Origin of the sequence: uncultured Streptomyces sp., assembly GCF_947488945.1 — a bacterium.
Classification (GTDB): Bacteria; Actinomycetota; Actinomycetes; order Streptomycetales; family Streptomycetaceae; genus Streptomyces.
In genome coordinates, this window is sequence record NZ_CANLBS010000001.1 from 1 (window position 1) to 230686 (window position 230686).

176 protein-coding genes, 5 tRNA genes and 2 pseudogenes (1 of these 183 cut by a window edge) are annotated in these 230686 nt (G+C 72.3%); 70 read left to right on the forward strand and 113 right to left on the reverse strand.

Annotation, left to right across the window (positions count from 1 at the left end):
• The coding region (locus Q0994_RS00005) for a transposase (RefSeq protein ID WP_299527250.1) at positions 1-269 on the reverse strand (269 nt) is incomplete at its 3' end.
• 607 nt (positions 270-876) lie between these two features.
• On the opposite strand from Q0994_RS00005, the gene Q0994_RS00010 reads away from it, so the two are divergent.
• Positions 877-1410, forward strand: a complete 534-nt coding sequence (locus tag Q0994_RS00010; protein WP_299527252.1) for a hypothetical protein — start codon at positions 877-879, stop codon at positions 1408-1410.
• 189 nt (positions 1411-1599) lie between these two features.
• Complete coding sequence (locus tag Q0994_RS00015; RefSeq protein WP_299527254.1) at positions 1600-2241, forward strand: class F sortase; 642 nt, start codon at positions 1600-1602, stop codon at positions 2239-2241.
• A 195-nt stretch (positions 2242-2436) separates the two neighbouring features.
• Here Q0994_RS00015 and Q0994_RS00020 read toward each other — a convergent pair whose 3' ends face one another.
• Positions 2437-3228, reverse strand: coding sequence for a TSUP family transporter (locus Q0994_RS00020; RefSeq protein ID WP_299527256.1), 792 nt, complete (start codon positions 3226-3228; stop codon positions 2437-2439).
• Positions 3229-3552: 324 nt separating this feature from the next.
• Here Q0994_RS00020 and Q0994_RS00025 point away from each other — a divergent pair, with 324 nt between their 5' ends.
• The 5 genes from Q0994_RS00025 (at position 3553) to Q0994_RS00045 (ending at position 10034) form a co-directional block, all read left to right on the forward strand.
• Complete coding sequence (locus Q0994_RS00025) at positions 3553-4812, forward strand: NAD(P)/FAD-dependent oxidoreductase (protein ID WP_299527258.1); 1260 nt, start codon at positions 3553-3555, stop codon at positions 4810-4812.
• Position 4813: 1 nt separating this feature from the next.
• On the forward strand, positions 4814-7399 hold the full coding sequence (gene nirB, locus Q0994_RS00030; RefSeq protein ID WP_299527260.1) for a nitrite reductase large subunit NirB: 2586 nt from the start codon (positions 4814-4816) through the stop codon (positions 7397-7399).
• A gap of 35 nt (positions 7400-7434) precedes the next feature.
• A complete protein-coding gene (gene nirD / locus Q0994_RS00035) occupies positions 7435-7758 on the forward strand; it encodes a nitrite reductase small subunit NirD (RefSeq protein ID WP_299528099.1) in 324 nt (107 codons plus the stop codon).
• A 152-nt stretch (positions 7759-7910) separates the two neighbouring features.
• Complete coding sequence (locus Q0994_RS00040; protein ID WP_299527262.1) at positions 7911-9077, forward strand: alkaline phosphatase PhoX; 1167 nt, start codon at positions 7911-7913, stop codon at positions 9075-9077.
• A gap of 36 nt (positions 9078-9113) precedes the next feature.
• Positions 9114-10034, forward strand: coding sequence for an oxidoreductase (locus Q0994_RS00045; protein ID WP_299527265.1), 921 nt, complete (start codon positions 9114-9116; stop codon positions 10032-10034).
• Positions 10035-10119: 85 nt separating this feature from the next.
• Here the strand turns inward: Q0994_RS00045 and Q0994_RS00050 are convergent, their stop codons facing one another.
• On the reverse strand, positions 10120-10536 hold the full coding sequence (locus tag Q0994_RS00050; protein ID WP_299527267.1) for a VOC family protein: 417 nt from the start codon (positions 10534-10536) through the stop codon (positions 10120-10122).
• Between the two features lie 222 nt (positions 10537-10758).
• Here Q0994_RS00050 and Q0994_RS00055 point away from each other — a divergent pair, with 222 nt between their 5' ends.
• Both Q0994_RS00055 and Q0994_RS00060 read left to right on the forward strand, forming a co-directional pair.
• Positions 10759-11364 carry a TetR/AcrR family transcriptional regulator gene (locus Q0994_RS00055; RefSeq protein WP_299527269.1) on the forward strand — a complete coding sequence of 202 codons (606 nt, stop codon included), beginning with the start codon at positions 10759-10761 and terminating at the stop codon, positions 11362-11364.
• A 110-nt stretch (positions 11365-11474) separates the two neighbouring features.
• Entirely contained in the window at positions 11475-13061 is a 1587-nt protein-coding gene (locus tag Q0994_RS00060; protein WP_299527271.1) for an MDR family MFS transporter, read from the forward strand.
• A 337-nt stretch (positions 13062-13398) separates the two neighbouring features.
• On the opposite strand, the gene ppdK is transcribed toward Q0994_RS00060, so the two are convergent.
• The 3 genes from ppdK to Q0994_RS00075 form a co-directional block, all read right to left on the reverse strand.
• Positions 13399-16038, reverse strand: a complete 2640-nt coding sequence (gene ppdK, locus Q0994_RS00065) for a pyruvate, phosphate dikinase (protein ID WP_299528101.1) — start codon at positions 16036-16038, stop codon at positions 13399-13401.
• Positions 16039-16935: 897 nt separating this feature from the next.
• The gene (dusB, locus tag Q0994_RS00070; RefSeq protein WP_299527273.1) at positions 16936-18084 is read right to left on the reverse strand and encodes a tRNA dihydrouridine synthase DusB; all 1149 of its coding nucleotides are present in this window, start codon (positions 18082-18084) and stop codon (positions 16936-16938) included.
• 68 nt (positions 18085-18152) lie between these two features.
• On the reverse strand, positions 18153-19157 hold the full coding sequence (locus tag Q0994_RS00075) for a LacI family DNA-binding transcriptional regulator (RefSeq protein ID WP_299527275.1): 1005 nt from the start codon (positions 19155-19157) through the stop codon (positions 18153-18155).
• A 115-nt stretch (positions 19158-19272) separates the two neighbouring features.
• Between Q0994_RS00075 and Q0994_RS00080 the strand changes: the two genes are divergently transcribed.
• The 3 genes from Q0994_RS00080 (at position 19273) to bla (ending at position 22629) form a co-directional block, all read left to right on the forward strand.
• Positions 19273-20124 carry a phytanoyl-CoA dioxygenase family protein gene (locus tag Q0994_RS00080; RefSeq protein ID WP_299527277.1) on the forward strand — a complete coding sequence of 284 codons (852 nt, stop codon included), beginning with the start codon at positions 19273-19275 and terminating at the stop codon, positions 20122-20124.
• On the forward strand, positions 20117-21550 hold the full coding sequence (locus tag Q0994_RS00085) for a sugar porter family MFS transporter (RefSeq protein WP_299527278.1): 1434 nt from the start codon (positions 20117-20119) through the stop codon (positions 21548-21550). The genes Q0994_RS00080 and Q0994_RS00085 overlap by 8 nt, the downstream gene beginning before the upstream one ends.
• 146 nt (positions 21551-21696) lie before the next feature.
• Positions 21697-22629: a class A beta-lactamase gene (gene bla / locus Q0994_RS00090; protein ID WP_299528103.1), complete on the forward strand. Its 933-nt coding sequence runs from the start codon at positions 21697-21699 to the stop codon at positions 22627-22629.
• Between the two features lie 75 nt (positions 22630-22704).
• Here the strand turns inward: bla and Q0994_RS00095 are convergent, their stop codons facing one another.
• The 3 genes from Q0994_RS00095 to Q0994_RS00105 form a co-directional block, all read right to left on the reverse strand.
• Positions 22705-22929, reverse strand: a complete 225-nt coding sequence (locus Q0994_RS00095; RefSeq protein WP_299527281.1) for a DUF6243 family protein — start codon at positions 22927-22929, stop codon at positions 22705-22707.
• A 250-nt stretch (positions 22930-23179) separates the two neighbouring features.
• Positions 23180-23383 (reverse strand): hypothetical protein, encoded by a 204-nt coding sequence (locus Q0994_RS00100; protein ID WP_299527283.1) that lies wholly within the window; start codon positions 23381-23383, stop codon positions 23180-23182.
• A 137-nt stretch (positions 23384-23520) separates the two neighbouring features.
• The gene (locus Q0994_RS00105) at positions 23521-24903 is read right to left on the reverse strand and encodes a glycine--tRNA ligase (protein ID WP_299527285.1); all 1383 of its coding nucleotides are present in this window, start codon (positions 24901-24903) and stop codon (positions 23521-23523) included.
• Positions 24904-25135: 232 nt separating this feature from the next.
• On the opposite strand from Q0994_RS00105, the gene Q0994_RS00110 reads away from it, so the two are divergent.
• The 6 genes from Q0994_RS00110 (at position 25136) to Q0994_RS00135 (ending at position 30501) form a co-directional block, all read left to right on the forward strand.
• On the forward strand, positions 25136-26110 hold the full coding sequence (locus Q0994_RS00110) for a metal ABC transporter substrate-binding protein (protein WP_299527287.1): 975 nt from the start codon (positions 25136-25138) through the stop codon (positions 26108-26110).
• Positions 26111-26151: 41 nt separating this feature from the next.
• Entirely contained in the window at positions 26152-26934 is a 783-nt protein-coding gene (locus Q0994_RS00115) for a metal ABC transporter ATP-binding protein (RefSeq protein ID WP_299528104.1), read from the forward strand.
• On the forward strand, positions 26934-27830 hold the full coding sequence (locus tag Q0994_RS00120; RefSeq protein WP_299527289.1) for a metal ABC transporter permease: 897 nt from the start codon (positions 26934-26936) through the stop codon (positions 27828-27830). The genes Q0994_RS00115 and Q0994_RS00120 overlap by 1 nt, the downstream gene beginning before the upstream one ends.
• A 65-nt stretch (positions 27831-27895) precedes the next feature.
• Positions 27896-28330, forward strand: a complete 435-nt coding sequence (locus Q0994_RS00125; protein WP_299527291.1) for a Fur family transcriptional regulator — start codon at positions 27896-27898, stop codon at positions 28328-28330.
• 230 nt (positions 28331-28560) lie between these two features.
• On the forward strand, positions 28561-29154 hold the full coding sequence (locus Q0994_RS00130; RefSeq protein WP_299527293.1) for a helix-turn-helix domain-containing protein: 594 nt from the start codon (positions 28561-28563) through the stop codon (positions 29152-29154).
• Between the two features lie 81 nt (positions 29155-29235).
• Positions 29236-30501 (forward strand): MFS transporter, encoded by a 1266-nt coding sequence (locus tag Q0994_RS00135; RefSeq protein ID WP_363325523.1) that lies wholly within the window; start codon positions 29236-29238, stop codon positions 30499-30501.
• A 22-nt stretch (positions 30502-30523) separates the two neighbouring features.
• Here the strand turns inward: Q0994_RS00135 and Q0994_RS00140 are convergent, their stop codons facing one another.
• From Q0994_RS00140 to leuA, 4 genes are all read right to left on the reverse strand, one after another.
• The gene (locus Q0994_RS00140) at positions 30524-31375 is read right to left on the reverse strand and encodes an isoprenyl transferase (protein ID WP_299527295.1); all 852 of its coding nucleotides are present in this window, start codon (positions 31373-31375) and stop codon (positions 30524-30526) included.
• Positions 31376-31432: 57 nt separating this feature from the next.
• On the reverse strand, positions 31433-32182 hold the full coding sequence (gene recO, locus Q0994_RS00145) for a DNA repair protein RecO (RefSeq protein ID WP_299527297.1): 750 nt from the start codon (positions 32180-32182) through the stop codon (positions 31433-31435).
• 58 nt (positions 32183-32240) lie between these two features.
• Positions 32241-32903 (reverse strand): TerB family tellurite resistance protein, encoded by a 663-nt coding sequence (locus Q0994_RS00150; RefSeq protein ID WP_299528105.1) that lies wholly within the window; start codon positions 32901-32903, stop codon positions 32241-32243.
• Between the two features lie 225 nt (positions 32904-33128).
• Entirely contained in the window at positions 33129-34904 is a 1776-nt protein-coding gene (gene leuA / locus Q0994_RS00155) for a 2-isopropylmalate synthase (protein ID WP_299527299.1), read from the reverse strand.
• 293 nt (positions 34905-35197) lie between these two features.
• Here leuA and Q0994_RS00160 point away from each other — a divergent pair, with 293 nt between their 5' ends.
• Together Q0994_RS00160 and Q0994_RS00165 are read left to right on the forward strand one after the other, a co-directional pair.
• Positions 35198-36274, forward strand: a complete 1077-nt coding sequence (locus Q0994_RS00160; protein WP_299527301.1) for a M4 family metallopeptidase — start codon at positions 35198-35200, stop codon at positions 36272-36274.
• A 19-nt stretch (positions 36275-36293) separates the two neighbouring features.
• Positions 36294-36557, forward strand: coding sequence for a protealysin inhibitor emfourin (locus Q0994_RS00165; protein ID WP_299527303.1), 264 nt, complete (start codon positions 36294-36296; stop codon positions 36555-36557).
• A 202-nt stretch (positions 36558-36759) separates the two neighbouring features.
• On the opposite strand, the gene era is transcribed toward Q0994_RS00165, so the two are convergent.
• Positions 36760-37734: a GTPase Era gene (gene era / locus Q0994_RS00170; protein WP_299527305.1), complete on the reverse strand. Its 975-nt coding sequence runs from the start codon at positions 37732-37734 to the stop codon at positions 36760-36762.
• 238 nt (positions 37735-37972) lie between these two features.
• Between era and Q0994_RS00175 the strand changes: the two genes are divergently transcribed.
• Positions 37973-38308 carry a YnfA family protein gene (locus tag Q0994_RS00175; RefSeq protein WP_299527307.1) on the forward strand — a complete coding sequence of 112 codons (336 nt, stop codon included), beginning with the start codon at positions 37973-37975 and terminating at the stop codon, positions 38306-38308.
• 111 nt (positions 38309-38419) lie between these two features.
• Here the strand turns inward: Q0994_RS00175 and Q0994_RS00180 are convergent, their stop codons facing one another.
• Positions 38420-38773: a cytidine deaminase gene (locus Q0994_RS00180; protein ID WP_299527309.1), complete on the reverse strand. Its 354-nt coding sequence runs from the start codon at positions 38771-38773 to the stop codon at positions 38420-38422.
• Between the two features lie 93 nt (positions 38774-38866).
• Between Q0994_RS00180 and Q0994_RS00185 the strand changes: the two are divergent.
• Positions 38867-38992: pseudogene (locus tag Q0994_RS00185) on the forward strand (type II toxin-antitoxin system RelE/ParE family toxin); the annotation flags it as partial.
• 33 nt (positions 38993-39025) lie between these two features.
• Here the strand turns inward: Q0994_RS00185 and Q0994_RS00190 are convergent.
• The 5 genes from Q0994_RS00190 to Q0994_RS00210 form a co-directional block, all read right to left on the reverse strand.
• Positions 39026-39382, reverse strand: a complete 357-nt coding sequence (locus tag Q0994_RS00190; RefSeq protein WP_299527311.1) for an MmcQ/YjbR family DNA-binding protein — start codon at positions 39380-39382, stop codon at positions 39026-39028.
• Positions 39379-40662, reverse strand: a complete 1284-nt coding sequence (locus tag Q0994_RS00195) for a hemolysin family protein (RefSeq protein WP_299527313.1) — start codon at positions 40660-40662, stop codon at positions 39379-39381. Before Q0994_RS00195 ends, Q0994_RS00190 begins: the two co-directional genes overlap by 4 nt.
• Entirely contained in the window at positions 40659-41156 is a 498-nt protein-coding gene (gene ybeY / locus Q0994_RS00200; RefSeq protein ID WP_299527315.1) for an rRNA maturation RNase YbeY, read from the reverse strand. Before ybeY ends, Q0994_RS00195 begins: the two co-directional genes overlap by 4 nt.
• Positions 41157-41165: 9 nt before the next feature.
• Entirely contained in the window at positions 41166-42197 is a 1032-nt protein-coding gene (locus Q0994_RS00205) for a PhoH family protein (protein ID WP_299527317.1), read from the reverse strand.
• Positions 42198-42402: 205 nt separating this feature from the next.
• Positions 42403-43515, reverse strand: a complete 1113-nt coding sequence (locus tag Q0994_RS00210) for a carbohydrate kinase family protein (protein WP_299527319.1) — start codon at positions 43513-43515, stop codon at positions 42403-42405.
• Between the two features lie 376 nt (positions 43516-43891).
• Here Q0994_RS00210 and Q0994_RS00215 point away from each other — a divergent pair, with 376 nt between their 5' ends.
• Positions 43892-45250 carry a sugar MFS transporter gene (locus Q0994_RS00215; RefSeq protein ID WP_299527321.1) on the forward strand — a complete coding sequence of 453 codons (1359 nt, stop codon included), beginning with the start codon at positions 43892-43894 and terminating at the stop codon, positions 45248-45250.
• Here the strand turns inward: Q0994_RS00215 and Q0994_RS00220 are convergent.
• The 7 genes from Q0994_RS00220 to hrcA form a co-directional block, all read right to left on the reverse strand.
• A complete protein-coding gene (locus Q0994_RS00220) occupies positions 45214-46206 on the reverse strand; it encodes an adenosine deaminase (RefSeq protein WP_299527322.1) in 993 nt (330 codons plus the stop codon). The two genes, Q0994_RS00215 and Q0994_RS00220, sit on opposite strands and share 37 nt — an antisense overlap.
• 35 nt (positions 46207-46241) lie before the next feature.
• Positions 46242-47150, reverse strand: a complete 909-nt coding sequence (locus Q0994_RS00225) for a ribonuclease Z (RefSeq protein WP_299527324.1) — start codon at positions 47148-47150, stop codon at positions 46242-46244.
• Positions 47151-47163: 13 nt separating this feature from the next.
• Complete coding sequence (locus Q0994_RS00230; protein WP_299527326.1) at positions 47164-47523, reverse strand: histidine triad nucleotide-binding protein; 360 nt, start codon at positions 47521-47523, stop codon at positions 47164-47166.
• Between the two features lie 90 nt (positions 47524-47613).
• A complete protein-coding gene (locus Q0994_RS00235) occupies positions 47614-48357 on the reverse strand; it encodes a 16S rRNA (uracil(1498)-N(3))-methyltransferase (protein WP_299527328.1) in 744 nt (247 codons plus the stop codon).
• Complete coding sequence (locus tag Q0994_RS00240) at positions 48354-49427, reverse strand: nitronate monooxygenase (RefSeq protein ID WP_299527330.1); 1074 nt, start codon at positions 49425-49427, stop codon at positions 48354-48356. The genes Q0994_RS00235 and Q0994_RS00240 overlap by 4 nt, the downstream gene beginning before the upstream one ends.
• Positions 49428-49560: 133 nt before the next feature.
• Positions 49561-50697: a molecular chaperone DnaJ gene (dnaJ, locus tag Q0994_RS00245; RefSeq protein ID WP_299527332.1), complete on the reverse strand. Its 1137-nt coding sequence runs from the start codon at positions 50695-50697 to the stop codon at positions 49561-49563.
• The gene (hrcA, locus tag Q0994_RS00250; RefSeq protein ID WP_299527334.1) at positions 50698-51714 is read right to left on the reverse strand and encodes a heat-inducible transcriptional repressor HrcA; all 1017 of its coding nucleotides are present in this window, start codon (positions 51712-51714) and stop codon (positions 50698-50700) included.
• 165 nt (positions 51715-51879) lie between these two features.
• On the opposite strand from hrcA, the gene Q0994_RS00255 reads away from it, so the two are divergent.
• The 3 genes from Q0994_RS00255 to Q0994_RS00265 all read left to right on the forward strand — a co-directional run bounded on the left by Q0994_RS00255 (position 51880) and on the right by Q0994_RS00265 (position 56598).
• Positions 51880-52647, forward strand: coding sequence for an MBL fold metallo-hydrolase (locus Q0994_RS00255; RefSeq protein WP_299527336.1), 768 nt, complete (start codon positions 51880-51882; stop codon positions 52645-52647).
• A gap of 25 nt (positions 52648-52672) precedes the next feature.
• Entirely contained in the window at positions 52673-53491 is an 819-nt protein-coding gene (locus tag Q0994_RS00260) for a DUF3097 domain-containing protein (protein WP_299527337.1), read from the forward strand.
• A gap of 131 nt (positions 53492-53622) precedes the next feature.
• Entirely contained in the window at positions 53623-56598 is a 2976-nt protein-coding gene (locus Q0994_RS00265; RefSeq protein WP_299527339.1) for a hypothetical protein, read from the forward strand.
• Positions 56599-56622: 24 nt separating this feature from the next.
• Here Q0994_RS00265 and hemW read toward each other — a convergent pair whose 3' ends face one another.
• From hemW to lepA, 4 genes are all read right to left on the reverse strand, one after another.
• Complete coding sequence (gene hemW, locus Q0994_RS00270; protein ID WP_299527341.1) at positions 56623-57864, reverse strand: radical SAM family heme chaperone HemW; 1242 nt, start codon at positions 57862-57864, stop codon at positions 56623-56625.
• A 157-nt stretch (positions 57865-58021) separates the two neighbouring features.
• Positions 58022-60112, reverse strand: coding sequence for a SpoIIE family protein phosphatase (locus Q0994_RS00275; protein ID WP_299527343.1), 2091 nt, complete (start codon positions 60110-60112; stop codon positions 58022-58024).
• Between the two features lie 270 nt (positions 60113-60382).
• Positions 60383-62272, reverse strand: a complete 1890-nt coding sequence (locus Q0994_RS00280) for a long-chain fatty acid--CoA ligase (protein WP_299527345.1) — start codon at positions 62270-62272, stop codon at positions 60383-60385.
• Positions 62273-62595: 323 nt separating this feature from the next.
• On the reverse strand, positions 62596-64467 hold the full coding sequence (gene lepA / locus Q0994_RS00285) for a translation elongation factor 4 (RefSeq protein ID WP_299527347.1): 1872 nt from the start codon (positions 64465-64467) through the stop codon (positions 62596-62598).
• Between the two features lie 213 nt (positions 64468-64680).
• Here lepA and rpsT point away from each other — a divergent pair, with 213 nt between their 5' ends.
• Positions 64681-64947 (forward strand): 30S ribosomal protein S20, encoded by a 267-nt coding sequence (rpsT, locus tag Q0994_RS00290; RefSeq protein ID WP_299527349.1) that lies wholly within the window; start codon positions 64681-64683, stop codon positions 64945-64947.
• Positions 64948-65327: 380 nt separating this feature from the next.
• Here rpsT and holA read toward each other — a convergent pair whose 3' ends face one another.
• A complete protein-coding gene (gene holA, locus Q0994_RS00295; protein WP_299527351.1) occupies positions 65328-66314 on the reverse strand; it encodes a DNA polymerase III subunit delta in 987 nt (328 codons plus the stop codon).
• A gap of 650 nt (positions 66315-66964) precedes the next feature.
• On the opposite strand from holA, the gene Q0994_RS00300 reads away from it, so the two are divergent.
• Positions 66965-67210, forward strand: coding sequence for a hypothetical protein (locus Q0994_RS00300; protein WP_299527353.1), 246 nt, complete (start codon positions 66965-66967; stop codon positions 67208-67210).
• A gap of 424 nt (positions 67211-67634) precedes the next feature.
• On the opposite strand, the gene Q0994_RS00305 is transcribed toward Q0994_RS00300, so the two are convergent.
• The 15 genes from Q0994_RS00305 to Q0994_RS00375 all read right to left on the reverse strand — a co-directional run bounded on the left by Q0994_RS00305 (position 67635) and on the right by Q0994_RS00375 (position 84048).
• Positions 67635-68519, reverse strand: coding sequence for a YceI family protein (locus tag Q0994_RS00305; RefSeq protein WP_299527355.1), 885 nt, complete (start codon positions 68517-68519; stop codon positions 67635-67637).
• A 532-nt stretch (positions 68520-69051) separates the two neighbouring features.
• On the reverse strand, positions 69052-71634 hold the full coding sequence (locus Q0994_RS00310) for a ComEC/Rec2 family competence protein (RefSeq protein ID WP_299527357.1): 2583 nt from the start codon (positions 71632-71634) through the stop codon (positions 69052-69054).
• Between the two features lie 300 nt (positions 71635-71934).
• Positions 71935-72708, reverse strand: coding sequence for a ComEA family DNA-binding protein (locus tag Q0994_RS00315; RefSeq protein WP_299527360.1), 774 nt, complete (start codon positions 72706-72708; stop codon positions 71935-71937).
• Between the two features lie 922 nt (positions 72709-73630).
• Positions 73631-74476 (reverse strand): DegV family protein, encoded by an 846-nt coding sequence (locus tag Q0994_RS00320; protein WP_299527362.1) that lies wholly within the window; start codon positions 74474-74476, stop codon positions 73631-73633.
• A gap of 192 nt (positions 74477-74668) precedes the next feature.
• A complete protein-coding gene (locus Q0994_RS00325; protein ID WP_299528107.1) occupies positions 74669-75433 on the reverse strand; it encodes a hypothetical protein in 765 nt (254 codons plus the stop codon).
• A 166-nt stretch (positions 75434-75599) separates the two neighbouring features.
• Positions 75600-78467 (reverse strand): leucine--tRNA ligase, encoded by a 2868-nt coding sequence (leuS, locus tag Q0994_RS00330; RefSeq protein ID WP_299527364.1) that lies wholly within the window; start codon positions 78465-78467, stop codon positions 75600-75602.
• A 329-nt stretch (positions 78468-78796) separates the two neighbouring features.
• Positions 78797-78869, reverse strand: a tRNA-Ala gene (locus Q0994_RS00335).
• Between the two features lie 157 nt (positions 78870-79026).
• Positions 79027-79260, reverse strand: a complete 234-nt coding sequence (locus tag Q0994_RS00340; RefSeq protein WP_299527366.1) for a hypothetical protein — start codon at positions 79258-79260, stop codon at positions 79027-79029.
• Between the two features lie 572 nt (positions 79261-79832).
• A tRNA-Ala gene (locus Q0994_RS00345) sits at positions 79833-79905 on the reverse strand.
• Positions 79906-80021: 116 nt separating this feature from the next.
• Positions 80022-80675 (reverse strand): histidine phosphatase family protein, encoded by a 654-nt coding sequence (locus Q0994_RS00350; protein WP_299528109.1) that lies wholly within the window; start codon positions 80673-80675, stop codon positions 80022-80024.
• Positions 80672-81103, reverse strand: coding sequence for a ribosome silencing factor (gene rsfS, locus Q0994_RS00355; protein ID WP_299527368.1), 432 nt, complete (start codon positions 81101-81103; stop codon positions 80672-80674). The genes Q0994_RS00350 and rsfS overlap by 4 nt, the downstream gene beginning before the upstream one ends.
• Positions 81104-81216: 113 nt before the next feature.
• The gene (locus Q0994_RS00360; RefSeq protein ID WP_299527370.1) at positions 81217-82980 is read right to left on the reverse strand and encodes an LCP family protein; all 1764 of its coding nucleotides are present in this window, start codon (positions 82978-82980) and stop codon (positions 81217-81219) included.
• Positions 82981-82999: 19 nt separating this feature from the next.
• Entirely contained in the window at positions 83000-83617 is a 618-nt protein-coding gene (gene nadD / locus Q0994_RS00365; protein ID WP_299527372.1) for a nicotinate-nucleotide adenylyltransferase, read from the reverse strand.
• Between the two features lie 32 nt (positions 83618-83649).
• The gene (locus Q0994_RS00370) at positions 83650-83811 is read right to left on the reverse strand and encodes a hypothetical protein (RefSeq protein ID WP_299527374.1); all 162 of its coding nucleotides are present in this window, start codon (positions 83809-83811) and stop codon (positions 83650-83652) included.
• A gap of 84 nt (positions 83812-83895) precedes the next feature.
• On the reverse strand, positions 83896-84048 hold the full coding sequence (locus Q0994_RS00375) for a hypothetical protein (protein WP_299527376.1): 153 nt from the start codon (positions 84046-84048) through the stop codon (positions 83896-83898).
• A gap of 111 nt (positions 84049-84159) precedes the next feature.
• On the opposite strand from Q0994_RS00375, the gene Q0994_RS00380 reads away from it, so the two are divergent.
• Positions 84160-85266, forward strand: a complete 1107-nt coding sequence (locus Q0994_RS00380) for a M48 family metallopeptidase (RefSeq protein WP_299527378.1) — start codon at positions 84160-84162, stop codon at positions 85264-85266.
• Between the two features lie 14 nt (positions 85267-85280).
• Here Q0994_RS00380 and Q0994_RS00385 read toward each other — a convergent pair whose 3' ends face one another.
• The 6 genes from Q0994_RS00385 to Q0994_RS00410 all read right to left on the reverse strand — a co-directional run bounded on the left by Q0994_RS00385 (position 85281) and on the right by Q0994_RS00410 (position 92395).
• Positions 85281-86351, reverse strand: coding sequence for a hypothetical protein (locus Q0994_RS00385; RefSeq protein WP_299527380.1), 1071 nt, complete (start codon positions 86349-86351; stop codon positions 85281-85283).
• Positions 86352-86917: 566 nt separating this feature from the next.
• Positions 86918-87514, reverse strand: a complete 597-nt coding sequence (locus tag Q0994_RS00390; protein ID WP_299527381.1) for a hypothetical protein — start codon at positions 87512-87514, stop codon at positions 86918-86920.
• A gap of 75 nt (positions 87515-87589) precedes the next feature.
• On the reverse strand, positions 87590-88873 hold the full coding sequence (locus Q0994_RS00395) for a glutamate-5-semialdehyde dehydrogenase (RefSeq protein WP_299527383.1): 1284 nt from the start codon (positions 88871-88873) through the stop codon (positions 87590-87592).
• A gap of 81 nt (positions 88874-88954) precedes the next feature.
• Positions 88955-89455, reverse strand: coding sequence for a hypothetical protein (locus tag Q0994_RS00400; protein ID WP_299527385.1), 501 nt, complete (start codon positions 89453-89455; stop codon positions 88955-88957).
• 123 nt (positions 89456-89578) lie between these two features.
• On the reverse strand, positions 89579-90706 hold the full coding sequence (proB, locus tag Q0994_RS00405; protein ID WP_299527387.1) for a glutamate 5-kinase: 1128 nt from the start codon (positions 90704-90706) through the stop codon (positions 89579-89581).
• A 222-nt stretch (positions 90707-90928) separates the two neighbouring features.
• Complete coding sequence (locus Q0994_RS00410) at positions 90929-92395, reverse strand: acyltransferase (protein ID WP_299527389.1); 1467 nt, start codon at positions 92393-92395, stop codon at positions 90929-90931.
• A 320-nt stretch (positions 92396-92715) separates the two neighbouring features.
• On the opposite strand from Q0994_RS00410, the gene Q0994_RS00415 reads away from it, so the two are divergent.
• Together Q0994_RS00415 and rfbC are read left to right on the forward strand one after the other, a co-directional pair.
• Positions 92716-94740: a glycosyltransferase family A protein gene (locus Q0994_RS00415; RefSeq protein WP_299527391.1), complete on the forward strand. Its 2025-nt coding sequence runs from the start codon at positions 92716-92718 to the stop codon at positions 94738-94740.
• A 172-nt stretch (positions 94741-94912) separates the two neighbouring features.
• Positions 94913-95512: a dTDP-4-dehydrorhamnose 3,5-epimerase gene (rfbC, locus tag Q0994_RS00420; protein ID WP_299527393.1), complete on the forward strand. Its 600-nt coding sequence runs from the start codon at positions 94913-94915 to the stop codon at positions 95510-95512.
• A gap of 190 nt (positions 95513-95702) precedes the next feature.
• Here rfbC and rfbD read toward each other — a convergent pair whose 3' ends face one another.
• From rfbD to Q0994_RS00535, 23 genes are all read right to left on the reverse strand, one after another.
• Entirely contained in the window at positions 95703-96587 is an 885-nt protein-coding gene (gene rfbD / locus Q0994_RS00425) for a dTDP-4-dehydrorhamnose reductase (protein ID WP_299527395.1), read from the reverse strand.
• Positions 96584-97570 carry a dTDP-glucose 4,6-dehydratase gene (gene rfbB, locus Q0994_RS00430; RefSeq protein WP_299527397.1) on the reverse strand — a complete coding sequence of 329 codons (987 nt, stop codon included), beginning with the start codon at positions 97568-97570 and terminating at the stop codon, positions 96584-96586. The genes rfbD and rfbB overlap by 4 nt, the downstream gene beginning before the upstream one ends.
• Positions 97567-98637, reverse strand: coding sequence for a glucose-1-phosphate thymidylyltransferase (locus tag Q0994_RS00435; RefSeq protein WP_299527399.1), 1071 nt, complete (start codon positions 98635-98637; stop codon positions 97567-97569). The genes rfbB and Q0994_RS00435 overlap by 4 nt, the downstream gene beginning before the upstream one ends.
• A 138-nt stretch (positions 98638-98775) precedes the next feature.
• Positions 98776-100017, reverse strand: a complete 1242-nt coding sequence (locus Q0994_RS00440) for a glycosyltransferase family 2 protein (protein ID WP_299527401.1) — start codon at positions 100015-100017, stop codon at positions 98776-98778.
• A gap of 151 nt (positions 100018-100168) precedes the next feature.
• A complete protein-coding gene (locus Q0994_RS00445) occupies positions 100169-102190 on the reverse strand; it encodes a hypothetical protein (RefSeq protein ID WP_299527402.1) in 2022 nt (673 codons plus the stop codon).
• A gap of 150 nt (positions 102191-102340) precedes the next feature.
• The gene (locus Q0994_RS00450; protein ID WP_299527404.1) at positions 102341-103840 is read right to left on the reverse strand and encodes a bifunctional cytidylyltransferase/SDR family oxidoreductase; all 1500 of its coding nucleotides are present in this window, start codon (positions 103838-103840) and stop codon (positions 102341-102343) included.
• Between the two features lie 349 nt (positions 103841-104189).
• Positions 104190-105632, reverse strand: a complete 1443-nt coding sequence (gene obgE / locus Q0994_RS00455) for a GTPase ObgE (protein WP_299527406.1) — start codon at positions 105630-105632, stop codon at positions 104190-104192.
• A gap of 142 nt (positions 105633-105774) precedes the next feature.
• On the reverse strand, positions 105775-106032 hold the full coding sequence (gene rpmA / locus Q0994_RS00460; protein ID WP_014045902.1) for a 50S ribosomal protein L27: 258 nt from the start codon (positions 106030-106032) through the stop codon (positions 105775-105777).
• A 14-nt stretch (positions 106033-106046) separates the two neighbouring features.
• On the reverse strand, positions 106047-106367 hold the full coding sequence (gene rplU, locus Q0994_RS00465) for a 50S ribosomal protein L21 (RefSeq protein ID WP_299527429.1): 321 nt from the start codon (positions 106365-106367) through the stop codon (positions 106047-106049).
• 227 nt (positions 106368-106594) lie between these two features.
• A complete protein-coding gene (locus tag Q0994_RS00470; protein WP_299527431.1) occupies positions 106595-108283 on the reverse strand; it encodes a glycosyltransferase in 1689 nt (562 codons plus the stop codon).
• A 195-nt stretch (positions 108284-108478) separates the two neighbouring features.
• Positions 108479-112753, reverse strand: a complete 4275-nt coding sequence (locus Q0994_RS00475) for a ribonuclease E/G (protein ID WP_299527433.1) — start codon at positions 112751-112753, stop codon at positions 108479-108481.
• Between the two features lie 230 nt (positions 112754-112983).
• The gene (locus Q0994_RS00480; RefSeq protein ID WP_299527435.1) at positions 112984-113763 is read right to left on the reverse strand and encodes a TIGR03936 family radical SAM-associated protein; all 780 of its coding nucleotides are present in this window, start codon (positions 113761-113763) and stop codon (positions 112984-112986) included.
• A gap of 363 nt (positions 113764-114126) precedes the next feature.
• Positions 114127-116055: a TIGR03960 family B12-binding radical SAM protein gene (locus Q0994_RS00485; RefSeq protein ID WP_299527437.1), complete on the reverse strand. Its 1929-nt coding sequence runs from the start codon at positions 116053-116055 to the stop codon at positions 114127-114129.
• Positions 116056-116107: 52 nt separating this feature from the next.
• Positions 116108-117667, reverse strand: coding sequence for a CYTH and CHAD domain-containing protein (locus Q0994_RS00490; protein ID WP_299527439.1), 1560 nt, complete (start codon positions 117665-117667; stop codon positions 116108-116110).
• A 155-nt stretch (positions 117668-117822) separates the two neighbouring features.
• A complete protein-coding gene (gene rodA / locus Q0994_RS00495) occupies positions 117823-119013 on the reverse strand; it encodes a rod shape-determining protein RodA (RefSeq protein WP_299527441.1) in 1191 nt (396 codons plus the stop codon).
• Entirely contained in the window at positions 119013-121184 is a 2172-nt protein-coding gene (gene mrdA / locus Q0994_RS00500) for a penicillin-binding protein 2 (RefSeq protein ID WP_299527443.1), read from the reverse strand. Before mrdA ends, rodA begins: the two co-directional genes overlap by 1 nt.
• A gap of 43 nt (positions 121185-121227) precedes the next feature.
• Positions 121228-121890, reverse strand: coding sequence for a rod shape-determining protein MreD (gene mreD / locus Q0994_RS00505; RefSeq protein ID WP_299527445.1), 663 nt, complete (start codon positions 121888-121890; stop codon positions 121228-121230).
• Positions 121891-121899: 9 nt separating this feature from the next.
• Positions 121900-122967: a rod shape-determining protein MreC gene (gene mreC, locus Q0994_RS00510; RefSeq protein ID WP_299527447.1), complete on the reverse strand. Its 1068-nt coding sequence runs from the start codon at positions 122965-122967 to the stop codon at positions 121900-121902.
• Between the two features lie 101 nt (positions 122968-123068).
• A complete protein-coding gene (locus tag Q0994_RS00515) occupies positions 123069-124088 on the reverse strand; it encodes a rod shape-determining protein (protein ID WP_124717728.1) in 1020 nt (339 codons plus the stop codon).
• Positions 124089-124378: 290 nt separating this feature from the next.
• Positions 124379-124792, reverse strand: a complete 414-nt coding sequence (gene ndk, locus Q0994_RS00520; RefSeq protein WP_299527450.1) for a nucleoside-diphosphate kinase — start codon at positions 124790-124792, stop codon at positions 124379-124381.
• Positions 124793-125016: 224 nt separating this feature from the next.
• Positions 125017-125382, reverse strand: coding sequence for a DUF4233 domain-containing protein (locus Q0994_RS00525; RefSeq protein WP_299527452.1), 366 nt, complete (start codon positions 125380-125382; stop codon positions 125017-125019).
• 6 nt (positions 125383-125388) lie between these two features.
• Complete coding sequence (locus Q0994_RS00530; protein ID WP_299527454.1) at positions 125389-126921, reverse strand: folylpolyglutamate synthase/dihydrofolate synthase family protein; 1533 nt, start codon at positions 126919-126921, stop codon at positions 125389-125391.
• Positions 126922-127055: 134 nt separating this feature from the next.
• The gene (locus tag Q0994_RS00535; RefSeq protein WP_299527456.1) at positions 127056-129677 is read right to left on the reverse strand and encodes a valine--tRNA ligase; all 2622 of its coding nucleotides are present in this window, start codon (positions 129675-129677) and stop codon (positions 127056-127058) included.
• Between the two features lie 135 nt (positions 129678-129812).
• On the opposite strand from Q0994_RS00535, the gene Q0994_RS00540 reads away from it, so the two are divergent.
• The gene (locus tag Q0994_RS00540; protein ID WP_299527458.1) at positions 129813-130829 is read left to right on the forward strand and encodes a hypothetical protein; all 1017 of its coding nucleotides are present in this window, start codon (positions 129813-129815) and stop codon (positions 130827-130829) included.
• Between the two features lie 86 nt (positions 130830-130915).
• Here Q0994_RS00540 and clpX read toward each other — a convergent pair whose 3' ends face one another.
• The 5 genes from clpX to Q0994_RS00565 all read right to left on the reverse strand — a co-directional run bounded on the left by clpX (position 130916) and on the right by Q0994_RS00565 (position 135631).
• Positions 130916-132214: an ATP-dependent Clp protease ATP-binding subunit ClpX gene (gene clpX / locus Q0994_RS00545; RefSeq protein ID WP_299527460.1), complete on the reverse strand. Its 1299-nt coding sequence runs from the start codon at positions 132212-132214 to the stop codon at positions 130916-130918.
• A 156-nt stretch (positions 132215-132370) separates the two neighbouring features.
• Entirely contained in the window at positions 132371-133054 is a 684-nt protein-coding gene (locus tag Q0994_RS00550; RefSeq protein ID WP_299527462.1) for an ATP-dependent Clp protease proteolytic subunit, read from the reverse strand.
• Positions 133055-133133: 79 nt separating this feature from the next.
• Positions 133134-133739, reverse strand: a complete 606-nt coding sequence (locus Q0994_RS00555) for an ATP-dependent Clp protease proteolytic subunit (protein WP_299528111.1) — start codon at positions 133737-133739, stop codon at positions 133134-133136.
• Positions 133740-134003: 264 nt separating this feature from the next.
• Positions 134004-135404, reverse strand: a complete 1401-nt coding sequence (gene tig, locus Q0994_RS00560) for a trigger factor (protein ID WP_299527464.1) — start codon at positions 135402-135404, stop codon at positions 134004-134006.
• Between the two features lie 150 nt (positions 135405-135554).
• Positions 135555-135631 (reverse strand) — tRNA-Pro (locus Q0994_RS00565).
• Between the two features lie 239 nt (positions 135632-135870).
• Between Q0994_RS00565 and Q0994_RS00570 the strand changes: the two genes are divergently transcribed.
• Positions 135871-135944 (forward strand) — tRNA-Gly (locus tag Q0994_RS00570).
• Positions 135945-136214: 270 nt separating this feature from the next.
• On the opposite strand, the gene Q0994_RS00575 is transcribed toward Q0994_RS00570, so the two are convergent.
• Entirely contained in the window at positions 136215-136409 is a 195-nt protein-coding gene (locus tag Q0994_RS00575; protein WP_299527466.1) for a hypothetical protein, read from the reverse strand.
• 502 nt (positions 136410-136911) lie between these two features.
• On the opposite strand from Q0994_RS00575, the gene Q0994_RS00580 reads away from it, so the two are divergent.
• Entirely contained in the window at positions 136912-138057 is a 1146-nt protein-coding gene (locus tag Q0994_RS00580) for an acyltransferase family protein (protein WP_299527468.1), read from the forward strand.
• 59 nt (positions 138058-138116) lie between these two features.
• On the opposite strand, the gene Q0994_RS00585 is transcribed toward Q0994_RS00580, so the two are convergent.
• Positions 138117-138614, reverse strand: a complete 498-nt coding sequence (locus Q0994_RS00585; protein ID WP_299527470.1) for an HD domain-containing protein — start codon at positions 138612-138614, stop codon at positions 138117-138119.
• Positions 138615-138885: 271 nt separating this feature from the next.
• Between Q0994_RS00585 and Q0994_RS00590 the strand changes: the two genes are divergently transcribed.
• The gene (locus tag Q0994_RS00590) at positions 138886-140070 is read left to right on the forward strand and encodes a cation:proton antiporter (protein WP_299527472.1); all 1185 of its coding nucleotides are present in this window, start codon (positions 138886-138888) and stop codon (positions 140068-140070) included.
• An 84-nt stretch (positions 140071-140154) separates the two neighbouring features.
• Here Q0994_RS00590 and Q0994_RS00595 read toward each other — a convergent pair whose 3' ends face one another.
• Complete coding sequence (locus tag Q0994_RS00595; RefSeq protein ID WP_299527474.1) at positions 140155-141294, reverse strand: PP2C family protein-serine/threonine phosphatase; 1140 nt, start codon at positions 141292-141294, stop codon at positions 140155-140157.
• Between the two features lie 106 nt (positions 141295-141400).
• Here Q0994_RS00595 and Q0994_RS00600 point away from each other — a divergent pair, with 106 nt between their 5' ends.
• On the forward strand, positions 141401-142633 hold the full coding sequence (locus Q0994_RS00600; RefSeq protein WP_299527476.1) for a GNAT family N-acetyltransferase: 1233 nt from the start codon (positions 141401-141403) through the stop codon (positions 142631-142633).
• Between the two features lie 25 nt (positions 142634-142658).
• Here Q0994_RS00600 and Q0994_RS00605 read toward each other — a convergent pair whose 3' ends face one another.
• Both Q0994_RS00605 and Q0994_RS00610 read right to left on the reverse strand, forming a co-directional pair.
• The gene (locus Q0994_RS00605) at positions 142659-143468 is read right to left on the reverse strand and encodes an Fpg/Nei family DNA glycosylase (protein ID WP_299527478.1); all 810 of its coding nucleotides are present in this window, start codon (positions 143466-143468) and stop codon (positions 142659-142661) included.
• A gap of 103 nt (positions 143469-143571) precedes the next feature.
• A complete protein-coding gene (locus Q0994_RS00610; protein ID WP_299527480.1) occupies positions 143572-144060 on the reverse strand; it encodes a ribose-5-phosphate isomerase in 489 nt (162 codons plus the stop codon).
• Positions 144061-144338: 278 nt separating this feature from the next.
• On the opposite strand from Q0994_RS00610, the gene Q0994_RS00615 reads away from it, so the two are divergent.
• Positions 144339-145796: an amino acid permease gene (locus Q0994_RS00615; RefSeq protein ID WP_299527482.1), complete on the forward strand. Its 1458-nt coding sequence runs from the start codon at positions 144339-144341 to the stop codon at positions 145794-145796.
• Positions 145797-145877: 81 nt separating this feature from the next.
• Here Q0994_RS00615 and Q0994_RS00620 read toward each other — a convergent pair whose 3' ends face one another.
• Positions 145878-146471: a biotin transporter BioY gene (locus tag Q0994_RS00620; protein WP_299527484.1), complete on the reverse strand. Its 594-nt coding sequence runs from the start codon at positions 146469-146471 to the stop codon at positions 145878-145880.
• A gap of 263 nt (positions 146472-146734) precedes the next feature.
• On the opposite strand from Q0994_RS00620, the gene Q0994_RS00625 reads away from it, so the two are divergent.
• From Q0994_RS00625 to Q0994_RS00635, 3 genes are all read left to right on the forward strand, one after another.
• The gene (locus Q0994_RS00625; RefSeq protein WP_299528113.1) at positions 146735-148132 is read left to right on the forward strand and encodes an amino acid permease; all 1398 of its coding nucleotides are present in this window, start codon (positions 146735-146737) and stop codon (positions 148130-148132) included.
• Between the two features lie 136 nt (positions 148133-148268).
• Positions 148269-149738: an amino acid permease gene (locus tag Q0994_RS00630; protein WP_299527485.1), complete on the forward strand. Its 1470-nt coding sequence runs from the start codon at positions 148269-148271 to the stop codon at positions 149736-149738.
• Between the two features lie 165 nt (positions 149739-149903).
• Complete coding sequence (locus tag Q0994_RS00635; protein WP_299527487.1) at positions 149904-150545, forward strand: superoxide dismutase; 642 nt, start codon at positions 149904-149906, stop codon at positions 150543-150545.
• 136 nt (positions 150546-150681) lie between these two features.
• Here Q0994_RS00635 and Q0994_RS00640 read toward each other — a convergent pair whose 3' ends face one another.
• The gene (locus tag Q0994_RS00640) at positions 150682-151320 is read right to left on the reverse strand and encodes a DsbA family protein (RefSeq protein ID WP_299527489.1); all 639 of its coding nucleotides are present in this window, start codon (positions 151318-151320) and stop codon (positions 150682-150684) included.
• 192 nt (positions 151321-151512) lie between these two features.
• Between Q0994_RS00640 and pepN (Q0994_RS00645) the strand changes: the two genes are divergently transcribed.
• The 5 genes from pepN (Q0994_RS00645) (at position 151513) to pepN (Q0994_RS00665) (ending at position 162929) form a co-directional block, all read left to right on the forward strand.
• The gene (pepN, locus tag Q0994_RS00645; protein ID WP_299527491.1) at positions 151513-154101 is read left to right on the forward strand and encodes an aminopeptidase N; all 2589 of its coding nucleotides are present in this window, start codon (positions 151513-151515) and stop codon (positions 154099-154101) included.
• Positions 154102-154313: 212 nt separating this feature from the next.
• Positions 154314-155372, forward strand: a complete 1059-nt coding sequence (locus tag Q0994_RS00650; protein ID WP_299527493.1) for a hypothetical protein — start codon at positions 154314-154316, stop codon at positions 155370-155372.
• A 235-nt stretch (positions 155373-155607) separates the two neighbouring features.
• On the forward strand, positions 155608-158913 hold the full coding sequence (locus tag Q0994_RS00655) for a S8 family serine peptidase (RefSeq protein WP_299527495.1): 3306 nt from the start codon (positions 155608-155610) through the stop codon (positions 158911-158913).
• A 220-nt stretch (positions 158914-159133) separates the two neighbouring features.
• Positions 159134-160162, forward strand: a complete 1029-nt coding sequence (locus tag Q0994_RS00660; RefSeq protein ID WP_299527497.1) for an aspartate-semialdehyde dehydrogenase — start codon at positions 159134-159136, stop codon at positions 160160-160162.
• 187 nt (positions 160163-160349) lie between these two features.
• Positions 160350-162929 (forward strand): aminopeptidase N, encoded by a 2580-nt coding sequence (gene pepN, locus Q0994_RS00665; protein ID WP_299527499.1) that lies wholly within the window; start codon positions 160350-160352, stop codon positions 162927-162929.
• A gap of 142 nt (positions 162930-163071) precedes the next feature.
• Here the strand turns inward: pepN (Q0994_RS00665) and Q0994_RS00670 are convergent, their stop codons facing one another.
• Genes Q0994_RS00670 through Q0994_RS00680 form a run of 3 tightly spaced genes read right to left on the reverse strand, consistent with a single transcriptional unit; the run spans position 163072 to position 165804 of the window.
• Entirely contained in the window at positions 163072-163326 is a 255-nt protein-coding gene (locus Q0994_RS00670) for a hypothetical protein (protein ID WP_299527501.1), read from the reverse strand.
• Positions 163327-163386: 60 nt separating this feature from the next.
• Entirely contained in the window at positions 163387-165492 is a 2106-nt protein-coding gene (gene malQ, locus Q0994_RS00675; RefSeq protein ID WP_299527503.1) for a 4-alpha-glucanotransferase, read from the reverse strand.
• A complete protein-coding gene (locus tag Q0994_RS00680) occupies positions 165493-165804 on the reverse strand; it encodes a hypothetical protein (RefSeq protein WP_299527505.1) in 312 nt (103 codons plus the stop codon).
• A 310-nt stretch (positions 165805-166114) separates the two neighbouring features.
• Between Q0994_RS00680 and Q0994_RS00685 the strand changes: the two genes are divergently transcribed.
• Complete coding sequence (locus Q0994_RS00685) at positions 166115-169066, forward strand: beta-N-acetylglucosaminidase domain-containing protein (protein WP_299527507.1); 2952 nt, start codon at positions 166115-166117, stop codon at positions 169064-169066.
• Positions 169067-169172: 106 nt separating this feature from the next.
• Here the strand turns inward: Q0994_RS00685 and Q0994_RS00690 are convergent, their stop codons facing one another.
• Entirely contained in the window at positions 169173-169709 is a 537-nt protein-coding gene (locus Q0994_RS00690) for an HNH endonuclease (RefSeq protein ID WP_299527509.1), read from the reverse strand.
• A gap of 272 nt (positions 169710-169981) precedes the next feature.
• On the opposite strand from Q0994_RS00690, the gene Q0994_RS00695 reads away from it, so the two are divergent.
• From Q0994_RS00695 to Q0994_RS00760, 14 genes are all read left to right on the forward strand, one after another.
• Positions 169982-171049, forward strand: a complete 1068-nt coding sequence (locus Q0994_RS00695) for a mechanosensitive ion channel family protein (protein WP_299527511.1) — start codon at positions 169982-169984, stop codon at positions 171047-171049.
• A 179-nt stretch (positions 171050-171228) separates the two neighbouring features.
• Positions 171229-172389 (forward strand): ROK family transcriptional regulator, encoded by a 1161-nt coding sequence (locus tag Q0994_RS00700; protein WP_299527513.1) that lies wholly within the window; start codon positions 171229-171231, stop codon positions 172387-172389.
• A gap of 98 nt (positions 172390-172487) precedes the next feature.
• Positions 172488-173828 (forward strand): ABC transporter substrate-binding protein, encoded by a 1341-nt coding sequence (locus Q0994_RS00705; protein WP_299527515.1) that lies wholly within the window; start codon positions 172488-172490, stop codon positions 173826-173828.
• A gap of 11 nt (positions 173829-173839) precedes the next feature.
• Entirely contained in the window at positions 173840-174844 is a 1005-nt protein-coding gene (locus Q0994_RS00710) for a carbohydrate ABC transporter permease (RefSeq protein WP_299527517.1), read from the forward strand.
• Position 174845: 1 nt separating this feature from the next.
• Positions 174846-175748, forward strand: coding sequence for a carbohydrate ABC transporter permease (locus tag Q0994_RS00715; protein ID WP_299527519.1), 903 nt, complete (start codon positions 174846-174848; stop codon positions 175746-175748).
• 5 nt (positions 175749-175753) lie between these two features.
• Positions 175754-177019, forward strand: coding sequence for a 6-phospho-beta-glucosidase (locus tag Q0994_RS00720; protein WP_299527521.1), 1266 nt, complete (start codon positions 175754-175756; stop codon positions 177017-177019).
• Positions 177010-177984: an N-acetylglucosamine kinase gene (locus tag Q0994_RS00725; protein WP_299527523.1), complete on the forward strand. Its 975-nt coding sequence runs from the start codon at positions 177010-177012 to the stop codon at positions 177982-177984. Before Q0994_RS00720 ends, Q0994_RS00725 begins: the two co-directional genes overlap by 10 nt.
• Before the next feature lie 457 nt (positions 177985-178441).
• Positions 178442-179725, forward strand: coding sequence for a hypothetical protein (locus Q0994_RS00730; protein ID WP_299528115.1), 1284 nt, complete (start codon positions 178442-178444; stop codon positions 179723-179725).
• An 11-nt stretch (positions 179726-179736) separates the two neighbouring features.
• Positions 179737-180768, forward strand: coding sequence for a glutamate ABC transporter substrate-binding protein (locus Q0994_RS00735; protein WP_299527525.1), 1032 nt, complete (start codon positions 179737-179739; stop codon positions 180766-180768).
• Positions 180769-180828: 60 nt separating this feature from the next.
• Entirely contained in the window at positions 180829-182163 is a 1335-nt protein-coding gene (locus Q0994_RS00740) for a hypothetical protein (RefSeq protein WP_299528117.1), read from the forward strand.
• Complete coding sequence (locus Q0994_RS00745) at positions 182160-184994, forward strand: tetratricopeptide repeat protein (RefSeq protein WP_299527527.1); 2835 nt, start codon at positions 182160-182162, stop codon at positions 184992-184994. The genes Q0994_RS00740 and Q0994_RS00745 overlap by 4 nt, the downstream gene beginning before the upstream one ends.
• Before the next feature lie 2 nt (positions 184995-184996).
• Entirely contained in the window at positions 184997-186550 is a 1554-nt protein-coding gene (locus Q0994_RS00750; protein ID WP_299528119.1) for a PP2C family serine/threonine-protein phosphatase, read from the forward strand.
• 258 nt (positions 186551-186808) lie between these two features.
• Positions 186809-188167 (forward strand): VWA domain-containing protein, encoded by a 1359-nt coding sequence (locus Q0994_RS00755; protein WP_299527529.1) that lies wholly within the window; start codon positions 186809-186811, stop codon positions 188165-188167.
• 143 nt (positions 188168-188310) lie between these two features.
• The gene (locus Q0994_RS00760) at positions 188311-189819 is read left to right on the forward strand and encodes an FHA domain-containing protein (protein WP_299527531.1); all 1509 of its coding nucleotides are present in this window, start codon (positions 188311-188313) and stop codon (positions 189817-189819) included.
• 132 nt (positions 189820-189951) lie between these two features.
• Here Q0994_RS00760 and Q0994_RS00765 read toward each other — a convergent pair whose 3' ends face one another.
• The gene (locus Q0994_RS00765; protein WP_299527533.1) at positions 189952-190950 is read right to left on the reverse strand and encodes a methyltransferase domain-containing protein; all 999 of its coding nucleotides are present in this window, start codon (positions 190948-190950) and stop codon (positions 189952-189954) included.
• A 174-nt stretch (positions 190951-191124) separates the two neighbouring features.
• Between Q0994_RS00765 and Q0994_RS00770 the strand changes: the two genes are divergently transcribed.
• Positions 191125-191529 (forward strand): globin, encoded by a 405-nt coding sequence (locus tag Q0994_RS00770; RefSeq protein ID WP_299527535.1) that lies wholly within the window; start codon positions 191125-191127, stop codon positions 191527-191529.
• A 153-nt stretch (positions 191530-191682) separates the two neighbouring features.
• On the opposite strand, the gene Q0994_RS00775 is transcribed toward Q0994_RS00770, so the two are convergent.
• The 7 genes and pseudogenes from Q0994_RS00775 to Q0994_RS00805 form a co-directional block, all read right to left on the reverse strand.
• Entirely contained in the window at positions 191683-192444 is a 762-nt protein-coding gene (locus Q0994_RS00775) for a hypothetical protein (protein ID WP_299527537.1), read from the reverse strand.
• Positions 192441-192863 (reverse strand): thioesterase family protein, encoded by a 423-nt coding sequence (locus Q0994_RS00780; protein ID WP_299527539.1) that lies wholly within the window; start codon positions 192861-192863, stop codon positions 192441-192443. The genes Q0994_RS00775 and Q0994_RS00780 overlap by 4 nt, the downstream gene beginning before the upstream one ends.
• A gap of 5 nt (positions 192864-192868) precedes the next feature.
• Entirely contained in the window at positions 192869-194533 is a 1665-nt protein-coding gene (ettA, locus tag Q0994_RS00785; RefSeq protein WP_299527541.1) for an energy-dependent translational throttle protein EttA, read from the reverse strand.
• Between the two features lie 526 nt (positions 194534-195059).
• Positions 195060-196463 carry a Cys-Gln thioester bond-forming surface protein gene (locus tag Q0994_RS00790; protein ID WP_299528121.1) on the reverse strand — a complete coding sequence of 468 codons (1404 nt, stop codon included), beginning with the start codon at positions 196461-196463 and terminating at the stop codon, positions 195060-195062.
• Positions 196464-197469: 1006 nt separating this feature from the next.
• Positions 197470-197835, reverse strand: a pseudogene (locus Q0994_RS00795) (single-stranded DNA-binding protein); the annotation flags it as partial.
• A 118-nt stretch (positions 197836-197953) separates the two neighbouring features.
• Entirely contained in the window at positions 197954-200059 is a 2106-nt protein-coding gene (locus Q0994_RS00800) for a GTP-binding protein (RefSeq protein ID WP_299527543.1), read from the reverse strand.
• A complete protein-coding gene (locus tag Q0994_RS00805; protein ID WP_299527546.1) occupies positions 200056-201723 on the reverse strand; it encodes a GTPase domain-containing protein in 1668 nt (555 codons plus the stop codon). Before Q0994_RS00805 ends, Q0994_RS00800 begins: the two co-directional genes overlap by 4 nt.
• Positions 201724-202061: 338 nt before the next feature.
• Here Q0994_RS00805 and Q0994_RS00810 point away from each other — a divergent pair.
• Positions 202062-202134: transfer RNA gene (locus tag Q0994_RS00810), tRNA-Arg, on the forward strand.
• Positions 202135-202457: 323 nt separating this feature from the next.
• Here the strand turns inward: Q0994_RS00810 and Q0994_RS00815 are convergent.
• Entirely contained in the window at positions 202458-202910 is a 453-nt protein-coding gene (locus Q0994_RS00815) for a nuclear transport factor 2 family protein (protein WP_299527548.1), read from the reverse strand.
• Between the two features lie 265 nt (positions 202911-203175).
• On the opposite strand from Q0994_RS00815, the gene Q0994_RS00820 reads away from it, so the two are divergent.
• Complete coding sequence (locus tag Q0994_RS00820; protein WP_299527550.1) at positions 203176-204042, forward strand: peptidoglycan-binding protein; 867 nt, start codon at positions 203176-203178, stop codon at positions 204040-204042.
• 89 nt (positions 204043-204131) lie between these two features.
• Positions 204132-206153 carry a S9 family peptidase gene (locus Q0994_RS00825; protein ID WP_299527552.1) on the forward strand — a complete coding sequence of 674 codons (2022 nt, stop codon included), beginning with the start codon at positions 204132-204134 and terminating at the stop codon, positions 206151-206153.
• Between the two features lie 144 nt (positions 206154-206297).
• On the opposite strand, the gene Q0994_RS00830 is transcribed toward Q0994_RS00825, so the two are convergent.
• From Q0994_RS00830 to Q0994_RS00850, 5 genes are all read right to left on the reverse strand, one after another.
• A complete protein-coding gene (locus Q0994_RS00830) occupies positions 206298-207950 on the reverse strand; it encodes a von Willebrand factor type A domain-containing protein (protein ID WP_299527554.1) in 1653 nt (550 codons plus the stop codon).
• Positions 207951-208073: 123 nt separating this feature from the next.
• Positions 208074-208961, reverse strand: coding sequence for an ABC transporter permease (locus Q0994_RS00835; RefSeq protein ID WP_299527556.1), 888 nt, complete (start codon positions 208959-208961; stop codon positions 208074-208076).
• Entirely contained in the window at positions 208958-211771 is a 2814-nt protein-coding gene (locus Q0994_RS00840) for an alpha/beta fold hydrolase (protein WP_299527558.1), read from the reverse strand. Before Q0994_RS00840 ends, Q0994_RS00835 begins: the two co-directional genes overlap by 4 nt.
• 89 nt (positions 211772-211860) lie before the next feature.
• Positions 211861-212508, reverse strand: a complete 648-nt coding sequence (locus tag Q0994_RS00845; protein WP_299527561.1) for a DUF4291 domain-containing protein — start codon at positions 212506-212508, stop codon at positions 211861-211863.
• A gap of 83 nt (positions 212509-212591) precedes the next feature.
• The gene (locus Q0994_RS00850; protein WP_299527562.1) at positions 212592-212984 is read right to left on the reverse strand and encodes a hypothetical protein; all 393 of its coding nucleotides are present in this window, start codon (positions 212982-212984) and stop codon (positions 212592-212594) included.
• Between the two features lie 638 nt (positions 212985-213622).
• Between Q0994_RS00850 and Q0994_RS00855 the strand changes: the two genes are divergently transcribed.
• Complete coding sequence (locus Q0994_RS00855; RefSeq protein WP_299527564.1) at positions 213623-214138, forward strand: lamin tail domain-containing protein; 516 nt, start codon at positions 213623-213625, stop codon at positions 214136-214138.
• Between the two features lie 150 nt (positions 214139-214288).
• On the opposite strand, the gene Q0994_RS00860 is transcribed toward Q0994_RS00855, so the two are convergent.
• The 4 genes from Q0994_RS00860 to iolC are packed head-to-tail and all read right to left on the reverse strand — an operon-like array spanning position 214289 to position 219905.
• The gene (locus Q0994_RS00860) at positions 214289-215791 is read right to left on the reverse strand and encodes a CoA-acylating methylmalonate-semialdehyde dehydrogenase (RefSeq protein ID WP_299527566.1); all 1503 of its coding nucleotides are present in this window, start codon (positions 215789-215791) and stop codon (positions 214289-214291) included.
• Positions 215792-215809: 18 nt separating this feature from the next.
• Entirely contained in the window at positions 215810-217783 is a 1974-nt protein-coding gene (iolD, locus tag Q0994_RS00865) for a 3D-(3,5/4)-trihydroxycyclohexane-1,2-dione acylhydrolase (decyclizing) (protein ID WP_299527568.1), read from the reverse strand.
• The gene (iolB, locus tag Q0994_RS00870) at positions 217780-218739 is read right to left on the reverse strand and encodes a 5-deoxy-glucuronate isomerase (protein ID WP_299527570.1); all 960 of its coding nucleotides are present in this window, start codon (positions 218737-218739) and stop codon (positions 217780-217782) included. Before iolB ends, iolD begins: the two co-directional genes overlap by 4 nt.
• Complete coding sequence (gene iolC / locus Q0994_RS00875; RefSeq protein ID WP_299527572.1) at positions 218736-219905, reverse strand: 5-dehydro-2-deoxygluconokinase; 1170 nt, start codon at positions 219903-219905, stop codon at positions 218736-218738. The genes iolB and iolC overlap by 4 nt, the downstream gene beginning before the upstream one ends.
• A 216-nt stretch (positions 219906-220121) precedes the next feature.
• On the opposite strand from iolC, the gene Q0994_RS00880 reads away from it, so the two are divergent.
• Both Q0994_RS00880 and Q0994_RS00885 read left to right on the forward strand, forming a co-directional pair.
• Positions 220122-221051 carry a sugar phosphate isomerase/epimerase gene (locus Q0994_RS00880; RefSeq protein ID WP_299527574.1) on the forward strand — a complete coding sequence of 310 codons (930 nt, stop codon included), beginning with the start codon at positions 220122-220124 and terminating at the stop codon, positions 221049-221051.
• A 333-nt stretch (positions 221052-221384) separates the two neighbouring features.
• Positions 221385-221576 (forward strand): AlpA family transcriptional regulator, encoded by a 192-nt coding sequence (locus Q0994_RS00885; protein ID WP_299527576.1) that lies wholly within the window; start codon positions 221385-221387, stop codon positions 221574-221576.
• 7 nt (positions 221577-221583) lie between these two features.
• Here Q0994_RS00885 and Q0994_RS00890 read toward each other — a convergent pair whose 3' ends face one another.
• The gene (locus tag Q0994_RS00890; RefSeq protein WP_299527578.1) at positions 221584-222633 is read right to left on the reverse strand and encodes a zinc-dependent alcohol dehydrogenase family protein; all 1050 of its coding nucleotides are present in this window, start codon (positions 222631-222633) and stop codon (positions 221584-221586) included.
• Positions 222634-222911: 278 nt separating this feature from the next.
• Here Q0994_RS00890 and Q0994_RS00895 point away from each other — a divergent pair, with 278 nt between their 5' ends.
• Entirely contained in the window at positions 222912-223208 is a 297-nt protein-coding gene (locus Q0994_RS00895) for a heavy-metal-associated domain-containing protein (RefSeq protein ID WP_299527580.1), read from the forward strand.
• Between the two features lie 100 nt (positions 223209-223308).
• A complete protein-coding gene (locus Q0994_RS00900; protein WP_299527582.1) occupies positions 223309-225678 on the forward strand; it encodes a cation-translocating P-type ATPase in 2370 nt (789 codons plus the stop codon).
• Positions 225679-226533: 855 nt separating this feature from the next.
• On the opposite strand, the gene Q0994_RS00905 is transcribed toward Q0994_RS00900, so the two are convergent.
• Complete coding sequence (locus tag Q0994_RS00905; protein WP_299527584.1) at positions 226534-227832, reverse strand: citrate synthase; 1299 nt, start codon at positions 227830-227832, stop codon at positions 226534-226536.
• Positions 227833-228029: 197 nt separating this feature from the next.
• Positions 228030-230258, reverse strand: coding sequence for an ATP-dependent RecD-like DNA helicase (locus Q0994_RS00910; protein WP_299527586.1), 2229 nt, complete (start codon positions 230256-230258; stop codon positions 228030-228032).
• Positions 230259-230404: 146 nt separating this feature from the next.
• Here Q0994_RS00910 and Q0994_RS00915 point away from each other — a divergent pair, with 146 nt between their 5' ends.
• Positions 230405-230686 carry the 5' portion of a DUF6584 family protein gene (locus tag Q0994_RS00915; protein ID WP_299527588.1) on the forward strand. It continues 231 nt past the right edge of the window, so only the first 282 of its 513 coding nucleotides appear in the window; its start codon is at positions 230405-230407; its stop codon lies off the right edge, out of view.

A 230686-nucleotide genomic window follows, 5' to 3' on the forward strand; every position in this document is an offset into this window, starting at 1 on the left:
GCGAGTCCTGGCAGGTAGGCGACCTTGCAGCCGGCGTCCCGGGCGACGGCCAGCGGCAGGGCGCCGATGGAGGCGGGTTGGTCCACGATCACCAGCACCGTGCCGAACTTCGCGGCCAGCTTGTCGAAGACGGCCCGCAGTTTCGGTTCGCTGTTGGGCAGCTGCTTGTCGAAGACCTTTTTCCCCGCCGGAGTGAGCCCTTGCGCGTGATGGGCGCTCTTGCCGACGTCCAGGCCCAGGAAGACACCCACCTCAGTGGTGTCGAACATTGTCACCCTCCCTCTCCCCAAGGGGTGTTCACGGTGCCGGCCTCGGCGTTGGTGACGTGCGCGCGCATCCACGTTATGCAGACCTGCCGCCCGCGAACTGCCCGGCATTGCGCCGGACCGGACGGTGGCCGGACCTCTCATCAGCGTCTCCGACGACACCTCCCGGGCCCGGTGACACCACCCCCCAGGTCATGCCATCGACAGGGGGCAACAGTCATGCCGGGCCCGGAGGCCAGCGGCCCCATTGCAGGACCGCGAAAAAGATAACGGGGGTGGCCTGATGGGGCGACTGCCGCAGGGGGCGGCTGGGGGGGTAGCCGTCCCGTGGGGGGGGGTGTCTTGCGTCTGCCCGAACCCTCCCCTCTCATGCATGTGACCTGCGTCACTATTACGGTCCTCGGTGTCACCCCTTCGGCACCGGCTCGCGACACGCGCACCGAACGGCCCAACCGCACCGTCATGACCTGCGGCGTTCGTGATCGGCAAGGGTGCCGCGCCGCTCCGTACGGGTGATTTCTGATCGCGCGTCAGCAGGCACGGGCTGCCGTGCCCCCGTTTATTCGGGGGCAGGACCCACCCGCTCGCGCCCGTCTGTCCGGAGGACCCCATGCCCCGTCCCGCCCGCCTCGCGTCCGGTACCGCCGTCGCCGCGCTCACGCTCGTCACGCTCGGACTCGCCGCCGCCCCGTCCGCGTACGCGGGGGACCTCGGCCGCCTGGAGATCTCCCCGTCGAGCGCGCGGCCGGGCGACCGGATCACCGTGAACACGACCGCCTGCGGCAAGAACGGCTCCGGCATCGGCGACGCCAACTCGCTGGACGCCGGGGACTTCGACCTGTACCCCGGCACCCACAAGGAGGCCGTGGTCGGCCGGTTCACCGTCCCGCACGACACGAAGCCCGGTACGTACGGCATCGCGGTCTCCTGCGACAACGGCCGGGAGGCGACCGGCGACCTGCTCGTGACCGGCGGCGGTGGCCACCACACGCCCCGGCCCCACCCGTCCGGCCACGTGCCGTCGGGCATCGGCGGCAGCGTGCGGCCGGACACCGCGCAGATCGCGGCGGGCCTCGGCGTCATCGCCGCGGCGGGCGCCGGTGGCGTGTGGATGATGCGCCGCCGGGCGGGCCGCTCCCACTGACGCGTCCGGGCGGGGCCGGCGGTCCCGCCGACGCCTCCCCCGGCGGCCGGGCGGTCCCGCCGCGTACACCGCGGCGCGGGCCCGGTCGTCCGGCCGGAGCGGCGCGGCATTGGCCCCGCGCCCCGCCGACCGGGCACCCGCACCCGGCGCCCACACCCCCACCCCGGCACACCCCGCGAGGACGACACCGTGTCCGCTTCCACGAACAAGGGCAAGGGCTGGCTGCTCGGTGTGGCCGTGCTCGGCGGCATCTGGCTGGTCCAGAACGGCGCGGACACCCAACTGGTGCCGCCGCAGCCGACAGAAGCCGAGGCGTTCGCCGCGGGCCCCCAGCTCCAACCGGGGTCTCCGGTGGCCGCGCCGCTGCAACCCTCCGCCCCGGTCCGCATCCGCATCCCCGAGATCGACGTGGACGCGCCGATGATGCGCCTGGGGCTGGCTGCCGACAGCAGCCTGGAGGTGCCGCCGGCCAAGAACCGGAACATCGCCGGCTGGTACGAGGACGGCACCCCGCCGGGCGCCGAAGGCACCGCGATCGTCGCCGGCCACGTCGACAACGCGTCCGGCCCGGCCGTCTTCTACGCCCTCGGGGCGCTCAAGCGCGGCAACACGGTCGAGGTGCTCCGGCGGGACGGCCGCACCGCCGTCTTCTCGATCGACGCGATCGAGGTGTACGACAACGACGATTTCCCGGACCGCCGGGTCTACGGCAAGGCGCCCTACGCGGCGATGCGGCTGATCACTTGCGGCGGCGGCTTCTCCGAGGCCGAGGGCGGCTATCAGGGCAACGTCGTGGTGTACACGCACCTCACCGAGGTACGGGAAGCCTGAGCCGGGGCCCGCGGGCCCGGTCGCGGCTGCCGGGCCCGGTCACGGGTGCCGGGGCCGGTCACGGGTGCCGGTCCTGGGTCCCTGCGGGCCCTTGCGGGCTCGTTCGCGCGCCCGGTCCGCGCGGCCCCCCTCGCGCGGGGCAGGTCCGCGCGGCTCCCGTCGCGGAAGCGCACCCCGCGCCGCGGTGGCGTCCGCTCAGCCGGCCCACTGGTCGAAACCGAGCTTGGCGACGAGCGAGATGACGACGACCAGCAGCACGCCCCGGACGAAGCCGCTGCCCCGGCTGAGCGCCATGCGCGCCCCGAGCAGGCCGCCCGCCAGGTTGAAGACCGCCATCAGCGCGGCCAACTGCCACAGCACGGTTCCCTGGTACGCGAACATGGCCAGCGCGCCCGCGTTGGTGCAGACGTTGACGATCTTCGCGGTGGCGGACGCGGTCACCAGGTCGAGGTGGAGCACGGCGGTGAGCGCCAGCACCAGGAACGTTCCGGTGCCCGGCCCGAACAGCCCGTCGTAGAAGCCGATGCCGCCGCCTACCAGGACGACGGCGGTGACCGCGCGGGCGCGGGTGACGCGCCGGGCGGTGGCGTCGCCGTCCGCGGCCCTTCCGAACGAGGGGCGCAGCAGCACGAAGGCGGCCACCGCGAGCAGTACCACCATGATCACCGGGCGCAGGACGTCGCTGCTGATCCCGGCGGCGAAGAACGCCCCGGCCATCGATCCCGCGAGGGCCATCAGACCGATCCGGACGGCGGCCCGTACGTCGACCGGGGCCCGGCGGACGTAGGTGACGGCGGCACCGGTCGTCCCGACGACGGCCACCGCCTTGTTGGTACCGAGGACCTGGGCGGCCGGCACGTGCGGCAGCCCCAGCAGCAGTGCGGGCAGGAGCAGCAGCCCGCCCCCGCCGACCACCGCGTCGATCCAGCCGGCCGCGGCGGCGGCCAGGCAGAGCAGGACAAGTACGGTCAGGGTTATCTCGGGCACGGGACACCACCCTAAGTCACCGCCGGCGCGGCCCGGTGACCCGCGGAACCACAGCCCTCGCGGACGCAGTGGGGGCGGAGAGGCGTCCCACGCGGGCCGGTCCCCCTGCTCCGCCCGGCCCGCAGGCGCCCCCGCCACCCCTCGCCCCGCTGCCGGCCCCCGGCCCACCGCCCTCACGACCCTCCACGCCGCCGCCCTCACAACCCCCCGCGCCACCGCCCCCGTAACCCTCACACCGCCCCCGGCCGTCCGCTGAGCGCAAGGTTCCGCCCGGGAAACAGCCGGGATGTTGCCGGGTAACACCGGCGGCCCACTGTCGGGGGTATGAGTCCTACGAGGGAAACGGCGCCCGGTCTTCTGCCGGAGCGCACGGCGCGTGTGGTGGTGATCGGCGCCGGGATGGCGGGCGCGCGGCTCGCCGCCCGCGTCCCGGGTGCCGTGGTCGTCGGCGAGGAGACCCACGCCCCCTACAACCGCGTCCTGCTGGCCGAGGTGCTGGCCGGCCGGTACGCCCCCGAGGTGATCGCCCTGCCGCCCGCCGAGGTGCGGCGCGGGGTGCGGGTGGTGCGGATCGACCCGGCCGAGCGCCGGGTGCTGTGCGACGACGGCGGTGTCATCGGCTACGAACGCCTCGTGCTGGCCACCGGCTCCAACCCGGTGCTTCCGCCGTTGCGCGGCCTCGGCCGGACGCTCCCGGACGGGGTGCACCCGTTCCGTACGCTCGACGACTGCCTCGCGCTGCGGGCGGCGGCCGGGCCGGGGACCAGGGCGGTCGTCATCGGCGGCGGGCTCCTCGGGGTGTCCGCGGCGCGGGCGCTCGCCGAGCGGGGCGCGCAGGTGGTGCTGGCCCAGCAGGGCGAGCACCTCATGGAGCGCCAGCTCGATCCGGAGGCGTCCGCGCTGCTCCGCGTCCACCTGGAGGCGCTCGGCGTGGAGGTGCACACCGAGTGCCGGGTGCGCGGGCTGCGGGTCGACGACGGCCGGGTGCGGGCGGTGGAACTGGCCGACGGCTTCGAGCTGGAGGCTGAGATCACCGTGCTGGCCTGCGGGGTCCGCCCCCGGATTGGTCTCGCCCGGGCCGCCGGTCTGGAGGTGGCCCGGGGGATCGTCGTGGACGACGAACTGCGCACCTCCGACCCGTACATCCACGCGGTCGGCGACTGCGCCGAGCACCGGTCCACCGTCTACGGACTGGCCGGGCCGGCGATCGACCAGGCCGACGTGCTGGCGGACGTGCTGGCCGGCGGCTCCGCCCGCTACCCGGGCACCCGGGCGCTCACCCGGCTCACGCTGCGCTCCCCGGTGGCGGCGGGCGGCGACTCCGGTCCCGCCGGGGGCGGCGGCTTCGACCTCGCCGCGTTCGGCGACGCCCGGCCGCGGCCGGGTGACGACGTGGTGCGGCTCGCCGACGCCACCCGGGGCGCGTACCGCACGGTCGTGGTGCGCGGCGACCGGCTGGCGGGCGGGGTGCTGCTCGGCGACCTCGCCGCGGTCGGCTCGCTGGCCCGGAGCTGGCAGGACGACGAACCGCTGCCCGCCGACATGTCCTTGCTCCACCTGCTCACCGACGACGGAGGCTTCTGAGATGCCGGTGTCCCCCACCCCCACCCCCCGTACCGCGGTGCCGCCCACGATCGTGGTCGTCGGACACGGCATGGTCGGCCAGCGGTTCCTGGAGGCGCTCGCGGAGCGCGGACTGACCCCGGCGGCCGGCGGCGCGCGGGTCGTGGTGCTCTGCGAAGAGCCCCGCCCGGCCTACGACCGGGTGCACCTCACCTCGTACTTCTCCGGCACCTCCCCCGAGGAACTCTCCTTGGTGGAAGAGGACTTCATGGAGAAGCACGGCATCGAGCTGTACGTCGGCGACCCCGCGGAGGCGGTCGACCGGGAGGGCCGTACGGTCACCTCGCGGTCCGGGCTGACGTTCGGGTACGACACGCTGGTGCTGGCGACGGGCTCGTTCCCGTTCGTGCCGCCGGTGCCGGGCAAGGACGCCACGGGCTGCTTCGTCTACCGGACGATCGAGGACCTGCTGGCCATCGAGGAGTACGCGAAGACGGCGAAGACCGGCGCGGTGGTCGGCGGCGGGCTGCTCGGTCTGGAGGCCGCGGGCGCGCTGCGCGGTCTGGGACTCGACACCCACGTGGTGGAGTTCGCACCGCGGCTGATGCCGGTGCAGGTGGACGAGGGCGGCGGCGCGGCGCTGCTGCGGACCATCGAGAAGATGGGGCTGAGCGTCCACACCGGGGTCGGCACCCAGGAGGTGACGGCGGGCCCGGACGGCGCGGTGACCGGGATGGCGCTCTCCGACGGTTCGGCGCTCGCCACCGACCTGGTGGTGTTCTCCGCCGGCGTCCGTCCGCGCGACCAGCTGGCCCGCGACTGCGGCCTGGAGGTCGGTCCGCGCGGCGGGATCGTGGTGGACGAGGAGTGCCGCACCTCCGACCCGGCGGTCTTCGCGATCGGCGAGTGCGCGCTGGCCTCGGACGGCCGGGTGTACGGGCTGGTGGCGCCGGGGTACGAGATGGCGCTGACGGCGGCCGGGGTGATCGCGGGCGGGCAGGCGTCGTTCACCGGCGCGGACATGTCGACCAAGCTGAAGCTGCTCGGCGTGGACGTCGCCTCGTTCGGCGACGCCCACGGCGCGGCCGAGGGCTGCCTGGACGTGGTGTACGCGGACTCCCGGTCCGGGGTGTACAAGAAGCTGGTGATCGGCCAGGACGGCACACTGCTGGGCGGGGTGCTGGTCGGCGACGCCGACCAGTACGGCACGCTGCGGCCGATGACGGGCACGGTGCTGCCGGTCGCGCCGGAGCAGCTGGTGCTGCCGGCCGGGGCGGGCGGTCCGGTCACGCTCGGGCCGTCGTCGCTGCCCAACGAGGCGGTCATCTGTTCCTGCCACAACGTGACCAAGGGCGCCATCTGCGAGCACGCCACCGTGCCGGAGGTGAAGAAGTGCACCAAGGCAGGTACGGGCTGCGGGAGTTGCCTCAAGGTCATCGGCCAGCTGCTGCCGCAGCCGGAGGACGCCGGGCTGTGCGGCTGCTTCGCCCACACCCGCTCGGAGCTGTACGAGATCGTGCGCACGCTCGGGGTGTCCTCGTACGCCGAGCTGCTGGACTCGCACGGCCGGGAGGGGGCGCGCGGCGGTGACGGCTGCGAGGTCTGCAAGCCGACGGTCGGCTCCATCATCGCCTCGCTGGCCCCGGCGGTCGGCGCGAGCGGCTATGTGCTGGACGGCGAGCAGGCGGCGCTCCAGGACACCAACGACCACTTCCTGGCCAACCTCCAGCGCAACGGCTCGTACTCCATCGTGCCGCGCATTCCGGGCGGGGAGATCACGCCGGAGAAGCTGATCGTGATCGGCGAGGTGGCCCGCGACTTCGGGCTCTACACGAAGATCACCGGTGGCCAGCGGATCGACCTGTTCGGCGCGCGGGTCGATCAGCTCCCGCTGATCTGGACGCGCCTGGTGGACGCCGGCTTCGAGTCGGGGCACGCCTACGGCAAGTCGCTGCGGACCGTGAAGTCCTGTGTGGGGCAGACCTGGTGCCGCTACGGGGTGCAGGACTCGGTGAAGATGGCGATCGACCTGGAGCTGCGCTACCGGGGGCTGCGGTCGCCGCACAAGCTGAAGTCGGCGGTGTCCGGGTGCGCCCGGGAGTGCGCGGAGGCGCGCGGCAAGGACTTCGGGATCATCGCCACCGCCGGCGGCTGGAACCTGTACGTCGGCGGCAACGGCGGGGCCACCCCGCGCCACGCGGACCTGCTCGCGCAGGACCTGTCGGACGCCGAACTGGTGCGGCTGATCGACCGGTTCCTGATGTTCTACATCCGCACCGCGGACCGGCTGGAGCGCACCTCGGCCTGGCTGGACCGGATCGAGGGCGGTCTCGACCACGTGCGGGACGTCGTGGTGCACGACTCGCTGGGTCTGTGCGACGAACTGGAGCGGCTGATGGCGGGCCACGTCGAGGGGTACCGGGACGAGTGGGCGGAGACCATCAACGACCCGGAGCGGCTGCGGCGGTTCGTGACCTTCGTCAACGCGCCCGACGCGCCGGACCCGTCGGTGCGGTTCGTGCCGGAGCGCGACCAGATCAAGCCCGACCTGGACATCCTGGCGGGCCCCGTGCTTGCCGTGCGTACGCTCGAAGGGAGTGCGTCCTGATGACGACCACCACCGAGGCTCCGGCCACCACCGCCATGCTGCAACTGCTGTCCCCGGAGGGCTGGTTCACCGTCTGCGAGCGCTCGCTGCTGACGCCGGGGCGGGGGGTGGCGGTGCTGCTGCCGGACGGCGGCCAGGCGGCGGTCTTCCTGGACCGGGCGGGTCGCGCGTACGCGATCGGCAACCGCGACCCGTTCAGCGGCGCGTACGTCCTGTCGCGCGGGCTGCTGGGAGCGGCGGCGGGACGGCCGTTCGTGGCCTCCCCGCTGTTGAAGCAGCGCTTCGACCTGGCGTCCGGGGCGTGCCTGGACGACGACGGGGTCACGGTGCCGGTGTACGAGGTGCGGCTCACCGGGTGAGGTGAACTGCCCTCCCCGCCCGCCCTGTTGGTCTCGGCACGTGCCGTTCATCCGGCATTGCCGGGGCGTCCATCGGCTCCCTCTACTCTCCTGACGCGCGACCCGCCGGACCGACCGGGCCGGCGGGCCAACACGTCACCCGTGGAGTGATCGTGGAACGTCGGAACTTCCTGCGCACCGCCGTGGTCGGCAGCTCGGCCGCGGCCTTCGGCGGCAGCCTGTGGGCCGGGGCCGCGTACGCCGCCCCGGCCCAGCCCGCCACCGGCCCGTACGGCGCGCTCCAGGCGGCCAACGCCAACGGCATCCAACTGCCCGCCGGATTCACCAGCCGGATCGTCGCCCGTTCCGGGCAGACCGTGAGCGGCACCTCGTACACCTGGCACAGCGCGCCGGACGGCGGCGCCACCTTCACGGACGGCACCGGCTGGATCTACGTCTCCAACGCCGAGGTCTCCTCCGGCAGCGGCGGCGGGGCGAGCGCGCTGCGGTTCAACGCCTCGGGGACCGTCACCGGCGCGTACCGCGTGCTGGGCGGGACCAACAACAACTGCGCGGGCGGGCGCACCCCGTGGAACACCTGGCTCTCCTGCGAGGAGGTGACCCGCGGGGCCGTGTACGAGACGGACCCGTGGGGGGTGAACGCGGCGGTGCAGCGTCCGGCGCTCGGCCGGTTCAAGCACGAGGCCGCGGCGGCGGACCCCGACCACGGTTACGTCTACCTCACCGAGGACGAGACCGACGGCCGCTTCTACCGTTTCCGCCCCACCACCTGGGGCAACCTCGCGAGCGGCACCCTCCAGGTGCTGGTCGGCTCCACCGCCACCAGCGGTCCGGTCACCTGGACCACCGTCCCCGACCCGGACGGCTCCCCCACCCAGACCCGCTACCAGGTCTCCGGCGCCAAGGTCTTCAACGGCGGGGAGGGGTGCTTCTACGCGGCGGGCACCTGCTGGTTCACCACCAAGGGCGACAACCGGGTCTGGGCGTACGACGCGAACGCCTCCTCGCTGTCCCTGGTCTACGACGACTCCCTGGTCACCGGCGGCGCGGCGCCGCTGACGGGCGTCGACAACGTCACCCGGTCCGCCTCCGGCGACCTGTACGTGGCGGAGGACGGCGGCTCGATGGACATCTGCCTGATCACCCCCGCGAGCACCGTCGCCCCGTTCCTGCGGATCACCGGGCAGTCCGGCTCGGAGATCACCGGGCCGGCCTTCTCCCCCGACGGGACCCGGCTGTACTTCTCGTCGCAGCGCGGCACCAGCGGCAGCTCGTCGGGCGGCATCACCTACGAGGTGACGGGTCCGTTCCGCCGCTGACCGGTGTTCCGGTGACCCGGCCGTAGGGTGTCCCGCATGAGCCAGGGATGGAACGTGCAGGACATTCCCGACCAGGGCGGCCGGACGGCCGTGGTCACCGGAGCCAACAGCGGGCTGGGGCTCGCCACGACGCGGGCGCTGGCGGTTCGCGGCGCGCGGGTGGTGCTCGCGTGCCGCGACGCCTCGCGCGGCGAGGAGGCGGCGGCCCGCGTCCGGCGCGTGGTGCCGGGCGCCGACGTCACCTTCGCGCCGCTGGACCTCGCGGACCTGGCCTCCGTACGGGAGTTCGCGGACCGTTTCGAGGGCGACCGGCTCGATCTGCTGATCGACAACGCCGGGGTGATGGCCCTGCCGCAGGGCCGCACCGCCGACGGCTTCGAGACGCAGTTCGGGGTGAACCACCTCGGCCACTTCGCCCTCACCGGACTGCTGCTGCCCCGCCTGCTGGCCACCCCCGGGGCGCGCGTGGTGGCGGTGTCCAGCTTCGTGCACACCCTGTCCGGCCTCGACTTCGACGACCTCAACAGCGAGCACGGCTACCGCCGCTGGATTGCGTACGCCCGTTCCAAGACGGCCAACCTGCTGTTCGTGCACGAGCTGGCGCGCCGGCTGGAGCGGGCCGGCAGCGAGGTGGTGGCGGCCGCCGCGCACCCCGGCTACGCCTCGACCAACCTGCAGACCGCCGGGGTGCGGATGGAGCGGCGCCGGACCGCCGAGCGGATCGTCGGCTGGGGCAACACGCTGTTCGCCCAGACCGCCTCGGCCGGCGCGCTGCCCACGCTGTACGCGGCGACCGCGCCGGGTGTGCGCCCCGACTCGTTCACCGGGCCGCGGCTGCTGATGACACGCGGCACGCCCGCCCCGTCCTGGCGGGCCCGGTGGACCCTGGACGACGCGGCGGGCGAGCGGCTGTGGGCGGCCTCCGAGGAGCTCACCGGGGTGACGTACCCGGTGTGAGCGGGTGCGGTCGCCCGGACCCGGCTCAGGTGTGAGCCGGTGCGGTCGCCCGGACCGGGCCCAGGTGGGAGCGGGTGCGGTCGCCTCAGACCTGGCCGCCGCCGGCAACGGCGGCGGGGTCCATCCACATGACCTCCCACAGGTGGTGGTCCGGGTCCTGGAAGGACCGGCCGTACATGTGGCCGTAGTCCATCGGGTCGTTGGACGGGAAGCCTCCGGCGGCGAGCGCGGCGTCGGCGAGCTCGTCGACCTTCTCCCGGCTCTCGGCGCTCAGACAGAGGATGACCTCGGAGGTCTTCCGCGCGTCGGCGACGTCCTTCTTGATGAAGTCCTGGTAGCGGGGCTCGCTGAGCAGCATCACGAAGATGGTGTCGCTGATGACGATGCAGGCCGTCGTCTCGTCGGTGAACGCCGGGTTGGCGGTGTAGCCGAGCTTCTCGAAGAAGCCCTTGGAAGTCTCCAGGTCCTTCACCGGCAGGTTCACGAAGATCATCTGGTTCATGGTCGTCCCACTCTTCCGTATCGGTTCCGCCCGACGCTTCGTACGCCGTACCGGCCCTCTCGGGGGCGGTCCACGGCGATGCGCATCGTTGCGTCCGGGTGCTGTCGGGAGGTAGACGGCGCGCGGGCGGAGAACTCATCGGCCGCGCCGGCCACCCGACCGGACCCGTACGACCGGAAAACGAATTTGCATACCGTGCATTTTTGCATAGCATGCATCTTCGTGACCCTCCCCGACCCTCCCCTCGGTCTGCGCGAACGCAAGAAGCGCGCGACCCGGGACGCCCTCGCCGACACCGCGCTCCGCATGGCGGCGGAGCGCGGGCTCGAACAGGTCACGGTCGAGGCGGTCACCGCGGAGGTCGGCGTCTCGGTGCGGACGTTCTTCAACTACTTCGGGCATCTGGACGACGCGATCCTGGTCGCCGATCCCGAGGGCTCCGAACGGCTCCACGACGCTGTCGCCGGGGCCCCGCCCGAACGTCCCGCGTTCGTCGCGCTGCGTGACGCCCTCGCCGAGGAGCTGACGCACTTCGAGGACGGCCACGACCGGTGGGAGCTGCAGTGCAGGGTGCTGGGGAGCACCCCGTCGCTCTTCCCCCGGTTCTTCGCCGCCCGCGGCGCCGACGAACAGGCCCTGATCGGCGCGGTGGCGCAGCGTCTCGGCGTGGACCCCGCCACGGACCTGCGTCCCCGCCTCCTGGTGCACACCGCGCTCGCCGCGATGCGCTCGGCGGTGGAGACCTGGACCGCCACCGGCCGCTCCCGGCCGCTCCCGGACCTGTACGCCGAGGCGTTCACCCACCTCGCGGCCGCGCTGCACGACTGAGCGCCCGGCGGGCGCCCACCGGCCGGTCCGCCGCCCCACCCACGTAGGAACAAGAACCCCGCTCTTCCCTCCGGGGAAGCCGAAGCCAGAGAACCGAGGCACGTCCACCGATGACAGACACACCCGCGGCGCCCGCCGTCGAGGCGCCCGCCGCCATGACGAGACGCCAGATAATCCAGGCCATGTCCGGCCTGATGGCCGGCATGTTCGTGGCCATCCTCGCGTCCACCGTCGTCGCCAACGCCCTGCCCCGCATCATCACCGACCTGCACGGCAGCCAGTCGTCGTACACCTGGGTGGTCACGGCGGAACTGCTCGCCATGACGGCCACCGTCCCGATCTGGGGCAAGCTCTCCGACCTCTACGACAAGAAGCTGCTGCTGCAGCTCTCGCTCGGGATGTTCATCATCGGCTCGCTCGTCGCGGGCTTCTCGGACAGCGTGGGCGTCCTCATCATCAGCCGTGTCGTCCAGGGCATCGGCGCCGGTGGTCTCACCGCGCTCGCCCAGGTCGTGATGGCCTCGATCATCCCGCCGCGTGAACTCGGCCGCTACTCCGGCATCTTCGGCGCCGTCTTCGCCGTGGGCACGGTCGCGGGCCCGCTGATCGGCGGCGTGCTCGTCGACACCTCGTGGCTCGGCTGGCGCTGGTGCTTCTTCATCGGTGTCCCGTTCGCCCTGATCGCGATCATCCTGCTGCAGCGCACCCTCAAGCTGCCGGTCGTCCGCCGCAAGGTGAAGATCGACTACCTCGGCGCCTTCCTCATCATGGCCGGCGTCAGCGCCCTGCTGCTGTGGGTCACCCTCGGCGGCAGCCAGTTCGACTGGATCTCCTGGCAGACCGCGGCCCTGGTCGGCGGCGGCGTGGTACTGATCCTGCTCGCCGTCTGGGTCGAGTCGCGGGTCGAGGAGCCGATGATCCCGCTGGACATCTTCCGCAACCGGACGGTCACCCTCACCACGGTCGCGAGCTTCCTCGTCGGCGTCGCCATGTTCGGCGGCACCGTCTTCCTGTCGCAGTACTTCCAGATCTCGCTCGGCAAGTCCCCGACCGCCGCGGGCCTGATGAGCCTGCCGATGATCCTCGGCCTGATGGTCTCGACCACGGTGGCCGGCCAGATCATCACCAAGACCGGCAAGTGGAAGAACTTCCTGATCGCCGGCGGCGTCATCATGACCGGCGGCATGGGGCTGCTCTCCACGATCAGCGCCGACACCGACTTCTGGATCCTGGCCCTCTACATGGTCGTGCTGGGCGTCGGCGTCGGCATGCTGATGCAGAACCTGGTGCTCGCCGCGCAGAACGACGTGCCGGCCGCCGAACTGGGCGCCGCCACCTCGGTGCTGTCCTTCTTCCGCAGCCTCGGCGGCGCCGTCGGCACCAGCGCGCTCGGCGCGGTGCTCAGCCACCGGGTCACCTCGGAGATCGAGAAGGGCTTCGGCGGCGCCGCGGCCCCCGAGGACGGTGGCGGCAGCCACGCCATCCCGGACCTCACGACCCTGCCCGAGCAGGCCCGCACGGTGGTCGAGCAGGCCTACGGCACCGCCACCGGCGACGTCTTCCTGGTCGGCGCGCCGTTCGCGCTGCTGGCCCTGATCGCGGTCTTCTTCATCAAGGAGAAGCCGCTGAAGACGCAGAGCGGCCTGGAGCGCCTCGCCGAGGAGAGCAAGCAGCAGCCGCTCACCCCGATGCACTGAGTCGCGAGTCGCGCGGAAGCCGAGTCTCCGCGCGACCCCGCCGCGCCCGACGCGGCACCAGGGGCCCCGACCGCCACCCGGCGGTCGGGGCCCCTGGGCGTTCCCGGACGCGAGGCGTTTCCGGGCGCGAGGCGTTCCCGGACGCGAGGCGTTCCCCCGGGGGTACTTACCCGTCCGGCGGCGGCGCCGGTCGTACGGGCCGGGCCGGGGTACGGCGAAGCGGCGGCGCCCCCGCACGGGGCGCCGCCGCTTCTCGAGTCCCGGGGCCGCGGGCCGGCCGGCGAGGGTCGGGTGTGGCCTCGCCCGCGGCCCGGGATTCGTCTGCGGGTGCCGCGGGTCAGCGGCTGTCGCTGCCCTTCGACGCGGCGGCGGCGCGGCCGGCCTCCAGCCGGGCCACCGGGATGCGGAACGGGGAGCAGGAGACGTAGTCCAGGCCCACCTCGTGGAAGAAGTGCACCGACTCCGGGTCGCCGCCGTGCTCGCCGCAGACGCCGAGCTTGAGGTCGGGACGGGTGGCCCGGCCGGCCTCCGCGGCGCTGCGGACCAGCGCGCCGACACCATCCCGGTCGATCGTCTCGAACGGGGAGACCCCGAAGATGCCCTTCTCCAGGTAGGCGGTGAAGAACGAGGCCTCCACGTCGTCGCGGGAGAAGCCCCACACCGTCTGGGTCAGGTCGTTGGTGCCGAAGGAGAAGAACTCCGCGGCCTCCGCGATCTGGCCGGCGGTGAGCGCGGCGCGCGGCAGTTCGATCATGGTGCCGATGGTGAGCTTGAGGTCGACCCCGTTGGCGGCCTCGACCTCCGCGACGACCCGGTCGGCCTCCTCGCGGACGATCTCCAGCTCCTGGACGGTGCCGACGAGCGGGATCATGATCTCCGCGCGCGGGTCGCCCTTGGCGTTGCGGCGCTGGGCGGCGGCCTCCGCGATGGCCCGCACCTGCATGGCGAACAGGCCGGGGATGACCAGGCCGAGCCGGACGCCGCGCAGACCCAGCATCGGGTTCTGCTCGTGCAGCTTGTGCACGGCCTGGAGCAGCCGCAGGTCGTTCTCGTTGGCGTCCTTGCGGGATTCCGCGAGGGCGACGCGGACGGACAGCTCGGTGATGTCGGGCAGGAACTCGTGCAGCGGCGGGTCGAGCAGCCGCACCGTCACCGGCAGGCCGTCCATCGACTCGAACAGCTCCAGGAAGTCGGCCTTCTGGAGCGGCAGCAGAGCAGCCAGCGCGGCCTCCCGCTCGTCGTCGGTGTCCGCGAGGATCAGCTTCTCGACCAGGGTGCGGCGCTCACCGAGGAACATGTGCTCGGTGCGGCACAGGCCGATGCCCTGGGCGCCGAAGCGGCGGGCCCGCGAGGCGTCCTCGGCGTTGTCCGCGTTGGCGCGCACACGCAGCCGGCGCACCCGGTCCGCGTAGGCCATGATTCGGTGGACGGCGGCGACCAGTTCGTCGGCGTCGTCGGCGCCGGCGTGCATCCGGCCCTCGAAGTACTCGACGACCGGGGAGGGCACGACCGGTACCTCGCCGAGGTACACCTTGCCGGTGGAGCCGTCGACGGAGACGAGGTCGCCCTCCTCCACGACGACGTCACCGACCGTCAGCCGGCGGCGCTTGGTGTCGACCTCGATCTCCTCGGCGCCGCAGACGCAGGTCTTGCCCATGCCGCGGGCGACGACGGCGGCGTGCGAGGTCTTGCCGCCGCGCGAGGTCAGGATGCCCTCGGCGGCGATCATGCCGTCGAGGTCGTCGGGGTTGGTCTCGCGGCGGATCAGGATGACCTTCTCGCCGGACCGGGACCACTTGACGGCGGTGTACGAGTCGAAGACCGCCTTGCCGACGGCCGCGCCGGGCGAGGCGGCGATGCCCCGGCCGAGCAGCTTGCTCTTCGCCGCCTCGTCGAAGCGGGGGAACATCAGCTGGGCCAGCTGCGCGCCGTTGACGCGCTGGAGGGCCTCCGCCTCGTCGATCAGCCCCTGGTCCACGAGCTGGGTGGCGATGCGGAACGCGGCGCCCGCGGTGCGCTTGCCGACCCGGGTCTGGAGCATCCAGAGCTGTCCGCGCTCGATGGTGAACTCGATGTCGCAGAGGTCCTTGTAGTGGGTCTCCAGCGTCTCCATGATCTGCATCAGCTGGTCGTAGGACTTCTTGTCGATCGACTCCAGGTCGGCGAGCGGCACGGTGTTGCGGATGCCCGCGACGACGTCCTCGCCCTGGGCGTTCTGGAGGTAGTCGCCGTAGACGCCCTGGTGGCCGCTGGCCGGGTCGCGGGTGAAGGCGACGCCGGTGCCGGAGTCGGGGCCGAGGTTGCCGAAGACCATGGAGCAGACGTTGACGGCGGTGCCGAGGTCGCCGGGGATGCGCTCCTGACGGCGGTAGAGCTTGGCGCGGTCGGTGTTCCACGAGTCGAAGACCGCGTGGATGGCGAGGTCCATCTGCTCGCGCGGGTCCTGCGGGAAGTCGCGTCCGGCCTCGGCCGTGACGATCTTCTTGAACCGCTTGACCAGCCGCTTGAGGTCGTCCGCGCCGAGGTCGGTGTCGACCGTGACCTTCTTGCCGCTCTTGGCGTCCTCCAGCGCTTCCTCGAAGAGGTCGCCGTCCACCCCCATGACCGTCTTGCCGAACATCTGGATCAGGCGCCGGTAGGAGTCCCATGCGAACCGCTCGTCGCCGGCCTGGGCGGCGAGCCCGGCCACCGACTCGTCGGAGAGTCCGATGTTGAGGACCGTGTCCATCATCCCGGGCATCGAGAACTTCGCGCCGGAGCGTACGGAGACCAGCAGCGGGTCGTCGGCCTGGCCGAGCTTCTTGCCCATCCGTGCTTCCAGGGCGGTGAGATGGGCGCTCACCTCCTCGCGGAGGGCCGCGGGCTCGTCGCCGCTGTCCAGGTAGACCTTGCACGCGTCGGTGGTGATGGTGAATCCAGGAGGCACGGGGAGACCGAGGTTGGTCATCTCGGCGAGGTTCGCGCCCTTGCCGCCCAGAAGGTCCTTGAGATCCTTGTTGCCCTCGGTGAAGTCGTAGACGAACTTCTGCCCCTGAGTGCCGTCGGTGCCCGGAGACGCCTCGGGAACGACTACCTGGAGATCTTTGTTTTCCGACACGGGTCTCGACTCCTCGAGGACGCGGTGGCTGCCCTGACGGGCAGGAACATACCCAGATCGAAGGCTCGTGAGTACGTCCACTTATCCATCATGCGGTCGCCTCCCCCACCTCGCCAGCAGATCTAAAGTGGCGCGGTCGGCTCGCGGGAGCCGCGTCTCGTTCATTTCCCGAAGGCTTCATCACTTCGTGATGGCTGATTTTCGGTACTCACGCACAGAGAGTGACGAACCTGTCGATCGATCAAAGTTCGTCACCGTGGCACCCAGTGCCAACCTTTGAGAAGTGGACCTGCCCCCTAGGTGCTCATCTGAGCCAAACGCCTCTCAAGGGTGGCGAGGATCACGTCGTGATCGCCGCTCAGATGTCACGATGCGGACGCCTCGGGGGCACGCCCTGGTCACCGAGGACAGAAGAGTCGTGCCGGAGGGTCACCGTCCAGCCGTCCGAGCGCGCCAAAGGCGCGGCAGCCCCTCCGCCGCACACCTGGAAGCGAGAATTCCGGCCTTCCGGGATGCTCATATGAGCGTCGGTCGGACGGAGAGTCGTGCGGCTTTCCGTCCGGCCGACGCGGAACGGTGGTGGGACGGGATCAGGACGGGGGCGGAGGTGAGCGGGACGGGGCCGGACGAGGCGCCTGCGGCGGAGGCGCCCCCGGCCCGCCGGGGCCGTCGCTCGCGGAGGGCCGGGCTCGTCGGACCGTCGCCTGCGGAGGCCCCGGGCTCGTCCGGGCCGTCGTCGGCGGAAACCCCGGCCCGCCGGCCCGCCGGGCCGTCGGGTCAGCCGCCGGACGTGTCCAGCTCGGCGTCGGCGCCGACGCCCGCGCAGTCGTACGGGTCCTTCAGCCAGCCGTCCGGCAGGACGACCCGGTTGTTGCCCGACGTGCGTCCGCGCGGTCCGTCCGCCCCGGCCGGCCAGGGCTGGTCGAGGTCCAGTTCGTGCAACTGGCCCTCCAGCTCCCGCAGCGAGGAGGTCACCGCCAGCTTCTTGCGCATCTCGGAGCCCACCGCGAAGCCCTTGAGGTACCAGGCGACGTGCTTGCGGAAGTCGATCACGCCGCGGGCCTCGTCGCCGATCCACTCCCCCAGCAGGGTCGCGTGGCGCACCATCACGGCCGCCACCTCGCGCAGCGACGGCTCGCACCTGCTGTCCGTGCCGTCGAAGGCGCCCACCAGGTCGCCGAAGAGCCACGGCCGCCCGAGACAGCCGCGCCCGACGACCACGCCGTCGCAGCCGGTCTCCGCCATCATCCGGCGGGCGTCGGCGGCGGACCAGATGTCGCCGTTGCCGAGCACCGGGATCTCCGGGACGTGCTCCTTGAGCCGGGCGATCGCGTCCCAGTCGGCGGTGCCGCCGTAGTGCTGGGCGGTCGTCCTGCCGTGCAGGGCGACGGCGGTGACGCCCTCCTCGACGGCGATGCGCCCGGCGTCGAGGTAGGTGAGGTGGTCGTCGTCGATGCCCTTGCGCATCTTGATGGTCACCGGCAGGTCTCCGGCGTGCGCGACGGCCTGCTGGAGGATCGCGCGCAGCAGGGGCCGCTTGTACGGCAGCGCCGAGCCGCCGCCCTTGCGGGTGACCTTGGGGACCGGGCAGCCGAAGTTCAGGTCGATGTGGTCGGCGAGGTTCTCGTCGACGATCATCCGGACCGCCTTGCCGACGGTCACCGGGTCCACTCCGTACAGCTGGATGGAGCGCGGGGTCTCGCTCGCGTCGAAGTGGATGAGCTGCATGGTCTTCTCGTTGCGCTCGACCAGCGCCCGCGTCGTGATCATCTCGCTGACGAACAGCCCCTTGCCGCCGGAGAACTCGCGGCACAGGGTACGGAACGGCGCGTTGGTGATACCGGCCATGGGCGCCAGCACCACGGGCGGCTGCACGGTGTGCGGGCCGATGCGGAGCTGCGGGAGCGACGGGGCGAGCGTGGTCATCCACCCATTGTCCCGCACCGGAGAAGTGACCCGCGCGGCGCCGTCCGCCGCGGGACGCGGCCGCCCGCTCAGGCGGTCCCGCGCAGGACCAGCCGGTGCGGCACGGTCAGGTCCTGCGGCGGGACGGTGTTGCCGGGGCTGTAGATGCGGTCCGCGAGGCACTGCAGGGACCGTTCGGCGATCTGGCGCTTGTCGGGGGCGACGGTGGTCAGGGGCGGGTGGCTGTACCGGCCGTCCTCGATGTCGTCGAACCCGACGATCGCGATGTCCTCGGGGACGCGTACGCCCCGCTCGTGCGCGACGTGCAGGGCCCCGAGGGCGAGTTCGTCGCTGAAGGCGAAGACGGCGTCGGGGACGACCGGACCGTCGAGCAGTTCGGCCATGGCGGCGGCGCCGTCCGCCCGGTGGAGGGCGGCGACCGGCCGGCACAGGGCGGGCAGGAGGGGAAGACCGGCCCGGTCCAGCGCGCGGCGGTGGCCCTCCGCCCGCAGCAGGGCGGTGCCGTTGTGGAGGTGGGGCTGGAGCCCGATCGCCGCGATGCGGGTGCGACCGGTCCCGGCCAGGTGGGCGGTGGCCTCCTCGGCGGCGGCGACGTTGTCCACGGCGACCCGGTCGGCGGCTCCGCGGGGGCTCCGCTCACCGAGCAGGACGAGGGGGACGGCGGGCCCTGTCGCGGCCAGTTCGGCCGGGTCGAGCGCCCAGGGGCTGATGATGAGCCCGTCGACGACGCGTCCGCCTCCCCCCGTGAGCAGGCGGCGTTCGGCGTCGGCGTCGCCCCGGGTCTGGTCGATGATCACGGTCCAGGAGCGGCGGCGGGCCTCGTCCACCAGGAGTCCGGCGAGTTCGCCGAAGTACGGGGAGTGCAGTTCGGGGATGGCCAGACCGATGATGCCGGTACGGCCCGCCCGCAGGCTGCGGGCGGCCAGGTTGGGGCGGTAGCCGAGTTCGTCGATCGCCTCCTGGACCCGCCGCCGCGTCGCGGGCGCGACCGCGGCCGTCCCGCTGACGACGTTGGACACCGTGCGCACGGAGACTCCCGCCCGGACGGCCACATCCTTCAGACGACTGCTCACCCGGCCATCCTGTCACGCGGCGACTTTCCCGAAAGCACTGGCCCGCAGGGTATTGCAACGTTGCATACAACGATGCAAACCTGAGCGCGGAAGTTCTGCTTGCAAGGAGGCGAGGATGACTGTGTCCGTATATCCGGGTGTTCGTACCGCAGATCTGGACGTCGACGTCACGCAGGACGTGACGAAGCTGTACACGGACGGCATCACCGCGCGGAAGGGAGCCTTCACCGCCGAGTGGGCCGACCGGATGCGTGAGGACATCGAGGCCGCGTTCGAGGAGGCGCGCTCCCGGCCCGACGGCGCCGTGGGCCGGGGCCCGAACCGCTGGTACGTGGAGATCCACCCCGAACAGCTCCGCGGCTTCGTCGATCTCGTCGACCACCCGTGGGTCCGTTCGGTGGCCACCGCCGTCCTCGGCCCCGACTACCGCATCGTCGAACTCGGCTTCGACGTCCCGCTCGAAGGCGCGGTGAACCAGCCCTGGCACCGCGACTTCCCGATCCCCGAGGAGACGCGGACCGAACGCCGCCTCACCTCCCTGGCGTTCAACGTCACCGGCGTGGACACCACCGAGGACATGGGGCCGTTCGAGATCGCGCCCGGCACCCAGTGGGACGACGAGCCCGACTTCGCGCACGGCATGTTCCCGCCCCGCGAACGCTACGGCCGCTACGAGGAGCTCGCGGTCCGCAAGTACCCGCGGCGCGGCGACATCTCGGCCCGGACCGCGCTGACCGTCCACCGCGGCACGAAGAACGAGTCGTCCAAGGCACGTCCGGTTCTCGTGCTCGGTCTCGACGGCCCCGGCGCGAACAACGCCGACCGCCACGACACCGCCGTGACCCGGCCGTTCTGGGAGTCGCTGCCGGAGCGGGTGCGCCGCCACCTGGACTGCCCGGTGGTCGAGGAGCTGACCCCCCTCACCCAGAAGCACACCATCGAGGGCCTGGTCATGGGCGATGCCTGAGGCGACCGCGGTCACCGACCGCCACCCGACGGCCGGCCGCCCCGACGGCCCGCGCCGACCGCCGGCCATGGTCTACGCCGTCGCCGCCGTCTCCGCGCTCGGCGGCCTGCTCTTCGGCTACGACACCGGCATCATCTCGGGCGCCCTGCTCCACCTGCGCGAGGACCTCGCCCTCTCCTCGCGGGAGCAGGAGATCGTGGTCAGCGTCATCCTGCTCGGCGCGATGGCGGGCGCCCTGCTGTCGGGGCGCGCGGCCGTGCGCCACGGGCGGCGCAAGGTGGTCATCGCGGTGGCGGTGGTCTTCGCCGTCGGGGCGGTGGCGGCGGCGCTCGCCCCGGACGTGACGACGCTGGTCGCCGCACGCTTCGTGCTCGGCCTCGCGGTGGGCGGCGCCTCGAACATGGTGCCCGTCTACATCGCGGAGATGGCCCCGGCGGAGATACGCGGCCGGCTGATGGTCCTCTTCCAGCTCATGGTGGCCATCGGCCAGCTCATCGCGTACCTCTGCGGCTGGGCGCTGAACGGCAGCGGCGGCTGGCGCGTCATGTTCGCCCTCGCCGTGGTGCCCGCCGTCGCCCTCGCGGTCGGCATGACCCTGCTGCCGGAGAGCCCGCGGTGGCTCGTCGAACAGGGCCGTCGGGAGGAGGCCGTACGCACCCTGCGGCAGCTTCGGCCCGCCGGGGCGGACGTGGCGGGCGAGGTGGCCGGGATCGCGGCCGTACTGGCCGACGGCCCGGCCGACGGCGGGAGCTGGCGGCACCTGCGCGCCCGCCGGCTGCGCCCCGCCCTGCTGATCGCGGTGGGCATCGCGGCCTTCTCGCAGCTCACCGGCATCAACGCCGTCGTCTACTACGCGCCGACGATCCTGGACGACGCCGGCTTCGGCGACTCGGTGGCGCTGCTCACCGGCATCGGCATCGGCGCGATGCTCGTGGTGGCGGGCGTGGTGGGCGCCCTCGCGGTCGACAAGGCGGGGCGCCGGCGCACCATGCTGTGGTTCCTCCCCGGCTCCGCGCTGGCCATGGGGGTGCTCGCCGTCGCGTTCGCCGGGTCCACGGACTCCGCCGCACAGCGCTGGACCGTGATCGTCGCGCTGTTCGTCTACATCCTCTGCAACGGCATCGGCATGCAGGCCGTCGTCTGGCTGATCGGCCCGGAGATCCTGCCGCTGCGGGTGCGCGGACCGGCCACCAGCCTGTCCACCCTCTCGCTGTGGGGATTCGACCTCCTGATCGCCATGACGGCCCTGACCGCCATCAACGCCGTCGGCCGGTCCGGCACGTTCCTCGTCTACGCGCTGATGAACGTCGCCTGCATCGTCTTCGTGGCGCTGAAGGTGCCGGAGACGAAGGGCCGCAGCCTGGAGAGCATCGAGCGTGCGCTGCACAGTCCGCTCCCGTTCCGGAAGGCTCTGGAGAGGAACTGACGGGACGTCCGGTGCGCGCCGGCTCCCGGTGCCCGGCATCCGGTTTCCGGGACGCGCCCCGGCGGCCGGATGCCGGGCCCTCGCGGCGAGCGGCCGTTAGCGTGGTCGGCGGAGCACCCATGACCGTACGAACGAGGGACGACATCATGCACTCCGAGGACTTCTTAACGGCGGCCCCGCGCCCCGGCCGCAGGCGCGTGCTGGGACTGGCCGGACTCGCGGCGGGCGCGGCGCTGGCGGGGCCGGCCCGTGCCGCCCACGCCTCGCCGCGCGCCGCGGACGGCGCGGCGGCGGCGCTGCGCCGCCTGGAGCGGGAGCACGGGGCCCGGGTCGGGGCGTACGCGCGCAACCTCACGACGGGGCGGACCGTGGCCCACCGGGCGGGCGAGCTGTTCCCGCTGCTGTCCACCTTCAAGGCGCTGGCGGCGGCCGCCGTGTTGCGGGACCTGGACCGGGACGGCGAGACGCTGGAGCGGCGGATCCACTACACCGAAGCGGACCTGATCGACGGGTCGGACGTCACGCGGGCCCATCTCGCCACCGGGATGACGGTGTCGGAGCTCTGCGACGCGGCGGTCTGCGACAGCGACAACGCCGCGGGCAACCTGCTCCTGCGGGAGCTGGGCGGCCCGTCGGCGGTGACCCGGTTCTGCCGCTCGCTGGGCGATCCGGTGACCCGGCTGGACCGGTGGGAGCCGGAGCTGAACTCCGCCGAGCCGTGGCAGCGCCGCGACACCACCACCCCGTACGCGCTCGCGCACGATCTCGCGCGGCTCGTCGTCGGGAACGCCCTGGAGCCGCGGGACCGGGCGCGGTTGACGCACTGGATGCTCAACTGCCGTACCAGCGGGACCCGTTTCCGCACCGGGCTGCCCGCCGACTGGACGATCGCCGACAAGACGGGCAGCGGGTTCGCCTACGGCGCGTGCCACGACGCGGGGATCGCCTGGACGCCCGCCGGTGATCCGGTGGCGCTGGCGGTGCTGACCGTCAAGCCGGACGCCGGCGCGGAGGGGGACCATCCGTTGATCGCGAAGACCGCCGCCGTGCTCGCGCAGGCGGTGGGCGGCGGCCGGTAGTTCCGGCCGCGCCACGCGTGCGGGCCCGGACCGTCGGAACGGTCCGGGCCCGCGTCGCGCCGGGTGCTCCGGGTGTCAGTGGTCGCCGGCGGTGGCGTTCGCGTCGTCGGACGACGCGTCGTCGGACCGGACGGGCTCCGCGCCGGTGCGCTCGCGCATCCTGCGCAGCAGCTCCTGCTTGGAGTCCTCGGCCGCCTTGCGGTCGGCGTCCCGTCCGGTGCCCGTGCCGGGCAGATCGGTGCGGGACGGCTTCTTGCGCTGTCCGCCGACGCCGAGAAGGTTGTTACGGCTCTTGGCCACGGTGTTCTCCCATGGGGGTGAGAAGTGAGGGTCTGACGATCAGGATCGGTCCGATGGGCGACGGGTCGCGGCCCGCCGCGCGCTCACTCGTAGATCTGGAAGAACGAAGACATGCGGGAAACGGTACCCCCGCCACGGAGCGCTCCGCACCGGATTATTCCGGGGCAACCGGGCGGCGGAGCCGCGCTCTGCCGCCCGGACGGTACGCGGGGGCACCCGGACGGCTCCGGACGCGCCCCCGGCGCGCCCTTCAGGCGCCCGGGTCCACCGTCGCCTGATGCTGCTCGGCCAGGTGCTCCTGGGCCTTCAGCCACGGCAGGAACTGCACGCTCCGGCGCCACCCGCAGGTGTCGCATTCGAGCAGCCGCTGCACCCCCGACTTCCTTACGTGGACGGTGTGTTCACGTCCGTGCTGATCCCATCTGCTGACCTTGCTGGTGGTCATGGACGACATCCGGTCCTCCTGGGTGGGGAAGTGGCCCCAGTGTGCCGCGAAGCCCCCGGTCCCGTCCGGGGAAGGACGGGACCGGGGGCTTCGGGGGTGTGCCCGGTGGGGCGGGACCGCGGGTCCGCCGGTGCGGCGGACCCGGATCAGCAGCCGAGCAGGCGGGAGCCGAGGTAGCTCTGGATCTGGTCCAGGGAGACGCGCTCCTGCTTCATGGTGTCGCGCTCGCGGACGGTGACCGCGTTGTCGTCCAGGGTGTCGAAGTCGACGGTGACGCAGAACGGCGTGCCGATCTCGTCCTGGCGGCGGTAGCGGCGGCCGATGGCGCCCGCGTCGTCGAACTCGATGTTCCAGTTCTTGCGCAGGTCGGCGGCGAGGCCCTTGGCCTTCGGCGAGAGCTGCGGGTTGCGGGACAGCGGCAGGACGGCGACCTTGACCGGGGCGAGGCGCGGGTCGAGGCGCATGACCGTGCGCTTCTCCATGACGCCCTTGGCGTTGGGCGCCTCGTCCTCGACGTAGGCGTCCAGCAGGAAGGCCAGCATCGCGCGGCCGACGCCGGCCGCGGGCTCGATGACGTAGGGGGTCCAGCGCTCGCCGGCCTCCTGGTCGAAGAAGAGCAGGTCGGTGCCGGACGCCTTGGAGTGCGCCTTGAGGTCGTAGTCGGTGCGGTTGGCGACGCCCTCCAGCTCGCCCCACTCGCTGCCGCCGAACTGGAAGCGGTACTCGATGTCGGCGGTGCGCTTGGAGTAGTGCGAGAGCTTCTCCTGCGGGTGCTCGAACCAGCGCATGTTCTCCTCGCGCATGCCGAGGTCCGTGTACCAGTTCCAGCGCTGGTCCATCCAGTACTGCTGCCACTCCTCGTCCTCGCCCGGCTTGACGAAGAACTCCATCTCCATCTGCTCGAACTCGCGGGTGCGGAAGATGAAGTTGCCCGGAGTGATCTCGTTCCGGAACGACTTGCCCATCTGCGCGATGCCGAACGGCGGCTTCTTGCGCGAGGTCTGCAGCACCTGGCCGAAGTTGGTGAAGATGCCCTGGGCGGTCTCGGGGCGCAGGTAGGCGACCGAGCCGGAGTCCTGGGTCGGGCCGAGGTGGGTGGAGAGCAGGCCGGAGAACTGCTTGGGCTCCGTGAAGGTGCCCTTGTTGCCGCAGTTGGGGCAGTTGAGGTCGGCCAGACCGCCCACCGGGGGCTTGCCGTGCTTCTCCTCGTACGCCTCTTCGAGGTGGTCGGCGCGGTAGCGCTTGTGGCAGGAGGTGCACTCGGTCAGCGGGTCGCTGAAGGTGGCGACGTGACCCGAGGCCACCCAGACCTCGGGGGCCAGGATGACCGACGAGTCGAGACCGACCACGTCCTCGCGCGAGGTGACCATGTAACGCCACCACTGGCGCTTCAGGTTCTCCTTCAGCTCCACACCCAGCGGCCCGTAGTCCCAGGCGGCCCGCTGGCCACCGTAGATCTCACTGCAGGGGTAGACGAAGCCACGGCGCTTGCTCAGGCTGACGATGCTGTCGATCTTGTCGGCGGCCACGGTGCTCTCTTCTTGCGACGGCGAAAACGGGACAACGGCGGGGCGCTCGGCGCCCCGGCGGGGGTGCTGCTGGGGAGACGGACGGGCAATGCTCCAGATTACCGGCGGGCCCGCCCCCCGGATCAAATCGGGTGCGGCGCAGGCCGGGCATCCCGTGGTGGACCGGGCATCTCGCCGGTCGGCCCCTCCGGCTTGTTGACAACCGTTTCCATTTTTGTTGAAAATGACTCTCATGAACGTACGCCGCCTCATACCCACCGCCGCCGTCGCGGGGGCCGTCGCCCTCGGCATGACCGCCCTCTCCGCATGCTCCTCCTCCGACGCCGCGGACGGGGGGAGCGACGGCAAGCTGAACGTGGTGGCGTCCTTCTACCCGATGCAGTTCCTCGCCGAGGAGATAGGCGGGACGCACGTCTCGGTGACGAGCCTCACCAAGCCGGGCGTCGAACCGCACGACCTGGAACTCAGCCCGAAGCAGATAGGCGGCCTCTCCGACGCCGACTACCTCCTCTACCTCAAGGGCATCCAGCCCGCCGTGGACGACGCCATCGCGCAGGCGGGCGTGAAGAACACCGTGGACGCGGCGACGCTGACCACGCTGGAGGAGCACGGTGCCGAGGTCGGCCACGACCACGCGGAGGGCGAGGACGCCCACGGCCACGCCGGCGAAGACTCCGGGGAAGCCGGTCTCGACCCGCACGTCTGGCTGGACCCGGTGAAGTACGCCGAGGTCGCCGAAGGCGTCGGAGCCTCGCTGGAGAAGGCCGACCCCGACCACGCCGCCGACTACCGCGAGAACACCGACGCGCTGGTCGCGAAGCTGAACACCCTCGACAAGGCGTTCGAGAGCGGACTGAAGAACACCGACACCAGGACGTTCCTCACCACGCACTCCGCCTTCGGTTACCTCGCCGAGCGCTACGGACTCACCCAGGAGGGCATCGCCGGGGTCGACCCCGAGTCCGAGCCGAGCCCCGCACGGATCAAGGACCTGCACCACATCGCCGAGGAGGAGGGCGCCACCACCGTCTTCTTCGAAACCCTCGCCAGCGACAAGACCGCCAAGACCCTCGCGAAGGACACCGGCCTGAAGACGGGCGTCCTGGACCCGCTGGAGGGAATCACCGACAAGTCCCCCGGCGCTGACTACGTCGAGGTCATGGAAGCCAACCTCGCCGCGCTGCAGAAGGCGCTCGGCGCGAAGTGACCGAGGCACCCCGGACACCGTCCGCCGACCAGGAGGCGCTCATGCCGCAGACCGCCGACACCACCGCCGACACCGTGATCGAGCTGCGCCGGGCCACCGCCGTCCTCGGCTCCCGCCCGGTGCTGCGCGGCATCGACCTCACGGTCCGCCGCGGCGAGGTCGTCGCCCTGCTCGGCGCCAACGGTTCGGGCAAGTCGACCGCCGTGCGGGCCGTCGTCGGCCAGGTGCCGCTGACCGGCGGAACCGTCGAGCTCTTCGGCACCCCACTGCGCCGCTTCCGGCAGTGGGCCCGGGTCGGCTACGTCCCCCAGCGCACCACCGCGGCCTCCGGCGTGCCCGCCACCATCCGCGAAGTGGTCTCCTCGGGACGGCTCTCCCGGACCGGGCTGCGGCTGCCGCGCAAGGCCGACCGGGAGGCCGTCGACCGCGCCATCGCCCTGGTCGGCCTCGCCGACCGGGCCGGCGACTCGGTGGGCGCCCTCTCCGGCGGCCAGCACCAGCGGGTGCTGATCGCCCGCGCCCTGGCGGCCGGGCCGGAGCTGCTGATCATGGACGAGCCGATGGCCGGGGTGGACCTGGCCAGCCAGGAGATCCTCGCCGCCACCCTGCGCGAGCAGGTCGCGGCGGGCGCCTCCGTCCTGCTCGTCCTGCACGAACTCGGCCCGCTGGAGCCCCTGATCGACCGGGCCGTGGTGCTCCGCGACGGCTGCGTGACGCACGACGGGCCGCCCCCGGAGGCACTCGGACAGCACGCGCTGCCCGGCCACGACCACGTACACCCCCACGCGGCTTCCGAGCCCGCCCGAACGGGACTGCTGACCTGATGGAATTCCTCACTCCGCCGTTCATGCAGCGGGCGCTGATCGCCGCCGTACTGGTCGGCATCACCGCCCCCGCCATCGGCATCTACCTGGTCCAGCGCCGCCAGGCCCTGATGGGCGACGGCATCGGGCACATCGCCATGACCGGTGTGGGGCTCGGCTTCCTGCTCTCCACCAGCCCGGTCTGGATGGCGACCGCGGTGGCCGTGGCCGGCGCCGTGGTGATGGAACTGATCCGCTGGTACGGGCACACCCGCGGCGACATCGCGCTGGCCATGCTCTTCTACGGCGGCATGGCCGGCGGGGTGATGCTGATCAACATCTCGGACACCGGCTCCAACGCCAACCTGACCTCCTACCTCTTCGGCTCGCTGTCGACGGTCTCCGACGAGGACGTGCTCGCGATCACGCTGCTCGCCGCGTTCGTGGTGCTGGTGACCGTGGGGCTGCGGCGGCAGTTGTTCGCGGTCAGCCAGGACGAGGAGTTCGCCCGGGTCACCGGACTGCCGGTGCGCCTGCTCAACCTCCTGGTCGCGGTGACCGCCGCGGTGACCGTCACCGTCGCGATGCGCGTGGTCGGGCTGCTGCTCGTCAGCGCCCTGATGGTGGTCCCGGTGGCGGCGGCCCAGCAGATCTCGAAGTCCTTCCGGCTGACGTTCGTGCTGTCCGTGGTGATCGGCACCGCCGTGACCCTGGCCGGCACCGTCACCTCCTACTACCAGGACGTCCCGCCCGGCGCGACGATCGTGCTGCTGGCCATCGCCGCGTTCGTCGTGCTGACGGCGCTGGCCAAGCCGCTGGCGGCGAGGCGCGCCCGCGCGGCCGCCCCGGCGGACCCGAAGGAGTGCACCCTGGAGGTACCGGCCGGTCGCCGCGCGGGGGACGACGTCCAGGTATGACCGCACCCCTCGCCAGGGCTGGCACAATGGCCCGACACATGTACGGGCGACACGAGGAGGCAGCTGTGGCGACGGCGCCGATCAGTGGCACGAACGCAGCCCCGGTACGCGGCCGGTCCACCCGGCAGCGGGCGGCGGTCGCTGCGGCGCTCGACGAGGTCGACGAGTTCCGCAGCGCGCAGGAACTGCACGACGTGCTGAAGCACCGGGGGGACTCGGTCGGGCTGACCACCGTCTACCGCACCCTGCAGACCCTGGCCGACGCGGGCGAGGTGGACGTCCTGCGCACCACCGACGGCGAGTCCGTCTACCGGCGCTGCTCGACGGGTGACCACCATCACCACCTGGTCTGCCGGATCTGCGGCAAGGCCGTCGAGGTCGAGGGCCCCATGGTCGAGCAGTGGGCCGAGACCATCGCCGCCCAGCACGGCTACGTGAACGTCGCCCACACCGTGGAGATCTTCGGCACCTGCGCGGAGTGCGCCGGCTCCGGGAAGTGACCCCGCGGCACCCGCCGCTCCCCTCCGCACCGCCCTCCGCGCCCGGCCCCCGAGGGGACCGGGCGCGGAGGCGTGTCCGGCGGCGCCGCGGGGGCTGCCGGCCGACGGGCGAGGGCCATCGAGGCTGCGGGGGCGCGGGGCGGCGGCACACCGACGCACCCCTCGCATCGCGCAGGGAAAGTTGCACAAACCTTATTGCGCAACTTCTCTTTCCTTTCTACTCTTCCGTCATGGCCAAGGAACCGACGACGCCGAGCATCACCGACCTCGACGCGCTGAAGGTCTTCACCCACCCCCTGCGCATCGCGCTGTACCGGGAGCTGTACACGGCACGTGCCGCGACCGCGTCCCACCTGGCGGAACGGGTGGACGAGGCGGTGTCGCTCGTCAGTTACCACCTGCGCAAGATGGCGGCGCACGGCTTCATCGTCGAGGCGCCGGAACGGAGCACCGACGGGCGGGAGCGGTGGTGGAAGCCCGCGTCGGAACGCGGCTGGAGCTTCCGCGGTTCGGACTTCGCCGGAGATCCCGAGGGCGCCGCGGTGGTCGGACAGGTGACCCGCCACCTGCTCGCCAACCGTGCCGAGCGGTACGGCGTCTACCTCGACCAGCAGGCCGCCTGGCCGAAGGAGTGGACCGACTCCGCCTTCAGCTCCGAGTTCCTGCCGAGGCTCACGGCCGCCGAACTCGCCGAACTGGGAGAGGAGATGCACGCGCTCGTCCGGCGCTGGGAGGAGCGCGGCCGGAGCGCCGAGGGGGCCGGGGAGACGGAGGGCCGCGAGCACGTCGCACTGCACCTGTACGGATTCCCGTTCCGGCCCTGAGAGGACCCCATGACCACGACCGCGACGTCCGTGCCCCGGCGCTCATTACCGGCCCACCGGGACACCAACGTGCTGCGCTGACTGGGCGCCCTCGGCTGCTCGCTGCTCGGCGACAACGTCTACTTCCTCGCGCTCTCCTGGGCGGCGACCCGGTCCGGAAGCCCTGCACAGGCCGGGCTGGTGCTGGGCGTCGCGGCGGTTCCGAGGGCGGTGCTCATGCTGGGCGGCGGGGTGGTGGCGGACCGGTTCGGGCCCCGGCGGGTGGTGATCGGCAGCGATCTGTCCCGGTGCCTGGTCATGTCGGCCGTCGCGGGCGTGCTGGCCGTGTCGACGCCTGGCGTGTGGCTGCTGGTGGCGGTGGGGCTGGTGTTCGGCACGGTGGACGCCCTGTTCCTGCCGGCCGTCGGGGCGCTGCCGCCGCGCATCACCGGCCCGGACCAGTTGGCACGCGTCCAGGGCTTGCGCGGACTCGCCTCACGGGCCGCCACCATCGGCGGTTCACCGCTCGGCGGACTCGCCATGGCGCTCGGAGGACCGGCCTGCGCCTTCGCCGTCGCCGGGGCGCTGTTCGCCCTGTCGCTGCCGCTGCTGATCGCCGTACGCGTCGCACCCCTCCCGGCGGACGGGCCGCCCGCCTCCGGCCGGAACGGCACAGCCCGGCGCGACCTGGCCGACGGCCTGCGCCACATCCGCCGCGACCGGGTACTCGGCCCGCTGATGCTCGTCCTCGCGATCGGGGAGCTGGGTTTCGCGGGGCCGCTGAACATCGGGCTCGCCCTGCTGGCGGACGAACGCGGCTGGGGCGCCTCCGGGCTCGGCTGGATCGTCGGCGGCTTCGGCGCCGGGGCGGTCGCGGCCTCCTTCCTGCTGGCCGTACGCGGCCGCCTCCCCCGTGCCGGACTCGTCCAGCAGGTCTGTCTCGTCCTCGGCGCCGCGGCGATCGCGGCGCTGGCCCTCGCGCCCTCACTGCCCGCCGCCGTCGTCGTCGGCGCGACCGTCGGACTGACGGCGGGGCTCGGCGGAGCGTTGTCGGCCGCCCTGCTGCAGACCACCGCCGCGCCCGCCTACCTGGGCCGGGTGACCGCGGTGGCCGGCCTGTTCTCCCTGGGGCTCGCGCCGCTGACCTACCCCGTGACCGGTGCCGCCGTCGCCCTCTGGGGTACGCGGCCGGTCTTCCTCGCCAGTGCGGCGGTCGTGGCGCTCGGGTCCGTCGTCGGACTGTGTTCCCGGTCGGTGCGTCGCGCCGAACTGCCCGTGCCGCAGGCGGCTTCCGGCACGGTCCGGGTGTCGCTCCCGCACCGGGAAGACGGCGAAGGGCCGGCCGGGCCCGCCTCGCGGCGGACCTGACCGGCCCCGTGGCCCGGTCGGATCAGGCGGACGGTTCGGTGGCCTGCGCGCCCGGCCCGGCCTTCGGTGCGGGTGCTTCCACCGCTCCCCCGAACCGGCGGTCGCGCCGGGCGAACTCCAGGCAGGCGCGCCACAGGTCGCGGCGGTCGAAGTCGGGCCACAGCACGTCCTGGAAGACCATCTCGGCGTACGCGCTCTGCCAGATCAGGTAGTTGGAGGTGCGCTGCTCGCCGCTGGGGCGCACGAAGAGGTCCACGTCCGGCATGTCCGGGTAGTAGGTGTACTTGGCGAAGGTCTTCTCGTTGACCTTCGCCGGGTCCAGCCGGCCCGCCGCGACGTCCTCGGCGATCCGCTGGGCGGCGTCGGCGATCTCGGCCCTGCCGCCGTAGTTGACGCAGAAGTACAGCGTCATCCTGTCGTTGTCCTTGGTCTGCTCCTGGGCGACCTGGAGTTCCTGGACCACGGACTTCCACAGCTTCGGCATGCGGCCCACCCAGCGGATGCGGATGCCCAGTTCGTCCATCTCGTCCCGGCGGCGGCGGATGACGTCCCGGTTGAAGTTCATCAGGAACTTCACCTCCTCCGGGGACCGCTTCCAGTTCTCGGTGGAGAAGGCGTACAGCGAGAGGTTCTTGACGCCCATCTCGATGCAGCCCTTGAGCACGTCCATGACGACGCCCTCGCCGACCTTGTGTCCCTCGGTGCGCGGCAGGCCGCGCTCCTTCGCCCACCGGCCGTTGCCGTCCATCACGACCGCCACGTGCTTCGGCACCAGCTCGCCCTGGATCTTCGGAGGCGTGGCCCCGGACGGGTGCGGCTCGGGCGTCTTGTACGTGCGCCGGTTACGGCCGCCGAGGATCCCGCGTACTGCCATGAGCTTCTTCGTCTCCCTGTGTCACCGTGCGGCCCGTCCGCTGCTGCGCGGACCGCGTCACTGCTTCTCCACGTACCGCAGCGAGCGCAGGCCGCGCTCCAGATGCCAGTGCAGGTAGGCAGAGACCAGTCCGCTCCCCTCCCTGGCGTGACGCGGCTCGCACGCGTCCGCCGTCTCCCAGTCTCCGCTGAGCAGCGCGCTCAGCAGGACCAGGGCCTCCGCCGAGGGTACGACGCTCCCGGGGACCCGGCAGTCACCGCAGACGACACCGCCCGCTCCGACGGAGAAGAATCGGTTCGGTCCGGGCATTCCGCACTTCGCGCAGTCCTCGAAGCTCGGTGCGTAGCCGTTGACCGCGAGGGACCGCAGCAGGAACGCGTCGAGGATGAGGTGGGGCGCGTGCTCGCCGCGTGCCAGGGTGCGCAGGCCGCCGACGAGGAGGAGGTACTGCTGGACCGCCGGTTCGCCCTCGTGGTCGGTGAACCGCTCGGCGGTCTCCAGCATCGCGGTGCCGGCCGTGTAGCGGGCGTAGTCGGTGACGATGCCGCCGCCGTAGGGGGCGATCGTCTCGCTCTGGGTGCACAGCGGCAGCCCGCGGCCGACCAGCTCGCTGCCGCGGGCGAAGAACTGCACGTCCACGTGGGAGAAGGGTTCGAGCCGGGCGCCGAACTTCGACTTGGTCCGGCGCACCCCGCGCGCGACGGCGCGCACCCGCCCGTGGCCGCGGGTCAGGATCGTGATGATCCGGTCGGCCTCGCCCAGTTTCTGCGTACGCAGCACGACGCCGTCGTCCCGGAACAAGCTCATGCGTCCATTGTCGCGCACCCGTCCCCGCGGCCCGGCGGGGCCGGGGCCGGGACGGGGGTCAGGACGGGGTGCGGGCGGCGGCGGTGAGCAGCCGGGCGATGTCCTGCGGGCAGATGGCCAGGGCGCGTCCGACCGTGCTCAGCACCTCCCTCTCCGCGGTGGTGTACGGGCCGTCGGCCAGCGCGATCCGGGCCCCCTGCACGAGGACGGACTCGCGGCCGGCCGGCGCGAGGTGCCGGGCGAGCGGGGTGAGCACCTCGTGCAGTTCGATGGCGAGGGCCGCGCCGCAGGCCTCGGCGGCCGGGCCGGCGTGGGCGTCGGGACCGAGATCGGCGGTGAGCACCTCGACGATGGTGTGGAGCTGGTCCTCGGTGCAGTCGTTCAGTCCGGCCTCCCGCACGGTGGCGGCGGCGGCCTCCAGGGCGGGGCGCGGGGTGCCGCCGGCGGCGAGGACGGCCAGTGCGACGGTGTGCACGGCCTCCCGCAGCATCGCGGAGAAGCGGACGGTCGTCGGGTGGTCCAGCACCTCGGTCGGGAAGTGCTCGTGGCAGGCGGCGCAGGCGACGACGGGCGCGGCGGGCCCGCGCCGCAGCAGCGGCACCCCGAGCACGGCGAACCTCCTGCGCCCCGCCAGCCTGCGGTAGTTGCGGTCGCCGCCGCAGCCGGGGCAGAAGAACTCCCCGTCGCCGACGACGTCCCACGCGGTACGGATGCCGTACATCCCCGGCTTCGGGGCGCGTTGTCCTCCGGTCGACCGCACGTCGCACACCTCCGTAACGCTCCGGCAACATTGCCGTGTGCTGGACGTGATGTTAGCCACAGGGGTGAGGCGGCGTCAGCACTTGGAGCGTCACAACACCCGGATATGGCTGGACCCCGCCCACCCGTGACGGGATGGACGGGGTCCGTCGAGCCGGACTTGGGAGGCTTCGTCCCCGTGCGGGGGTCAGCGGCTCGCGCGGTTGACGGCGGAGACGACCGCCTTCAGCGAGGCCCGGGTGGTGTTGGCGTCGATGCCGATGCCCCACAGGACCTTGCCGTCGATCGCACACTCGATGTACGAGGCGGCGACGGCGCTGGCGCCCTCGCTCATGGTGTGCTCGGTGTAGTCCAGCAGGCGGGCGTCGATGCCGATGGCCTGCAGGGCGTCGAAGAAGGCGGAGATCGGGCCGTTGCCGGAGCCGGTCAGCACGGTGTCCTCGCCGTCCACCGTGGCCTGCACCGTCAGGGTGTCGCGGCCGTCGGTGTCCGTCGTGGTCTGCCCGGAACGGATCTGCACCCGGCCCCAGGCGTTCTCCGGGTTCGGCAGATACTCGTCCTGGAAGGTCGACCAGATCTGGCCGGGAGTGACCTCTCCGCCCTCGGCGTCGGTCTTGGTCTGGATGATCCGGGAGAACTCGATCTGCATCCGGCGCGGCAGGTCCAGCTTGTGGTCGTTCTTCAGGACGTACGCGATGCCGCCCTTGCCGGACTGCGAGTTGACGCGGATCACGGCCTCGTAGGAGCGGCCGACGTCCTTCGGGTCGATCGGCAGGTACGGGACCGCCCACTCGATGTCGTCGACCGTCTTGCCGCGGGCGGCGGCGTCGGCCTCCATCGCGTCGAACCCCTTCTTGATGGCGTCCTGGTGGGAGCCGGAGAAGGCGGTGTAGACCAGGTCGCCCGCGTAGGGGTGGCGCGGGTGGACCTCCATCTGGTTGCAGTACTCGCTGGTGCGCCGGATCTCGTCGATCTGCGAGAAGTCGATCTGCGGGTCGACGCCCTGGGAGAACAGGTTCATGCCCAGCGTCACCAGGTCGACGTTGCCGGTGCGCTCCCCCTGGCCGAACAGGCAGCCCTCGACGCGGTCCGCGCCGGCCATCACGGCCAGTTCGGCAGCGGCGACGGCGGTGCCCCGGTCGTTGTGCGGGTGCGCCGACAGCGAGACGTACGCGCGGCGGCTCAGGTGGCGCGCCATCCACTCGAACCGGTCGGCGTAGGTGGACGGCGCCGAACGCTCCACGGTGGCAGGCAGGTTGAGGATGATCTCGCGCCCCTCCTCCGGCTGCCACACGTCACAGACCGCCTCGCAGACCTCCAGGGCGAAGTCCAGCTCGGTGTCGGTGAAGATCTCGGGGCTGTACTGGTAACCGAAGATCGTCTCGGGGCCCAGGATCTTCTCCGCGTACTCCATCACCAGCCGGGTGCCGTCGACCGCGATCTGCTTGACGTCCTCCTTCGTCCCGCGGAAGACCACACGGCGGAAGGTGGGGGCGGTGGCGTTGTACAGGTGGACGGTCGCGCGGTGGGCGCCGACCAGCGACTCCACGGTCCGCTCGATCAGGTCCTCGCGGGCCTGCGTCAGGACGGAGATCGTCACATCCTCGGGGATCGCGCCCTCTTCGATGATGGAGCGCACGAACGCGAAGTCGGTCTCGCCGGAGGACGGGAAGCCGACTTCGATCTCCTTGTAGCCCATGCGCACCAGCAGGTCGAACATCTCGCGCTTGCGGGCCGGGGACATCGGGTCGATCAGGGCCTGGTTGCCGTCGCGCAGGTCCGTGGAGAGCCAGCGGGGGGCGACCGTGATGCGCTTCTCGGGCCAGGTGCGGTCGGGCAGATCCACGGCCTCGTAGCGGCCGTACTTGTGGATCGGCATGCCGGACGGCTTCTGGTGGTTGACCGCGCCGGCGATCGGGGTGGGACGGCCGACGGCGTTACCGGAAGGGTTCACGGTGGTCATGGCGTAGGGCTCCTCGGGGGTCCAGCAATGGGACGGCCGACTGTGTCGCTGCAGCACCAGACTCCGCGGGGAGGGGGTCGGCCTACGACTACAGACCCTCGCCGCGGCAGCTAAGGAGAAGCAGCCCGAAACGCATGATGCGACGAGAGTAACCGAGAGGTGCGCAGGACGCCGGTCGGTATCAGTATGCGGGACCACTCTTTCGGGAGGTGTAAACGTGACGCGTCACTCTAAGTCGTGCATTGTCATTGCAACCAGTGACTTCGCGCGCACGCAGTGCCACAGTCATGTGTATGTCGCCCCGAACCGACGGTGGACTCCACCCCGTCTTCTGCACCATCGTCCCGCCCCACCTCCTCGACCGGCTGGCGCGGTCCGACGATCCGGTCCTCGCCGGACCGGCCCGCCGCACGCTCGCCGCGGACGGTCTGCGCCGCACCCGGCGCAGAGCGGCCACGCTCGAAGCGCCCCCGGTCGTCCCGGCCACCGCGGGCGCCGTCCCCACCAAGCCCCACCGCACCCTGTACGACTGCCGCAACGGCACCGCCCTGCCGGGCCGCGAGGTCCGCGACGAGGGCGAGGACGCCACCGGCGACGCCAGCGTCAACCGCGCCTACGCCGGCCTCGGCGCCACCTTCGAGCTGCTGCTCCAGGCGTACGGCCGCAGTTCGATCGACGGCAAGGGCATGCCGCTGATCGGCTCCGTGCACTACGACGAGAAGTACAACAACGCCTTCTTCGACGGCGAGCAGATGGTCTTCGGCGACGGGGACGGCGAGATCTTCCTCGACTTCACGGTCGCGGTGGACGTCATCGCCCACGAGCTGGCCCACGGCCTGACCCAGCACACCGCCAACCTCGTCTACGAGGGCCAGTCCGGCGCGCTCAACGAGTCGGTCTCGGACGTCTTCGGCTCGCTGGTCAAGCAGTACTCCCTCGGCCAGAGCGCCGAACAGGCCGACTGGCTGATCGGCGCCGGGCTGCTCGCGCCCCGCGTCAGCGGCGAGGCGCTGCGCTCCATGAAGGCCCCGGGCACCGCCTACGACGACGACGTGCTCGGCAAGGACCCGCAGCCCGCGTCGATGGACGACTACATCGAGACGGACGACGACAACGGCGGGGTGCACCTCAACTCCGGCATCCCCAACCGCGCGTTCTACCTGCTGGCCACGGCGCTCGGGGGCAACTCCTGGGAACGGGCGGGCCAGCTCTGGTTCGACGTGCTGACCGGCGGCGAACTCACCGCCACCGCCGACTTCGCGGACTTCGCCCGGCTCACCGTCTCGGCCGCCCGCGACCGGTTCGGCGAGGGCGACGAACGCGAGGCGGTGCTCAAGGCATGGTCGGAAGTGGGCGTGCCGACGAGCTGACCGGGCCAGGATGGAGGCCATGCGCATTCATGTGAGCCGGACCGGCGGTTTCGCCGGCATCGCCCGTCAGGGCGCGATCGACACCTCCGAGCGAGCGGACGCCGCCGAGTGGGAGGAGCTGGCCCGTTCGGCGCTCGCCGACGCGGGCAACCCCCGTCCGGTGGTGCCGGACGGATTCAGCTACGCCGTCACGGTCGGCGACCGGACGTTCCGCTGCGCCGACCCGCACCTGACCGAGGCCCAGCGGCGGCTGGTCTCACGCGTCCTCGGCGAAGGCGCGTGAGACCGGGCGTACGGGAAAGGCCGGGTGCGGGACCGGACGAGGCCGGGCCGGGCGCGCGGACCCGGACGCGGAGCGGGACGCGGGCGCTGGGACCCGCGCGCGGGAAGGTGGGCCGGGCGCGGTGGCCGGACCTACCGTGCGGCCGGGCGCGGTGACCGGCCTACCGTGCGGGCGGGAGGGCCGGCCGTCGGCCCGGCGGGCCCTAGAAGCCGAGCTTCCGGAGCTGCTTGGGGTCGCGCTGCCAGTCCTTGGCGACCTTCACGTGCAGGTCGAGGAAGACCGGGGTGCCGAGCAGCGCCTCGATGTGCTTGCGGGACTTCGTCCCCACGTCCTTCAGGCGCTGCCCCTTCGGGCCGATGATGATGCCCTTCTGGCTGGGGCGCTCGATGTAGACGTTGGCGTGGATGTCGAGCAACGGCTTGTCGGCCGGCCGGTTCTCCCGCGGCAGCATCTCCTCGACGACCACCGCGATGGAGTGCGGCAGCTCGTCGCGGACGCCTTCGAGGGCGGCCTCCCGGATCAGCTCGGCGACCATGACCATCTCGGGCTCGTCGGTGAGGTCGCCCTCCGGGTAGAGCGGCGGGCTCTCGGGGAGCAGCGGGGCGATCAGGTCGGCGAGGAGGCCCACCTGATCGTCCTTGACCGCGGAGACCGGCACGATCTCCGCCCACTCGAAGCCCAGCTCCTGGCCGAGGGCCGCGACCGCGAGCAGTTGCTCGGCGAGCGTCTTCGAGTCCACCAGGTCGGTCTTGGTGATGACGGCGATCTTCGGCGTCTTCTTGATCCCGGCGAGTTCCTTGATGATGAACTTGTCACCGGGGCCGAGCTTCTGGTCGGCGGGCAGGCAGAAGCCGATGACGTCCACCTCGGCCCAGGTCGTGCGCACCACGTCGTTCAGGCGCTCCCCGAGCAGGGTGCGCGGCTTGTGGAGGCCGGGGGTGTCGACCAGGATGAGCTGCGCGTCCGGCCGGTGGACGATGCCGCGCACGGTGTGCCGGGTCGTCTGCGGGCGGTTGGAGGTGATGGCCACCTTCTGCCCGACCAGAGCGTTCGTGAGGGTGGACTTACCGGCGTTGGGGCGGCCCACGAAGCAGGCGAAACCGGCCCGGTGGGGGGCGGAGTCATCGGCCTGCCGCGCGGCGGTTTCGGGGTTCGGACGAGCGCTCATGGCGCCCATTGTCCCCGATCCCGGCGGCCCCGGCGTACACCCGTGCCCGGCCGGGCCCTCCCACGGGCGGACCGGGAGCCGGACACCCCGGTCCGCAGGCGGAGCGGCGGAGGCCGTCCGGGCTCCCCCGGCGGGGCCGGGGGCCGCATGGGTCCGGGGGCGGGCGCGGCCTCCTCGGCGGGGCGGGGGGCGCGCGGGGCCGGGACGCGCGGGGCGGGCGCGCGGTCGCTGCCGATAGCGTGGCCCCGTGCTCGTAGCCCGTTCCGCCGCCCTGTTCGCCCTCGCCGCCCTGTTCGAGATCGGGGGCGCCTGGCTGGTCTGGCAGGGCATCCGCGAACACCGGGGCTGGATCTGGATCGGCGCGGGCGTCGTCGCCCTCGGCGTCTACGGGGCGGTGGCGACGCTCCAGAGCGACGGCGAGTTCGGCCGCATCCTCGCCGCGTACGGCGGGGTCTTCGTGGCCGGCTCGATCGCCTGGGGCATGGTCGCCGACGGCTACCGCCCCGACCGCTACGACGTGGCCGGCGCGCTGATCTGCCTCGCCGGGATGGCCGTGATCATGTACGCGCCCCGCGGCCACTGAACGACGGCCCGCGCGGCGGCGGACTCCGCACGGGCGGGCGCACCCGCCCGGCCCACCCCTGTACGAACAGCCCGGCCGCCCCTGCCGCTCAGCGTCCCGCGAGGGGGCGCGTCAGCCCGCCGTGACCCGGACCTTCGGGGTTCCGTCCGGGCCGGCCAGGAACACCGGGGTGTCCGCGCCGCCGAGGTCGCGCACCGCCGCCCGGTCCGCGTCCGACGGGGCCTCGGCCTCGGAGACGACCGCCGCGGCCTCCAGCGAGGTCGCGCCGCTGGCCACCGCCATCGCCACCGCCGTCTGCAGCGCGCTGAGCCTCAGCGACTCCAGGGCGACCGTCCCGGCGACGTAGGTGCGGCCCGTCTCGTCCCGCACGGCGGCCCCCTCGGGCACCCCGTTGCGGGCACGGGCGCTGCGCGCCAGCGTGATGATCTTGCGGTCCTCGGCGCCGAGGTCGGTGGAGTCAGTCATGCGCCGAGCATACGAAGCGGCGGACGTCCGAGCGGGCCGGGGGTGACGTCGGCGGGGCGCAACCGTCGTGTCCGACCACGCTACGAGGAAGGGTCGGCCTTGGTGTCCCCACCCGATCGCCGCCGCCTGCGGATCGGCGATCATCGCGTCGTCCACACCCTGGATCAGGGCGAACTGGTCGTCTGGGTGATCCGCCCCGGACACCGCTCCACCGTGTACGGGGCGTGGCGTCCCACCCGGCGCCCCCGCCCCCTACGGACGGTCGAGCCGGAGCCGTTCGGCCTTGGGGAGGCCGGCCACCACCAGGTCGTAGCTGTCCTCGATCAGCTCCCGGACCGTCCGGGCGGGGAGGGAGCCGACGGTGACGGTGTTCCAGTGGCGCTTGTTCATGTGCCAGCCCGGAACGATCACCTCCGGGTGCTCGGCGCGCAGCCGTACCGCGTCGTCCGGGTCGCACTTGAGGTTGACCGTCAGCGGGCGGGCGTCCAGGGCGGTGAGGGCGAACATCTTGCCCCGCACCTTGAAGACCGAGGTCTCGGGCCCGAAGGGGAACTCCTCGACGCTCGCGTTGAGGCCCAGGCACAGGGCCCGCAGCCGGTCGGCCCTCATGAGGTTGTCGCCCCCTCGGGTTCGACCAGTACCGTCACGATCTTGTTCCTGCGGCCCGCCGGCGACTCCGCGGTGAGGCGCAGCTTGCGTCCGTCGGGCAGGTCCACCACCGAGGTGGCGCCGGCGATCGGGACCCGTCCGAGGGCCTTGGCGAGCAGTCCGCCGACGGTCTCCACGTCCTCGTCGTCGTACTCGTCGAAGCCGAACAGTTCCCCGAGGTCGCCGATGTCGAGCCGCGCGGTGACCCGGTAGCAGCCGTTCTCCAGCTCCTGGACCGGCGGGAGTTCACGGTCGTACTCGTCGGTGATCTCGCCGACGATCTCTTCGAGGATGTCCTCGATGGTGACGATGCCCGCGGTGCCGCCGTACTCGTCGATGACGACGGCGACGTGCGTGCGGTCCTGCTGCATCTCGCGCAGCAGATCGTCCGCGTTCTTGGTGTCCGGGACGAAGGCGGCCGGCCGCATCGCCGTGGAGACCGGGTCGGACTCGGACTCGCGGTTGATGTGGGTCTTGCGGACCAGGTCCTTCAGATACACGATGCCGACGACGTCGTCCTCGCTCTCCCCGGTCACCGGGATGCGGGAGAAGCCGGAGCGCAGCGCGAGGGTGAGCGCCTGACGGACCGTCTTGTACCGCTCGATGCAGACCAGGTCGGTGCGCGGCACCATGACCTCGCGGACCAGGGTGTCGCCGAGCTCGAAGACGGAGTGCACCATACGGCGCTCGTCGTCCTCGATCAGCGACTCCGCCTCGGCCAGGTCGACCATGGCGCGCAGTTCGGCCTCGCTGGCGAACGGTCCCTTGCGGAACCCCTTGCCGGGGGTGAGCGCGTTGCCGAGGAGGATCAGCAGTTGCGGGATCGGACCCATGATCCTGGCCAGCGGCAGCAGCACGTAGGCGGCGGCCGTGGAGGTGTTCAGCGGGTGCTGGCGGCCGATGGTGCGCGGCGAGACCCCGATGGCCACGTAGCTGACGAGGACCATGACGCCCATCGCGACGGCCAGCGCCTCCCAGGTCTCCTGGAACTCCTGGACGCAGGCGTACGTGACGAGGACGCCGGCCGACATCTCGCAGGCGACCCGCACCAGCAGGGCGACGTTGAGGTAGCGCGTGGGGTCGGCGGCGACCTGTTCCAGCTTGGCGCTGCCGCGACGGCCGGCACGGACCGCCTCGGCGGCGCGGAAGCTGGACATCCGGGCGAGGCCGGTCTCGGCGCACGCGGCGAGCCAGCCGACCATGATCAGCAGGACGGCGCCGGTGACGAGTGGGACGCTCACGAGACCGTCGGGGCCGGAGAGGGCCCGGTGAGCCCGCGCTCGCCGCGCCAGCCGTCCACGATGGCGGCCTGGAGGCCGAACATCTCGGCCTTCTCGTCCGGTTCCTCGTGGTCGTAGCCCAGCAGGTGCAGCACCCCGTGGACGGTCAGGAGCTGGAGCTCCTCGTCCATGGAGTGCTGCGTCCCGGCCTCTTCGCCCTGCTTCTTGGCGACCTCGGGGCAGAGCACGATGTCCCCGAGGAGCCCCTGCGGGGGCTCCTCGTCGTCCTTGGCCGGCGGGCGGAGCTCGTCCATCGGGAAGGACATGACATCGGTCGGACCCGGCAGGTCCATCCACTGGATGTGGAGCTGCTCCATGGCGTCGGCGTCCACGACGATCACCGAGAGTTCGGACAGCGGGTGGATCCGCATCCGGGCGAGCGCGTAGCGGGCGATGTCGAGGATCGCCTGCTCGTCGACCTCGGTTCCGGACTCGTTGTTGACGTCGATCGACATGGTGTGGCGCTACTGCTTCCCGTTGCGGCCTTCGCGGCCCTGTGCCTGGTCGTACTTCTCGTACGCGTCGACGATACGGCCGACGAGCTTGTGCCGGACGACATCCTGGGAGGTGAGCCGGGAGAAGTGCACGTCCTCCACGTCCTCCAGGATGGCCTGGACCTGTCGCAGACCGCTCTTGGTACCGCTCGGCAGGTCGACCTGGGTGACGTCACCGGTGATGACGATCTTCGAGTCGAAGCCGAGGCGGGTCAGGAACATCTTCATCTGCTCGGCGCTGGTGTTCTGCGCCTCGTCCAGGATGATGAACGCGTCATTGAGGGTCCGGCCCCGCATGTAGGCCAGCGGCGCGACCTCGATGGTGCCCGCCGCCATCAGGCGCGGGATCGAGTCGGGGTCGAGCATGTCGTGCAGGGCGTCGTAGAGCGGCCTCAGGTACGGGTCGATCTTGTCGAAGAGGGTGCCGGGCAGGAAGCCGAGCCGTTCCCCCGCCTCGACGGCCGGCCGGGTCAGGATGATCCGGCTGACCTGCTTGGACTGGAGCGCCTGGACCGCCTTGGCCATCGCCAGGTACGTCTTGCCGGTACCGGCGGGGCCGATGCCGAAGACGATCGTGTGCTTGTCGATCGCGTCGACGTACCGCTTCTGGTTGAGCGTCTTCGGTCGGATCGTGCGGCCGCGGTTGGAGAGGATGTTCTGCGTCAGCACTTCGGCGGGCGTCTCGCCGCCGGGCTCCCCCTCGCCGCTCGCCCCGGCCCTGAGCATGGCGATCGAGCGTTCCACCGCATCCTCCGTCATCGGCTGACCGGTGCGCAGCACCAGCATCATCTCGTCGAACAAACGCTGGATCAGGGCCACGTCGGCGGGGTCGCCGGTGGCGCTGATCTCATTGCCCCGGACATGGATGTCGGCGGCCGGGAACGCCGTCTCGATCACGCGCAACAGCGAGTCGCCCGATCCGAGGAGCATCACCATGGGGTGAGCGGCCGGAATCCTGATGTGGGCGCGGGCCTGCGGCTGGTGTGTGGGTGTCTGAGTCATGGGCCGGCCCTCGGGCCTGCGCATACCTCCCGTTGCAGGGTTCTCGCTGCTCGACAACCTCTGGCCTCCCAGCCTACGACTCGGCGCCGACAGTGCCGAGGTGTTTTACGGAGCCCCATCATCGCCCGGAGCCCCTGGGCGGGCCGCCCAGGGGTGCGCTCCGGGGTGCCCCGGTGGCGCGTCAAGGGGCGCCTCCGGGGGTGCTTCAGGGCGTGCGGAAGCCGATCGTGGGCACGGCCCGCCGCAGCGGCCAGGCGCGGTCGGCGGACGGCAGCAGCCGCTCCAGGAAGGCGTACCGCTCCAGAGCGGCCGGGTCCTGGCCGGCGCAGGTGCGCACCCGCTGCCACCATCCGGCGATCTCGGCCCAGCCGGGGGCGGAGAGCGAGCCGCCGAACTCCTGCACGGACAGGGCGGCGGTGAGCCCGGCGAAGGCGAGCCGGTCGGCCAGCGGCCAGCCGGCCAGGGTGCCGGTGACGAATCCGGCCACGAAGACGTCGCCCGCCCCGGTCGGGTCGAGCGCCTCCACGTCGATGGCGGGCACCTCGGCGGCGGTCCCGGTCCGCCCGTCGACCGCGTACGCCCCGTCGGCGCCCAGGGTGACGACGGCGAGCGGCACCCGTTCGGCCAGGGCGTGGGCGGCGGCGCGGGGGCAGTCGCGGCGGGTGTAGCGCATGGCCTCCTCGGCGTTGGGGAGGAAGGCCGCGCAGTGCTCCAGGTCGGGGAGGGCGTCGAGGTCCCAGCGGCCGGTCTCGTCCCAGCCGACGTCGGCGAAGATCAGCGCACCGTGGCGGGCGGCGGCGGCCACCCACGGCTCGCGGCGGCCCGGCGCGAGCGAGGCAACGGCGGCCCTGGCACGGGGCGGGCAGCGCGGGAAGACGACTCCGGGCGCCGCGGCGGGCCCGGAGGCCGGGGCGGGGGCCTCGTGGCCGTGCGAGACCATGGTGCGTTCGCCCTCGTACGCCATGGAGACGGTGACCGGGGAGTGCCAGCCGGGCACGGTGTGGGACATCGAGAGGTCGATGCCCTCGCCCTGTTCGAGGGCGTCCCAGCAGTACTCGCCGTAGTGGTCGTCGCCGAACGCGGCCGCCAGCGAGGTGCGCAGCCCGAGCCGGGCGAGCGCGGTCGCCATGTTGGCGACGCCGCCGGGACTGGAGCCCATCCCCCGGGCCCAGGACTCCGTCCCGCGCACCGGTGCGCTGTCCAGGCCGGTGAAGATGATGTCGAGGAACACCGTGCCCGTCAGGAAGACGTCGCAGGCGGGGTCCTGAGGGGCCCGCAGCCCGCCGAGCGGGTCGATCCCCGGGTTGTCCGTGTCCACCGTGCGCTCCCCGGCTTGGCTGGTCCGAACTGTGCCGATCCGGCCAGTCTGCACGATGCGGGGGCTCCGCCGCGGACTCTTCGTTTCCGCACTTCCACCTGGCTGACCTGCATAAACATGCGCTTTTACCCCGACCCTTCCAGCATAAACATACATGTGACGCGGATCACTCATGTCTGGCTTTCGGCGGGCTGTGCGTGCTTGATACAAATTGGCCCGCGAGCACCGTGGGGCATCAAGCCGACGAGTCGCACATCTCCCCCTTCCTCAGGTCTCCTCGGGACCGATTCGCCCTGCCCCGCCGCGCTCCACCCTCCGCACCACCCCTCCCGCTCCTCCCCTCCCTGCCTTCTTCGGCATGTCTTCAGGAACGCCCATGTCCTCGCGCCCCCGCGCCGCGTGGCCCCTGGTCGCCGTGTTCACCGCCGGTTACCTCGCCGCCTATCTGCTGCCCACCCTCGTCGGCCGCCTCAGCGCCCATCTGGGCCTCGACTCCACCGAAGCCGGGCTGGTGGGCAGTGCGCTGCTGCTGAGCTCCGCGTCGGCCGGATTCACCCTCGCCGGCCGGGTCGAACGGTTCGGGCCGGGCCGGGCGGCCCGCGCGGGACTGCTGCTGGCGACCGTCGGGTACGGGTGCGCGGCGCTGACCACATCCGTGCCGCTGGTCATCGCCGGCGCGGTCGTGGGCGGGTTCGGATCGGGCACCGCGACGGCGGTGGCGGCCTCCGGCATCGCCGCCCAGCACGACCCGCACCGCGCCTCCTCGCTCGGGCTGCTCAGTGTCTCCGCCACCGCGGGCGCGCTGTACCTGACCGTCCCTCACCTGGGCGGCGGCCACCGGCTTCCCTTCGCCGCACTCGCGCTGGTGGCGCTGCTGGTCCAGCCGGCCGCGTCCCGGCTGGGCGTCCCCGCTCCCGCGGAGAGCTCCGGACCGGTCGCCGGCCGGCTGCCGCACCGGCGTTCGGGACTGGTGCTGGCCGGCGGCATGCTCGTCTGGTCGATGGCGCAGAACGCCCTGTGGGGTGTCAGCAGCCGCATCGGCGTCAGCCAGGTGGGCCTGACCGAGGTCACCGTCGGAGCCGTGTTCGCCGTCGCGCTCGGCGCGGGACTGCTCGGGGTCATGGGCGCCGGCGCGCTCGGTGCCCGGCTCGGCCGCGCGTTCCCCATCGGGGCCGGCACCACGGTCATCGCGGCGTCCATCGTGCTCAGCTCCTCGGCACGGGGCCTCGGCTCCTTCGCCACCGGCGAGATCCTGTGGAACACCGTCTACCCGGTGGTGCTGTCGTACCTGATCGGGCTGGCCGCCTCCCTCGACGTGCGCGGCCGGTGGGCGGTGCTGGCGGGTTCCGCCTCGTCCGTCGGGGTGGCCTGCGGGCCGGTGCTGGGCAGTGTGCTGTCCGAGGGTGCGGGCTTCCCGGCGATGGGCGTGGTCCTCGGGGTGGCGACGCTGCTGGTGGCGGTCCCCGTCACCGCGGTGGCGCTGCACACCGGTGGGCGTCCGCTGGTGCCCGGTTCGGTCCGCCGCCGCGGCGGCGCCCCGGCGGCGCTGCTGGCCGCGACGACCGGCGGCCTGCCCGGTGCGGTGCCCAAGCTGGGCTCGCCCGAACAGGCCGTCGCGGAGATCGCGGTGCCCGCGCTGCGCCGCCGTCGTCCGCTGCGCAGCGCGTTCCGGACGGCCGGTCCGGACGGCGGGGCGGGTCAGTCGAACGCGTACGCCTCGACCTCGGCCAGGTAGCGCGCCCGGCGCTCCTCGTCGTGGTCGAGGAAGGCCGCCTCGAAGGAGTTGCGGGCGAGGGTGCGCAGGTGCTCGCGGTCCAGGCCGAGCGCCTCGTGCACCGCGTGGAAGGTGTCTGCGACGTATCCGCCGAAGTAGGCCGGGTCGTCGGAGTTCACCGTGCACAGCAGGCCCGCGTCCATCATGGCCCGCAGCGGGTGCTCCTCCAGGACGTCGATGGCGCGCAGCCGGACGTTGGACAGCGGGCAGAGGGTGAGCGGGATCCGCTCGGAGACCAGCCGGTCCACCAGCTCCGGGTCCTCCATGCAGCGCAGCCCGTGGTCGATCCGCTCGACGCCGAGGACGTCCAGGGCTTCGCGGATGTACTCCGGGGGGCCCTCCTCGCCCGCGTGGGCGACCTTGCGCAGGCCGAGCGCGGCGGCGGCCTCGTACACCTCGCGGAACTTGGCGGGCGGGTGGCCGACCTCGGCGGAGTCGAGGCCCACGCCGGAGATGCGGTGCAGGTGCGGACCGGCCGCCTCCAGCGTCTCCATCGCCGACTCGGCGGACTGGTCGCGCAGGAAGCACATGATGAGCTGGGTGGAGATGCCGTGCTTCTCCTCGCTGCGGTCCAGCGCCCGGCCGAGTCCCTCGACGACGGTGCCGATCGGCACGCCCCGCGCGGTGTGGGCCTGCGGGTCGAAGAAGATCTCCGCGTGCCAGACGCCCTGGGCCGCCGCGCGGGTGAGGTAGGCGTCGGCGAGGTCGGCGAAGTCGTCCTCGGTCCGCAGTACGGCCATCAGCGCGTAGTAGAGGTCCAGGAAGCTCTGCAGGTCCTCGAAGAGGTACGCGGTGCGCAGCTCGTCGGTGCCGGCGTACGGGAGTGTCACCCCGTTGCGGCCGGCGAGCTCGAAGGCCAGCTCGGGTTCGAGGGTGCCTTCGATGTGGAGGTGGAGTTCTGCCTTGGGGAGGTGCACGTCGTCTCGCTCACGAATGGTGGTGCTGGGGTGTCTCAGTGGTGCCGGGTGGGCACCGGAACGCGGATCAGGTCCTGGGCGACGGTCAGTTGCCCCTCGAACCCGGCGGCGCGGGCCTGGGCCTCGAAGAGGTCCGGTTCCGTGTACCGCTGGGAGAAGTGGGTCAGCACGAGGTGCCGTACGCCCGCTTCCCGTGCCACCCGGCCCGCCTGTCCGGCGGTCAGGTGGCCGTGGTCGGTGGCGAGCCGTTCGTCCTCGTCGAGGAAGGTCGACTCGATCACCAGCATGTCGCAGCCCTCGGCGAGGGCGTACACACCGTCGCACAGCCTGGTGTCCATCACGAAGGCGAACCGCTGGCCGCGGCGGCGTTCGGAGACGGCGTCGAGGGTGACGCCGCGCAGTTCGCCCGTGCGGCGGAGCAGGCCGACGTCCGGTCCCGCGATGCCGTGCTCGGCGAGGCGTCCGGGCAGCATCCGCCGGCTGTCGGGTTCGGTCAGCCGGTAGCCGTAGGACTCCACGGGGTGCGAGAGCCGGTGGGCGTCCAGGGTGTACGCGCCGGTGTCGGCGAGCACGCCGTCGGCGGCGACCGGGGTCTGGTGCAGCTCGACGGACTCGCGGTAGGCGGTGGCGTACCGGAGCCGGTCGAAGAAGTGCTGCCCGCTCGCCGGGTAGTGCGCGGTGACGGGGTGGGGCACCCGGTCGAGGTTGATCCGCTGGATCACCCCCGCGAGCCCCAGCGCGTGGTCGCCGTGGAAGTGGGTGACGCAGATGCGGTTGATGTCGTGCGCGGCGACCCCGGCGCGGAGCATCTGGCGCTGGGTGCCCTCGCCGGGGTCGAAGAGGATGCCCTCGCCGTCCCAGCGCAGCAGGTAGCCGTTGTGGTTGCGGTGCCGGGTCGGGACCTGGCTGGCGGTGCCGAGCACCACCAGTTCGCGTACGGACATCGGTGGGGCGCCGCTAGCCGGGGGGCCACTGGAGGCCGCGGCCCCCGAGGACGTGGGCGTGGGCGTGGAAGACGGTCTGGCCCGCTCCGGAACCGGTGTTGAACACCACGCGGTAGCCGCCGGCCTCGATCCCCTCGGCGGCGGCGACCTCGCCGGCCTCGCGCAGCACGTCGGCGGCGACCTCGGGTGCGGCGGCGGCCAGGGAGGCGGCGTCGGGGTGGTGGAGCCGCGGGATGACCAGGACGTGCGTGGGAGCCTGCGGGTTTATGTCGCGGAAGGCGACGGTGGTCGCGCTCTCGCGGACGATGGTCGCCGGGATGTCTCCCGAGACGATCTTGCAGAACAGACAGTCCGTCTGCGGTTCTCCCGCCATGGGCCGGCCTCCTCGTTCGCTGGTGATCCCTTACCGGCATCGTATCCGGGCCCGCCGCCGGCGCGGCGGCCCCGGGCGGCGGGCGGGCCGTCAGCCCCAGCGGCCGGTGCGGCCCAGCAGCAGGGCGGTGGCGGCGGTGCCGGCGGTGGAGGTGCGCAGCACGCTGGGCCCGAGCCGGCAGGTGCGGGCGCCGGCGGCGGCGAAGGCCTCCAGTTCCTGCGGGGAGACGCCGCCTTCGGGTCCGACCACGAGGACGATCTCGCCGGAGGCGGGGAGCGGGACGGTGGCGAGCGGTTCGCTCGTCCACTCCCGGTCCTCGTGCAGGACGGCGGCGAAGTCGGCCCCGGCCAGCAGCAGGGCGACCTGCTTGGTGCTCATCGCCGCGGCCACCTCAGGGAACCGCACCCGGCGGGACTGCTTGCCGGCCTCGCGGGCCGTGGAGCGCCATTTGGCCAGCGCCTTCAGACCCCGGTCGCCCTTCCACTGGGTGATGCAGCGGGCCGCCTGCCAGGGCACGACCGCGTCGACGCCGGTCTCGGTCATGGTCTCGACGGCGAGTTCGCCGCGGTCGCCCTTGGGCAGCGCCTGGACGACGGTGATCCGGGGGGCGGGCGCGGGCTCCTCGCTCCGGCGCAGGCCGCCGACGACCAGCCGGTCCTTGCCCTCGGCGGCGGCGACCGTGCCGTCGGCCCAGGCGCCGCGGCCGTCGGTCAGCACCACGGCCTCGCCGGCCTGCAGCCGCTTCACCGAGACCGCGTGCCGGCCCTCGGGGCCCTCCAGGACGAACTCCGGTCCCTCGGGGACCTGTTCGACGACGAAGACCGGTGCGGTCACTTTCCACTCCTCACGCTGACGGCCGCGCGCGCGGCCTGAAGTTCCGCCGCGAGCACCCCGACGAGCTTGCCGGCCGGCAGGTCGCGGGCCATCCGGTGTCCCTGCCCCGCCCACAGCGCCATGCCCTGCGCGTCCCCCGCCTTCGCCGCGGCCTTGCGCAGCCCGGCGGTCACCTGGTGGATCTGGGGGTAGGCGGCGGGGGCGTACGGTCCGTGCTCGCGGACGAACCGGTTGACCAGGCCGCGCGCGGGGCGGCCGGAGAACGCGCGGGTGAGCACCGTGCGGGCGAACAGCGGGTTGGTGAGCGCCTGCTTGTGCAGCGGGTGGGCGCCCGACTCGGGGCAGGCGAGGAAGGCGGTGCCGAGCTGCACCGCGTCGCCGCCGGCCGCGAGGACCGCGGCGATCTGCGAACCGCGCATCAGCCCGCCGGCGGCGATCACCGGGATCGGCACGGTCTCGCGGACCTGCGCGACGAGCGAGAGCAGGCCGATGCCGGTGTGGTCGGCCTGCGGGTCGTCGTGGTGGGTGGACTGGTGTCCGCCGGCCTCGATGCCCTGGACGCAGACGGCGTCGGCGCCCGCCCACTGGGCGAGCTGCGCCTCCTCGGCGGTGGTGACCGTGACGATCGTGTACGTGCCGACCCGGGCGAAGGCGTCCAGGGTGTCGCGGCTCGGGCAGCCGAAGGTGAAGGAGACGACCGGGACCGGGTCGTCGAGCAGCAGGGCGGTCTTCGCCTCGTACCCGTCCTCGCCGTCGGTCTCGGGGTCGCCGAGCGGGGTGTCGTACCCGTCGGCCTCGGCGGCCAGTCGCTGCCGGTAGAGGTCGATCGCGCCGGGGTCGGCGTGCGGCGGCTGCGGCATGAAGACGTTGACGCCGAACGGCTGCCCGGTGGCCGCGCGGACCTGCTTGATCTCCTCGTACATGCCGTCGGCCGTCTTGTACCCGGCGGCGAGGAAGCCGAGACCGCCCGCCTCGGCCACGGCGGCGACGAGCGGCGGGCAGGAGGCTCCGCCCGCCATCGGGGCCTGCACGATCGGATGCCGGCAGAGATCGGTCAGCGGGGAGGACATGGGCCGATCGTCCCACGTTCCGACCACGGGGCCGAATCAGCCCGCGGGCCCACGGCCCGGTGCCCGGCCGGAACGCCGCACCGCCCGCCGGAGGGTTCCCGGCGGGCGGTGCGGTACGGGGACGGGCTGCCCGTCAACGGCCGTTGAAGGCGTCCTTCAGCCGGGAGAACAGCCCCTGCTGGCCCGGCTGGAAGTGCCCGGTGGGGCGCTCCTCGCCGCGCAGCTTGGCCAGTTCGCGCAGCAGACGCTCCTGCTCGGCGTCGAGCTTGCCGGGCGTCAGCACCTCGACGTGCACGATCAGGTCGCCGCGTCCGCCGCCGCGCAGGTGCGTGACGCCCCTGCCGTGCAGCGGGACCGACTGGCCGGACTGGGTGCCGGGCCTGATGTCGATCTCCTCGATGCCGTCGAGCGTCTCCAGCGGCACCTTGGTGCCGAGCGCGCCCGCCGTCATGGGGATGGTGACCGTGCAGTGCAGGTCGTCGCCGCGCCGCTGGAACACCCCGTGCGCCAGCTCGTGGATCTCGACGTACAGGTCGCCGGCCGGGCCGCCGCCGGGGCCGACCTCGCCCTCGCCCGCGAGTTGGATGCGGGTCCCGTTGTCGACGCCCGCGGGGATCTTGACGGTGAGGGTGCGGCGCGAGCGGATGCGGCCGTCACCGGCGCACTCCGGGCAGGGGGTCGGCACGACGGTGCCGAAGCCCTGGCACTGCGGGCAGGGCCGGGAGGTCATGACCTGGCCGAGGAAGGACCGGGTGACCTGCGAGACCTCGCCGCGGCCGCGGCACATGTCGCAGGTCTGCGCCGAGGTGCCGGGGGCCGCGCCCTCGCCGCTGCACGTGGTGCAGACGACGGCGGTGTCGACCTGGATGTCCTTGGTGGTGCCGAAGGCCGCCTCGGAGAGGTCGATCTCCAGCCGGATCATGGCGTCCTGGCCGCGCCGGGTGCGCGAACGCGGCCCGCGCTGCGAGGCGGTGCCGAAGAACGCGTCCATGATGTCGGAGAAGTTGCCGAAGCCGCCGGCTCCGAAACCGCCCGCACCACCGCCGCCCGACGACGACAGCGGGTCGCCGCCGAGGTCGTAGACCTGCTTCTTCTGCGGGTCCGACAGCACCTCGTAGGCGGCGTTGATCTCCTTGAACCGCTCCTGGGTCTTCGGATCGGGGTTGACATCCGGGTGCAGCTCACGCGCGAGCCGACGGAATGCCTTCTTGATCTCGTCCTGCGACGCGTCGCGGCGTACGCCTAGTACGGCGTAGTAGTCGGTGGCCACTTACGACTCCGCCAGGATCTGTCCGACGTAACGTGCCACTGCGCGTACCGCTCCCATCGTTCCGGGGTAGTCCATGCGGGTCGGTCCGACCACGCCGAGTTTGGCGACTGCCTCGTCGCCCGAACCGTAGCCGACCGTGACGACGGACGTGGAGGTGAGTCCCTCGTGGGCGTTCTCGTGCCCGATCCGTACGGTCATGCTGGGGTCCGTGGCCTCACCGAGCAGCTTCAGCAGGACGACCTGTTCCTCCAGTGCTTCCAGCACCGGCCGGATCATCAGGGGGAAGTCGTGCCCGAAGCGGGTGAGGTTGGAGGTGCCGCCGATCATCAGCCGCTCCTCCGTCTCCTCGACCAGAGTCTCCAGGAGGGTCGAGAGCACCGTGGACACCGTCGCACGGTCCTCGCTCTCGAAGGATTCCGGCAGATCCTGCACCAGCGGGGGGACGTCGCTGAAGCGGCGCCCCACCACCCGGCTGTTGAGCCGGGCCCGCAGATCTGCGAGAGAGGTCTCGCCGAACGGCGCGGGACAGTCGATCATACGCTGCTCGACCCGCCCGGTGTCCGTGATCAGGACGAGCATCAGCCGGGCGGGAGCCAGCGCCAGCAGTTCGACGTGGCGGACCGTGGAACGGGTCAGCGACGGGTACTGCACGATCGCCACCTGCCGGGTGAGCTGCGCGAGCAGCCGCACCGTGCGCCCGACGACGTCGTCGAGATCGACGGCGCCGACGAGGAAGTTCTGGATCGCCCTGCGTTCCGGGGAGGTCAGGGGCTTGACCCCGGCGAGGCGGTCGACGAACAGGCGGTAGCCCTTGTCCGTCGGAATGCGTCCGGCGCTGGTGTGCGGCTGGGCGATGAAGCCCTCCTCCTCCAGCACCGCCATGTCGTTGCGGACGGTGGCCGGCGAGACGCCGAGCCGGTGCCGTTCGGTGAGCGCCTTGGAACCGACCGGCTCCTCGGTGCCGACATAGTCCTGGACGATGGCGCGCAGTACTTCGAGTCTGCGTTCGCTGAGCATCGCGCACACCTCCAGCTGTCGTTCTGCGGTTTCTGTCTGGCACTCGCTGTCTCTGAGTGCCAGCTCTCCCCCGGTCAGTGTACGGGGGCGGGGTGGGGCGGGGGCAAGGGCGACCGGCCGCGCGGACACGGGCCCGCCCAGGTCGGTGCGGATAGCGTCGTCCTCATGGACCTGTCTTGGGAAGAGCTGGACTGGGAGCGACTCGGTCACGGTGTGGGCCGCCGCCGCCTTCCGGGCTGGGACGCGACGGCCGCGCTGGTGGCCGGGGCGGGCCGGGCCCTGCTGTTCGACACGGGCGCGTGCCTCCGGGAGGGGGTGGAGCTGCGGACGCAGGCCCAGCGGCTGCTCGGGCACCGCGTGACGCATGTCGCACTGAGCCACCCGCATTTCGACCACGTACTGGGCGCCGCCGCCTTCGCCGGGGCCGAGGTGTTCGGCGCCCGGGGGGCGGGCCGGGTGCTGCGGCGGGACGCGGACGCGCTGTACGCGGACGCCGTGCGCCACGGCCTGCCCGAGCACGACGCGGCGGAGGCGGTGGACACGCTGGTGGTACCGCGCCGGGAGGTCTCCGGCGCGTGCACCCTCGACCTGGGCGGCGGGCGCGAGGTGGTGCTGGTCGACGCCGGGCCCGCCCACACCGGCCAGGACCTGGTCGCCCTGGTGCCCGGGGAGGTGCCGGTGGTGCTCTGCGGGGACCTGGTGGAGGAGTCGGGCGAACCGCAGGCCGGCCCCGACGCCTTCCCCTCCCACTGGCCGGCCGCGCTGGACCGGTTGCTGGCACTGGGCGGCGAGCGGGCACGGTACGTCCCGGGGCACGGAGCCGTGGTCGACGCGGCCTTCGTCCGCGCGCAGCGGGACCGGCTGGCGGAACGGGCGCGGAGGCGGGGCGCGGATCCGGGCGCGGCACGGGGCGGTGTGCCCGGCGTGTCGTGACGGGGCGTCGAATTATCGTCGTCGCATGCGCAGCTACCAGCCGGACCTGACCCCGCCGTGGAAGCGGTCCGCCCCCGTGCCCGAGGTGCCCGCCGAACCCGATCTGGTGGTGGAGGAGATCTCCACCGGCTTCTGCGGGGCGGTGATCCGCTGCGAGAAGTCGGCCCAGGGCCCGGTCGTCACCCTGGAGGACCGTTTCGGCAAGCACCGGGTCTTCCCGATGGAGCCGCGCGCCTTCCTGCTGGAGGGCCGCGTCGTCACGCTGGTGCGCCCGTCGGCCGCCGGTCCGGCGCGTCCCGCCCGCACGGCCTCCGGATCGGTGGCGGTGCCGGGGGCGCGGGCCCGGGTGGCGCGGGCCGGCCGGATCTACGTCGAGGGCCGGCACGACGCCGAGCTGGTCGAGCGGGTCTGGGGCGACGACCTGCGCATCGAGGGCGTGGTGGTGGAGTACCTGGAGGGCGTCGACGACCTTCCCGCGATCGTGGGCGAGTTCCGGCCGGGGCCCGACGCCCGGCTGGGGGTGCTGGTGGACCACCTCGTGCCGGGCTCGAAGGAGTCGCGGATCGCGGCCCGGGTGTCCGACGCGCACGTGCTGGTGGTCGGCCACCCCTTCATCGACGTGTGGGAGGCGGTGAAGCCCTCCTCGCTGTCCATCCCGGCCTGGCCGTCGGTCCCCAAGGGGCAGGACTGGAAGACGGGCGTCTGCCGGGCGCTCGGCTGGCCGGAGAACACCGGAGCCGCGTGGCAGCACATCCTCTCGCACGTCCGCAGTTACAAGGATCTTGAACCTCAACTCCTGGGCCGGGTAGAGGAATTGATCGACTTCGTGACGCTCCCGGACTGATCCGTCCGCTCCCCGCCCCGGCCTTGGCCAAGGATCTGGTACCGATCCGTCCGAACGCCTGCGTCCCGCACCCGCCATCCGCTATTGAGAGAGGAGGTACGGATGTCGTTCGAGGGATCCGGGGGGCAGCGATGGGCCACGAGGTCTGGCGCGAGAGCGCCGACAACGAGGCGGCCTCCGCCGTCTTCCACCTCGTACAGCGGCTGATCGACCGGTACGGCACCGACCGGCCGGTGATGCCGCTCGTGGTGGTCCAGGCGGCGGAGAGCGACGCGGACGGGGACATCGACGCCCGGGTGGCGCGGATCGTGCACCAGGTGCACCGTGCCAACCGGCCCCGCCGGGTGCCGGTGCGGCTGCTCGGAGGCGGCGGCTCCTCGCCCTACCAGGCCGCGCTCGACATGGTCCGCGCGCTGGCCGAGGAGCCGTGGGAGAGCCGTGGGGAGTCGCAGTACAAGCCCCTCACCTTCCCGCGCTCCCGGCTGCTCGGCGCCATCGAGCAGGCCACCGCCGTCGTGCAGGAGTCGAACGGTTCGAACGGCGGGTCCTCTTCGGCGGCCGGCCGCAGCGACCGCGTGCTGGAGCAGTTGCGGATGCTGCGCTGGCGGCCCGCGCGACAGGGGCGCCGGACCCCCGTCGCGCCGGAGGAGCGGTGGGAGCCGCTGCGGCGGTCGGTCGGCCCCGAGACCTTCCTCGGGGCCGTCTTCATCGCCGTGCTCAGCGCCCTGGTCACCGAGGTCGACTGGCGGGCCGTGGTGACGATGGCGGTGTGCGCCGCACTGGGCATCGCCGGTGTGCGGATCCTGACGACCGCCGCGCCGCCGCTGCTGTGGCTGCGCCGGGCCAGCCGCTGGTTCGCCACCACGTCCTCGCTGGCCGCCGCCAGCACGCGCTACCCGCCGGAGACCTGGTCGCCGTTCTCCCCGCACGGTTCGTGGCAGGTCCTGCGGGCACGGGCGGCCACCGTCGCCGACCGGGTGGCCGACGCCTCCGGGACGATCGGCGCCGACACGGAGGAGGAGGAGGAGGTCGCGAGGATCACCTCCGCCCGCCAGTTCCACCTGGAACTGCGGGTGCAGGCGCTGCTGGAGGACCTGCGGGACAACTACCGGCCGCACGCCCTCGACTGGCGGCGGGCCAAGCGCACCGCCCCGCCGGTGGTGCTGCTGCCGGCCGCGACGGCGGAGAACGGCGGGGTGTCACTGATCAACGCGATCAACAACGTGCGGTCCCGGCGCAGCGAAGTGGACCCGCTGCTGCTGCTCGCCGCGCTGCCGGCCGCCCATGTGCTGACGCACACCCCGTCGGTCCCCGCGTGGGACCAGCACGCCGACGGGGTCGGCCCGCCCGGCGGCGCCCAGGCGCGGTACCAGCGGTGGGCGAACACCCTGAGTTTCGGCCAGTCGCCCGCCGATGCGGCGCGGCTGGCCTGGGTGCTGCGCCTGCCGCTGTCGACGAATCAGCTCCGGCACGAGCACGCCCACGCCGAACTGCGCACCCTGCGGGTGCGGCGTACGTGGGCGTGGTTCGTGATGTCCCGGGCCGCGGTGGCGCTCGTCCTGGTGGCCGGCCTGCTCGGCACCTACCACTGGAGCGACGTGTGGCGGAGCACGTACTGCCAGGGCGAGCTGGCCGACCGCAGCACGGACGCGGTGCGGGTCGGGCGGGGCACCGCGGCCGAGGAGTGCATAGGCGTGGCGACGTCGGCGAAGGTGCGCTTCGCCGAGGGCAACGACCTGCGCCTCGGCGGGATCGGCGCCGGCATCTCCTTCGACCGGATCGAACGGGCGATCCGCGAACAGAACGAGGACGTCGGCACCGCCGAGCACGTCACCGTCGTCTACGCCGGACCCCTGACCGCACCCCGCGAGGCGGACACCCGCAAGGGGCTGGAGGAGCTCGCCGGGGTGTACATCAAGCAGAGCTCCGTCAACAGCGAGCCGGGCGTCAAGCTCAAGGTGCTGCTCGCCAACGGCGGCCGGGGCATGCTCCGGCAGACCATTGCCGTCGAGAAGATCATCGAAGTGGCGCGGAAGGACCCGCACGTGGTCGGCGTGGTGGGACTGGGCCGCAACACCACCGAGAGCCGGCAGACCGTCCGGGCGCTGCTCGACGCCGGCATCCCCGTCGTGGACACCACCAACTCCAGCAGCGAACTGGACGAGAACCTCAACTACTTCGGTCTGGCCGCCACCGACGAGGAACAGACCTGGGCGCTGAAGCTGCTGGCCGGGCAGCTCGCGCGGAAGGCGGGTGCGGGGCAGTCCCCCGGGTCCGCACCGCGCGCGGCCGTCCTCTCGCGCACCCCGCTCAACGAGGAGAAGGACCAGTACACCAACGACCAGCACGACGCCGGCACCACGATGCTGAAGGAGGCGGGCTACTCGGTCCAGAGCATCCGGTACTCCCTCACCCAGAACGGCGGCGCCGCCCTCGACAGCGCGCTGGCCAAGATCTGCACCGAGGGCAAGGTGACCGAGACCCTCTACTTCGCGGGCCGGATGGAGGACGTGAGCCCGCTGATGGCCGGACTGTTCCGGACCCCCGGCTGCTCCGCGAAGCACTTCGACGTCTTCACCGGCGACGACATGACCAAGGCCGGTTTCGGCACCACGCGCTCGGTGGCCTCGAACGTGACCGTGTACTACACCTCGCTCACCCCGGTGTCGCACGGCCTGCCGACCGACTTCTACCTGGAGGCCCGGACGGAGCTGGGGAAGCTGGTGGGCGACGGCGGCCCGCTGCCCTCCGCCGGGAACGGGCGCGGGGACGGCCCGAAGGACTACGAGGACGGGCTCTTCGCCAGCGGCCAGACCATCCTGTCGTACAGCGCGGCCACGGCGCTCTACACCACCGCCGCCCAGCGGGAGGGGCCGCGGAGCGCGGCGCGGACCTGGGGGCAGCTGGCCTCCTTCGAGCAGGACGGCATGCCCACCGGCACGATCTCGCTGGCCCGCACGCCCTCGGACGTGGACGGGCACCTGCACGGCCTCGCGCTCGTCAAGGCGTTCCGGTCGGGGGAGAAGACCGTCACGGCGACGGTCTGCCTCAAGCCCGCCGGTCCGGAGTACACGGACCGGCTGACGACGCGGACGTGCAGGCCGTGACCCCCGGCCGCGCTGGGGCCGGGCTCAGTCGACCAGGTCCCGGACCACCGCGTCGGCCAGCAGCCTGCCCCGCAGGGTGAGCACCGCGCGGCCCTGCTCGTACGGCCCCGGCTCCAGCAGCCCCTCGGCGAGGACGCGGCGGGAGGCGGCGAGGCCGTCGGGCTTCAGCAGGGCGAGCGGGCAGCCGTCGATCAGCCGGAGCTCCAGCAGGATGCGCTCGACCCGGCGGTCCTCGTCGGAGAGCAGCTCGCGCCCGGCCCCGGGCGAACGTCCCTCGGTGAGCGCCTGGGCGTACGCCCCCGGGTGCTTCACGTTCCACCAGCGCACGCCACCGACGTGGCTGTGCGCGCCGGGACCGGCGCCCCACCAGTCGGCGCCGCGCCAGTACAGCTCGTTGTGCAGGCAGCGGCCCTCGGGGGTGCGGGCCCAGTTCGACACCTCGTACCAGGAGAAGCCCGCGGCGGTCATCGCCTCGTCGGCGATCAGGTACCGGTCGGCGTGCACGTCGTCGTCGGTCATCGGGACCTCGCCGCGCCGGATGCGGCGGGCCAGCTGGGTGCCCTCCTCCACGATCAGCGCGTACGCCGAGACGTGGTCGGGACCGGCGCCGATCGCCGCGTCGAGCGAGGCCCGCCAGTCGTCGTCGGACTCGCCGGGGGTGCCGTAGATCAGGTCGAGGTTCACGTGCTCGAAGCCCGCGGCGCGCGCCTCGGCGACGCAGGCCTCGGGGCGGCCGGGGGTATGGGTGCGGTCGAGGATCTTCAGCACGTGCTGCCGGGCGCTCTGCATGCCGAAGGAGATCCGGTTGAAGCCGCCCTCCCGCAGGGTCGCCAGATACTCCGGACCGACCGACTCCGGATTGGCCTCGGTGGTGATCTCGGCGTCGTCCGCGAGGCCGAACTCGTCCCGGATCGCGCCCAGCATCCGCACCAGGTCGCCGGCGTCCAGAAGCGTCGGCGTGCCGCCGCCGACGAAGACCGTGCGGACCGGGCGGGGGTCGTCGCCGAGCACCTTGCGGGCCTGGCGGACCTCCTCGACGAGGTGGGCGGCGTAGTTGTCGCGGGAGGCCAGGGCGCCGCCGGAGCCGCGCAGCTCGGTGGCGGTGTAGGTGTTGAAGTCGCAGTAACCGCAGCGGGTCGCGCAGTAGGGCACGTGGAGGTAGAAGCCGAGCGGCCGGTCGGCCGCGCCTTCCAGGGCGTGGCGGGGCAGCGCCCCGTCGTCGGGCACGGGCTCACCATCGGGCAGTACGGAAGGCATGGGATCCATTGTCGCTCGCCCGGAAGCGAAGCCGTCCCACCCCGGCGCGCCGGGCGGTCGGGGGCGGTCGGGCGGGAGGGCGGACCGGGTCTCCGCACCGGGGCCGTGTGGCTCGGACGAGGGCCTGGGCTCCCGGCCGCGACCGGGCGGCCCCGGCCCGTCGCGGTCACTCGGCCCGGAGGACCATCAGCGCGAGATCGTCGTCGGGCGGCCGCTCGTCGAACGCGTGCACCGCCCGGTTGATGCGGTCGGCGATCTCCCCGGCGGACAGCCCCGCGCAGCCGGCCAGAGTCCGGGCGAGCCCGTCGCCGTCGTCGAAGAGCACCGCGCCCGACCTCCGCTCGGTGACCCCGTCCGTGACGCACAGCAGGGTCTGGCCCGGCTCCAGGTCGAAGGTCTGGCTCTGGTACGCCACCTCGTCGACCACGCCCAGCAGCACCTGCGGCTCCGCCACCGCGCGCACCGAGCCGTCGCGGCCGAGCAGCAGCGGCAGCGGGTGTCCGGCGCTGGCGACGGTGATCCGGGCGCCCCCGCCGGGCAGCGGTACGGCCTCGCCGTGCAGCAGCGAGAGGAACCGGGGGTGCGCGGCGTCGTGGAGCTGCTGTCCGCCCGCCGCGGCGACCATCAGCGCGGCGGCCTCGGCCGCCTCCACCGCGTCGTCCAGCAGCAGCCGGTTCAGCCGGTCGAGCACCTCCCCGACCCCGAAGCCCTCTCGGGACAGCAGCCGCAGCCAGGGGCGTACGAGACCGGTGACCACCGCGGCCTCCGGGCCGCTGCCCTGCACGTCGCCGAGGACGAACGCCCAGCGTCCGCCGGGGCAGGCGAAGATGTCGTAGAAATCACCGCCGGCGACGCTCTCGTCGGCCGGTTCGTAGACGAGGGCGCTGGTCACACCGGGGATGTCGGCGACCCTGCTCGGCAGCAGCCCGCGCTGGAGGACCCGGCTGATGGTGGCCTGGCGGCCGTAGGAACGGGCCGCCCCGACGGCGAGCCCGAGCCGGCGCACGAAGTCCTCCACCAGCGACACCACGGCCTCCGGCAGCGGCGCTCCGCCGTCCCGTCCGACGAGGACGGTGCCGAGCGCCCGGCCGCCGGCCGTGATGCGGCAGGCGAGCGCGGTGGAGTTGCCGGCGTGGTCGCCGGGCAGGCCGGTGCGCCCCTCGGCCGCCCTGCCGTCCGGCGGCCAGGGCAGCGTGACCGGCCCCGCGCCGGTGCTGGCGGGCAGCCGCAGCGGGGCCTTCTCCAGCAGGGCCCGGACCGGCCCGGCGCCCCGCTCGTCGCGGTGCCGGACGCGGGCGAGCCGGGGCACGGCGGTGCCGCCGCCCTCACCGCCCTCCAGCCAGATCGCACACCAGTCGGCGAGCCGGGGCACCAGCAGCCGGGCGGCTATCGACGCCACCAGGTCCTCGTCGAGCCGGCCGGTGAGCAGATCGGCGGCCTCCGCGAGGAAGGCGAGCGCGCCCTGCCGGTCCCAACCGCTCTCCGCCCCGGCGTGCGCCGGGTGCGCCGGATACGCCGGGTGTTCCGGGTATGCCGCGCCCTCCGGGCGGGCCGGTTCGGGAAGGTGCGGAGCCGCCGGCTCGGGTACGGGCTCGCCGGGGGCCGTGGCGAGCGCCGCCGTACCGGTCCCGGGCCCGGAGCCCTGACCGGGCAGGGCGGTCCCCGGCGCGGTGTCCCGGGGCCGTCCCGCCCCGGCGTGCGCCGGGGCGGCCGGGGGGTCCGCCACCGGAGTCGTCCAGTCGTCCACGGGCAGCCGGGCCCACAGCGTGCGGGAGCCCGCGCGGTGGGTGACCCCCCAGGAGTCGGCGTGCGCGGCGACCCGGCGGAACCCGGTGCCGTACGACGCGGCGGGCGGCCCCTGCCCCTCGTCGTCTTCTCCGGGCCCCTCGGCCGGTCGGTCAGTGACCTCGACCACGAGCACGGGGGGACGGTCCTCGACCGGGTCCTCCAGCCGCAGGGACAGGTCGATCGCGGCGGCGGGGCCCGTCCTGGAGGCGTGCGCGACCGCGTGGCCGAGCAGGGTCTCGGTGACCGCGACGGCCTCGTCGGCGAGGCACGCGGCGAACCCGACGACCGCCGGCATGCCGAGTCCGGACCATTCGGACAGCACGGCCCGGACGAACCCGCCGCCGGCGGAGGGCGCCAGGGCGCTGCCGGGCAGGCTGGTCCTGCTGACGAGGGGCGGGCCTGCCGCCCGGCCCGTCCCGGTGGTTCCGGGGCGGTGAACGGTGTCCCGCTGCAAGGGTATGGGCCCCACGGTGCGGCTCCTCCGGGTGTCGAAACGCCGCCGAATACACGGACAGAGTGACAGACCGGACGCACCGGGACGCCGTGGCGGACGGCGGCGCGCCGACCGGAACGGAGCCGGGATCCGGTGCGTACGAGCCGCCGCGAAAGAGCCTGGAACCTTCCGCGCGCCCCTCGCGTCGCGCGGGGCGCCGCCCCCGCGCGAGCCCGGCACGCCGACGGGGCGGAGACCGCGGCCCGCTCGGGACCGCAGGTCTCCGCCCCGTCGGCGGCCGCCGGATCAGGCCTCGCGCGTCCCGGCGTACATGTCCTCGATGAGCGACTTGTACTCGCGTTCGACGACCGGCCGCTTCAGCTTCAGGCTGGGCGTCAGCTCACCGTGCTCGATGTCGAGGTCGCGCGGAAGGAGACGGAACTTCTTGACCGTCTGCCACCGCTGCAGGCCCTCGTTGAGACGCTTGACGTAGCCGTCGATCAGCTCCACCGTCTGCGGGGCCGCGACCACTTCGGCGTAGGACTTGCCCTCCAGACCGTTCTCGGCGGCCCAGCCGAGGATCGAGGGCTCGTCCAGGGCGATCAGCGCGGTGCAGAAGTTGCGGTCCGCGCCGTGCACCAGGATGTTCGAGACGAACGGGCAGACCGCCTTGAACTGGCCCTCGACCTCCGCCGGGGCGACGTACTTGCCGCCGGACGTTTTGATCAGGTCCTTCTTGCGGTCGGTGATCCGCAGGTAGCCGTCGACGGAGAGCTCACCGATGTCGCCGGTGTGCAGCCAGCCGTCCGACTCCAGGACCTCGGTCGTCTTCTCCGCCAGCCGGTGGTAGCCCTGCATGATGCCGGGGCCGCGCAGCAGGATCTCGCCGTCGTCGGCGATACGGACCTCGGTGCCGGGCAACGGCTTGCCGACGGTGCCGGTGCGGTAGGCCTCGGCGGGGTTGCAGAAGGAGGCGGCGCTGGACTCGGTGAGGCCGTAGCCCTCCAGGATGTGGACGCCGGCTCCGGCGAAGAAGAAGCCGATCTCCGGGGCGAGGACCGCCGAGCCGGAGATGCAGGCCCGCAGCCGGCCGCCGAACGCCTCACGGATCTTGGTGAAGACGAGGGTGTCGGCCACCTTGTGCTTGGCGTTCAGGCCGAAGGGGACCGAGGCGTTGCCGGTGCGCCGGAAGTTGTCCTGGGAGACCTTGGCGTACTCGCGCGCCACCCCGGCCGCCCACTGGAAGATCTTGTACTTGGCGCCGCCGCCGGCCCGTGCCTTCGCCGCGACCCCGTTGTAGACCTTCTCGAAGATGCGCGGCACGGCCGCCATGTAGGTCGGCTGGACCACCGGCAGGTTCTCGATGATCTTGTCGACCCGGCCGTCCACCGCGGTGACGTGGCCTACCTCGATCTGGCCGGAGGTCAGCACCTTGCCGAAGACGTGCGCGAGCGGCAGCCAGAGGTACTGGACGTCGTCGGCTTGGATCACCCCGGCCGCGACGGTCGCCTTCGCCATGTACGACCAGTTGTCGTGCGGAAGGCGCACGCCCTTGGGGCGGCCGGTGGTGCCGGAGGTGTAGATGAGGGTGGCGAGCTGCTCGGAGGTGATGGCGGAGACCCGCTCCTTGACCGCCTCCGGGTGGGCGACCAGGTACTCCGCGCCGCGGGCCTCCAGGTCGGCGAGGGTGAGCAGCCAGCCCTCCGGGTCGTCGGCGGCGGGCTCGGCCCCGGCCGGGTCGATGACCACGACGTGGGCGAGGTTCAGCCCCTCCGCGCGGGCCTCACGCGCCTTCGCCAGCTGGGCGGCGTCCTCCGCGATCAACAGCCGGCTCTCGGAGTCGGCCAGGATGAAGGAGGACTCCTCGGTGTTGGTCGAGGGGTACACCGTGGTCGTGGCGGCGCCCGCGCACATCACCCCGAGGTCGGCGAGGATCCACTCGACGCGGGTGGACGAGGCGAGTGCGACCCGCTCTTCCGGCTGCACACCCAGCGCGATCAGCCCGGCCGCGATGGCGTAGACGCGCTCGGCCGCCTCGCCCCAGCTCAGCGACTTCCACTCGTCCGGCCCCTCCCCCGAGGACGACGGCACCGGGTAGCGGTAGGCCTCCCCGTCCGGTGTGGCCTCCACCCGGTCGACGAAGAGATGCGCCACGGAGGGCGGTCGGTTATCGATCTGGGTCTGTGTGTCGCTCACGACGTCCTCCGGGCCTGCGGCATTGCTACGACCGGCTTCGTTGAATGATTGTGCTGTGTGTCTGCTTCTCGTTCCCGCTCTGTGGGGTCACTTCGTTCTCGCGCGGTCCTGCTCGTCCCGCTGTTTAACTGGCGAGTAACAAAGGAGCCGTGATCAGGGTAAAGCTCGGGGGTCCGCCGCGTAAGGGGCAACGGCGACCCTGTTGATAACGAACAGGCCCCTGCCCCCCGCGGTTGTGCGGGGGCAGGGGCCTGGACCGGAACGGGGACCGCGGTCCCGGCGTGTCGCGGCCCGACGGGACCGCGACGCGCACACCGCGGCGGCTACTTCTTCGCCTCGCCCTTGCCGCCCGAGTCGTCGGTGGAGAGGACGGCGATGAAGGCCTCCTGCGGGACCTCCACGTTGCCGACCATCTTCATCCGCTTCTTGCCTTCCTTCTGCTTCTCCAGCAGCTTCCGCTTACGGGAGATGTCACCGCCGTAGCACTTGGCGAGGACGTCCTTGCGGATGGCCCGGACCGTCTCGCGGGCGATGACCCTGGATCCGATGGCGGCCTGGATCGGCACCTCGAAGTTCTGCCGCGGGATGAGCTCGCGGAGCTTCGCGACGAGCCGCACGCCGTACGCGTACGCCTTGTCCTTGTGGGTGACGGCGGAGAAGGCGTCCACCTTGTCGCCGTGCAGCAGGATGTCGACCTTCACGAGCTGCGCCGACTCCTCGCCGGTGGGCTCGTAGTCGAGCGAGGCGTACCCGCGGGTCTTCGACTTGAGCTGGTCGAAGAAGTCGAAGACGATTTCGGCCAGCGGCAGGGTGTAACGGATCTCGACCCGGTCCTCGGAGAGGTAGTCCATGCCGATGAGGGTGCCGCGGCGGTTCTGGCAGAGCTCCATGATCGCGCCGATGAACTCGCTGGGCGCCAGGACCGTGGCCCGGACGACCGGCTCGTGCACCGAGTCGATCTTGCCCTCGGGGAACTCGCTCGGGTTGGTGACGGTGTGCTCGGTGCCGTCCTCCATCGTGACCCGGTAGACCACGTTGGGGGCGGTGGCGATGAGGTCGAGGCCGAACTCGCGCTCCAGCCGCTCGCGGATCACGTCGAGGTGCAGCAGGCCGAGGAAGCCGACGCGGAAGCCGAAGCCGAGCGCCGCCGACGTCTCGGGCTCGTAGACCAGGGCGGCGTCGTTGAGCTGGAGCTTGTCCAGCGCCTCGCGCAGGTCCGGGTAGTCCGAGCCGTCCAGCGGGTAGAGCCCCGAGAACACCATCGGCTTGGGGTCCTTGTAGCCGCCCAGCGCCTCGGTGGCGCCGTTGTGCAGCGAGGTGATCGTGTCACCGACCTTGGACTGCCGGACGTCCTTCACCCCGGTGATGATGTAGCCGACCTCGCCCACGCCGAGACCGTCCGCCGGCGTCATCTCCGGGGAGGAGACGCCGATCTCCAGCAGCTCGTGCGTCGCGTTGGTCGACATCATCCGGATGCGCTCGCGCTTGTTGAGCTGGCCGTCGATGACCCTGACGTAGGTGACGACACCGCGGTACGAGTCGTAGACCGAGTCGAAGATCATCGCGCGGGCGGGGGCGTCCGCCTTGCCGACCGGCGCGGGAACGTCGCGGACCACCCGGTCCAGCAGCGCGTCCACACCGACACCGGTCTTCGCGGAGACCTTGAGCACGTCCTCGGGCTGGCAGCCGATGAGGTTCGCCAGCTCCTCGGAGAACTTCTCGGGCTGCGCGGCCGGCAGGTCGATCTTGTTAAGGACCGGGACGATCGTGAGGTCGTTCTCCATCGCCAGGTACAGGTTGGCGAGGGTCTGCGCCTCGATGCCCTGGGCGGCGTCGACCAGCAGGACCGTGCCCTCGCAGGCCGCCAGCGACCGCGACACCTCGTACGTGAAGTCCACGTGGCCCGGGGTGTCGATCATGTTCAGGACGTGGACGTCGCCGCTCTCGGACGTCGAGGGCGTCCAGGGCAGACGGACCGCCTGGGACTTGATGGTGATGCCGCGCTCGCGCTCGATGTCCATGCGGTCGAGGTACTGGGCACGCATCTGCCGCTGGTCGACGACACCGGTCAGCTGGAGCATCCGGTCGGCGAGGGTCGACTTGCCGTGGTCGATGTGGGCGATGATGCAGAAGTTGCGGATCAGCGCCGGGTCGGTACGGCTCGGCGCGGGCACGTGGAGAGGAGTCGCGGGCACGCAGGGTCCTGATTCTTGAGACGCCGAACGCCTGTCTCGGGTCGATGTCGGGTCGGTCGGATCGATACGTAGCCTCCATCGTCCCACGGCTGCGGGGCGGCGACTGGTTTGGGCCGGTCGGAGGGTGACTGGTACCGTGGACAGCTGTGCTTCGTGGCCCCTCGGGCGACGGGGCGCACTCAGAAGATCCAACGAACCTGCAAAGGCTCTTTCGTGGCGAACATCAAGTCCCAGATCAAGCGGAACAAGACCAACGAGAAGGCGCGCCTGCGCAACAAGGCCGTCAAGTCGTCGCTCAAGACCGCGATCCGCAAGGCCCGTGAGGCTGCCGCCGCCGGTGACGTCGAGAAGGCCACCTCGGCCGCTCGCGACGCCTCCCGCGCGCTCGACAAGGCCGTCTCCAAGGGTGTCATCCACAAGAACGCCGCCGCCAACAAGAAGTCGGCGCTGGCCACCAAGGTTGGCTCCCTCAGCGCCTGAGCATCTGATGTGAACGCCGGGACGGAATCAGTGGGCCCTCTCTCCCACTCCTGACCGGCACCCCGCGCCGCACACCGAACCTGCGTTCGCCACGCGGGTGCGGCGCACCAAGCTTGAACGAAGAGCCCCGGCCACCCCCTCCCCAGGGGGCGGCCGGGGCTCTTCTTGTTGCGGGCGTCACGGGGGGCGGGGCGTTACGGGGTGGGGCGGCACGTACGGGGGGTGAGGCTCACGGGGGTGCGGCTCACGGGGGGTGAGGCTTCACGGGGTGACGTCACGGGTGGTGAGGCTTCACGGGCGAGGTCACGGGTGCGGGGAGCGTCGCGGGGGCGCGTCTTCACGGGGGCGGAGCGTCCTGGGCAGCGGCCGGGGCCTACCGCTCAGCGGCCGGAACGTGCCGCGCCGGCCACCGCGACGACTGCCTTCTCCAAGGCGTACGCGGGATCGTCGCCGCCGCCCTTCACTCCCGCGTCGGCCGCGGCCACGGCGCGCAGCGCCACCGCCACCCCGTCCGGAGTCCATCCGCGCATCTGCTGGCGGACCCGGTCGATCTTCCACGGGGGCATCCCGAGTTCGCGCGCCAAGTCAGCCGGGCGGCCGCCCCTGGCCGAGGAGAGCTTGCCGATGGCCCGGACGCCCTGAGCCAGCGCGCTGGTGATGAGCACAGGGGCGACGCCGGTCGACAAGGACCACCGCAACGCCTCCAGAGCCTCCGCGGCCCGCCCTTCGACGGCCCGGTCGGCCACGGTGAACGAGGACGCCTCGGCCCGGCCCGTGTAGTACCGGCCGACCACCGCCTCGTCGATCGTCCCCTCGACGTCCGCGACGAGCTGGGAGACCGCGCTCGCGAGCTCGCGGAGATCGCTGCCGATGGAGTCGACCAGCGCCTGGCACGCCTCAGGGGTGGCGGAGCGCCCCAGCGTCCGGAACTCCCCGCGCACGAAGGACAGCCGCTCGGCGGGCTTGGTCATCTTCGGACAGGCCACCTCACGCGCACCGGCCTTGCGCGCCGCGTCCAGCAGCCCCTTGCCCTTGGCCCCGCCGGCGTGCAGCAGGACGAGCGTGATCTCCTCCACCGGCGCGCCCAGATAGGCCTTGACGTCCTTCACCGTGTCGGCGGACAGGTCATGCGCGTTGCGCACGACGACCACCTTGCGCTCGGCGAAGAGCGACGGGCTGGTCAGCTCGGCGAGGGTGCCCGGCTGCAACTGGTCGGAGGAGAGGTCGCGTACGTCCGTGTCCGCGTCCGCCGCGCGGGCGGCCTCCACGACCTGCCGCACGGCACGGTCGAGGAGCAGGTCCTCCTGACCCACGGCGAGAGTGACCGGGGCGAGGAGGTCGTCGGTGGAGTTCTTTCTGGTGGCCATCGCCGTCCAGCATCCCACGCCCCACCGACACCGCGAGGCCGACGGGCATCGCTCCGGAGTGACGCCCGAGCGGGACCACGGCACCGGAAGGGCCCGCATGGACGCGGTGCCCCAAAGGTAGAGCGGCCACACGCACGGCGGCAGGGCGCGCGGAGGCGGTCCGGGAGGGGAGGCGGTCCGGGCGCGCAGGCGGTACGGGCGCGGAGGCCGTCCGAGCGCGGAGGCGGTACGGGCGCCGAGGCGGTACGGGCAGTGAGGCCGTCCGAGCGCGGAGGCGGTCCGGGCGCGCAGGCGGTCCGGGCGCGCAGGCGGTACGGGCGCGCAGGCGGTACGGGCGCCGAGGCGGTACGGGCGGTGAGACACGGCCGGACGCAGCAGGTCGGGGTGGGTGCGGGCCGGACCGGGGAGCACCAGGAAGACGTGCGGCGAGCACCGGAGAACCGGGGAAGCAGCACCGGAGGGACGTGCGGGAAGCATCGGTGACATGTGCGGGAGGCACCGGGGACCGTGGGGCGAGGGCGGGTCCGGGTCAGGCTGAGAAGGCACGCTTCGGCACGCTTCGAGCCGTGGCGGGACCGGGTGTCGGCACGAATGACCGCCGACCGCACACCCCCTCCGGTGCCGTCCGGTCGGCAGGCGAGAATGGTCGGGTGAGCGATGTGAGACATGTACTGGTGCTGCCCGACCGTGATGCCGCGGACGAGGTCGCACAGGAGCTTTCCGACCGCTTCGGGGTCTCCGAGGAACCCCAACTCGTGCGGGACGCGCTGGCCGGCGAGGACGACGCCGAGGACGCCCAGTGGCTGGTCGTCGTGGAGGACCCGGACGGGCGTCTCGACCCGTCCGCGCTCGACGCCTTCGCCGCCGCGTACGACGGTTGGCTGGAGACTCCGTAGCCGCCGCTCGCCTCGCATGCACCCGGCACGGGCAGAACCCTGCCCTCGGGGCGACCGCCTCCCCGCGGCCGTGCGGCATCGACTCGATCCTGCGGGCCCCGACGATCCAGTCCCGCACCCCCGTGCCCCCGTGCACGACGGGCCCCCGGTGCCACCCGGTCCCTGAGCCACCCGGCCCGGGGCCACCCGGCCCGGGGCCACCCGGCCCGGGGCCACCCGGTCAACCCCAGGGCCGATCAACCCAGCCAGTCCTGACAGCTTCTGGTCCGCCCGCCTCTGGCTCGTCTGCCCCTGGTTCGCCGACCTCTGGTTCGGCAGCCTCTGGTTCGACCGTCTCTGCTTCGACCGTCTCTGCTTCGACGGCCTCGGTCCGGCAGCCCGCCGACGCGACAGTCTCAGGCGCCACCGCCCCGGGGCGCCGCCATCAGGTCTTCTGAACGATCTGGATGTCGAGGTCGATCGCGATGCTCGAACCGACCACCGCGATTCCCTTCGCCAGCATGGTCTGCCAGGTGAGGGTGAAGTCCTCGCGGTGGAGCTCGGTGGTGGCGCGGCAGGCGGCACGCGCCTCGCCCTCGAGCCCGTGGCCGAGGCCGATGTACTGGGTGTCCAGCGTCACGGTGCGGCTGACACCGTGCAGGGTCAACGCACCTGTGACGCCCCAGCGGGTGCCGCCCCTGTGCACGAATCTCTCGCTGTAGAACTCCAGGGTCGGATAACGCGCGACGTCCAGGAAGTCCGCCGAACGCAGGTGGTCGTCCCGCATCTGCACGTTCGTGTCGATCGACGACGCGTCCATGATCACGTGCATGGCGGAGTCCTCCATACGGTCGGCGATCCGAACCGCCCCGGCGAAGGAGTTGAACCTGCCGTGGATGCGCGCCATGCCGATGTGCCGGGCGGTGAAACCGATCTGCGAGTGCGTCGGTTCGATCTCCCAGTCACCGGGGGCGGGCAGTTGCGGAGGCTGGGACACCTGCAACCGGACGTCGCCGAGGCTCGCGTGCCCCTCTTCGACGACCGTGGCAGAGGCGTGGAAGGGGGTGAACCCCTCTGCCGTCACGGCCAGCCGGTAGTCACCCACGGGCACGGTCGCGAGGACGCGGCCGAAGGGATCGGTCTCGCCCCCGAGCACCTTCCGACCGCCACTGTCCGTAACGACGTACTGGGCTTGCTGGACCGGCTCGTTGACCGGGTCGAGCACCCGGCAGCTGATCATGCCCGCGGAGCGCGGCATGGTGAGCCCGGCGAACGCGCCACCGCTGCCTGAGCCCGACTGTCTCTTGTTGCTTAGCCAACGGCCGAACATGTTCTGCGCACTCCCGAGGGGCGGTTCACCATGGGCCCCTACGGCTGGACGTCGTTGTCGGAGCAGCGGCCCGCCGACGAAAGCGTATTCGATCACCGTTGCGTCGTTCGAGGCAAACGCAGCAGCTCGCGAGGGGTTGCGCGGACGTGTACCAAGGTGTTACCGAAGGTCCGTATTGACGGCCCGTCCCACCGCCCTCTCCCGTGCTCCGGCTCGCTCCCTCCCGACGTTGTCCTCTTCCTGTGCGTCCATCGCACGGAGACAAGCGGCTTCGGCCGCCGTCGGTCGCTCCTCCGATCCACCCCTGCGAACCGTCCTCGCCCCCGCACGACCACGACGATCGGTACGCCGCCGATCCGGAAAGCTCGTTGCCCGCCTGCCTTCCCGTGCCCGGCTGCCGGCACGCCACCCGCTCTCCCCACACCCTCACGACCACGGAACGTGACGACTGGAGCCGGTCTCGGACAACGCCGGGCAGCCGCCGACAGCCTCCCTCCCGCCACATCCGGACGGCCTCGCCACCGCTCGCCCGTCAATCACGCCCGGCCACCCGCAGCGACGCCCCCGCACCGGCCACCGCCACCGCACCGTCCCGGTCCGTACGGAACACCTCCGCGCCCCCGGCGGTGAGCGCGGCGACCGTACGGGGCGCCGGGTGCCCGTACGTGTTGTCCGCGCCGCACGAGATCACGGCCACGCGTGGCCGAACCTGCGCGAGCAACGCCGGATCCTGGAACGCGGAACCGTGGTGCGCCACTTTGAGCACGTCGACCGGGGGAAGGCCCGGATGGTCGCGGGCCAGCCCGCGCTGAGCGGGAGGTTCGAGATCCCCCATCAGCAACAACGTCAGCGCGCCCCGCGCCCGCACGAAGAGCGTGACGCTCGAATCGTTCGCCCCGGTGTCGGCAGGCGGCCCGCGCACTCCCCCGCGGGCCGCCCCGCCCGTTCTTTCCCCGGCCCACAGCACCTGCCACTCCACGGCCCCCGCCCGACGTCGTTCACCCGGTACCGCCGAACCCACGGGAACGCCCGCCTCCGCCGCCGTTCTGTGCACGAACGCGGCCTGATCGTGCGGCTCATGGAGCCCAGTCGTCTGAATCGCTCCGACGCTCCGGCCCCGCAGCACCCCGGACAGACCGCGCACGTGGTCGGCGTGGAAATGGGTGAGCAGCACCATCGGAACACGGCTGATGCCGAGATCCCGCAGACAACCGTCGACCGCGTCGGGTTCCGGGCCGGCGTCGACGACCACACCGGCGCCTTCGCCCGCGGCCAGTACAAGCGCGTCCCCCTGCCCGACGTCGCACGCGGCGAACGCCCAGTCCGGCGGTGGCCATCCCGTCATGACCCGGGTCAGCGGCGCGGGTCTGAGCACCGCGAGCACCAGGGCGAGGGACGCGGCCACGCACATCCAGGGCCGACGGGCGATCAGCCGGGCGCAGCACACCACGACCACGGTGAGCAGCGCCAGCAGCATCGCCCCCGACCATCCTCCCGGCCAGCCGATCTGCGCCCCCGGGAGTCCCGCCCCGGTACGCGCCACGGCCGCGATCCAATCGACCGGCCAGGCCGCGATCCGTGCCAGCAGCTCCGCAGTCGGCGGGGAGACGGGAGCGAACGCGAGCGCCGCGAAGCCCAGTACCGTCGCCGGGGCCACGGCGAACTCCGCCAACAGGTTGCACGGAATTCCCACCAGGCTGACCCGCGAGGCGAGCACCACGACGACGGGGGCGCACACCGCCTGGGCGGCTGCGGCCGCCGCGAGCACCTCCGCGAGCCGACCCGGTACCGACCGTCGGCGCAGGCCCTCGCTCCACCGGGGAGCGAGCGTGAGGAGCGCCCCGGTGGCCAGCACGGAAAGCAGGAAGCCGTAGCTGCGGGCAAGCCAGGGGTCGTAGAGCACCAGCAGCAGCACTGCCGTGGCCAGCGCGGGGATCAACGATCTGCGCCGCCCGCTTCCGATGGCCAGGAGCGTGATCAGCCCGCAGGCGGCCGCCCGGAGCACGCTCGGCTCGGGCCGGCAGACGACGACGAAGGCCAGTGTGATCGCGCCGCCCAGCAACGCGGTCATCCGCAACGAGATCCCCAGCCGGGGTGCGAGACCACCGCGCTCCGCGCGGGTGGCCCGGCCGGGCGGCCCGATCAGCAGGAAGAGCAGGATCGAGAGATTGGCTCCTGAGACGGACAGAAGGTGCGTCAGGTCGGTCGCTTCGAAGGCGTCGTGCAGATCGGTCGGGACCCGTGCGGTGTCCCCGACCACCAGGCCGGGCAGCAGGGCGCGAGCGTCCCCGTCCAGCCCTTCGGTCGCACGGCGCAGTCCTTCGCGCAGGTCGCCGGCCACCCTCTGGATGCCCGTCGGGCCTCTGACGACCCGGGGCGGCGCTTCGCGCTCCACTCGGAGCAGCGCCGCGCTCCGTTCGCCGGGCTGCGCGGCGGGGGCGAGTCGGCCGGTCAGGCGCAGCCCCGTGGTCGGCAGCAGTCCCGTCCACCGGTCCGTCGCGGTTCCCGGCGAGACCATCAGCAGGACAGGGGTGCGCAGCCGGGTGATCGAGCCGTCCGCCGAGGTCAGGCGGGTCACCTCGGCATCGAAGAGCAGCAGGACAGGCGCGGACCGGCTGCCGTGCACCCGCGTCCTCGCCTGCCGCGGGTCCGACGTGACGGTCACCTCCACGTCGACGGTGGCGTGCGCCCGCGCCAGCGCAGGAACCGGGCCCCGCCGCACATCGGCACCGTGCAGTCCCGCGGACGCTGCCCCCGCCGCGGCGCACAACAGCACCGCGCTGACAGTCGTGACCGCCGACCATCCCGGCCCTCGCCGTCGGCCACGTCGAGAGGCGGCCGTTCCCGCCGTCCCCGACGCCGCTGCCGGGCCCCTCCGAGCCCGAGTCGCGCCGGCCGAAGAGTCCTGCGAGACGGCCCGGCCTCTGCCGCGCCGGACGAGGGTGAGCCCCACCACGGCCAATGCCACCAGCACCGTGGTCCCCACCGCCACGGCCTGCCCCGGCAGCACCAGCGCAAGGGCTGCGGCCCCCCAGGCCGCCAACGCCGGTGGGACGAGCCGCACATCTTTTCCCGCAGCCTCCGGGCCGGCGCCGGCCACCGATGCGCCGGCCACCGGTACGCCACCCGCAGGTGCGTCGCCCGCCGCCCCCCGAGCTCCCGGTGGGCTGCTCCCCGGCGTATCGCCCCTTTGCACTCCGGTTCCTGATGTCCCGTCGGGTGTCCAGCTCTCCCCACCGCTTTTCGCTCCCCTCCTGCCTGCGGCCCCCACACCCACGGGCCCCGTACCCGCAGCCCCCGCACCCGCACCCGCACCCGCCGCAGGACCCGTCCGGGCCTCGCCGCCGGTCGCCGTACCGCCCGCCGCCATCGTCCTCACCGCCCTCCCCGGTTCCGTCGCCCACTCGTCCGCGTCTCACAGCCGCACCAGCGGTTCCAGGTCCGCGAACCGGCCTTCTCCGATGCCCTTGACCTCCCGCAGTTCGTCCACGGACCGGAACCCGCCCTGCTGCGTGCGGTAGTCGAGGATGTGCTGCGCCAGCACCGGGCCCACGCCCGGCAGGGCCTCCAATTGCGGACCCGTCGCCGCGTTGAGGCTCAGAGGGGCCCCGGCCGTACCTCCCCCGCCGTCGCCCGCCGATCCGTCGCCGCCGGATGCGCCTGGGGGCGCCGGAACCCCCGGCAGGCCCACCAGGACCTGTTCGCCGTCCAACAGCACCCGCGCCCGGTTGAGGCCGGTGAGATCCGCCCCCGAGGACGCCCCGCCGGCCGCGCGCAGCGCGTCCACGACTCTCGATCCGACGGGCAGGTGCTGGACACCTGGCCGCCGCACCTTGCCACTCACGTCGATCACGATCCGGCCCGGCACCGCGCTTTCCGCAGGCGGACCGGCAGGTGCACCGACAGGCGGCTCCGCCTTCTCACCGGCGCTGCCCGCGAGCTGGGCGGAGCCGACATCCGCCGCGACGCCCCGCACCACCTCCGGGGCCCCCACCGGTTGCGGCCCGGAGGACCAGAAGTGGGCACCCGCCAGCACGGTGAGGCCCGCCAGAACGACCGCCAGAGCTGCCAGGGCCTTCGGCTCCACGACGCAGCGCTGTGCGAGCCAGGCGGGGAGGCGTTCCAGCACCGCGAGCGGCACCGCCGGACGGCGCTCCTTGTGCCCGCCCGGCCCTCCGGCGGATCGCATCCGGCCGCGTCGTCGGGCCGCACGGCGTCGAGAGCGTCACCGGCCGGACTCCCACCGCGCCGGGACGCCGCCGCTGCCCGGACCGCCCCGTCGGACCCGGCTACCGCGTGCTCCTCCGTCGGCAGTCGTCCGCCCCGAGGGCCACCCCGGCCGGCTTCCTCGACGCGGCTCGGGAAGGCGCCGCCCATGTGGCCTGAAATGAGGCCGAGGGCTTGCCCTGGATCCGGACTCGAGCCTGCTCGTGGGCCTTGTCCCGTTCCCGGGTCTAATCCTGTAGCCGGGCCTGTCCCCGGTCCCGGGCCTGCTCCCGGCCCTTCCGTCAACAGCTGGTGTGCCCGCAGCCGACCGGCTGCGGCGGCGTCCTCCCTGGCCCGTCCCGCCGGGCGGCGTCTCCCGTGGCGCCCCGGGCCCGCCCCTGCAGGGCCCTGCGGACGGCTGCCGGGGCCGTGACGTGCCCGGGAAGCGAACGGCCTCCGGGCCGGGCCCGGCCCGGAGGCAGGGACTGCCTCCGGAGGGCTCCCGTGGCCCGGCTGACGGACCGCTCCGGGAGCACCGACCGGCTGGGGCGACGACGGAGGAACCGCGCCTGGTACATCGACGGGCCGGAACGGTGACGGAGAAGTCTGGCCGGGTGCTGCCATCGTCCGGGCCGACGACGGAGCCGCCGCACCGGCGACGGGCTGGGAAGAAAGCCGACCGACGCCCATGGGCGCGGCCGGACGGAACGCGGATTCGAGTGATCGGTACGTCATGCCTCAGGACGTTAGACACATCTCGCGGAACCCACCGAGAGCCCTCAATTTCGGTGAATAACCCAGCAGTTGTGGATAACCACGTCACCCTGAAGAGGGACCGGACCCTGTGCCCGTTGGAGCCCTATGCGTCCTTGCCCACGGCACGGCCGCGACCGTCCCGGACCGCCTCAGCGCGGTGAGACCACTGCCCCCAGCAACCCTGGTCCGGTGTGGGCGCCGATCACCGCCCCCACCTCACTCACGTGCAGTTCGGCCAGCCCCGGCAGCCGGGCCCGCAACCGTTCGGCCAGTGCGTCGGCCCGGTCCGGCGCGGCGAGATGGTGCACCGCGATGTCCACCGGGGCGTCCCCCGCGCACTCGGCCACGATCTCTTCGAGACGGGCGATGGCCTTCGAGGCCGTTCGCACCTTCTCCAGCATCTCGATGCGCCCCTCCGACAGCCGGAGCAGCGGTTTCACCGCCAGGGCGGACCCGAGGAGCGCCTGGGCCGCGCCGATGCGACCGCCCCGGCGCAGATAGTCGAGCGTGTCGACGTAGAAGAACGTGGAGGTGGCTTCCGCGCGGGCTTGCGCCGCGGCGACGGCGTCCTCGGCGGTTCCGCCCGCCTCTGCCGCCTCGGCCGCGGACAGCGCGCAGAAGCCCAGGGCCATGGCCACCATGCCGGTGTCGACGACGCTCACCGGCACCGGAGCCTCCTTGGCGGCGCGCACCGCGCCGTCATAGGTGCCGGAGATCTCCGAGGAGAGGTGGAGCGAGACGATCGCGTCCGCCCCCGCGTCCACCGCTGCCCGGTACGTCGCCGCGAACGTCTCCGGGCTCGGCATCGACGTGGTGACGGAGTGGCGTTTCTGCAGCGCCAGCGCCAGCGAACGGGCCGACGCCTCAGTACCGTCCTCCAGGGCCTGGCTCCCCAGGACGACGGTCAGGGGAACAGCCGTGATGCCGTGCCGTTCCATCGCCTGGGGCGGCAGGTAGGCCGTGGAATCGGTGACGATCGCGACATGGCGGGACATGAGCCGGAGGTTACCCGTAGCCGCCTGGACGCCGCAGCCCGGCCCCGGTCCGCCGCTCGCCGGTTCGCCGCCCGGATCAGAGCCCGGCGCCTGCGGGCGTCGCGCCCGCGCCGTGCATGCCCGTCAACGGACAGCCATGCCCGCCGAGGGTAAGACCCCCGGGCCGTCCGAGGGTACGGCCCCCGGGGGAACTCAGTTGGTCGCCTCCGGCTTCGCCGACTTCTGCCACGGATAGGTCGGGCGCGCCCCGGGGTCCGCGGCCGTGATCGACTGCTGCTGAGGCGGCTCTTCCTCGGTGGGGCCCGCCCACGACTGGGCGGGGGCGGCATCGGACGAGTCCGGCCAGGAACCGTGCGGTCCGGACCCGCCGGGTCCGTCCGCCTCCCGGCCTCCCGGTCGCTCCTGCGGCTGCTCGACCGTCCAGTGGCGCAGTGCGCCCGCCTCCACGTCGATCTGGGCGTTGAGTGCGTCGAAGTCCTCGTCCGCGAACTGGCGGGCGCGGTCCCGGGCCGCCCACCGCAGGGACTCGGCCGAGTGTGTGATCCGCTCGGTGCGCTCCCGCAGACGCGGCATCAACGACGCCACCGTGGCCCGGTCCGGTTCGCGTTCGAGCCGCCTCAGTTCGTCGTCCAGCTCGCGTCCGTGCGCGCTGAGACGCTCGAAGAGGCCGAGGGACTCGGAGAGCGAGGCGTCCTCCGCCGCGCCTGCCCGCAGCGCCTCCTGGGTGGCCCGCATGGAGGTGCGCAGTGACAGGCGGAGCTGGGCCAGCTCACCCACCACGCCCGGCTGACCGAGGCTCTTCGCGCGGAGCGTGGTGTCCTCCACCGAGCGGCGGGCCTGGGTGATCGTCCTGTCGACGCCCCGCTTGGCGGCCTTGACGGCTTTGACTCCGGCGTAGACGCCCAGCGCCACGAAGGCGACGAAGAGGAGTGTCAGGATCAACAGCACGGTCTCCATGAACGCCCCTCGGCAGTCGATCGGGTCGGTACGACGCGCGGCCACCGGTGGCCGCCGCCTCTCCACCGTAAACGCAACGGGCAGGCCAGGGGTTCCATCGGAACCCCCAACCTGCCCGTAGGGGAAAACCCGGGACCCTCCGCACGGCGGAGGCGCCCTGTGTGTGTCAGGCGGGAACGATGTTGACCAGCTTCGGTGCGCGCACGATCACCTTGCGGATGGCCGCGCCGTCCAGGGCCGCCACGACATTCTCGTCGGCCAGCGCCAGCGCTTCCAGTTCCTCGTCGGAGATAGCCGGGGAGATCTCCAGGCGGGCCCTGACCTTGCCCTTGACCTGCACCACGCAGGTCACGGTCTCGTCCACGACGTACGCCGGGTCGGCGACCGGGAAGTCCTGGTGGACGACCGAGTCCTGGTGGCCCAGGCGACGCCACAGCTCCTCCGCGATGTGCGGGGCCAGCGGCGCGACCAGCAGCACCAGCCGCTCGGCAACGGACCGGGCGACGGGGGCGTTGGCCTTCGTCAGGTGGTTGTTCAGCTCGGTCACCTTGGCGATGGCGGTGTTGAAACGCATCCCGGCCATGTCCTGGGCGACCCCGTCGATGGCCTTGTGCAGGGCGCGCAGCGTGTCCTCGTCGGGCTCGGCGTCGACGACGGTGACCTCGCCGGTCTCCTCGTCGACCACGTTGCGCCACAGCCGCTGCAGCAGGCGGTACTGGCCGACCACGGCACGGGTGTCCCAGGGACGCGACACGTCCAGCGGGCCCATGGCCATCTCGTACAGCCGCAGGGTGTCCGCGCCGTACTCGGCGCAGATCTCGTCCGGGGTGACGGCGTTCTTCAGGGACTTGCCCATCTTGCCCAGGACGCGGCTGACCTTCTCACCCTCGTAGTAGTACGCCCCGTCCCGCTCCTCGACCTCTGCGGCCGGGACCGGGATACCCCGGCCGTCGCGGTAGACGAAGGCCTGGATCATGCCCTGGTTGTACAGCTTGTGGAACGGCTCGACCGAGGAGATGTGCCCCAGGTCGTGCAGCACCTTCGACCAGAAGCGGGCGTACAGCAGGTGCAGCACCGCGTGTTCGGCGCCGCCGACGTACAGGTCGACGCCGCCCAGTGGCTGGCCCTCGCGGGGGCCCATCCAGTACTGCTCGATCGACGGGTCGACCAGTTCGCGCTCGTTGTTCGGGTCCAGGTAGCGCAGCTCGTACCAGCAGGACCCGGCCCAGTTCGGCATGGTGTTGGTCTCGCGCCGGTACTTCTTCGGCCCGTCGCCCAGGTCCAGCGTGACGTTCACCCAGTCCGCGTTCCGGGACAGCGGGGTCTCCGGCTGGGTGTTCGCGTCGTCCGGGTCGAAGGTGCGCGGCGAGTAGTCGTCGACTTCCGGCAGCTCCAGGGGCAGCATCGACTCGGGCAGCGGGTGGGCGACGCCCTCCTCGTCGTAGACGATCGGGAAGGGTTCGCCCCAGTAGCGCTGGCGGCTGAACAGCCAGTCGCGCAGACGGAAGTTGACCGTGCTCTCACCGACGCCGTGCGTCTCCAGCCAGGCCGTGACCCGGGTCTTGGCCTCGGCGACGCCCAGGCCGTCCAGGGAGATCCGGTCGTTGGCGGAGTTGACCAGCTTCGCGTCGTACGACGCGAAGGCGCTGTCCCAGGTCGAGGGGTCGGTGCCGCGGTCGTCGGACGGCTGCACGACGCAGCGCATCGGCAGCTCGAAGGCGCGCGCGAAAGCGAAGTCGCGGGGGTCGTGCGCGGGCACGGCCATGATCGCGCCGGTGCCGTAGCCCACCAGGACGTAGTCCGCGATGAAGACCGGCACCTGCTCGCCGCTGACCGGGTTGGTCGCGTACGCACCGGTGAAGACGCCCGTCTTGTCCTTGGCCTCGACCTGGCGCTCGACGTCCGACTTCGCGGCGGCCTGCTTGCGGTAGGCGGTGACGGCCTCGGCCGGGGTGGCGTGGCCGCCGGTCCAGACGGGGTGCGTGCCCTCGGGCCAGGCGGCCGGAATGATCCGCTCCACCAGCTCGTGCTCCGGGGCCAGCACCATGTAAGTCGCGCCGAACAGCGTGTCCTGGCGGGTGGTGAAGACGGTGATGTCGCCGGCTCCGTCGACGGGGAAGTCGACCCGGGCGCCCTCGGAGCGGCCGATCCAGTTCCGCTGCTGCAGCTTGATGGCCTCCGGCCAGTCCAGCGCGTCCAGGTCGTTCAGCAGGCGGTCGGCGTAGGCGGTGATCCGCATGTTCCACTGGCGCAGCTTGGCCTTGAAGACCGGGAAGTTGCCGCGCTCGGAACGGCCGTCGGCGGTGACTTCCTCGTTGGCCAGCACGGTGCCCAGGCCCGGGGCCCAGTTGACGGGCGCGTCGGAGGCGTAGGCCAGCCGGTACTCGCTCAGCAGGTCGGCACGCTCGACGGCGGTCAGCCCGCTCCACGCACGGCCGTCGGGGGTCGGCCGCTCACCGCTCTCGAACTGGGCCACCAGCTCGGCGATCGGGCGGGCCCGGTCGGCGTCGGTGTCGTACCAGGAGTTGAAGATCTGCAGGAAGATCCACTGGGTCCACTTGTAGTAGTCGGCCTCGATCGTCGCGAACGAACGCCGCTTGTCGTGTCCCAGTCCCAGCCGCCGCAGCTGGACCCGCATGTTCTCCATGTTGGCTTCGGTGGAGGCGCGCGGGTGGGTGCCGGTCTGCACGGCGTACTGCTCGGCGGGCAGGCCGAACGCGTCGAAGCCCAGGGTGTGCAGGACGTTGTGACCGCTCATGCGCTGGTGGCGGGCGTAGACGTCGGTGGCGATGTAGCCCAGCGGGTGCCCCACGTGCAGCCCCGCGCCCGAGGGGTACGGGAACATGTCCATGATGAATTTCTTCGGCTTGGCCGCCAGCTCGGCGTCGCCCGCCAGGTCCCCGCCGGGGTTCGGCGCCTCGTAGGTCCCCTCGGCGTCCCAGAAGTCCTGCCAGCGTGCCTCGATGTCGGCGGCCATGGCCGCCGTGTAGCGGTGCGGCGCAGCCGTCTCGGCTGCGGAATTCGTCTCGCTCATGATCCTCAAAGCTCCATCGATCGTCATCTGCCGGCGCCCACGGTCAAGGACACGCGTCTACGGAAACGAAAAATCCCCTCGCACAGGAGGGGAAGCCGCGCCGGTTCCGACCAGGCCGTCTCACCGGTCGGGAGTGATCAGCGCGGCTCGCTAAGCAGAAGGCGTACGGCACGCATGGCGTCAGGGTACCGCACCGGCCGGGACCCTTCCGGAGTGTGACCGCCTCGTGGACAGCTCCGCCCGGGCGCCGAGCCTGGCATCCGGCCCCTCGGCACACCCCGCCACGACGAAAAGCGGGCCATCCGTCCGGATGACCCGCTTTTCCACCGTGGAGCTAAGGAGAATTGAACTCCTGACCTCCTGCATGCCATGCAGGCGCTCTACCAACTGAGCTATAGCCCCTTGTTCTGCCGCCGCCCGGTTTCCCTTGGCGACATCGAGAACATTACACGGTCACCCCGGTCCACCACCAAATCGATTCCACTCCGGGGCGATATGCCCGAATCTTCCCCACGGGGAGGCGGCAGGGTTGCCTGGCGCCCCGCCGGTCACCCGCGCCTCAGGCGGTCGCGAAGGAGTAGAAGCGTTTGAGGGTGCAGTGCTCCTCGAGGAGCCTGCCGTAGATCGGCTCCCCCTCGAGCTCCCGGTAGGTCTCGATGGGGTCGCCTTTTATGATCAGCGCCCGCGCGCACTCCTCACACCAGTACTGGTATTCCGCATTGATCGGATCCATGTCCCTGACGATGGGCGTACCGCTGCCGCACCAGTCGCAGGTCCGCCTGTGTGCACCCATGCAGTCAGCTCCAGCTGTGGCCGCTGGCCGTGTGCGCGTGGGAGACCCCGAGGCCGGCTCCCGGGGCATGGACCCCGGGGGACGTACGACGGGACGGGCAGCCGGGACGGGACCGTTGTTCGGGAATCACGGGAACTGCGGACGTGGCCGGAGAGCGGGACGCACCGAGAGCGAAGGGCAGGTCGGGGACCTGTTCGCGACTCACAGGCATCGCGCTCCCTCCCGATCGGTCCCTCGCCCCCTCCGGCGCTCCGATTCTGCCATGCCGCCGCAAGAGGGGTCAGCCCGCCGAGCCAGAGTCCCCCTCGCGCACCCGGTCCGAGGGCCGGCACCGCACACCTTGCGCCCGGGGCGATGTGACGGAGGATCAGCCGGGGTCGTCACGGAGATTCCGTTTCCTCGCACGCGCCGCGGACGCCCCGCCCGCCCCACGGCCCGGTCGGCGGGACTGGACGTAACCCCGCGGGCCCGGCGCGCCCGGGGGCGCTCTCAGCGTCCCGGCGGAGGGTCCAGGCGCGGGATCGGGAACGCAGAAGATCCCGCCCCCGGTGATGGGGACGGGATCTCGCTTGTGGAGCTAAGGAGAATTGAACTCCTGACCTCCTGCATGCCATGCAGGCGCTCTACCAACTGAGCTATAGCCCCGCTGTTCACTGTGTTTCCCGCGTTTCCGCGCTGCGAACAAGAAGAACTTTAGCCTGTGACCAGCCGGAAAGTGAAATCCGGCCGGGGCCGCCCGCCAGAAGCCTCTCGGGCAGCGCTCAGACGTCGTCGCCGATCACCGGTTCGGGGAGCGTCCCGGCGTTGTGCTCCATGAGGCGCCAGCCCCGAGCCCCCTCGCCGAGGACGGACCAGCAGCAGTTGGTCAGGCCGCCGAGGCCCTCCCAGTGGTGCGATTCCAGGCCGAGCAGACGGCCGATGGTCGTCCGGATGGTCCCGCCGTGGCTGACCACGACGAGCGTCCCTCCGTCCGGCAGCTTGTCCGCGTGTTCCAGTACGACGGGGGCCGCCCGGTCGGCGACCTCGGTCTCCAGCTCGCCCCCGCCACGCCGCACGGGCTCGCCGCGCTTCCAGGCGGCGTACTGCTCGCCGTACCGCTCGACGATCTCGGGGTGCGTGAGCCCCTGCCATGCGCCGGCGTAGGTCTCGCGCAGCCCCGCGTCGTGCGCCACCGTCAGACCCGTCACCGCGGCGAGCTCGGCGGCTGTCGCCGCCGCCCTCCGCAGGTCCGAGGCGACGATCGCGTCCGGCCGGAGCGACGCGAGCAGCCGAGCGGCGCGGCGGGCCTGCCCGACGCCCGCTTCGGTCAGCTCGATGTCCGTGGTGCCCTGGAACCTGCGCTCCAGGTTCCAGGCGGTCTGACCGTGGCGCCAGAGAACGATCTTGCGGCCCCTGCCGCTGCTGCTGCCGTTCAGTTTTCGTCACCTTCCGGGCCGCCGTTGAGCCGGGCGTGCTCCTCGGCCTTGCCCCGGGTCTTCACCGCGTCCTCGGGGAGCGCGATCTCGGGGCAGTCCTTCCACAGTCGTTCGAGGGCGTAGAAGACGCGCTCCTCGCTGTGCTGGACGTGGATCACGATGTCGACGTAGTCGAGGAGGATCCAGCGGGCGTCGCGGTCGCCTTCGCGGCGGACCGGCTTGGCGCCGAGCTCCTTCTGGAGCTTCTCCTCGATCTCGTCGACGATCGACTTGACCTGGCGGTCGTTGGGGGCCGAGGCCAGCAGGAAGGCGTCGGTGATCGACAGGACGTCACTGACGTCGTAGGCGATGATGTCGTGCGCGAGCCGGTCGGCAGCCGCCTGAGCGGCGGCGTTGATGAGCTCGATGGAGCGATCCGTGGCGGTCACATGCAGGCTTTCGTCGGCGGTCGGGTCACCCCTAGGGTCTCACGGACCGCCGACAGGCCCTACTGGACAGGGCACGGCCCCCGCGGCGACGAGCACCGCGGGGGCCGGTCCCGTCATTCGTACGCGTAGTCCTGACCGAGGACGACCGAGACGTCCGCGTTGGCGGAGGGCTCGCCCTGCTCGACGGCCGTGGCCGGCAGCCCGAGGGTCTTGGCGACCTCGGCGGCGGCCGGCTTGTCCTCGGCGCTGCCGTAGATCACCTGCGAGGACGTCCCGGCGTCGGCCTTGCCGCCGTCGACGTACGCGTACCCGCCGTTGAGCACCGCGGCACGGGCGGCGTTGACGGCCTTGGCGTCGCCGGTGGTGTCCTTCACCGCGACCCGGAGCGGGGCGTCCTTCGCCGGGCTCTTCACCGCGCCGCCCAGGACCTCCTTGACCACGTTCCGCACGGCCGCGTCGGTCAGCGTCCCGTCCGCCTCGACGGGCAGCAGTTCGGTCGCGTAGTCGCCCACCTTGGCGTGCGAGGCGAGCTTCGCCAGGGACGCGCCGAGATCCGCCTCCGGCAGCGACGGGTCGAGGATCTGCGCGAGGGTCTGGACCGTGACGGTGGCGGCCTTCGGGTCCTGCGACAGCTTGCGCAGGACGCCGCGCATGACCTGCCCGAACCGCGTGAGCTGCTTCGCCTCGGCTTCACCGGGAGCCCGGTACGTGGCGTACGCGACGGCCATGGTGCCGCTCAGGGTCTGCGCCTTGCCCTCGCGCACGACGGGGGCGGCACCCTTCTTCGGGTCGGGCACGTCGGTGTCCGTGTCGACCTCGATGGTGCCGACCAGCTCGACGAGGTTCTCGAGGTACGGGGTGTCCAGCCGCCACGTTCCGGTGATCCGCGTGCCGAGCAGGGTGTCGATCGACTCGCGGGTCCCGGTGCTGCCGTCCTCGTCGACCGACTTCCCGAGCGTGGTCGTGGCGCCGTCGTCGTTGGCCACGGCGAGCGAGTTGGGCAGCAGGATCGTGGTGCCCCGGCGGGTGGTGACGTTGTCCACGAGCAGGGCCGTGGAGGTACCGCCGTGCTTGGTGTCATGCAGGTGGACGACGATGACGTCGCGCTTCTGCGCACCCGCGACGGTGGTCGCCCCTGCCTCCTCGTCGGAGAGGCCGGGAATCTTGCCCGCGGACCACAGGTAGCCGATCCCGCCGACGACGACGAGCGCCACGACGACGATCAGCGCGACCATGCGGTGTCGCCCGCGCCGCCGCGCCTCCTCGCGCCGCTCACTGCGGCTCTCGGTGAACTTCAGCCAGTCGATGACGTCCTCGGAGTCCTCGTCCGGCTCCTCGATGAACGCGAACTGCTCGGTGCGGTAGTCCGGTTCCGTCCGGCGCTGTCCCGGCACGGCACCGGGAACCGCCGGGCCGGCGGCCTGCGGGGCCGGCGCCTCGGGCGCCACGCTCTGCTGGGGGATGTTCCACTGCTGGGTCGGCACGGCCGCGTGCAGACCGGTGTCGTGCCCATGACCGCCGTAGGCGTACGGCGGGCCCGTCTCCTGCCCCGGCGCGGTCTGCGCCTGGCCGGTCTGCTGCACCGGCGCGGCCTGCGTGCCGCCGGCGTAGGGCTGGTAGCCCTGGGGCTGCTGCTGGGCGTAAGGGTCGTAGCCGTAGTCGTAGCCGTACCCGGCGGGACCGCCCTGGCCGGGCTGCTGCGCGTACTGGCCCCCCTGCGCTCCTCCGTCACCGGGAGCCTGCGGCGTCTGCTCCGGCGGATAGCCGTCGTACTGCTGCTGTCCCGGCTGCTGGTACACCGGCTGCCCGTACGCGTCGTAGCCGATGATCTGCGGCTGCTGGCCATACGGGTCGTACGGGTTCTGTCGGTCGTTCACCGGTGCCCCTCTCCGTGGCTCACTCGCCGCGGTACAACTGGCGCTTGTCGATGTAGCGGACCACACCGTCGGGCACCAGGTACCAGACCGGATCCCCCTGCGCGACCCTTCCCCGGCAGTCGGTGGACGAGATCGCCAGGGCCGGCACCTCCACCAGGGAGACCCCGCCTTCGGGCAGCCCCGCGTCCGTCAGCACATGACCCGGCCGGGTCACCCCGATGAAGTGGGAGAGCGAGAAGAGCTCTTCCGCGTCCCTCCAGGTCAGGATCTGGGAAAGGGCGTCGGCGCCGGTGATGAAGAAGAGGTCCGCGTCGTCGTTGGCCTCGCGCAGATCCCGCAGCGTGTCGATGGTGTACGTCGGACCGCCGCGGTCGATGTCGCTGCGGCTCACCGAGAACTGCGGGTTGGACGCGGTGGCGATGACCGTCATCAGGTAACGGTCCTCGGCCGGGGAGACCTGCTTGTGGCTCTTCTGCCACGGCTGCCCGGTCGGTACGAAGACGACCTCGTCGAGATCGAACCGGGCGGCCACTTCACTGGCCGCCACGAGGTGTCCGTGGTGGATCGGGTCGAATGTCCCGCCCATGACGCCCAGTCGGCGCTTGCCGCGGCCGGCGGGCACTTGCTGCTCTCCCATGCGTGCAGACCCTACTGGTACGGCGTCAGGCGTCAGCGGTCGCGGTTGAAACGGGTGGTGATGAACAGCAGAAGCATCAGCACGACGAAGGCGCCTCCGCCGGTCAGGTACGGGCTGAGGCTTTCGTGGTTCCCGCCTTCTCCGCTCTCCGCGGCGAGGGTGACAAGCTGGTGTGCGGTGCTCGTGAGGCTCATCTTCTGCAAGACCTATCGATCGGGAGTCGGAAGGAAGACGTCGGGCACATCGTATGCGGGCGGTCCGGGCACGCTCACGGCGACTCAGTCGTTGGAGTCGTCGTTCCCGTAACCGCGTAGCAGGAACCAGGCCAGAAGCCCCGCTCCGACCAGCGAGACCAGCAGCACGATCCGGAGCGTGTTCCCCGCCCCCTGCTCCTCGGACGCGGCGGCGAGCAGTACGGCGGTGTGCGGCATTTCGGGCGCTCCTCAAGTTATCCACAGCCCCCCGCACACCGTAGCGCCAGCACCTAGGCTGGACGTGTCAGGGGGACGCGCGAGCGTCTCGCGCGAAACAGGGGGGTTTCCATGACCGAGAGCATGCACGAGAAGTCGCCGAGCAGGCGTCGCAGGCGTTTTCCGGGGATCTCGTCCCGTGCCTACGAACACCCGGCGGACCGCTCGGCGCTGGTCGCCCTGCGCAAGCTGGCAGGTTTCGACACGGTCTTCAAGGCCCTGAGCGGGCTCCTGCCGGAGCGCAGTCTCCGGCTTCTCTACCTCTCCGACTCCGTGCGGGTGAGCGACGACCAGTTCGCCCACCTCCAGGGCATGCTGCGGGACGCCTGCTACATCCTGGACCTGGCGAAGGTCCCCCAGATGTACGTGCGCCAGGACCCGCAGCCCAACGCCATGTGCATCGGCCTGGACGAACCGCTGATCGTGGTCACCACGGGACTCGTGGAGCTGCTGGACGAGGAGGAGATGCGGGCGGTGGTGGGCCACGAGGTCGGCCACGCCCTCTCCGGCCACTCGGTCTACCGCACGGTGCTCCTCTTCCTCACGGGGCTCGCCCTCAAGGTGGCGTGGATCCCGCTGGGCAACGTGGCGGTCATGGCGATCGTGACGGCCCTGCGCGAGTGGTTCCGCAAGTCCGAACTGTCCGCGGACCGGGCCGGACTGCTGGTGGGCCAGGACATCCGGGCCTCGATGCGGGGGCTGATGAAGATCGCGGGCGGCAACCACCTGCACGAGATGAACGTGGACGCGTTCCTCGCCCAGGCCGACGAGTACGAGAAGGCCGGCGATCTCCGGGACTCCGTGCTGAAGATCATGAACCTGCTGCCCCGCTCCCATCCCTTCACCACCGTGCGGGCCGCGGAGCTGAAGAAGTGGTCGGAGAGCCGGGACTTCCAACGCCTCATGGACGGGCATTACCCGCGGCGCGACGAGGACAAGGACACGTCGGTGACGGACTCCTTCCGCGAGTCCGCCGCGCACTACGCCGACACGGTGCGGACCAGCAAGGATCCCCTGCTGAAGTTCGTCGGGGACATAGCCGGCGGCGCCGGGGACCTGGGAGGACGGCTCCGCGACCGGTTCACCGGCACGGCCGGGCAGGACCGCGGCGCCGCCCGGGACACCGGTGACGGCGGCCCCGACGGCTCGGAGGGCTCCGGAGAGCCCGGAAGGGCGTAAACCTCGGGGAAAGGTCAGGCGGTGGGCGGACGCAGCTTCAGGGTGCCGCAGAGGTCTGCGGTAGTGCTGCCGGTGGCGTAGGGGTCGGTCCCGTCCGGCCCCCGCCCGTCCGGCCGTTCGCCCGCCAGCAGGGGGTGCAGTGCGTCGGCGGTCTCGTCCGCGCAGGAGAGCGGCCCCGCCTGCACCGAGGCGGTGCGCACCTCGAGCCGGTGCAGCCGCAGATCCTCCCGGTCGAACATGAAGCGCATCTGTCGGCGCACGGTGAACAGCGAGGCTCCGTCGGCCTGCTGAGGGCCGTTGACCGCGGGACGCAGGACGTACGTGAAGGTGTGGTCCGACAGGACCTCCAGCGCGCCGGTCTCCGTCTCCGTGTAGTCCAGCGATCCTTGGACCCTGATCCTCGGATCGGCGAGTTCCACCTCGCCGGGGTCGAAGCGCACCACCCAGCCGGTCGCGGCGTGTTCCCCGTCGTCGGCGGGTGCGGCCTGGCTTCGTTCGAACTGGGCCGACTGGTCGGGGTCCAGCAGGGCTTCGACGGAGCGCTGTTCATGACCGGTGATCACGTCGGGGTTGAGGGAGGACTCCACCAGATAGTCCTTGGCGGTGGCCAGCGCCGCGGTCACCTGACTCGTCGAAAAGCTCTGGGTCCGCCGGACGGACGGCAGATTGATGCCGTCGGCCCCGGTGCTGAAGCCGGCGGCCGGACCGGCCTCGACGAGGTCGGCGGCCACGCCGCCCGGCACCGCGCCCCGTGGGGCCAGGGGGACGACGGTGGCACGGAGCGGTGCGGCCCGCTGCGGCAGGGGTTCGATGTACGGCTGGCGGAAGCCGATGTAGACGGCGGCCGCGAAGGCCAGGGCGATCAGGGCCACCAGCAGGGTGGCCGCGCTCCGGCCGCGCCGTGTCGCGCGACGGGGAAGGGAACGGACCGCACGCGCGTGGTCGCCCATGCGTTCCCGGGCGGAGAACTCCTGCAGCCGGGCAGCCCGGACGAAGGACTCGTCGAAGACGAGTGCGCGGTACTCGTCGTCGCCGCCCGCGCCGTTCTCGGGTGTCTCTTCCGGTGGATCCGCACGGCCTGCCATGACTTCTCCCGATCTCCACACCACCGGCCGAGGTCGGTGCGCAACGGTCTGCCCGGCCGAGTGGCCGCGGGCAGCGAGAAGCCCCCTCCGGAAGAGGGGTCACATCTTGAGGGTAGGTCGATCGGCTCCGCCGTAAACGCGGAGACGGCGGGCAAGCGTGGAGGCCGCCGGACCGCGGGCCGCCGCACGGGCGGGCCGGGGACCCGCCGGACGTGGGATCGGGGCCGCCCGGAGCAAGCACCCCGGCAGCCCGGAACACCCGCGTTCGCGGGCATCCGTCCGGGTGACCGGCCGGCCCGTGCGACGGCCCGGCCGCGCTCTCCGAGCGGCTCCACAACCGCCGGGAACGGAACGAGGACCCGCGGCGCGACAACGCGACAGCGGGACAGCAGGACAGACAGCGGGACAGAGCCAGGACAGCAGCAGCAGGACAGCAGGACAGTGACAGCCAGCAGGACAGCAGGACAGCAGGACAGCAGGACAGCAGGACAGCAGGCAACGACACGCGACGAGGGAAAGGAGTGGTCATGGCGAACGTCGGAGTCGGACGCGGCGAGGCGACCGGATCAGGGAGTGCGCGGCAGGACGGAGACCGGTGCTCGGGACGGGCCCACGACCGCCGAGGGCAGTGCGCCCGGCGTGGGGTCGACGCCGGTCGAGGCCGGGGCGGGGGCTTCGCTCCGGGGAGCGGCCCCGCCCCGGTAGACCGCGTTGAAGGCCAGGGCCACCATGCCGATACCCATCAGCAGGGCGAGCAGCCAGGCCACCGGGCGGTGCCAGCGGGCGCTGCCGCGGTAGGGCCGCAGCGCCCCGCCGTGGGGCCCGTACGGCCCCCGGACGGCGTCATGGGCCGGGTCGTCGGGGTCCAGCGGGTCCCCGTCGGGCCCCCAGCCGTCGTACGCCCCGTCGCGGCCGTGGGCGTACTCGTCGTAGAGGTCCTCGTCGACGGCGCCCACGCCGTGGACGAACCGGGCCGCCTCCGCCTCGGCACGTGCCTCGGCGGCGGCGACCAGCCTCTCCACCGCGGTGGGCTCGTGGAACTCGGCGGACCGGACGAACGCCTCGTCGAACACCACGGAGGCGAAGTCCTCGTCAGCGCCCCCGCGGTCGTCGTCGGGCTCCCAGCCGTCCTGGAACGGCCTGCCCCCCACGTCGTCCGGCACGGACTCAGCGTAGCCCCGCGGCGGCGGTTGGGGCAGGGGGACGGCGAAGTCCGCCGACGCGACGGGGCCGGCCGGTTACCGGATGTGACCGTCGCCGGTGACGATGTACTTGGTCGACGTCAGCTCCGGAAGGCCCATCGGCCCGCGGGCGTGCAGCTTCTGCGTGGAGATGCCGATCTCGGCGCCGAAGCCGAACTGGCCACCGTCGGTGAACCTGGTCGACGCGTTGACGGCGACCGTGGTCGAATCCACCAACTGGGTGAAGCGACGGGCCGCGGCCTGCGACGTCGTGACGATCGCCTCGGTGTGCCCCGACGACCAGAGCCGGATGTGCTCCACGGCCGCGTCCAGCGAATCCACGACCGCTGCCGCGATGTCGTACGACAGGTACTCCGTCTCCCAGTCCTCCGGGGTCGCCTCCACGACGGTCGCCTTGGAGTCCGCGGCGTGAGCCATGACGCGTTCGTCGCCGTGCACCGTCACCCCCGCGTCGGCCAGCGCGTCCAGGGCGAGCGGCAGGAAGCTGTCCGCGACGTCCCGGTGGACGAGCAGCGTCTCGGCCGAGTTGCACACGCTGGGGCGCTGCGCCTTGGAGTTGACGAGGATGTCCACCGCCATGGCCAGGTCGGTCTGCGCGTCGACGTAGACGTGGCAGTTGCCGGTGCCGGTCTCGATGACGGGGACGGTCGACTCCTCCACGACCGTCCGGATCAGGGCAGCGCCGCCGCGCGGGATGAGCACGTCGACCAGGCCGCGGGCCCGCATGAGTTCGCGTACCGACTCGCGGCTGTCGCCCGGTACCAGCTGCACCGCGTCGGCCGGCAGGCCGGAGCCGCCGATCGCGTCGCGCACCACGCGGACGAGTGCGGTGTTGGAGGCGGAGGCGGAGGACGACCCACGCAGCAGCACCGCGTTGCCGGCCTTCAGACAGAGGGCGGCGGCGTCGGCCGTGACATTGGGCCGGGCCTCGTAGATGATCCCGACCACTCCGAGCGGCACGCGGATCTGGCGGAGGTCGATGCCGTTGGGCAGGGTCGAGCCGCGCACGACCTCGCCCACCGGGTCGGGCAGCGCCGCCACGTCGCGTACGTCCGCGGCGATGGCGCGCACGCGTTCGGGCGTCAGGGTGAGCCGGTCCACGATCGAGTCGCTGGTGCCCGCCGCCCGGGCCCGCGCGACGTCCTCGGCGTTGGCCTCGACGATCTCGGCGGTGCGCACCTCCAGAGCGTCGGCGACGGCCAGCAGCGCGTCGTCCTTCGCGGCACGCGGCAGCGGCGCGACGTCGGCGGCGGCAGCGCGTGCCCGGTAGGCGGCCTGCGCGACCGGGGACATGTTGTCGTACGGCGAGAGCGTGGTCATGCCCGCAGAGTAATGGGACCTCTGCGGGCATCCGGCACGTATCCCGTGATGCGAGACGGCCTCCCCCGAAGGGTGGGCGGCTCAGTACGGGTGTACGCCCACGGGGGTGGCGGGCGGCGGCCCGTACCCCTCGGCGACGCGCTGGTGGTACGTCTCCCGGTCGATGACCTCGAGCCCGACGATCTCCCAGGGCGGCAACTGCGCGCTGGACCGGTGCTCGCCCCACAGTCGCAGCGCCACGGCTGCGGCGTCGTGGAGGTCCCGCGCCTCTTCCCAGTAGCGGATCTCGGCGTGGTCGTTGGCGTACCGGCTGGTCAGCAGGAACGGGTGGTCGTGGGCGAGTTGCTCCAGGCCCCGTCTGATCTCGTGCAGAGGCGTCTCGCCGCCCGAGACGCAGAGCGTGACGTGCCACAGCTTGGACGGGGCACGTTCCTCCTTCACCGGTGCCGGCAGCCGCTCGGCGCCCTCGTCGTCCGGGCGGTCGGCCGGCAGGCTCCGGTCGAAACCGGCCCCCGCTCCGACACTCGTCAGGGCACGGGTCCCCGTTCCTCGGGGCGGCGCCCCCGGGCGCGCTCGTCTCACCGGCGGCCTCCTGTGAATGTGTTGCCGTGCTGTGGCCCTGCGAACCCCCACGGCAAAGTGGACCAGTCCCGGGGCGGGCGTGGGGCGGTTTTGGTGAAGGTCTCCGTACGGAGGCTGGACTTTTCAGCCGATTCGGGGGGTGGAACGGGGCATGAGAACGACAAGATCGTCCCTGTGTACGACCTCGCGCTCGTACGCGGGGCCGAGTTCCTTCGCCAGGTCGCGGGTGGAGCGGCCGAGGAGCTGGGGGATCTCCCGGGCGTCGAAGTTGACGAGCCCACGGGCGACCGGGCGCCCGGCGGGGTCACGAAGCTCGACCGGGTCGCCGGCCGTGAAGTCGCCCTCGACCGCGGAGATCCCGGCGGGCAGCAGCGAGGTCCTGCGCTCGACGACGGCGCGGACCGCCCCGTCGTCGAGGACGAGGGCGCCCCGCGGGGCCGAGGCGTGGGCCAGCCACAGCAGACGGTCGGCGGAGCGGCGGCCGGTGCGGTGGAAGTACGTGCCGGTGTCGCGTCCGGCGAGGGCGTCGGCGGCGTGCGAGGCGGAGGTGAGCACGACCGGGATGCCGGCCGCGGTGGCGATGCGTGCCGCCTCGACCTTGGTGACCATGCCGCCGGTTCCCACGCCCGCCTTGCCGGCGCTGCCGATCGTGACCCCCTCCAGATCTGCCGGGCCGGTGACCTCGGCGATGCGGGAGGTGCCGGGGGTGCTCGGGTCGCCGTCGTAGAGCCCGTCCACGTCGGAGAGCAGGACCAGCAGATCGGCGTGGACGAGATGGGCGACGAGGGCCGCGAGCCGGTCGTTGTCCCCGAACCGGATCTCGTCGGTGGCGACGGTGTCGTTCTCGTTGACGACCGGCACCGCCCCCATCTCCAGGAGCTGGTCGAGGGTCCGGTAGGCGTTGCGGTAGCTGGCGCGGCGGCTGGTGTCGTCGGTGGTGAGCAGCACCTGCCCGACGCGTACGCCGTACCGGGCGAAGGAGGCCGTGTAGCGGGCAACCAGCAGGCCCTGCCCGACGCTGGCAGCGGCCTGCTGGCGGGCGAGGTCCTTCGGTCTGCGGACGAGTCCGAGCGGGGCGAGCCCCGCGGCGATCGCCCCGCTGGACACGAGGACGATCTCCCGTTCGCCGCCGTCGCGGACCTTGGCCAGGACGTCGACGAGGGCATCGACCCGGTCGGCGTCGAGACCGCCGACGGCCGTGGTCAGCGAGGAGGACCCGACCTTCACGACGATCCTGCGGGCTTCTGTCACGTGCTGCCTCGCCACTGTCTCCCCTACCGCTGTCACGCGCCCGAATCTATGCCAGTCGGGGTGTCCGGCGCGCGGACGTTCCGGTCACTGGACAGCGGCGGCCCGCTCCGGTGCGGGCGGCCACCGCGGGCGGAGCGGGGCACGGCGGCGCCGCGGACCGGACCGCGTGTGCGGCCGCGCCCTTCGCGGAGGGCGCGGCCGCACACGGTCACGGAGGGCGGGTCAGCCGGCGGTGAAGCGGCTCTCGGTGAACTCGCGTTCCGGGCCGTCCGCGGCGCTCTGCGCGCTCTTCGCCGGCCGGCCCGACGCGGCGCGGGCCGGTCCGGGCTCCCACGAGCGTGCGGGCTCCTGAGACCGTCCGGATTCCTGAGACCGTCCGGGTTCCTGAGACCGTCCGGGTTCCTGAGACCGTCCGGGTTCCTGGTGCGCTCCCGGCCGCCGCGCATCGGCCGGCGTCCCGGCTCCGGCGGTCGTCGCGGATCCCGCCGCGGCGGTCGGCTTCGTCGTCCCGGAGTCCGCGACGGAGGCCGGTACCACGGCTGGTTCCGGTCGCCGGAGGCCGAGGTCCTTCAGCTTCATCGCGGGCCGCTCCACCAGGTGCCAGGAGAACGCGGCGACGGCGGTGGACCCGATCAGCGACATCAGCAGGAACGGCCAGAACCCCCAGCGGGCGCCTCCGAGCGCCACCAGCGCCTGCTGGACCACGAACCCGTAGATGTAGATCCCGTACGAATAGTCGTTGCGGGAGGCGATCCTGCGGAAAGGAGCGGGGAGCCGGATGGCGAGCCACAGCAGCAGGTAGGCGAAGGCGAGCAGCCCGAAGATGAAGAGGTAGCCGTAGTGGATGGTCACCATCAGCACCACGGCCGAGGTGACGCCCAGCACGTCGCTGACCGGGACGCGCTCACGGTAGAGCTCGATCAGCGAGCCCACCGCGAACGCGAAGGAGAGGTAGAGGATGACGTCGGGGTCGAACTTCCCCATGACCTCCACAAGCACGAAGCTCACGGAGTAGGACGAGTCGTCCGAACCCGCCCAGAACGGCGCGTGGACGGCGTCCTGGAGAATCAGCCAGCCGAGCACGACCACCAGCAGGAGCACGGCGCGGCGCGCGCGGGTGAGGACACCCGTGATCGCCAGGATCGCGACCCCGAAGTAGCAGAGGACCTCGTACCGCAAGGACCACAGGGCGGCGTCGATGCTCGGGCTGTGCGCGAGTCCCGAGTCGCGGGACGTGGCGATGACGCCGGAGACGTCGTTCTGCCGCGGCGCCACGGCCCAGTTCGACCACAGGTAGTCCAGCGGCCCTCTCGAGTGCCCCCAGAAACCTTCCAGCCCGCCCTGCTGCCGCCAGTACAGGAAGGGGGCGACGACGAAGGCGGTCACCGCCAGGCAGACCCAGAGGCCGGGGAGCAGGCGCAGGGCCCGGTGCCAGAGGAACCGGCCGACCGGCAGCCTCTTGCCGCTGCGTGTGACCAGGATGCCCGACAGGACGAAGAAGCCGTAGACGGCCAGCTTGCCCAAGTCGGTCTGCCCGTGGCTGAAATAGTGACCGAACTCCTTGTCGCCGAATCCCAGCACGCTCGCGTGCGAGACCACGACCGCCGAAGCGAGAACGAATCTGATGATCCCCAGGCTGTTGTCGCGCCCGGAGAAACGCTCCGCCACGGAACCGTGCGACCACCGCATGCGTCGGTCACCGGTGCGGGTAAGCGAAATGATGGCACCTCTCCCCAAGGCAGCACGGTCTGCCGCGTTCCGGATGCTCCCGAAGACGGGCTCACGACTGCGGGAGCAGATGTAAGGTGTGTCACTTGCACTCGACGAGGGGCACTGGGACACACCCCTTTGATGCACCGTACATGACATAGCGCGCTCCGGGCCGAACTGTTCGATCCGCCACAGCCGCTATGGTGCTTGCGGGCGGTGGCCCGCACTCCGACCGGCCTCCGATCCCGATCCGCCTTCGCGTTCAGGGTTCCCACAAGAGATGGGACACAGTTGTGTCAGTGAAAGTCAGTGTCGTCATTCCGGTGTACAACCCGGGTAAGTACATCGATCCGTGCATCGATTCCCTGCTGCGTCAGACGCTCCCTCCGGAGGAGTTCGAAGTCCTGTTCGTCAATGACGGGTCGACGGACGACACTGCCTCGCGACTGGAAAAGCTGGCGACGGAACACCCGCACTTCCGTGTGATCACCATCCCTAATTCGGGGTGGCCGGGCAAGCCTCGCAACATCGGCGTGGCGGAGGCCAAGGGCGAATACGTCCAGTTCGTCGACCAGGACGACTACCTCGCCTCGGAGGCCCTCAAGCGCCTCTACGACATGGGCCACCGCAACGGCTCGGACATCGTCATCGGCAAGGTGGCCAGCAACTTCCGTGGCGTGCCGCACGGTGTCTTCAAGGTCAACCGCGAGAAGTGCACCCTGCGGGACGCCCCGCTGTACGACAGCCTGACGCCGCACAAGATGTTCCGCACGGAGTTCCTCCGCGAGAACAACATCGCCTATCCCGAGGGGAAGCGGCGGCTCGAGGACCAGCTCTACATGATGCAGGCGTACTTCCCCGCGAAGGTCGTCTCCATCCTCGGCAATTACACCTGCTATTACTACTCGCGGCGCGATGACGGCCAGAACGCCGGATCCGCGAAAATCATCCCGTCGGGCTACTACGGGAACCTCCGCGAAGTCCTCGACGTGGTCGTGGAGAACACCGAGCCGGGTGACTTCCGGGACCTGCTGCTCCGCCGCTTCTACCGCGTCGAGATGCTCTCGCGTCTCTCCGAGCCCGCCGTGCTGAAGTACACACCCGAGTTCCTGGACGAGATGGTGGACGCCGTCGAGGGCCTCGCCGAGGACTTCATGCACGACGGGGTGCACAACGGACTCGGCCCCCTCCAGCGGCTCCGCTCCACCCTGCTGCGCAACGACGACCGCCAGGGCCTGCTCCGCATCGCCCGGCTGGCCGCCTCCGTCAAGGCGAAGGCGCGCCTGGAGGAGTTCGACTGGCAGCCGGACGGACGGGCCGCCCTGCGCGTCACCGGGCGGCTCGTGCACGGCGAGGACGAGGCTCCGGTCACCCTGGTGCGCCGCGACGGCAAGCTCTACCTCGACCCGAAGCTCACCGAGGGCCTCCTCCCCGCGGGTGAGCTCCTGGACGTGACGGACGACATCGACGGTTACGCCGGCGAACTCTCGCTGCGCAACCGTGAGACCGCGGTCGAGTGGGCCTGCCCGGCCACGTTCACCAGCGAGGTCGAGACCATCGACGGCGAGGTGTGCGAAGTCGTCCTGCACGGACGCGGCTTCGTCACCTCGGAGGCGGTCAAGGGCCGCGGCCGCGTCTCGCGCGGCTTCTGGGACATCTGGGTGCCACTGCGCGGCCTGGGCCTGGTGCGCAAGGCACGGCTCGGCGCCGACCGCGCGGAGACCGTCGACGCGTCCTGCCTTCCGGCATCGCTGGGCTCCCCCGCCCGCGCCGTGATCCCCTACTTCACGGACCCGTTCGGCAACCTCACCCTCGACGTGGCACGGCGGGCCAAGAAGCTCGCCGAGTACCTGGAGGGCCGCCCGGTGATGCGGACCCCCGGCAACAGCCCCGAGCTGCGGCTGGACCTGTTCACCACCTCCTCGACCGCCCCGTCCGCGGTCGAACTGGTGCTCAGCAACCCCGGCGGCACCGACCGGGTGCTCCCGACGCAACTGCGCGCGGTGGAGAACCGGGCCCACCTGCCGGTCCCCAAGCGCGCCTCCGACGTTCCGGCCGGCACCTGGACGCTCTCGGTCCGTCTCGACGGGCCGAAGAACCCGCCGCTGGTCCTCTGCGACGTGACGGTCGGTCAGGACGGCCGTCTCACGCTGCCCGCGGACCTGCCCGTCGTGAGCGCCGAGCTCATGGCGCAGATGTCGGCCAAGCGCCGCAAGGCCACCGTCCGCAGCGCCCTGCGCAGCGTCGGCGGCCCGATCGTTCGCCGGCTGCCCGCGAAGGCCCGGCGCAAGGCGCGCAAGCTCGCCGCACGCGTGACGGGCTGACCGCTCCGCCACCAGGACCGCGGACGGCGGAGCGCGGGCGGGGACACAGGCGTCCCCGCCCGCGCTCCGGCGGCCGGCCACGACGTCCGGTGAAACCGCACCGGCGGCGCCGGACGTCGGAACCGAATGACTTCAGCACAGACGTTCAGCACAGACGTAAGGACGTGATCAGATGCGCCAGCTCGCCATCTCCGGGGCGTGGGTGCACGAACCGAAGATCTTCCCCGACAGCCGGGGCAGCTTCCACGAGTGGTTCAAGGAGGCGGACTTCGCGGAGGCGGCGGGCCACGGCCTGCGGCTCGCCCAGGCCAACTGCTCGGTCTCCAGCCGGGGGACGCTGCGCGGGATCCACTTCGCCGACGTGCCCCCCAGCCAGGCCAAGTACGTCAAGTGCGTGCGCGGCGCCGTCCTGGACGTCATCGTGGACATCCGGGTCGGCTCCCCCACCTACCGGCAGTGGGAGGCCGTGCGCCTGGACGACGTGGACCACCACGCGGTGTACCTCTCCGAGGGGCTCGGCCACGCGTTCATGGCGCTGACGGACGACGCGACCGTGGTCTACCTCTGCTCCGAGGGCTACGCGCCCGGCCGCGAGCACGGCATCAACCCGCTCGACCCCGCGCTGGGCATCGAGTGGCCGGAGGGCATCACTCCGCTGCTGTCCGACAAGGACGCCGCCGCCCCGAGCCTCGCCGAGGCCGAGCAGCAGGGTCTCCTGCCGTCCTACGAGGCGTGCCAGGCGTACGCCGCCGAGCTGCGCGCCCGCGGCTGACGGACGGCACACGCACGGGACGGGTCCGGCCGGTACACACCGGCCGGACCCGTCCCGTTTCCGTGCGCATGGGCCCGGTGCCGCGCAAGGGCCGGGCGGCTACGACGGAGGCCGGGTCCTCGCTCCCCTACAGGAGCCAGGACCCGGCCTCGGACGGCCCGTCAGGGCCCCGTACCGGGCGGGTGGGCGGTCAGCCGCGCTCGGCGGCCACCAGGGCGGGGAACGCCTCGTCCAGGGCCTCGTGCCAGTCGCGGATCGGGGCGATGCCCGCCCGCGCCCACCGGTCGTGCCCGAGCACGCTGTACGCGGGCCGGGGCGCGGGGCGCACGAACGCCTCGCTCGTGGTGGGCCGGACCCGCTCCGGGTCGGCGCCCAGGAGACGGAAGATCTCCCGGGTGAAGCCGAACCAGGTGGTCTCGCCGCCGCTGGTGCCGTGGTAGACGCCGGCCGGTGCCGTGCCCGACAACGCCGCCTGGCCGAGCGCGACCAGCCGGTCCGCCAGGTCCACGGTCCAGGTCGGCTGGCCCCGCTGGTCGTCGACGACGTCGAGGGTGTCCTTGACGCCCTCCAGCTTGATCATCGTGCGGACGAAGTTGCCGCCGCCCGCGCCGTACAGCCACGCCGTGCGGACCACGTAGCCGCGGTCGGGCAGGGCGTCGAGGACCGCGCGCTCACCCGCCAGCTTGGTACGGCCGTAGGCGCTGCGGGGGCCGGTCGGGGCGTCCTCGGCGTACGGCTTGCCGGCGTCGCCGGGGAAGACGTAGTCCGTGGACACCTGCAGGAGCACCGCTCCCGCCTCGCGGCACGCCTCGGCGAGCACCGCCGCACCCGTGCCGTTGACGCGCAGCGCCGCGTCCTCCTGGGACTCGGCGTCGTCGACGGCGGTCCAGGCGGCGCAGTTGACGACGACGTCGGGACGGTGCGCCTCGAATGCGGCGCGCACCGACGCGGGGTCGGCGACGTCCACCGTGCTCCGGTCGGCGGCGACGGCGGTGACGTCCTCGTCGGCGAGCCGGGCCAGCACGTCCCGGCCCAGCATGCCGCCGGCCCCGGTAACCAGCCAGACGGGGCTCACAGCGCGGCCCGGTCCTTCAGCGGCTCCCACCAGGCGCGGTTGTCGCGGTACCACTGCACGGTCTCGGCGAGACCCTGCTTGAAGTCCTTGCGGGGCACGTAGCCGAGCTCCTCGCGGATCTTCGTGCAGTCGACGGAGTACCTGCGGTCGTGGCCCTTGCGGTCCTCGACGTAGGTGACGCTGGTCTCCCAGTCCGCCCCGCACGCCTCCAGCAGCAGGCCGGTGAGCTCCTTGTTGGAGAGCTCGGTGCCGCCGCCGATGTTGTACACCTGGCCCGCGCGGCCCTTGGTGCGGACCAGCTCGATGCCCTGCACGTGGTCGTCGATGTGCAGCCAGTCGCGGACGTTGGCGCCGTCGCCGTACAGCGGCACGGTCTTGCCGTCGAGCAGGTTGGTGACGAAGAGCGGGATGACCTTCTCGGGGAAGTGGTGGTGCCCGTAGTTGTTGGAGCAGCGGGTCACCCGCACGTCGAGCCCGTGGGTGCGGTGATAGGACAGCGCGATGAGGTCGCTGGACGCCTTCGCGGAGGAGTACGGCGAGTTGGGCTCCAGCGGGTGGGTCTCGGGCCAGGAGCCCTCGTCGATCGACCCGTAGACCTCGTCGGTGGAGATGTGCACGAAGGTCTTGACGCCGGCCAGGTGCGCGGCGTGGATGAGCGTGTGGGTGCCCACAACATTGGTGCGCACGAACTCGGCGCCGCCGTCGATGGACCGGTCCACGTGCGACTCGGCGGCGAAGTGGACCACCTGGTCGTGGTCGGCCATGAGCTTGGTGACCAGCTCGGCGTCGCAGATGTCGCCCTGCACGAACGAGAAGCCCGGGTGGTCGCGGACCTCGTCGAGGTTGGCCGGGTTGCCCGCGTAGGTGAGCTTGTCGAGGACGGTGACGGAGACGTCTCCCGGGCCCTCGGGGCCCAGTATGGTCCGGACGTAGTGCGAGCCGATGAAGCCGGCTCCGCCGGTCACCAGGATGTTGGTCGTCATGAGGAGATCTGCACCTTGCTGTGGTCGCCGAGGACGAGTCGGTGGGCGGACGGATTGCGGGGCGCCGGGGTCACCTCGACCTCACGGCCGATGAGCGACGCCTCGACGCGGCGGACACCGGTGATGGAGGCCCCGCGCAGGACGATGGAGTACTCGATCTCGCTGTCCTCGATGCGGCAGTCCTCGGAGACCGAGGTGAACGGCCCCACGTAGGCGTCGCTGATGACGGAGCCGGCGCCGACGACGACCGGTCCGACGATGCGGCTGCCGGTCACCTTGGCGCCCGGCTCGATCCGCACCCGGCCGATGATCTCGCTGTGCTCGTCGACCTCGGCGCCCTCGGCGCACGCCTCGACGGACTCCAGGACCAGCCGGTTGACCTCCAGCATGTCGGTGACGTTGCCGGTGTCCTTCCAGTAGCCCGCGATCGTGGTGGACCGGACGCGGCGCTCCTGGTCGATCAGCCACTGGATGGCGTGGGTGATCTCCAGCTCGCCGCGCCACGAGGGCTCGATCGAGCGCACGGCCTCGTGGATGGCCGGGGTGAAGAGGTAGACGCCGACGAGGGCGAGGTCGCTCTTGGGGACCTTGGGCTTCTCCTCCAAGGCGACGACATGCCCCTCGGCGTCCAGCTCCGCGACGCCGAAAGAGGTCGGGTTGGGCACCCGGGTCAGCAGAATCTGGGCGTCGGGGCGCTCCTCGCGGAAGCCTTCGACGAGCCCGGTGATGCCGCCGACGATGAAGTTGTCGCCCAGGTACATGACGAAGTCGTCGTCGCCGAGGAAGTCCTTGGCGATGAGGACCGCGTGAGCGAGTCCGAGGGGGGCGTCCTGCGGGATGTAGGTCGCCTTGATGCCCAGCGCCGAGCCGTCGCCGACGGCCTCGCGGATCTCGTCGGCGGTGTCGCCCACGATGATGCCGACCTCGGTGATGCCGGCGGCCGCGATCGCTTCCAAGCCGTAGAAGAGCACCGGCTTGTTGGCGACCGGAACCAGCTGCTTGGCCGAGGTGTGCGTGATGGGTCGCAGGCGGGTGCCCGCCCCACCGGAGAGTACGAGTGCCTTCACGTTTCCCTGTCCATCGTGGATTTCAGTGGCCGGGGAGGTGGGTCCCGCGTCAGGAAGCCCCCCTCCGTTCTCTGGGATGTTACTGCGCCTCCCCCGCCGGTTCCCCGGGAGGCAACCCCGGGCCACCTTACGAACGGATCACACCTCGGCGCGCCAGCGCCGTACGTCACGGCGCAGCCGACGCACCGCGCGGCGCGCGAAGGACGCCTGGGGACGCGCGGGGACCGCGCGCCCGGACTCCTGACGCGGGGGCGCCTGCAGTCGCCTTCCCGGCGCGTACTCGGGCACCGTCAGCTCGAAGACGGAGTCGGGAATCTGCGCCTGCGCGTCTCTGAAGTGCGGGTACGCGAGGTAGGCGGCGCTCCCCCGGTCGGCCGGGACGACCTCGGGCTCCCGTTTCGCGGCGAGGAACCGCAGGACCTCGTCGAGCCAGTCGAGCCGCCCGCGCGCCACGTATTCGAGCCGGATGCGCTCGCCCACCTTGATGCGCTGGGCCACGCCCGGGTGCCAGTAGGCATCCATGAGCGGCGCGACCAGTTCCAGCTTGTGGCGCCGCACCTCCTCGCTCTCCTTGAGCACGCAGGGGCCGAACTGCTGGAGCAGGCCGACGGTGAACGGCCGCACCATCATGAAGTCGCGCTGCGGGCCCTCCGGCACCAGGCGGGCGATGAGCTCCATCAGGGCCCGCAGCGCGGCGAACCGTGGCTCGTAACTGCCGGAACGGGTGACGTGTTTGCCGTCGTCGCGGCCGACGAGGTAGTAGCAGACGTAGTCGGAGATCACGGAGACGCCGGCGCCGCGGATGTACGCCTCCATGGTGAAGAGGGCGTCCTCACCGGTCTTCAGCTTCTCGTCGAACTCGAGGCCGAGGCGGGTCAGCAGTTCGCGCCGGAAGAGCTTCTGCGCGCTGAGGGTGTAGATGACCCGGGAGCTGTAGATGTCGACGCGTTCGTGGGTGCCCTGCCACATCGACCCGGGGGCCCCGCGGTTGACGCCGACCAGCTTGCCGAGGACCACGTCGGTGCCCGCCCGGTCGGCCATGGCGACCATCCGTTCCAGGGCCTCGTACCCGAGGAAGTCGTCGGCGTCGAGGAAGAAGACGTACCGGCCGCGCGCCCGCCGGAGGCCCACGTTGCGCGGACCGCTCGGGCCGCCGGAGTTGGCCTGCCGCAGGACGGTCATGGGGATCGGGGTGGAGGCGGCGAACCGCTCCAGGTGCTCGCCCGTACCGTCGGTCGAGCCGTCGTCGATCGCGATGATCTCCATGCGGTCGGCGTCGAGGGTCTGGGAAGCGACGGATTCGAGGCAGCGGACGAGGTACGGCATGGCCTCGTAGGCCCCGATGATGACGCTGACATCCGGTGTTCTTCTCGCGTTCACACCTGACAAGACACCCGGAACCCGACGAAAGTTACGGCACCGCCCTCCCCTGCGAAATGTGACCTACGCCACACGGCCCGGAAGTCCGTCCTGTGACGGTCTCCCGGGCCATGCGCATCGCGGTGGACGACCGGGTCTCCGGCCGGCCGGTTCAGCCGCCGACCGGCTCCCCCAGGTTGGCGACGCCCAGATTCCGTGCCTCCGCCCGCGCGGCCAGGGCCTGCACGGCGGCGTCGAACCGCTGGATCGACGTCGGCTCGTCGGGGCCCAGCAGGTACTCCTTGATCTCGCGGCGCTCGGCAGCGAGGGTGTCGGCCGCCTGGTCGGCGACCGCGGCCAGCAGGCCGTCCAGCTCGGTGGCCTCGTTGGAGAGGATCACCGCCGCCCGGACCGCCGTGTTCTGGCGCTTGAACTCCTCGGCGCCCAGCCCCGCGGAGTCGGTGACCGCGTAGGGCTTGCCACTGGCGATGAAGTCGGAGACCACGCTGGAGATGTCCGAGACCATCGCGTCCGACTCGTTGAAGCAGTCGTACAACCGCATCGTGGAGCCCTGGACGACCTGGTGCTGCCACCAGCCCGCCGAGCGCCAGTAGGCGCTGTTCCACGCGTCGCGCAGCTTCGCGGTCTCCGCCTCGCGCGCCGGGTCGGCGAGCGAGTTGCGGGACAGCTCGGCCTCGTCGCGGGCGTTCGACGCGCCGCCCGCCAGTTCGGCCAGCCGCGCCTCGATCCGGACCAGCTCGGCGCGGGCGGCGGCCTGCTCGCCCTGGAGCTCGGCCGCCTTCGCGGTCCAGCGCGGGTCGGCGGTCCGCTTGGCGGCCGCCTCCTCGATCAGTGCGGTGATCCGCAGGTGGGCGGCGAGCGCCTGACGGCTGCGCGTCCCGGTGAACGGGTGCGGCTTGTACAGCACCCGCACCGGGTTCTCGGCGGCCAGCAGGCGGCGGACGATGTTCTCGCCCGCCAGCAGCAGCGAGGTGTTGCCGGGGTTGTCGTCCCAGCCCTCCCAGGTCGGGGCGTACAGCACCGTCGGGATCGGGTTCCTGGTCGTACCGGTCCACGGGAGGATCGTCGCGAGCTGGGGCCTGCCCACCTCGACGATGTCCTCGTCGCGCACACCGACGTCGGCCAGCGCGTACCGGTCCCGTCCCGCGCGGCCGGCCGTCCACACCTCGTCGTAGACCTTGCTGAACGGGTTGACGCTGGCGAGCTTGTCGCTGTCGCCGTGGCCGATGAAGACGTGCTTCATCGTGGGCACCCGGAGCATGTGGATGTTCTTGCCCACGTTGGCCGCGTACAGCGCGACGCGCACCGTCGACAGGTCCAGGTTCATCAGGTGCACCCCGCCGGGCACGCACAGGACCGGGACCGAGGTGGAGGCGAGCTGGGGCACGATGGCCCGCTCGCGCAGCACGATCAGCGGGCGGCCGTCGAGCTGCCCCATGGTCTCCAGCCACATGTTGACCTGGTAGGCGGAGTCCTTGGACCCGGAGAAGTACAGCACCACGGTCGGCTTGTACGACTTCAGCCAGGTGTCGACCGCGGCGAGGATCTTCCCCTCCGGCGGCACCAGCCGGCTGGGCCGGACATAGGGCAGCAGCGCCAGCAGGTAGGCGACCGCGAGGGCCAGGGTCAGGGCGAGCCCCGCGTAGGCGATCGCCTCCACGCCCGACTCGGCGGCCACCAGGACGCCGATCACGGCGAACAGGTCCAGGTGCAGCATCTTCTCCGCGGGCCGGCTCATCAGCAGCCGCGGCGGGGCGTCCCCTATGCCGAGGGGGCCGAAGTCGACGTTGCGGCTGACCACCGGCAGCTTGCGGCGCAGGCGGATCAGCGTGACCATCGCGCCCTGGGGCGCCTGCATGCCGTAGAAGGCCAGCAGGCAGGCGACGGTCACGTAGAACAGCGTCTGCTCGCCGTAGCCCATGCGGGCCAGCAGCAGCACCAGCAGGAGTTCGCGGACGAGGAAGCGGATGGACAGGCCGGCCCGGACCGCGGCGAGCCGGTTGATCAGATAACTGCCGCAATGGTGCAGATAGCGGTCGGCCGCATAAGTCGCGGCGACGGCCACGGCGAAGAACCAGACATTGGGGATTATCGCCGCGAGCATGACGCAGGGAAAACCCAGAACCAGGAATAGGGCGGCGGCCAGCTCCGACCCGCTGCCCACGCGAGCCATGCGAATGGCTTTCGAAATCACGAAGTACCGCTCCCGAGGGTGCTGACTTTGCAGTGCGGGGAAATTGTGAAGAAAAGATTCACGAATACGGACCCCCGCCGTTCGCGGTAAAGGCGAACAGCAGGGGCCCGAATTATTTGTCAAGCAGTATTACACATCGGCCTGTCGGTCCAGCACCGCGGCCAGGGCCTGCTCGAACCCGGAGGCCTCGGAGGCGCCCGAGGTGGGGTCCTGCTGCCGCACGTCGATGACGTGCCCCGTCATCTCGGAGAGCAGCACGTCCACGGAGGTCTGGGCGACCGCCTCGGACGAGAGCAGCGAACCGGCGGGCTCGTCGCCGAACGCCTTGGTGCGCATGGGCGTCGCGGTGCGCTCGGGGTTCACGCAGTTCACCCGCACCCCGTCCGCGGCCCACTCGTCGGAGAGCGCCTGGGTGAGGTTGACCATGGCGGCCTTGGTGGAGGAGTAGAGGCTGTACTCCGCGCGGCCCCGGGTGTAGCTGCTGGAGGTGTACAGCAGCAGCTGGCCCTTGGTCTCCGCCAGGTACTTGTACGAGGCGCGGGCGATCTGCACCGGGGCGAGGTAGTTGACGTTCAGGGCTTCCTGGATCGTCGCGTTGTCCGTCTCGGCCAGCTTGCCGATGCGCAGCACCCCCGCGGTGTTGACCACGAAGTCGACCCGGCCCGTCTCGGCGTACGCCTTGGAGAGGGCGTCGTCGATGTGCTCCGGGTTCTCGACGTGCGTGCCCGTGGTGGAGCGTCCCAGCGCGTACACCTTGGCCCCGTACGACTCCGCGAGGGCGGCGATGTCCGCGCCGATGCCGTAGGAACCGCCGAAGACGACCATCGTCCGGCCCTCCAGCAGCTCCCGGTAGGTGACGTCGTCGGCAGGGCGCGGCACGGCGGTCGAGGCGAGCTGGAACAGCTTGTCCGCGATGAAGACGTCGACCGGCTGGGTGACCTTCATGTTGTACTCGTCGCCCGCGACCACGTAGATCGGCACGTCCGGCAGGTACTTCAGGACCACCGAGCAGTCGTCGGTCGCCTGGAAGTTGGGGTCCGTGGCGGCCGCCTCGTAGGCGCGGCGGATGGTCGAGAGCTTGAACGCCTGCGGCGTCTGCCCGCGCCGCAGCCGCGACCGGTCGGGGACCTCGGTGATGAACTCGCCGTCACCGCCGTGCGTCCGGGTCACGATGATCGTGTCCGCGGAGGGGATGGCGACGTCGACGGCGGAGTAGCGCTCCAGCGCGTCCACGCAGTCCTTGATGACACGCTGCGAGAGCAGCGGGCGCACGGCGTCGTGGAACAGGATGTTGCGGTCCTCGCCCTCGGCCAGGCCCTCGCCGAGCACCGCGATGGCGCGCTCGGTGGTCTCGTTGCGCGTGGAGCCGCCCTCGATGACCTTGACGACCTTGGTCAGGCCGGCCTTGGTCACGATCTTCTCGACGTCCGGCACGTAGCCGGGGGCCATCAGCACGATGATGTCGTCGATCGACTCGGACTGCTGGAAGATCGACAGCGTGTGCTCGATGACCGCCTTGCCGGCGATCTTGAGGAGCTGCTTGGGGATGGACAGACCCACGCGCTGACCAGTACCACCGGCGAGTACGACTGCAGTGGTTCGGGCTTGGACTATGTGCTGCACAGACACAGACGACCTACCTTGCGAGGGCTCGGGAACATCCCGATGGTTGCACTCTCCGTTACCATCTCGCAAGGTGGACGTCGAGTGGCGGTCCCCCGTTCGACACCTCGTGTACCCCTGGTGGACAGGGGTGACGCCCCCGCCGTGCCGCCACGACCTGGTGACCGACGCCACACGTGTGAGCGGACCGGTCCACCCCTGAGCGGGCCGCACGCCCTTGTGGTTTCACCCGACCGGCGCACCCGCACGGGCCGGGAGCCCTCCCGCCGGGCCGCTCCGGGCGCACGCGGACACGCCGCGGGGGCGGACCGTCCACCGGATGGACCCGCCCGCCCCCGCCCCGCCGGACGTCCCGTCAGTGCTTGAAGGGCTCGAACCCCTGGAAGTCGCGCAGGGCCTCGTCGCGCTCCGCCTCGCGGTCCCGGCGGCGCTGCTCGGCCGGTCGCGGGGCCTCCATGCGGTGGTCCTCGCCGCGTCGCCCGAGCATCTCGGCGCCGGCCATCATGGTCGGCTCCCAGTCGAAGACGACCGCGTTCTCCTCGGGGCCGATCGCGACCGCGTCCCCGGCCCTGGCGCCCGCCTTCATCAGCGCGTCCTCGACGCCCAGGCGGTTCAGCCGGTCCGCGAGGTAACCGACGGCCTCGTCGTTGCTGAAGTCCGTCTGGCGCACCCAGCGCTCGGGCTTCTCGCCGCGCACCCGGTACACGCCCTCGTCGTCGGGGGCGACGGTGAAGCCGGCGTCGTCGACAGCCTTCGGGCGGATGACGACCCGGGTCGCCTCCTCCTTCGGCTTGGCCGCGCGCGACTCGGCGACGATCCCTGCAAGCGCGTACGAGAGGTCGTTGAGACCCTTGTGCGCGATGGCCGAGACCTCGAAGACGCGGTAGCCGCGCGCCTCCAGTTCGGGGCGGATCATCTCGGCCAGCTCCTGGCCGTCCGGGATGTCGATCTTGTTGAGGACCACGATGCGGGGCCGGTCCTCCAGGCCGCCGTACTGGCGCAGCTCCTCCTCGATGATGTCGAGGTCGGAGACCGGGTCGCGGTCGGACTCCAGCGTGGCGGTGTCCAGCACGTGCACCAGGACCGAGCAGCGCTCGACGTGGCGCAGGAACTCCAAACCGAGGCCGCGGCCCTGGCTGGCGCCGGGGATGAGGCCGGGGACGTCCGCGACGGTGAAGACGGTCGAGCCGGCCGTCACGACGCCGAGGTTCGGCACCAGGGTGGTGAAGGGGTAGTCCGCGATCTTCGGCTTGGCCGCGGAGAGCACCGAGATCAACGAGGACTTGCCCGCACTCGGGTAACCCACCAGGGCCACGTCGGCGACGGTCTTGAGCTCCAGGACGATGTCCCGGCTCTCGCCCGGCTCGCCCAGCAGCGCGAAACCGGGCGCCTTGCGGCGCGCCGAGGCCAGCGCGGCGTTGCCGAGGCCGCCGCGACCGCCCTGACCGGCCACGAAGGTCGTTCCCTGGCCCACCAGGTCGGCGAGGACGTTGCCGTCCCGGTCGAGGACGACGGTGCCGTCGGGGACCGGCAGGACGAGGTCCTGGCCGTCCTTGCCCGAGCGGTTGTCACCGGCACCGGGCTGGCCGTTGGTGGCCTTGCGGTGGGGGTGGTGGTGGTAGTCCAGCAGCGTGGTCACGGCCTGGTCGACGACGAGGGTCACGTCGCCGCCCCGGCCGCCGTTGCCCCCGTCGGGGCCTCCCAGCGGCTTGAACTTCTCACGGTGGACGGAGGCGCAGCCGTGGCCTCCGTTACCCGCGGCGGCATGCAGCTCGACGCGGTCCACGAAGGTGGTCATGGTTGGTGCCTCCAGGTACTGCGGGAAAAAACGGAATGTTCTCTGTCGTAACGCGCCGAGGGCGGACCCTCTTCCCCGGTCTACCGGGAAAGCAGGGATCCGCCCTCGGAAGGTGCTGTGTCGTTCTCCGCGCGCCGGAAGATCAGGCGGCGACCGGAACGATGTTCACGACCTTGCGGCCACGGTGCGTACCGAACTCCACCGCACCGGCGGTCAGCGCGAACAGCGTGTCGTCGCCGCCACGGCCGACGCCCGTGCCCGGGTGGAAGTGGGTGCCGCGCTGGCGGACCAGGATCTCACCGGCGTTGACGGCCTGACCGCCGAAGCGCTTCACGCCGAGCCGCTGAGCATTGGAATCGCGCCCGTTCCGAGTGGACGATGCGCCCTTCTTGTGTGCCATGAGTCGTCAGTCCCTTACTTCGCAGCCGCGGGGATGCCGGTGACCTTGATCGCCGTGTACTGCTGGCGGTGGCCCTGGCGACGGCGGTAGCCGGTCTTGTTCTTGTAGCGAAGGATGTCGATCTTCGCACCCTTGTGGTGGTCCACGACCTCGGCCTGGACCTTGACGCCCGCCAGGACCCACGGGTCGCTGGTCACGGCGTCGCCGTCGACAACGAGCAGGGTCGAGAGCTCGACCGTGTCGCCAACCTTGGCGGTGGAAATCTTGTCAACCTCAACGATGTCGCCGACAGCAACCTTGTGCTGGCGACCACCGCTGCGCACGATGGCGTACACGCGGATCTCTCTCTCGCTCGGAACGGGTCCCCTGATGCCAGCCGCTCGCACGGGCCGGAGCCCGGGACGATCCGGAAGGATGAGCGGCCTCTCCCGTCGCGGTGCGGACACCGGTTCCGGAAGGGATGTGCTCAGGGGCAGGCGTACGAAACACGCCGAGGGTTCAGGTTACGGACCGCTGCCCGGCGGGTCAAACCGCCCCCGGACGGCCACCGCCCGCGAAGCGGCTAGCGCCGACGCAGTCTGCTCGCGGCCGAGGCCGCGAGCCGGCGCACCGCCTTGCGGTGCTTCGGGGACAGCCTGCGCAGCACGCCGCGGTACACCCGGCGCAGCCCCTTGGGCGGCGGCTGGACGGCGACGGGGGGCTTCGGCTTGGGCGGCGGCGGAGGGTTGCGTACGACGAGCCTGAGCTGCTTGCCGGGCCCCGACCACTCCGGGCGCACGGTCCGCGCGCCGCCGCCGAGTTTCTTGGAGGCGAGGGCGACCCGCTGTTCGGTGTCGTACGGGTTGAGCCGGGGGCGCCGCCCGACGCCGAGCACCTGCACCCCCATCCAGACCTCGTACGCACCGGGCCGCAGCGGCTCGCCGCCCGCCAGGGTGGTGGGGTCCAGGACCACGTCGCCCTCGACGACCACCTGGCTCTCCCCGTCCTCCCCGTACGCCTCCAGGTGGGGGACGAGGGTGTCCTCGGCGTGCCACCAGACCTTGCGGCGGCCGTCGTTCACCAGGATCTCGCCGTTCGCGTACGCCAGCGGATCCTCCACGACGAGCCCCTCGGCGCCCTCGATGCCCTCGGTGAAACGGGGATCGAGTACGTACCGGCCGTCCTGCTCCACGAGGGTCAGCGGCGAGCCGTCGGCGCGGTGGAAGGTGGCCCGGACGTGCAGGGTGAGGCGTCCGTCGTCGTCCTGCTCCGCGGCGGAGACGTCCAGCCGCGGCTTCACCGCCTGGACCCGGCGCGCGAGCTCCAGCAGGGAGTCCGGCCGGCCGTCCTCCAGCAGCGTCGCCCGCAGCTTCTGCATCGCGGGCATGCCCGCGCGCACTCCCGGCGGGAAGGCTTCCAGGGCCAGCGGACGGATGATCTCGTACGCGCGCAGCCGGGCCTCGTCGTCGACGCGGGTCACGTACGGCTCGCCTATTCGGCTCATCGTCTCCACGCGGTACAGCCGGCGCATCAGCCGGTCCTGGAGCTCCCCCGGCTCCGTGGAGTCCCGGAGCGCGCCGATGACGGTGCGCAGCCGGCCGTAGTCCTCGACCAGGTCGTACGCGGCGGTGCTGTGGTTTCCGCCGTCCTCCCTGCGGTTCCAGAAATAGCAGGGGTAGTCGGCGAGTATGGAGACGGTCTTGGCCTTCGGGTACGCCTGGACCATGAACAGCAGGTCCTCCATCCGCCAGTACCCCTCGGGAAACCGCAGGTCGTGCTCCACGAGGAACTCGCGGCGGAACATCCGGTGGGCCGTGAGCGTCTCGATCAGCGGAGCGTCCTCGACGGTGCAGCGCTCGCGCGAACGGCGGAAGACGGCGGACGGACCGACCATCGTGCCGGCCATCTTGCCCATGACGATGTCGGAGCCGTTGCGTTTCCCCATCGCGTACAGACGCTCCAGCGCTTCGGGCGCCAACTCGTCGTCCTGGTCCACGAGTTGTATGTACTCGCCGCGGGCCGCGGCGATCCCCACGTTGCGGGGCTTGCCGGGCCAGCCGGAGTTCTCCTGGTGCAGCACCCGCACGTGCGGGTGCCGTTCGGCGAGCAGGCGCAGCCGCTCCAGCGAGTCGTCGGTCGATCCGTCGTCCACGTAGACGACCTCGTAGGCGTCCGCCCCGATGCTCTGTTCCGTCAGCGACGGCGCACACCGCTCGATGTACGGCCCCGCGTTGTACACGGGCACCACGATGCTTACTTTCAAATGAGCCATGAATCCCCCACCCCTTGAATTACACATCAAATATACCTGCGCTCCACTTGGTGGAGAGATGGGGCATGACGGGCGGAAACGGGCACCGCTGTGTTTCGTTCCGGTGACCTCAACCCCCGGAAGCAGACACGGGCCCATACGCCGACGAGCCGCCCCCGGGACAGCGGGGGCGGCTCGTGGGGGAACGGACGGGTGTTACGCGTCCGACGACGTCTCCGAAGCGGCCGCCTTCTTGGCGGTCGTCTTCTTCGTGGCCGTCTTCTTGGCCGTCGTCGTCTTCTTGGCCGCCGTCTTCTTCGCCGCCGCCTTCTTGGCCGGGGCCTTCTTGGCGGCGGTCTTGCGGGCCGCCGTCTTCTTGGCGGGTGCCGCCGGCTCCTCGTCGCCGGTGGCGCCGGTGCCACCGGTCTCCGCCGAGCCGCTGTCGATCACGACGGTCGCCGCTTCCTCGGCGCCGGTCGGCGACCCGGCGGGCGCGGTGGCCTTACGGGTCGCCCTGCGACGGGCGCGCGGGGCCGGGGCCTCGCCCGCCGGGGCCTGCGCCTCGGGGGCCGGGGCGGGGGCCTGCGCCTCGGGCGTCTCGGCCTCGGGGGCCGGGACGGGCTCGGGCGCTTCGACCACCGGGTCCTCCACGGCCACCGGGTCGGCCGCGGGCTCGGCCGGACGGACCGGCTCGGGTGCCTCGGCCGGCTTCGGCGATCCCGCCGGGGCGGACGCCTTGCGGGTGGCCCGGCGGCGCGTCCGGCCCTGCGGGGCGGCCTCGGCGGCCGGAGCCGCGGCGGGCTCCTGCTCCACGGCCGCCGCGGGGGCGGGCTCGGCAGGGGCCTCCTCCCGGACCGCGGGGACCTCGGCGACCACCGGGGCCTCCTCGACGACGGGCGCCGGGGCGGCCGCCTTCGGGGAGCCGGTGGGAGCCGACGCCTTGCGGCTCGCCCGGCGACGGCCCCGGCCGCGCGTGGCGGCGGCCTCCGCCTCGGCCGCGCTGCTGTACAGCTCCTCGTCCGGGACGAACTCCGGCTCGGGCAGCGCCACCGGGGCGGCCACCTCGGCGGCGACCTCCGCCTCGGTCTCGTGCTCGTGCTCGTCGTGCTCGTGGCCGTGCTCGTCCAGCTCGTGGCCGTGGTCCTGCTCGTGGCCGTACTCCTGGCCGCCGCGGCGCTTCTTGGAGCGCTTGCCGCCCCCACCGCCGCCCGACACCGTCGGCTGCTCCATGTGCACGATCACGCCGCGCCCGTTGCAGTGGACACAGGTCTCGGAGAACGACTCCAGCAGCCCCTGGCCGACCCGCTTGCGGGTCATCTGGACCAGGCCGAGCGAGGTGACCTCGGCGACCTGGTGCTTGGTCCGGTCGCGGCCCAGGCACTCCAGCAGCCGCCGGAGCACGAGGTCGCGGTTGGACTCCAGCACCATGTCGATGAAGTCGACGACCACGATGCCGCCGAGGTCGCGCAGCCGGAGCTGGCGAACGATCTCCTCTGCCGCCTCCAGGTTGTTCTTGGTGACGGTCTCCTCGAGGTTGCCGCCCTGCCCGGTGAACTTGCCGGTGTTGACGTCGACGACGACCATCGCCTCGGTCTTGTCGATCACCAGCGAACCGCCGCTCGGCAGGTAGACCTTGCGGTCCAGCGCCTTCATGAGCTGCTCGTCGATGCGGTACGTCGCGAAGATGTCGACCTCGGACGTCCAGCGGGACAGCCGGTCCGTCAGGTCCGGCGCCACCTGGGAGACGTATCCGTGGATGGTCTCCCACGCCTCGTCGCCGCTGACGATGACCTTGGAGAAGTCCTCGTTGAAGATGTCGCGGACGACCCGGACGGTCATGTCCGGCTCGCCGTAGAGCAGGGTCGGCGCGTTGGAGCTGCCGGTCGCCCTGGACTTCTTCTGGATCTCCTCCCACTGGCCCTGCAACCGCTCGACGTCGCGGCGCAGCTCGTCCTCGCTCGCGCCCTCGGCGGCGGTGCGCACGATGACGCCCGCGTCCTCGGGAACGATCTTCTTGAGGATCGACTTGAGCCGGGAGCGCTCGGTGTCGGGCAGCTTGCGGCTGATCCCGGTCATCGAGCCCTCGGGCACGTAGACGAGGTAGCGGCCGGGCAGCGAGACCTGGCTGGTCAGGCGGGCGCCCTTGTGGCCGATCGGGTCCTTGGTGACCTGGACCAGGACGGACTGGCCGGACTTCAGCGCGGTCTCGATGCGGCGCGGCCCGTGGGCCATGCCGAGCGCCTCGAAGTTGACCTCGCCGGCGTACAGCACGGCGTTGCGGCCCTTGCCGATGTCGACGAAGGCGGCCTCCATGGACGGCAGCACGTTCTGGACCTTGCCCAGATAGACGTTGCCGACGTAGCTGGTGGCCTGCTCCTTGTTGACGTAGTGCTCGACCAGGACGTTGTCCTCGAGGACGCCGATCTGGGTGCGCTCACCGTTCTGGCGGACGACCATGACGCGCTCGACGGCCTCGCGCCGCGCCAGGAACTCGGCCTCGGTGATGATCGGGACGCGACGGCGGCCCTGCTCGCGGCCTTCGCGGCGGCGCTGCTTCTTCGCCTCCATGCGGGTCGAGCCCTTGATGGACTGGACCTCGTCGAAGCCGGTGCCGGGCTCGCGCTCGGCCGTCTCACGGGTCCGGCGCTCGCGCGGTTCACGCACCTTGACGACCGTGCGCTCCGGGTCGTCGGCGCCCTGGTCGGCGTCGACGCCCGTGTCGCCGTTGCGGCGGCGACGACGGCGACGGCGACGGCTGCTGCTCGACCCGGAGGCCGCGGAGTCGTGGTCGTCCTGCTCGTCGTCCTCGTGGTCCTGGGCGTCGTCCTCGGCCTCGGGCGCCTCGTCCTGGGCGTCGGCGCGGTGCCCGGAGCCGGCGGGCTCCTCGTCGTGCTGCTCGTCCTCGAAGTCTCCGGCCTCACCGCGGCGGCGGCGACGGCCCCCGCGACGGCGGCGGCGCGACGGCCGGTCGCCGTACTCGTTCTCCTCGGACTCGTGCGCGTCGTCCTCGGCGACGGGCGCCTCGTCCTCCGCGGGCTCCGGCTCCTCCTCGGGCGACGCCACCGACGCGGCGGCGGCGCGCTCACCCTCGGCGGCCTCGCCACGGCGGCGGCGACGGCGACGGGACCCGCCCTGCGGCGCGGCCTCGGCGACCGGGGCCGCCGCCTGCGGGGCCTGCTGCTCCTCGGTCTCCTCGTCCTCGACCTCGTCGTACGGGGCCGACTTCGCGGCTGCGGCGGCCGCGGCGGCGGCCGTCTCGGGCGTCTGGAACATCGGCTCGGCGAACACCGGCGCCTGGAAGACGGCCACGGCCGGGCGCGTCGCACGGCGGCCCTTGCGGGCGGGCTCCTCGGTGGCGGTGAACTCCGGCCGGCCGGCCGGGGCGGTGGCCCGGCGGCGACGGCCGCGCGGCGCGGCGTCGGCGACCTCGTCACTCTCGGAGGCGAGCTCCTCGGCGACCGCGGCGGGCAGGCTCTCGCCCACCTCGGGCGCGGCCTCGACGGCCTCGGCGATCTCGGCGGGCTGCGGTGCACCGGCGGGGGCCGAGGCCCTGCGGGAGGCGCGGCGGCGGCCGCGGGGGGCCTCGGCGGGCTCCTCCTGCGCGGCGGGGGCCTCGGCCGCCGGGGTCTCGGCGGCGGGCGCCTCGACCGTCTGCGTCTCCGCGGCCTGCGTCTCCGCGGCCTGCGTCTCCGCGGCCTGCGTCTCCGCGGCCTGCGTCTCCGCGGCCTGTCGGCCGGCGGCCTCGGACTGCGGCGCACCGGCCGGGGCGGAGGCGCGGCGACGGGCGCGGCGCGGGGCGGCGGACGGCTCGGGCTCCACGGCCGCGGGCTGCTCGACGACCTCGGGCTCGACAACCTCCGGCTCGACGGCCTCGGGCTCCGGCTCCGCGAGGGGCTCGGCCACCACGGTCTCCACGGCGCCCTGCGGCGGACCGGCCGGGGCGGATGCCTTGCGGGAGGCACGGCGGCGGGGGCGCGGAGCCTCGGCCGCCGGCTCCTCGACGGGCGCGTCGCCCTCCTCCACGGGCACGGGCTCGGCCACCGGCTCGGCGGCCTGCGGCGCACCGGCGGGGGCGGTCGCCTTGCGCACCGCACGGCGGCGGGCACGCGGCGCGGGGGCCCCCTCGGGTGTCTCCTCGGTGGCGCCGGCAGAAGCCCCGGCCGGGGCTTCGGGCTCGGCGGCGGGCGCGGTGGCCTCGACCACGATCTCGGCGGCCTCCGGCGGGGCGGCCGGGGCTGTCGCCTTCCGGACGGCGCGGCGGCGGGCGCGCGGCGCGGGCGCGGCCTCGGCCGGCTCGTCGGCCGTACGCGGCTCCTCGGCCCCGGCGGCCGGGGCCGACGGCGTCGCGTCGTCCGCGGCGGTGCCCGCCGCTCCGACGGGCGGGCCCGCGGGGCGGGACGCGGCGCGGCGCCTACGGCGCGGCGGCAGCTTGTCCCCGGGGGTGTTCTCTTCGCTGTTTCCGGTCGTGCCGGGTTCGTTCGACTGAGGCATGCGGGCGGTTCTCCCGTCGCGCTCCCGGGCGCCGCGCCTGAATCCGGTACGGCGGGCTCGCACGCAGTGCGGTGCACCGCCGCCCGGGGCGCGGGCGCCGCACGGGAGCTGATGTCTGGCTCGCCGGTTCCGTACACGGTGTGCGTACGGCCTGGCGAAAGTCTTCTGGTCGGCGCGCGGCCCGACCCAGGTGGCTCCCGAGTCGGAGGGCTGCGCTTTCGACGACCGCCTTACGCGGTTTCGGCACCCTCGGGCACCGTCGCGGCGGCATCCCCGACGGCCGCTGATGCGGCCGGGGTTGCGTCGCGGTCGGGCGCGAGCGGGTCGGTCACCGTGCCGGACTCCTCGTCGAAGAGCCCCTGCGCCAGCCTGGTCACCGCTACGGGGACCGGCGGCGCCAGGTCGGCCACGGCTCGGAGACCGGACAGGACGTCGTCGGGTCGTACGGCGGGTGTGGTGTGCCGTACTACCAGGCGCAGTATCGCACAGGCGTCGTCCCCGGGCCTATCGGACTCGGCGTGCAGGGCCTCCAGCGAGGCCACCGCGGCACGGGCGTCGAAGGTCCGCATGCCGTTCTTGGCGCGGCGCTGGACCTCGACGGTCCCGGCCGCCAGGAACGCGCTCACGGCCCGTCCGGCCTCTTCGACGGTGACGCCCTCGACCCGCATCTCCCAGACGGAGGCGGTCAGCCGGTCGGCGAGACCGGACGTCCGGGCCTCCACCGCGTCGGTGATGTCGAGGCCGTCCGGCAGCGACTCGTTGAGCAGCTCGCGCAGGACCGCGGGGTCACGCGCCTCGGTGAGGGCGATCTCCAGGAACTCGGCCTCGCTGCCGGTGCCGGTCGGTGCGGCGTTGGCGTACGACACCTTGGGGTGCGGGGTGAAGCCGGCGGAGTAGGCCATCGGCACCTCGGAGCGGCGCAGCGCCCGCTCGAAGGCCCGCTGGAAGTCACGGTGGCTGGTGAACCGGAGGCGGCCGCGCTTGGTGTAGCGCAGTCGGATGCGCTGCACCGCCGGTGCGGGCGGCGGGCCTTCGGGCTGTCGCTTGCCCAGTGGTTCTTCTCCTCGGTGCGGGGCGGCCCCGGCGGGGCGCCGCCCACGAAGTACAGGGTCCCCCGTCAGGGCCGGGACGTCCGCGCCGGTCCGTCCTGCCCCGGCGGATTCGCGCCGGGCGGGTCGGTCTCGGGTGCGGCCCACCGCGTCGGGGGGTCGTGTCGGTGGTACTGCCTCACCCAGAGTACGCGCAGGGGCCCCGCCCGGTTCCCCGACCTGGGGTTCCGCCCGTCCGCCACGAGCGGAAACGAGAGGGGGCGGCGGGAACGACGCAGCGGCCCGCCCTCCGTCCGGGACGGGGGGCGGGCCGCTCACGGACGACTACTGGTTGACCACGCTCAGCGGCAGCAGCTTCTTGCCGGTCGGGCCGATCTGGATGTCCAGGTCGAGCTGCGGGCAGACGCCGCAGTCGAAGCAGGGGGTCCAGCGGCAGTCCTCGACCTCGGTCTCGTCGAGCGAGTCCTGCCAGTCCTCCCAGAGCCAGTCCTTGTCGAGGCCCGAGTCCAGGTGGTCCCAGGGCAGGACCTCCTCGTACGTCCGCTCGCGGGTGGTGTACCAGTCGACGTCCACTCCGAAGGCGGGGAGCGTCGCGGCGGCGCACTTCATCCAGCGGTCGTAGCTGAAGTGCTCGCGCCAGCCGTCGAAGCGGCCGCCGTCCTCGTAGACGGCGCGGATGACGGCGCCGACGCGGCGGTCGCCGCGGGAGAGCAGGCCCTCGACGATGCCGGGCTTGCCGTCGTGGTAGCGGAAGCCGATCGAGCGGCCGTACTTCTTGTCGCCGCGGATCTTGTCCCTGAGCTTGGCGAGCCGGGCGTCGGTCTCCTCGACGCCGAGCTGCGGCGCCCACTGGAAGGGGGTGTGCGGCTTGGGGACGAACCCGCCGATGGAGACGGTGCAGCGGATGTCGTTCTGGCCCGAGACCTCGCGGCCCTTGGCGATGACGTTGACCGCCATGTCGCCGATCTGGAGGACGTCCTCGTCGGTCTCGGTGGGCAGGCCGCACATGAAGTACAGCTTCACCTGGCGCCAGCCGTTGCCGTACGCGGTGGCGACCGTCCGGATCAGGTCCTCCTCCGAGACCATCTTGTTGATGACCTTGCGCATCCGCTCGGAGCCGCCCTCGGGGGCGAAGGTGAGGCCGGACCGGCGGCCGTTGCGGGTCAGCTCGTTGGCCAGGTCCACGTTGAACGCGTCGACGCGGGTGGACGGCAGCGAGAGACCGATCTTGTCCTCGGTGTACCGGTCGGCGAGGCCCTTGGCGATCTCACCGATCTCGCTGTGGTCGGCGGAGGACAGCGAGAGCAGGCCGACCTCCTCGAAGCCGGTGGCCTTGAGACCGCGGTCGACCATCTCGCCGATGCCGGTGATGCTCCGCTCCCGCACGGGGCGCGTGATCATGCCGGCCTGGCAGAAGCGGCAGCCGCGGGTGCAACCGCGGAAGATCTCCACGGACATCCGCTCGTGGACCGTCTCCGCGAGCGGCACCAGGGGCTGCTTGGGGTAGGGCCACTCGTCGAGGTCCATGACGGTGTGCTTGGAGACCCGCCACGGCACGCCCGACTTGTTGGGCACGACCCGGCCGATGCGGCCGTCGGGGAGGTACTCGACGTCGTAGAAACCGGGAACGTAGACGCCGCCGGTCTTCGCCAGCCGGAACAGCACCTCTTCGCGGCCGCCGGGGCGGCCTTCGGCCTTCCAGGCGCGGATGATCTCGGTGATCTCCAGGACCGCCTGCTCGCCGTCGCCGATGACCGCGCAGTCGATGAAGTCCGCGATCGGCTCGGGGTTGAACGCGGCGTGGCCGCCCGCGAGCACGATCGGGTGGTCGACGGTGCGGTCCTTGGACTCCAGCGGGATGCCCGCGAGGTCCAGCGCGGTGAGCATGTTGGTGTAGCCCAGCTCGGTGGAGAAGCTCAGCCCGAACACGTCGAACGCGCCGACGGGACGGTGGCTGTCCACGGTGAACTGGGGCACCGCGTGCTCGCGCATCAGCTCTTCGAGGTCGGGCCAGACGCTGTAGGTGCGCTCGGCGAGCACGCCCTGGCGCTCGTTGAGCACCTCGTACAGGATCATGACGCCCTGGTTGGGCAGCCCGACCTCGTACGCGTCGGGGTACATCAGGGCCCAGCGGACGTCGCACTCGTCCCACGGCTTGACGGTGGAGTTCAGTTCACCGCCGACGTACTGGATGGGCTTCTGCACATGCGGGAGCAGAGCTTCGAGCTGTGGGAAGACCGACTCGGCAGACATCTCGCGAACCTTCGTGAGCTGGCGGGGGTGACCATCCAGCGTACCCCGGTGCTCAGCTCTTCAGCGCCGCCCGTGCTCCGGGAGCCGCCGCCCGGGACCAGACGCCGGGCAGTTCGCGCTCCCGGGCGGCGGCGCCGGCCTCCTCCCGGGCGTACAGCAGGCCCCAGGTGAAGGAGGACTCCCCCGCCTCGTTCGCCCCGACCGCGAGGTCCCGCAGGGCGTCGCGGGCCACCACGCTGTCCTGGTGGTCGCCGAGCAGGGACTGGACCTCCTTCATCCGGCGGGTGAACCGCTTCGCGGGCTTGCCGAGCGCCGGCCGGGCAGCCTCGCCGGCGTACCGGGCGCGCTTGGCGGCCTTGCGGGCCTCGTGCAGGGCGAGGTCGCGCTCGTGGCCCGGCGGGCGGTCCCCCGCGAGGGCGACCCGGTCGGCCAACCGTCCGAACTCCTTGCGCGCCGCCTTGGCCAGCACCTTGTCCGGGGACCGGCCGGCGGCGGGCAGCAGCGGCGGCTCGTCCAGCAGCGCCACCAGCGTGTCGAGGAGCGCGAGGTAGCGCTCGCCGTCGAGCGTCCCGACGACGCGGGCGCGCGAGTCCGCCCGGCGGGCGGCCGACCAGAGGCGCAACCGCGCGCGGACCGGGCCGAGCAGCAGCGGGTCCGGGACGTCCTCGACCGCCGCGTCGAGCCGCTTCTCCAGTACCTCCTGGTCGCGTCCCACGCCCAGTTCGCCGGCCAGCCACTTCAGTTCGTCGCCGAGCAGGTCCGTCACGCTCCGGTCGAGAACGGCTCGGAAGCTCTTGAAGGCGCTGCGCAGCCGGCGGGTGGCGACCCTCATCCGGTGGACGGAGTCGGGCAGTTCCCTGCGGACGGCCGGATCGAGCGCGACGATCGCCTCGACCTGCTCGCGGACGTACGCGAGGACGTGGTCCCCCGCGGTGGGCGCGGAGGCCCGCTCCCGTCGCTCGGGCTTCCCGGGCTTCCCGGGCTTCCTGGGCTTCCCCTTGGGCGCGGGGGTCGTCTCGGCGAGGGCGCGGGCGAGTTTGGAGTGCGAGCCGGAGGGCCGGACGCCCGCGGCGGCGAGCCGCCCGGCGACGGCGTCCAGGAGGGCGGGATCGCCGTCGTCGGCCAGTTCCACCTCGATCTCGGTCCAGGCGGCGGTGGTGCCGGCGCCCGGTCCCGCGAGGCGTTCGGCCACGACGGCGTCGACGCTCAGCTCCGCGAGGAGGCACCCGTCCGCGTCCCGCAGGTGGTGGACGTCGCGTGCGGAGAGGAGGCGGACGGTCGGCCGGAGATCGGCGCCCCGGACCCGGGACCGCAGCAGCGCGGCGAGGGAGTCCGGCAGGGTGTCGGAGAGCGGGGCGCCGATCTCGTCGCGGACGTGGGCGGCGACCGGGAACTTGACGTGCCACCCGGCGTCGGAGCCGCCGGTGCGGCGGCGCAGCGTCACGGAGTCCGCGGCGAGCCGGAGGTCGTCGGTGTCGTAGTAGACGGCGTCCAGTTCGGTGACGCCCAGGGCCGCCACCGCGGCCACGTCCGCCGTGCCCGTCAGGTCGGGCACCTGCGCGCCGGGGTCCGCTTCGAACTTCCGCTCGATCTCACGCTTCACATCGGCCATGTACCGAATCTAGTCGCGCTCCGCTCCCCCGTGCAGGGGGCGAGCGCCTTCGCCGGGCCCCGCGCCGGGCTCCGGGCCGCGCCCGGGAGCTGCCGGAAAGCCACGACGGCGGCCCCGGCCGGGGGCCGGGACCGCCGTCGTGGCGCGGAACCCGCTCAGGCGGACATGGGCCGCTGCACCTTGATCGACTGAAGCAGCCCGATCGCCACCCACACCGCGAACATCGAGGACCCCCCGTACGAGACGAACGGCAGCGGCAGACCCGCGACCGGCATGATCCCGAGGGTCATGCCGATGTTCTCGAACGCCTGGAAGGCGAACCAGGCGATGATGCCGGCCGCGACGATCGTGCCGTAGAGCTCGGTGGTCTCGCGGGCGATGCGGCAGGCCCGCCACAGCACCACACCGAGCAGCACGATGATCAGGCCGGCGCCGAGGAAGCCGAGTTCCTCACCGGCCACGGTGAAGACGAAGTCGGTCTGCTGCTCGGGGACGAACTGCCCGGTGGTCTGGGTGCCCTCGAACAGCCCGGTGCCGGTGAGGCCGCCGGAGCCGATCGCGATCCGGGCCTGGTTGGTGTTGTAGCCGACCCCGGCCGGGTCGAGGGCCGGGTTGGCGAAGGCGGCGAAGCGGGCGATCTGGTACTCGTCCAGCAGGCCGAGCTGCCAGACCGCGAGGGCTCCGGCGGTGCCCGCCCCCAGCAGTCCGAAGATCCACCGGTTGGGGGCGCCGGAGGCCAGCAGCACGCCGAGCACGATGACCGCCATGACCATCACGGAGCCCAGGTCGGGCATCAGCATGACGACGGCCATCGGGATCAGGGCGATGCCGAGGGCCTTGGCGACGGTCCGGTGGTCGGGGTGCGGCTGGTCCCCCGCGTCGACCCGGGCCGCCAGCAGCATCGCCATGCCGAGGATGATGGTGATCTTGGTGAACTCGGACGGCTGGAGCGAGAAGCCGCCGCCGACGATGATCCAGGCGTGCGCGCCGTTGACGGTGGCGCCGAGCGGGGTGAGGACCGACAGCACCAGCAGCACGGACAGGCCGTACAGGATCGGCACCGCGCCGCGCAGGGTGCGGTGGCCGAGCCAGATCGTGCCGATCATCAGGGCGAACCCGATACCGGTGTTGAGCACGTGCCGGAACAGGAAGTAGTACGGGTCGCCGTGGGTCAGCGAGTCGCGGTTGCGGGTCGCCGACCAGACCAGCAGCGAGCCGACGAAGGAGAGCGCCAGCGCCGAACCGAGCAGCGGCCAGTCCAGCCGGCGCACCAGGGAGTCGCGGGCGGTGAGCCGGTCCCACCAGGACCGCTCGGGGCCGTACCGGGGGACGGAGAATCCGGCCATCAGTCGCGCCTCCCCACGACGGCGGCGAGCGCCTGCTGTCCCTCGTCGAGCGGCTTCTGCGCGTCCGGGTCGTAGGGCTTGATCTTGGGCGCGTCGATGGAGCCGTCGGGCTGGATCTTCGGCAGGGTCTTCTCCGGCTTGGGCAGCAGCGCCCTCTTGAGGTCCTGCTTGCCGTTGTCGTCGAGGCCGTAGAGCGCGTCGTAGATGTTGCGGACGGCGGGCCCGGAGGCGCCGGAGCCCGTACCGCCCTGGGAGATCGTCATGACGATCGAGTACTCGTCGGTGTAGGTGGCGAACCAGGAGGTCGTCTGCTTGCCGTAGACCTCGGCCGTACCCGTCTTGGCGTGCATCGGGATCTTGTCCTGGGGCCAGCCGCCGAACCGCCAGGCGGCGCTGCCCCGGGTCGCGACGCCCGCGAGGGCCTCGTCCATCTCGTCGCGCGTCTTGCCGGTGAAGGGGAGCTTGCCGTGCGAGGTGGGCTTGATCTCCTGCACGGTCCTGCCGTCGCCGCTGACGACCGCCTTGCCGACCGTCGGGTCGTACAGGGTGCCGCCGTTGGAGATCGCCGCGTAGATGGTCGCCATCTGGATCGGGGTGACGAGCGTGTCGCCCTGGCCGATGGAGTAGTTGACGGAGTCACCGGCGCGCATCTTGTTGCCTTCGAGGCAGTTCTCGTACGCGATCATCTCGACGTACGTGCCGTCCTTCTTGCCCTGCTTGCACCAGGCGTCCTTGTTGGCGTCGTAGAAGTCCTGCTTCCACTGGCGGTCGGGGACGCGGCCGCTGACCTCGTTGGGGAGGTCGATGCCGGTCTCCTTGCCGAGGCCGAACTGGTGGGCGGTCTTGTAGAACCAGTCGTTGGCGTTCTTCTTCGGCGAGGTGCCGCCGTCCTTCTGCCACTCCTTGTGCGCGATGCCGTAGTACACGGTGTCGCAGGAGACCTCCAGGGCGCGGCCGATGGTGATGGAGCCGTAGCCCTGGGACTCGAAGTTCTTGAAGGTCTGGCCGCCGATGGAGTACGAGCTGGGGCAGGGGTAGTTGCCGTCGAACGGGTACCCGGCGTTGACCGCGGCCGTCGAGGAGATGACCTTGAAGATCGAGCCGGGGGCCGCCTGGCCCTGGATCGCCCGGTTCAGCAGCGGGAAGTTGGACTTCTTGCTGGTGAGGTTCGTGTAGTCCTTCGCGGAGATCCCGCCGACCCAGGCGTTGGGGTCGTAGGTCGGGAGCGAGGCCATGGCGACGACGCGGCCGGTCTTGGCCTCCATCACGACGACGGCCCCGGAGTCGGCCTTGTAGTTCTCGTTGGTGTTCTTGTCGAACTCCTTGCGGGCCGTCTTCATCGCCTGGTCGAGCTCGTACTCGGCGACGGCCTGCACGCGGGCGTCTATCGAGGTGACGACGCTCGCGCCGGGCTCCGCCCGGTCGTTCTCGGCCTGACCGATGACCCGGCCGAGGTTGTCGACCTCGTAACGGGTGACGCCGGCCTTGCCCCGCAGTTCCTTGTCGTAGGTGCGCTCCAGCCCGGAGCGGCCGACCTGGTCGGAGCGCAGGTAGGGCGAGTCGGTGTCCTGGGCCTTGGTGATCTCCTCGTCGGTGACCGGGGAGAGGTAGCCGAGGACCTGGGCGGTGTTGGCCCCGCCCGGCGCGGCGTAGCGGCGTACGGCGGTGGGTTCGGCGGTGATGCCGGGGAAGTCCTCGGCGCGCTCGCGGATCTGCAGCGCCTGCTGGGTGGTGGCCTCGTCGGTGACGGGGATCGGCTGGTAGGGCGAGCCGTTCCAGCAGGGCTGGGGGGTATTCGCGTCGCAGAGCCGGACCTTGTCGATGACCTCCTTCGGCTCCATGTCGAGGACGTCCGCGAGCCGGGTGAGGACGCTCTCGCCGTCGTCCTTCATCTTCAGCAGCTCGGTGCGGCTTGCGGAGACGACCAGACGGGTCTCGTTGTCGGCCAGCGGCACGCCGCGCGCGTCGAGGATGGAGCCGCGGACGGCGGGCTGGACGACCTGCTGGACGTGGTTGTTCTTCGCCTCGTCGGTGTACTCCTGGCCGTTGCGGATCTGGAGGTACCAGAGCCGGCCGCCGAGGGTCAGCAGCAGCGAGAAGACGAGTACCTGGATGACGATCAGCCGGATCTGGACCCGCTGGGTCCTGCCGGTCTCGGGGATGTTGCTCATCCGGCGGCCCCGGTGGAGCCGGTGGCCGGGTGCTGGTCCGCCGTCACAGTCGCTTGACTCCCTTGATCTTGCCCGCGCGCGCGGCGCGGTTGCGTGCTGCCCTGACGCGAAGGCCGCCCCGCTGGCCGCCGATGGTCAACCCCGTGCCGGTGGACAGCCACCCGGCGGCGACGTCGCCGCCGCCGGAGGAGTCCACGACGGGGTCGTTCTCGGTGCGTCTGGCGAGCGCCATGATCAGCGGCACCGTGAAGGGCGCCAGCAGCACGTCGTACACGGCGGCGGTGAACAGCAGGCTGCCGAGGCCCACATGGCGGGCGGCGGTGTCGCCCACGAGGGCGCCGACGCCCGCGTACAGCAGTGTCGAGCCGACCGCGGCGGCGACCACGAAGACCATCGGGCCGGCGGCGGACTTGAGCCGCCCGTTCTCCGGCCGGACGAGGCCGGCGAGGTAGCCGACGACGCAGAGCACCAGCGCGTAGCGCCCGGCGGCGTGGTCGGCGGGCGGCGCGAGGTCGGCGAGGAGGCCCGCGCCGAAGCCGATGAGGGCGCCGCTGACGGGTCCGTACACGAAGGCGAGCGCCAGCACGGTGAGCAGCAGCAGATCGGGTACGGCGCCGGGGAGTTGGAGGCGCGCGAGGACGGAGACCTGGACGACGAGGGCGACCACGACCAGGGGGACGGAGAGCAGGATCCGGTTGAAGCGCATGGCGTTCGGCTACTCCTGGTCGGTGGCGGCGTCGTCGGCCGCCACGTCGTTCACGGGCGCGTCGGCCCCCGTCGCGTCGGCGTCGGGGTCCGCGGCGGCTTCGGTGCCGGGCTTCTCGTTCACGTTGCCGACCACCTTGCCGCTGCCGTCCACGAGGTCGCCGTTGGGCTGGACCGTCACGGTGACCGTGGGGGTGGGCTTGGGCTTCGGCTTGGCCGCCTTGGCGGGGAGCACGGTGTCGCGGGGGTCCTGGCGGGGCGCCTGCACGACGATGCCGACGATGTCGAGCTTGGTGAAGCCGACGAACGGCTTGACGTAGACGGTGCGGGTCAGGTCGCCGCCGGACGGGTCCACCCGGACGACCTCGCCGACCGGGACGCCGGGCACGAACGGCTTGTCCCTGCTGGAGCCGAAGGTGACGAGCCGGTCGCCCTTCTTCACCTTGGCCTTGCCGTTGAGGAACTGCACCGACAGCGGGCGCGAGCCCTGGCCGGTGGCGAAGCCGAGCTCGTCGGTGCTCTCCATCCGGGTGCCGACGGTGAAGTCCGGGTCGTTGGCGAGCAGGACCGTGGCGGTGTCCGGGCCGACGGTGGTGACCCGGCCGACCAGCCCTTCGCCGTTGAGCACGGTCATGTCGCGGGCGATGCCGTCCTTGGTGCCGGCGTCGATGGTGATCGTCCAGGAGAAGCCCTGGGCCGCCCCTATGGCGATGACCTCGGCGCCCTTGATGCCGTACTGGCCGGTTTTCGCCGTCTTCAGCATGGCGTCGAGCTGGCGCACCCGGCTGTTGTTGCGCGCGTCGCTGCCGAGCTTGGCCTTCAGCGCGGCGTTCTCCTGCTCCAGGCCGGCGATCCGGTCGTGCCGGTCGCCGGAGTCGCGGACGGCTCCGATGGCGTTGCCCACCGGATCCACCGCGGCCGCCATACCGTTCTCGACCGGCCCGAAGACCGTCGCGGCGGCCTGCCGGGCGCCGTCCACCGGCGACTCCTCGCCCCCGCGGATGTCCACCGTGATCAGTGCGAACGCGATGGCGACCAGCAGTACCAGGAGCAGCCGGCTCTCTCGTGTGTCCCTCACGTGCGGCGGCCGTGCCTTCCTCGTCGGAATGTTCGTGCCTGTATATCAACGATCTGCCGTGCGGGGCGGCAGCGCCCGCACGGCAGATCGTGGAAGTGCGACTACCGGCGGGGCTGGGCGTCCAGCACCTGCTGCAGCGCCTCGAACTCCTCGACGCACTTGCCGGACCCGAGCGCGACGGAGTCCAGCGGGTCCTCGGCGATGTGGATCGGCATGCCGGTCTCGCGGCGCAGCCGCTCGTCCAGGCCGCGCAGCAGCGCGCCACCGCCGGTGAGGACGATGCCCCGGTCCATGACGTCGCCGGACAGCTCCGGCGGGCACTTGTCGAGCGTGGTCTTCACCGCGTCGACGATCGCGTTGACCGGCTCCTCGATGGCCTTGCGGACCTCGGCGGCCGAGATGACCACGGTCTTGGGCAGGCCGGAGACGAGGTCGCGCCCGCGGATCTCGGTGTGCTCGTCCTTGTCCATGTCGTACGCGGAGCCGATGGTGATCTTGATCTGCTCGGCGGTGCGCTCGCCGAGGAGCAGCGAGTACTCCTTCTTGACGTGCTGGATGATCGCGTTGTCCAGTTCGTCGCCGGCGACCCGGATCGACTGGGCGGTGACGATGCCGCCGAGGGAGATCACGGCCACCTCGGTGGTGCCGCCGCCGATGTCCACGACCATGTTGCCGGTGGCCTCGTGGACCGGGAGGCCGGAGCCGATCGCCGCCGCCATCGGCTCTTCGATGATGTGCACCTGGCGCGCGCCGGCCTGGGTCGACGCCTCGATGACGGCGCGGCGCTCGACTCCGGTGATGCCGGAGGGCACGCAGACGACCACACGGGGGCGGGCCAGGTAGCGGCGCTTGTGGATCTTCAGGATGAAGTAGCGGAGCATCCGCTCCGTGATCTCGAAGTCGGCGATCACGCCGTCCTTCAGGGGCCGTACGGCGACGATGTTGCCGGGCGTACGGCCGATCATCTTCTTGGCCTCGGAACCGACCGCCAGGATGCCGCCGGTGTTGGTGTTGATGGCCACGACGGACGGCTCGTTCAGGACGATGCCGCGCCCCCTGACGTACACCAGCGTGTTGGCAGTCCCGAGGTCGATAGCCATGTCACGGCCGATGAACGACATTGAGTTCCCCTTGTTCCCCATGAGGATGCGTCGGGCCTTCCCGAGAAAGCGATGAATGGCTTGTTCTGGACGGCGAGTGTGGCGCTGCGGCGTGGAAGATTCCATCGTAGTGCCGTGGTACGGACACAGCGCGAGGGTCTTTCGTCCTGACGGGTGGAACGTCGTGCCGTTCCACCCATGGTGACGTTACGTCGGGGGGATGCGTTCCCGCGAACGCGTGCGCTATGCAGAGGGGCGACCGAATTACCTCGGTCGCCCCCGTCAACCAGCGCTGTTTGGCCGATCCGACGTCAGGAGAGACCCGGGAAGAAAAGCTTCAGTTCTCGCTCCGCGGACTCCTGCGAGTCCGAGGCGTGGATGAGGTTCTCCCGGGTGATGGTGCCGAAGTCGCCGCGGACGGAACCGGGAGCGGCGGCGATCGGGTCGGTCGGGCCGGCCAGGGCGCGGACGCCCTCGATGACCCGCTCGCCCTCGGCCACCAGGGCGACGACCGGGCCGGAGGCCATGAACTCGACGAGCGGCTCGTAGAACGGGCGGCCCTTGTGCTCGCCGTAGTGCGCTTCCAGCGTGTCCCCGTCGAGGGTGCGCATCTCCAGCGCGGTGATCCGCCAGCCCGCCTTGCGCTCGATCCGGCCGACGATCTCACCGATCAGCCCACGCCGGACGGCGTCCGGCTTGAGGAGAACGAGGGTGCGCTGGGTCATGTCGTGCGGCTCCTTGCGGGCGACGGGGGCGGGGAGTGTGAGGTTACAGGGGGAGCCTCCCGATCCGACGCGCGGGTTACTCCGCGTCAGCCTCAGGGGCGGCCCTTAGCCGGGTACGGGCGGATACGGCCCGGTTCGGCGCCGGGCCGGGCGGGAGCGCGGCGGCCGGCGTGCAGCGGGGGCTCCCGGTCCCCGCGCGCCGGCCCGTTCGCCGCGTCGCCCGTTCAGCCCGCGGCGGCGGCTTCGGCCTCGGCGTTTTCCTGGGCGGCGGCCCACCGGGCCTTCGCCTCGTCGATCTTGCGGCCGTAGTGGACCGAGGCCCACCACAGGGCGCCGAAGATCAGCCCGAGGATGAACATCATCGGCACGAACACGCCGCTGACGAACAGCGCGACCTGGAGCGCCCAGCCGAGCTGGATGCCGCCGGGCCGGCTGAGCATGCCGCACAGCAGCACGGACAGCACCATGCCGATGCCGCACACCGTCCACACGGTGCCGGCCGACAGGTCGTCCGACTTCATGGCGACGAGCCCGGCGAACCCGATCACGAAGAACTCGCCGATCAGCGTCGAGGCGCAGAGCGTACGCACAGCGGGTCAGCCCCTTCCGAGCAGGACGCGGGCCTCGCCGACGGTGATCACGGAACCCGTCACCAGCACCCCGGCACCCGCGTATTCGTCTTCTTCCTCGGCCAGCGTGATCGCGGCCTCCAACGCGTCGTCGAGACGCGGCTCGACCTGCACCCGCTCGTCGCCGAAGACCTCGACCGCCACGGCGGCCAGCGCGTCGGCGTCCATCGCGCGCCCGCTGGAGTTCTGCGTGACGACGACCTCCGCGAGGATCGGCTCGAACGCCTCCAGGAGCCCGCGCACGTCCTTGTCGTCGCTGGCGCCGACCACCCCGATGAGCCGGGAGAAGCTGAACGCCTCGGAGACGCCGGCCGCGGCCGCCGCCGCGCCGGCCGGGTTGTGGGCCGCGTCCAGCACCACGGTGGGGCTGGAGCGGACGACCTCCAGGCGGCCCGGTGAGCGGACCGAGGCGAAGGCCGTGCGGATCACGTCGACGTCCAGCGAACGGGCCTGCTCGCCGCCGATGCCGAAGAACGCTTCCACCGCCGCCAGGGCGACGGCCGCGTTGTGCGCCTGGTGCGCTCCGTAGAGCGGGAGGAACACCTCGGTGTACTCGGTGGCCGCGCCCCCGAGGCCGCGCAGCGTCAGCAACTGGCCGCCGACCGCGATCTCGCGGGAGACGACACCGAACTCCATGCCCTCGCGGGCCACCGTCGCGTCGGCCTCCACGGCCTTCTTCAGCATCACCTGGGCGGCGTCCACCGGCTGCTGGGCCAGGATGACGGTCGCGCCCTGCTTGATGATCCCGGACTTCTCGCCCGCGATCTCGCCGGGCGTGGAGCCGAGCCGGTCGGTGTGGTCCAGCGAGATCGGGGTGACCACGGCGACCGTCGAGTCGATCACGTTGGTGGCGTCCCACGAGCCGCCCATGCCGACCTCGACGACCGCGACGTCCACCGGCGCGTCGGCGAAGGCCGCGTACGCCATGCCCGTGAGCACCTCGAAGAAGGAGAGGCGGTAGGGCTGCTGGGCGTCGACCATGTCGACGTACGGCTTGACGTCCTGGTACGTCTCGACGAAGCGCTCGGGGTCGATCGGGACGCCGTCCAGGCTGATCCGCTCGGTGATCGACTGGACGTGCGGCGAGGTGTAGCGGCCGGTGCGCAGGTCGAAGGCGTTGAGCAGGGCCTCGATCATGCGGGCGGTGCTGGTCTTGCCGTTGGTGCCGGTGATGTGGATCGACGGGTACGCGCGCTGCGGCTCTCCGAGCACGTCCATCAGCGCCGCGATCCGGTCCACCGAGGGTTCGAGCTTGGTCTCGCCCCAGCGTCCCGCGAGCTCCTCCTCCACGGCGCGCAGCGCCGCGGCGGTCTCCGGGTCCGCGGGCCGGGCCGGCGGGGTGGTGTCGCCGACGGGCGGGCCCTGGGTGCGCAGCGTCCGGCTCCCGGCCTCGATCACCGCCAGGTCGGGGTCACGCTGGGTTGCTTCGTCCACGATCTCCGCGAAGGCGTCGTCGGACTCTGACTCGTCGTGCCGGTCTGAAGGGCGGGGCTCACTCACGGGGCCAGTCTACGGATGGGCGCCGACAACACGCGCAGCGCCCGCCCCCGCCACGGGCGCGCGGCGCCCGGGGGAACGGCGAAGCCCCCGCCCACCCGGTCGGTCGGGTGCGCGGGGGCTCCGTCCCCAGGTGATCAGCTCCGGGGCAACTGCGCCAGTTGGGCGGTGATGCGCGCGATGTCCGCCTCCGCCTTGTCGAGCCGGCCCCGGATCTTGTCGACCACGTTGTCCGGCGCCTTGGCCAGGAACGCCTCGTTGCCGAGCTTCCCGGTGGCCTGCGCCTTCTCCTTCTCGGCGGCGCCCAGGTCCTTGGTGAGCCGCTTGCGCTCGGCCTCGACGTCGATGGTGCCCGAGAGGTCGAGCGCGACGGTGGCTCCGGCGACCGGCAGCGACGCGGTCGCGTGGAAGCCGTCCTCGGCCGGCTGGAGCCGCAGCAGCTGGCGGATGGCCGCCTCGTGCGGGACCAGCGCGGTGCCGTCCAGGGTCAGCCGGGCCGGGACCTTCTGGCCGGGCTGCAGGCCCTGGTCGTTGCGGAAGCGGCGGACCTCGGTGACGACCTGCTGGACCAGCGCGATCTCCTTCTCCGCGGCGTCGTCGCGGAAGCCGGAGTCGCCCGGCCACTCGGCGACGACGATCGACTCGCGTCCGGTGAGCGCGGTCCACAGCGCCTCGGTGACGAAGGGGACGATCGGGTGCAGCAGGCGCAGCATCACGTCCAGGACCTCGCCGAGGACGCGGCCGGAGACCTCGGCGGGACGGCCGCCGGCGAAGAACGTGGTCTTCGACAGCTCGACGTACCAGTCGAAGACCTCGTCCCAGGCGAAGTGGCGCAGGGACTCGCTGATCCGGGCGAACTGGAAGTCGTCGTAGAACGCGTCGACGTCCGCGACGGTCCGGTTGAGGCGCGACAGGATCCAGCGGTCGGTGACCGACATCTCCTCGACCGGCGGCAGCTCGCCCTCGATCGTGGCGCCGTTCATCAGGGCGAAGCGGGTGGCGTTCCAGATCTTGTTGGAGAACTTCGCCGAGCCCTGGACCCACTCCTCGCCGATCGGCACGTCGGTGCCCGGGTTGGCGCCGCGCGCGAGGGTGAAGCGCAGGGCGTCGGAGCCGTACTTGTCCATCCAGTCCAGCGGGTTCACGACATTACCGAAGGACTTCGACATCTTCTTGCCGTGCTCGTCGCGGACCATGCCGTGCAGGACGATGGTGCCGAACGGCGGGACGCCGTCGTTGACGTACAGGCCGAACATCATCATCCGGGCGACCCAGAAGAAGAGGATGTCGTAGCCGGTGACCAGGACGGAGTTCGGATAGAACTTCGCGAGGCTGGGGGTCTGTTCGGGCCAGCCGAGCGTGGAGAAGGGCCACAGGCCGGAGGAGAACCAGGTGTCCAGGACGTCGCTGTCCTGGGTCCAGCCCTCGCCGGTGGGCGCCTCGTCGTCCGGTCCGACGCAGACGACCTCGCCGTTCGGCCCGTACCAGACGGGGATGCGGTGGCCCCACCAGAGCTGGCGCGAGATCGTCCAGTCGTGGAGGTTGTCGACCCAGTCGAAGTAGCGCTTCTCCATCTCCTGCGGGTGGATCTTGACGCGGCCGTCGCGGACCGCGTCGCCGGCCGCCTCGGCGAGCGGGGCGACCTTGACCCACCACTGGAGGGAGAGGCGCGGCTCGATGGTGGTCTTGCAGCGCGAGCAGTGGCCGACGGAGTGGACGTAGGGGCGCTTCTCCGCGACGATCCGGCCCTCGGCGCGCAGCGCGGCGACGATGGCGGAGCGGGCCTCCAGCCGGTCCAGGCCCTCGAAGGGGCCGGGGACGGTGATGACCGCGCGCTCGTCCATGACCGTGAGGAAGGGCAGGTCGTGGCGCTTGCCGATCTCGAAGTCGTTCGGGTCGTGCGCGGGCGTCACCTTGACCGCGCCGGTGCCGAACGCCGGGTCGACGTGGTGGTCGGCGACGACGGGGATGGTCCGGTCGGTCAGCGGGAGCCTGATCTGCTTGCCGACGAGGTGCTGGTACCGCTCGTCGTCGGGGTGGACGGCGACGGCGGTGTCGCCGAGCATCGTCTCGGCGCGGGTGGTGGCGACGACGATGGTGTCCTCGCCCTCGCCGTACGTCATGGAGACGAGCTCGCCGTCGTCCTCCTGGTACTCGACCTCGATGTCGGAGATCGCGGTCAGGCAGCGGGGGCACCAGTTGATGATGCGCTCGGCCCGGTAGATCAGCCCGTCGTCGTACATCCGCTTGAAGACGGTCTGGACGGCCTTGGACAGGCCCTCGTCCATGGTGAACCGCTCGCGGGACCAGGCGACGCCCTCACCGAGGCGGCGCATCTGCCCGGAGATCTGGCCGCCGGACTCTTCCTTCCACTTCCAGACGCGCTCGACGAACGCCTCGCGGCCCAGGTCGTGGCGGGACTTGCCCTCCTTGGCGAGCTCGCGCTCGACGACGTTCTGGGTGGCGATGCCGGCGTGGTCCATGCCGGGCTGGTACAGCGCCTCGAACCCCTGCATCCGCTTACGTCGGACCAGGGCGTCGATCAGGGTGTGCTCGAAGGCGTGCCCCAGGTGCAGGGAGCCGGTGACGTTCGGCGGCGGGATGACGATGCTGTAGGGCGGCTTGTCGCTGTGCTCGTCCGCCTCGAAGTAACCGCGCTCCACCCAGCGCTCGTACAGCTTCCCCTCCACCTCGGCCGGCGCGTACTGGGTCGGCAGTTCGGGGGTGCTGGCTGGCTGCTGCGATGAGTTCTCGGTCACGGGGACAGTTTAGGGGCGTCACAGCGGTGCCCCGAAACCGGTTTGTTCGGTAACGGTGTGCCTCCCGGTCCCCCACGCAGGGGCACCGTCGGCCAGGATGTGCGGAACGCACAAGCATTCTGGAGGGGACAGCGCATGAGCTACAACCAGCCGGGGCCGTACGGGGGGCAGCCGCCGCAGGGGCAGCCCGGCCCTTACGGGCAGCAGCCGGGCCCGTACGGGGCTCCGCCGCCGCCCCCGGGCACGCCGCCGCAGGGGCAGCAGCCCGGATACCCGCCGCAGGCCCCGCAAGGCGTGCCGCAGCAGGGCTACGGATACCCGCAGGGCCAGCAGCCGGGGCCCTACGGACAGCAGCCCGGCCCCTACGGGCAGCAGCCGAACCCGTACGGGCAGCAGCCCCCGCCGCCGTACGGCGGCCCGCAGGCCTACCCCGGCCAGCCGGAACCCGGCGCGCCCAAGAAGAAGACCGGGCTGATCGTGGCGGCCGTCGTGGTCGCGCTGGCGGTCGTCGCCGGTGGCGCGTACCTCCTGACGTCGGGCGACAAGGCGAGCAACAGCGACGTCGCCGACGCCACCAAGGGGTACAAGCTGACGCCGGCCGCGTCGGTCGGCGAGTTCAAGAAGGGGTCGAGCAGCGGCACCGCCGCCGGCCCGCTCACGGGAGACGACAAGAAGAAGGCCGAGGCGTCCGGGATCAAGAACCCGAACTCCGCCGGGGCCGACTACCAGGGCGGCTCCGAGCAGAACCTGAGCCTCAAGGTCCTCAACCTCCAGGGCTTCTGGGGGGAGATCGCCGATCCGGCGGCCGTCATCAACAGCTCGTTCGACCGCGCCAGGGACAACATGGGCGCGGGCGAGGCCGGGACGAAGGCCGAGTTCGTCGGCGAGGCGAAGGCCGTGGAGCCCGCGGGGTTCGAGGGCGCGCTGATGAAGTGCCAGAACCTGAAGGTGAAGAACGCGGGCGGCGACGGCACGGCGGCCAACGGGCCCTCGACGATCGAGGCGCCCGTCTGCGTGTGGGCGGACTACAGCACGGTCGGCATCGTGGTCGGCATCGACATGGGGCTGGCGCTGAAGAACCAGGCCATGCCGCAGGCCGACGTGGCCGATCTGGCGGCGAAGCTCTACAACACCTCGCGCACCAAGGTCTGATCCGGCCGGGTCTCCCCCGCCGCCGTGAACGCCCGTGGGGCCCGGTCGTCCTGACCGGGCCCCACGGGTGTCGCTCCGAGCGGCTGTTACGCGGACTTCTCGTGCCGGCCGCCGTCGTTCTTGCCGATGGTGCGCGGCTCGCGCGGGACCAGCGTCGGGTTGACGTTGTTGCGCACCACGTCCGGGGTGATCACGACCCGGGCGACGTCCTTGCGGGACGGCACCTCGTACATCACGGACTGGAGGACTTCCTCCATGATCGCGCGCAGACCGCGGGCACCGGTCTGGCGCAGGATCGCCTGGTCGGCGATGGCCTCCAGCGCCTCCCGCTCGAACTCCAGCTCCACACCGTCGAGTTCGAACAGCCGTTGGTACTGCTTCACCAGGGCGTTGCGCGGCTCGATCAGGATCTGGAGCAGGGCCTCGCGGTCCAGGTTGTGCACCGAGGTCAGCACGGGGAGGCGGCCGATGAACTCCGGGATCATCCCGAACTTCACCAGGTCCTCCGGCATGACCTCCTGGAACTGGTCGCTCGCCTGGATCTCCAGCTTCGAGCGGATCGTCGCGCCGAAGCCGATGCCCTTGGCGCCCGCGCGGGACTCGATGATCTTCTCCAGACCGGAGAAGGCGCCGCCCACGATGAACAGCACGTTCGTCGTGTCGATCTGGATGAACTCCTGGTGCGGGTGCTTGCGGCCGCCCTGCGGCGGCACGGAGGCGGTGGTGCCCTCCAGGATCTTCAGCAGCGCCTGCTGGACGCCCTCGCCGGAGACGTCACGCGTGATCGACGGGTTCTCGCTCTTGCGGGCGACCTTGTCGATCTCGTCGATGTAGATGATCCCGGTCTCGGCCTTCTTGACGTCGTAGTCCGCCGCCTGGATCAGCTTCAGCAGGATGTTCTCGACGTCCTCGCCGACATAGCCGGCCTCCGTCAGCGCCGTCGCGTCGGCGATGGCGAACGGGACGTTGAGCATGCGGGCCAGGGTCTGCGCCAGCAGCGTCTTGCCCGAGCCCGTCGGGCCCAGCAGCAGGATGTTCGACTTGGCGAGCTCGATCGCGTCCTCGCGGCTCGAACCCCCGCCGTTCTCGCCGGCCTGGACCCGCTTGTAGTGGTTGTACACCGCGACCGAGAGGGCCTTCTTCGCGGGCTCCTGCCCGACGACGTACCCCTCGAGGAATTCGTAGATCTCACGCGGCTTGGGAAGCTCTTCCCACCTGACCTCGGAGGTCTCCGCGAGCTCCTCCTCGATGATCTCGTTGCAGAGATCGATGCACTCGTCGCAGATGTACACACCGGGACCTGCGATGAGCTTCTTCACCTGCTTCTGGCTCTTTCCGCAGAACGAGCACTTGAGCAGGTCGCCGCCATCACCGATGCGTGCCACGAGGTGCTTCCCCTTCGCCTGGGAGACGCCTGGTTCAGCGACTCCTGGTGCCTCATATCCGACGGTACCTTGCCCGGGCCCCGATCAGGGCCCCCCTTGGCACGGTTCACACGCGCGGGATCCGCCCGCGGAACGTGCCAAGGGGAAAGACCGACGTCAGACCGCGGCTCCGGCCGAGGTCTTGCGGGTGGAGACGATCTGGTCCACCAGACCGTACGCCAGGGCGTCTTCGGCGGTCAGGATCTTGTCGCGCTCGATGTCCTCGCGGATCTTCTCCAGCGGGGTGGTGGAGTGCTTCGCGAGCATCTCCTCCAGCTGGCTGCGCATGCGCAGGATCTCGTTGGCCGCGATCTCCAGGTCGGAGAGCTGCTCGCGGCCGGTCTGCGAGGACGGCTGGTGGATCAGCACACGGGCGTGCGGGAGCGCCATGCGCTTGCCCGGGGTGCCGGCGGCCAGCAGGATCGCGGCGGCGGAGGCCGCCTGGCCCATGCAGACCGTCTGGATGTCCGGCTTCACGAACTGCATCGTGTCGTAGATCGCGGTGAGCGCGGTGAACGAGCCGCCGGGGCTGTTGATGTAGATCGAGATGTCCCGGTCCGGGTCCATCGACTCCAGGCACATCAGCTGCGCCATCACGTCGTTGGCCGACGCGTCGTCGATCTGCACGCCGAGGAAGATGATGCGCTCCTCGAAGAGCTTCGCGTACGGGTCGTACTCGCGCACGCCCTGCGAGGTGCGCTCCACGAAGCGCGGCACGATGTAGCGGTTGTCCACCTGCGGGCCGGTGTAGAGGCCGCTCGCGGAGGCGCCGGGGAAGTTGTTCATGTGGGTCTTCACCATCCTGGTGGCGTTCTGTGGGCTGGGAGTCTCGGCGTACGAGAGGTGAGCGGGTGTGCGGAGCCGGTCCGGATGAACCGGATCAGGCGCCGGTGCCGCCGCCGCCCGGGATGCCCGACGCGAACGTGATGATCTCGTCGATGAGGCCGTACTCCTTGGCCTCCTCGGCGGTGTACCAGCGGTCGCGGTCGCCGTCGCGGATGATCGTCTCGACGCTCTGGCCGGAGTGGCGGGCGGTGATCTCCGCCATCCGCGTCTTGGTACGCAGCAGGTACTGGGCCTGGATCTTGATGTCCGAGGCCGTACCGCCGATGCCGGCCGAGCCCTGGTGCATCAGGATGTCGGTGTTCGGGAGCGCGAAGCGCTTGCCCGCGGCGCCGCCGGTGAGCAGGAACTGGCCCATCGAGGCGGCCATGCCCATACCGATGGTGACGACGTCGTTCGGGATGTACTGCATGGTGTCGTAGACCGCCATGCCCGCCGTCACCGAACCGCCGGGGCTGTTGATGTAGAGGTAGATGTCCTTGTCCGGGTCGGCGGCAAGGAGCAGCAGCTGTGCGGTGATCTTGTTGGCGATGTCATCGTCGACCTGCTGACCGAGGAAGATGATGCGCTCGCCGAGGAGTCGGCTGTAGACCTGGTCGCCGAGGCCTCCACCGAGGGACGGCTCTCCGGCGGCGTAGGGCATCAGATTCGTCACGTATCCACCTGCTCGTCTCTGACGGCTCCGGCCGTCTCAGCGTCTTCGTACCGGGTGGGCCGGGACTCCCCGACCCTTCCTCTTCATGGACCCTAACGCGCAGGTGGGACAACGCCATCCCGCTTCCGCAACTGTTCGCTGGGAGCGCAAGGTCCGCAGTCCGCACAAGGGTTCCGGGCGTCGCGGCGATACGCCGACGGGCTCCGGACGGCGCGATGCGTCCGGAGCCCGTCGTGCGGATCGGCGGGAGGCTCAGGCCTCCGTCTTCTCCTCGGACTTGGCGTCCTCGGCCGGGGCGTCGGCGGCCTCCACGGCCTCGGCACCCTCGGTGGTCTCGTCCTCGTCGTCCGACAGGTCCACGACGTCACCGTTGGTGTCGACGACCTTGGCGGCCTCGACGACCGTCGCGAGCGCCTTGCCGCGGGCGACCTCGCCGACCAGCATCGGGACCTGGCCGCCCTCGACGACCGCCTGGGCGAACTGGTCGGGGGACATGCCGGAGGAGGCCGCGCGCCGCATGAGGTGCTCGGTGAGCTCCTCCTGGTTGACGTTCAGCTTCTCCTTGTTGACGATCTCGTCGAGGATGAACTGGGTCTTGATGCCCTTGACGGCCTGCTCGGACGTCTCGGCCTCGAACTCCTCGAGGGTCTTGCCCTGGATCTCCAGGAACTTCTCCAGGTCGAGACCCATCTGACCGAGCTGGTGGTGCTCCAGGTTGTGCTTGCGGGTCTGGATCTCGTCCGCGAGCAGCTTCTCCGGGATCGGCACCTCGGCGAGCTTCAGCAGCTCGTCCAGGACGCGCTCCTGGGCCTGGGTGGCCTGGTCGTACTGCTTGGTGGTCTCCAGCCGCTTGCGGCTGTCGGCCCGCAGGTCCTCCAGCGTGTCGAACTCGCTGGAGGTCTGGGCGAAGTCGTCGTCCAGCTCGGGCAGTTCGCGGGCGGCGACGGCGGTGACCTTGACGGTGACCTCCGCCTCCTTGCCCTCGGCGGAGCCGCCCTTCAGCTCGGAGGCGAAGGTCGCCTCGCCGCCGGCCTCCAGGCCGGTGACGGCCTCGTCGATGCCGTCGAGGAGCTCGCCGGAACCGATGGTGTACGAGACACCGGACGCGACGCCGTCCTCCAGGACCTCGCCGTCGACCTTGGCCTCGAGGTCGATGGTGACGACGTCGCCCTCGGCCGCGGCGCGCTCGACCGGGTTGGTGGAGGCGAAGCGCTCACGGAGCTGCTCCACGGCCTTGTCGACGTCCTCGTCGCTGACTTCGAGGGCGTCCACGGTGACCTCGATGCCGGAGTAGTCCGGGATCTCGATCTCGGGGCGGACGTCGACCTCGGCGGTGAAGGAGAGCAGTTCGCCGTCCTTCAGCTCGGTGATGTCGACCTCGGGCTGGCCGAGGACGTTCAGCTCACCCTCGTTGACAGCCTCGGTGTAGAACTTCGGGAGGGCGTCGTTGACGGCCTCCTCCAGAACGGCGCCGCGGCCGAACCGCTGGTCGATGACGCGGGCCGGGATCTTGCCCTTGCGGAAGCCCTTCACCGTGACCTGCTGGTTGATCTTCTTGTACGCCGCGTCGAGGCTGTCCTTGAGCTCCTCGAAGGGCACCTCGATGCTGAGCCGAACCCGGGTCGGGTTCAGGGTCTCCACGGCGCTCTTCACGGTTCGGTCTCCTTGGGGGCTGACTTCTCTGGGTTCCGCTGGGCCGCCGAACGGCGGCTTCGCTGACCGGGCCCGGTTCATGGGACACACGGGCACGCAATTTGCATAGTAACGGCAAGGGGCAGGACAACCCCAATGCGATCTTCCTGGTGGTCGGGGTGGCCGGATTCGAACCGACGACCTTCCGCTCCCAAAGCGGACGCGCTACCAAGCTGCGCCACACCCCGTCGGTGCGACACGTAGGGTACATGCAGAAACGGGGTGCAACGGACGCTTTTCCCGCAACGCTCCGGACACGGGCGGTCCGGAGGCGGACACGGGCCGTGCGCGGGACGCTCCGGCCGGAACGCGACGGCGGGAAACAGGTGCACGGGACGGCCCCGGCGTATCGGGTGTGCGACCGGCGCCGCGGACCCGCTACGATGCTCTTCGTACACGGCGGTCCGCGCGACCACCGGTGCGGCATGCGGGCGTAGCTCAATGGTAGAGCCCTAGTCTTCCAAACTAGCTACGCGGGTTCGATTCCCGTCGCCCGCTCCAACGCCCGAGAGGCCCGGTCCGCAGTCAGTCACTGACTGCGGACCGGGCCTCTCGCGTACGCGGGCCACGCACGCGGGCGTCAGGGGCGCACGGAAGCCTTCGAGGTGCGACGGAGCAGCCGGGGGCGCCCCGTGGGGCGCACGGGGCACCGGGCGGCTCTGCGGGGGCGCACGGAAGCGCCGCCCCCGGGCGGCTGCCCGCCGGGAGCACGCCAGAAGGCCGCGCGACAGGACCGCCGGCCGCCGGGGCCGCAGCCCGGAACCGCAGCCGTCAGAAGCTGATCTGGTTGACGGTCTCGGCTATCGAGTTCATGAACCTGTTGATCGCGGGCGCCATGCCCGTCGACGCCAGGAAGAAGCCGAAGAGAATCGCGACGACCGCAGGCCCGGCCTTGATGGATCCACCTCGGATCAGCACCACCAGGATGATCGCCAACATCAGCACCACAGACAGTGAAATGGCCACGACTGCTCACACCCTCGGTCGGTCCGCCTTGCCGGCCCGGGGGCATGCCTCGTCGCAGGCCCTCCGTCCGGACCATCGTGCCACCAACTCCCCTGTGAGTGCTGCGGGGTGACGGTCAGACCTGACTGGATTTCGCCATCCTGGGCGCCGGAGCCTCTGCGGCCCGGTCCCCCGCGGGGACACCGCGAGGGGCGTACGGGGCCCGCCGCACACGGAGTTCACGGCTTCCGGCGACGCCCGCCGCACGGCGTCGGCTCCGCACGGATTCCCCCTGCGCCCCGGAAGATCATTTCCGTATCGCCACATTTCTTTCACCCGCACTCGGCGTGTCACAGCTCACGTAATTCAGACGCCTCAGCACCCCGGCGTTATGCACCTTTTGACGGGTGCAAAGATGGTCATAACGGTCGCTTTTCGGTGGTTTCCCATTTGATTGAGTGGGCAGACGCAATTACTCCGGTGCGTTTTACCGACGGCGAGCGACAGGGTTAGGGTCCGTTAGATGTTTCCCGCTCCGAGCGATATTCACAGGGCAACGCCTCCCCCGGCGACCGCGGAGCCGGAGCCCGGACCGGCGGCTCCGGTGACCCCTGCCGGCGCCTCCCCGGACCGGACGCGTACGGCCGCCGCCCCGGCGAAGAAGCGTGACGCCTTCTTCGACAACGCGAAGTATCTGGCCATCGTCCTGGTCGCCGTGGCGCACGCCTGGGAGCCGGTGATGGACGGCAGCCGGACGGCCCGCGCGCTGTACATGGTCGTGTACACGTTCCACATGCCGGCGTTCATCATCGTGTCCGGATACTTCTCCCGGAGCTTCGACCCGACCCCCGCGCGGGTGAAGCGGCTCGTCACCGGCGTGGTCGTGCCGTACGTGCTGTTCGAGACCGCCTACTCGCTCTTCCGCCGGTACGCGGGCGGCGAGCCGGACGGTCCGATCTCGCTGCTGGACCCGCTCTTCCTGACCTGGTTCCTGATCGCGCTGTTCATCTGGCGGATGACGACGCCGATCTGGCGCAACCTGCGCCACCCGCTGCCGGTCGCCCTCACCATCGCCGCGCTGGCCTCGGTCTGCCCCTCCATCGGGGACGACCTGGACCTCCAGCGCGTCCTGCAACTGCTGCCCTTCTTCGTCCTCGGCGTGGTGCTGAAGCCCGAGCACTTCGCCCTGGTGCGGACCCGGCGAATGCGGCTGCTGGCCGTCCCGGCCTTCGCCGGCGCCCTCGCCTTCGCCTACTGGGCCGCCCCCCGCATGCAGCTCGGCTGGTTCTACCGCAGCGACAGCGCCCAGGAGATGGGCGCGCCCTGGTGGTCGGGCGTCGTGATGACGCTGCTGATGTTCGGCTGCGCGCTGGTCCTGACCGCCGCGTTCCTCGCCTGGGTGCCCGGCCGCCCGACCTGGTTCACCGCCCTCGGCGCGGGGACCATCTGCGGCTACCTGCTGCACGGCTTCCTGATCCGCGGCGCCGAGTACGTGGGCCTCTTCGACGAGAACGCCTGGCTGTCCGGTCCGACGGGGCTGGTCGTGGTCTCGGTGACCGCCGCGGTCGCGGTGACCCTGCTCTGCTCTCCCCCGGTGCGCCGGGTGATGCGGTTCGCCACCGAGCCGGAGATGGACTGGGCGTTCCGGCGGAGTCCCGCCAAGAGCTGATCCCTTCGCCCGACCCCGGCGGAGCGTCCCCCCGGGGCCGCTCCGCCGGGCTCGGGCCTCTACCCGGGCGGGTTGGCCGGATCCTTGCGGTCGTGGGGCGGCACGTCCGTCCGCAGGCCGAGCAGCGCGCGCATCAGCGCATATTTCGCGGTCAGACGGGTACGGGTGGCCGGATCCAGGGCGGCCAGCCGGGCGGGATCGGCGTTGTGGGCCAGATCGGCCTCCTTGACGAGGAGGGCTCCGGGGACGGCGAGGATGCGCGCGGCGTAGTCGGCCGGCTTCTCGCCCGGCCGCTTGGTGACGGCGAGCACCATCTCCTCGACGCCCGGAAGCAGTGCGGCGCGCGCCAGCCACTCGGCGGAGAGCACCCCGTCCTCGACCGAGTCGTGCAGCCAGGCGGCGGCGATCTGCACCTCGCTGCCGCCCCGCTCGCGCACCCCCGCGGCGACGGCGGCGAGGTGGCCGGCGTACGGCCGGCCTGCCTTGTCGGTCTGCCCGGCGTGGGCGCGCCGGGCGAGCGCCTCCACCTCGGCGAGGGCCAGCGGGATGTTCACCATGGGGCGACCCTACGACGGCGGAAGCCGCCACGGGGCACGACGGCGGGAGCCGTCACGAGGCCTGCCCGCCGGGGGAGTTGGTCCGTGACGCCGGACACACCGAGGCGGGCAAATAAGCGACAAAGAGTGCAAAGCGATACATCAACCCCCCTTTCCGATGGCCACAATTGCAGCGTCAACCCTTCGGTAAACTAATTACTGACGATTTCTTGACACTCTCTTGACCCAGTGAAGGACCAGGCTCATCGGACACGCAGACACTCTCATCGCCATGGGCGGCGCCTTCCTGGCCGCCGCCGTTCTCGCCCGCGTCGGCGGCCGCATCGGGCTGCCCACCATCCCCCTGTTCATCCTGGCCGGGATCCTGCTCGGCCCGCACACACCCGGTTACGTGCTGGTGGAGGACCCGCACGAGCTGGAGATGCTCTCGGCCCTCGGCCTCGTCCTGCTGCTCTTCTACCTGGGGCTGGAGTTCCACCTCGACGACCTGAAGGCGGGCGGGCGCAAGATGGCGCTCGCCGGGGGCACCTATCTGCTGCTGAACGTCGGTGCCGGACTCGGCTTCGGCTTCGCCCTGGGCTGGGGCACCTCCGAGGCGCTGGTGCTGGCCGGTGTCCTCGGCATCTCGTCCTCGGCCATCGTGACCAAGGTGCTGGTCGACTCCGGCCGCATCGGCAACCCCGAGACCAAGCCGATCCTCGGCATCATCGTCGTCGAGGACGTCTTCCTGGCCCTCTACCTGGCCGCGCTCCAGCCCATCCTGTCCGGCGCGGACAGCCTCGCCGCGGCGGCCATGGACGGCGGGAAGGCGTTCGGGTTCCTGCTGCTGCTGGCGCTGGCCGCCCGCTTCGGCACCCGGCTCGTCTCCCGGCTCATCCACACCAGGGACGACGAGCTCCTCGTCATCTCGTTCCTCGGCGCCGCCGTCTTCGTGGCGGGCGTCTCCGAGTGGTTCGGCGTGGCCGACGCCATCGGAGCCTTCATGGTCGGTCTGATGCTCGGCAGCACCACGTCGGGCGAGCGCATCCTCAAGCTGGTCCACCCGCTGCGGGACGCCTTCGGCGCGATCTTCTTCTTCGCCTTCGGCCTCTCCATCGACCCGGGCGACCTGCCGACCGTGCTGTGGCCGGTGCTGGCGGCCGTCGCCGTGACGATCGTCATGAACGTCTGCGCCGGGCTCGCCGCGGCCCGCGTCTACTCCTTCGGCCCGCAGGCCACGGCCAACATCTCGACCACGCTGCTGGCCCGCGGGGAGTTCGCGCTGATCCTCGCCACCATGGCGGCCGGGGCCGGTCTCGACGAGCGGCTCTCCCCGTTCATCGCCGGCTACGTGCTGCTGCTCGCGGTCCTGGCGCCGCTGGCGGCCGGCCGCTCGCACTGGCTGGCCCGCTTCCTGCCCGGCGGCCGCGATCCGGCCCGGCGGGAGGACGAGGAGAGGACCGCGGTACCGGTCTGAGGGGTGCGCCGTTGCGGTCCGTCCCCGCCGCCCGGCGGGACCGGCCGCCGTCGGCTCCGGTCCGCCGTCAGCTCCGGTCCGCCGTCAGCTCCGGCGCTGGAGCAGCAGCAGCGCGCGGTCGTCGTTGACGTCCTTCGCGCACGCCTCGATCAGGTGCCAGGCCGCGCCCTCGAAGCCGGTGGTGACATAGCGGTCGGCCTCGCCGGTGAGCCGGTCGATGCCGTCCGCGATGTCCCGGTCGGACGCCTCGACCAGACCGTCGGTGAAGAGCATCAGCACGTCGCCGGGGGCCAGGGCCCCCTTCACCGCGTCGAACTCGGCCCCGTCGTAGACGCCGAGCAGCGGCCCCTCGGCGGCCTTCTCCTCCCAGCGGCCGCCCGCCGCGTGCAGCTGGAGCGCGGGCGGGTGGCCGGCCGAGAGCAGCTCGTAGTCGCCGGACTCCAGGTCCAGCACCAGATGGATCGAGGTCGCGAACCCCTCGTCCCAGTCCTGGCGGAGCAGGTAGGCGTTGGCGGCGGGCAGGAAGCCGTGCGGGGGCAGTTGGCCGAGCAGCCCGCCGAAGGCGCCGGAGAGCAGCAGGGCGCGCGACCCGGCGTCCATGCCCTTGCCGGAGACGTCGGTGAGGACGACTTCCAGCGTCCGGCCGCCGTGGGTGCGGGCCGCCACGACGAAGTCGCCGGAGAAGGACTGCCCGCCGGCGGGGCGCAGGGCCATCTCGCGGTGCCAGCCGGCCGGCAGTCTCGGCAGGGCGCTCTGCACCCGGATGCGTTCGCGCAGGTCGAAGAGCATGGTGCCGCCACGCCGCCAGGGCACGCCGACCCGGGCGCGGAACTGGGCGAGGACGAGTCCGAAGAACCCGCAGGCGCCCACCACCAGCACCGTTCCGGGGGTGACGGTGATCGCCTCGGTGGTGCCGAGGGCGTAGGACTCGACGATCAGCGCCCCGGCCGCGACCGCGTAGAGGGACAGCAGGCTCGCGGGGCGCAGCAGCAGACCGCCGGCGACGATCGGGAGCACGAGGGCGGTGGGCGAGAACCACTCGGCGTTCCACACCGTGGCCGCGGTGAGGGCGGGGATCGTGAGCAGCAGGCCGACGAGGGCGATCCAGTCGGCGCCGTCGCCGCGGAAGTAGTCGACGCCGGATCTGCGCAGCGCGACGCGCGCCCGGTGGGCCGATCTGCTCCACCGGGCCACGTACGCGTCCAACGCATCGCGGCGGGCCATGACCGGGACTTTATCCACCCTGCGGCCCGGCGTGCAGGGGGACCCCGATGCCGGCGGCCCCGGAACGCGCTCGCTCCCGAGGGAAGCCGCTGGTAGGGATGGGGGCATGACGACGGAACTGCGGGTGCTGCGCCCGGAAGAGTGGAACCAGTGGTTCGGTTGCCTGGAAAGGGCGTTCGGGGGCGTGGAGACCCCTCCGCAGGAGCGGGCGCAGGACGAGGCGCTGACCGAGCACGCGCGGTCCCTCGGCATCTGGGACGGTCCCGACCCCGTCGCCACGGCGGGCGCATTCACCTTCCGGGTGACCGTTCCGGGCGGCCGTGCGATGCCGGCGGCCGGGGTGACGATGGTCAGCGTCGCGGCGACCCACCGCCGACGGGGGCTGCTGACCTCGATGATGCGGCGCCAGCTCGACGACGTCCGGTCGTGGGGAGAGCCGTTGGCGGTGCTGACCGCGTCGGAGCCCGCGATCTACGGCCGCTTCGGCTACGGCGCCGCGACCCGTCAGATGTCGCTGAGCATCGACACGGCACGGGTGCGGCTGGACGTTCCGCCGGGCACCGACGCGGTCGTGCTGCGGCACGCCCGCCCCGAGGAGCGGGTGGCGGCCTGCGAGAGCGTGTACGCGCGACTGGTGCCGGGACGCCCCGGCACCCCGGCGCACGGGCCGGGCTGGGACCGGGCCCCGCTGCTGGACCCGCCGGCCGCGCGGCAGGGCGGTTCGCCGTTGCAGTGCGTCCTCGCCGAGCGCGACGGCGTGTTGCTGGGCTACGTCACGTTCCGCACGGTGCCGGACTGGGACGCGTCGGGGCCGAAGGGCCGGGTGGTGGTGAACGGCCTGGGCGCGCTGGACCCGGTCGCGTACGCCGCGCTGTGGCGGTTCCTCTTCTCCATCGATCTGATGTCCACGGTGGAGGCGCGCAACCGGCCGCTCGACGACGCGGTGCTGCACCTGGTCTCGGACGTCCGGCGGTGCGCGATCCGGGTGCGCGACTCGCTGTACGTGCGCCTGGTGGAGCTGGGCGCGGCGCTGGAGGCCCGCTCCTACCGGGCGCCGGTGGACGTGGCGCTGGAGGTCGAGGACGCCTTCTGCCCGTGGAACGCCGGGCGTTGGCGGCTGCGGGCGGACGGTGAGGGGGACGCGTCGTGTGTCCGCACCGACGCTCCGGCCGAACTGGCGCTCTCCGTGCGGGAGCTGGCCTCGGCCTACCTGGGCGGGGTGTCGCTCATGTCGCTGGCGGCGGCCGGTCGGGTGCGCGAACTGCGGCCCGGGGCGCTGGAAGAGGCGTCGGCGGCGTTCTCGTCCGCCGTGGAGCCGTGGCTGCCGCGGGGCTTCTGACCGCTCCCGGCCGGACCGCGCGGTCTCAGCGGCGCTGGCAGGTGGGGCACCAGAAGAGGTTGCGGGCGGCGAGGACGGCGGTGCGGACCGGGGTGCCGCACACGTGGCACGGCTGTCCGGTGCGCCGGTAGACGTAGACCTCGCCACCGTGGTCGTCGACGCGGGGCGGACGGCCCATCGCCTCGGGCAGGTGCTCGGGACGGACGGTGTCGATGCGGTTGTTCCGCACCCCTTCGCGCATCAGTTCCGCCAGGTCGGCCCAGATCGCGTCCCACTCGGCGCGGGTGAGGTCCTTGCCCATGCGGTAGGGGTCGATGCCGTGGCGGAACAGCACTTCGGCCCGGTAGACGTTGCCGACGCCCGCGACGACCTTCTGGTCCATCAGCAGGGCGGCGACGGTGACCCGGCTGCGGGCGATCCGGAGGCGGGCGCGCTCGCCGTCCTCGCCGGGGCGCAGCGGGTCGGGGCCGAGCCGGGCGTGTATCGCGTCCTTCTCGGGGCCGGTGATCAGGGCGCAGGCGGTGGGACCGCGCAGGTCCGCGTGGTGGGCGTCGTTGAGCAGGCGCAGCCGTACGGTGCCGGTGGGCGGCGGGGCGGGGGCCGTGCCGAAGCCCAGCTTGCCGAAGAGTCCGAGGTGGATGTGGACCCAGCCGGCGTCGCCGAAGCCGAGGAAGAGGTGCTTGCCGTGGGCGTCGGCCCGGACGAGGGTGCGGCCGTCGAGCAGGGCGGCGCTCGCCGCGAAGGTGCCCTGCGGGCTGGTGACGCGTACCGGGGCGCCCGCGAACCGCTCCTCGTGGTCGGCGGCGAGGCGGTGGATCGTGTGGCCCTCGGGCACGGGCGCGCTCCTGTGGGGGAAACGGGAAACGCACCGTGCCGCCGGGGATCCGGCGGCACGGTGAGCGGGGTGGGGGGGGCCGGACGGGGGCCGGCCGCGGGCGTCAGTCCTGCTGCGGGTGGTGGGCCGGGACCGGGGGGAGCACGCCGGTCTCCTCGTACGCCGAGAGCATCTCGATGCGGCGGGTGTGCCGCTCCTCGTTCGAGTAGGGCGTGCTGAGGAAGATCTCGACGAACGTGGTGGACTCCTCCACCGTGTGCATCCGGCCGCCGATGGCCACCACGTTGGCGTTGTTGTGCTCGCGGCCGAGCGCGGCGGTCTGCTCGCTCCAGGCGAGCGCGGCGCGGACGCCCTTGACCTTGTTGGCGGCGATCTGCTCGCCGTTGCCCGAGCCGCCGATCACGATGCCGAGGCTGTCCGGGTCCGCGGCGGTCTTCTCCGCGGCGCGGAGGCAGAACGGCGGGTAGTCGTCCTGGGCGTCGTAGATGTGGGGACCGCAGTCGACCGCCTCGTGGCCGTGGGCCTGGAGCCACTCGACGAGGTGGTTCTTGAGTTCGTAGCCGGCATGGTCCGAGCCGAGGTACACGCGCATGGGCAAAGTGTGGCACGGGAGCGGCGGGGTAGCCGTCAGCGGGGTCGCGGCCCCGCGCCGGAGGCCTGCGGGTGCGGGGCGGCGGGCCGTCGGCGGTGCGGTCGCGATCCGGTGGGAGATCCGGGGAGATCCGGGGGAGATCCCGGACGATCCCGAGGACGATCCGGAATCAAGGGTTCCGATTGCCGTCGTTTTCTGCTTTCGTACGTGGCCTCGCCCCGCACACCCCTCGCGGTGGCGCACCGGTCACGCGATCCGACAACGTGAGGACTCGATCCATGACGTCGCAGACGACCGCGGAGCGGCCGGGCCACGAGCCCGGCGACCCGCACACGCCCGTCCCGCCGGGCGGCCCCGGGGAAGGCAACGGCCTCCAGGCGGGGCTCAAGAACCGCCACCTGTCGATGATCGCCATCGGCGGGGTCATCGGGGCCGGCCTCTTCGTCGGCTCCGGAGCGGGCATCGCCGCCGCGGGCCCCGCCATCCTCGTCTCCTACGCCCTGGTCGGCGTCCTGGTCGTCCTCGTGATGCGGATGCTCGGCGAGATGGCCGCGGCCCGGCCGAGCTCCGGATCGTTCTCCGCCTACGCCGACATGGCGCTCGGCCGCTGGGCCGGCTTCTCCATCGGCTGGCTGTACTGGTTCTTCTGGGTGGTCGTGCTGGCCGTCGAGGCGACGGCCGGCGCCGCGATCCTGGAGAGCTGGGTGCCCGCGGTCCCGCAGTGGGGCTGGGCGCTGATCGTGATGGTCGTGTTGACCGCGACCAACCTCATCTCGGTCGGCTCGTACGGCGAGTTCGAGTTCTGGTTCGCCGGCATCAAGGTCGTGGCCATCGGGGCCTTCGTCGTGATCGGCCTGCTCGCGGTCTTCGGTGTGCTGCCGGGCTCCGACAACCCCGGTTCCGGGTTCGGTCACCTCACCGACGCGGGCGGCTTCTTCCCGAAGGGGCCGGGAGCCGTACTCACCGGAGTGCTGATGGTGGTCTTCTCCTTCATGGGCAGCGAGATCGTCACCCTCGCCGCCGGTGAGTCCTCGGACCCGCAGCGGGCCGTCTCCAAGGCCACCAACAGCGTGATCTGGCGGATCGCCGTCTTCTACCTGGGCTCGATCTTCGTCGTGCTGACCCTGCTGCCGTGGAACGACCCCTCGATCACCGAGGACGGCAGCTACGTGGCCGCGCTCAACTCGATCGGCATCCCGCACGCCGGCCAGGTGATGGACGTGATCGTGCTGACGGCCGTGCTCTCCTGCCTCAACTCCGGCCTGTACACGGCCTCCCGGATGGCGTTCTCGCTCGGCGGCCGGGGCGACGCCCCGAAGGCCTTCGCCCGCGTCAACAAGCGGGGCGTGCCGCAGGCGGCGATCCTGTCCTCGGTCGTCTTCGGCTTCGTCGCGGTGTTCTTCAACTACCAGTGGCCGGACACCGTCTTCGCGTTCCTGCTGAACTCCTCCGGCGCGGTCGCCCTGTTCGTGTGGCTGGTCATCTGCTTCACCCAGCTCCGGATGCGCCCCGAGATCCAGCGGGACACCCCGGAGAAGCTCGTCGTGAAGATGTGGCTGTTCCCCTACCTCACCTGGGCGACCATCGGGATGATCTCGTTCGTCCTCGTCTACATGCTGACCGACGAGGCGGCCCGCGAGCAGGTGCTGCTGTCGCTGCTGGTCGCCGTGCTGGTGGTGGCGGTCTCGCTGGTGCGCGAGGCCCGCAGGCGCAAGGCCGGCGCGAAGCAGCCGTAGCCGCGAAGCAGTCGTAGCCACGAAGAAGGCTCGCCCCGGTCGTCGGGGCGAGCCTCTCGCGTGTGTACCGCTGCTGGAGGGTCAGTCGCGGCGGCCGACGAGCTTCCAGGTGGCGGGCAGCGCGCCCATCGCGAGGAGCGCCTTGAGCGCGTCGCCGACGAGGAACGGCGTGAGTCCCGCGGCGACGGCGGCGCTCGCCGACATCCCGGTGGAGAGCGCCAGGTAGGGGACGCCGACGGCGTAGGTCAGCAGCGAGCCGACGACCATGGTCCCGGCGGTCCGGGCCACCGAGCGGTCGCCGCCGCGGCGGGCGAGCGCGCCGACCACGGTGGCCGCGAGCAGCATGCCGAGGATGTAACCGAAGGAGGCGCCGCCCGCGCCGGAGGTGCCGCCGGTGAACCAGGGCATGCCCGCCATGCCGATGACGGCGTACGCGGCCAGCGCGAGGAAGCCGCGGCGCGCGCCGAGCGCGGAGCCGACGAGGAGCGCGGCGAAGGTCTGACCGGTCACCGGCACCGGGGAGCCGGGGACCGGAACGGCGATCTGGGCCGCTATGCCGGTCAGCGCGGCGCCGCCGAGAACCAGGGCGGTGTCGACCGCGTAGCGGTGGCGGGCGGCGGGAAGCAGGTCGGCGAGGACCGCTCCGGTACGGATGGGGGCGGCAGCAGTGCTCATCGGGACTCCGCGGGTGTGGACGGCAGGGGCAGGGTGATCCGCAGCCGACGTTAGCCCAGCGCTCCATGCCCGATCACCATCTGCCGCCCACAAAGCGGCGGTTGAGGAGTTGGTGGAGTTCACACAAAGAGCCGGACGCAATCATGCTCCGGCGTGACGCTCATCACTCAGGTGGGAGCGGGTTGGCAGCGCTTTGGCACCGCTACGGCGACGCGTGAGACTGTAGGTTCCCCATAAATGATCCGAGAGTGAATTCGTCCCCCATGCACGACGCGCCTCCCCCCATGCCGTCCGAGCCGCTCTCGCACGGGCTCCGGCAGCGCCACCTGACCATGCTCGGCCTCGGCGGGGTGATCGGCGCGGGGCTGTTCGTCGGCTCGGGCGCCGGGATCGCGGTCGCGGGGCCCGGCATCGTGCTGTCCTACCTCGTCGCGGGAGCGCTCGCGATGCTGGTGATGCGGATGCTCGGCGAGATGTCGGCGGCGATGCCCGCCTCCGGCTCCTTCTCCGTGCACGCGGAACGCGCCCTCGGCCGCTGGGCCGGATTCAGCGCGGGCTGGCTCTACTGGTTCCTGCTGGTGGTGGTGCTCGCCGTGGAGGCGACGGCGGCCGCGCAGATCGCCCACGGCTGGGTGCCCGCCGTCGAACCCTGGGCCTGGGTGCTGCTGTTCATGGTGGTGTTCACCGTCGCCAACCTCACCTCGGTGAAGAACTTCGGCGAGTTCGAGTTCTGGTTCGCCACCCTCAAGGTGGTGGCGATCCTCGCCTTCCTCGTCCTCGGCACGCTCGCCGTTTTCGGGCTGCTGCCGGACACCGACCCGGTGGGCCTCACCCATCTCACCGGCGACGGCGGCTTCCTGCCCAACGGCTGGGACGGGGTGGTCTCCGGGGTGCTCACCGTGGTCTTCGCCTTCGGCGGACTGGAGGTCGTCACGATCGCCGCCGCCGAGACCGCCGACCCGGCGCGCGCGGTGGCGAGGGCGGTGCGCAGTGCGGTGGTGCGCATCCTCTTCTTCTACGTCGGCTCGATGCTGGTCATCGTGACGGTGCTGCCGTGGACCGCCCAGCAGGCGGGGCTCAGCCCGTACGTGAAAGTGCTCGACGCGATCGGGGTGCCGTCGGCGGGTCAGATCATGAACGTCGTGATCTTCGTGGCGTTGCTGTCCGCGCTCAACGCCAACCTCTACGGATCGTCCCGGATGATCTTCTCGCTGGCCGAGCGGGGCGAGGCGCCGCGCGGGCTGCTGAAGGTATCGGCCGGCGGTGGGGGCCGGGTGCCGCGCCGGGCGGTGCTGGCCTCGGTCGCGTTCGGCTTCGTCTCGGTTCTGCTCAATCTGCGGTGGCCGGACACGATCTTCCTCTCCATGCTCAACTCGGTGGGCGCGGTCCTGCTCTTCGTCTGGGCGCTGATCGCCCTCTCCCAGCTGCGGCTGCGCGCCCGGCTGGAGCAGGAGGCTCCCGAGGCGCTCGCCCTGCGGATGTGGTGCTTCCCGTACCTGACGTGGGTGACGCTCGCCGCCCTGTTCGGCGTGCTGCTGCTGATGCTCACCGACGACGCGGCGCGGCCGCAGGTGCTGTGGTCGGCGGGCGCGACCGTCCTGGTCCTGCTGGTGGCGGGGGCGCGGGAGTGGCGTGTCCGGCGCGCGACGGGCGGGCGCTAGCACCGCTTCCGCGGTGTGATCGCGTGTGTCTCCTGTGCGAGCCTGGTGACCGTATGGCGGACATCCGTTCCCTCTGAGCGGTGACATGTCCAGACTGTGGGTCCGACCTGTCTCACCTATCGAACAGAGCTCGTCCATGCCTCGGACTCCCACGTCTTCCCCCACAGCCGGTCCGGCGCCCTCCGGCACGGCGTCCTCAGGCGCTCCGGCGCCCGGCTCCCCCGGCGGCTCCGACTCGCTCGGCAACGGCCTCAAGCAGCGCCATCTGTCGATGATCGCCCTCGGCGGCGTCATCGGCGCCGGGCTGTTCGTGGGGTCCGGCGCGGGGATCGCCGCGGCCGGACCCTCGATCGTCGTCGCCTACGCGGTCTCCGGACTGCTGGTGATGCTGGTGATGCGGATGCTGGGCGAGATGTCGGCGGCCAACCCGGCCTCCGGCTCGTTCTCCGTCCACGCCGACCGGGCGCTCGGCCCCTGGGCCGGCTTCACCGCGGGGTGGTCGTTCTGGGTCCTGCTCAGCGTGGCGGTGGGCCTCGAAGGCATCGGCGCCGCGGACATCGTGACGGGCTGGCTGCCGGGCACCCCGCAGTGGATGTGGGTCGCGCTGTTCATGCTGGTGTTCCTGGGCACCAACCTGGCGGCGGTGAAGAACTTCGGCGAGTTCGAGTTCTGGTTCGCCGCGCTGAAGGTCGGCGCGATCGCCCTGTTCCTGGTGCTGGGCGCGCTCGCCGTCTTCGGGGTGCTCCCCGACACGGACGCTCCGGGGCTCACCAACCTCACGGGGGACGGGGGCTTCCTGCCGAACGGCGCCGACGGCTTCATCATCGGTCTGCTCGCCTCCGTCTTCGCGTACGGCGGTCTGGAGACCGTGACGATCGCCGCCGCCGAGTCCAAGGACCCGGTGCGGGGCGTGGCGTCGGCCGTGCGCACGGCGATGTGGCGGATCGCGCTCTTCTACATCGGCTCGATGGCGGTCATCGTCACCCTGGTGCCGTGGGACGACCCGGAGGTCGTCGAGAACGGCCCGTACGTCGCCACCCTGGACCGTCTTGGCATCCCCGGCGCCGGCCGGATCATGGACGTGGTGATCTTCGTGGCGCTGCTCTCCGCGATGAACGCCAACATCTACGGCTCCTCCCGGATGGCCCGCTCGCTGGTCGCCCGCGGCCAGGGCCCGAAGGTGCTCGGCAAGCTCTCGTCCGGTGTCCCGCGCAACGCGGTGCTGGCCTCCTCGGCCTTCGGCTTCGTGTGCGTGCTGCTCAGCTACTGGCGTCCGGACGACGTCTTCCCGTGGCTGCTCAACATGATCGGCGCGGTGATCCTGGTGGTCTGGATCTTCATCGCCGTCTCGCAGCTGGTGCTGCGCCGCCGCGCCGAGCGCGAGGCGCCGGAGAGCCTGGTGGTGCGGATGTGGCTCTTCCCGGCGGCGACCGTCCTCGCCCTGGTGGCGATGGTGGCGATCTTCGTCCTGATGCTGCGCCAGCCCGACACCCGCGACCAGTTGCTGGCGACCGGGGTGCTGACGGCGGCCCTGATCGTCGTCGGCCTGGTGCGGCAGAAGCGCGCGGGCCGCGACGGTCGCACCGGGCAGGCCACCGACGCCTGATCCGCCCGGCCCGACAGGCGCCCGCCCCGGACATCCTCCGGAGCGGGCGCCTTTTCGCGTGCCCCCGGACGGGCCGGAACGATCACCTGGGCAGCTTCTTCCTGCTAGCCTGCATTTGCGAATGACTCGCAATAACAACTTGGCTGCATCTGGAGGGCTCGCATCTTGGCCACGTACACGCTCCCGGAACTCCCCTACGACTACGCGGCGCTGGAACCGGTCATCGACCCGCAGATCGTCGAGCTGCACCACGACAAGCACCACGCCGCCTACGTCAAGGGCGCCAACGACGCCCTGGAGCAGTTGGAGGAGGCGCGGGACAAGGGTGCGTGGGGGGCGGTCAACGGGCTCCAGAAGAACCTGGCCTTCCACCTGTCCGGCCACATCCTGCACTCGATCTACTGGCACAACATGACCGGCGACGGCGGCGGCGAGCCGCTCGCGGCGGACGGCGTGGGCGGCCTCGCGGACGCGATCACCGAGTCGTTCGGCTCGTTCGCCGGCTTCAAGGCGCAGCTCACCAAGGCGGCCACCACCACCCAGGGCTCCGGCTGGGGCGTCCTGGCATACGAGCCGGTCAGCGGCAGGCTGATCGTCGAGCAGGTCTACGACCACCAGGGCAACGTCGGCCAGGGCTCGGTCCCGATCCTGGTCTTCGACGCCTGGGAGCACGCCTTCTACCTCCAGTACAAGAACCAGAAAGTCGACTTCATCGAAGCGATGTGGCAGGTCGTCGACTGGCAGGACGTGGCCAAGCGCCACGCCGCCGCGGCCGAGCGCCCCGACGTGCTGCTGCTGGCCCCCTAGGGGCCCCGGACGTCCTGCCCCGTGATCGTCTTCTCAGCGCTTCACCGGCAGGCGGAAACACGGAGAACCCCCGCGAGGACGTGACTCGCGGGGGTTCTTCGCATGCGGAAGGGGTGGTACGGGGGCGGGCGACGGCTCAGGCGTCGAAGACCGGGCCCTGGGTGCGGGTCCGCTTCAGCTCGTAGAAGCCGGGGACCGACGCCACCAGCAGGGTGCCGTCCCAGAGCTTGGCCGCCTCCTCGCCCTTCGGGGCCGGCGTGACGACCGGGCCGAAGAACGCGATCTGCTCGCCGTCCGCACCGGGCACGGCGATGACCGGGGTGCCGACGTCCTGGCCGACCTTGTCGATGCCCTCCTTGTGGGAGGCGCGCAGCTCGGTGTCGTACGCGTCGGAGTCGGCGTACTCGGCGAGCTCCACGGGCAGGCCGACGTCCTTCAGCGCGCCCACCACGGCCTCACGGGTCGGGCCCTCGCCGTTGTTGTGGAAGCGGGTGCCGAGCGCGGTGTAGAGCGGACCGACGACGTCGTCGCCGTGCTTCTGCTGAGCCGCGACCACGACCCGGACGGGGCCCCAGGCCTGCGTCCGCATCATCTCGCGGTACTCCTCGGGCATCTCGTCCAGCCGGTCCTCGTTGAGCACCGCGAGGCTCATCACGTGCCAGCGGACCTCGACGTCGCGGACCTTCTCGACCTCCAGCATCCAGCGCGAGGTCATCCACGCCCACGGGCAGAGCGGGTCGAACCAGAAGTCGGCCGGGGTCTTGTTCTCAGACATGTCTCTCCTCAGCGGAAAAGGTGCGCACCTCAGCGCACAGAACACCGCGCACGCCCGTGCCATTCCCGTCCGCGGGACTCGGCCGCGCCGCTCCGTCCCCGTGTCCGGACACGGAAGCCCGGATACCGGATACCGGGCGCGAGGGGCGCGTGCGAGGATCGGACGATTCGATCGTGACACGAAGGAGTGCCGGTGCCCGGTGAGAACCTGTCCCGCGACGAGGCCCGCGAGCGGGCCGAACTGCTGACCGTCGACGGCTACGAGGTCGCCCTCGACCTGCGGTCCGCCGTCGGCGGGCCCCGTCAGGACGAGGAGGGGGCCGGCCCGCGCACGTTCCGCTCCGTGACCACGATCCGCTTCCGGTCCCGGCGGGCCGGCGCGTCCACCTTCGCGGACCTGATCGCCCCCGCGGTGGACGCGGTGACGCTCAACGGCGTCGCCCTGGACCCCTCGGCCGTCTTCGACGGCGCCCGGATCGCCCTGGACGCCCTGGCCGAGGGCGAGAACGTCCTGGTGGTGGACGCCCGGTGCGCGTACAGCCGCACCGGTGAGGGCATGCACCGGTTCGTGGACCCCGAGGACGGCGAGGTCTACCTCTACACGCAGTACGAGCCGGCCGACGCCCGCCGGGTGTACGCCAACTTCGAGCAGCCGGACCTGAAGGCCCCCTACCGCTTCTCCGTGACGGCCCCGGACGCCTGGCGGGTCTGGAGCAACGGCGCCGGCGAGCGGGACGCCGACGGGGTGTGGCGGTTCGCCGAGACGAAGCCGATCTCCACCTACATCACCTGTGTGGTGGCGGGGCCCTACCACTACGTCACCGACACCTACACCCGGGCGCTCCCGGACGGGTCGACGCTGGAGATCCCGCTCGGCGCGATGTGCCGCAAGGGCCTGGCCCGGCACTTCGACGCCGAGGACTGCTTCCTGGTCACCAAGCAGGGCTTCGACTTCTTCCACGACAACTTCGACTACCCCTATCCCTTCGGCAAGTACGACCAGGCGTTCGTGCCGGAGTACAACCTCGGCGCGATGGAGAACCCGGGTCTGGTCACCTTCCGCGAGGAGTACATCCAGCGCGGCCGGACCACCGACGCGGCGCTGGAGCGGCGCGCCAACACCACGCTGCACGAGATGGCGCACATGTGGTTCGGCGACCTGGTCACCATGCGGTGGTGGGACGACCTGTGGCTGAAGGAGTCCTTCGCGGACTTCATGGGGTCCTTCTCGCTGGTCGAGGCGACCCGCTTCGACCAGGCGTGGGTGACCTTCGCCAACAACCGCAAGGCGTGGGCCTACCGGGCCGACCAGCTCCCCTCCACCCACCCGATCACGGCCGACATCCGCGACCTGGAGGACGCCAAGCTCAACTTCGACGGCATCACCTACGCCAAGGGCGCCGCCGTCCTGAAGCAGCTCGTCGCCTACGTCGGCCGGGACGCCTTCCTGGAGGGCGCGCGCCGGTACTTCACGGCGCACGCGTACGGGAACACCGAGCTCGGCGACCTGCTGGGCGCCCTGGAGGAGGTCAGCGGCCGCGAGCTCGGCGGCTGGGCACGCTCCTGGCTCCAGACGGCCGGTGTCAACTCGCTGACCCCGCAGCTCGTCCACGGCGCCGACGGCCGGATCGCGGAACTCGCGGTCGTCCAGGAGGCCGACGCCTCCTACCCCGAACTGCGGCCGCACCGGGTGGCGATCGGCCTCTACCGGCGCGCGGCGGACGGCACGCTGACCCGCTACGCGCGGGCGGAGACGGACGTCTCTGGGGAGCGCACCGTCGTCGGCGAACTCGCCGGCGCCGAGCGCCCCGATCTCGTCCTGGTCAACGACGACGACCTGACGTACTGCAAGATCCGGTTCGACGCGGAGTCCCTCGACACGCTCCGGGCCCACCTGGGCGACCTGACCGATCCGCTCGCGCGGGCGCTGTGCTGGTCCGCGCTGTGGAACCTCACCCGCGACGCGATCCTGCCCGCGCGGGACTTCGTGGGGCTGGTGCTGGCGCACGCCGGGCGGGAGAGCGACATCGGCGTCCTGCAGATGCTGCACGCCTGGGCGCAGTCCGCCCTGACCCACTACGCCGCCCCCGCCTGGCGCGAGGAGGGCGCACGGCTGCTCGCCGAGGGCGCGCTGGGCGAGCTGCGGGCGGCCGCGCCGGGCAGCCAGCACCAGCTGACCTGGGCCCGCTTCTTCGCCGCGGTGGCGTCCTCGCCGGCCGATCTCCAGCTTCTGGAGGGGGTGCTGGCGGGCACGGCACGGATCGACGGGCTGGAGGTGGACCAGGAGCTGCGCTGGACGCTGCTCTCCCCGCTCGTCACGCACGGCGTGGCCGACGAGAAGGCGGTCGACGCCGAACTGGCCCGCGACGACACGGCGTCCGGCAAGCGGCACCAGGTCCGGTGCCTGGCCTCGCGGCCGTCGGCGGCCGTGAAGGCGCAGGCGTGGGCCCAGGTCGTCGAGTCCGATCTGCTGTCCAACGCGCTGGCCGAGGCGGTGACGGCCGGTTTCGCCGAGCCCTCGCAGCGCGAGCTGACCGCCCCGTACGTGGAGAGGTACTTCGCCGCGATCGAGCGGGTGTGGCAGGAGCGGTCCATCCAGATCGGCATCAACGTGGTGAAGGGACTGTTCCCCTCCTTCCACGGGGAGCCCGCCCTCGCCGCCGCCGACTCCTGGCTGGCCGCCCACCAGGACGCGGCCCCGGCGCTGCGCCGGCTGGTCCTGGAGGCCCGTGACGATCTGGCGCGGGCTCTGCGCGGGCAGCGGCGCGACGCGACCGCCTGACGTGCACCGTCCGGGGGGGCGCGCACCGGTGACGGGCGCGCCTTCCGGGCTGCTCCGCGCTGCCGCGCGCTGCGGTGTCCGCCGGACGATTCCTACCGTTACGACTGTTTTCGATCCCCGAACTCGCGTGCAAAAAAGCGGTGTTGTCCGGGAATGTCGACGACCTTGTAACAGAGGTTAAAGACGGGGCCGGGGGCGGGACATTCGGGGGCATGAACCGGAACGTCCCCCTCACCCCTTGCCCCGCCCACCGGACCGGCTCCGTCGTCTCGCGGGTCGTCACGACCGCCCTGCTGCGGGAGCGGGGCCTCACCACCGCGCAGATCACCGCCCGCTGCGCGCCCGGCGGCCCCTGGCGGACCCTGCTGCCGGGCGTCCACCTGCTGCACCCCGGCCACGCCACCGGCGAGGAACTGCTGCACGCCGCGCTGGTGTACGCGGGCCGCCCGCCCGCAGCGGGACGCGCCCGCGCGGCACGGGACCGCGAGGCCCCGGCGCCCGGCCCCGAGGTCTACGGGGACGCCATGCTCACCGGCCGCGCCGCCCTCGCGCTGCACGGCTTCGACTCCGTGCCGGGGCTCGCCGCCCTCCGCCGGGTCGACGTCCTGGTGCCGCGCACCCGGCGGCTGCGGTCGACCGGCTTCGTACGGGTGGTGCGGTCCTCGACGGTGCCGGACCCGGTACGGGCCGGCGGGTTCCCGGCCGCGCCGGTGGAACGGGCGGTCGCCGACGCCGCGGCCGACATGACGGACGCCGCCTCGGTGCACCGGCTGCTCACCGACGCGGTACGGGTCGGCCACGTCGAGCCGGCGGCCGTCGTGCGGGAACTGAACCTGGCCGAGCTGCTGGGGCGGCCCGCCGTGGTCGCGGCGATGGACGCACTGCTGGCCGAGGGGCGGTCGCTCGCGGAGGACCGGCTGTACGCGGTGGTCCACGGGCACGGCCTGCCGGAACCGGTGTGGAACGTGGACATCCGGCTGCCGGGCGGCCCGTGCGTGGGCGCGGTGGACGCCTACTGGCCGGAGCAGGCGGTGGCGGTGGTGCTCGACACCCGGGTACCCCGGCGCGGCGCGGAGGACGACGAGGGGCGGACCGGGCCCGCGGACGGCGCGGAACGCGAGCACCTGGAGCGCCTGGGGATCACCGTGGTCCGCGTCTCCCCCAAGCGGCTGCGCGAGGAGCCCGCGCACCCGGCCCTGGTGGTCCGCACCGCCCTGATGGCCGCGGAGGACCGCGAACCGGCCGCCTATGTCCGGGTGTTGCCCCGCTGAGCCGCCCGCGCCCGGATGAGGGGGACGCGGCGGACGCGGCGTGAACGCGCCACCACCCGTACCAGCGGGCCGTTTTGACCCCGTTCGCCCCTGGTGACGCACCGGACACGGTGGCGGATCTACGCCATGTCGGATACTCGCCTCCGTCAACTCTCCACAAACCCCTGTCCTTTACGAAAGGGTGAGCGGTCATCCGGTACCGAATTCCGGACTCTCTCTTTCAGATTCGACAGGGATGCTGATGACCAAGGAATCCCCCAGCTCCATACCCGGGGCGAGACGAGTGGCCCGGGTCGCGGCCGCAGCCGGTCTGGTGGCCGCGCTGGCCGCCACCGGCGTCGCGCCCGTCTTCGCCGCCGACGATCCGGCTCCCTCCACCGTCAAGCCGGCCGCGGCCGGCGAGCGGGGAGACAAGCTCGGCAAGGCGGACTCCGACGTGCTCGCCACGGCCGAGGCCAAGGGCGAGAAGACCATCACCATGATGGTCGCCACGACGCCGGGCGCGACGGAGCAGGTCGCCGCGCAGCTCGACGCCGTCAAGGGCTCCGTCCCGGGCATCACGTACGACAAGCTCGGCTACGTCCGGGCGACCGTGCCCACCGCCTCGGCCGAAGCCGCCATCGCGAAGGCCTCCAAGCTCTCCTCGGTGCTCGGCATCGACCTGGAGCAGGAGATCGAGCTGGACGACCCGACCCCGGCCGCCGACCGCGCCGCCGGCGCCAAGACGGCCAGGTCGAGCGCGAGTTACCCCGCCCCGTCGAAGAAGACGCCGGCGAAGAACCCGTACAATCCGTCCTTCGAGACGGGCGCGGTCGACTTCGTCAAGCAGAACCCGAAGGCGGACGGCCGCGGCATCACCATCGGCGTCCTGGACTCCGGCGTGGACCTCGGCCACCCCGCGCTCCAGAAGACCACCACCGGCGAGCGCAAGATCGTCGACTGGGTCACCGCGACCGACCCGGTCAGCGACGGGGACGGCACCTGGCTGCGGATGAACACGGCCGTCGCCGGCCCGACGTTCACCGCGGGCGGCGTGACCTACTCGGCGCCCACGGGCTCGTACAACTTCAGCCTGTTCCGCGAGTCGGCCACCAAGGGCGGCGACATGGCGGGCGACCTCAACCGCGACGGTGACACCACCGACACGTGGGGCGTGCTGTACGACGCGGTCACCGGCGCCGTCCGGGTGGACCTGAACAGCAACGCGGACTTCTCCGACGACACGGCCCTCAAGCCGTACAAGGACAAGTTCCAGGTCGCCTACTTCGGCACGGACGACCCGCGCACCGAGGTCGCCGAGCGCATCCCGTTCGTGGTCGAGACGCGCAAGAACGTCGTCTACAACGCCGCGGGCTCCAAGGCCGACTACGTCAGCATCGGGGTCATCGAGGGCGAGCACGGCACCCACGTCGCCGGCATCACCGCGGCCAACGGCCTGTTCGGCGGCGAGATGGACGGGGCGGCGCCCGGCGCCAAGATCGTCTCCTCGCGCGCCTGCACCTGGTCCGGCGGCTGCACCAACATCGCGCTGACCGAGGGCATGATCGACCTCGTCGTCAACCGCGGCGTCGACGTCGTCAACATGTCCATCGGCGGTCTGCCGCCGCTGAACGACGGCAACAACGCCCGCGCCGAGCTGTACAAGCGGCTCATCGACACCTACGGCGTCCAGCTCGTCATCTCGGCGGGCAACGACGGTCCGGGCGTCAACACCATCGGTGACCCCGGCCTCGCCGACCACGTCATCTCGGTGGGCGCGTCGATCTCCAAGGAGACGTGGGCCGCCAACTACGGCTCGAACGTCACCACGAAGTACGCCATGCTGCCCTTCTCCTCGCGCGGTCCGCGCGAGGACGGCGGCTTCGCGCCGGTCATCACGGCGCCGGGCGCGGCGATCAACACCATCCAGACCTGGCTGGAGGGCGCTCCGGTCAAGGAGGCCGGTTACTCCCTGCCCGCCGGTTACGCCATGCTGCAGGGCACGTCGATGTCCTCGCCGCAGGTCGCCGGCGCCACCGCGCTGCTGCTCTCCGCCGCGAAGCAGAAGCACATCGAGCTGGCCCCGGCCGATCTGCGCACCGCGCTGACCAGCTCGGCCAAGCAGATCAAGGACGTGCCCGCGCACGCCCAGGGCTCCGGCCTGATCGACATCGTGGACGCGTGGAAGCTCATCAAGAAGGGCGCCACCGCCAACGAGTACACGGTGAAGGCCCCGGTCGACACCGCGATCGACTTCGCGCTCAAGGACCCGGGCTTCGGCACCGGGATCTACGACCGCGAGGGCGGCCTGAAGACCGGCCAGAAGAGGACGTACGACGTCGTCGTCACCCGCACCACCGGTGCCGACCGCGACGTGCGCCACACGCTGTCGTGGAAGAACAACGACGGCACCTTCAGCCTGGCCGGCTCCGCCACCGTCTCGCTGCCGCTCGGCAAGCCGGTCACCGTGAAGGTCCAGGCGAAGCCGCGCTCCACCGGCGTGCACAGCGCCATCCTGCGGGTCGACGACGCCAAGACCGTCGGCGTGGACCACCAGATCCTCTCCACGGTCGTCGTCTCCACGGACCTGACGGCCCCCGGCTACGCGTTCAAGGCGTCCGGTTCGGTGCAGCGCAACAGCTCCGCGTCGTACTTCGTGAACGTGCCGGAAGGCGCGAAGACGCTGGAGGTCGCCCTCAGCGCCCTGCGCTCGGGCAGCCAGACGCGGTTCATCTCGATCCACCCGTACGGGGTCGCGGTCGAGGACAGCTCCACGATCTACTGCTACCCGAACTACGAGAGCCCGACCAACACCTGCCGCCCCGACGCGCGGTCCTACACGGACCCGCAGCCCGGCGTGTGGGAGATCGAGGTCGAGTCGCGGCGTACGTCCGGCGTGCTGGACAACCCGTACAAGCTGGACGTCTCGCTGCTCGGCGCCACCTTCGACCCGGCGGTGCAGACCATCGCCGAGGCGAAGATCGGCACCCCGGCGGCGGTCGACTGGACCGTCACCAACGAGGCGGCGGACCTGACGGGCACCCTCAAGGGCGGCTCGCTGGGCTCGGCGGACGTGCAGCGTCCGTCGATCTCCACCGGCGGCACCCAGCTGACCGAGGTCACCGTCGGTGAGGGCGTCGAGAAGCTCGACGTCGCCATCGGCTCCACCTCGGACGCCAACGCCGACATCGACCTGTACGTCTTCCTCGGCGACACGCAGGTCGGCGCCTCGACCACCGCGGGCTCCGAGGAGACCGTCAGCCTGGTCGCCCCGGCCGCCGGCACGTACACGATCCTGGTCGACGGCTACGACGTCCCCGCGGGGACGACGGAGTACGACTACCGCGACGTGTACTACGCCCCGTCCCTCGGCACCCTCTCGGTGGACGAGTCCAAGACGGTGAACCTGGCCAACGGCGCCTCCACCCAGGTGGGCGCGCAGGTCGTGGTGGCCGGTGAGGCCCCCGCGGGCCGGCAGTTCTTCGGTGAGGTCCAGCTGGTGAACTCCCGCGGCACCGCCGCGGGCACCGGCAGCGTCGTGATCGAGAAGGTCACGCCGTAACGGCTCCCCCACGGAACGCGGCGGGGCGGGCGCTCTTCGGAGCTCCCGCCCCGCCGTGCGTCCCGCCGCAGATGTTCTCCCCCGGCCCCGGCCGGACGGCAGAACCTGCGGCCCCGTGGACGGGAGTCCGCAGGTCGGACAATGGATTGGACAAGACGGGCGGGGACACACGCATCATGGAAGCGGCAAGCGGGCCGCACCCACGTACGAAGGAGCTCCAGTGAAGGTCGGAATCGTCGGCGCCACCGGTCAGGTCGGCACAGTCATGCGCGGCATCCTGGCCGAGCGGAAGTTCCCCGTCGACGAGCTGCGGCTCTTCGCCTCCGCGCGCTCCGCCGGCTCCACCCTCGACTGGCAGGGCTCCGCCGTCACCGTCGAGGACGCCTCCACCGCCGACTACACCGGTCTGGACATCGTGCTCTTCTCCGCCGGCGGCGCCACCTCGAAGGCGCTCGCCGAGAAGGTCGCCGGCCAGGGCGCCGTGGTGATCGACAACTCCTCCGCCTGGCGGCGCGACCCCGAGGTCCCGCTGGTCGTCTCCGAGGTGAACCCGCAGGCGGCCCGCGTGCGGCCCAAGGGCATCATCGCCAACCCGAACTGCACCACCATGGCGGCCATGCCCGTGCTGCGCCCGCTGCACGACGAGGCGGGGCTCCAGGCCCTGACCGTCGCCACCTACCAGGCGGTCTCCGGTTCCGGCGTGGCCGGCGTCGCCGAGCTGCACGGCCAGGCGTCCAAGGTGGTCGCCGACGCCGACAAGCTGACCCACGACGGCGGGGCGGTGGACTTCCCCGAGCCCGCCGTCTACCGGCGCCCGATCGCGTTCAACGTGGTGCCGCTGGCCGGCTCGATCGTGGACGACGGCTCCTTCGAGACGGACGAGGAGCAGAAGCTCCGCAACGAGTCCCGCAAGATCCTGGACATCCCGGACCTGAAGGTCTCCGGCACCTGCGTCCGGGTTCCGGTCTTCTCCGGCCACTCGCTCCAGATCAACGCCCGGTTCGCCCGCCCGCTGAGCGTCGCGCGCGCCACCGAGCTGCTGCGCGAGGCCGCCGGCGTCGAGCTGTCCGAGATCCCGACCCCGCTCCAGGCGGCCGGCCGGGACGCCTCGTACGTGGGCCGCCTCCGCGTCGACGAGACCGTCGACAACGGCCTCGCCCTCTTCGTCTCCAACGACAACCTCCGCAAGGGCGCCGCGCTGAACGCGGTGCAGATCGCGGAGCTGGTGGCGGCCGAGCTGAAGGGCTGACCCACCCGCGCACGAGGGCGGCCACCGGTCCGGTGGCCGCCCTCCGGCGTGTCCGGGGTCCGTCCACCGGGTCCGGCGCGGCCGCTGCGGGGAAAGGGCATCGCACGGCGTCGGCGTCACGTGGAAGGATGGCAGGAACGTCGCATTTCGAGTCGCACGACAAGTCGCACAACAAGGAGATGACCGCGTGCCTGGCACCAATCTGACCCGCGAAGAGGCACAGGAGCGGGCGCGCCTGCTGACCGTGGACGCGTACGAGATCGATCTGGATCTCTCCGGAGCTCAGGAGGGCGGCGCCTTCCGGTCGGTCACCACCGTACGGTTCGAGGCCGCCGAGGCGGGCGCCTCCTTCATCGACCTGGTCGCCCCGGCCGTCCACCAGGTGGAGCTGAACGGCACGTCGCTGGACGTCGCCGCCGTCTTCCGGGACTCGCGGATCGCCCTCCCGCACCTGCGGCCGGGCGCCAACGAGCTGAAGGTCGTCGCCGACTGCTCGTACACCAACACCGGCGAGGGGCTGCACCGCTTCGTCGACCCGGTGGACCAGCAGGCCTATCTGTACACCCAGTTCGAGGTGCCGGACGCCCGCCGGGTCTTCGCCTCCTTCGAGCAGCCCGACCTGAAGGCCACCTTCCGGTTCACCGTGAAGGCGCCGAAGGGCTGGACGGTCATCTCCAACTCGCCGACGCCCGAGCCGCGCGACGACGTCTGGGAGTTCGCCCCGACGCCGCGCATCTCCACGTACATCACCGCGCTGATCGCCGGCCCGTACCACGCGGTGCACAGCAGCTACGAGAAGGACGGCCGGACCGTCCCGCTCGGCATCTACTGCCGTCCGTCGCTGGCCGAGTACCTCGACGCGGACGACATCTTCGCCGTCACCCGGCAGGGCTTCGACTGGTTCCAGGAGAAGTTCGACTACGCGTACCCCTTCGAGAAGTACGACCAGCTCTTCGTGCCGGAGTTCAACGCGGGCGCGATGGAGAACGCCGGCGCGGTCACCATCCGCGACCAGTACGTGTTCCGTTCGAAGGTGACGGACGCCGCGTACGAGACGCGCGCCGAGACCATCCTGCACGAGCTGGCCCACATGTGGTTCGGCGACCTCGTGACGATGGAGTGGTGGAACGACCTCTGGCTGAACGAGTCGTTCGCCACCTTCACCTCGATCGCCTGCCAGGCGGACGCCGAGGGCTCCCGGTGGCCGCACTCCTGGACGACCTTCGCCAACACCATGAAGACGTGGGCCTACCGGCAGGACCAGCTCCCGTCCACCCACCCGATCATGGCGGACATCGGCGACCTGGACGACGTGCTCGTCAACTTCGACGGGATCACCTACGCCAAGGGCGCCTCCGTCCTCAAGCAGCTGGTGGCGTACGTCGGCGAGGACGAGTTCTTCAAGGGCGTGCAGGCGTACTTCAAGGCGCACGCCTTCGGCAACACGCGCCTGTCGGACCTGCTCGGCGCGCTGGAGAAGACCTCCGGGCGCGACCTGAAGACCTGGTCGAAGGCGTGGCTGGAGACCGCCGGCATCAACATCCTGCGCCCGGAGATCGAGACGGACGCCCAGGGCCTGGTCACCTCCTTCGCGGTGCTCCAGGAAGCCCCGGCGCTGCCCGCCGGCGCGAAGGGCGAGCCGACGCTGCGCCCGCACCGCATCGCCATCGGCTGCTACGACCTCGACGCGGACGGCAAGCTGGTGCGCACCGACCGGATCGAGCTGGACGTCGAGGGCGAGGTCACCCCGGTGCCCTTCCCGGCCGACCGCCCCCGCCCGGCCGTCGTGCTGCTCAACGACGACGACCTCAGCTACGCCAAGGTGCGCCTCGACGAGGAGTCGCTGCGCTTCGTCACCGAGCACCTGGGCGACTTCACCGAGTCCCTGCCGCGCGCGCTGTGCTGGGCCTCCGCCTGGGACATGACCCGCGACGGCGAACTGGCCACCCGGGACTACCTCTCGCTGGTGCTGTCCGGCATCGGCAAGGAGTCGGACATCGGGGTCGTCCAGTCGCTGCACCGCCAGGTGAAGCTGGCGCTGGACATGTACGCGGCGCCGCAGGCCCGCGAGGCGGCGCTGACGCAGTGGACGGACGCCACCCTGGCGCACCTGAACGCCGCGGAGCCGGGCAGCGACCACCAGCTGGCGTGGGCCCGCGCGTTCGCGGCGACGGCCCGCACCCCGCAGCAGCTCGACCTGCTCCAGGGGCTGCTGGACGGCACCAAGGAGATCGCGGGGCTGGCCGTCGACACCGAGCTGCGCTGGGCGTTCGTGCACCGGCTGGCGGCCACCGGGCTGCTGGACGAGGACGAGATCGCCGCCGAGTACGACCGCGACCGGACCTCGGCGGGCGAGCGCCACGCGGCGTCCGCGCGGGCGGCCCGGCCCTCGGCGGAGGCGAAGGCGGAGGCGTGGGCCTCGGTCGTCGAGTCCGACAGGCTGCCGAACTCGCTCCAGGAGGCGGTGATCAGCGGGTTCGTCCAGAACGAACAGCGCGAACTGCTGGCGCCGTACACGGAGAAGTACTTCGCCGCGGTCAAGGACGTGTGGGAGTCGCGGAGCCACGAGATGGCCCAGCAGATCGCGGTCGGCCTCTACCCGGCGGTCCAGGTCGCGCGGGAGACGCTCGACGCCACGGACGCCTGGCTCGCCTCGGCCGAGCCGAACGCGGCGCTGCGGCGCCTGATGTCGGAGTCGCGCGCGGGCGTGGAGCGTGCGCTGAGGGCGCAGGCCGCGGACGCGTCGGCCGCGGGCGCGACCGCCTGAGGGTGCGACGGCGGGAAGGGGGCGCCCCGGCGGGCGCCCCCTTTCCCGGTACGTCCGCACGGCCCGGCCCGTCGGCCCGCGGACATGCCGGTGCGCCGTGCGGTGAAGATCACCGCACGGCGCACCGGAAGGTCCGCGGAGGTCAGACCTGCTTGTTGGACGTGGTCCGAGGCTTGTGGGACTTGTCGAGCACCATGACCAGACCGGCGATCACGGCGAACAGCACGATCGGGGCGAGCACGTACAGGCCGACGGTCTCCATCACACTGAGACCGTGGGCACCCGGGTCGTCGCCGTCGTCACGGGTGAGCGCGAGCGCCGGGGACGACATGAGCAGCATCATCAGCGTCGTACCGGCCGCGACGGCGCCGGCGCGCATAGCGTTCTTCTTGTCCACGGTGCAAACGTAGCGAACGCCTTCGGGCGGCGCGCGTCCGGGGGTGCCGTACGGGCTCCGTCACGGCCTCAGGGCCTCCATCAGCCGGTGCAGGCGGGGCGAGGCGGTGATCTGTTCGAGGGTCATCGGGCGTCCCTCGCCGTCCGCCACCGGCAGCCGCCAGTTGGGGTACTGGTCCCAGGTGCCGGGGAGGTTCTGCGGGCGGCGGTCGCCGACGGTGTCGGGGAGCCAGACGCCGACCATCCGGGCGGGCGTGGCCAGCAGGAAGCGGTGCACGGCCCGGACGGCCGCCTCCTCGTCGCCGCCGCCCTCGGGCAGCAGCCGGAGCCGGGCGAGATAGCCGAGCCACTCGGCGGTGTCGGTGGCGTCCTCGGTCAGCTCCTCCTCCAGCGGGCGGGCGAGGAGTCCGAGGCCGTCGCGCAGCCGCACGTGGTCGCCGGACAGCTTCGCGGCGGTGGACGGCAGATCGTGGGTGGTGGCGGTGGCGAGGCAGTCGGCGCGCCACTGCTCGGGCGGCACCGGGCGGCCGGTGCCCTCCCAGTCGCGCTCGAACCAGAGCACCGAGGTGCCGAGCACCCCGCGCCGGGCGAGCGCCTCGCGGACGCCGGGCTCGACCGTGCCGAGGTCCTCCCCCATCACGACGGCACCGGCCCGGTGGGCCTCCAGAACGAGCACCGCGAGCATCGCCTCGCCGTCCTGGGAGACGTAGGCGCCCTCGGTGGGCGGTTTGCCCTCCGGTACCCACCAGAGCCGGAACAGGCCCATCACATGGTCGATGCGCAGCGCCCCGGCGTGCGCCAGCAGGCCCCGGAGCAGCGCGCGGTAGGGGGCGTAGCCGGAGGCGGCGAGGGCGTCGGGGCGCCAGGGCGGCAGCCCCCAGTCCTGGCCGCGGGCGTTGAAGGCGTCGGGCGGCGCGCCGACGGACATGCCGAGGGCGTAGGCGTCCCTGAGGGCCCAGGTGTCGGAGCCCGCCGGGTGCACGCCCACCGCGAGATCGTGGACGATGCCGACGCCCATCCCGGCGTCGGTGGCGGCACGCTGGGCGTCGGCGAGCTGGAGCTCGGTGAGCCAGACCAGGCGGCAGTGGAAGTCGACCCGCTCCATCAGCTCGGCGCGGGCCCGCGCGGTCTCCGGCGAGCGCGGGTCGCGCAGCGGCTCGGGCCAGGTGTGCCAGTCGGGTCCGTGCACCTCGGCCAGCGCGCACCACAGGGCGTGGTCCTCCAGCGCCTGCCCCTGGGCGGCGAGATAGTCGCAGTAGGCGGCCCGGCGGCCGGGGGTCAGTTCGACCTGGTGGACGAGTTCCAGGGCCTGCCGCTTGAGCTCCCAGACCGCGTCCCGGTCGATGTGGGCGCCCTTGTTGAGGACCGCCTCGGAGAGCGCGGCGGCGTCCTGACGCAGGTCGTCCAGCACGGCACGCGCTCTGACCTGGCCGTATTCGGGGATGGACTCGACGTGCAGGTGCACGGGGTCCGGGAAGCGGCGCGAGGACGGGCGGTAGGGGGACGGGTCGGTGGGACGCCCGGGGAAGGCCGCGTGCAGCGGGTTGACCTGGATGAACCCGGAGCCGAGCGTACGGCCCGCCCAGGCCGCGAGGTCGGCGAGGTCACCGAGGTCTCCCATGCCCCAGGAGCGGCCGGAGAGCAGGGAGTAGAGCTGCACCAGGAAGCCCTGGGTGCGGGCGGGCGGCCGGGGCGCGCGGGCCGGGGCGACGACCAGGGTGGAGGCTTCCTGCCGCTGGTCCGGGGTGCGTACCGCCAGCCGGTGGACCCCGAGCGGCGGTTCGGCCCACCAGGCTGCGGGCGGGCGGCCGGACGCACCGGTCCTCGGCGCGCCCGGTACCCGCATCCGCAGCGGCTCGGGCGTCCCGGTGGCGCCCGGCGCGGTCTCGGGCTCGACCGTCAGCGCGGTGCCGGCCGGCAGCGCGGTCAGCGCGGCCGGCAGCGGCTCGCCCGACCAGACCACCACCGTGGGCGGGAGAAGGCGCGAATCCGCCCTCGCGTCGGCGGCGGCGAGCGCCTCCTCCACCGCCTCGGGGCTGTCCGCGGCGACGCCCAGCGCGGCGAGGACGGCGGTGACCGTGTCGTCGGGGACGGCCACGGTGACACCCGCGGACGGGGAGTAGGAGGTGGCGACACCGTGCAGTGCGGCGAGCCGGGACAAGCCCATTCAGACTCCTGGGGACTCCATGCCCCCCGCGGCACCGGGGGCGGCCGGTTCGCTGGTCAGAGGGGCGGCGACGGCGAGCGGTGGCTCGCTCGTGAGGGGGGTGGCATCGGCGAGCGGCGGCTCGCTGGTCAGCGGGGCGAGATCGGCGGCGAAGGCGGCTCCGGTCAGCAGCGCGGCTTCGGTGAGCGGCGGGCCGCTGATCGGGCGGGAGACGACGGTTCGGGGAAGTTCGCTGGTCAGAGGGGCGGGACCGGCCGGGCCGGGGACCTGTTTGGAGAGGGCGGAGAGCAGGAGCTGCGCGGCTGCGGGCATGAAGGGCCTCCTGGCCGTGGGGAACAGGACACAGCAGGCCTACCCAACCCGCACCGGACCAGACATGAGAGTGACACGGCCACGATGACAACGAGCCCAACGTGCCCCGGGTCACCCCGCGTTCCCCCGTACGGCTGACACGGACGGTTCCGGCCATCCCCGGGCGCCCGGCACCCAGACGAAAAGGTTTATTTACCGCTATTCCTGTCCCAATGGGGCAGGAGCGTTGACACCCGTGCGGCCCGGATGGTGGGCTCGGAGCCCATCGGCGACGGCGGGCGGGACGACGGCGGGCGAGGGGAGAACGGACGTGGGACAGGGGCGCAGACGGCGGGCCGCCGCGATCGCCGTCGCCCTCCTCGGCGGCCTGCTCGGCCCCGCCGTGCCGGGCGCGTCCGCCGCACCCGCGGACCCCGCCCCGGCCTCCCGCCGCGCCGCCGCGCCCGCGCCGCCCGCCCTCTGGCCGCGGCCCCGGTCGGTCGAGGCCGCCGGACCGGACGTGGCGCTCGGCCGGGAGGTCACCCTCGTCGCCGCGCCGGGCGCCGACCCGTACGCGGCGGGGGCGCTGCGGAAGGTACTGCGGGACGCGGGCGTCACCACCGTGCACGAGTCGCTGCCCGGTCGCGGTCCGGTGATCCGGCTCGGCGGCGACGGCGCGCCGGAGGCGCTGCGGGCCCTGGGAGCGCCGGACGCCGGCGACCTGCCGGCCGGCGGCTACCGCCTCGCGGCGGGCCGGGTGGCCGGACGCCCGGCCGTGGCGCTGGACGGCACCGGCGACGACGGCCTCTTCCACGGCGTCCAGACACTGCGTCAACTGGTGCGGAACCGGGCCGTCGCCGGCGTCGTGGTGCGCGACTGGCCGGGCAGTGCCGTGCGCGGCACCACCGAGGGTTTCTACGGGCGGCCGTGGACGCTCGACGAGCGCCTCGGCCACCTCGCCTTCATGGGGCGCACCAAGCAGAACCGCTATCTGTACGCGGCCGGCGACGACGCCTACCGGCAGGCGCGGTGGCGGGAGCCGTACCCGGCGGACCGGCGGGCGGAGTTCCGGGCCGTGGCCGCGAAGGCGCGGGCCGAGCACGTGACGCTCGGCTGGGCGGTCTCCCCCGGCCAGGCGATGTGCCTGGCCTCCGAGGGCGACGTGCGGGCGCTGAACCGGAAGATCGACTCCATGTGGGCGCTGGGCGTGCGCGCCTTCCAGCTCCAGTTCCAGGACGTCAGCTACAGCGAGTGGCACTGCGACGAGGACGCCCGGACCTTCGGCGACGGGCCGGCGGCCGCCGCCCGTGCGCAGGCCCGGGTGGCGGGGGCGGTGGCGGGTCACCTGGCCGCCCGGCACCCGGACGCCGAGCCGCTGTCGGTGCTGCCGACCGAGTACTACCAGGACGGCGCGACCGACTACCGCACGGCGCTGGCGGGCGCCCTGGACCCGCGCGTCCAGGTCGCCTGGACCGGCGTCGGGGTGGTACCGCGGACCATCACCGGCGGCGAACTGTCCCGGGCCCGCGACGCCTTCCGGCACCCGCTGGTCACCATGGACAACTATCCGGTCAACGACTACGCCCAGGATCGGATCTTCCTCGGCCCGTACACCGGCCGCGACCCCGCGGTGGCGGCCGGTTCGGCGGCACTCCTCGCCAACGCGATGGAGCAGGCCGCCGCCTCCCGCATCCCGCTGTTCACCGCCGCGGACTACGCCTGGAACCCCCGGGGGTACCGGCCGCAGGCGTCCTGGCGGGCCGCGGTCGACGACCTGGCCGGAGGCGACGACCGGGCCGGCGCGGCGCTGCGGGCGCTCGCGGGCAACAGCGCGGGGTCCGTCCTCGGCGGCGAGGAGTCCTCCTATCTGCGGCCGCTGCTCAGCGCGTTCTGGACGTCCCGCACCGCCGGGCCCCGGGCCCGCGACCGGGCCGCCGGCGCGCTGCGGGACGCCTTCACCCGGATGCGGACCGCGCCGGAGGCGCTGGCCGGGAGTGCCGACGGACGGCTGGCGGACGAGGTGGGGCCCTGGACCGCGCAGCTGGCCCGGTACGGCCGGGCCGGCGAACTGGCCGTGGACCTGCTCCAGGCGCAGGCCCGGGGTGACGGCGCGGCCGCCTGGCGGGCGCAACTGGCCCTGGAGCCGTTGCGCGAGCGGCTGTCCGCGAGCACGGCGACCGTCGGCGAAGGCGTGCTGGACCCGTTCCTGACCAGGGCCGCCGAGGAGGCGGGCCGCTGGAACGGCACCGACCGCCACGCCGGCACGGTCACCCGGACCGCGAACGCCTACACGGTGGAGCTGGACCGGCCGCGCCCGGTGGAGGCGGTGACGGTGCTGTCCGGCCCGGCCGGGCCGGACACCGCGCTGGAGGCGCACGTGCCGGGCGAGGGCTGGCGGCGGCTCGGCGCGCTGTCGAAGACCGGCTGGGCGCAGCGCCCGGCCGGCGGGGTGGTCGCCGACGCGCTGCGCGTCGTGCGGACGGACGCCCGTGCGTCCTTCACCGGCCCGGCGCCGCGGCACGGCACCGGGCCCGCCGGGGGGCCGGGGGTACGGGCGGTGGTGCCGTGGTTCGGCGACGAGCCGGCCGCCGACCTCGCCCTGGACGAGAACGAGGCGGACGCGGTGATCGGCGGGTCCGCCCGGGTGGAGGCGCGGCTGGCGGCCCGCCGTCCGGACGCCGTCGAGGGCGCGCTCACCGCGAAGGCGCCCGCGGGGATAGAGGTGCGCGTCCCGGCGCGGACGACCGTCCCGCGGGGGGCCCGCACGCGCGTGCCGGTGGAGATCACCGTCGGGGCGGACACCCCGGCCGGGAGCTATGAGGTCCCGGTCAGCTTCGGCGGCCAGAAGTCGACGCTGACGGTGCGGACGTTCCCGCCGACGGACGGCCCCGACCTGCTGCGGACCGCGACCGCCTCCTCGTCGGGCGACGAGACGCCGGACTTCCCGGCCGCGGCGGCTTCGGACGGCGATCCGGCGACCCGGTGGTCGGCCGCGCCGGCGGACGAGGGCTGGTGGCAGGCGGAGCTGGCGGAGCCGGTGCGGCTGGGGCAGGTGGTGCTGACCTGGCAGGACGCGTACGCCTCGGAGTACCGCGTTCAGGTGTCCTCGGACGGCCGGTCCTGGCGCACCGCGGCGACGGTGCGCGACGGCCGCGGCGGACGCGAGACGGTGCGCACGGACGCGCCGGACACCCGGTTCGTCCGGGTGTCCGGCGACCGGCGCGGCACGGAGTACGGGTACTCGCTGTGGTCGGTGGAGGCGTACGCGGTCGCGGAGAAGTGACGCCCCCGCGCGGGCCGTGCGCCCGCGCGAACGGGTACGCCCCCCGCACACCTCCGGACGCTGTGTCCGCCGTCCGCGCTCCGGGGCGCGGACGGCGGTGCGCGGGTCAGGCCGAGACGCCGTCGATCCTGGCCATCGCGTCCTCCGCGCCGAACGGCTGCAGGTACGGCAGCCAGCGCGGGTCGCGGTGGCCGGTCCCGATGATCCGCCAGGCCAGGCCGGTCGGCGGGGCGGGCTGGTGGAGGAGCCGCCAGCCCAGTTCGGGCAGATGGCGGTCGGCCTTGACGTGGTTGCAGCGGCGGCAGGCCGCCACCACGTTGTCCCACGCGTGCAGGCCTCCGCGACTGCGGGGAACGACGTGGTCGACGCTGGTGGCCGCGGCGCCGCAGTACACGCAGCGCCCGCCGTCCCGGGCGAACAGCGCCCGGCGCGTCAGGGGGACGGGGCCCCGGTAGGGGACCCGCACGAATCGCTTGAGTCGCACCACACTGGGCGCCGGGACGGCGCGGGTGGCACTGTGCATGAGGGCGCCGGACTCCTCCAGGCACACGGCCTTGTTCTCCAGAACGAGGACGAGTGCGCGGCGGAGCGGTACGACGCCGAGCGGCTCGTACGACGCGTTGAGAACCAGGACGTGCGGCACGCGGAGGCCTCCTTGTACGCCGGCGGCGCGTGGCTCGCGCCGGGACGATCCGTACTCAGTCTCTCCTCATGCCTGGTCGGAGCGCCACCACGTACGGGTAACGGGCGGGCGCGAATTCCCTCCGGGCGGCCGTCGGACGGACGCGGGGGCGGGCGGGGCGCGGGAACCGGGCGGCCGGATGAGACGTGTCTCTCGTCCTCCGACGCCGACGATCCGCCCCTGCCCCTTCGTTAGGGTTGTGAGTCTGCCGTCGCCCCCGCTGGAGGTCCTCCGTGCCCTTGTCCGTCCTGCTGGCCGCCGCTTCGTCGTCCGGGTCGCCCGACTCGCTGGACGAGGCCGCCCGCCAGGCCGGCGACGCCGCGAGCTGGGTGGAGGAGAACTGGTCCACCTGGCTGAGCACCGGTCTGCGGATCATCCTCATCGCGGCCGTCGCGATCACCCTGCGCTTCCTGATCCGCCGCGCGCTGACCAATCTCATCGAGCGGATGAACCGCAGCGCCCAGGCCGTCGAGGGGACCGCGCTCGGCGGCCTGCTGGTGAACGCGGAACGCCGGCGCCAGCGCTCCGAGGCCATCGGCTCCGTGCTCCGGTCGGTGTCGTCCTTCGTCATCCTCGGCACGGCCGCCCTGATGATCCTCGGGGCGTTCCAGATCAACCTGGCCCCGCTGCTGGCCTCCGCCGGTGTGGCCGGCGTGGCGCTCGGTTTCGGCGCCCGCAACCTGGTCACGGACTTCCTGTCCGGCGTCTTCATGATCCTGGAGGACCAGTACGGGGTGGGCGACACGATCGACGCCGGCGTCGCCTCCGGCGAGGTCATCGAGGTGGGGCTGCGGGTCACCAAGCTACGCGGCGACAACGGCGAGATCTGGTACGTCCGCAACGGCGAGGTCAAGCGGATCGGCAACCTGAGCCAGGGCTGGTCCACCGCGGGCGTCGACGTGACGGTGCGGCCGACGGAGGACCTGGACCGGGTCCGGGCCGCCATCGAGAGCGCCGCCGGCGAGATGACCAAGGAAGAGCCGTGGAGCGAGCGGCTCTGGGGTCCGGTGGAGGTGCTGGGTCTGGACGCGGTGCTGCTGGACTCGATGACCGTGCGGGTCACCGCCAAGACGATGCCGGGGAAGGCGCTCGGGGTGGAGCGCGAGCTCCGCTGGCGCGTCAAGCGCGCCCTCGACGAGGCCGGCATCCGCATGGTGGGCGCGGTCCCCGGTCCGCCGGACCTGGAGTCCGCCGCCGACCCGACGGCGGCCATGGCCGCCCCGTCCGCGTACGCCTCGACGACGTCGCCGCAGTCGCTGGCCGCCACGCCGATAACGCCGCCGCCGACCATCACGAAGTAGTCCGCGGCTCCGGTCGCGGGACGCGCGCCTGCGCACGGCCCCGGAAATCCGGGCCGACGACGCCCCCGGGTAACGCTTTGGTTGCCTCGGGGGCGTTTTCCATTGACGGACCACCGACGGCCCACCTACCGTCCTCACAACAGACAGGAAACTTTACTAACAGAGAGAAGGTGTCGCTCATGGCCGGAACCGTCCCGGGCACCCCGCGCGTTCTGCGCGCCATGAACGACCGGGCCGCGCTCGATCTGCTGGTCAGCCAGGGGCCGCTCACCCGCACCCGCCTCGGCGAGCTGACCGGGCTGTCCAAGCCGACCGCCTCGCAGCTGCTGGCCCGGCTGGAGGAGGCGGGCCTGGTCCGTTCGACCGGCAGCCAGGGCGGACGCCCCGGACCCAACGCCGTGCTGTACGAGATCGATCCCGCCGCGGCACACGTCGCCGCGCTCTCGGTCGGACCGACCGGCATCGACGCGGTGGTCGCCGACATCACCGGCGCGACGGTCGGCTCCTGCCGACTGGAGGCCGACGCCGTCGCCGAGGACGTACGCCACCGCACCGCCCAGCTCGTGGCCGAGGCGGTGGACGGCGCCCTGCGCGGGACGGGTCTGGGCCACGACGACCTCACCAGCGTCGTGCTGGGCACCCCGGGCGCGATCGATCCCCGCACCGGGCAGTTGCGCTACGCGCCCCACCTGCCCGGCTGGCACTCGCGCACCCTGCTCGCCGACCTCGCCGAGGTCGTGGGCAGGCCGGTCGTCATCGAGAACGACGTCAACCTCGCCGCCGTCGCCGAGCAGTACGAGGGTGCCGCGCAGGACCACGACCACTTCGTGCTCGCCTGGCTCGACGAGGGCGTGGGCGCCGCCATCGTGCTGGGCGGCACCCTGCTGCGCGGCGCGACGGGCGGCGCCGGGGAGATCGGCTACATGCCGCTGCCGGGCGCCCCGCTCGCCCGCGGCGGCGCGGCCGACTGGGCGGGCCCGGACGCCGGAGGGGGTTTCCAGAGCCAGGTCTCCTGCCCCGCGGTGCGCGACCTGGCGGGCGGCAGACCGCTGGCGGAGGCCCTCGCCGACGAGGCCGTCCGGGCGGAGGTGGCCCGCCGGCTGGCCACCGGCCTCGCCTCCGTGGTCGCCGTGGTCGACCCCGAACTCGTCGTCCTGTCCGGCGCGGTGGCCAGGGCCGGCGGCGAGGCGCTCCGCGACGCCGTCGAGGCGGAGATGACCGGACTGGCGCTCCCCCGCCCCCTCCTGCGGCTCAGCGACATCGGCAAGGACCCCATCCTGACCGGCGCGTTGCGCACCGCCCTCGCCCAGGCGCGCGACAGCGCCTTCGACACCGGCTGATCCCCCCGGCTCCGGCACCGTGCCGCCCACGACGGGCGGTACGGAGGGCACCCCGCTGCCCGAATCCGCCCCGTCCCCCTCCCCGTAAGGAGTCCGCCATGGCACTGTGGCGCATACGTACCCGCGTGCCCCTGGCGCTCGGCGCAGCCGCGTTGCTGCTGTCCGGCTGCGCCAATCCGAGTACGGGCAACGCCCACGACGACCCGACGAAACCGGTCACGCTGAAGTTCTGGCACGGCTGGTCGGCTCCCGGCGAGGTCGAGGCGATCGACGACAACATCGCCCGCTTCGAGAAGCTCCACCCCAACATCCACGTCGTCTCCACCGGCAACGTCAGCGACGAGACGATCAACCAGGCGCTGCGCGCCGGCGGCGACGACGCCCCCGACGTCGTCACCTCGTTCACCACGAACAACGTCGGCCAGTACTGCTCGTCCGGCATGTGGGTGGACCTCGATCCCTTCCTGAAGAAGAACGGGATCGACAAGACGAAGGTCTTCCCCGAGACGCTGCTGGACTACACGCGCTACGAGGGCGTCCAGTGCGCGACGCCGCTGCTGGCGGACGCGTTCGGCATGTACTACAACAAGGACGCCTTCGAGGAGGCCGGGATCACCCGGCCCCCGCGCACCATGTCCGAGATGAAGGCCGACGCGGTCAAGCTGACACGGAAGAAGAAGGACGGCTCACTGGAACGGGCCGGCTTCATGCCGAACTTCCAGCTCTACCAGAACGCGCCCGACCGGATGTTCGCGCAGTGGGGGCCGGACTACTTCGACGCCGAGGGCAAAGCGCGGCTCGCGGACGAGCCCAGGACCGAACAGTTCTTCACCGCCATGCGGGAGCTGTCCGACGCCCAGGGCGGCTACCGGGCCATGGAGCGGCTGCGCGCGGGCTTCGGCGACGAGATGTCCTCGCAGAACGGTTTCCTCACCGGCAAGCTCGCCATGCACCTGGACGGCGAGTGGCGCGGGCTGATGCTGGACGCGGCGAAGGCGGACTTCGACTGGGCCGTCGCCCCGCTGCCGGTCCCCGACGACCAGGCCGACACCTACGGGCGCGGCTATCTGACGGGCACCGTCGCCGGCATCGCGCACAGCAGCCGGCACCAGAACGCCGCCTTCGAGCTGGTGAAGTACCTGACGATCGAGACCGGGCCGGTGGTCCGGTTCGCCAACGCGATCCACAACGTGCCGTCCACCTTCGACGCGCTGGCATCGCCCGATCTGGACGCCGACCCGGCCTTCCGCGCCTTCATCGACATCGCGCGCAACCCGCACAGTCAGGCGGTCCCGCCGTCCGACAACGGTGGCCAGTACATCAACTCGTTCGGCGACTTCGCCCAGTCCGTGGAGGCGGGGCGCACGGAGGACCTGCACCAGGGCCTGCGGGAGCTCGACGAACGGATCGACGCCGACAACCTCCAGTCGGAAAACTGAGGAGCCGAGTCATGGCGCTTTCCCTCTCCACCCCGGCGGCCTCCGCCGGGCGCGGGACCGAACCGGCCCCGCGCGGCTCCACCGCCACCCTCCGCCGCAGGCGCAACCGCGAGCGGCTGCGCACCCTGGGCTTCCTCTCCCCGTGGCTGGTCGGTTTCACGGTCTTCTTCGGCTACCCGCTCGTCGCCACCGTCTACTTCTCGTTCATGCACTACAACCAGATCAAGGCGCCGACCTTCGTCGGGCTGCGGAACTGGAGGTACGTGCTGGAGCAGATGCCGCTGTTCGGCCCCGCCCTGTGGAACACGCTGTGGCTGGTCGTCGTGATGGTGACGCTGCGGGTGGCGTTCGGGCTCGGTGTCGGCCTGCTGATCACGAAGATCAAGACGGGCACCGGGCTCTTCCGCACCGCCTTCTACCTCCCCTACCTGGCCCCGCCGGTGGCGGCGACCGTCGCTTTCGTCTTCCTGCTCAACCCCTCCACCGGCCCGGTCAACGAGGTGCTCTCGTGGATCGGCGTGGACGGGCCGGGCTGGTTCAACGACCCGGCCTGGTCGAAGCCGTCGCTGGTGCTGCTCTCGCTGTGGGGCATCGGGGACCTGATGGTGATCTTCATGGCGTCGCTGCTCGACGTGCCGAAGGAGCAGTACGAGGCCGCCGAACTGGACGGCGCGGGCGCCTGGACGAAGTTCCGCTGGGTCACCTGGCCGGCCATCACGCCGATCGTGCTCTTCGCCGTCGTGACCGGCGTGGTGCAGACGATGCAGTACTACACGCAGGCCCTGGTGGCGGGGAAGCTCGCCTCCGGCGTCTCGATCGGCCCCGGCACGGTGATCCAGCCCGGCTACCCGGACCACTCCACCCTGACCGTGCCGCAACTCGTGTACTCGATGGGCTTCCAGAACTTCAACACCGGAGCCGCGTGCGTCCTGTCGCTCGTGCTCTTCGCCATCGCCATGGCCGTCACCCTTCTGCTGATGCGCAAGAGCGTCGGCCTCGTTCCGGCGGAGGACTGAGATGACCACCACCACCCTGGCCCCGCGGCGGACCGCGGCCCCGGACCGCCCGGCGGGCCCCCGCGCCGCGGCGCACCGGCGCACGCGCGTGCTGCACTGGATCGCGGTCCACTCCCTGGCTCTCGCGCTCGCCCTGTTCTTCGTCCTGCCGTTCGTGTTCGTCTTCCTCACCTCGGTGATGAGCGACGGGCAGGCGATGAGCGGGGATCTGTGGCCGGACTCCTGGCACTGGTCGAACTACACGACCGTCTTCCACACGCCGGGATTCCTCGGCTGGTGGCGCAACTCCCTGATGTACGCGCTGCTGGGCACCGTCTTCACGGTCTGCTCGTCGGTACCGGTCGCCTACGCCCTGGCCAAGTTCCGCTTCCGCGGGCGGCGCACCGCGATGATCCTGGTCATCACGACGATGATGCTGCCGCCGCAGGTCATCATCATCCCGATGTACCTGGTGTGGGCCCAGCAGTTCCACCTCTCCGGCTCGCTGTGGCCGCTGATCATCCCGATGGCCTTCGGCGACGCCTACTCCATCTTCCTGCTGCGGCAGTTCCTCCTCACCATCCCGCAGGAGTACATCGAGTCCGCCAAGGTCGACGGGTGCGGAGAGTTCCGTACCCTCCTGAAGATCGTCGTGCCGATGGCCAAGCCCGGCATCGCGGCCATCGCCCTCTTCCAGTTCTTCTACTGCTGGAACGACTACTTCGGCCCGCAGATCTACGCCGCGCAGAACCCCGGCGCCTGGACGCTGAGTTACGGACTGGAGTCGTTCAAGAGCGCCCACGCGGTCAACTGGAACCTGACGATGGCAGCGACCCTGCTGGTGATGGCGCCGGTCATCATCGTCTTCTTCTTCGCACAGAAGGCCTTCGTAGAAGGCGTCACCCTCACCGGAGTAAAGGGCTGAGAACCATGAAGCTCGCAGTAGTTGGTGGCGGGTCCACCTACACACCCGAACTGATAGACGGCTTCGCGCGGCTGCGCGACACCCTGCCGATCGGGGAACTGGTCCTGGTGGACCCGGACGCCGGGCGGCTCGACCTGGTCGGCGGACTCGCCCGGCGGATCTTCGCCAAGCAGGGGCACCCGGGCCGGATCACCACCACCTCCGACCTGGACGCCGGGGTCGCCGGGGCCGACGCGGTGCTGCTCCAGCTCCGCGTGGGCGGCCAGGCGGCCCGCCAGAAGGACGAGACCTGGCCCCTGGAGTGCGGCTGCGTCGGCCAGGAGACCACCGGGGCCGGCGGCCTCGCCAAGGCGCTGCGCACCGTGCCGGTCGTCCTCGACATCGCCGAACGGGTCCGCCGCACCAACCCGGACGCCTGGATCATCGACTTCACCAACCCGGTGGGCATCGTGACCCGGGCGCTGCTCCAGGCCGGACACAAGGCGGTCGGCCTGTGCAACGTGGCGATCGGCTTCCAGCGCAAGTTCGCCCGGATGCTCGACGTCTCCCCCGCCGAGGTCCACCTCGACCACGTCGGGCTCAACCACCTCTCGTGGGAGCTCGGCGTGCGGCTCGGCGGACCGGGCGGCGAGGACGTGCTGCCGAAGCTGCTCGCGGAGCACGGCGCGGCGATCGCCTCCGACCTCCACCTCCCGCGCGAGATCGTGGACCGCCTCGGCGTGGTGCCCTCGTACTACCTGCGCTACTTCTACGCCCACGACGAGGTGGTGCGGGAGCTCGGCAGCAAGCCGTCGCGGGCCGCCGAGGTGGCGGCGATGGAGAAGCAGCTCCTGGCGCTGTACGGCGACCCGGCGCTGGACGAGAAGCCCGAGCTGCTGGCCAAGCGCGGCGGCGCGTTCTACTCCGAGGCGGCCGTGGACCTGGCCTCCGCCCTGCTGGGCGCGGGCGGATCGCCGGTCCAGGTGGTCAACACGTACAACAACGGGACGCTGCCGTTCCTGCCGGACGACGCGGTGATCGAGGTGCAGGCGCGGGTGGACGCCTCCGGCGCGTCCCCGCTCGCGGTCCCGGCGCTGGACCCGCTGTTCGCGGGGCTGGTCGCCCACGTCACCGCGTACGAGGACCTGGCGCTGGACGCGGCGCTGCGCGGCGGCCGCGACCGGGTGTTCAAGGCGCTGCTCGCCCACCCGCTGACCGGTCAGTACGCGTACGCCGAAGGGCTCACCGACCGGCTGATCGCGCACAACCGGGAGCACCTCGCGTGGGCGTGAACGCTTCGGTGCTCGCGTTCGACGCGGGCAACAGCAAGACCGACGTGGCCCTGATCGGTGCGGACGGCTCGGTGCTGGCGACGGCACGGGGCGGCGGTTTCCGGCCGCCGATCGTGGGGATCACGGCGGCGGTGGACGTGCTGGCGGCGCTGCGCGACGAGGCGGTGGCCGCCGCCGGCCCGTCCGCCGGGCCCGTCGCGCACGTCTCCGCCTGCCTGGCCAACGCCGATCTCCCGGTGGAGGAGGCCGAGTTGGCGCTGGCGCTGCGGGAACGCGGCTGGGGGCGCACCGTGGAGGTGCGCAACGACACCTTCGCGATCCTGCGGGCCGGGGTGGACGAGCCCCGTGGGGTGGCGGTGGTGTGCGGGGCCGGGATCAACTGCGTGGGCATGGTCCCGGACGGCCGCACCGCCCGGTTCCCCGCGATCGGCCGGATCTCCGGCGACTGGGGCGGGGGTTCGGGGCTGGCCGAGGAGGCGCTCTGGTTCGCGGCGCGCGCCGAGGACGGCCGGGGCGAGCCCACGGAGCTGGTCCGGGCGCTGCCCGGCCACTTCGGGCTGGACACCATGTACGCGCTGATAGAGGCGCTGCACCGGGGGCGGATCGCTTACGACCGCCGGCACGAGCTGACGCCGGTGCTGTTCGCGACGGCCTCGGCGGGCGATCCGGTGGCACGAGCGCTGATCGACCGGCTCGGCGACGAGGTGGTGGCCATGGCCTCGGTCGCGCTGGGTCGTCTCGGGTTGCTGGACGAACACGTTCCGGTGATTCTGGGCGGCAGTGTGCTGGCCGCCCGGCACCCCCTGCTGGACGCCCGGATCGCCGCCCGGCTGGCGGAGCGCGCACCGGCCGCGGAGGTCCGCGTGGTGGACCGTCCGCCCGTGCTGGGCGCGGCGTTGCTGGGTCTGGACGCCATCGGGGCCGGTCCCGGGGCGCACCGCGCGCTGCGGGCCCACTACTCCTGACGAGGCGTCTTGTGAGGGCGCCCCGACGCGATCGCGCGTCGGGGCGCCCTTCGCGTGCGGGAACCGTCCGGGAACCCGGTTCGTGTTCATGGGGAGGACCGGGCCCGGCAGGGGAAACCGGGCCTCGGCGACGGGGCGGGGAGCGTGAACGGGGCTGCGGGGAGACGGAGTCGGGGGCGACGCCCCCGGGAGGCGCACTCCTTGATCGACCGGGGTGCGTCCTGATCGAATGCGGAAGCCGGTGCCCGATTCGGGTATTCCTGGTGGATGTCGGCGTCTGCGGCCATACTTCTGGCCGGGCGTCGGTCCTCCGCCCGGCCGGAGGACCGGTACACACGCCGAAGACCGAGGGGGAGGTCGAGTGACACAGCCGTTGAGGGAGCGCGCGCCCGGAGCGCCGGCCGCGGGCACGCCGGAGGCGCGCCCGGCCGCACCCGGGCGGACCGGGGCGGCGGGGGTGCGGCGGCTGCGGGCCGCGGCGGCCACGGAGCCCGGCCGGCTGCGGGTCGTCGGCGCCGTACTGGTCCTGCTGGTGGTGGCGTTCGGCGCGGTGACCGCCCTGGAGATCTCCGGGCGGGCCTCGGCGGCGGACGACGTGGTGAGCCGGAGCCAGCCGCTCAGCGCCGACGCCGCGGGCATCTACCGGCTGCTGGCGGACGCGGACACCATGGCGGCGAGCGGCTTCCTGGCCGGCAGCCAGGAGCCGAAGGCGGTGCACCAGAGCTACGAGCGGGACATACGGGAGGCCGCCCGGCTGCTGGTGAAAGCGGCCGCCAGTACCGGTGCCTCGACCGCCTCGGGCCGTGAGATCCGCACCCTCAACGAGCAACTCCCGGTCTATACCGGGCTGATAGAGCGGGCCCGCGCCAACAACCGGCAGGGTCTCCCGCTCGGCGGCGCCTATCTCCGCTACGCCAACCAGAAGATGAGCGGCGAGCTGCTGCCCGCGGCCGAACGACTGTACTCGGCGGAGACGGAACGGCTGGAGAGCGATGCCGACGACGCCCGGCGGTGGCCGTTCGTGGCACTGGCCGCGGGCGTCCTCGCGCTGGCCGCGCTCGCCCTGATCCAGCGGCGCGACTACCGCCGGACCAACCGGGTGTTCAACCAGGGCCTGCTGGCCGCCACCGCCGCCGCCACGGTGGTGCTGCTGTGGCTGGCCGCGAGCCACACGGTGGCCCGCACCGACCTGCGCGAGGCGATGGCGCAGGGACAGGCGTCCCTCGACGTCCTCAACGACGCCCGGATCAGCTCCCTGAAGGCCCGCGCCAACGAGAACCTCACCCTGGTCGCCCGGGGCGCGGTACTCACCGAGGACGGCAAGGCCGACCGGTACGAGACCGCGTACACGGCGGAGATGAAGAGCCTGGACGCCGCGCTGCGCAGCGCCGGGAAGCTCGCCGACGACGCCGGCGGCGGCGCCCCGGTCGAGACGGCGGCCGCCGGGGTCGCCCAGTGGCAGGAGCGTCACGCCGGGGCCCGCGCCGCCGACGACCAGGGCTCCTACGAGCGTGCGCTGGTGCTGGTGATCGGGGCGAAGGAGTCCACGGGCGAGTCCTTCACCCGGGTCGACGAAGCCCTGGAGAAGGCGCTGGAGCACGAGCAGGACGAGTTCGACCGCGCCGCGCGCGACGGCCGCGGCGCCTTCGGCGGACTGCCGCTGGGAGCCGGCGTGCTCGCCGTGCTCGGGGCCGTCGCGGTGGTGCTCGGCGTCAACCGAAGAGTCTCGGAGTACCGGTGAGAGGGGGAGCGATGACCGGAGCGAGGATCCGCCGGACCGGCGCGGGGGCCCTGCGCGGCTGGGGCGGGGTGACGGCGATGGCGGTGGCCTGCGCGGTCACGGCCCTGCTGACCCTGCTGCCGCTGGCACACCGCGACGCCGAATCCTTCGGCGACGGCACGTCACCGGGAGCCGTCGCGGCGGCCGTTCCGGCCCGCGCCGAGGACTGCGAGCGGCCGGAGGCGAGCCTGCGCCCGTCCACGGCCGACGGACCGGCGATCGAGAAGATCAAGGCGCGCGGGAAGCTCGTGGCCGGGGTGGACCAGAACAGCTACCTGTGGGGGTCGCGCAATCCGGCCACCGGGGAGCTCGAAGGCTTCGACATCGACCTGGTGCGGGCGCTCGCCGACGACATCCTGGGCGACCCGGACAAGGTGATATTCCGCGCCGTCCCGACCAATCAGCGCATCCTCGCCCTCCAGGAGGACCGCGTCGACGTCGTGGTGCGGACCATGACGATCAACTGCTCCCGGCTCAAGGACGTCGCCTTCTCCACCGCCTACTTCGAGGCGGGGCAGCAGGTGCTCGCCGCGAAGGACTCGGGCGTCACCGGCTTCGACGACTCGCTGAAGGGCCTGCGCGTCTGCTCGACCGAGGGCTCCACGGCTTTCGAGGCGCTGCGCGCCCAGCCGCACGGCGCGGTCTTCGAGGACGACCACGACGGCACCCCGCGCGACGAGGACCTGCTCACCGTGCCGAACCAGCTGGACTGCCTGGTGCGGCTCCAGCTCGGCGAGGTCGACGCCGTCGTCACCGACAACGCGCTGGCCGCCGGGCAGGCCGCCCAGGACCCGACGGTCGAGCTCAAGGGCGAGCGGTTCACCACCGAGTACTACGGCGTCGCCGCCAAGCTCGGCGCCGACGATCTGGTGGCCCGCGTCAACCATGTGCTCGAGGAGTACCGGGCCGGCGGGGCGGACAGCCGGTGGATGGTGTCGTACCGCGCATGGCTGGAGAGCGCCCTGCCCGGAGTGAAGGCGCCGCCGGCGCCGGTGTACCGGTAACGACCGGTGACGACCGATTCCGTCGCGGTGCGCGGCGGACAGGAACGAAAGAGGTGGTCGATGGGCGCCGCGGGCCCGTTCCCCAGCTATGCGGGGAGGCCGCCCGGCCCGGTCATGGACCGGGACGAGGCGGACCGTGCGCTGGCCCGGCTCGGTGCCGAGCACGAGGCGATCGAGACCTCGTTGCTCGCCCTCCAGGACCACGCCGGCCGCCGGCTGCTGGAGGGTGCCGAGCTGACCGGCGTCACCCGCGACCGCTGGGCCGGCGCCGAGCAGTCGATCACCCTGCTGTGGGGGTACTTCGACGCGTACGCGGCGGCGCTCGCCGAGGCCAGGGAGATTCGCGCCCGCAGGCGCCTGCCCAGCCGTGACGACCTGGTGGCGCTGACCTGCCTGCTGCGCGGCCAAGCGGTCACGGTGGCCAACGGGGCCGCCCTGCCGTCCTCGGTCACCGGCCCGGCCCGGCTCTCGGAGCGGTTCACGCTGGAGGAACTGGTCGCCCGGATGAACACCCTGTACGCCCGCTCGCTGGACCTGATCGTGGCCGCCGACTCCGTATGGTCGGCGCTGCCCGCCCGGATCGACCTGCTCTCCGCCGAGCTGCGCAGGACCCGCTCGCTGGCGCACTCCGTCGGAGTGCGGCCCGGCGAGCACCCGTCGGGCGACGATCTGGAGTCCATCACCGCCGAACTGACCGCGCTGCGGGCGCAGGTCATCTCCGACCCGCTGGCCTTCTGGCTGCCGGGTCCGGGCAGTGCCGCCCCCGGCGGGGGCCGGCCCGACATCACGCGCTACGACGCGGCGGCCCGCGCCCTGGAGGAGGTGCGCCGGGAGATCGAGGCGGTGCTGGCGGTCCGGCAGGACGCGGACCAGCGACTGGCCCGGCTGCGGGACCTGCTCTCACGCGCCGACCGCACACTCGCGGAGGCCCGGACGGCGCGCGGCGAGGTGCTGGCCAAGATCGCCGCCTCCGAGGTGCCGGCCGTCAGCGGGCCGCCCACGGCGCTCCAGGAGCGGCTGGACGCCGCCGCGGACTACCGCAGGCACGCCCAGTGGCACCGGCTCTCGCCGCTGCTGGAGGCGCTGGAACGCGAGGCCGAGGACGAGCTCGTGCGGGCCCGCGAGTCGTTGACCGAGGTCACGGCGCCGCTCGCGGTCCGGGCCGAGCTGCGCGGCCGGCTCGACGCCTACCGCGCCAAGGTGTCCCGGCACGGTCTGGCCGAGGACCCGGTCCTCATCGAACGGTACGACGCCGCCCGGCGGATGCTGTGGAGCGCGCCCTGCGACCTGCGGGCCGCCGAACAGGCGGTGCTGCGCTACCAGCGCGCCGCGGCGGAGCTGCTGACACCGCGGCCGCCCGAGGACCGGCGGGACGAACAGGGGGAGACACGATGAGTACGCGGTGCCAGCGCCCCTCGTGCGAGGGACGGTACGAGGACATGGGCGGCGGTGAGCTGTACTGCGACACCTGCGGTCTGGCGCCCGTCGTCTCGCCCACCGGCATGGTGGGTTCGCCGCCCACGGGCATCGCCGGCGGCCACCGGGCCGCCTCCTCCCGCTCCACCGGGTCGCACCCCTCGCAGCGCTCGGCGCGCTCCTCCCGCTCGGCGGGGTCCCGGCGGTCGGTGTCCGGCCGGCTGTCGCGCTCGCTCTCGGGGTCCGCCGCCGGACGTTCGGTGTCGGTGCGCTCCTCGGGCGCCTCCACCGGAACGACCGGCCGGGGACGGCTCGGCGCGGGGCTGGTGCTGGTCCCGGACGTGCCCAGGCCCGACCCGCGCACGGCCGTGATGGAGAACCCGGAGGTGCCCGAGCGCAAGCGGTTCTGCTCGCGTTCCGACTGCGGCGCTCCGGTGGGCCGTTCGCGGGGCGACCGGCCGGGACGGACCGAGGGGTTCTGCACCAAGTGCGGCCACCCCTACTCCTTCGTGCCGAAGCTCACCGGCGGCGACGTCGTGCACGGCCAGTACGAGGTCGCGGGATGTCTCGCGCACGGCGGTCTCGGCTGGGTCTACCTCGCGGTCGACCGGGCCGTCGCCGACCGCTGGGTGGTGCTCAAGGGCCTGCTGGACACCGGCGACCAGGACGCGATGGCCGCCGCGATCTCCGAGCGCCGGTTCCTCGCCGAGATCGAGCACTCCAACATCGTCCGGATCTACAACTTCGTCGAGCACCTCGACCAGCGGACCGGCTCGCTGGACGGCTACATCGTCATGGAGTACGTCGGCGGGAAGGCCCTCAAGGAGATCGCCAACGACCGCCGCACCCCCGACGGGCGCCGCGATCCGCTCCCGGTCGAGCAGGCGTGCGCGTACGGCATCGAGGCGCTGGAGGCGCTCGGCCACCTGCACAGCCGCAACCTGCTGTACTGCGACTTCAAGGTCGACAACGCCATCCAGACCGAGGACCAGCTCAAGCTGATCGACATGGGCGCGGTCCGCAGGATGGACGACGAGGAGTCGGCCATCTACGGAACGGTCGGCTACCAGGCCCCCGAGGTCGCCGAGGTCGGCCCCTCCGTCGCCTCCGACCTGTACACGGTGGCCCGGACGCTGGCGGTGCTCACCTTCGACTTCCAGGGGTACACCAACGTCTTCGTCGACTCGCTCCCCGACCCGGACAACATCGAGGTCTTCCGTACCTACGAGTCCTTCTACCGGCTCCTGGTCCGGGCGACGGACCCGGACCCGGCGCGCCGGTTCGCGTCGGCGGCGGAGATGGCCGAACAGCTCACCGGGGTGCTGCGGGAGGTCGTCGCGCTCCAGAGCGGCCGGCCGCGCCCCGCGCTGTCCACCCTCTTCGGCCCGGAACTGCGGGTGTGCGACACGGAGTTGTTCGCCGAGCTGACCGGTGACGTGTCGCTGCTCGGCGGCCGGCCCGCGGTCGGCGGGCGGCCCCGGCGCCGCCGACGGGCCGCGGGGAACGCGCCCGCCGTGCCGGTGGCACCGGGCGCGGTGGTGACGGCGGTGGCCGCCGCGCTGCCGGTCGGGGCCCCGGTCGGCGCGGGCGCGCCCGCGCCGGTACCGCCCCCCGCGCAGGGAGGCACGTCGCACCCCGGCCACCAGCCGGTGGGCGCCGCTCCGCTCGCCGCCCCACCGACCCACCAGAGCGCGAGCCGCCCCACCGGCGGAGCACCGGCGCCCGGGCCGGCACCCGCCCACACCGGGGCTCCCGCGTACGGGGCGGTGCCGCTGCACGGCTCCGCGCAGGTGCCCGCCCCGCGCGGGCTGTCTTCCGGCGCCCCGGCGGCGGCACCGTCCACGGGCACGGCCGGGCCGGCCGTCCGGCTCGCCCCGCTGGACGCCCGCGGCATCGCGCTCGCGCTGCCGGTTCCCCGCGTGGACGCGAACGACCCCAACGCCGGGTTCCTCGCCGGCGTGATGTCCTCCGCCCCGGTCGAGCTGATCGCCGCGCTCCACGCCGTGCCGGTCCCGTCACTGGAGACCCGGCTGCGCGAACTGCGGGCCCGGCTGGAGATGGACGGCCCCGGGGCGGCCGGCGCGGTGCTGGACGCCCTGGAGGCGCAGTACCCGGACGACTGGCGGGTGGTCTGGTACCGGGGCGTGGTCTCCCTGGTGACGGGGGACCACGAGAACGCGGCGCTCTCCTTCGACGCCGTGTACGACGCCTTTCCCGGCGAGCCCGCCCCGAAGCTGGCGCTGGGGATCTGTGCGGAGGTGCTAGGGCAGTTGGACAACGCCGCCGAGTACTACCGCCTGGTGTGGACGACCGATCCCGGTTTCGTCAGCGCCGCCTTCGGTCTGGCCCGGGTCCGTTTCGCCGCCGGGGACCGGGTCGGAGCCGTACGCGCCCTGGAATCGGTGCCGGAGGCGTCGATCCACTACACCGCAGCCCGGGTGGCCTCGGTGCGCGCGAGGCTGCGCGGCCGCGCCCCCGACGAGCCGCTCCGGGACGACCTGGCCGCCGCCTCCGGACAGGTCTCGGCACTCGCCGGATTCGGCCTCGACGCGGTGCGCCGGGAGACCTTGTCGGCCGAGGTGCTCGGCACCGCGCTGGACTGGGTACTCTCCGGTAGTCCTGCGGCTCCCCCGCCGCACGGAGGCGCACCGGGCGGAGGAACGCTGCTCGGCCGCGAACTGACCGAGCGGGACCTGCGGTTCGGGCTGGAACGCGCGTACCGCACACTGGCCCGGCTCGCTCAGCGGGGCGACGAGAGGATCGAACTGGTGGAGCGGGCCAACCGCTTCCGCCCCCGGACGTGGGTGTGAAGATGTCACAGTTCCACCAGCAGAACGGCCTGTCGGGCTGCCCGAGTTGTGCGGAGCCCCTGGAGGCGGGTGACCTCTTCTGCGGCGCCTGCGGGCACGACCTGTCGTCGGCGGCGGCGTCGTCCGACCGGCCGACCCTGGCCATCACGGTGCCGGCCCCGGCGTCGGCGGGGACGGCGGTGACCGGGCCGCGCCCCTGGGAGCCTCCGCCGGCCGCGTCCGGCGTTCGCGGCGCGGAGCCGCCGTCCGTCCGTTACGACGAGCGGGCGCAGGAGGTCCCGGCGTACGACGGCGGCCTGGCCCCGAGGGCGGGGGCCGCACCGGCACGGGCCGCCGGCCACGGCCGCCCCGCGGCGGGTACCGAGGCTCCGCGCGGCGCCACCGCCTACGGCGAGGGCGGCGCGGGCCGGGCGCGGGCCGGCGCGGGTGCCGACGACTTCCCGCTCGCCTCCCCGGCCGCCGCTCCCCCCGGCAGCGATCCGGCCGGCCCCACCCCGCCCGGCGTCCGCCCCTCCGCCTCCGAGCCCCCCGCCTCCGATCCCTCCGGCCCCGCCCCCTCAGGCTCGGACGCAGATCCCCGGACGGCGGAGCCCACGGCCGTCCCCCTCGGTGCGACCGGCGGCAAGGTCTGTGTGGCGTGCCGGTCCGGCCGGGTCGACGCCGACGGGTACTGCGAGAACTGCGGCCACGCCCAGCCGCGCGAGCGCGACCACATGGAACAGGAGCTGGGCGCGGTCGCCGCGGTCAGCGACCGCGGCCTGCGTCACCACCGCAACGAGGACGCCTTCGCCGTGTCCGCGACGGCACTTCCGGACGGCTCCCCGGCGGTGGTGGCCATCGTCTGCGACGGCGTCTCCTCCGCGACGCGTCCGGACGAGGCGTCGGCCGCCGCCGCGAGCACCGCCAACGAGTCCCTGCTGGAGTCCCTGCCGCGCGGCACCCACCCGCAGCAGGCGATGCACGAGGCGATCGTGGCCGCGGCGGAAGCGGTGGACGCGCTGAACGGCCCGCCCGGCGCCGCCAGGAACCACGACCCGCAGCACCACCAGAACGCCCCGGCCTGCACCCTGGTCGGCGCGGTGTCGGCGGGCGGACTGCTGGTCATCGGCTGGGTCGGGGACAGCAGGGTCTACTGGGTGCCCGAGGACCGCTCCCAGCCGTCCGCCCGGCTCACCGAGGACGACTCCTGGGCGGCCCAGATGGTGGCGGCCGGACTGATGAGCGAGGCCGAGGCGTACGCCGACGAGCGCGCCCACGCGATCACCGGCTGGCTCGGCGCGGACTCCTACGAACTGGAGCCGCACACCGCCGCGTTCAAACCGGACCGGCCGGGCACCGTCGTGGTCTGCACCGACGGACTCTGGAACTACGCGGAGTCCGCCGGGGAGATGGCCGCGGTGCTGCCCGGGGACGTCAACGAGCGGCCCCTGCACGCCGCGCGGGTGCTGGTGGGCCACGCGCTGGACGGCGGCGGCCACGACAACGTGACGGTGGCGCTGCTGCCGTTCGCCGTGGAGCCGCCGCCGGGGGCGGGCCCGGGACACGACGCCCCCTGAGCCCGCGCCCCCGCTGAAGGGTTCCGGCGCCTCGTACCGGCCGGCCCGGCCCGTCCGCCCCCGCCTCCTCCCCCTCGATCACCTCCGACCGCGAACGCCGTTCGCCGGCCCACCCGGCCGGCGCTCCGGACCGGGCCGCTCACCGGCGCGGAACCCGCCACCCGACCGTCGCGGGTCCCGCACCCAGGGTCCCCGGCCCACCGACTCGTCCGTACACCGTCTCCCGCAGACCCGTGGGGAGCACCGAGGAGCCGTTCCATGGCCAACTTCTCCAAGTCGAACGTTCCGCAGTTCAGCGTCGACGTGTACCAGAACGCCTACCTCCCCGAGGGAGGCCGCGAGGTCAACGCGATCGTCACCGTCACCTCCACCGGGGGCGGCACCACCGGCGGCGTCCCGCTGGCGGGCGTGGACGCGGTCCCCGGCCGGGGGTCGGGACGCGGAACGGACGCGGCCGTGGTGCTGATGGTCGACTGCTCGGGCTCGATGGACTACCCGCCGACGAAGATGCGCAACGCCCGCGACGCGACCGCGGCGGCCATCGACACGCTCCGGGACGGCACCCGGTTCTCGGTGGTCGCCGGGACGCACGTGGCCCGCGACCTCTATCCGGGCAACGGCCGCCTCGCCGTCGCGGACCCGCGCACCAAGGCGCAGGCCAAGGAGGCCCTGCGCGGGCTGAGCGCGGGCGGCGGCACCGCCATCGGCACCTGGCTGCGCCTGACGGACCGGCTGCTGGACGCGTCGGGCGCGGCGATCCGGCACGGCATCCTGCTCACCGACGGCCGCAACGAGCACGAGGCCCCGGAGGACCTGCGGGCCGCGCTCGACGCCTGCGCCGGCCGCTTCACCTGCGACGCCCGGGGCGTGGGGACGGACTGGGAGGTGAAGGAGGTCACCTCGGTCGCCACGGCGCTGCTCGGTACCGCCGACATCGTCGCGGACCCGGCCGGCCTCGCCGCGGACTTCACGCTGATGATGGAGAACGCCATGGGCAAGGAGGTCGCGGACGTGGCGTTGCGGCTCTGGACCCCGCTCGGCGCCGAGATCGTCTTCGTGAAGCAGGTCGCCCCCACCGTGTCCGACCTCACGGGGCGCCGTACGGAGACCGGACCGCGGGCGGGCGACTATCCGACCGGTTCCTGGGGTGACGAATCCCGCGATTACCACGTCTGCGTACGGGTACCGCAGGCGAACATCGGCCAGGAGATGCTGGCCGCCCGCGTCTCGCTGGTGCTTCCGGACCCGTCGGGGGGTGCGCCGCGGACGCTCGGACAGGGCCTCGTCCGGGCCGTCTGGACGGACGACATGGTGGCGTCCACCTCGATCAACCCGCAGGTCGCGCACTACACGGGGCAGGCGGAACTGGCCCACGTGATCCAGCAGGGACTCGACGCGCGGAAGGCCGGCGACCTGGACGGCGCGACCGCGAAACTGGGGCGTGCGGTGCAGCTCGCGTCGGCCTCCGGGAACGAGGACACTGCGAAACTGCTTTCGAAGGTGGTCGACGTGGTCGATGCGGCGACGGGTACTGTGCGACTCAAGGCGAAGGTCGCGGAGGCGGACGAGATGACACTCGAAACACGCTCGACCAAGACCGTTCGCGTCAAGAAATAGTCTTTTCGAAGACACATACGGACAGAAACCAAGCGGCACAGCCGTGCGGGTAGCCGGACGGTCTTCCGTCCGGCCCGACGCGCGGCGCAGCGACGAGCATGACGGCCCGCACGGGCCGGACGAGGAGAGGGGGAAGCGCCGACATGCCGACCTGCCCGAACGGACACCAGTCGGGTTCCGAGGACTGGTGCGAGGTCTGCGGACACCGCATGGCCCAAGCGGGCGCGCCCACGGGCGCCGTCCCGCCGCCCCCACCCCCGGCCTCCGGTTACGGCTATCCGGGCCCCGGCGGACAGCCGACCGCCCAGGCCGAGCTGTGCCCGCAGTGCCGCACCCCGCGCGAGGCGGGAGCGCCGTTCTGCGAGGAATGCCGCTGGAACTTCCTGACCAACACGGCGACCTCGTACACCCCGCTCGCGCCGCAGCCCGGCGCCGGGGCCGGACCGGTGCCGGGGCTCAGCCTGCCGCCGGGCTTCCAGGCCCAACAGGGGCCGCCGCCGCAGCAGCAGCGCGAGCCGTTCGAGTATCAGGGTTCGCGGCCCTCGCAGATGAACCGCCCGGCCGAGCCGCTGGCGCCGGAGCGCGGCGGTCCGCCGCCCCCGCCGTTCCAGCAGGGGCCCCCGCCGTCCTTCCAGCAGAGCCCGCCGCCTCCGTCGTTCCAGCAGAGCGCGCCGCCCGCGCCGTCGCAGCCGCAGGCCGGCAACGACGACTGGATGCTGCCGCCGCCCTCCCAGCGTCAGCCGGGCCAGGGACCGGACCAGGGCCGTGACCAAGGGCGTGACCAGGGCCGTGACCAGAGCCGTCGTGACCAGGGACCGGAGCACGGTCAGGGACCGGGTCAGGGGCATGGTCAGGGCGCCGGCCAGGGGCAGCCGTTCCCGCCCCAGGCTCCTCAGGGACAGGACCCGTTCCAGCAGCAGCGTGATCCCTTCCAGCAGCAACCTCAGCGCGACCCGTTCCAGCAGCAGGCGGCACCGGCCTTCCAGCCGCAGGCACCCCAGGCGCCGCCCCAGGGCCGGGACGCGTACCCCCAGGCGCCCCAGGGCCGGGACGCGTTCCCGCAGGCGCCTTCGGCCTTCCAGCCACAGGGACCGCAGTCGCCCCAGGGCTCGCAGCGGCCCTACAGCCCGCCCTTCCCGGGGCAGCCGCAGGGACCCGGCCAGGGCCACGAGCCCGGCCGCCCCGGCGGCCAGGACCAGAACCTTCCGGGGCAGGGCGCTGCGGGTCGGGGCGCGCCGGAGCAGCATTCCGCCTGGACCGCGGTGATCGCTCCTGACCGGGAGTACTTCCTCGCGATGATGCAGCGCAGCGGCCCGGAGGCGGGCGGGCTCAACCTGCCCGCGTACTCCCCTGAACAGCAGATCGAGCTGACCGGCAGCCAGGTCACCATCGGCCGCCGCCGGCACAGCACCGGCGAGTCCCCCGACATCGATCTCTCCGTGCCCCCGGAGGACCCGGGCGTCTCCCACCAGCACGCGGTGCTGGTGCAGCAGCCCGACGGCAGTTGGGCCGTGGTCGACCAGAACTCGACCAACGGCACCACGCTCAACGGTGCCGAGGACCCGATCCAGCCGTACGTTCCGGTGCAGCTGCAGGACGGTGACCAGGTACACGTGGGCGCCTGGACGACGATCACGGTCCGCCGGGGCTGATCCTCCGCCCCGCCGGCGTCCGGTACCTCCCGGTCCGGCTCTTCCCGGCCCGGGAGGTACCCGGACGGGTCCCGTCGGGCCGGGAAGAGCCGTTCCGCCCGCCGTGAGCCCCGGTGGGCTTCGTGTGGCCCCTCACCCGTCCCGCGGACCGGTGAGGGGCCACACGTATGCTCCCGCCGGGTCGTCCAGCCAGGCCCACTGGCCGCCCGGTCCCGCCGTGATCCCGTACCGCTCCCGGCCGGGGCGCCCTTCGCCCTCCCACATGGCCAGCGCCTCGAAGGGGTCGAGCGTGCCGGCACCGAGGTCGAGCAGAAAACGGAACCGGTCGTCGGCCGCCGCGCGCCGGGGCAGTCCGCCGTACGGGGGGAGCCGCCCGGCCGGCGACTCGGCGCCCCGCAGCGGCACGAAGAACGCGGCGGTGGGCAGGAAGTTCCCCTCGGCCAGCGGTCCGTCCGGCGTCTCCCGTACCCGCAACGAGATCAGGCCGGTGGCCAGCGGCGCCAGGATGCGCGCGCCGGGGCGGCACTGGGCGATCCAGGCGGCCGGGACGTGTCCGAGGGTGCAGGTGGCGATCACCGCGTCGTAGGGAGCCCGCGCCGGGCAGCCGCGCGCCCCGTCCCCGGTCACCACGGCGGGGCGGTGGCCCGCGGCCGCGAGGTGGCTGCGGGCCGCCTCCGTGATGTCCGGGTCGAGATCGACGGTGGTCACCGCGTCGTCCCCGAGCCGGTGGGCGAGCAGTGCCGCGTTGTAGCCGGTGCCGGCCCCGATCTCCAGGACCGTGGAGCCCTCCCGCAGACCGGTCTCGTCGAGCATGAGCGCCATCAGCGAGGGCTGGCTGCTGGAGGAGACGAGCACGCCGTCCTTGAGCCGGGTGGCCAGCGGAACGTCTTCGTAGGCGCCGCGCAGCCAGCGGTCCCGGACGTCGGGGTCCGGGTCGGCGCACCACAGGCGCCGGTAGCCGCCCCGCCCGCCCACGAAGTAGTAGGGCACGAACAGGTGGCGCGGTACCTGCTCGAAGGCGGCCCGCCAGGACGGATCCGTCAGACCGCCCTCGGCCCGGATCCGCCGCACCAGTGAGCTGCGCGCCGTCGCCGCCTCGGCGGCGAACGGGTCGTGCACCGTGGACCCCATGGATCCACTGTCCTGCGTACCGGCCGGAAGGTCGAGCCGTCGGGCCGCTTCCGGGCCGTCGGGCCGCTGCCGGGCCGTCCCCGGGCGGCCTGCGGGGCGCGGGGCACCCGGAGTTCACGGTTCCGGCGGGCCGTGGGCCCGGTGGCCGGTCCTGGCGTCTGCGACCATGGACGGGTGACAGAGAATCCCCGCGAGACGCTTCAGGAGCAGACCTTCTACGAGCAGGTCGGTGGCGAGGAGACCTTCCGGCGCCTGGTGCACCGTTTCTACCAGGGCGTGGCCGAGGACCCGCTGCTGCGGCCGATGTACCCCGAGGAGGATCTGGGCCCGGCCGAGGAACGGTTCGCCCTGTTCCTCATGCAGTACTGGGGCGGCCCGCGCACGTACAGCGACCACCGGGGACACCCCCGGCTGCGGATGCGGCACGCGCCGTTCCGGGTGGACCGGGCGGCCCACGACGCGTGGCTGTTCCACATGCGGGTGGCGCTCGACGCGCTGGAACTGCCCGCGGAGCAGGACCACCAGTTGTGGTCGTACCTGACCTACGCCGCGGCCTCGATGGTGAACACCGAGGGCTGAGCGGGCGGCGGGGCGGGGCGGACAGGGTGCGGGCGGGGCGGGGGCAGTCAGTCTCCGCCGATGCGGTTCCACTCACGCCGACGCGGTGGTCCAGCTTCCGCCGCGGTACGGTTCAGCTCCCGCCGATGCTGCCAGTCTCCGCCGCGAGGCGGTTCAGTGCCCGCCGATGCTGACGGCGAGGTTGCCGAGGCCGGCGCCGGTCCGGGGGCGGAGGGCGATCGCCCCGTAGGGGGTCCGCAGCCGCAGCCAGGGTCCGGCGCTGAGCAGGGTGACCGGGAAACCGGCGTGGGGGCGCAGGAAGCCGAGGGACTGTGCGGCGTGGACGGCGCGCAGTGGAAGCCCGGTGGCACCGACGGTCCGGGACCACAGGTCGCGGCCGATGAGATCGCGCTCGGCCCGGGTACGGCGTTCCTCGGGCAGTGCGGTGTCACGGGCGCGGAATTCGGCGACCGCCTCGGCGAGCGCGGCGGCCAGTTCCCCGGCGTCCGGGAGGCCCGGCACCTCGCGCCACGGCCCGCGCGGCGGCAGCACCCCGGACCAGGGCGGACCGGTGACGGGCGCGGGCAGGGTCCCCCGGCCGCCGACGCCCGGCGACCGTTCCCCGGCCCCACCGGACTCCTCGGGCCCGTCGGCCCCGTCGGCTCCGGCGGCCTCATCGGCTTCGACGGCAAGGGATTCGAGCAGTTCCCCGGCGGAGACCGTCACGTCGAACGACGCGGGGTGGCCGAGGCGGGCCGTGCGGACGGCGAGCACGTCGAAGGACGGCGGCCGGCCGAACACGGCCAGCGCCCCGCTGTCCGCCTGGAGGCGGACAGCGGCGGCGCGGTCGTAGTGCAGCAACCGGCCGAGGAAGGCGGCGAGATCCGCCGCCTCCCTCGCGTCGGCGAACAGCAGCGACTGCACGGGCGTCGTCATGCCGCGGCAGGCTCCTCCACCATGTACTCCTGCAGGAACAGCTTCTCCTCGGCGGTGATCCGCCGAGGACGCTCCTCGACCAGGTTGTACGGCACGACGACCGTCGAGGCCCGCACGTACACCTGGTCCTCGTCCTTGATCTCGTACGCGATCGTGAGCGACGCGGCGGTGATCTTCGTGACCCACGACTCGACGGTCACCGGGGCGTGGCGGTGTACCAGCGGCCGGAGGTAGTCGATCTCGTGACGCGCCACGACGGAGCCGCCCGCGAAGGACGGCGAACCGTCCCCCGGCGCGAGCCGGAACATGAAGTCGATGCGCGCCTCCTCCAGGTACCGGAGGAAGACCACATTGTTCACGTGGCCGAACGCGTCCATGTCCGACCAGCGCAGGGGACAGGGGTAGATGTGACGGGCCACGTCGATCAGCCTCGCGTGAGCTTCTTGTACGTGGCGCGGTGCGGGCGCGCGGCGTCCGCACCGAGACGCTCGACCTTGTTCTTCTCGTACGACTCGAAGTTGCCCTCGAACCAGTACCACTTGGAGTCGCCCTCGTACGCCAGGATGTGCGTGGCGACCCGGTCCAGGAACCAGCGGTCGTGCGAGATGACCACCGCCGCACCGGGGAACTCCAGCAGGGCGTTCTCCAGCGACGACAGGGTCTCGACGTCGAGGTCGTTGGTGGGCTCGTCGAGGAGCAGCAGGTTGCCGCCCTCCTTGAGCGTCAGCGCCAGGTTGAGGCGGTTGCGCTCACCACCGGACAGGACACCGGCCGGCTTCTGCTGGTCCGGGCCCTTGAAGCCGAACGCGGAGACGTAGGCCCGCGAAGGCATCTCGACCTGGCCGACGTTGATGTAGTCCAGCTCGTCCGACACGACCGCCCAGAGGGTCTTCTTGGGGTCGATGTTGGCGCGCGACTGGTCGACGTAGCTGATCTTGACCGTGTCGCCGACCTTGATGGAGCCGGTGTCCGGCGTCTCCAGGCCCTGGATCATCTTGAACAGCGTGGTCTTGCCGGCGCCGTTCGGGCCGATGACGCCCACGATGCCGTTGCGCGGCAGCGTGAACGACAGGTCGTCGATCAGGACCTTGTCGCCGAACGCCTTCGACAGGTGCTCGACCTCGACCACGATGGAGCCCAGACGCGGGCCCGGCGGGATCTGGATCTCCTCGAAGTCCAGCTTCCGCATCTTGTCGGCCTCGGCCGCCATCTCCTCGTAACGGGCGAGGCGGGCCTTCGACTTGGTCTGGCGGCCCTTGGCGTTGGAGCGGACCCACTCCAGCTCTTCCTTGAGCCGCTTGGCGCGCTTCTCGTCCTTGCGGCCCTCGACCTTGAGGCGGGCGGCCTTCTTGTCGAGGTACGTGGAGTAGTTGCCCTCGTACGGGATGGCACGGCCGCGGTCGAGTTCGAGGATCCACTCGGCGACGTTGTTCAGGAAGTACCGGTCGTGGGTGACGGCGACGACCGCACCCGCGTACTTCGAGAGGTGCTGCTCCAGCCAGTTCACCGACTCGGCGTCGAGGTGGTTGGTGGGCTCGTCGAGGAGGAGCAGGTCGGGCGCCTCGATCAGCAGCTTGCAGAGCGCGACACGGCGCTTCTCGCCACCGGAGAGGTTGTTGACGGGCCAGTCGCCGGGCGGGCAGCCCAGGGCGTCCATGGCCTGCTCCAGCTGGGCGTCCAGGTCCCACGCGTTGGCATGGTCCAGGTCCTCCTGGAGCTTGCCCATCTCGTCCATGAGGGCGTCGCTGTAGTCGGTCGCCATGAGCTCGGCGACCTCGTTGAAGCGGTTGAGCTTGCCCATGATCTCGGCGGCGCCGTCCTGGACGTTCTCCAGAACCGTCTTCGCCTCGTCCAACTGCGGCTCCTGCATGAGGATGCCGACGCTGAAGCCGGGCGAGAGGAACGCGTCGCCGTTGGACGGCTGCTCCAGACCGGCCATGATCTTCAGCACCGTGGACTTACCGGCGCCGTTCGGGCCCACCACACCGATCTTGGCGCCGGGCAGGAAGCTCAGCGTGACGTCGTCAAGGATCACCTTGTCGCCGTGCGCCTTGCGCGTCTTGCGCATCGTGTAGATGTACTCAGCCAAGAGAAACCGTCCGGCAATCGATGTGTGGGCAGATACACCCCATCTTGCCTGACGTCCACCCGCCGGGGGAAACCAGCGCCTCCCCGCGACCCTGACCAGGGGCGGGGAGATACCGAGGGGCACGCGTTGCGATGGTCGGCAGCCGTCCTCCGCATCGCCGGTCAACCTCTTGGCGGCCCGCAGACGGCCCAGCGCGAGCATCGATCGGCGATCACCACCGGCTCAGGAGCTGAGAGTTCCGTCCACGCATGCACGGTGCGCCGTGACGCACGAGCGTTACCGCTGAGGAGGCATCCGAGCCGGTCCCCGTCGGCGCGGTTGCTCCATGACGATCAACACCGGCTTTCCGCCCTGAGCGGCCCCCTGGCCGGGAGCGGGCTCCCGGCCCGACGCGCCACCGGGCCCCGGTCACGTCGGGGACGTGGCCGGGGCCCGGTGTTTCGCGGGGCTTCCGTGCGGCGCCCGGGGGCCGGTCGCGGTACGGAGGCGGTGGTCGCGCGGCCGTGGGCCGCGCGACCGTGCATCGCTAGTTGGTGCTCGTCTTCTTCCGGCGGAGGACGAAGACGGCGGCGCCGCCGAGCAGGACCAGGACGACGGCCACACCGGCGATGACCGGGGTGGCGCTGGAGCCGCCGGTGGCGGCGAGGTCGGCGCCTTCGGTGCCCGAGGTGCCGGAGCCGGTGGCGGCGGGGCTCGGCTGCTCCGTGGTCTGGGTGGTGACCTCGTCGTTCGCCGGGGTGGTGCTGCCGCTGGTGGCGCAGTCCAGCACGCCCTTGAAGTTCTGCGTGAAGCCGCCCTCACCGGTGATGGTGAAGTCGTACGACTCGTCCTCGCCGACCGGGATCGTCACCGTCTCGGTCTTGCCGGCCTCGATGGTGTGCTCCTTGCCCGCCAGCTCGAAGGTGAAGGCCTCGTCGCCGTTGTTCTGCGCGGTGATGTCCACACCGCCGGCGACGCAGTTCTCCTTGGCGGTGAGAGCCGGAGCGGCGCCCTTCTTGGCCCAGGTGGCTGCGGCCTCCGCGGTCACGGTGGAGACGCTGGAGCCGGCCAGGATCTGCACCTGGCTCGTGGTGGTGGCACCGGTGAAGGCGCGGCCCACCGGAACGGACGTGGTGGCCTGCGCCGACAGCGAGGCGGAACCGTCCGCGGCGTCCTCCGGCACGTCGAAGTAGAGCTCGGTGCCGTTCGTCGCCTCGGTGACGGGAGTGCCGTCCTTGTCGGTGACCTTGACCCCGCTGGCCACCGCGTCGGCGGGCGGCGCGACCGAGACCTGGCCGGCGTCGGTGTGGACCGTGACCGGGCCGAGCAGTTCGCCGGCCTTGCCGGAGACCGCGGCGGGGCTGAGGGTGAGGGACGCCTTGGGTTCGGCGACGACCTGGGCGGACTCCTCCAGGTAGTCGGCGAGCTTCTCGGCCGCCGGGTCCTTCGCGGTGACGTCGGCGTCGTCCGAGTAGCGCCAGATGGCGACCTGGGTGCCGGCTGCGGCCGTCTTCTCGGTGAGCGTGCCGGAACCGGCCGCCTTCGCGAGGGCGTCGAGGTCGTCGACCTGCGGGTAGGAGTGGTCGAGGATCCAGCGGATCTTGCCCGCGTCCTCGTTCCGGCCGAGCGAGGTCTCGGCCCAGGAGGTCTCCAGGTACTGGGCCTTGTCCTGGGTCGGGTTGTGAATGTCGATGCAGTAGGTCTTGAGCTTTCCGCCGCCTTCGACGGTCATCTCGAAGAGGCCCGCGGACAGGTTCTTGACGCCGTCCTTCTCGCCGTTCTCACCCTTGACGTGCAGCACGGCGCCGTCGAACGTCTTCAGGCCGTCGAGCACGGCGGAGGCGCCGCCCTGGTGCTGGGGCGTCTCGTCGGCCACGGCGACACCGGTGCCGACGAGGGCTCCGGCCGCGACGACACCCGAGACCAGGGCGGTGGCGACCAGGCGGGACAGCCGGCGGGAGCGGCTCGTTCCCGCCGGACCGAAGGACTGAGCGGACGACGCGTCACGCGCCGAAGACGCAGAAATCACAGAATTCCCCTCCGGGCGGGGTCCTCGCGCTTGGTGCGCGTGTGGGGTGTGCCCCGCCGACAGACTCAAGTGACCCATGAGTACTCGGAATCCTAAGGAGCGAGGCGAACACCAGTCCCCCGTCATACCTTTGGACAACCATTCCGACTCGCAATCGTTATCGCCGAATCGGCGTGCCCGCCTTGGCGGTCGGGAGATGTCAGGACACTGCCACCCCTTTCACGGACCGTTTCTGATGCCCCGTCTTCTCCGCCTCGCCCCCCTCGCCGGTCCTGCCGCCCGGAGCCCGGACCAGACCGGTCGGAGTGCCGACGCCGGGCGGGTACGCGGGCGGCGGCGGGGGCGGGGGCGGGATGACCGTGGCGCTCGCCGGACCCGGGGAACCGGGACCGGGTGTCACCGCCCAACTCGGCGAGAGCCGCCGCGTCGCCGTCGCCGCACCCGGCGCCCACGGGTCCCCCGTCACGGGTGCCCCTGGCTTCCGTCCTTCCTCGGCGCTTCCGGGGAGCGGCTCCGGCAGGGCGGGAAGCCAGGGCGGCGACGCGTCCGGGGAACCCCAGGAGAGGGCCCCTTCCTGAACCTGCGGGGGCCGGGGTGGCCGGGGCTGGGGCGACTGCGGCTGCGGCTGCGGCTGCGGCTGCGGCTGCGGCTGCGGCTGCGGCTGCGGCTGCGGCTGCGGCTGCGGCTGCGAGGACCGTGTGGACAACGGAGGTGTGGGCAACGGCTGTACGGGGTGCGGCTGTACGGGCCACGGTGGGACCGCCGGTGCCTGGTCGCTCAATGGCTGGCCGGGCATGCCCCAGGTCCGGGGTCCGGCACCCGACGCGCCACCGTCCGAAGCGCCGGCCCCGTAGGCTGCCGCTCCAGCACCAGTACCAGCAACTGCACCTGCCGCCGCCGCGCCCCGGCCCGGCTCCGCGGTGAAGGACGGTTCCTCCCGCACCGACCGCCGGAACGCCGAGGTGCCCCGGCCCATGTCGTGCCCCACCGTGACCGCCTCGACGTCCACGAACGTCCGCCGCCCGCCGTCCCGTTCCTCGTCCCGGATCTTCAATCTGCCGTAGACGACCAGTGGTTCGCCCACCGACACGGAGGCGGCCAGGTGCGAGGCGAGCGAGCGCCACGCCCACACCGTGTAGAAGCTGGTGCGCCCGTCGGACCAGAGTTGTGTGGCTCGGTCCCAACGGCGCGGCGTCACCGCCAGCCGGAAGCGGGACATGCCGCCCGACTCCGTCTCCCGGAATTCCACGCCCGTCGCCGCGTTGCCGACCAGCGTCACCAAGGTCTCGTTCATGCCTGTCTCCCCGTCCCGCGTCCGTCCTTGGGCATACGCGGTGCGGAGGACCACAAGGCCCTCCGCACCGCTGACCCCATGCTGGACGCGGGAGGGAAGTCCCGCTGCGGCCTGTGGACTACCGGCCGGTTGTGGAGAACTCCGTCACTCTCACGGGTTCGCTGACCGCGCCGTACCGCTCTCGCACCTCGCGGTACCGGGCCAGTTCCGCGGCGACCGGGTCGAGGACCCGGGCCCGGCCGCAGCCCGCCGCCGCCTCGCGCAGCCGCCGTTCGGCCTCCTGTCCGTACCGACGGGCGGGTCCCCGGGCCGCCGCGGCGCAGGACCACTCCACCAGCGGCCCGCCGACGACCCCGGCGAGCATGACCAGGGCGGGCGTGACGAGCCCGGGTTCGAGGACGCCGACGATCTGGCCGAGCAGCCACAGGCCACCGAAGATCTGCAGCAGCGTCATCGACGCCTGCACCAGCACGGCGGCCGGCCACCATGCGGGGCGCGGCGGCTTGCTCCGCGGGCCGCCGACCGGACCGGACGCCCGCCGTCCGTGCGCGGTGCCGCCGCCCGTGTCCGTCGCGGTACCGGACGCCTGCCCGGCGTCCCCCGCGCCCATTCCGGACTTCCCGTCCCCCGCGCCCTTGCCGGACTTCCCGTCCGCAGCGTTTTCACCGGGCTTCTGGACCGCGGCGACGGCCCGGCCCGCGTTCCGGCCACGCCCGGTGGTCGTACCGGCCTTCACCGCCAGTTCGTCCAACGCCTCGGACAAACCCCGCGCCCCGTTCACCGCCGCCTCGCGGACAGCCTGCGCCCAGGGCGCGGGCAGCCCGGCGGACGCCTCGTCCGCCACGGTGCGCACCGCCTGCTCGACCCGTTGCCGGGCGGTCACCTCCTCCTCGCGCTGCGGGCTCAGGACCTGCCCCATCCGGTCGAGGCCGCCGAGCTGGCGCGTCGACTCGTACCAACGCCACAGGCGCAGCCACGGCGTTCCGCAGGCCCGGCCCGCGTTGCGGCGCCACTCCCGTTCGGCGGCCTGGCCGACGGCGGCGGCGCCGACGGCCTCCGCCAGCCGGTCGGCGAACTCCTCCCGGGCCCGCTCCCCCAGTCCCGGCTTGCCTTCGGCCACGTACACCGGCTTGAGCCGGGCCGCGGCGGCGTCCACGTCCGCGGAGAGCCGACGGGCGGCCGCGGTACGTTCCGAGACGAACTTGCCGATCATGTCGCGCAGTTCACCGATGCCGTCGCCGGTGAGGGCGGACACGGGCAGCACACTGGCGCCGGGCTCGCCGTGTTCCCCCAGCGCCATACCGTCCTCGTCCAGCAGTCTGCGCAGATCGTCCAGCACCAGGTCGGCGGCCTCGCCGGGAAGCCGGTCGATCTGGTTGAGGACCACGAAGGTGACCTCCGCGTGGCCCGCGAGAGGGCGCAGATAGCGCTCGTGCAGCGCCGCGTCCGCGTATTTCTCCGGGTCGACCACCCAGATCACCGCGTCCACCAGGGCCAGCACCCGGTCCACCTGTTCCCGGTGGCCGGGGGCCGCCGAGTCGTGGTCGGGGAGGTCGACCAGGACGAGCCCCTGCAGCGACTCGTCCGTCTCGGTGGCGCCGGGCTGAGGCCTGCGCCGAAGCCTTCCGGGGATCGCCAGCCGGTCGAGCAGTCCTGCGGCGCCGTCGGTCCAGCTGCACGCGATCGGCTGAGAGGTGGTGGGCCGCCGCAGGCCGGTGTCGGAGATCTGGGCGCCGGCGAGCGTGTTGAAGAGGGTGGACTTGCCGCTGCCGGTGGCGCCCGCGATCGCGACCACGGTGTGCCGGGAGGACAGGCGCCGCCGCGCTGCCGCCTCGTCGAGGACGCGGCCTGCCTCCGCGAGCGTGTCCTGGTCCAGCCGGGCGCGGGAGAGGCCGACGAGTTCGCGCAGGGCGTCGAGCCGGGGCCGCAGCGGACCGTCGGTGACGACGTACGCCTCGACCTCGGGTCCCTCCCCGTCGGCGCCCCCGTCGTCCCGGGCACCGGCCGTCTCGTCGGACGCTTCCCGCCGGACCGCGGCGGCCCGGCGGGCGATGAGCCCGTCGTCCCACCGCGCGTCCGCGTCCACGGTCCGCGCACCCTCCCCGGCGGGGCCGGAGGCGGACTCCGCCGCCTCGTCCCGCGCCGTCGTCCGGTCGTTCTCCGGAGCCCGTGCCTGTTCGGCGGGGTGGTGCGGGCCGTGGTCCTGGTCCGTGACGGCGGTCATCCCTGCTTCCTCTCCCTCTGCAGTACGGAAAGCGCGGCGATCAGTTCGGCCTGCGGCTCGGGGGCGATGTCGAGGGCATCCAACGGGGCGAGCCGCCGGTCACGTTCGGCGTGCAGCACCTGGTCCAGGTAGCCGGCGAGCAGCGCGCCGCCCTTGTCCCGCAGGCGCAGCGCACCCTGGGCGCCGATGCGTTCGGCGAGCTGCTCGCCCGCCTTGCGGGCCCTGCGTCCGCCGAGCAGCGCGGCCGCCAGCAAGGCGGCCACAGTCTCCGGGTCGGGCGCGGCGTTGCGTTCGAGCTGCCGCACCTCTTCCTCGGCCAGCTCTTCGAGGACCCGGCGCCACCGGCGTACGGCCACGGCGATCCGGCCCTCGACGTCCTCGGCGGGCCCCCAGCCGCCGGCCTCGCGGTCGGCCGTCTCGAAGCGGAACGGCCCGGCGGCCGGGTCGCGGCGCCAGGCGGTGCGGATCTGCTCGTCGGCTGCGGCGACGGAGCACTGGATGAGCGCGATCAGGCTGTCCACCAGCGCTTCCAGCAGTTCCCCGGCGGAGCTGTCGAGCGGGTAGCCGCGCCACCGGGTGCGCGCGTCGCCCGCCAGCACCGCGCCGTTCTGGAGCCTGCGGCGGGTCCGCTCCGCCTCCTTGGCGTAGGCCTCCTCGACCACGCCGGTGAGCCGGACCGCCGCCGCGTACTGGGCCGCGACCGCCCCGGCCAGTTCCGGCATGCGCACGTTCAGGGAGTCGATGACCCCGGTCGCGGTGCGGCCCACGGCCTGCTGGCGGGCGGCGGGGTCCTGGGCACGGTGGGCGAGCCAGGCGCGGAGCGGGGCGACCGCGGTGGTGGGGAGCAGCCCGCTGCCGCCGCCCGCGGACTCGGGCAGCTCGGGGACGGTGAACCGGGGCACCTCACCGAGCCCGGCCCGGGTGAGCAGCGCCCCGTACTGCCGGGACACCTCGGCGAGCACCTGGTGGGGCACCCGGTCGAGCACGCTGACCAGGGTGGCGTCGTACTCCTTGGCGGTACGCAGCAGGTGCCAGGGCACCGCGTCGGCGTAGCGGGAGGCGGTGGTGACCATGATCCATACGTCGGCCGCGCAGATGAGTTCGGCGGCCAGTACCCGGTTCTCCACGACGAGGGAGTCGATGTCCGGCGCGTCGAGCAGGGCCAGTCCGCGCGGCACGCTCACCGCGGTCTCCACCCGCAGCACCGGCGTCCGGGAGCCCTCCCGATCGCCGCCGTCCCTGTCTCTGTCCCTGTCTCTGTCCCTGTCCCCGTCCCCGTCCCCGGGCTGTCCCGGCGGCAGCCATACGCGGGTGAGCTCCGGCAACACGCGTACGCCCGCGAACCAGTGGTGGTCGTCGGGGTGGCACACGAGTACGGGGGTGCGGGTGGTGGGCCGCAGGACGCCCGCCTCGCTGACGCGGCAGCCGACGATCGAGTTGAGCAGCGTGGACTTCCCCGCGCCGGTGGAACCACCGATGACGGCGAGCAGGGGCGCTTCGGGATCCTTGAGGCGGGGCAGCAGGTAGTCGTCGAGTTGGGCGAGCAGTTCGGTCCGGGTCTGCCACGAGCGTTCGGCCCCCGGCAGGGGCAACGGAAGACGCACGGCGGCGACACGGTCGCGCAGGGCGGAAAGTGCGTCGATGAGCTGAGGCCGTACGTCCATGGTCACCACATGCGAAGAATGCCCAATTTTTGAGGCTTTTTGAAGCGTATAGACGCCTTTGCGTGGCGGTTCCATCCTCCGGACCGGCACTTGGGCCCCCAGGAAGACGTACAGAACGGGGCACGGGCATAACGAGTGCACAACACCCGGTCCCGGAGGCACGAAAAGCGGTGCGCGATTCGCACCTACCTGCGATTATCGGTTCGCTTCACCGAACCTCCACATCGTGCCACGCAGGTGAAGCAACCGGGTCGAGGTGATCGGAGCCCTATCCTTGTCCCGGCATGGCCAGGACGACCCTGCGCACCCGGACCCCGGGCCGCCAAGGCCACCACCCGGCCCCCGTAGCTCAGTGGATAGAGCAGGCGCCTTCTAAGCGCTTGGCCGCAGGTTCGAGTCCTGCCGGGGGCACTGCCGAGAGCCCTCCCCATCGGGAGGGCTTTTCGCTGGTCAGGGCGGGTTTTGGTGGGGACGGCGAAGCCCCGGACCATCCCCTGGTGATCAAGGAAAGTCCGGGGCTCACGGGCGGCCCAGCCGAATACCAGTTCATGTCTCGCCGACGGCCGGTCGGCGGGCGGAAGCTCCGGAAGGGCCCCCGCCGTGCGTAGGCAGCACCCTTCCACAGTGGTTCGCCGAGCGCGCCGGATCGTCGAGCCGGCCCAGCACCCCCCGTCTCACCCTTGAAACGCAGCTCACCGGGCTGGGGCAAGCGGCACGGGACTCAGTTCCGCTGCTTACGCGAGCACCGGCGGATGCCCCGTCGTCCAGATCGCACGGACCGTCATGTGGCTGATGCGCCAGCCCTCGGGTCTGCGCTGCAACTCGGCTTCGTAACGTCCGCCCACGGTGAAGAGCGGGGATGCGTCCTTGCCGAACTGTTGCAGGGTCTCGTCATGGTGGACGTGAGTCATCAAGGCGTTCCACGACGCTTGCGCCGTCTCGGAGGAGGCAGCGACGTCCACGATCACGTCAGAGGCGATGTGCTGCGTCCGGGCATACCTCTCGACGCTCTCCTGTGCGGCGTCCATGGCCCCGATCCCCTCGGCCGTACCGAGGGGGGTCACGATCCGCACATCGTCGGTGACGTAACCCAGAGCCCAGTCGCCCCGGAAATCCCGCTCGTCCAGGGCGCGGAAGAAGCGGCTGACAAGCGTGCCGATGTCGAACTGTTCCGTCTGCGACGTCATGGTTCGACCTTGGTTCATCAAGCGGACTTGAGGTCAAGGCTGCAGTCATCCATGCCGGGCCCGCACCCCGCGCTCCCCGTCCTCCGCAATCCCCCACGGCCCGCGCCGTTCGCTCGATACGGTGGTGCCCGCCGCGTTTCCCGGGGCCGGCGGTTCGGGAGAGCGGGCCGTGGGGCAAGACGTCCGGTGACGCCTCACACGCTGCCGCACCACAGCACCGCAGAACCACAGCACGGCAGCACCGCACCATCGAGGGAGCAGCACGATGGCAACGCCTCTGTCCGCCGATTCCTTGCTCAGAGCCCTGCGCGCCGAAGGTCTCACCGTCGTCGAGCACTTGAACTGGCGTACCCACAACCGCAACAGCAAGGGCGCGTGGGGTCCGGTGAACGGTGTGATGATCCATCACACCGTCACCTCCGGCACCGCGAGTTCCGTGGACCTCTGCTACGACGGGCACTCCACGCTGCCCGGCCCGCTCTGCCACGGCGTGATAGCCAAGGACGGCACGGTCTACCTCGTCGGCCACGGGCGGGCCAACCACGCCGGGCTCGGGGACGACGACGTGCTGCGGGCGGTGATCGACGAGGCTGCGACGCTGCCCGCCGACAACGAGGCCAACACCGACGGTAATGCCCGCTTCTACGGCTTCGAGTGCATCAACCTCGGTGACGGCAAGGACCCCTGGCCCGCCGCGCAACTCCTCGCGATCGAACGGGCCGCCGCCGCGCTCTGCCGCGCGCACGGCTGGTCGCAGCGCTCGGTGATCGGCCACCTGGAGTGGCAGCCCGGCAAGGTGGACCCGCGCGGATTCACCATGTCCTCGATGCGTACCCGGATCGCGGCACGGCTCGGCCGCACCCCCGAGGGGCCGACGACGCCGGCCTACGAACCGTTCCCGGGAACCGCGTTCTTCGTCGCGGGCCGCAGCAGCCCCATCGTCACAGCGATGGGCAAGCGGCTGGTCGCAGAGGGGTGCGGGCGGTACGCGGTGGGGCCGGGGCCCAACTGGTCGGACGCGGACCGCGCCTCGTACGCCGCCTGGCAGCGGAAGCTCGGGTACACCGGCAGCGCGGCCGACGGTATCCCCGGCAAGGAGAGCTGGACGAAACTCAAGGTGCCCAACGTGTAGTGCAGCCGTGCGGGACGGGTCGCGGCCGGTCGGGCGTCTTCGTCCTGCGCCCTGGCCATGCGGGTCGTACGCGGGCGACAATCGCCCGCATGATCGAGTCCTCCGCCAGCCCGTCCCTCTTCCGTGATCTCTCCGCATTCGTCGCCCGCCCCCGCGTCAACGCCCTCGCCCTGTCCGTCGACGGCACCCGGCTCGTCGCCGCCGTGCAGTCACTGTCCGGGGACGGGACGCGGTTCGTGTCCGGTCTGTGGGAGATCGACCCGGCCGGGGAGCGCGACGCGCTGCGGCTGAGCCGGTCCGACGAGGGTGAGTCGGGGCCGGTGTTCGGTCCGGACGGGACGCTGTACTTCCTGTCCGGACGCGCCGCCGCGGACGGTGACGCACACGGCGACGCGGACGGTGCCGCCGCGCTGTGGGCGCTGCCGCCGCGCGGGGAGGCCTCCGTCGTGGCGCGGCACCCCGGCGGGATCACCTCGGTGACCGTCGCCCGGGACTCCGGCGCGCTGTGCCACACCGCCGGGCTGCTGCCGGGCGCCGCCGACGCGAAGGAGCACGGCGAGCTGCGCGCGGCGCGACGGGACGCGAAGGTCACCGCGATCCTGTACGAGTCCGGGCCGACCCGCGCCTGGGACCACGACCTCGGCCCGGCGGAGCCGCACACCTTCGTCCGCGCCCGCGCCGGTGCGGAACCGGTCGTCGCCGGGGGGCAGGGGACCGGCCTGGAGGCCCCGGGGGACACGGCGCTGTCGCCGGACGGCACACGGGTCGCCTACACCCGGTTCGTGCCCGGACGGGTACCGGACGAGCACCGCACCGCCGTGGTGGTGGCCGACGCGGTGAGCGGCGAGGAGATCCTTGTCGTCGGCGGTCCTGAGCACCTCTATGAGGCACCGCGGTTCACCCACGACGGCTCGGCCGTCGTGTGCTGCCGGGAGCGGTTCCCGACGTACGACGAACCCTATGACGCGACCCTCGTCCGGATCGATCTGGCCGACGGCACGGTACGGGACCTCCTGCCCGGCTTCGACAACTGGCCCGGTGGCGCGGCCTGTTCGCCGCTGGACGACACGCTCTTCTTCACCTGCGACGAGCAGGGGCACGCCCCCGTCTTCCGGCGCGACCCGGACGGCGGCGTCACGCGTCTCACCGCTTCGGGCGCGTACGGTTCGCTGACCGTGGCCCCCGACGGGCGGACGCTCTACGCCCTGCGCCACGCGGTCGACTCTCCGCCGACGGCCGTACGGATCGACGCCTGCGTCGCCGATCAGGCTCCGGCCGGGCTGCCCGCGCCGGGGGGCGTCGGGGACCTGCCCGGCACGCTCACCGAGGTGCGTGCGGAGGGGGACGACGGTTTCGTGTTGCGCGGCTGGCTCGTCCTGCCCGAGGGCGCGTCCGCCGAGCGGCCCGCGCCGCTGCTCGTCGCCGTCCACGGCGGACCGCAGTCCAGTTGGAACGGCTGGACCTGGCGGTGGAACCCGTGGCCGTTCGCCGCGCGCGGCTACGCGGTGCTGCTGCCGGACCCCGCCCTGTCGACCGGCTACGGGCAGATCAACCACCGTCGCGGCTGGGGGCAGTGGGGCGGGCGTCCCTACACGGACGTGATCGCGCTGACCGACGCGACCGAGGCCCGGGACGACGTCGACGCCTCCCGTACGGCGCTCGCCGGCGGCTCGTACGGCGGGTACATGGCGAACCGGGTCGCCACCAGCACGGACCGGTTCAAGGCGATCGTCAGCCACGCGGGTCCGTGGGACCTGCGGATGTTCCAGGGGGACACCGACGCGCCCTGGTTCTGGCAGCGGATCTTCGGCGACCCGCTGACCCGCCCCGAGCGGTACGAGGCGTACTCGCCGCACCTGGACGTGGCGAAGATCCGCACCCCGATGCTGGTCATCCACGGCGCGAAGGACTACCGCGTGCCGGTCGGGCAGGGCGCCGCGCTCTTCCACGAACTGCAGCGGCACCACGTCCCCGCGAAGTACCTCTACTTCCCGGACGAGAACCACTGGATCCTGCGGCCGCACCACAGCCGTCTGTGGTACGAGACGTTCCTCAACTTCCTCGACCACCACGTCCTCGGCGCCGACTGGCAGCGACCCGGCCTGCTGTGACCGCGCTGCTGTGACCGCGCTGCCGTGACCGCGCCCGTGCGGGTACGCGGGCGCGGTCACAGGACGGCCGCGCGCGGGGCCGTCCGCGGAAGCTCACGCACCCGCGCCGGTGGGACCCGCCCGCGCGGCGGCCTCCCCGTCCCGTCAGTCCACCTCGCCCTCGGCGCCGGCGTCAGCCGCCGGCGCCGGGGCGCCGCCCCGCAGGGCGTCGGCCTGTTCGACGGCGGTCGCCAGCTTCGCGACCGCCGTGTCCTCGGTGCTTCCCGCCAGCTCCCGTGCGTGCCGGGCGAGTACGTCCAGGGCCGGGGCGCCGGCCAGGTCGTCGCCGCGCAGCCGGAGGGCGAAGTAGGCCGCGACCGCGCTGACCCGCAGGCGCTCGTCGGCGTCGCTCCAGAGAGCCCCGGTCAGGTCCGAGGCATCCACCGTGCCGGACCGCTCGTGGGCCGTGCGCGTCTCCGGGTCGAGCCAGCGCACGGTGGCCGTGGCGACACGGCCCCGCGCGCCCTCCCGCATCCGGACGGCGTACAGGGCGGTCACCGTGTGTCCGGGGCCGACCTCGCCGCCGTCCACCGCGTCGTTGCGGAAGTCCTCGTCGGCGACCTTGCGGTTCTCGTAGCCGAGCAGCCGGAACTGCGCCACGTTCTTCCGGTCGAAGACGACCTGCGCCTTGGCGTCGCGGGCGCGCAGCGCGACATGGGCGGGGAGCTGGTCGACGAATACCTTGCGCGCCTGCGTCTCGTCGCCGATGTACGTGGTGTTCCCGTCGCCCTTGTTGGTGAGCTTCTCCATGAACGCGTCGCCGTAGTCGCTGCCGACACCCACCCCGAAGAGGGTGATGCCGAAGTCGCGGCGGGCTCCTTCGATCCGCTCCAGGATGGCGTCGACGTCGGTCTCGCCGGAGTTGGCGAGCGCGTCGGAGAGGAGTACGACCCGGTTGGTCGCGCCCTCGCGGTGCCCCGCGGCGGCCTCGTCGTAGCCGCGCTCGACGCCCGCCGCGACGTTGGTGGAGTCGGTGGTCTCCATGCTCTCGACGGCGTCGCGCAGCTTCGTCCGGTTGCCGCGCAGCCGGGTCATCGGGACGAGCGTCTCGGCCTCGTCGCTGAAGGTGACGAGGGCGACCGAGTCGTCGTCACGGAGTTCGTCGGTGAGGTGCGCGAGGGACGACTTGACCAGGTCGAGCCGGCCCGTCTCCGCCATGGAGCCGGAGATGTCGACGACGAACGTCAGTGCGGCGGGCGGGCGTTCGCCCTGCGGGGCGGCCGCCTTGGTGGCGAGTCCGACCCGGAGCAGCGACCAGCCCTCCCCCGCGGCGCCGGACCTCGCGCCGTCGACGGAGACGGAGAACCCGTTGCCCTGCGGCCGCCGGTACCCCTGCTGGAAGCTGTTGACGAACTCCTCCGGCCGCACGGTGTCCGGGTCCGGCAGCCGGCCCTTCTCCAGGGTGCTGCGGGCGTAGCCGTAGGAGGCGGTGTCCACGTCCAGGGCGAACGTCGACCGGTAGTCGGGGGCGGCCTGCCGGCCCTCCTCACCTTCGTCACCGTCCGCCGGGGAACCGCCCTCCGCCGGGGAGCCGCCGTCCGCCCGGGGCCCGCCGTTCGCCGTGGCGCCGGGCCCCGGTGCGGGGCGGCCCCCGCCGCCGGACACCGCCTGTGCCTCGCTGGTGTCGCTGGTGCTGCCGCTGCCGCCGCCGCACCCGGTCAGCAGCAGCGCGCCGAAGACGGCCGCGGCCACCGCGCCCGACGCTGCGCGCGGGAGTCGCGTGCGTGTGCGACCGGTGCCGTTCTCCAGATGTCCCATGGTGGGCCCCCCTCGTCCAGGTGTCTGTGACTGTGACGCGAGGGGGGCCCGGACGGACCGGTCGAACGTGTTGCGGATTCGTCTCGAAGCGCTAACGGCGGCGCACGGCCCCGCCCCTGCGGTTCACGACACGATGTCCTTGCGGCTGAACCCCCGGAAGGCCAGGGCGAACAGGATCAGGGCGTACGTGACGGAGATCGAGGCGCCCTTGAGCATGCCGCCCCATTCGAGCTGCGGCTGGATGGCGTCGGCCCAGGCGAACTGCCAGTGCGCGGGCAGGAACTCGCGCCAGGACCCGAGGGCGGTCACCGCGTCCAGGACGTTGCCGACGATGGTCAGGCCCACCGCGCCGCCGACCGCTCCGAGCGGGGCGTCGGTCCTGGTGGAGAGCCAGAACGCCAGTCCCGCGGTGACCAGTTGGGAGACGAAGATGAAGGCGACCACCAGCGCGAGGCGCGGCAGCGTGTCCCCGGTGGCGAGTTCGCCGCCGGTGGGGAGCTGGAGCGGACCCCAGCCGTAGGCGACGGCGCCGGCTCCGAGGGCCACCACCGGCAGCAGCACCATGGCGGCGAGGCTGAAGCCGAGGGCGACGACCAGCTTGCTCCAGAGCAGCCGGGTGCGGGGCACCGGGGCGGCCAGCAGATAGCGGAGCGAGGACCAGCTCGCCTCGGAGGCCACGGTGTCGCCGCAGAACAGCGCGACGGGCACGACCAGCAGGAAGCCGGCCGAGACGAAGAGGCTGGTGGCGGCGAAGTTGGCGGCGGACGCGGTGGCGGTGTCCATCAGGGTAATGCGTTCGCCCGCGCCGGGCCGGGAGTCGGGGCCGCCGCCGACAGCGAACGCGACGATCAGGATGAACGGCAGCGCGGCGAGGATGCCGCCCATCAGCAGCGTGCGGCGGCGGCGGAGCTGGCGCATCGCCTCCACCCGCAGCGGCAGGGTGCGGCCCGCCCGGTAGCCGGGTGCGGCCGCCGTCTCCGGGGCGGCGAGCGGGGTGAGGACGTCACTCATGCGGAGCCTCCGGAGATCAGGGTGAGGAACGCGTCCTCCAGGCGGCGGTGCGGCCCGACCCCGGTCAGGGGGACGTCGAGCCGGACGAGTTCGGCGATCAGCCCGGAGGCGGTGGCGCCGTCGAGGCGGACCAGCAGGCCCCGGCCGTCCTCGGTGCGGGCCGCGGACGCGATGCCGGGCAGGCCCGCGACCTTCTCCGCCAGGGACGCGGTGACGTCCTCGGCGGTGGTGACCAGCACCATGTCGCCGGAGCCGGTGATCTCGGCGACCGGACCCGCCTGCACCAGGCGGCCCCGGTCCATGACGACGAGGTGGGTGCAGGACTGCTCGACCTCGGAGAGCAGGTGGCTGGAGACGATCACGGTGCGGCCGCCGGCCGCGTAACGGATCATGACGTCCCGCATCTCGCGGATCTGGGGCGGGTCCAGGCCGTTGGTGGGTTCGTCCAGGATCAGCAGGTCCGGCATGCCGAGCATCGCCTGCGCGATGGCGAGCCGCTGCCGCATGCCCTGCGAGTAGGTCCGCACCGCGCGGGCCAGAGCGTCGCCGAGACCGGCGATCTCCAGCGCCTCTTCGACGCGGGCGTCCTCGGCGGGGCGTCCGGTGGCCTGCCAGTACAGGTCCAGGTTGGCGCGGCCCGACAGGTGCGGCAGGAAGCCCGCCCCCTCGACGAACGCGCCGACGCGGGAGAGCACCGGGGCACCGGGCCTGACGGCCTGCCCGAAGACGCGGATCTCGCCCTCGTCGGGGGCGATGAGTCCCATGAGCATGCGCAGGGTGGTGGTCTTGCCGGCCCCGTTGGGCCCGAGCAGACCGAGGACCTGCCCGGCCTCGACGCGGAACGACAGGTCCTTCACCGCGTACCGGTCGGCGGACTTGGCGTACCGCTTGGACAGCCCGGTGATCTGCAGCGGTACGCCGGCGAGCGCCGGGTCGGGCGCGGGGGTCGCGGTGCGGCGGCGGGCGGTGAGCAGCAGTACGGCGGCGACCGCGAGGGCGATGAGCGGCAGTCCCCAGGTCCACCAGGGGAACCCGGCGGCAGCGGTCGTGACGGCGGCGGCGGTCGGCACCGCCAGCGGACCGGCGGGGGTGACCGTGTAGGTGGCGGGTTCGGCGGGCGAGGCGTAGCCGAGGTCCGTCGCGGACAGCACCAGGCGCAGCCGGTGCCCGGCGTCCACCTCGTGGTCGACGGCGGGCAGCGTCAGTTCGACGGGCTCGCCCTGCTGCGCGGGGGTGATGCGGTGCGCTGTGACGAGTTGCGAGGGCAGCACGGTGCGGCTGCCGTCGGCGGCGACGTCGTAGACCTTGCCGAAGAGGACGGCGTCGCCGTGGTCGGCGGTGACGGTCACCCGCACCGTCGGTGTGCCGGTGATCCGCAGCGCGGTCTTCAGCGGGGCGGTCTCGTAGGCGGCGTGCTGTCCGGCGAAGTCCATGGAGAGGCTGACGCCGAGGGAGGAGAGCTGGGAGAGGCCGCCGCCGACGCCGGGGACGGCGGAGATGGCGGGCGGCGCCGCGCCCGCGGGGTTCCGGAACGTCTCGGTGGCGGCCCCGGCCGCGGCCTTCGCACCCGCGTCCGGGCCGCCCGCGCCCGGCGCGTCACCGGTGCCGGGTGTGTCACCGGTTCCGGGCGCGTCGCCGGTGCCGGGGGCCTCCCCGGTGTCCGTGCCGGTACCACCTCCCGGCTCCGTGCCGGTGCCGCCGTCGCGCTTCACGGTGAGCGGGAACTCCCGGACGCCGCCCCGCAGACCGGGGTAGCGGTCGCCGCTCGCCCCGCGCTTCAGCGCCGCGCCGTCGGTGGAGTCGACGCCTCCGGTGCGGGTGACACGGAAGGCGGGTCCGGTGCCGGCGCTCTCGTCGTCCTGGAGGTAGCGGTCGAACCAGTCGCCGATCCGGTCCTGAACGCGGTCGCTCTCCGCGTCGCCGCCGTCGTGGCCGCCGGCGATCCAGTCGACCGCGACGGGCGCGCCGTTGGCCTCGATGGTCCGGGCCATGGCGTCGGCCTGGTCGAGCGGGAAGAGCGAGTCCGACTGACCCTGGACGATCAGGGTGGGGACGTCGATGCGGTCGCCGACCGCGACGGGCGAGCGCTCGGTGAGCATCTTGCGCGCGTCCTCGTCCGGGACGCCGCTCGCGGCGACCCGTTCGTACATCGCGCAGATCCGTTTCTCGAACTTCTCGCAGCCGCCGCCGCTGGTGACGAAGATGCCCGCCCAGAGCTTCTTGAAGACGCCGTCCGGGAAGAGGGCGTCCGCGAGGTCCCAGTAGGTGATGAGCGGGGCGACGGCGTCGACCCGGTCGTCGTGCCCGGCGGCGAGCAGCGAGACTGCGCCGCCGTAGGAGGCTCCGGTGATCCCGACCCGCGGGTCGCCCGGTGCGTCCAGACGCACCTCGGGCCGCTTCGCCAGCCAGTCGAGGAGACCGGAGACGTCCGCGACCTCCCCGTCGGGCGCGTTGAGTCCGATCGGCCCTTCGGTGGCGCCGAAGCCGCGCGCCGACCAGGTCAGCACCGCGTATCCGTCGGCCGCGAGCCGTTCGGCCTGGGCCCGGACGTCGTCCTTGCTGCCGCCGAAACCGTGCCCGATGAGGACGGCGGGACGCCGCCGGTCGCCGCCGGTGGTGAAGTACGAGGTGTCGACGGACACGCCGTCCGTCCGGATCGCCCGGTCCTCGCGGTGCACGCGCGGCGCCCGGTCGTCGGCGGCGGCGCTCCAGGCGCCGGCCCCGGCGAGCACGACGAGGGCGGCGATCCCCGCCGCCCAACGGCCGCGTGCGCGGGGCCAACGGCGCCGTCGTGAAAGAGGAGTCTCCATGTCACGACCCTAATCGGAGCCCGTCGTGGCCGAAGGGGCCGTAGGTCGGACCCGCCCGGCCTCCCGCAGGGGTACGCCGCGGGGCCGTCCTACTGCGGACGCGGTACGTCCGCCGACGCACCGTCGGACCGCGGCGAGGCCGTCCGGGAGGGGCGGGGCACCGGACGCTGCCCGTTCTCCGGGTAGGGCTTCTCCGCGGGCAGCAGGGCCGCCGCCTCGTCGGTCCGGCCGGCCAGCACGTGGCCGTGGATCTCGCGGGCCAGCGGGGTGACGTCCCGGACGGAGACCGTCCATTCGTCGGCGTAGCGGCGCGGCAGGTCGCCGCCCAGCCCGAGCTGGAGCGAGCGGTGCGGCAACGGCCGCAGGTGCAGGTCGCGTTCGGGGTCCCACTGGACGCGGGCGCCGGCCCGGCGCAGGCGGCGGCGCCAGGCGGCCTCGTCGGGGTGGACGTCCCTGGCGTAATGGGAGAGTTCGGCGTCGGCCAGCGCGCTCTCGAACCCCTCGCGGGTGATCTCGATCGCCAGCACCGTCTCCTGGTCCGTCTTGGTGCCCCATCCGCAGCGATACATCATCCACAGGAAGCTGGGCTTGATCCAGGTCATCCGCTTCCGCTTCCAGTCGCCGGGGAAGCGGCCGTCGCGCGCGGCGGGCAGGCCCAGTCGCGGCGGGTAGGCCTGGTAGACGGTGACGGTGGAGTCGGTGTACCCGGCCCGGATCTCGTACTGCGGCACGTTCATGGCGTCCAGGATGCGCGACGCCGCGCCACCTCCGCACCGGATTTCGGGACCGGTACGGCGGTGCGCGCGACGGGGCGTGCCCGCTACAGCTCGGTGGCTCCGTCGTCGCCTTCGCCGCGGCCGTTGCCCGCGCCGCCCTCGGCCTGCAGGGCCAGGTCGCGGAGCACGTCCGTGGAGGTCACGTCCGTCTGCCCGGAGTCGTGCACGCGGGCCAGCATGGTGAAGGCGAGCGTGAACGCCCCGACGAGCTGCTCCACCGCCCCGCCCACCTCGCGGCCGACGACGGTCGCCATCTCCTCGACGGTGGCGTCCCCGGGGATGGCGATGCGCGGCATGGTCTCGTTCAGCAGGGCGGTGACGACGCTGGACTCCAACTCGACGTCGTCACGCTCCACATCCTCTTCGAGGAGGCGCTGGATCTCGCCGGCCTCCGTGAGGATGCCGATCACTCGCTTCAGGACTTCGCTCTGCTCCATCCCGCGAGCATAGGCGTCCTGGCGTGCCGCTTTCCCGTCTTCCGCGGACCGTGCGGGAACCCGTCGCGGACGGGCCGCCGGGGCGTGGGACGCATTCGTCGCGCCGGCCGGCCGGGGGCGGACGGGGCGCGCACCCGGCCCGATCCTCGCCGCAGCGCGGACCCCGGCACGCGTCCATCGCCCGACCCGCACCGCTCCTGCACCCCGCCTTCACGAAGACACGTTCCTCCGGTCGGTCGGACCGCCGCCCCCTCGCCTGCCGATCGAACAGAAGGGCCAAGCGGCACGGAACATGGGCACGCCCGTTCAAGCCAGCTGAAAGGCATCGTTACCGGCCACGCCAGAGATCACGGGGAGCGCACAGGGGAGTGCGGAAGAGGGCGCGCGGCGCACGCGAACGGATCAACCCGGACACCCCAAGGGTGGGTGCATTCACCAATGTTTGACAGGTTCTCAGCAGTTATGGACGGATGCCTGCTACATCCGTAGGTGACGGAAATGTCCGAGCCGTGTAACAGCGATCAGGGGCGACTTCCGGCCATCGTCGGCGGCGGCCAGAGTGTGTGCTCCCGGCAGCGAACGCCGGGAACGAACAACGCCCGGACACTGTGGTCCGGGCCCGTCCCGAGGGGTTCCTCTTGTCCCGTACCGCACGACGGTTCACCGCCACCGTTCTCGCCTCCGGCGCCCTGCTGGCCGCCGCCGCCCTGCCGGCCCAGGCCGACCACCGCGACCGCGACCACGGTCAGCCGTCCCACCGTTCCGCCGTCGTCCTCGGCAAGATCCAGTACGACAGCCCCGGCCGCGACAACCGCTCCAACCGCAGCCTCAACGACGAGTGGGTGACGGTCACCAACACCTCGCGCCGCACGGTGAACCTGCGCGGCTGGACGCTCACCGACGAGAGCCGCCGCACCTACCGCTTCGACCTCCGCCTGGCGGGGCGCTCGTCCGTCCGCGTGCACACCGGTGTCGGCCGGGACAGCCGCACCGACGTCTTCCAGGACCGCCGGGACTACGTCTGGGACGACCGGGACACCGCGACCCTGCGGGACGCCCGCGGCAAGAAGATCGACAGCAAGGCGTGGGGCCGCGGTCACCGCGACGGTCACCACGACGGCGGGCACCACAGCGGCGGCGGCCCCCGCCGCTGATCCCACGGCGCCCCGAGGCTCCGCCCTCCCCCGGCGGCGGAGCCTGACCGGCGGCCGGCACGAACGGCGCTCCGCGGCGGGTCCGGCCGCGGGGCGCCGTCGCGGTGTGCGCGCCCCGGACGGGGGTCCGGTCCGGGGCGCGCCGCGTCCTCAGTGGTTGCGCGGGAAGCCGAGGTCGACGCCGGCGGGCGCGTCGGCCGGGTCGGGCCAGCGGGTGGTGACGACCTTGCCCCGGGTGTAGAAGTGCACGCCGTCGTTTCCGTAGACGTGGTGGTCGCCGAAGAGCGAGTCTTTCCAGCCACCGAAGGAGTGGTAGCCCACCGGCACCGGGATGGGTACGTTGACGCCGACCATGCCGGCCTGGATCTCCAGCTGGAAGCGGCGGGCCGCGCCGCCGTCACGGGTGAAGATCGCGGTGCCGTTGCCGAACGGGGAGGCGTTCATCAGCGCCACCCCCTCCTCGTAGGTGTCCACCCGCAGCACGCACAGCACGGGCCCGAAGATCTCGTCCCGGTAGGCGTCGGAGTCGGTGGACACGTGGTCGAGCAGGGACAGGCCGATCCAGTGGCCGTCCTCGAACCCCTCCACGGTGTGGCCGGTGCCGTCGAGGACGACCTCGGCGCCCTGGGCGGCGGCCCCGGTGACGTAGGAGGCCACCTTGTCCCGGTGGGCGGCGGTGATCAGCGGACCCATCTCGGAGGCCGGGTCGTTGCCGGGCCCGATGACGATCTTCTCGGCGCGCTCCTTGATGCGGGCGACCAGGTCGTCCCCGATCGCGCCGACGGCCACCACGGCGGAGATGGCCATGCACCGCTCCCCCGCCGAACCGTACGCGGCCGAGACCGCCGCGTCGGCCGCCGCGTCCAGGTCGGCGTCGGGCAGCACCAGCATGTGGTTCTTGGCGCCGCCGAGCGCCTGGACGCGCTTGCCGTGGGCGGAGGCGGTGGCGTGGATGTGACGGGCGATCGGGGTGGAGCCGACGAACGAGACCGCGTCGACGTCCGGGTGGGTGAGCAGCGCCTCCACCGCGACCTTGTCGCCGTGCACCACGTTGAGGACGCCGTCCGGCAGGCCGGCCTCGGCGGCCAGTTCGGCCAGCAGCTGGGCCGCCGACGGGTCCTTCTCGCTGGGCTTGAGCACGAAGGTGTTGCCGCACGCGACGGCCAGCGGGAACATCCACATCGGCACCATGGCCGGGAAGTTGAAGGGTGTGATCCCCACGACGACGCCCACCGGCTGGCGGATCGAGGCCACGTCGACCCCGCTCGACACCTGGGTGGACAGTTCGCCCTTGAGCTGCGTGGTGATGCCGCAGGCCAGGTCGACGATCTCCAGGCCGCGCGCGACCTCGCCGAGGGCGTCGGAGTGCACCTTGCCGTGCTCGGCGGTGATCAGCGCGGCGATGTCGTCCCGGCGCGCGTCGAGCAGGGCCCGGTAGCGGAACAGGACCGAGGTGCGGGTGGAGAGCGAGGAGGTGCCCCAGGTCGCGTACGCGGCCCTGGCGGCGGCCACCGCGCTGTCCACCTCCTCGGCGGACGCGAGCGCGACGCGGGTGGTGACCGCGCCGGTGGCCGGGTCGGTGACCGGGCCGTACGCGCCGGACGTCCCCTCGACGGTCTTGCCGGCGATCCAGTGGTGGACGGTCTTGGTCATGGCCTGCTCCTTCACGCTTCAGAGTCGGTGGCGCCTGGCCGCCCGCTGCCGTTCGTACTCCGCACGGGCTTCGGTCGCCGCCGGGCGGGTGGCGGTCTCGGCCACCGGAACATCCCACCATGCCCGCACCGGGGGCGGCCCCGACACTGTGTCGGGCGTTTCGGGGTCCGGGTGGACACAAGGCGTGCCCTCTCCCCCGGCCGCCGGGTCCGGGGCGGCCGGGGCGGTCTCGACGTACACGCAGACCGGCTCGCTCGCGGCGCGGGCGTCGGCGAGCGCGGTCCGCAGTTCGCCGGCCGTGGCCGCGCGCAGCACCCGCATGCCGAGGGAGGCGGCGTTGGCCGCGAGGTCGACGGGCAGCGGGTCGCCGGTGAACACCCCGTCCGCGTCCCGGTAGCGGTAGGCGGTGCCGAACCCCTCCGCGCCGACCGCCGCGGACAGTCCGCCGATCGACGCGTAACCGTGGTTCTGCACCACGACCAGCTTCACCGGCAGCCGTTCCTGCACGGCGGTGACGATCTCGGTCGGGTTCATCAGGTAGGTGCCGTCGCCGACGAGCGCCCATACCGGACGCCCGGGGGCCGCGAGCTGGACGCCGATCGCGGCGGGGATCTCGTATCCCATGCAGGAGTAGCCGTACTCGACGTGGTACTGGTCGGGCGAGCGGGTCCGCCACCACCGGTGCAGGTCGCCGGGGAGCGAGCCGGCCGCGTTGACGAGGACGTCGTCCCCGGTCACCAGGGCGTCGAGCAGGCCGAGCACCTGGAGCTGGGTGGGCCGGACGTCCGGGTCCGGGACGGCGAACACCCGGTCGGTGAGCCGTTGTCCGGCCTCCTTCCACCGGGCGTACCCCTCGGCGTACGCGTCGGGCACCCGGTGGGGCGGCCCCCCGCCGGGCGGGGCGGCGAGCGCCGCGGTGAGCGCTTCGAGGCCGCTGCGGGCGTCGGCGACCAGGGTGAGCGCCGCCTGCTTGTGGGCGTCGAAGCCGGTGATGTTCAGGTTGAGGAAGCGGGTGTCCGGGTCGGCGAACAGGGTGCCGGAGGCGGTGGTGAAGTCGGTGTGGCGGGTGCCCACACCGATCACCAGATCGGCTTCTCGGGCCAGCGCGTCGGCGGCGTCCGTCCCGGTGTGGCCGACCCCTCCGACGTCGTTCGGATGGTCGTGGCGCAGCGAGCCCTTGCCGGCCTGGGTGGAGGCCACCGGGATGCCGGTGGCCTCCGCGAAGGCGGCCAGCGCCCGCTGCGCCCCGCTGTGCCGGACCCCGCCGCCGGCGATCAGGAGCGGGCGGCGGGCGGCGCGCACCGCCCGTGCGGCCAGGGCCAGTTCGTGCGGGTCGGGGGCGGGGCGGCGGACCGTCCAGATCCGGTCGGCGAAGAACTCCTCCGGCCAGTCGTACGCCTCCGCCTGCACGTCCTGGGGCAGCGCGAGGGTCACCGCGCCGGTCTCGGCCGGGTCGGCGAGGGTCCGCATGGCCTGGAGGGCGGCCGGGACCAGGGCCTCCGGCCGGACGATCCGGTCGAAGTACCGGGAGACCGGGCGCAGGCAGTCGTTGACGGAGACGTCGCCCGCGGTGGGCAGTTGGAGCTGTTGCAGCACCGGGTCGGCCGGGCGGGCCGCGAAGGTGTCGCCCGGAAGGAGGAGGACGGGCAGGTGGTTGACGGTGGCCAGGGCGGCGCCGGTGACCAGGTTGGTCGCGCCCGGTCCGATGGAGGTGGTCACGGCCTGTGCGGAGAGCCGGCCGCTCTGCCGGGCGTACCCGACGGCGGCGTGCACCATGGCCTGCTCGTTGCGGCCCTGGTGGAACGGCATCCGGGGGCCGGTCTCCAGCAGCGCCTGCCCGATGCCCGCGACGTTGCCGTGGCCGAAGACGCCCCAGGTCGCGGCGATCAACCGTCGCCGCTCGCCGTCGCGTTCGGTGTACTGGGCGGCCAGGAAGGCGACGAGTGCCTGCGCGGTGGTCAGCCGCCTGGTCCGGGACGGGCGGGCGTTCACGGGCGTTCCTCCGGTACGGGCGTCCCGGCCGGACCGCCTGCCTCGCGGGGGCGGACCGGGAGCCGGGGGTCGACGGGCTGTCCGGGCCAGGTGTCGCGGATCCAGGTGTGGTCGGGGTGGTCGCGGATCAGCCAGGCGCGTTCGCCGGGGCCCGCCATCACGTTGAGGTAGTAGAGGGTGCGGCCGGGCGGCGCGACGGACGGGCCGTGCCAGCCGTCGGGGACCAGGACCGTGTCACCGGTGCCGACCTCGGCCAGCAGGTCCGTCCCGCCGGGCCGTGAGGGCGACACCCGGTGGTGGCCGAGGCCGTTCCCCTCCACCTCGAAGTAGTAGATCTCCTCCAGCACCGACTCCGCGCCGGGGACGCTCTCGTCGTGCTTGTGCGGGGGATAGGAGGACCAGTTGCCGCCGGGGGTGAGGACTTCGACCGCGATCAGCCGGTCGCAGGGGAAGACGCCCGCCGCGGCGAAGTTGTGCACCTCCCGCGAGCAGACGCCGGAACCGCGCAGCTCCACGGGTACCTCCGGCGCGGGACCGTAGCGAGCGGGGAGTCGTCGCTCGCACTTCGCTCCTGCCAGGGCGAACCGGCCTCCCGCGCCGGAGGAGATCTGTGCGTGGGCGGCACGCGGCAGATAGGCGAAATCGGTGACACCGTCGAACACGCTTGCGCGGCCGTCCAGTTCAAAGATCTCACCCGCCACACGCACCGTACAGCCGCCGGTCAACGGAAGGACGATCCACTCGCACTCCCCGGTGTCCAGCGTGTGAACACCGCCCGGCTCCAGGTCGAGCACCCGGAGCGCGGACCGCTCCCAGCCGGCCCGCTCCGGATCGACCGCGACCGAGTACGGCCCCTCGGCGGCGGCGCCGTACGGCAGGTGGCAGCGGTGCACGGCGCGCCGCACGGGACCGGAGGGGGCGGGGGGCGGTGCGGCGGGGGCGTGATCGTCTCTCATGCGCTCCCCCTACCCGCCCGGCCGCGGCCCGCGCCCGGCGGCGACGGTTCCAGGGGCGTCGGATCCGCGGGTGTCGGGGCGGCGGGTGTCGGGTCCGGGGACGTCGGGTCCGGGCTGTCGGCTTCCCGGTACGCCGCTTCCGGGGGCACGGCATCCGGGGGCGCGGGCGTCACCTCGCCCGCCGCGAGGGCCCGGTCGATCTCGTGCGGGAACGGCATGGCGGAGGAGCAGGCGAGGCGGGAGGCGACGATCGCGCCGGCCGCGTTGGCGTACCGCATGATCCGGCCGACGTCCCAGTCGGCCAGCAGGCCGTGGCAGAGCGCCCCGCCGAAGGCGTCGCCCGCCCCGAGCCCGTTGACGACCCGCACGGGCAGCGGGGGCACCTGGGCCGTACGGCCGTCCCGGTGCATCGCGAGCACCCCGTCGGGCCCCTGCTTCACCACCGCCAGCTCGACGCCCGCCGCCAGCAGGGCGCGGGCGGCGGCGTGCGGCTCGCGCTCCCCGGTGGCGACGGCGCACTCGGCCAGATTGCCCACCGCGACCGTGGCGTGCGCCAGCGCCTCGCGGTACCGGGCGGGGGCGTCGGAACCGTCCGGTCCGTCCCCCTTCTCCCAGAACATCGGGCGCCAGTCGAGGTCGAAGACGGTCACCGGTCGCGGACCGCCCCCGTCTTCCGCTCCGGCACCGCGGGCGCGGAGCGCGGTGAGGGTGGCGGTGCGGCTCGGTTCGTCGCAGAGGCCGGTGCCGGTGAACCAGAAGATGCGGGCGGCCCGGATCGCGTCGAGGTCGAGCTCCTCGGGCCGGATCTCCAGGTCGGGCGCCTTGGGGAAGCGGTAGAAGTACAGCGGGAAGTCGTCGGGTGGGAACATCTCGCAGAAGGTGACCGGCGTGGGCCACGGCTCGACCTCGGTCGCCCACTGGTCCCCGACACCGAACCTGCGCAGTTCGCTGCGCAGGTAGTCGCCGAAGGCGTCCCGGCCGGTCCGGGTGATCACGGCGGTGCGCCGGCCCAGACGGGCGCCGGCGACGGCGACGTTGGCCGGCGACCCGCCGAGGAACTTGCCGAACGTCTCGGCCTCCGCGAGCGGCACCCCGGTCCGCAGTGGATAGAGGTCCACCCCGATGCGTCCCATGGTGATCACGTCGTACGGCTCGGGCTCCGGCATCCGCTTCCCTCCGGTCGGTCTGCTGCTGGTCGGTCCGTCCCGTGTCTCTCCGGTCCCTTCCAGCCTGGCCCAGAACAGCGTGGATCACCCCTCGCCGGACCGTGTGCCTCTCCCCGCGTCCACCGTCCGCAGGGATCGCGGGCGCCTCCGGGCGCACCGCACACGTGCCGGGACGGGACCTTGACACCTCGGGAAACGGACCGGAGGGTGGCCGATATGACCCGTTCCGAGACTTCTCCGGCTCGCATCCGCATCGGCTCGGCGCCCGACTCCTGGGGGGTGTGGTTCCCCGACGATCCCCGCCAAGTGCCCTGGGAGCGCTTCCTGGACGAGGTGGCGGAGGCGGGCTACGAGTGGATCGAACTCGGCCCGTACGGTTATCTGCCGACCGATCCGGTCCGGCTGTCCGAGGAGACCGGGCGCCGGGGGCTGAAGGTGTCGGCCGGCACCGTCTTCACCGGGCTGCACCACGGGCCGGAGGTCTGGGAGCGGACCTGGTCCCACGTCTCCGCCATCGCGGCCCTCACCCGGGACATGGGCGCCGAACACCTCGTGGTGATCCCCTCCTTCTGGCGCGACGACAAGACGGGCGAGGTCCTGGAGGACCGCACCCTCACCACCGCGCAGTGGCGCCACCTCACCACCCAGACCGAGCGGCTCGCCCACGAGGTGCGCGAGCGTTACGGGTTGCGGATCGCCGTGCACCCCCACGCGGACACCCACGTGGACGGGGAGGAGAACGTCGCCCGGTTCCTCGACGCGACCGATCCCGACCTGGTCCGGCTCTGTCTGGACACCGGGCACTACGCCTACTGCGGCGGGGACAGCGTGAAGCTGATCGAGACCTACGGGGAGCGGATCGGCTACCTCCACCTCAAGCAGGTGGACCCCGAGGTGCTCGCCGGGGTCATCGCCGAGGAGGTCCCGTTCGGTCCCGCCGTGGCGCGCGGGGTGATGTGCGAACCGCCCGGCGGGGTACCGGACCTGGAGCCGGTGCTGGCGGCGGCCCGCGCACTGGACACCGACCTGTTCGCCATCGTCGAGCAGGACATGTACCCCTGTGATCCGGACGCCCCGCTGCCCGTCGCCCGGCGCACCCGCCAGTACCTGCGCTCCTGCGGCCCGGCGCGAACGGCAGCCGGCTGAACCGTGCGCCGCAGGCGGTCCCCGTCCGGCGGTGCGTACGAGCTCCAGCAGCACTACGGCCGCGCCCGTCCGTGGAGGAGTTCGTGCCGTCACGGCCAAAACCGCACCGGCCGCCCCTTCTCCCCCTTGCGTCACGGAGGTCACCTCTTCGTCACCTTTGTCTCCGTTATGCAGGTCTTTCGTCACAGCCTCACCACAGCCACTCCCCGCACACCGGTCCCGCTCGTTCCACGGATCACGAGCTGAGTGATCGTCAGCACCCGCGGACGCGACCCCCGACGGCGGCCCCCACCGCCTGCGCGGCGCGGGGAGACGCGCAGAGAGGTGACACCGATGACGGACAAGACGCTGTGGTCGTACCAGGACATCGCGGCGCACATCCGGGTCCAGCGGGACACGGTCCGCTCCTACCGCAAGAACGGCCTCCTCCCTCCGCCCGACCACAGGGAGGACGGGAAGCCTTACTGGTACGCGGAGACGGTACGGGCCTGGGTCGCGGCCCGGCCCGGCAACCGGGGGCGCTGACCGGCCCTCACTCCCGCTGCGGTTCGACGATCGTCACCCCGGCCCCCGGCCGCGCTCCCATTCCGGCGAGCGCGGCCGGGGCGGCGGAGAGCGGCAGGGTCTCGGTCACCAGCAGGTCCGGGCGCAGGAGGCCGGTGCGGACCATGTCCATCATCGGCGGGTAGGCGTGGGCAGCCATGCCGTGGCTACCGAGGATCTCCAGTTCCAGCGCGACGACGCGCGCCATCGGCACGGCCGGGTCGCCGGACACCTCGGGGAGCAAGCCGATCTGCACGTGCCTGCCGCGACGGCGCAGGCCGCGCACCGAAGCGGCACAGGTCGCCGGGGAGCCCAGCGCGTCCAGCGAGAGGTGCGCGCCGCCGCCGGTCAGCTCGCGCACCGCGCCGTCCGCTCCGGCCGGGTGCTGCGAGGCGTCCACGCAGGCGGCGGCGCCGAACGTCCGCGCCAGTTCCAGCGCCCGTGGCGACACGTCCACGGCCACCACCCGCGCACCGCAGGCCACCGCGATCATGACGGCGGACAGCCCCACCCCGCCGCAGCCGTGGACGGCGACCCACTCCCCCGGCGCGACCCTGCCCTGTCCGACGACGGCCCGGAAGGCGGTGGCGAACCGGCAGCCCAGGCCGGCCGCCGTGGCGAAGGACGTCTCCTGCGGTACCTCCACCAGGTTGACGTCCGCGTTCTCCAGGGCGACGTACTGCGCGAAGGAGCCCCAGTGGGTGAAACCGGGCTGGGTCTGACGCTCGCAGACCTGCTGCTGACCCGCCGCGCACGCGTCGCACCGGCCGCAGGCGCAGACGAAGGGCACGGTCACCCGGTCTCCGGGGCGCCGGCGCCCCACCCCCGCCCCCACCGACTCGACCACTCCGGCCAGTTCGTGGCCGGGCACGTGCGGGAGGGAGATGCCGGGGTCGTGGCCCATCCAGCCGTGCCAGTCGCTGCGGCAGAGTCCGGTGGCCTCGACCCTCACCACCGCCCCGCCGGGGGCGGCCACCGGATCGGGCACCTCCCGCACCTCGGGATCCCGGCCGAACCCCTCGAACACCACGGCACGCATCCGCTTCCCCTTCCGTCCGCACCGGTCCGGGAGACCCCGCGCCGGGGACCGGCCGGCCCGGCCCGGCGATCCCGCCCCAGTCTCGCCGTCGCCCCGGTCCCGCCGGCGACCGGGTGCGGGGCCGGGATGCGGAGGGACAGGTTCCGGCCACCGGACGGAACTCGCCTCCATACCCCCTAGGGGTATAGTGTGGAGAAAGGCGAGGGCCAGGAGGCCGCCGGGCGACCGGTGCGGGCCGCGCCGCACACTCACGTACGCCTGTCGAAGAGGAGAACGTCATGACCGCCGAGACCGAGACCCCCCGCGCCGCCGGTTCCTGCTGCTCGACGGACGACGCCGTCGCGGCGGAGGCCCGGACCGGCGCCGTCACCACGGTGTACGAGGTCAAGGGCATGAGCTGCGGCCACTGCGAGGGCGCGGTCTCCGAGGAGATCTCCGGCATCGAGGGTGTCACCTCGGTGCAGGCCACGGCCTCCACCGGCCGCGTGACGGTCGTCTCGGAGGCAGAACCTGCGGACGAGGCGGTGCGCGCGGCCGTGGACGAGGCGGGCTTCGAGCTCGTCGGCCGGGCCTGAGCGGGTCCGGCGCCGGCCCACCCCCTGTCCCCCCTCGGGCCGCGTCCCGCCGGTGCCCGGCGGCGACGACGGCCCGACCCGTTTCCCCTGGAGTACGGACATGGCCAGCAGCACCAGCACGGCCGAGGTTTTGGACGTGGAACTCTCCGAGGCCGAGCTGATCATCGGCGGGATGACCTGCGCGTCGTGCGCGGCCCGCGTCGAGAAGAAGCTCAACCGGATGGACGGCGTCACCGCCACCGTCAACTACGCCACCGAGAAGGCGCGCGTCTCGTATCCCCCGGGGACGGAGCTGGCGGACCTCGTCGCGACCGTCGAGAAGACCGGTTACACCGCCACCCGGCCGCCGCGTCCGGAACCGGAACCGGAGCCGGCGGCATCCGCGCCGCCGCCCCCCACGGCCGCCGACGCGCCCGCACCGGGGGCGGCGGACCCCCGCCCGGCACGGCCCGGGCCCGGTTCCGGGGACGTCGCGACCGCCCCGGTCCCCGCCGAGGAGCCGGAGAGCGCCGAGCCGGCCGCGCTGCGCGGGCGGCTGACCGTCTCCGCCGTGCTCTCGATTCCGGTCGTGCTGCTCGCCATGGTCCCGGCGCTGCAGTTCGACAACTGGCAGTGGCTCTCGCTCACCCTGGCCGCCCCGGTCGTGGTCTGGGGCGGCCTGCCGTTCCACCGCGCCACCTGGACCAACCTGCGGCACGGTGCGGCCACCATGGACACCCTGGTGTCGGTCGGCACGCTCGCCGCGTTCGGCTGGTCCCTGTGGGCCCTGTTCCTGGGCGACGCGGGGATGTCGGGCATGCGGCACGGCTTCGAGCTCACCGCCGGCCGCGAGGGGGCGTCCTCGGCGCTCTACCTGGAGGTCGCCGCAGGCGTCGTCACCTTCCTGCTGCTCGGCCGCTATCTGGAGGCGCGCTCCAAACGGAAGGCGGGATCGGCGCTGCGCGCACTGCTGCACCTGGGCGCCAAGGACGTGGCGGTGCTGAGGGACGGCGCCGAGGTGCGCGTCCCGGTCGGCCGGCTCGCCGTCGGCGACCGGTTCGTGGTGCGTCCCGGCGAGAAGATCGCCACCGACGGCACGGTGGTCGACGGTTCGTCCGCCGTGGACGCCTCGATGCTCACCGGCGAGTCCGTGCCCGTGGACGTCACCGCGGGGGACACCGTCACCGGCGCCACGGTGAACGTCTCCGGCCGGCTGGTGGTGGAGGCCGTCCGGGTCGGCGCCGACACCCAGCTCGCCCGGATGGCCCGCCTCGTGGAGGACGCGCAGAACGGCAAGGCCCGGGTGCAGCGGCTGGCCGACCGGATCTCGGCGGTCTTCGTGCCGGTGGTGCTGCTGATCGCGCTGGCGACCCTGGTGGGCTGGCTGCTGGTGACCGACGACGTGACGGCGGCGTTCACCGCCGCCGTGGCGGTCCTGATCATCGCCTGCCCGTGCGCCCTCGGACTCGCCACGCCGACGGCGCTGCTGGTGGGCACCGGGCGCGGGGCGCAGCTCGGCATCCTCATCAAGGGCCCCGAGGTGCTGGAGACGACCCGTCGGGTGGACACGATCGTGCTCGACAAGACCGGGACCGTCACCACCGGCCGCATGTCCCTGCGCGCGGTCCGTACCGCCGACGGCACCGACGAGGACGAGGCCCTGCGGCTGGCGGGCGCCCTGGAGCACGCCTCCGAGCACCCGGTGGCGCGGGCCGTCGCGTCCGCCGCCGCCGAGCGGTTCGGCGCGCTGCCGGTCCCGCGGGACTTCGCCAACCTGCCCGGCCTCGGCGTCCGGGGCGAGGTGGACGGACGGACCGTACTGGTCGGCCGGGCCTCGCTGCTGGCCCGGGAGGGCGTCACGATGCCCCCCGTCCTCGCCTCGGCCCTGGCGGACGCCGCCGGCCGTACCGCGGTGGCGGTGGCCTGGGACGGTGCGGCGCGAGCGGTGCTGGAGGTCGCGGACACCGTGAAGGAGAGCAGCGCGGCGGCCGTCGCCGAGCTGAAGGCACTGGGGCTGAGTCCGGTGCTGCTGACCGGGGACGACCGGGCGGTGGCGGACGCGGTGGCCCGCGAGGTCGGCATCGAGCGGGTCTACGCGCAGGTGCTGCCGGAGGAGAAGGTCGCGGTGGTCCGCGCGCTGCAGGCGGAGGGCCGGTCGGTCGCCATGGTGGGCGACGGCGTGAACGACGCCGCGGCTCTCGCCGCGGCCGATCTGGGGCTCGCCATGGGCACCGGGACGGACGCGGCGATCGAAGCCGGCGACCTCACCCTCGTTCGTGGAGATCTGAAGGTGACGGCAACGGCGATCCGCCTGTCCCGGCGCACCCTGGCCACCATCCGGACCAACCTGTTCTGGGCGTTCGGCTACAACGTGGCCGCCCTGCCGCTGGCCGCTTCGGGCCTGCTCAACCCGATGATCGCGGGTGCCGCGATGGCCTTTTCGTCCGTGTTCGTGGTCACGAACAGCCTCCGCCTACGCGCCTTCACGTAATTTCCACAATGAGATTTAGATCACACTGGTTTCAGGGTAACCATTCTGGGGGTCCACGAGTCTTAGAGTTCGAATGCCAAGGATGTCTTGGGGGACGTCCGATGGAGTGTCTTGGGGGACGCTCCGTGGCAAGCGTGGCCGGGGCACGTGCACCGGGGAGCTTGAGCGGCCCTCCCGTGCGTACGTACCCCGGCAGATCGCGCACAAATAAGGAGGTTTCAGGCCTCCTTCAGACGCCCGGCCGGATCCCGTGGGGGGAATCCGCACCGGGAAATGGGAAGCGCCCCGTCCGTCGACCCGTGGGGGGATCGATCGGCGGGGCGCTTCTCGCGAAGAACCGGGGAAGCCGCCCGGCCCGCACAGCGCCACCGTGACCGCTTCCGGCCGCGCGCGCCCCGCACTCGCACGACCGCTCACGCACCTCCCGGCGACCACTCCCCGTGCCTGCGCCTGCGCCCGGTGCCCGCCAGCTCTCCGGCCGTCCGCCGCGACGCGACCCGTACACCGCGCCCTTGACGCACCGCGCGTACGCCGTGCCGCTCCGCACCGCCCGTACGCCCCGGCCCCCGCGTCGCGCCGGACGGCCCCCGAACGCCGAATCGCCCCGGACACCGCGCTCTGTGCGAAAGCGCGGTACGCGGGGCGAAGGCAGTCGGCCGAAGAGGCCGGGTGCCGGGCTCGTACGTCAGGACGGCGGCTCGACGGGTACTGCGGGCCGGCCGCGGGCGGAGTCGTGGGCCCCTCACGGTTCGCGCGGCTCGGCGTTCTCCGTGGTGCGGGGCTCCCGACGACGTCCGGGTCGCGGTCGGTCCGGTACTGCGGTGGGGCGGAGCGGGCGGCTCCGTCCGAGGTGCGTCAGCGACCCTCGACCGGGACGAAGTCGCGCAGGACCTCGCCGGTGTAGATCTGACGCGGACGGCCGATGCGCGAACCCGGCTCCTTGATCATCTCGTGCCACTGGGCGATCCAGCCGGGCAGCCGGCCGAGCGCGAAGAGCACGGTGAACATCTCGGTCGGGAAGCCCATGGCGCGGTAGATCAGGCCCGTGTAGAAGTCCACGTTGGGGTAGAGGTTGCGCGAGACGAAGTAGTCGTCGGAGAGCGCGTGCTCTTCCAGCTTCAGCGCGATGTCGAGCAGCTCGTCGGACTTGCCGAGGGCCGAGAGGACGTCGTGCGCGGCGGCCTTGATGATCTTGGCGCGCGGGTCGAAGGACTTGTACACCCGGTGGCCGAAGCCCATCAGGCGGACGCCGTCCTCCTTGTTCTTCACCTTGCGGATGAAGGAGTCGACGTCGCCGCCGTTGGCCTGGATGCCTTCCAGCATCTCCAGGACGGACTGGTTGGCGCCGCCGTGCAGCGGGCCCCAGAGCGCGGAGATGCCGGCGGAGATCGAGGCGAACATGTTCGCCTGCGAGGAGCCGACCAGACGCACGGTGGAGGTCGAACAGTTCTGCTCGTGGTCCGCGTGCAGGATGAGGAGCTTGTCCAGCGCCGAGACGACGACCGGGTCGAGCTCGTACTCCTGGGCCGGCACGGAGAACGTCATGCGCAGGAAGTTCTCGACGTAGCCGAGGTCGTTGCGCGGGTAGACGAACGGGTGGCCGATCGACTTCTTGTAGGCGTACGCCGCGATCGTGGGCAGCTTGGCGAGCAGCCGGATCGTGGAGAGGTGGCGCTGCTCCTCGTCGAACGGGTTGTGGCTGTCCTGGTAGAAGGTGGACAGCGCGCTGACGACCGAGGACAGCATGGCCATCGGGTGGGCGTCGCGCGGGAAGCCGTCGAAGAACCGCTTGACGTCCTCGTGCAGCAGCGTGTGCTGGGTGATCTCGTTCTTGAAGGCCGACAGCTCGTCGACCTTCGGAAGCTCGCCGTTGATCAGCGTGTAGGCGACTTCCAGGAACGTCGAGTGCTCCGCGAGCTGCTCGATCGGGTAGCCGCGGTAGCGCAGGATGCCCTGCTCGCCGTCGAGGTACGTGATGGCCGATTTATAGGCGGCGGTGTTGCCGTAGCCGCTGTCCAGCGTCACCAGGCCCGTGTTGGCCCGGAGCTTCCCGATGTCGAAGCCCTCGTCGCCGACGGTGCTGTTGATCACCGGGTAGGTGTACTCGTCGTCGCCGTACCGCAGTACTACAGCGTTGTTGATGTGCTCGCTCACGTCATCCCTCACCGACGTAGTGCCTCTTCTTCGAGGTGCCCTGACTGTCTCCACCCTCCCCCATTTGGCTCAGGAGAGTGCACTCGGGGTCGTCCATTGGACCTACTGACGGCACTGAGTGCCGCCAACCTTTTCATCCTGCCCCCTCCGCCGTGGTTCCGGAAGACCTGGGTGATGTTTCCCACCGATTTGATCGATCATTTTTGCGCGAAGTCTTCGCTCCGGCCTCCACGCAGCCGGAAATCCAGTGCCGTACAGCGTCTGCCTGCGGAAACCGTGCGGACCGCCTGCCCGATCGCCTTGCGGGAGCCGACCAGGACGACGAGCCTCTTGGCCCGGGTCACCGCGGTGTAGAGCAGGTTGCGTTGCAGCATCATCCAGGCGCTGTTGGTGACCGGAACGACCACGGCCGGGTACTCGCTGCCCTGGGAGCGATGGATCGTCAGGGCGTAGGCGTGCGCCAGCTCGTCCAGTTCGTCGAAGTCGTAACCGATCTCCTCGTCCTCGTCGGTGCGGACGGTCAGCCGTTGCTCGTCGGCGTCGAGAGAGGTGACGACACCCACCGTGCCGTTGAACACCCCGTTCTCTCCTTTTTCGTAGTTGTTTCTGATTTGGGTGACTTTATCGCCCACCCGGAACACACGGCCGCCGAATCGCTTTTCAGGCACTTCGGGCCTTCCGGGCGTAATTACCTGCTGCAGGAGGCCGTTCAGGTGGCCGGCCCCGGCCGGACCGCGGTGCATCGGCGTCAGAACCTGGATGTCCCGGCGCGGATCGAGGCCGAACTTGGCCGGAAGCCGACGGGCCGCGACGTCCACGGCGAGCTTCCCGGCGTCCTCCGTCTCGTCCTCCACGAAGAGGAAGAAGTCGTCGAGCCCCTGGGTCACCGGGGGGAGCCCGGAGTTGATCCGGTGGGCGTTGGTGACCACGCCGGACTGCTGGGCCTGCCGGAAGATGCGGGTCAGCCGCACGGCCGGGACCGGACCGCCCTCGGCCAGCAGGTCCCGCAGCACCTCCCCCGCGCCGACCGAGGGGAGCTGGTCGACGTCCCCGACCATGAGGAGGTGGGCACCGGGTGCCACCGCCTTCACCAGCTTGTTGGCCAGCAGCAGATCGAGCATCGACGCCTCGTCCACGACGACGAGATCGGCGTCCAGCGGCCGGTCCTTGTCGTACGCCGCGTCGCCGCCCGGCTTCAGCTCCAGCAGCCGGTGCACGGTGGACGCCTCTGCCCCCGTCAGTTCGGCGAGCCGCTTGGCGGCCCGGCCGGTGGGGGCGGCCAGCACCACCTTCGCCTTCTTGGCCCGCGCGAGCTCCACGATGGACCGCACGGTGAACGACTTGCCGCAGCCCGGCCCTCCGGTGAGCACGGCGACCTTCCGCGTCAGCGCCAGCCTGACCGCGGCCTCCTGCTCGGGCGCGAGCGTGGTGCCGGTGCGGGCGGCGAGCCAGCCGAGCGCCTTGCCCCAGTCCACGTCCTGGAAGGCGGGCATCCGGTCGTCCGGCGTCCCCAGCAGCCGGCGCACCTGGCCGGCCAGGGACAGCTCGGCCCGGTGGAAGGGGACGAGGTAGACGGCGGTGACCGGATCGCCGCCGTCGGCGGCCGGCACCTTCTCCCGTACGACGCCCTCGGGGTCGGCGGCCAGTTCGGCCAGGCAGTCGATGACGAGGCCGGTGTCGACCTGGAGGAGTTTGACCCCGTCGGCGATGAGCCGTTCCTCGGGGAGGTAGCAGTGCCCCTGGTCGGAGGACTGGGACAGCGCGTACTGGAGTCCGGCCCGCACCCGTTCCGGGCTGTCGTGCGGGATGCCGACCGCCTGGGCGATCTTGTCGGCGGTGAGGAATCCGATGCCCCAGACGTCGGCGGCCAGCCGGTAGGGCTGGTTCTTCACGACGGAGATCGAGGCGTCCTCGTACTTCTTATAGATCCGCACGGCGATGGAGGTGGAGACGCCGACGGACTGAAGGAAGATCATGACCTCCTTGATCGCCTTCTGCTCCTCCCAGGCGTCGGCGATCCGCCTGGTCCGCTTCGGCCCGAGTCCCGGCACCTCGATGAGCCGCTTCGGGTCCTGCTCGATGACGTCGAGGGTGTCCAGGCCGAAGTGGGTGGTGATCCGGTCGGCCATGACCGGCCCGATCCCCTTGATGAGGCCGGAGCCGAGATACCGGCGGATGCCCTGGATGGTGGCCGGCAGCACGGTCGTGTAGTTCTCCACCACGAACTGCTTGCCGTACTGGGAGTGCGAGGCCCAGCGCCCCTCCATCCGCAGCGACTCCCCCGGCTGCGCGCCGAGCAGCGACCCCACGACGGTGAGCAGGTCGCCGCTCCGTCCGGTGTCGACGCGCGCGACGGTGTACCCGTTCTCCTCGTTCGCGTACGTGATCCTCTCCAGGACCCCTTCGAGGACGGCCATGTTGGACATGGGGTCGACGGTATCGGGCGCCGCTGACAGGAGGCCGGGCGGTGGGCTCCCGGGGGCGGGGTGGGCCGGGGCATGGCGGTCCGGGGCGTGGCGGTCCGGGGGTAAACCGCTACCGCCCCGGGCCCACCCCGCCCGATGATGTGCGCATGGCACTTGCACGGACGCTGGAGCGCGTCGACACGGACCTCGCCGCCGGGCGGCTCCCGGTAGCCCGCCAACGTCTGCGCGGACTCGTCTCGTCGTACCCGCAGGACCGCGGGGTACGGCGTCGGCTGGCCGAGGTCTACCGGCTTTTCGGGGAGCCCGCCGAGGCGGGCCGGTGGGCCTACCTGGAGGAGGACAGCGACCCGCGCGAGACGGCGGCGTTCGAGGAGCGGCACCCGGACCCGGTGCGCCGGATGCGGGCGATCGGCTGGCGGGGGCAGGAG

Coding starts and splice junctions, on each gene's coding strand:
- Q0994_RS00010 (WP_299527252.1), top strand. CDS start 877: ATGCCCCGTCCCGCCCGCCTCGCGTCCGGTACCGCCGTCGCCGCGCTC.
- Q0994_RS00025 (WP_299527258.1), top strand. CDS start 3,553: ATGAGTCCTACGAGGGAAACGGCGCCCGGTCTTCTGCCGGAGCGCACG.
- nirB (WP_299527260.1), top strand. CDS start 4,814: ATGCCGGTGTCCCCCACCCCCACCCCCCGTACCGCGGTGCCGCCCACG.
- nirD (WP_299528099.1), top strand. CDS start 7,435: ATGCTGCAACTGCTGTCCCCGGAGGGCTGGTTCACCGTCTGCGAGCGC.
- Q0994_RS00045 (WP_299527265.1), top strand. CDS start 9,114: ATGAGCCAGGGATGGAACGTGCAGGACATTCCCGACCAGGGCGGCCGG.
- Q0994_RS00050 (WP_299527267.1), bottom strand. CDS start 10,536: ATGAACCAGATGATCTTCGTGAACCTGCCGGTGAAGGACCTGGAGACT.
- Q0994_RS00060 (WP_299527271.1), top strand. CDS start 11,475: ATGACAGACACACCCGCGGCGCCCGCCGTCGAGGCGCCCGCCGCCATG.
- dusB (WP_299527273.1), bottom strand. CDS start 18,084: ATGACCACGCTCGCCCCGTCGCTCCCGCAGCTCCGCATCGGCCCGCAC.
- Q0994_RS00080 (WP_299527277.1), top strand. CDS start 19,273: ATGACTGTGTCCGTATATCCGGGTGTTCGTACCGCAGATCTGGACGTC.
- Q0994_RS00085 (WP_299527278.1), top strand. CDS start 20,117: ATGCCTGAGGCGACCGCGGTCACCGACCGCCACCCGACGGCCGGCCGC.
- bla (WP_299528103.1), top strand. CDS start 21,697: ATGCACTCCGAGGACTTCTTAACGGCGGCCCCGCGCCCCGGCCGCAGG.
- Q0994_RS00100 (WP_299527283.1), bottom strand. CDS start 23,383: ATGTCGTCCATGACCACCAGCAAGGTCAGCAGATGGGATCAGCACGGA.
- Q0994_RS00110 (WP_299527287.1), top strand. CDS start 25,136: ATGAACGTACGCCGCCTCATACCCACCGCCGCCGTCGCGGGGGCCGTC.
- Q0994_RS00115 (WP_299528104.1), top strand. CDS start 26,152: ATGCCGCAGACCGCCGACACCACCGCCGACACCGTGATCGAGCTGCGC.
- Q0994_RS00120 (WP_299527289.1), top strand. CDS start 26,934: ATGGAATTCCTCACTCCGCCGTTCATGCAGCGGGCGCTGATCGCCGCC.
- Q0994_RS00130 (WP_299527293.1), top strand. CDS start 28,561: ATGGCCAAGGAACCGACGACGCCGAGCATCACCGACCTCGACGCGCTG.
- Q0994_RS00140 (WP_299527295.1), bottom strand. CDS start 31,375: ATGGCAGTACGCGGGATCCTCGGCGGCCGTAACCGGCGCACGTACAAG.
- recO (WP_299527297.1), bottom strand. CDS start 32,182: ATGAGCTTGTTCCGGGACGACGGCGTCGTGCTGCGTACGCAGAAACTG.
- Q0994_RS00150 (WP_299528105.1), bottom strand. CDS start 32,903: ATGTACGGCATCCGTACCGCGTGGGACGTCGTCGGCGACGGGGAGTTC.
- leuA (WP_299527299.1), bottom strand. CDS start 34,904: ATGACCACCGTGAACCCTTCCGGTAACGCCGTCGGCCGTCCCACCCCG.
- Q0994_RS00160 (WP_299527301.1), top strand. CDS start 35,198: ATGTCGCCCCGAACCGACGGTGGACTCCACCCCGTCTTCTGCACCATC.
- Q0994_RS00165 (WP_299527303.1), top strand. CDS start 36,294: ATGCGCATTCATGTGAGCCGGACCGGCGGTTTCGCCGGCATCGCCCGT.
- era (WP_299527305.1), bottom strand. CDS start 37,734: ATGGGCGCCATGAGCGCTCGTCCGAACCCCGAAACCGCCGCGCGGCAG.
- Q0994_RS00180 (WP_299527309.1), bottom strand. CDS start 38,773: ATGACTGACTCCACCGACCTCGGCGCCGAGGACCGCAAGATCATCACG.
- Q0994_RS00190 (WP_299527311.1), bottom strand. CDS start 39,382: ATGAGGGCCGACCGGCTGCGGGCCCTGTGCCTGGGCCTCAACGCGAGC.
- ybeY (WP_299527315.1), bottom strand. CDS start 41,156: ATGTCGATCGACGTCAACAACGAGTCCGGAACCGAGGTCGACGAGCAG.
- Q0994_RS00205 (WP_299527317.1), bottom strand. CDS start 42,197: ATGACTCAGACACCCACACACCAGCCGCAGGCCCGCGCCCACATCAGG.
- Q0994_RS00215 (WP_299527321.1), top strand. CDS start 43,892: ATGTCCTCGCGCCCCCGCGCCGCGTGGCCCCTGGTCGCCGTGTTCACC.
- Q0994_RS00225 (WP_299527324.1), bottom strand. CDS start 47,150: ATGTCCGTACGCGAACTGGTGGTGCTCGGCACCGCCAGCCAGGTCCCG.
- Q0994_RS00230 (WP_299527326.1), bottom strand. CDS start 47,523: ATGGCGGGAGAACCGCAGACGGACTGTCTGTTCTGCAAGATCGTCTCG.
- Q0994_RS00240 (WP_299527330.1), bottom strand. CDS start 49,427: ATGTCCTCCCCGCTGACCGATCTCTGCCGGCATCCGATCGTGCAGGCC.
- hrcA (WP_299527334.1), bottom strand. CDS start 51,714: ATGCTCAGCGAACGCAGACTCGAAGTACTGCGCGCCATCGTCCAGGAC.
- Q0994_RS00255 (WP_299527336.1), top strand. CDS start 51,880: ATGGACCTGTCTTGGGAAGAGCTGGACTGGGAGCGACTCGGTCACGGT.
- Q0994_RS00260 (WP_299527337.1), top strand. CDS start 52,673: ATGCGCAGCTACCAGCCGGACCTGACCCCGCCGTGGAAGCGGTCCGCC.
- Q0994_RS00265 (WP_299527339.1), top strand. CDS start 53,623: ATGGGCCACGAGGTCTGGCGCGAGAGCGCCGACAACGAGGCGGCCTCC.
- hemW (WP_299527341.1), bottom strand. CDS start 57,864: ATGGATCCCATGCCTTCCGTACTGCCCGATGGTGAGCCCGTGCCCGAC.
- holA (WP_299527351.1), bottom strand. CDS start 66,314: ATGGCCACCAGAAAGAACTCCACCGACGACCTCCTCGCCCCGGTCACT.
- Q0994_RS00305 (WP_299527355.1), bottom strand. CDS start 68,519: ATGTTCGGCCGTTGGCTAAGCAACAAGAGACAGTCGGGCTCAGGCAGC.
- Q0994_RS00315 (WP_299527360.1), bottom strand. CDS start 72,708: ATGCGATCCGCCGGAGGGCCGGGCGGGCACAAGGAGCGCCGTCCGGCG.
- Q0994_RS00320 (WP_299527362.1), bottom strand. CDS start 74,476: ATGTCCCGCCATGTCGCGATCGTCACCGATTCCACGGCCTACCTGCCG.
- Q0994_RS00325 (WP_299528107.1), bottom strand. CDS start 75,433: ATGGAGACCGTGCTGTTGATCCTGACACTCCTCTTCGTCGCCTTCGTG.
- leuS (WP_299527364.1), bottom strand. CDS start 78,467: ATGAGCGAGACGAATTCCGCAGCCGAGACGGCTGCGCCGCACCGCTAC.
- Q0994_RS00340 (WP_299527366.1), bottom strand. CDS start 79,260: ATGGGTGCACACAGGCGGACCTGCGACTGGTGCGGCAGCGGTACGCCC.
- nadD (WP_299527372.1), bottom strand. CDS start 83,617: ATGGGAGAGCAGCAAGTGCCCGCCGGCCGCGGCAAGCGCCGACTGGGC.
- Q0994_RS00370 (WP_299527374.1), bottom strand. CDS start 83,811: ATGAGCCTCACGAGCACCGCACACCAGCTTGTCACCCTCGCCGCGGAG.
- Q0994_RS00375 (WP_299527376.1), bottom strand. CDS start 84,048: ATGCCGCACACCGCCGTACTGCTCGCCGCCGCGTCCGAGGAGCAGGGG.
- Q0994_RS00380 (WP_299527378.1), top strand. CDS start 84,160: ATGACCGAGAGCATGCACGAGAAGTCGCCGAGCAGGCGTCGCAGGCGT.
- Q0994_RS00385 (WP_299527380.1), bottom strand. CDS start 86,351: ATGGCAGGCCGTGCGGATCCACCGGAAGAGACACCCGAGAACGGCGCG.
- Q0994_RS00395 (WP_299527383.1), bottom strand. CDS start 88,873: ATGACCACGCTCTCGCCGTACGACAACATGTCCCCGGTCGCGCAGGCC.
- Q0994_RS00410 (WP_299527389.1), bottom strand. CDS start 92,395: ATGCGGTGGTCGCACGGTTCCGTGGCGGAGCGTTTCTCCGGGCGCGAC.
- rfbC (WP_299527393.1), top strand. CDS start 94,913: ATGCGCCAGCTCGCCATCTCCGGGGCGTGGGTGCACGAACCGAAGATC.
- rfbB (WP_299527397.1), bottom strand. CDS start 97,570: ATGACGACCAACATCCTGGTGACCGGCGGAGCCGGCTTCATCGGCTCG.
- Q0994_RS00445 (WP_299527402.1), bottom strand. CDS start 102,190: ATGGCTCGCGTGGGCAGCGGGTCGGAGCTGGCCGCCGCCCTATTCCTG.
- obgE (WP_299527406.1), bottom strand. CDS start 105,632: ATGACCACCTTCGTGGACCGCGTCGAGCTGCATGCCGCCGCGGGTAAC.
- rpmA (WP_014045902.1), bottom strand. CDS start 106,032: ATGGCACACAAGAAGGGCGCATCGTCCACTCGGAACGGGCGCGATTCC.
- Q0994_RS00470 (WP_299527431.1), bottom strand. CDS start 108,283: ATGGCTCATTTGAAAGTAAGCATCGTGGTGCCCGTGTACAACGCGGGG.
- Q0994_RS00475 (WP_299527433.1), bottom strand. CDS start 112,753: ATGCCTCAGTCGAACGAACCCGGCACGACCGGAAACAGCGAAGAGAAC.
- Q0994_RS00485 (WP_299527437.1), bottom strand. CDS start 116,055: ATGTCTGCCGAGTCGGTCTTCCCACAGCTCGAAGCTCTGCTCCCGCAT.
- Q0994_RS00490 (WP_299527439.1), bottom strand. CDS start 117,667: ATGGCCGATGTGAAGCGTGAGATCGAGCGGAAGTTCGAAGCGGACCCC.
- rodA (WP_299527441.1), bottom strand. CDS start 119,013: ATGGCCGGATTCTCCGTCCCCCGGTACGGCCCCGAGCGGTCCTGGTGG.
- mrdA (WP_299527443.1), bottom strand. CDS start 121,184: ATGAGCAACATCCCCGAGACCGGCAGGACCCAGCGGGTCCAGATCCGG.
- mreD (WP_299527445.1), bottom strand. CDS start 121,890: ATGCGCTTCAACCGGATCCTGCTCTCCGTCCCCCTGGTCGTGGTCGCC.
- Q0994_RS00515 (WP_124717728.1), bottom strand. CDS start 124,088: ATGTCGTTCATCGGCCGTGACATGGCTATCGACCTCGGGACTGCCAAC.
- ndk (WP_299527450.1), bottom strand. CDS start 124,792: ATGACCCAGCGCACCCTCGTTCTCCTCAAGCCGGACGCCGTCCGGCGT.
- Q0994_RS00540 (WP_299527458.1), top strand. CDS start 129,813: ATGAGCTACAACCAGCCGGGGCCGTACGGGGGGCAGCCGCCGCAGGGG.
- Q0994_RS00550 (WP_299527462.1), bottom strand. CDS start 133,054: ATGGTGAAGACCCACATGAACAACTTCCCCGGCGCCTCCGCGAGCGGC.
- Q0994_RS00555 (WP_299528111.1), bottom strand. CDS start 133,739: ATGCCCTACGCCGCCGGAGAGCCGTCCCTCGGTGGAGGCCTCGGCGAC.
- Q0994_RS00580 (WP_299527468.1), top strand. CDS start 136,912: ATGTTTCCCGCTCCGAGCGATATTCACAGGGCAACGCCTCCCCCGGCG.
- Q0994_RS00585 (WP_299527470.1), bottom strand. CDS start 138,614: ATGGTGAACATCCCGCTGGCCCTCGCCGAGGTGGAGGCGCTCGCCCGG.
- Q0994_RS00590 (WP_299527472.1), top strand. CDS start 138,886: ATGGGCGGCGCCTTCCTGGCCGCCGCCGTTCTCGCCCGCGTCGGCGGC.
- Q0994_RS00595 (WP_299527474.1), bottom strand. CDS start 141,294: ATGGCCCGCCGCGATGCGTTGGACGCGTACGTGGCCCGGTGGAGCAGA.
- Q0994_RS00600 (WP_299527476.1), top strand. CDS start 141,401: ATGACGACGGAACTGCGGGTGCTGCGCCCGGAAGAGTGGAACCAGTGG.
- Q0994_RS00610 (WP_299527480.1), bottom strand. CDS start 144,060: ATGCGCGTGTACCTCGGCTCGGACCATGCCGGCTACGAACTCAAGAAC.
- Q0994_RS00615 (WP_299527482.1), top strand. CDS start 144,339: ATGACGTCGCAGACGACCGCGGAGCGGCCGGGCCACGAGCCCGGCGAC.
- Q0994_RS00620 (WP_299527484.1), bottom strand. CDS start 146,471: ATGAGCACTGCTGCCGCCCCCATCCGTACCGGAGCGGTCCTCGCCGAC.
- Q0994_RS00625 (WP_299528113.1), top strand. CDS start 146,735: ATGCACGACGCGCCTCCCCCCATGCCGTCCGAGCCGCTCTCGCACGGG.
- Q0994_RS00630 (WP_299527485.1), top strand. CDS start 148,269: ATGCCTCGGACTCCCACGTCTTCCCCCACAGCCGGTCCGGCGCCCTCC.
- Q0994_RS00640 (WP_299527489.1), bottom strand. CDS start 151,320: ATGTCTGAGAACAAGACCCCGGCCGACTTCTGGTTCGACCCGCTCTGC.
- Q0994_RS00650 (WP_299527493.1), top strand. CDS start 154,314: ATGAACCGGAACGTCCCCCTCACCCCTTGCCCCGCCCACCGGACCGGC.
- Q0994_RS00655 (WP_299527495.1), top strand. CDS start 155,608: ATGCTGATGACCAAGGAATCCCCCAGCTCCATACCCGGGGCGAGACGA.
- malQ (WP_299527503.1), bottom strand. CDS start 165,492: ATGGGCTTGTCCCGGCTCGCCGCACTGCACGGTGTCGCCACCTCCTAC.
- Q0994_RS00680 (WP_299527505.1), bottom strand. CDS start 165,804: ATGCCCGCAGCCGCGCAGCTCCTGCTCTCCGCCCTCTCCAAACAGGTC.
- Q0994_RS00700 (WP_299527513.1), top strand. CDS start 171,229: ATGGCCGGAACCGTCCCGGGCACCCCGCGCGTTCTGCGCGCCATGAAC.
- Q0994_RS00705 (WP_299527515.1), top strand. CDS start 172,488: ATGGCACTGTGGCGCATACGTACCCGCGTGCCCCTGGCGCTCGGCGCA.
- Q0994_RS00710 (WP_299527517.1), top strand. CDS start 173,840: ATGGCGCTTTCCCTCTCCACCCCGGCGGCCTCCGCCGGGCGCGGGACC.
- Q0994_RS00715 (WP_299527519.1), top strand. CDS start 174,846: ATGACCACCACCACCCTGGCCCCGCGGCGGACCGCGGCCCCGGACCGC.
- Q0994_RS00720 (WP_299527521.1), top strand. CDS start 175,754: ATGAAGCTCGCAGTAGTTGGTGGCGGGTCCACCTACACACCCGAACTG.
- Q0994_RS00735 (WP_299527525.1), top strand. CDS start 179,737: ATGACCGGAGCGAGGATCCGCCGGACCGGCGCGGGGGCCCTGCGCGGC.
- Q0994_RS00740 (WP_299528117.1), top strand. CDS start 180,829: ATGGGCGCCGCGGGCCCGTTCCCCAGCTATGCGGGGAGGCCGCCCGGC.
- Q0994_RS00745 (WP_299527527.1), top strand. CDS start 182,160: ATGAGTACGCGGTGCCAGCGCCCCTCGTGCGAGGGACGGTACGAGGAC.
- Q0994_RS00750 (WP_299528119.1), top strand. CDS start 184,997: ATGTCACAGTTCCACCAGCAGAACGGCCTGTCGGGCTGCCCGAGTTGT.
- Q0994_RS00755 (WP_299527529.1), top strand. CDS start 186,809: ATGGCCAACTTCTCCAAGTCGAACGTTCCGCAGTTCAGCGTCGACGTG.
- Q0994_RS00760 (WP_299527531.1), top strand. CDS start 188,311: ATGCCGACCTGCCCGAACGGACACCAGTCGGGTTCCGAGGACTGGTGC.
- Q0994_RS00765 (WP_299527533.1), bottom strand. CDS start 190,950: ATGGGGTCCACGGTGCACGACCCGTTCGCCGCCGAGGCGGCGACGGCG.
- Q0994_RS00775 (WP_299527537.1), bottom strand. CDS start 192,444: ATGACGACGCCCGTGCAGTCGCTGCTGTTCGCCGACGCGAGGGAGGCG.
- Q0994_RS00800 (WP_299527543.1), bottom strand. CDS start 200,059: ATGACCGCCGTCACGGACCAGGACCACGGCCCGCACCACCCCGCCGAA.
- Q0994_RS00805 (WP_299527546.1), bottom strand. CDS start 201,723: ATGGACGTACGGCCTCAGCTCATCGACGCACTTTCCGCCCTGCGCGAC.
- Q0994_RS00815 (WP_299527548.1), bottom strand. CDS start 202,910: ATGACGTCGCAGACGGAACAGTTCGACATCGGCACGCTTGTCAGCCGC.
- Q0994_RS00820 (WP_299527550.1), top strand. CDS start 203,176: ATGGCAACGCCTCTGTCCGCCGATTCCTTGCTCAGAGCCCTGCGCGCC.
- Q0994_RS00825 (WP_299527552.1), top strand. CDS start 204,132: ATGATCGAGTCCTCCGCCAGCCCGTCCCTCTTCCGTGATCTCTCCGCA.
- Q0994_RS00830 (WP_299527554.1), bottom strand. CDS start 207,950: ATGGGACATCTGGAGAACGGCACCGGTCGCACACGCACGCGACTCCCG.
- Q0994_RS00835 (WP_299527556.1), bottom strand. CDS start 208,961: ATGAGTGACGTCCTCACCCCGCTCGCCGCCCCGGAGACGGCGGCCGCA.
- Q0994_RS00840 (WP_299527558.1), bottom strand. CDS start 211,771: ATGGAGACTCCTCTTTCACGACGGCGCCGTTGGCCCCGCGCACGCGGC.
- Q0994_RS00845 (WP_299527561.1), bottom strand. CDS start 212,508: ATGAACGTGCCGCAGTACGAGATCCGGGCCGGGTACACCGACTCCACC.
- Q0994_RS00850 (WP_299527562.1), bottom strand. CDS start 212,984: ATGGAGCAGAGCGAAGTCCTGAAGCGAGTGATCGGCATCCTCACGGAG.
- Q0994_RS00860 (WP_299527566.1), bottom strand. CDS start 215,791: ATGACCAAGACCGTCCACCACTGGATCGCCGGCAAGACCGTCGAGGGG.
- iolB (WP_299527570.1), bottom strand. CDS start 218,739: ATGAGAGACGATCACGCCCCCGCCGCACCGCCCCCCGCCCCCTCCGGT.
- iolC (WP_299527572.1), bottom strand. CDS start 219,905: ATGCCGGAGCCCGAGCCGTACGACGTGATCACCATGGGACGCATCGGG.
- Q0994_RS00880 (WP_299527574.1), top strand. CDS start 220,122: ATGACCCGTTCCGAGACTTCTCCGGCTCGCATCCGCATCGGCTCGGCG.
- Q0994_RS00885 (WP_299527576.1), top strand. CDS start 221,385: ATGACGGACAAGACGCTGTGGTCGTACCAGGACATCGCGGCGCACATC.
- Q0994_RS00890 (WP_299527578.1), bottom strand. CDS start 222,633: ATGCGTGCCGTGGTGTTCGAGGGGTTCGGCCGGGATCCCGAGGTGCGG.
- Q0994_RS00895 (WP_299527580.1), top strand. CDS start 222,912: ATGACCGCCGAGACCGAGACCCCCCGCGCCGCCGGTTCCTGCTGCTCG.
- Q0994_RS00900 (WP_299527582.1), top strand. CDS start 223,309: ATGGCCAGCAGCACCAGCACGGCCGAGGTTTTGGACGTGGAACTCTCC.
- Q0994_RS00910 (WP_299527586.1), bottom strand. CDS start 230,258: ATGTCCAACATGGCCGTCCTCGAAGGGGTCCTGGAGAGGATCACGTAC.